This is a genomic window from Desulfothermus okinawensis JCM 13304, from assembly GCF_054654515.1.
Map to the genome: position 1 here is coordinate 1 of NZ_BAAIEW010000001.1, position 205,095 is coordinate 205,095.

202 protein-coding genes, 2 tRNA genes and 1 pseudogene are annotated in these 205,095 nt (G+C 37.1%); 95 read left to right on the forward strand and 110 right to left on the reverse strand.

Features of this window, described 5'->3' with window-relative positions:
• On the reverse strand, nucleotides 1–975 hold a 975-nt coding region (gene murA, locus ACYQ0O_RS00005; RefSeq protein WP_459889450.1), incomplete at its 3' end, for a UDP-N-acetylglucosamine 1-carboxyvinyltransferase.
• Between the two features lie 49 nt (nucleotides 976–1,024).
• On the opposite strand from murA, the gene ACYQ0O_RS00010 reads away from it, so the two are divergent.
• Nucleotides 1,025–1,097 (forward strand) — tRNA-His (locus ACYQ0O_RS00010).
• A 4-nt stretch (nucleotides 1,098–1,101) separates the two neighbouring features.
• Here the strand turns inward: ACYQ0O_RS00010 and selB are convergent.
• Complete coding sequence (selB, locus tag ACYQ0O_RS00015; RefSeq protein WP_459889452.1) at nucleotides 1,102–3,006, reverse strand: selenocysteine-specific translation elongation factor; 1,905 nt, start codon at nucleotides 3,004–3,006, stop codon at nucleotides 1,102–1,104.
• A 505-nt stretch (nucleotides 3,007–3,511) separates the two neighbouring features.
• On the opposite strand from selB, the gene fusA reads away from it, so the two are divergent.
• Nucleotides 3,512–5,575, forward strand: a complete 2,064-nt coding sequence (fusA, locus tag ACYQ0O_RS00020) for an elongation factor G (RefSeq protein WP_459889454.1) — start codon at nucleotides 3,512–3,514, stop codon at nucleotides 5,573–5,575.
• Nucleotides 5,576–5,675: 100 nt separating this feature from the next.
• On the opposite strand, the gene trpD is transcribed toward fusA, so the two are convergent.
• The 5 genes from trpD to nth all read right to left on the reverse strand — a co-directional run bounded on the left by trpD (nucleotide 5,676) and on the right by nth (nucleotide 14,367).
• Nucleotides 5,676–6,752 (reverse strand): anthranilate phosphoribosyltransferase, encoded by a 1,077-nt coding sequence (trpD, locus tag ACYQ0O_RS00025; RefSeq protein ID WP_459889456.1) that lies wholly within the window; start codon nucleotides 6,750–6,752, stop codon nucleotides 5,676–5,678.
• 65 nt (nucleotides 6,753–6,817) lie between these two features.
• Nucleotides 6,818–7,801: a zinc-dependent alcohol dehydrogenase gene (locus ACYQ0O_RS00030; protein ID WP_459889458.1), complete on the reverse strand. Its 984-nt coding sequence runs from the start codon at nucleotides 7,799–7,801 to the stop codon at nucleotides 6,818–6,820.
• 340 nt (nucleotides 7,802–8,141) lie between these two features.
• A complete protein-coding gene (locus ACYQ0O_RS00035; protein ID WP_459889460.1) occupies nucleotides 8,142–9,704 on the reverse strand; it encodes an ATP-dependent DNA helicase in 1,563 nt (520 codons plus the stop codon).
• A gap of 238 nt (nucleotides 9,705–9,942) precedes the next feature.
• Nucleotides 9,943–13,221, reverse strand: coding sequence for a hypothetical protein (locus ACYQ0O_RS00040; RefSeq protein WP_459889462.1), 3,279 nt, complete (start codon nucleotides 13,219–13,221; stop codon nucleotides 9,943–9,945).
• Between the two features lie 513 nt (nucleotides 13,222–13,734).
• On the reverse strand, nucleotides 13,735–14,367 hold the full coding sequence (gene nth, locus ACYQ0O_RS00045; RefSeq protein ID WP_459889464.1) for an endonuclease III: 633 nt from the start codon (nucleotides 14,365–14,367) through the stop codon (nucleotides 13,735–13,737).
• A 92-nt stretch (nucleotides 14,368–14,459) separates the two neighbouring features.
• On the opposite strand from nth, the gene cutA reads away from it, so the two are divergent.
• The 15 genes from cutA to ACYQ0O_RS00120 are packed head-to-tail and all read left to right on the forward strand — an operon-like array spanning nucleotide 14,460 to nucleotide 26,514.
• Nucleotides 14,460–14,774: a divalent-cation tolerance protein CutA gene (cutA, locus tag ACYQ0O_RS00050; protein ID WP_459889466.1), complete on the forward strand. Its 315-nt coding sequence runs from the start codon at nucleotides 14,460–14,462 to the stop codon at nucleotides 14,772–14,774.
• A 2-nt stretch (nucleotides 14,775–14,776) separates the two neighbouring features.
• On the forward strand, nucleotides 14,777–16,129 hold the full coding sequence (gene miaB / locus ACYQ0O_RS00055; protein WP_459889468.1) for a tRNA (N6-isopentenyl adenosine(37)-C2)-methylthiotransferase MiaB: 1,353 nt from the start codon (nucleotides 14,777–14,779) through the stop codon (nucleotides 16,127–16,129).
• Nucleotide 16,130: 1 nt separating this feature from the next.
• The gene (locus ACYQ0O_RS00060; RefSeq protein ID WP_459889470.1) at nucleotides 16,131–16,625 is read left to right on the forward strand and encodes a bifunctional nuclease family protein; all 495 of its coding nucleotides are present in this window, start codon (nucleotides 16,131–16,133) and stop codon (nucleotides 16,623–16,625) included.
• Nucleotides 16,626–16,646: 21 nt separating this feature from the next.
• Nucleotides 16,647–17,300 carry a histidinol phosphate phosphatase domain-containing protein gene (locus ACYQ0O_RS00065; RefSeq protein ID WP_459889472.1) on the forward strand — a complete coding sequence of 218 codons (654 nt, stop codon included), beginning with the start codon at nucleotides 16,647–16,649 and terminating at the stop codon, nucleotides 17,298–17,300.
• Between the two features lie 16 nt (nucleotides 17,301–17,316).
• Nucleotides 17,317–18,030, forward strand: coding sequence for a MotA/TolQ/ExbB proton channel family protein (locus ACYQ0O_RS00070; protein WP_459889474.1), 714 nt, complete (start codon nucleotides 17,317–17,319; stop codon nucleotides 18,028–18,030).
• Between the two features lie 2 nt (nucleotides 18,031–18,032).
• The gene (locus ACYQ0O_RS00075; RefSeq protein ID WP_459889476.1) at nucleotides 18,033–18,449 is read left to right on the forward strand and encodes an ExbD/TolR family protein; all 417 of its coding nucleotides are present in this window, start codon (nucleotides 18,033–18,035) and stop codon (nucleotides 18,447–18,449) included.
• Nucleotides 18,449–19,189: an energy transducer TonB gene (locus ACYQ0O_RS00080; protein ID WP_459889478.1), complete on the forward strand. Its 741-nt coding sequence runs from the start codon at nucleotides 18,449–18,451 to the stop codon at nucleotides 19,187–19,189. The genes ACYQ0O_RS00075 and ACYQ0O_RS00080 overlap by 1 nt, the downstream gene beginning before the upstream one ends.
• Nucleotides 19,186–20,520: a translocation protein TolB gene (locus tag ACYQ0O_RS00085; protein ID WP_459889480.1), complete on the forward strand. Its 1,335-nt coding sequence runs from the start codon at nucleotides 19,186–19,188 to the stop codon at nucleotides 20,518–20,520. Before ACYQ0O_RS00080 ends, ACYQ0O_RS00085 begins: the two co-directional genes overlap by 4 nt.
• Nucleotides 20,521–20,539: 19 nt before the next feature.
• A complete protein-coding gene (gene pal, locus ACYQ0O_RS00090) occupies nucleotides 20,540–21,160 on the forward strand; it encodes a peptidoglycan-associated lipoprotein Pal (protein ID WP_459889482.1) in 621 nt (206 codons plus the stop codon).
• A gap of 14 nt (nucleotides 21,161–21,174) precedes the next feature.
• On the forward strand, nucleotides 21,175–21,414 hold the full coding sequence (locus ACYQ0O_RS00095; protein ID WP_075067928.1) for an FmdB family zinc ribbon protein: 240 nt from the start codon (nucleotides 21,175–21,177) through the stop codon (nucleotides 21,412–21,414).
• A gap of 26 nt (nucleotides 21,415–21,440) precedes the next feature.
• Nucleotides 21,441–21,833 (forward strand): DUF3568 family protein, encoded by a 393-nt coding sequence (locus tag ACYQ0O_RS00100; RefSeq protein ID WP_459889484.1) that lies wholly within the window; start codon nucleotides 21,441–21,443, stop codon nucleotides 21,831–21,833.
• Nucleotides 21,834–21,855: 22 nt separating this feature from the next.
• Nucleotides 21,856–22,785, forward strand: coding sequence for an ABC transporter ATP-binding protein (locus tag ACYQ0O_RS00105; RefSeq protein ID WP_459889486.1), 930 nt, complete (start codon nucleotides 21,856–21,858; stop codon nucleotides 22,783–22,785).
• Between the two features lies 1 nt (nucleotide 22,786).
• Nucleotides 22,787–23,491, forward strand: coding sequence for an ABC transporter permease (locus ACYQ0O_RS00110; RefSeq protein WP_459889488.1), 705 nt, complete (start codon nucleotides 22,787–22,789; stop codon nucleotides 23,489–23,491).
• A gap of 19 nt (nucleotides 23,492–23,510) precedes the next feature.
• Complete coding sequence (locus ACYQ0O_RS00115) at nucleotides 23,511–25,589, forward strand: Gldg family protein (RefSeq protein ID WP_459889490.1); 2,079 nt, start codon at nucleotides 23,511–23,513, stop codon at nucleotides 25,587–25,589.
• Between the two features lie 16 nt (nucleotides 25,590–25,605).
• Nucleotides 25,606–26,514 carry a DUF4340 domain-containing protein gene (locus ACYQ0O_RS00120; RefSeq protein ID WP_459889491.1) on the forward strand — a complete coding sequence of 303 codons (909 nt, stop codon included), beginning with the start codon at nucleotides 25,606–25,608 and terminating at the stop codon, nucleotides 26,512–26,514.
• 284 nt (nucleotides 26,515–26,798) lie between these two features.
• On the opposite strand, the gene ACYQ0O_RS00125 is transcribed toward ACYQ0O_RS00120, so the two are convergent.
• From ACYQ0O_RS00125 to ACYQ0O_RS00180, 12 genes and pseudogenes are all read right to left on the reverse strand, one after another.
• Nucleotides 26,799–27,371, reverse strand: a complete 573-nt coding sequence (locus ACYQ0O_RS00125) for a multicopper oxidase domain-containing protein (RefSeq protein WP_459889493.1) — start codon at nucleotides 27,369–27,371, stop codon at nucleotides 26,799–26,801.
• Nucleotides 27,371–27,652: a multicopper oxidase domain-containing protein gene (locus ACYQ0O_RS00130; RefSeq protein ID WP_459889495.1), complete on the reverse strand. Its 282-nt coding sequence runs from the start codon at nucleotides 27,650–27,652 to the stop codon at nucleotides 27,371–27,373. The genes ACYQ0O_RS00125 and ACYQ0O_RS00130 overlap by 1 nt, the downstream gene beginning before the upstream one ends.
• Nucleotides 27,653–27,681: 29 nt before the next feature.
• The gene (locus tag ACYQ0O_RS00135; RefSeq protein ID WP_075067920.1) at nucleotides 27,682–27,855 is read right to left on the reverse strand and encodes an HAD family hydrolase; all 174 of its coding nucleotides are present in this window, start codon (nucleotides 27,853–27,855) and stop codon (nucleotides 27,682–27,684) included.
• A complete protein-coding gene (locus ACYQ0O_RS00140) occupies nucleotides 27,852–28,526 on the reverse strand; it encodes a P-type ATPase actuator domain-containing protein (protein ID WP_459889497.1) in 675 nt (224 codons plus the stop codon). Before ACYQ0O_RS00140 ends, ACYQ0O_RS00135 begins: the two co-directional genes overlap by 4 nt.
• On the reverse strand, nucleotides 28,507–28,764 hold the full coding sequence (locus ACYQ0O_RS00145; protein WP_459889499.1) for a hypothetical protein: 258 nt from the start codon (nucleotides 28,762–28,764) through the stop codon (nucleotides 28,507–28,509). Before ACYQ0O_RS00145 ends, ACYQ0O_RS00140 begins: the two co-directional genes overlap by 20 nt.
• A 9-nt stretch (nucleotides 28,765–28,773) precedes the next feature.
• On the reverse strand, nucleotides 28,774–28,971 hold the full coding sequence (locus ACYQ0O_RS00150; protein ID WP_459889501.1) for an SHOCT domain-containing protein: 198 nt from the start codon (nucleotides 28,969–28,971) through the stop codon (nucleotides 28,774–28,776).
• Between the two features lie 70 nt (nucleotides 28,972–29,041).
• Entirely contained in the window at nucleotides 29,042–29,248 is a 207-nt protein-coding gene (locus tag ACYQ0O_RS00155; RefSeq protein ID WP_075067916.1) for a heavy-metal-associated domain-containing protein, read from the reverse strand.
• A 39-nt stretch (nucleotides 29,249–29,287) separates the two neighbouring features.
• Entirely contained in the window at nucleotides 29,288–31,645 is a 2,358-nt protein-coding gene (locus ACYQ0O_RS00160; protein ID WP_459889503.1) for a heavy metal translocating P-type ATPase, read from the reverse strand.
• Between the two features lie 73 nt (nucleotides 31,646–31,718).
• A pseudogene (locus tag ACYQ0O_RS00165) lies at nucleotides 31,719–32,438 on the reverse strand (PP2C family protein-serine/threonine phosphatase); the annotation flags it as partial.
• Between the two features lie 101 nt (nucleotides 32,439–32,539).
• Complete coding sequence (locus ACYQ0O_RS00170; RefSeq protein ID WP_459889505.1) at nucleotides 32,540–34,273, reverse strand: bifunctional serine/threonine-protein kinase/formylglycine-generating enzyme family protein; 1,734 nt, start codon at nucleotides 34,271–34,273, stop codon at nucleotides 32,540–32,542.
• A gap of 56 nt (nucleotides 34,274–34,329) precedes the next feature.
• Nucleotides 34,330–34,812: a hypothetical protein gene (locus tag ACYQ0O_RS00175; protein WP_459889507.1), complete on the reverse strand. Its 483-nt coding sequence runs from the start codon at nucleotides 34,810–34,812 to the stop codon at nucleotides 34,330–34,332.
• A gap of 91 nt (nucleotides 34,813–34,903) precedes the next feature.
• Nucleotides 34,904–35,269: a YgaP family membrane protein gene (locus tag ACYQ0O_RS00180; RefSeq protein WP_459889509.1), complete on the reverse strand. Its 366-nt coding sequence runs from the start codon at nucleotides 35,267–35,269 to the stop codon at nucleotides 34,904–34,906.
• A 353-nt stretch (nucleotides 35,270–35,622) separates the two neighbouring features.
• On the opposite strand from ACYQ0O_RS00180, the gene ACYQ0O_RS00185 reads away from it, so the two are divergent.
• The 4 genes from ACYQ0O_RS00185 to ACYQ0O_RS00200 all read left to right on the forward strand — a co-directional run bounded on the left by ACYQ0O_RS00185 (nucleotide 35,623) and on the right by ACYQ0O_RS00200 (nucleotide 39,648).
• A complete protein-coding gene (locus ACYQ0O_RS00185; RefSeq protein WP_075067908.1) occupies nucleotides 35,623–35,856 on the forward strand; it encodes a DUF6364 family protein in 234 nt (77 codons plus the stop codon).
• Nucleotides 35,840–36,271, forward strand: a complete 432-nt coding sequence (locus ACYQ0O_RS00190; protein ID WP_459889511.1) for a PIN domain-containing protein — start codon at nucleotides 35,840–35,842, stop codon at nucleotides 36,269–36,271. The genes ACYQ0O_RS00185 and ACYQ0O_RS00190 overlap by 17 nt, the downstream gene beginning before the upstream one ends.
• A 226-nt stretch (nucleotides 36,272–36,497) precedes the next feature.
• Complete coding sequence (locus tag ACYQ0O_RS00195; RefSeq protein ID WP_459889513.1) at nucleotides 36,498–38,270, forward strand: ATP-binding protein; 1,773 nt, start codon at nucleotides 36,498–36,500, stop codon at nucleotides 38,268–38,270.
• Nucleotides 38,271–38,277: 7 nt separating this feature from the next.
• Nucleotides 38,278–39,648 (forward strand): sigma-54-dependent transcriptional regulator, encoded by a 1,371-nt coding sequence (locus tag ACYQ0O_RS00200; RefSeq protein WP_459889515.1) that lies wholly within the window; start codon nucleotides 38,278–38,280, stop codon nucleotides 39,646–39,648.
• A 57-nt stretch (nucleotides 39,649–39,705) separates the two neighbouring features.
• Here the strand turns inward: ACYQ0O_RS00200 and ACYQ0O_RS00205 are convergent, their stop codons facing one another.
• The 6 genes from ACYQ0O_RS00205 to rpoZ are packed head-to-tail and all read right to left on the reverse strand — an operon-like array spanning nucleotide 39,706 to nucleotide 45,590.
• Nucleotides 39,706–41,238 (reverse strand): YifB family Mg chelatase-like AAA ATPase, encoded by a 1,533-nt coding sequence (locus ACYQ0O_RS00205; protein ID WP_459889517.1) that lies wholly within the window; start codon nucleotides 41,236–41,238, stop codon nucleotides 39,706–39,708.
• A 10-nt stretch (nucleotides 41,239–41,248) separates the two neighbouring features.
• Nucleotides 41,249–41,896, reverse strand: coding sequence for a signal peptidase I (lepB, locus tag ACYQ0O_RS00210; protein WP_459889519.1), 648 nt, complete (start codon nucleotides 41,894–41,896; stop codon nucleotides 41,249–41,251).
• Nucleotides 41,897–41,920: 24 nt separating this feature from the next.
• The gene (gene lepA / locus ACYQ0O_RS00215; RefSeq protein ID WP_459889521.1) at nucleotides 41,921–43,738 is read right to left on the reverse strand and encodes a translation elongation factor 4; all 1,818 of its coding nucleotides are present in this window, start codon (nucleotides 43,736–43,738) and stop codon (nucleotides 41,921–41,923) included.
• Nucleotides 43,739–43,767: 29 nt separating this feature from the next.
• Nucleotides 43,768–44,256, reverse strand: coding sequence for a cyclic pyranopterin monophosphate synthase MoaC (moaC, locus tag ACYQ0O_RS00220; RefSeq protein WP_459889523.1), 489 nt, complete (start codon nucleotides 44,254–44,256; stop codon nucleotides 43,768–43,770).
• The gene (dnaJ, locus tag ACYQ0O_RS00225; protein ID WP_459889525.1) at nucleotides 44,257–45,372 is read right to left on the reverse strand and encodes a molecular chaperone DnaJ; all 1,116 of its coding nucleotides are present in this window, start codon (nucleotides 45,370–45,372) and stop codon (nucleotides 44,257–44,259) included.
• A gap of 2 nt (nucleotides 45,373–45,374) precedes the next feature.
• Complete coding sequence (rpoZ, locus tag ACYQ0O_RS00230; RefSeq protein WP_075067907.1) at nucleotides 45,375–45,590, reverse strand: DNA-directed RNA polymerase subunit omega; 216 nt, start codon at nucleotides 45,588–45,590, stop codon at nucleotides 45,375–45,377.
• Between the two features lie 160 nt (nucleotides 45,591–45,750).
• Between rpoZ and ACYQ0O_RS00235 the strand changes: the two genes are divergently transcribed.
• Nucleotides 45,751–46,500 carry a tRNA lysidine(34) synthetase gene (locus ACYQ0O_RS00235; protein ID WP_459889527.1) on the forward strand — a complete coding sequence of 250 codons (750 nt, stop codon included), beginning with the start codon at nucleotides 45,751–45,753 and terminating at the stop codon, nucleotides 46,498–46,500.
• On the opposite strand, the gene ACYQ0O_RS00240 is transcribed toward ACYQ0O_RS00235, so the two are convergent.
• Together ACYQ0O_RS00240 and ACYQ0O_RS00245 are read right to left on the reverse strand one after the other, a co-directional pair.
• Nucleotides 46,485–47,372, reverse strand: a complete 888-nt coding sequence (locus ACYQ0O_RS00240; RefSeq protein ID WP_459889529.1) for a rhomboid family intramembrane serine protease — start codon at nucleotides 47,370–47,372, stop codon at nucleotides 46,485–46,487. The two genes, ACYQ0O_RS00235 and ACYQ0O_RS00240, sit on opposite strands and share 16 nt — an antisense overlap.
• Complete coding sequence (locus ACYQ0O_RS00245; protein ID WP_459889531.1) at nucleotides 47,369–48,133, reverse strand: alpha/beta hydrolase; 765 nt, start codon at nucleotides 48,131–48,133, stop codon at nucleotides 47,369–47,371. The genes ACYQ0O_RS00240 and ACYQ0O_RS00245 overlap by 4 nt, the downstream gene beginning before the upstream one ends.
• Nucleotides 48,134–48,362: 229 nt before the next feature.
• Between ACYQ0O_RS00245 and ACYQ0O_RS00250 the strand changes: the two genes are divergently transcribed.
• The 3 genes from ACYQ0O_RS00250 to ACYQ0O_RS00260 are packed head-to-tail and all read left to right on the forward strand — an operon-like array spanning nucleotide 48,363 to nucleotide 50,622.
• Complete coding sequence (locus tag ACYQ0O_RS00250) at nucleotides 48,363–48,767, forward strand: VanZ family protein (protein ID WP_459889533.1); 405 nt, start codon at nucleotides 48,363–48,365, stop codon at nucleotides 48,765–48,767.
• Nucleotides 48,742–49,857, forward strand: a complete 1,116-nt coding sequence (locus ACYQ0O_RS00255) for a flagellar assembly protein A (RefSeq protein ID WP_459889535.1) — start codon at nucleotides 48,742–48,744, stop codon at nucleotides 49,855–49,857. Before ACYQ0O_RS00250 ends, ACYQ0O_RS00255 begins: the two co-directional genes overlap by 26 nt.
• A 12-nt stretch (nucleotides 49,858–49,869) precedes the next feature.
• Entirely contained in the window at nucleotides 49,870–50,622 is a 753-nt protein-coding gene (locus ACYQ0O_RS00260) for a motility protein A (protein ID WP_459889537.1), read from the forward strand.
• Between the two features lie 5 nt (nucleotides 50,623–50,627).
• Here the strand turns inward: ACYQ0O_RS00260 and ACYQ0O_RS00265 are convergent, their stop codons facing one another.
• On the reverse strand, nucleotides 50,628–51,341 hold the full coding sequence (locus tag ACYQ0O_RS00265) for an OmpA/MotB family protein (protein WP_459889539.1): 714 nt from the start codon (nucleotides 51,339–51,341) through the stop codon (nucleotides 50,628–50,630).
• Nucleotides 51,342–51,413: 72 nt separating this feature from the next.
• Complete coding sequence (locus ACYQ0O_RS00270) at nucleotides 51,414–52,307, reverse strand: sulfite exporter TauE/SafE family protein (protein WP_459889541.1); 894 nt, start codon at nucleotides 52,305–52,307, stop codon at nucleotides 51,414–51,416.
• A gap of 16 nt (nucleotides 52,308–52,323) precedes the next feature.
• Between ACYQ0O_RS00270 and ACYQ0O_RS00275 the strand changes: the two genes are divergently transcribed.
• From ACYQ0O_RS00275 to ACYQ0O_RS00290, 4 genes are read left to right on the forward strand one after another with little or no spacing between them, the layout of a single operon-like run.
• On the forward strand, nucleotides 52,324–53,259 hold the full coding sequence (locus tag ACYQ0O_RS00275; protein ID WP_459889542.1) for an AAA family ATPase: 936 nt from the start codon (nucleotides 52,324–52,326) through the stop codon (nucleotides 53,257–53,259).
• 9 nt (nucleotides 53,260–53,268) lie between these two features.
• Entirely contained in the window at nucleotides 53,269–54,228 is a 960-nt protein-coding gene (locus ACYQ0O_RS00280; protein ID WP_459889544.1) for a DUF58 domain-containing protein, read from the forward strand.
• A gap of 45 nt (nucleotides 54,229–54,273) precedes the next feature.
• Nucleotides 54,274–56,154, forward strand: coding sequence for a transglutaminase TgpA family protein (locus ACYQ0O_RS00285; protein WP_459889546.1), 1,881 nt, complete (start codon nucleotides 54,274–54,276; stop codon nucleotides 56,152–56,154).
• 1 nt (nucleotide 56,155) lies between these two features.
• Entirely contained in the window at nucleotides 56,156–57,043 is an 888-nt protein-coding gene (locus tag ACYQ0O_RS00290) for a patatin-like phospholipase family protein (RefSeq protein ID WP_075067892.1), read from the forward strand.
• Here the strand turns inward: ACYQ0O_RS00290 and ACYQ0O_RS00295 are convergent.
• Together ACYQ0O_RS00295 and ACYQ0O_RS00300 are read right to left on the reverse strand one after the other, a co-directional pair.
• Nucleotides 57,040–57,474, reverse strand: coding sequence for an ATP-binding protein (locus ACYQ0O_RS00295; protein WP_459889548.1), 435 nt, complete (start codon nucleotides 57,472–57,474; stop codon nucleotides 57,040–57,042). The two genes, ACYQ0O_RS00290 and ACYQ0O_RS00295, sit on opposite strands and share 4 nt — an antisense overlap.
• 17 nt (nucleotides 57,475–57,491) lie before the next feature.
• Complete coding sequence (locus tag ACYQ0O_RS00300) at nucleotides 57,492–58,817, reverse strand: ATP-dependent 6-phosphofructokinase (RefSeq protein ID WP_459889550.1); 1,326 nt, start codon at nucleotides 58,815–58,817, stop codon at nucleotides 57,492–57,494.
• A 189-nt stretch (nucleotides 58,818–59,006) separates the two neighbouring features.
• On the opposite strand from ACYQ0O_RS00300, the gene ACYQ0O_RS00305 reads away from it, so the two are divergent.
• From ACYQ0O_RS00305 to ACYQ0O_RS00315, 3 genes are all read left to right on the forward strand, one after another.
• Nucleotides 59,007–59,402 (forward strand): secondary thiamine-phosphate synthase enzyme YjbQ, encoded by a 396-nt coding sequence (locus ACYQ0O_RS00305; protein ID WP_162506479.1) that lies wholly within the window; start codon nucleotides 59,007–59,009, stop codon nucleotides 59,400–59,402.
• A 10-nt stretch (nucleotides 59,403–59,412) separates the two neighbouring features.
• Nucleotides 59,413–60,051, forward strand: a complete 639-nt coding sequence (locus tag ACYQ0O_RS00310; RefSeq protein ID WP_459889552.1) for a DUF3786 domain-containing protein — start codon at nucleotides 59,413–59,415, stop codon at nucleotides 60,049–60,051.
• Between the two features lie 470 nt (nucleotides 60,052–60,521).
• On the forward strand, nucleotides 60,522–61,622 hold the full coding sequence (locus ACYQ0O_RS00315; RefSeq protein WP_459889554.1) for an ATP-binding protein: 1,101 nt from the start codon (nucleotides 60,522–60,524) through the stop codon (nucleotides 61,620–61,622).
• Nucleotides 61,623–61,768: 146 nt separating this feature from the next.
• On the opposite strand, the gene ACYQ0O_RS00320 is transcribed toward ACYQ0O_RS00315, so the two are convergent.
• From ACYQ0O_RS00320 to ACYQ0O_RS00330, 3 genes are all read right to left on the reverse strand, one after another.
• Nucleotides 61,769–61,969: a hypothetical protein gene (locus ACYQ0O_RS00320; protein ID WP_075067889.1), complete on the reverse strand. Its 201-nt coding sequence runs from the start codon at nucleotides 61,967–61,969 to the stop codon at nucleotides 61,769–61,771.
• Entirely contained in the window at nucleotides 61,962–63,578 is a 1,617-nt protein-coding gene (locus ACYQ0O_RS00325) for a 3-phosphoshikimate 1-carboxyvinyltransferase (RefSeq protein WP_459889556.1), read from the reverse strand. Before ACYQ0O_RS00325 ends, ACYQ0O_RS00320 begins: the two co-directional genes overlap by 8 nt.
• 81 nt (nucleotides 63,579–63,659) lie before the next feature.
• Nucleotides 63,660–64,430, reverse strand: a complete 771-nt coding sequence (locus tag ACYQ0O_RS00330; protein WP_459889558.1) for a tetratricopeptide repeat protein — start codon at nucleotides 64,428–64,430, stop codon at nucleotides 63,660–63,662.
• 176 nt (nucleotides 64,431–64,606) lie between these two features.
• On the opposite strand from ACYQ0O_RS00330, the gene ACYQ0O_RS00335 reads away from it, so the two are divergent.
• From ACYQ0O_RS00335 to ACYQ0O_RS00345, 3 genes are read left to right on the forward strand one after another with little or no spacing between them, the layout of a single operon-like run.
• Nucleotides 64,607–65,689 (forward strand): inorganic phosphate transporter, encoded by a 1,083-nt coding sequence (locus tag ACYQ0O_RS00335; protein WP_459889560.1) that lies wholly within the window; start codon nucleotides 64,607–64,609, stop codon nucleotides 65,687–65,689.
• Nucleotides 65,676–66,293, forward strand: a complete 618-nt coding sequence (locus tag ACYQ0O_RS00340; protein ID WP_459889562.1) for a DUF47 domain-containing protein — start codon at nucleotides 65,676–65,678, stop codon at nucleotides 66,291–66,293. Before ACYQ0O_RS00335 ends, ACYQ0O_RS00340 begins: the two co-directional genes overlap by 14 nt.
• A 3-nt stretch (nucleotides 66,294–66,296) precedes the next feature.
• Nucleotides 66,297–67,190 (forward strand): RluA family pseudouridine synthase, encoded by an 894-nt coding sequence (locus ACYQ0O_RS00345; protein ID WP_459889564.1) that lies wholly within the window; start codon nucleotides 66,297–66,299, stop codon nucleotides 67,188–67,190.
• Nucleotides 67,191–67,252: 62 nt separating this feature from the next.
• Here the strand turns inward: ACYQ0O_RS00345 and ACYQ0O_RS00350 are convergent, their stop codons facing one another.
• The 8 genes from ACYQ0O_RS00350 to larE all read right to left on the reverse strand — a co-directional run bounded on the left by ACYQ0O_RS00350 (nucleotide 67,253) and on the right by larE (nucleotide 75,467).
• Entirely contained in the window at nucleotides 67,253–68,086 is an 834-nt protein-coding gene (locus ACYQ0O_RS00350; protein ID WP_459889566.1) for a sugar phosphate isomerase/epimerase family protein, read from the reverse strand.
• An 18-nt stretch (nucleotides 68,087–68,104) separates the two neighbouring features.
• The gene (locus ACYQ0O_RS00355) at nucleotides 68,105–69,745 is read right to left on the reverse strand and encodes a M99 family carboxypeptidase catalytic domain-containing protein (RefSeq protein ID WP_459889568.1); all 1,641 of its coding nucleotides are present in this window, start codon (nucleotides 69,743–69,745) and stop codon (nucleotides 68,105–68,107) included.
• A 59-nt stretch (nucleotides 69,746–69,804) separates the two neighbouring features.
• Complete coding sequence (locus ACYQ0O_RS00360; RefSeq protein ID WP_459889570.1) at nucleotides 69,805–71,076, reverse strand: L,D-transpeptidase family protein; 1,272 nt, start codon at nucleotides 71,074–71,076, stop codon at nucleotides 69,805–69,807.
• 12 nt (nucleotides 71,077–71,088) lie between these two features.
• Nucleotides 71,089–71,643: an orotate phosphoribosyltransferase gene (pyrE, locus tag ACYQ0O_RS00365; protein ID WP_459889572.1), complete on the reverse strand. Its 555-nt coding sequence runs from the start codon at nucleotides 71,641–71,643 to the stop codon at nucleotides 71,089–71,091.
• A 15-nt stretch (nucleotides 71,644–71,658) separates the two neighbouring features.
• A complete protein-coding gene (gene purB / locus ACYQ0O_RS00370) occupies nucleotides 71,659–72,954 on the reverse strand; it encodes an adenylosuccinate lyase (protein WP_459889574.1) in 1,296 nt (431 codons plus the stop codon).
• A 15-nt stretch (nucleotides 72,955–72,969) separates the two neighbouring features.
• Nucleotides 72,970–73,272 carry an FmdB family zinc ribbon protein gene (locus ACYQ0O_RS00375; RefSeq protein WP_459889576.1) on the reverse strand — a complete coding sequence of 101 codons (303 nt, stop codon included), beginning with the start codon at nucleotides 73,270–73,272 and terminating at the stop codon, nucleotides 72,970–72,972.
• A 290-nt stretch (nucleotides 73,273–73,562) separates the two neighbouring features.
• Nucleotides 73,563–74,672, reverse strand: coding sequence for a DUF362 domain-containing protein (locus ACYQ0O_RS00380; RefSeq protein ID WP_459889578.1), 1,110 nt, complete (start codon nucleotides 74,670–74,672; stop codon nucleotides 73,563–73,565).
• Nucleotides 74,673–74,690: 18 nt separating this feature from the next.
• Entirely contained in the window at nucleotides 74,691–75,467 is a 777-nt protein-coding gene (gene larE, locus ACYQ0O_RS00385) for an ATP-dependent sacrificial sulfur transferase LarE (RefSeq protein ID WP_459889580.1), read from the reverse strand.
• 62 nt (nucleotides 75,468–75,529) lie between these two features.
• Here larE and ACYQ0O_RS00390 point away from each other — a divergent pair, with 62 nt between their 5' ends.
• Nucleotides 75,530–76,642, forward strand: coding sequence for an NAD(P)/FAD-dependent oxidoreductase (locus tag ACYQ0O_RS00390; protein ID WP_459889582.1), 1,113 nt, complete (start codon nucleotides 75,530–75,532; stop codon nucleotides 76,640–76,642).
• Here ACYQ0O_RS00390 and ACYQ0O_RS00395 read toward each other — a convergent pair.
• Nucleotides 76,639–78,183, reverse strand: a complete 1,545-nt coding sequence (locus tag ACYQ0O_RS00395) for an FG-GAP-like repeat-containing protein (protein ID WP_459889584.1) — start codon at nucleotides 78,181–78,183, stop codon at nucleotides 76,639–76,641. The two genes, ACYQ0O_RS00390 and ACYQ0O_RS00395, sit on opposite strands and share 4 nt — an antisense overlap.
• A gap of 94 nt (nucleotides 78,184–78,277) precedes the next feature.
• On the opposite strand from ACYQ0O_RS00395, the gene ACYQ0O_RS00400 reads away from it, so the two are divergent.
• Complete coding sequence (locus ACYQ0O_RS00400; RefSeq protein ID WP_459889586.1) at nucleotides 78,278–79,513, forward strand: RsmB/NOP family class I SAM-dependent RNA methyltransferase; 1,236 nt, start codon at nucleotides 78,278–78,280, stop codon at nucleotides 79,511–79,513.
• 26 nt (nucleotides 79,514–79,539) lie between these two features.
• Here ACYQ0O_RS00400 and ACYQ0O_RS00405 read toward each other — a convergent pair whose 3' ends face one another.
• From ACYQ0O_RS00405 to ACYQ0O_RS00420, 4 genes are read right to left on the reverse strand one after another with little or no spacing between them, the layout of a single operon-like run.
• Entirely contained in the window at nucleotides 79,540–81,321 is a 1,782-nt protein-coding gene (locus ACYQ0O_RS00405) for a chloride channel protein (protein ID WP_459889588.1), read from the reverse strand.
• A gap of 16 nt (nucleotides 81,322–81,337) precedes the next feature.
• Nucleotides 81,338–83,167 carry a chloride channel protein gene (locus ACYQ0O_RS00410; RefSeq protein ID WP_459889590.1) on the reverse strand — a complete coding sequence of 610 codons (1,830 nt, stop codon included), beginning with the start codon at nucleotides 83,165–83,167 and terminating at the stop codon, nucleotides 81,338–81,340.
• Between the two features lie 18 nt (nucleotides 83,168–83,185).
• A complete protein-coding gene (locus tag ACYQ0O_RS00415; RefSeq protein ID WP_459889592.1) occupies nucleotides 83,186–84,019 on the reverse strand; it encodes a universal stress protein in 834 nt (277 codons plus the stop codon).
• The gene (locus ACYQ0O_RS00420; protein ID WP_075067858.1) at nucleotides 84,012–84,938 is read right to left on the reverse strand and encodes a bifunctional riboflavin kinase/FAD synthetase; all 927 of its coding nucleotides are present in this window, start codon (nucleotides 84,936–84,938) and stop codon (nucleotides 84,012–84,014) included. The genes ACYQ0O_RS00415 and ACYQ0O_RS00420 overlap by 8 nt, the downstream gene beginning before the upstream one ends.
• Nucleotides 84,939–85,180: 242 nt before the next feature.
• Here ACYQ0O_RS00420 and ACYQ0O_RS00425 point away from each other — a divergent pair, with 242 nt between their 5' ends.
• Entirely contained in the window at nucleotides 85,181–85,549 is a 369-nt protein-coding gene (locus ACYQ0O_RS00425; protein WP_075067857.1) for a prepilin-type N-terminal cleavage/methylation domain-containing protein, read from the forward strand.
• A gap of 67 nt (nucleotides 85,550–85,616) precedes the next feature.
• Here the strand turns inward: ACYQ0O_RS00425 and ACYQ0O_RS00430 are convergent, their stop codons facing one another.
• Both ACYQ0O_RS00430 and ACYQ0O_RS00435 read right to left on the reverse strand, forming a co-directional pair.
• Nucleotides 85,617–86,285, reverse strand: coding sequence for an LOG family protein (locus ACYQ0O_RS00430; protein ID WP_459889594.1), 669 nt, complete (start codon nucleotides 86,283–86,285; stop codon nucleotides 85,617–85,619).
• 79 nt (nucleotides 86,286–86,364) lie between these two features.
• Entirely contained in the window at nucleotides 86,365–86,610 is a 246-nt protein-coding gene (locus ACYQ0O_RS00435; RefSeq protein WP_459889596.1) for an RNA-binding regulator, read from the reverse strand.
• A 169-nt stretch (nucleotides 86,611–86,779) separates the two neighbouring features.
• Between ACYQ0O_RS00435 and ispG the strand changes: the two genes are divergently transcribed.
• The 6 genes from ispG to dxs are packed head-to-tail and all read left to right on the forward strand — an operon-like array spanning nucleotide 86,780 to nucleotide 93,974.
• A complete protein-coding gene (gene ispG / locus ACYQ0O_RS00440) occupies nucleotides 86,780–87,871 on the forward strand; it encodes a flavodoxin-dependent (E)-4-hydroxy-3-methylbut-2-enyl-diphosphate synthase (protein ID WP_459889598.1) in 1,092 nt (363 codons plus the stop codon).
• Complete coding sequence (locus ACYQ0O_RS00445; RefSeq protein ID WP_459889600.1) at nucleotides 87,868–89,613, forward strand: proline--tRNA ligase; 1,746 nt, start codon at nucleotides 87,868–87,870, stop codon at nucleotides 89,611–89,613. The genes ispG and ACYQ0O_RS00445 overlap by 4 nt, the downstream gene beginning before the upstream one ends.
• Nucleotides 89,614–89,630: 17 nt before the next feature.
• Entirely contained in the window at nucleotides 89,631–90,968 is a 1,338-nt protein-coding gene (gene xseA, locus ACYQ0O_RS00450) for an exodeoxyribonuclease VII large subunit (protein ID WP_459889602.1), read from the forward strand.
• Between the two features lie 17 nt (nucleotides 90,969–90,985).
• Nucleotides 90,986–91,210, forward strand: coding sequence for an exodeoxyribonuclease VII small subunit (gene xseB / locus ACYQ0O_RS00455; RefSeq protein ID WP_459889604.1), 225 nt, complete (start codon nucleotides 90,986–90,988; stop codon nucleotides 91,208–91,210).
• Entirely contained in the window at nucleotides 91,203–92,096 is an 894-nt protein-coding gene (locus ACYQ0O_RS00460) for a polyprenyl synthetase family protein (protein WP_459889606.1), read from the forward strand. The genes xseB and ACYQ0O_RS00460 overlap by 8 nt, the downstream gene beginning before the upstream one ends.
• A gap of 9 nt (nucleotides 92,097–92,105) precedes the next feature.
• On the forward strand, nucleotides 92,106–93,974 hold the full coding sequence (dxs, locus tag ACYQ0O_RS00465) for a 1-deoxy-D-xylulose-5-phosphate synthase (protein WP_459889608.1): 1,869 nt from the start codon (nucleotides 92,106–92,108) through the stop codon (nucleotides 93,972–93,974).
• A 47-nt stretch (nucleotides 93,975–94,021) separates the two neighbouring features.
• Here dxs and ilvD read toward each other — a convergent pair whose 3' ends face one another.
• From ilvD to ACYQ0O_RS00490, 5 genes are read right to left on the reverse strand one after another with little or no spacing between them, the layout of a single operon-like run.
• Complete coding sequence (gene ilvD, locus ACYQ0O_RS00470; RefSeq protein WP_459889610.1) at nucleotides 94,022–95,686, reverse strand: dihydroxy-acid dehydratase; 1,665 nt, start codon at nucleotides 95,684–95,686, stop codon at nucleotides 94,022–94,024.
• Nucleotides 95,687–95,688: 2 nt separating this feature from the next.
• Nucleotides 95,689–96,564: a cell division protein FtsX gene (locus tag ACYQ0O_RS00475; RefSeq protein ID WP_459889612.1), complete on the reverse strand. Its 876-nt coding sequence runs from the start codon at nucleotides 96,562–96,564 to the stop codon at nucleotides 95,689–95,691.
• Nucleotides 96,564–97,241 carry a cell division ATP-binding protein FtsE gene (locus ACYQ0O_RS00480; protein ID WP_459889614.1) on the reverse strand — a complete coding sequence of 226 codons (678 nt, stop codon included), beginning with the start codon at nucleotides 97,239–97,241 and terminating at the stop codon, nucleotides 96,564–96,566. The genes ACYQ0O_RS00475 and ACYQ0O_RS00480 overlap by 1 nt, the downstream gene beginning before the upstream one ends.
• A complete protein-coding gene (rfaE1, locus tag ACYQ0O_RS00485; protein ID WP_459889616.1) occupies nucleotides 97,220–98,242 on the reverse strand; it encodes a D-glycero-beta-D-manno-heptose-7-phosphate kinase in 1,023 nt (340 codons plus the stop codon). The genes ACYQ0O_RS00480 and rfaE1 overlap by 22 nt, the downstream gene beginning before the upstream one ends.
• Nucleotides 98,196–99,164, reverse strand: coding sequence for a ParB/RepB/Spo0J family partition protein (locus ACYQ0O_RS00490; RefSeq protein WP_459889618.1), 969 nt, complete (start codon nucleotides 99,162–99,164; stop codon nucleotides 98,196–98,198). The genes rfaE1 and ACYQ0O_RS00490 overlap by 47 nt, the downstream gene beginning before the upstream one ends.
• A gap of 170 nt (nucleotides 99,165–99,334) precedes the next feature.
• On the opposite strand from ACYQ0O_RS00490, the gene ACYQ0O_RS00495 reads away from it, so the two are divergent.
• Nucleotides 99,335–99,730, forward strand: a complete 396-nt coding sequence (locus ACYQ0O_RS00495) for a hypothetical protein (RefSeq protein WP_459889620.1) — start codon at nucleotides 99,335–99,337, stop codon at nucleotides 99,728–99,730.
• 17 nt (nucleotides 99,731–99,747) lie between these two features.
• On the opposite strand, the gene ACYQ0O_RS00500 is transcribed toward ACYQ0O_RS00495, so the two are convergent.
• Genes ACYQ0O_RS00500 through ACYQ0O_RS00525 form a run of 6 tightly spaced genes read right to left on the reverse strand, consistent with a single transcriptional unit; the run spans nucleotide 99,748 to nucleotide 104,136 of the window.
• Nucleotides 99,748–100,515: a ParA family protein gene (locus ACYQ0O_RS00500; RefSeq protein ID WP_459889622.1), complete on the reverse strand. Its 768-nt coding sequence runs from the start codon at nucleotides 100,513–100,515 to the stop codon at nucleotides 99,748–99,750.
• A 2-nt stretch (nucleotides 100,516–100,517) separates the two neighbouring features.
• Nucleotides 100,518–100,811, reverse strand: a complete 294-nt coding sequence (locus ACYQ0O_RS00505; RefSeq protein ID WP_459889624.1) for a GAK system XXXCH domain-containing protein — start codon at nucleotides 100,809–100,811, stop codon at nucleotides 100,518–100,520.
• 39 nt (nucleotides 100,812–100,850) lie between these two features.
• Nucleotides 100,851–101,867, reverse strand: coding sequence for an NAD-dependent epimerase (locus ACYQ0O_RS00510; RefSeq protein WP_459889626.1), 1,017 nt, complete (start codon nucleotides 101,865–101,867; stop codon nucleotides 100,851–100,853).
• A gap of 6 nt (nucleotides 101,868–101,873) precedes the next feature.
• A complete protein-coding gene (locus ACYQ0O_RS00515) occupies nucleotides 101,874–102,458 on the reverse strand; it encodes a hypothetical protein (RefSeq protein WP_459889628.1) in 585 nt (194 codons plus the stop codon).
• On the reverse strand, nucleotides 102,434–103,651 hold the full coding sequence (gene coaBC, locus ACYQ0O_RS00520; protein ID WP_459889630.1) for a bifunctional phosphopantothenoylcysteine decarboxylase/phosphopantothenate--cysteine ligase CoaBC: 1,218 nt from the start codon (nucleotides 103,649–103,651) through the stop codon (nucleotides 102,434–102,436). The genes ACYQ0O_RS00515 and coaBC overlap by 25 nt, the downstream gene beginning before the upstream one ends.
• Nucleotides 103,648–104,136 carry a hypothetical protein gene (locus ACYQ0O_RS00525; RefSeq protein ID WP_459889632.1) on the reverse strand — a complete coding sequence of 163 codons (489 nt, stop codon included), beginning with the start codon at nucleotides 104,134–104,136 and terminating at the stop codon, nucleotides 103,648–103,650. The genes coaBC and ACYQ0O_RS00525 overlap by 4 nt, the downstream gene beginning before the upstream one ends.
• A 32-nt stretch (nucleotides 104,137–104,168) precedes the next feature.
• Here ACYQ0O_RS00525 and queA point away from each other — a divergent pair, with 32 nt between their 5' ends.
• The 8 genes from queA to ACYQ0O_RS00565 all read left to right on the forward strand — a co-directional run bounded on the left by queA (nucleotide 104,169) and on the right by ACYQ0O_RS00565 (nucleotide 111,527).
• Nucleotides 104,169–105,248, forward strand: coding sequence for a tRNA preQ1(34) S-adenosylmethionine ribosyltransferase-isomerase QueA (queA, locus tag ACYQ0O_RS00530; protein ID WP_459889634.1), 1,080 nt, complete (start codon nucleotides 104,169–104,171; stop codon nucleotides 105,246–105,248).
• 141 nt (nucleotides 105,249–105,389) lie between these two features.
• Nucleotides 105,390–105,623 (forward strand): 4Fe-4S dicluster domain-containing protein, encoded by a 234-nt coding sequence (locus ACYQ0O_RS00535; protein WP_075067851.1) that lies wholly within the window; start codon nucleotides 105,390–105,392, stop codon nucleotides 105,621–105,623.
• Between the two features lie 2 nt (nucleotides 105,624–105,625).
• Nucleotides 105,626–106,684, forward strand: a complete 1,059-nt coding sequence (locus ACYQ0O_RS00540) for a 3-methyl-2-oxobutanoate dehydrogenase subunit VorB (RefSeq protein WP_459889636.1) — start codon at nucleotides 105,626–105,628, stop codon at nucleotides 106,682–106,684.
• A 20-nt stretch (nucleotides 106,685–106,704) separates the two neighbouring features.
• Nucleotides 106,705–107,466 (forward strand): thiamine pyrophosphate-dependent enzyme, encoded by a 762-nt coding sequence (locus ACYQ0O_RS00545; protein WP_459889638.1) that lies wholly within the window; start codon nucleotides 106,705–106,707, stop codon nucleotides 107,464–107,466.
• Nucleotides 107,467–107,505: 39 nt separating this feature from the next.
• Nucleotides 107,506–108,057, forward strand: coding sequence for a 2-oxoacid:ferredoxin oxidoreductase subunit gamma family protein (locus ACYQ0O_RS00550; protein ID WP_459889640.1), 552 nt, complete (start codon nucleotides 107,506–107,508; stop codon nucleotides 108,055–108,057).
• Nucleotides 108,035–108,859 carry a shikimate dehydrogenase family protein gene (locus ACYQ0O_RS00555; protein ID WP_459889642.1) on the forward strand — a complete coding sequence of 275 codons (825 nt, stop codon included), beginning with the start codon at nucleotides 108,035–108,037 and terminating at the stop codon, nucleotides 108,857–108,859. Before ACYQ0O_RS00550 ends, ACYQ0O_RS00555 begins: the two co-directional genes overlap by 23 nt.
• Before the next feature lie 134 nt (nucleotides 108,860–108,993).
• The gene (locus ACYQ0O_RS00560) at nucleotides 108,994–110,274 is read left to right on the forward strand and encodes a S41 family peptidase (protein WP_459889644.1); all 1,281 of its coding nucleotides are present in this window, start codon (nucleotides 108,994–108,996) and stop codon (nucleotides 110,272–110,274) included.
• A gap of 38 nt (nucleotides 110,275–110,312) precedes the next feature.
• Nucleotides 110,313–111,527, forward strand: a complete 1,215-nt coding sequence (locus ACYQ0O_RS00565; RefSeq protein WP_459889646.1) for a divergent polysaccharide deacetylase family protein — start codon at nucleotides 110,313–110,315, stop codon at nucleotides 111,525–111,527.
• A 36-nt stretch (nucleotides 111,528–111,563) separates the two neighbouring features.
• On the opposite strand, the gene ACYQ0O_RS00570 is transcribed toward ACYQ0O_RS00565, so the two are convergent.
• The gene (locus tag ACYQ0O_RS00570; RefSeq protein ID WP_459889648.1) at nucleotides 111,564–113,327 is read right to left on the reverse strand and encodes a formate--tetrahydrofolate ligase; all 1,764 of its coding nucleotides are present in this window, start codon (nucleotides 113,325–113,327) and stop codon (nucleotides 111,564–111,566) included.
• Between the two features lie 244 nt (nucleotides 113,328–113,571).
• On the opposite strand from ACYQ0O_RS00570, the gene ACYQ0O_RS00575 reads away from it, so the two are divergent.
• The 7 genes from ACYQ0O_RS00575 (at nucleotide 113,572) to ACYQ0O_RS00605 (ending at nucleotide 118,775) form a co-directional block, all read left to right on the forward strand.
• Nucleotides 113,572–114,924 (forward strand): sigma-54 interaction domain-containing protein, encoded by a 1,353-nt coding sequence (locus tag ACYQ0O_RS00575; RefSeq protein WP_459889650.1) that lies wholly within the window; start codon nucleotides 113,572–113,574, stop codon nucleotides 114,922–114,924.
• A 398-nt stretch (nucleotides 114,925–115,322) separates the two neighbouring features.
• Complete coding sequence (locus ACYQ0O_RS00580; protein WP_459889652.1) at nucleotides 115,323–115,901, forward strand: NifB/NifX family molybdenum-iron cluster-binding protein; 579 nt, start codon at nucleotides 115,323–115,325, stop codon at nucleotides 115,899–115,901.
• Between the two features lie 25 nt (nucleotides 115,902–115,926).
• Complete coding sequence (locus tag ACYQ0O_RS00585) at nucleotides 115,927–116,250, forward strand: DUF5320 domain-containing protein (protein ID WP_075067938.1); 324 nt, start codon at nucleotides 115,927–115,929, stop codon at nucleotides 116,248–116,250.
• A 63-nt stretch (nucleotides 116,251–116,313) separates the two neighbouring features.
• A complete protein-coding gene (locus ACYQ0O_RS00590; protein WP_459889654.1) occupies nucleotides 116,314–116,676 on the forward strand; it encodes a NifB/NifX family molybdenum-iron cluster-binding protein in 363 nt (120 codons plus the stop codon).
• Nucleotides 116,673–117,524, forward strand: coding sequence for a nucleotide-binding protein (locus ACYQ0O_RS00595; protein ID WP_459889656.1), 852 nt, complete (start codon nucleotides 116,673–116,675; stop codon nucleotides 117,522–117,524). The genes ACYQ0O_RS00590 and ACYQ0O_RS00595 overlap by 4 nt, the downstream gene beginning before the upstream one ends.
• A gap of 21 nt (nucleotides 117,525–117,545) precedes the next feature.
• Complete coding sequence (locus ACYQ0O_RS00600; RefSeq protein WP_459889658.1) at nucleotides 117,546–118,424, forward strand: ATP-binding protein; 879 nt, start codon at nucleotides 117,546–117,548, stop codon at nucleotides 118,422–118,424.
• Nucleotides 118,425–118,436: 12 nt separating this feature from the next.
• Nucleotides 118,437–118,775 (forward strand): NifB/NifX family molybdenum-iron cluster-binding protein, encoded by a 339-nt coding sequence (locus tag ACYQ0O_RS00605; RefSeq protein WP_459889660.1) that lies wholly within the window; start codon nucleotides 118,437–118,439, stop codon nucleotides 118,773–118,775.
• Nucleotides 118,776–118,834: 59 nt separating this feature from the next.
• Here the strand turns inward: ACYQ0O_RS00605 and ACYQ0O_RS00610 are convergent, their stop codons facing one another.
• Nucleotides 118,835–119,305: an NUDIX hydrolase gene (locus tag ACYQ0O_RS00610; protein ID WP_459889662.1), complete on the reverse strand. Its 471-nt coding sequence runs from the start codon at nucleotides 119,303–119,305 to the stop codon at nucleotides 118,835–118,837.
• A 63-nt stretch (nucleotides 119,306–119,368) separates the two neighbouring features.
• Here ACYQ0O_RS00610 and ACYQ0O_RS00615 point away from each other — a divergent pair, with 63 nt between their 5' ends.
• From ACYQ0O_RS00615 to lon, 15 genes are all read left to right on the forward strand, one after another.
• On the forward strand, nucleotides 119,369–120,211 hold the full coding sequence (locus ACYQ0O_RS00615; RefSeq protein ID WP_459889664.1) for an NAD(+)/NADH kinase: 843 nt from the start codon (nucleotides 119,369–119,371) through the stop codon (nucleotides 120,209–120,211).
• Between the two features lie 4 nt (nucleotides 120,212–120,215).
• Nucleotides 120,216–121,370: an MltA domain-containing protein gene (locus tag ACYQ0O_RS00620; protein ID WP_459889666.1), complete on the forward strand. Its 1,155-nt coding sequence runs from the start codon at nucleotides 120,216–120,218 to the stop codon at nucleotides 121,368–121,370.
• 62 nt (nucleotides 121,371–121,432) lie between these two features.
• On the forward strand, nucleotides 121,433–122,866 hold the full coding sequence (gatB, locus tag ACYQ0O_RS00625; RefSeq protein WP_459889667.1) for an Asp-tRNA(Asn)/Glu-tRNA(Gln) amidotransferase subunit GatB: 1,434 nt from the start codon (nucleotides 121,433–121,435) through the stop codon (nucleotides 122,864–122,866).
• A gap of 19 nt (nucleotides 122,867–122,885) precedes the next feature.
• Nucleotides 122,886–123,929, forward strand: a complete 1,044-nt coding sequence (gene mtnA, locus ACYQ0O_RS00630; RefSeq protein WP_459889669.1) for an S-methyl-5-thioribose-1-phosphate isomerase — start codon at nucleotides 122,886–122,888, stop codon at nucleotides 123,927–123,929.
• Nucleotides 123,930–123,932: 3 nt separating this feature from the next.
• Nucleotides 123,933–125,255 carry a ribosome biogenesis GTPase Der gene (gene der / locus ACYQ0O_RS00635; protein WP_459889671.1) on the forward strand — a complete coding sequence of 441 codons (1,323 nt, stop codon included), beginning with the start codon at nucleotides 123,933–123,935 and terminating at the stop codon, nucleotides 125,253–125,255.
• Nucleotides 125,256–125,276: 21 nt separating this feature from the next.
• On the forward strand, nucleotides 125,277–126,200 hold the full coding sequence (locus ACYQ0O_RS00640; protein ID WP_459889673.1) for a branched-chain amino acid transaminase: 924 nt from the start codon (nucleotides 125,277–125,279) through the stop codon (nucleotides 126,198–126,200).
• A gap of 34 nt (nucleotides 126,201–126,234) precedes the next feature.
• Entirely contained in the window at nucleotides 126,235–127,878 is a 1,644-nt protein-coding gene (gene dnaX, locus ACYQ0O_RS00645; RefSeq protein ID WP_459889675.1) for a DNA polymerase III subunit gamma/tau, read from the forward strand.
• Nucleotides 127,875–128,189 carry a YbaB/EbfC family nucleoid-associated protein gene (locus tag ACYQ0O_RS00650; protein WP_459889677.1) on the forward strand — a complete coding sequence of 105 codons (315 nt, stop codon included), beginning with the start codon at nucleotides 127,875–127,877 and terminating at the stop codon, nucleotides 128,187–128,189. Before dnaX ends, ACYQ0O_RS00650 begins: the two co-directional genes overlap by 4 nt.
• A 22-nt stretch (nucleotides 128,190–128,211) precedes the next feature.
• Nucleotides 128,212–128,820, forward strand: a complete 609-nt coding sequence (recR, locus tag ACYQ0O_RS00655) for a recombination mediator RecR (protein ID WP_459889679.1) — start codon at nucleotides 128,212–128,214, stop codon at nucleotides 128,818–128,820.
• Complete coding sequence (gene recD2, locus ACYQ0O_RS00660) at nucleotides 128,820–130,982, forward strand: SF1B family DNA helicase RecD2 (protein ID WP_459889681.1); 2,163 nt, start codon at nucleotides 128,820–128,822, stop codon at nucleotides 130,980–130,982. The genes recR and recD2 overlap by 1 nt, the downstream gene beginning before the upstream one ends.
• Nucleotides 130,983–131,069: 87 nt before the next feature.
• Nucleotides 131,070–131,156: transfer RNA gene (locus ACYQ0O_RS00665), tRNA-Leu, on the forward strand.
• Nucleotides 131,157–131,227: 71 nt separating this feature from the next.
• Nucleotides 131,228–132,580 carry a trigger factor gene (gene tig, locus ACYQ0O_RS00670; RefSeq protein ID WP_459889683.1) on the forward strand — a complete coding sequence of 451 codons (1,353 nt, stop codon included), beginning with the start codon at nucleotides 131,228–131,230 and terminating at the stop codon, nucleotides 132,578–132,580.
• A 183-nt stretch (nucleotides 132,581–132,763) separates the two neighbouring features.
• Nucleotides 132,764–133,348: an ATP-dependent Clp endopeptidase proteolytic subunit ClpP gene (gene clpP, locus ACYQ0O_RS00675; protein ID WP_075067835.1), complete on the forward strand. Its 585-nt coding sequence runs from the start codon at nucleotides 132,764–132,766 to the stop codon at nucleotides 133,346–133,348.
• 62 nt (nucleotides 133,349–133,410) lie between these two features.
• On the forward strand, nucleotides 133,411–134,673 hold the full coding sequence (gene clpX, locus ACYQ0O_RS00680) for an ATP-dependent Clp protease ATP-binding subunit ClpX (RefSeq protein WP_459889686.1): 1,263 nt from the start codon (nucleotides 133,411–133,413) through the stop codon (nucleotides 134,671–134,673).
• 33 nt (nucleotides 134,674–134,706) lie between these two features.
• On the forward strand, nucleotides 134,707–137,157 hold the full coding sequence (lon, locus tag ACYQ0O_RS00685) for an endopeptidase La (RefSeq protein WP_459889688.1): 2,451 nt from the start codon (nucleotides 134,707–134,709) through the stop codon (nucleotides 137,155–137,157).
• A 219-nt stretch (nucleotides 137,158–137,376) separates the two neighbouring features.
• On the opposite strand, the gene tgt is transcribed toward lon, so the two are convergent.
• The 4 genes from tgt to mgtE form a co-directional block, all read right to left on the reverse strand.
• Nucleotides 137,377–138,480 carry a tRNA guanosine(34) transglycosylase Tgt gene (tgt, locus tag ACYQ0O_RS00690; RefSeq protein WP_459889690.1) on the reverse strand — a complete coding sequence of 368 codons (1,104 nt, stop codon included), beginning with the start codon at nucleotides 138,478–138,480 and terminating at the stop codon, nucleotides 137,377–137,379.
• A gap of 524 nt (nucleotides 138,481–139,004) precedes the next feature.
• Nucleotides 139,005–139,745 carry a purine nucleoside phosphorylase YfiH/LACC1 family protein gene (locus tag ACYQ0O_RS00695; RefSeq protein WP_459889692.1) on the reverse strand — a complete coding sequence of 247 codons (741 nt, stop codon included), beginning with the start codon at nucleotides 139,743–139,745 and terminating at the stop codon, nucleotides 139,005–139,007.
• Nucleotides 139,742–140,446, reverse strand: coding sequence for a CinA family protein (locus ACYQ0O_RS00700; protein WP_459889694.1), 705 nt, complete (start codon nucleotides 140,444–140,446; stop codon nucleotides 139,742–139,744). Before ACYQ0O_RS00700 ends, ACYQ0O_RS00695 begins: the two co-directional genes overlap by 4 nt.
• A 2-nt stretch (nucleotides 140,447–140,448) precedes the next feature.
• Complete coding sequence (gene mgtE / locus ACYQ0O_RS00705; RefSeq protein ID WP_459889696.1) at nucleotides 140,449–141,828, reverse strand: magnesium transporter; 1,380 nt, start codon at nucleotides 141,826–141,828, stop codon at nucleotides 140,449–140,451.
• Nucleotides 141,829–142,186: 358 nt separating this feature from the next.
• Between mgtE and ACYQ0O_RS00710 the strand changes: the two genes are divergently transcribed.
• The 4 genes from ACYQ0O_RS00710 to ACYQ0O_RS00725 all read left to right on the forward strand — a co-directional run bounded on the left by ACYQ0O_RS00710 (nucleotide 142,187) and on the right by ACYQ0O_RS00725 (nucleotide 147,097).
• Nucleotides 142,187–143,065, forward strand: a complete 879-nt coding sequence (locus tag ACYQ0O_RS00710) for a CheR family methyltransferase (protein ID WP_459889698.1) — start codon at nucleotides 142,187–142,189, stop codon at nucleotides 143,063–143,065.
• Between the two features lie 17 nt (nucleotides 143,066–143,082).
• Nucleotides 143,083–144,303 carry an HDOD domain-containing protein gene (locus tag ACYQ0O_RS00715; RefSeq protein ID WP_459889700.1) on the forward strand — a complete coding sequence of 407 codons (1,221 nt, stop codon included), beginning with the start codon at nucleotides 143,083–143,085 and terminating at the stop codon, nucleotides 144,301–144,303.
• A gap of 64 nt (nucleotides 144,304–144,367) precedes the next feature.
• Nucleotides 144,368–144,844 (forward strand): chemotaxis protein CheX, encoded by a 477-nt coding sequence (locus ACYQ0O_RS00720; RefSeq protein WP_459889702.1) that lies wholly within the window; start codon nucleotides 144,368–144,370, stop codon nucleotides 144,842–144,844.
• Between the two features lie 39 nt (nucleotides 144,845–144,883).
• Entirely contained in the window at nucleotides 144,884–147,097 is a 2,214-nt protein-coding gene (locus ACYQ0O_RS00725) for a vitamin B12-dependent ribonucleotide reductase (protein WP_459889704.1), read from the forward strand.
• Between the two features lie 14 nt (nucleotides 147,098–147,111).
• Here ACYQ0O_RS00725 and ACYQ0O_RS00730 read toward each other — a convergent pair whose 3' ends face one another.
• From ACYQ0O_RS00730 to ACYQ0O_RS00760, 7 genes are all read right to left on the reverse strand, one after another.
• Nucleotides 147,112–149,160, reverse strand: coding sequence for a peptide-binding protein (locus ACYQ0O_RS00730; RefSeq protein WP_459889706.1), 2,049 nt, complete (start codon nucleotides 149,158–149,160; stop codon nucleotides 147,112–147,114).
• Between the two features lie 55 nt (nucleotides 149,161–149,215).
• Complete coding sequence (locus ACYQ0O_RS00735) at nucleotides 149,216–149,512, reverse strand: hypothetical protein (RefSeq protein ID WP_075067827.1); 297 nt, start codon at nucleotides 149,510–149,512, stop codon at nucleotides 149,216–149,218.
• A 36-nt stretch (nucleotides 149,513–149,548) separates the two neighbouring features.
• Complete coding sequence (locus ACYQ0O_RS00740; protein ID WP_075067826.1) at nucleotides 149,549–150,523, reverse strand: electron transfer flavoprotein subunit alpha/FixB family protein; 975 nt, start codon at nucleotides 150,521–150,523, stop codon at nucleotides 149,549–149,551.
• On the reverse strand, nucleotides 150,523–151,305 hold the full coding sequence (locus tag ACYQ0O_RS00745) for an electron transfer flavoprotein subunit beta/FixA family protein (RefSeq protein ID WP_459889709.1): 783 nt from the start codon (nucleotides 151,303–151,305) through the stop codon (nucleotides 150,523–150,525). Before ACYQ0O_RS00745 ends, ACYQ0O_RS00740 begins: the two co-directional genes overlap by 1 nt.
• A gap of 16 nt (nucleotides 151,306–151,321) precedes the next feature.
• Nucleotides 151,322–153,388 (reverse strand): (Fe-S)-binding protein, encoded by a 2,067-nt coding sequence (locus ACYQ0O_RS00750; protein ID WP_459889711.1) that lies wholly within the window; start codon nucleotides 153,386–153,388, stop codon nucleotides 151,322–151,324.
• 67 nt (nucleotides 153,389–153,455) lie between these two features.
• Nucleotides 153,456–155,273 carry an acyl-CoA dehydrogenase gene (locus ACYQ0O_RS00755; RefSeq protein WP_459889713.1) on the reverse strand — a complete coding sequence of 606 codons (1,818 nt, stop codon included), beginning with the start codon at nucleotides 155,271–155,273 and terminating at the stop codon, nucleotides 153,456–153,458.
• A 19-nt stretch (nucleotides 155,274–155,292) separates the two neighbouring features.
• Entirely contained in the window at nucleotides 155,293–155,907 is a 615-nt protein-coding gene (locus ACYQ0O_RS00760) for a TetR/AcrR family transcriptional regulator (protein WP_459889715.1), read from the reverse strand.
• 265 nt (nucleotides 155,908–156,172) lie between these two features.
• Here ACYQ0O_RS00760 and ACYQ0O_RS00765 point away from each other — a divergent pair, with 265 nt between their 5' ends.
• The 9 genes from ACYQ0O_RS00765 to thrC all read left to right on the forward strand — a co-directional run bounded on the left by ACYQ0O_RS00765 (nucleotide 156,173) and on the right by thrC (nucleotide 166,242).
• The gene (locus ACYQ0O_RS00765) at nucleotides 156,173–157,705 is read left to right on the forward strand and encodes a nickel-dependent hydrogenase large subunit (RefSeq protein ID WP_075067825.1); all 1,533 of its coding nucleotides are present in this window, start codon (nucleotides 156,173–156,175) and stop codon (nucleotides 157,703–157,705) included.
• A 20-nt stretch (nucleotides 157,706–157,725) separates the two neighbouring features.
• Nucleotides 157,726–158,682, forward strand: coding sequence for a hydrogenase small subunit (locus ACYQ0O_RS00770; protein WP_459889718.1), 957 nt, complete (start codon nucleotides 157,726–157,728; stop codon nucleotides 158,680–158,682).
• 15 nt (nucleotides 158,683–158,697) lie between these two features.
• Nucleotides 158,698–160,899 carry a methyl-accepting chemotaxis protein gene (locus ACYQ0O_RS00775; protein WP_459889720.1) on the forward strand — a complete coding sequence of 734 codons (2,202 nt, stop codon included), beginning with the start codon at nucleotides 158,698–158,700 and terminating at the stop codon, nucleotides 160,897–160,899.
• A gap of 118 nt (nucleotides 160,900–161,017) precedes the next feature.
• Nucleotides 161,018–161,335, forward strand: coding sequence for a 30S ribosomal protein S6 (rpsF, locus tag ACYQ0O_RS00780; protein ID WP_075067819.1), 318 nt, complete (start codon nucleotides 161,018–161,020; stop codon nucleotides 161,333–161,335).
• Nucleotides 161,336–161,337: 2 nt separating this feature from the next.
• A complete protein-coding gene (gene rpsR / locus ACYQ0O_RS00785; protein WP_459889722.1) occupies nucleotides 161,338–161,598 on the forward strand; it encodes a 30S ribosomal protein S18 in 261 nt (86 codons plus the stop codon).
• A 2-nt stretch (nucleotides 161,599–161,600) separates the two neighbouring features.
• Nucleotides 161,601–162,080: a 50S ribosomal protein L9 gene (gene rplI / locus ACYQ0O_RS00790; RefSeq protein ID WP_459889724.1), complete on the forward strand. Its 480-nt coding sequence runs from the start codon at nucleotides 161,601–161,603 to the stop codon at nucleotides 162,078–162,080.
• Nucleotides 162,055–163,461, forward strand: coding sequence for a replicative DNA helicase (dnaB, locus tag ACYQ0O_RS00795; protein WP_459889726.1), 1,407 nt, complete (start codon nucleotides 162,055–162,057; stop codon nucleotides 163,459–163,461). Before rplI ends, dnaB begins: the two co-directional genes overlap by 26 nt.
• A gap of 18 nt (nucleotides 163,462–163,479) precedes the next feature.
• On the forward strand, nucleotides 163,480–164,778 hold the full coding sequence (locus ACYQ0O_RS00800; RefSeq protein WP_459889728.1) for a phenylacetate--CoA ligase family protein: 1,299 nt from the start codon (nucleotides 163,480–163,482) through the stop codon (nucleotides 164,776–164,778).
• An 18-nt stretch (nucleotides 164,779–164,796) separates the two neighbouring features.
• The gene (thrC, locus tag ACYQ0O_RS00805) at nucleotides 164,797–166,242 is read left to right on the forward strand and encodes a threonine synthase (protein WP_459889730.1); all 1,446 of its coding nucleotides are present in this window, start codon (nucleotides 164,797–164,799) and stop codon (nucleotides 166,240–166,242) included.
• 82 nt (nucleotides 166,243–166,324) lie between these two features.
• On the opposite strand, the gene ACYQ0O_RS00810 is transcribed toward thrC, so the two are convergent.
• The 3 genes from ACYQ0O_RS00810 to surE all read right to left on the reverse strand — a co-directional run bounded on the left by ACYQ0O_RS00810 (nucleotide 166,325) and on the right by surE (nucleotide 168,879).
• The gene (locus ACYQ0O_RS00810; protein WP_459889732.1) at nucleotides 166,325–166,426 is read right to left on the reverse strand and encodes a MetS family NSS transporter small subunit; all 102 of its coding nucleotides are present in this window, start codon (nucleotides 166,424–166,426) and stop codon (nucleotides 166,325–166,327) included.
• A 15-nt stretch (nucleotides 166,427–166,441) separates the two neighbouring features.
• On the reverse strand, nucleotides 166,442–167,923 hold the full coding sequence (locus ACYQ0O_RS00815; RefSeq protein WP_459889734.1) for a sodium-dependent transporter: 1,482 nt from the start codon (nucleotides 167,921–167,923) through the stop codon (nucleotides 166,442–166,444).
• 200 nt (nucleotides 167,924–168,123) lie between these two features.
• Nucleotides 168,124–168,879, reverse strand: a complete 756-nt coding sequence (gene surE, locus ACYQ0O_RS00820) for a 5'/3'-nucleotidase SurE (RefSeq protein WP_459889736.1) — start codon at nucleotides 168,877–168,879, stop codon at nucleotides 168,124–168,126.
• A gap of 104 nt (nucleotides 168,880–168,983) precedes the next feature.
• Here surE and ACYQ0O_RS00825 point away from each other — a divergent pair, with 104 nt between their 5' ends.
• The 5 genes from ACYQ0O_RS00825 to ACYQ0O_RS00845 all read left to right on the forward strand — a co-directional run bounded on the left by ACYQ0O_RS00825 (nucleotide 168,984) and on the right by ACYQ0O_RS00845 (nucleotide 172,677).
• Nucleotides 168,984–170,015: a CRISPR-associated endonuclease Cas3'' gene (locus ACYQ0O_RS00825; RefSeq protein ID WP_459889738.1), complete on the forward strand. Its 1,032-nt coding sequence runs from the start codon at nucleotides 168,984–168,986 to the stop codon at nucleotides 170,013–170,015.
• A complete protein-coding gene (gene tmk, locus ACYQ0O_RS00830) occupies nucleotides 169,991–170,629 on the forward strand; it encodes a dTMP kinase (RefSeq protein ID WP_459889740.1) in 639 nt (212 codons plus the stop codon). The genes ACYQ0O_RS00825 and tmk overlap by 25 nt, the downstream gene beginning before the upstream one ends.
• A 15-nt stretch (nucleotides 170,630–170,644) precedes the next feature.
• Nucleotides 170,645–171,394 carry an RNA methyltransferase gene (locus ACYQ0O_RS00835; protein WP_459889742.1) on the forward strand — a complete coding sequence of 250 codons (750 nt, stop codon included), beginning with the start codon at nucleotides 170,645–170,647 and terminating at the stop codon, nucleotides 171,392–171,394.
• Nucleotides 171,395–171,486: 92 nt separating this feature from the next.
• The gene (locus tag ACYQ0O_RS00840; RefSeq protein ID WP_075067818.1) at nucleotides 171,487–171,960 is read left to right on the forward strand and encodes a chemotaxis protein CheW; all 474 of its coding nucleotides are present in this window, start codon (nucleotides 171,487–171,489) and stop codon (nucleotides 171,958–171,960) included.
• A complete protein-coding gene (locus tag ACYQ0O_RS00845; RefSeq protein WP_459889745.1) occupies nucleotides 171,961–172,677 on the forward strand; it encodes a hypothetical protein in 717 nt (238 codons plus the stop codon).
• Nucleotides 172,678–172,691: 14 nt separating this feature from the next.
• On the opposite strand, the gene ACYQ0O_RS00850 is transcribed toward ACYQ0O_RS00845, so the two are convergent.
• The 7 genes from ACYQ0O_RS00850 to ACYQ0O_RS00880 form a co-directional block, all read right to left on the reverse strand.
• Nucleotides 172,692–173,519 (reverse strand): hypothetical protein, encoded by an 828-nt coding sequence (locus ACYQ0O_RS00850; RefSeq protein ID WP_459889747.1) that lies wholly within the window; start codon nucleotides 173,517–173,519, stop codon nucleotides 172,692–172,694.
• Entirely contained in the window at nucleotides 173,492–174,220 is a 729-nt protein-coding gene (locus ACYQ0O_RS00855) for an outer membrane protein assembly factor BamD (RefSeq protein ID WP_459889749.1), read from the reverse strand. Before ACYQ0O_RS00855 ends, ACYQ0O_RS00850 begins: the two co-directional genes overlap by 28 nt.
• A gap of 21 nt (nucleotides 174,221–174,241) precedes the next feature.
• Nucleotides 174,242–175,162: a thioredoxin-disulfide reductase gene (gene trxB / locus ACYQ0O_RS00860; protein WP_459889751.1), complete on the reverse strand. Its 921-nt coding sequence runs from the start codon at nucleotides 175,160–175,162 to the stop codon at nucleotides 174,242–174,244.
• A gap of 2 nt (nucleotides 175,163–175,164) precedes the next feature.
• The gene (gene trxA / locus ACYQ0O_RS00865; protein ID WP_075067814.1) at nucleotides 175,165–175,485 is read right to left on the reverse strand and encodes a thioredoxin; all 321 of its coding nucleotides are present in this window, start codon (nucleotides 175,483–175,485) and stop codon (nucleotides 175,165–175,167) included.
• Nucleotides 175,486–175,560: 75 nt separating this feature from the next.
• Entirely contained in the window at nucleotides 175,561–176,649 is a 1,089-nt protein-coding gene (tsaD, locus tag ACYQ0O_RS00870; RefSeq protein WP_459889753.1) for a tRNA (adenosine(37)-N6)-threonylcarbamoyltransferase complex transferase subunit TsaD, read from the reverse strand.
• A 7-nt stretch (nucleotides 176,650–176,656) separates the two neighbouring features.
• Entirely contained in the window at nucleotides 176,657–177,679 is a 1,023-nt protein-coding gene (fbp, locus tag ACYQ0O_RS00875) for a class 1 fructose-bisphosphatase (RefSeq protein ID WP_459889755.1), read from the reverse strand.
• A gap of 26 nt (nucleotides 177,680–177,705) precedes the next feature.
• Nucleotides 177,706–178,431, reverse strand: a complete 726-nt coding sequence (locus tag ACYQ0O_RS00880) for a hypothetical protein (RefSeq protein WP_459889757.1) — start codon at nucleotides 178,429–178,431, stop codon at nucleotides 177,706–177,708.
• A gap of 139 nt (nucleotides 178,432–178,570) precedes the next feature.
• Between ACYQ0O_RS00880 and ACYQ0O_RS00885 the strand changes: the two genes are divergently transcribed.
• Together ACYQ0O_RS00885 and ACYQ0O_RS00890 are read left to right on the forward strand one after the other, a co-directional pair.
• Nucleotides 178,571–179,008: a hypothetical protein gene (locus ACYQ0O_RS00885; RefSeq protein ID WP_459889759.1), complete on the forward strand. Its 438-nt coding sequence runs from the start codon at nucleotides 178,571–178,573 to the stop codon at nucleotides 179,006–179,008.
• Nucleotides 179,009–179,266, forward strand: a complete 258-nt coding sequence (locus tag ACYQ0O_RS00890; RefSeq protein WP_075067811.1) for a hypothetical protein — start codon at nucleotides 179,009–179,011, stop codon at nucleotides 179,264–179,266.
• A gap of 5 nt (nucleotides 179,267–179,271) precedes the next feature.
• Here ACYQ0O_RS00890 and ACYQ0O_RS00895 read toward each other — a convergent pair whose 3' ends face one another.
• From ACYQ0O_RS00895 to ACYQ0O_RS01025, 27 genes are all read right to left on the reverse strand, one after another.
• Nucleotides 179,272–180,069 carry a tetratricopeptide repeat protein gene (locus ACYQ0O_RS00895; RefSeq protein WP_459889761.1) on the reverse strand — a complete coding sequence of 266 codons (798 nt, stop codon included), beginning with the start codon at nucleotides 180,067–180,069 and terminating at the stop codon, nucleotides 179,272–179,274.
• A 29-nt stretch (nucleotides 180,070–180,098) separates the two neighbouring features.
• Complete coding sequence (locus ACYQ0O_RS00900) at nucleotides 180,099–180,377, reverse strand: septum formation initiator family protein (protein ID WP_459889763.1); 279 nt, start codon at nucleotides 180,375–180,377, stop codon at nucleotides 180,099–180,101.
• Nucleotides 180,378–180,391: 14 nt separating this feature from the next.
• The gene (locus tag ACYQ0O_RS00905; protein WP_075067809.1) at nucleotides 180,392–180,652 is read right to left on the reverse strand and encodes a hypothetical protein; all 261 of its coding nucleotides are present in this window, start codon (nucleotides 180,650–180,652) and stop codon (nucleotides 180,392–180,394) included.
• Nucleotides 180,645–181,253: a zinc-ribbon domain-containing protein gene (locus tag ACYQ0O_RS00910; RefSeq protein ID WP_459889766.1), complete on the reverse strand. Its 609-nt coding sequence runs from the start codon at nucleotides 181,251–181,253 to the stop codon at nucleotides 180,645–180,647. Before ACYQ0O_RS00910 ends, ACYQ0O_RS00905 begins: the two co-directional genes overlap by 8 nt.
• A gap of 15 nt (nucleotides 181,254–181,268) precedes the next feature.
• Nucleotides 181,269–182,444: a type IV pilus twitching motility protein PilT gene (locus ACYQ0O_RS00915; RefSeq protein ID WP_459889768.1), complete on the reverse strand. Its 1,176-nt coding sequence runs from the start codon at nucleotides 182,442–182,444 to the stop codon at nucleotides 181,269–181,271.
• A gap of 31 nt (nucleotides 182,445–182,475) precedes the next feature.
• Nucleotides 182,476–183,558 carry a type IV pilus twitching motility protein PilT gene (locus ACYQ0O_RS00920; RefSeq protein ID WP_459889770.1) on the reverse strand — a complete coding sequence of 361 codons (1,083 nt, stop codon included), beginning with the start codon at nucleotides 183,556–183,558 and terminating at the stop codon, nucleotides 182,476–182,478.
• Nucleotides 183,559–183,577: 19 nt separating this feature from the next.
• Nucleotides 183,578–184,114, reverse strand: a complete 537-nt coding sequence (pgsA, locus tag ACYQ0O_RS00925) for a CDP-diacylglycerol--glycerol-3-phosphate 3-phosphatidyltransferase (protein WP_459889772.1) — start codon at nucleotides 184,112–184,114, stop codon at nucleotides 183,578–183,580.
• 28 nt (nucleotides 184,115–184,142) lie between these two features.
• The gene (locus tag ACYQ0O_RS00930) at nucleotides 184,143–184,727 is read right to left on the reverse strand and encodes a lytic transglycosylase domain-containing protein (protein ID WP_459889774.1); all 585 of its coding nucleotides are present in this window, start codon (nucleotides 184,725–184,727) and stop codon (nucleotides 184,143–184,145) included.
• Nucleotides 184,727–185,398, reverse strand: coding sequence for a protein-L-isoaspartate(D-aspartate) O-methyltransferase (locus tag ACYQ0O_RS00935; protein WP_459889776.1), 672 nt, complete (start codon nucleotides 185,396–185,398; stop codon nucleotides 184,727–184,729). Before ACYQ0O_RS00935 ends, ACYQ0O_RS00930 begins: the two co-directional genes overlap by 1 nt.
• Before the next feature lie 32 nt (nucleotides 185,399–185,430).
• Nucleotides 185,431–189,033, reverse strand: a complete 3,603-nt coding sequence (locus tag ACYQ0O_RS00940; protein ID WP_459889778.1) for a PEP/pyruvate-binding domain-containing protein — start codon at nucleotides 189,031–189,033, stop codon at nucleotides 185,431–185,433.
• Between the two features lie 48 nt (nucleotides 189,034–189,081).
• The gene (leuB, locus tag ACYQ0O_RS00945) at nucleotides 189,082–190,158 is read right to left on the reverse strand and encodes a 3-isopropylmalate dehydrogenase (RefSeq protein ID WP_459889780.1); all 1,077 of its coding nucleotides are present in this window, start codon (nucleotides 190,156–190,158) and stop codon (nucleotides 189,082–189,084) included.
• A gap of 2 nt (nucleotides 190,159–190,160) precedes the next feature.
• On the reverse strand, nucleotides 190,161–190,658 hold the full coding sequence (locus ACYQ0O_RS00950) for a 3-isopropylmalate dehydratase small subunit (RefSeq protein WP_459889782.1): 498 nt from the start codon (nucleotides 190,656–190,658) through the stop codon (nucleotides 190,161–190,163).
• A gap of 128 nt (nucleotides 190,659–190,786) precedes the next feature.
• Nucleotides 190,787–192,076, reverse strand: coding sequence for a 3-isopropylmalate dehydratase large subunit (gene leuC / locus ACYQ0O_RS00955; protein ID WP_459889784.1), 1,290 nt, complete (start codon nucleotides 192,074–192,076; stop codon nucleotides 190,787–190,789).
• A complete protein-coding gene (locus ACYQ0O_RS00960; RefSeq protein WP_459889786.1) occupies nucleotides 192,061–193,593 on the reverse strand; it encodes a 2-isopropylmalate synthase in 1,533 nt (510 codons plus the stop codon). The genes leuC and ACYQ0O_RS00960 overlap by 16 nt, the downstream gene beginning before the upstream one ends.
• Before the next feature lie 162 nt (nucleotides 193,594–193,755).
• Complete coding sequence (gene pssA, locus ACYQ0O_RS00965; RefSeq protein ID WP_459889788.1) at nucleotides 193,756–194,535, reverse strand: CDP-diacylglycerol--serine O-phosphatidyltransferase; 780 nt, start codon at nucleotides 194,533–194,535, stop codon at nucleotides 193,756–193,758.
• Nucleotides 194,536–194,537: 2 nt separating this feature from the next.
• Nucleotides 194,538–195,194, reverse strand: a complete 657-nt coding sequence (locus ACYQ0O_RS00970; protein ID WP_459889790.1) for a phosphatidylserine decarboxylase family protein — start codon at nucleotides 195,192–195,194, stop codon at nucleotides 194,538–194,540.
• A gap of 9 nt (nucleotides 195,195–195,203) precedes the next feature.
• A complete protein-coding gene (locus ACYQ0O_RS00975; RefSeq protein WP_075067805.1) occupies nucleotides 195,204–195,872 on the reverse strand; it encodes an amino acid ABC transporter permease in 669 nt (222 codons plus the stop codon).
• Between the two features lie 20 nt (nucleotides 195,873–195,892).
• Complete coding sequence (locus ACYQ0O_RS00980; protein WP_459889792.1) at nucleotides 195,893–196,636, reverse strand: amino acid ABC transporter ATP-binding protein; 744 nt, start codon at nucleotides 196,634–196,636, stop codon at nucleotides 195,893–195,895.
• A gap of 2 nt (nucleotides 196,637–196,638) precedes the next feature.
• Nucleotides 196,639–197,307, reverse strand: coding sequence for an amino acid ABC transporter permease (locus tag ACYQ0O_RS00985; protein ID WP_459889794.1), 669 nt, complete (start codon nucleotides 197,305–197,307; stop codon nucleotides 196,639–196,641).
• A 57-nt stretch (nucleotides 197,308–197,364) separates the two neighbouring features.
• Nucleotides 197,365–198,111 carry an ABC transporter substrate-binding protein gene (locus tag ACYQ0O_RS00990; RefSeq protein WP_459889796.1) on the reverse strand — a complete coding sequence of 249 codons (747 nt, stop codon included), beginning with the start codon at nucleotides 198,109–198,111 and terminating at the stop codon, nucleotides 197,365–197,367.
• 158 nt (nucleotides 198,112–198,269) lie between these two features.
• Entirely contained in the window at nucleotides 198,270–199,961 is a 1,692-nt protein-coding gene (locus tag ACYQ0O_RS00995; RefSeq protein ID WP_459889798.1) for a glutamine--tRNA ligase/YqeY domain fusion protein, read from the reverse strand.
• Between the two features lie 10 nt (nucleotides 199,962–199,971).
• Nucleotides 199,972–201,003, reverse strand: coding sequence for a histidine kinase dimerization/phospho-acceptor domain-containing protein (locus tag ACYQ0O_RS01000; protein ID WP_459889800.1), 1,032 nt, complete (start codon nucleotides 201,001–201,003; stop codon nucleotides 199,972–199,974).
• Entirely contained in the window at nucleotides 200,993–202,186 is a 1,194-nt protein-coding gene (gene truD, locus ACYQ0O_RS01005; RefSeq protein WP_459889802.1) for a tRNA pseudouridine(13) synthase TruD, read from the reverse strand. Before truD ends, ACYQ0O_RS01000 begins: the two co-directional genes overlap by 11 nt.
• Before the next feature lie 207 nt (nucleotides 202,187–202,393).
• Complete coding sequence (locus tag ACYQ0O_RS01010; protein ID WP_459889804.1) at nucleotides 202,394–202,879, reverse strand: flagellar protein FlaG; 486 nt, start codon at nucleotides 202,877–202,879, stop codon at nucleotides 202,394–202,396.
• Nucleotides 202,880–202,889: 10 nt separating this feature from the next.
• On the reverse strand, nucleotides 202,890–204,329 hold the full coding sequence (fliD, locus tag ACYQ0O_RS01015; RefSeq protein WP_459889806.1) for a flagellar filament capping protein FliD: 1,440 nt from the start codon (nucleotides 204,327–204,329) through the stop codon (nucleotides 202,890–202,892).
• A 10-nt stretch (nucleotides 204,330–204,339) separates the two neighbouring features.
• Nucleotides 204,340–204,729, reverse strand: coding sequence for a flagellar export chaperone FliS (gene fliS, locus ACYQ0O_RS01020; protein WP_459889808.1), 390 nt, complete (start codon nucleotides 204,727–204,729; stop codon nucleotides 204,340–204,342).
• Nucleotides 204,730–204,872: 143 nt separating this feature from the next.
• Nucleotides 204,873–205,095: flagellin (locus tag ACYQ0O_RS01025; protein ID WP_459889810.1), on the reverse strand; the 223-nt coding region annotated here is incomplete at its 5' end.

The following is a 205,095-nucleotide window of genomic DNA, read 5'->3' on the forward strand; positions in this document are numbered from 1 at the left end:
TTTAATAACACCAGAACCCTTAGCTGTACACATAAGGGCCATGAACTGGGCCTGCATGTCAGTTGGAAAACCAGGATATGGTTGAGTTATTATGTCAACACAATTTATGGGATCTTTTGCATCTAAAATCAGTCTATCCTCATTGATTGTAATATCTACTCCCATCTCCTGTAATTTTGATAGAATACCATCCATTGCATAGACAGGCGCATTTCTGACCTCAATGTTACCCCTTGTAATTGCCCCTGCCACAAGATAGGTACCTGCCTCTATCCTGTCTGAGATCACTTCATATTCACAGCCTGATAGTTCCTCTACACCCTGAATTTTTATCACATGGGTGCCATGTCCCTCAATGTGCGCGCCACATTGGTTCAAAAAATTTCCAAGGTCCACTATCTCTGGTTCTCTGGCAGCATTTTCTAAAACAGTTTCCCCTTTTGCCAATGTTGCTGCCATGAGTAAATTTTCAGTTCCCCCTACAGTTGGAAAATCAAAAATAATATGTGCACCATTGAGTCTATCACACCTAGCATCAATATAGCCATTCTCTACATTTATCTGAGCACCCATTTTTGATAGACCTTGAATATGCAAATCAACAGGCCTAACTCCTATGGCACATCCACCGGGAAGGGCTACCCTTGCCCTTTTTCTCCTGGCCAAAAGAGGCCCTAAACACAAGATAGATGCCCTCATTGTCCTCACAAGATCATAAGGTGCTTCATCATTTATAAAAGTAGGAGGACTCACTCTGATCGTCTTTTTGTTCTTGTTATAGACCACTTCGCATCCAAGTATATTTAGCAACTTAACTGTTGTTTCTATGTCTCTTAAATTGGGAATATTAGCAAGATAAGCACTATCTGAAAGCAAAAGAGTTGCGAATAAAATTGGAAGTGAAGCATTTTTTGAACCACTTATATTCACAGTACCTGATAATTTATTTCCGCCTTCTATTACTAACCTATCCATTTTTGCTTGACCTCAATTTCTTTTTCATATAAATATTTTTTCATCTGTGGTGGGTGTAGCTCAGGTGGCAGAGCACTTGGTTGTGGCCCAAGTGGTCGCAGGTTCAAGTCCTGTCACCCACCCTTTTCATTTCCTTCGAAGCTTTCTCACATCACCAACCCTTATAGTTAGCTTTTCTTTGTCAAAGTATTCCAATAATGGTATTGAATATTTTCTGCTAAGGCCTGTTAATTCTTTAAAATTCTGGGGTTTCATTTCTTCACTGTTTTCAAAAAATTTGATCATCTTAGATTTTATTTCTTCCAGGGTATGTTTTAAATAAAACAGGTCTTCTTTGATTTTAATCAAATCGCCGCTGTCAGTGAGTAATTTGAGAATTGGGTATACATCTTTTTTCTCAACACCCAATTGTTCCACTAAATTTTTGACAGTTGGAGGAGAGTAATTATTTTTTTCAAAAAGCTCCAAAATCCGCTTCCTCAATTGCTCCTGATCTTTTTTTAGGGATACCTTGTGGCCTTTTATTTTTATTAGTTCCTCTTCTGTTTCAATCAATTTCTGTTTAAAGGCATACTCCAAAATAAAATGTATTAGTTTTGAATTCAGATCTTTTCCCCAATGAGAAATTATCTGCCCCTTGGAAATCCCTGGATCAATTGGATTTTCAGCGTGAAATTTATTTATGTATTCAACCAGACTATCTAAAAGACTATCCACCCAGGACCTGGCTATGTATATTTTTTCTTCCTTGTCATAACAAAAAATCTCTTGCCTAGATTGGAGTTTTTCCAATGCTCCAGTCAATTTTTTCAAAGAGACATTTGTGAGCACATGAAGCTCTTTTAGACTGTATCCCTTAAGACCTATGTTATTTAGATGGAGCCTTATTTTTCCTTCCAGGTCTGCATTTATAATCTTTTTCAAAATTTCTACTTGGTTTGAGTATCTTTTAATTTTCTGTCCCATGGGATTTATTATTGTCCCACCCCCAATGGTCCTTAAGGGAGAAAATGACCTTATAACAAATTTATCCCCAAAAAGCCCCACCATTGGTTCTGGGAACCTAACCTGCGCATATCCTGTTTCCCCTGGTTCAAGCTTATCCCTATCAAGGAGATATATCCTGGCCATGATCTCTGTGGTCCCGTGATGGAGATGGACTTCTTTTCTATGCAAAATTGGCCTGGGAGAAGATGATAGACACGTTATTTCCACATCAAAGGTGGTGGAAGGAAAAAGGGTATCAGGTCGTCCTATTATATCTCCTCTTTTAATATCTTCAACTTCCAGTTGGGCCAGGTTTATAGCAGTTCTTCTTCCAGCAGATACACTTTTAACAGAATCTCCATGAACCTGTATCTGTCTTACTTTTGAAGGTTTTTTACTGGGATACACAAAGACATCCTCTCCCACTGAGATATGCCCTGATATAAGTGTACCAGTTATAACTGTTCCATGACCTTTTAAGGTAAAGACCCTGTCTACAGGGAGTACAAATATATCTGAAGTGTCCCTTTGTTTTATTTTTGCTACTATCTCTTCAATTGCCTTAACCAGGTTATTTAGTCCCTCTCCTGTATGGGCTGAAACTGGGATGATTTTGGTATCCTTTAAAAAAGTATTGGACAAATAATCAGATACATCCTCTATTGCCAGCTCCCTTAATTCTTCATCCACCATATCTATCTTGGTCAGGGCAACGACCCCCTTGTTTATTCCAAGTAGGGAACAAATTTCTATGTGTTCCCTTGTCTGGGGCATAATACCCTCGTCTGCAGCCACAACTAACAGGACAAAATCAATCCCTGTAGCACCAGCTACCATATTTTTTACAAATTTTTCATGGCCAGGCACATCCACTATTGAGAGCCTTGTTCCACTGGGCAAATCCAGATATGCAAATCCAAGTTCAATGGTGATACCCCTCTTTTTCTCGTCTTTTAACCTGTCACAATCTATTCCGGTTAATGCCTTAATCAGAGTAGTTTTTCCATGGTCTATATGGCCTGCTGTTCCCATAACAATAGACATATGCAGCTCTCCGCTCTTTTTAATGTTCAAATTTCATCTATAACTCAACTGTAATTCCAAGATTTTTTAGAAATTAAAATATTGAGTATTAAAAAAACAGAGAGTTGTAAAGAATTTTGCCTCTCTCAAATAACCCTGTATTAAAAATCTATTCTGCCTATTTAGCTCTGATTATTAATTGGGTTATGGATAAAGTGAATAGTGAATAGTGAGAAGGGAGAAGGGTGAAGGTAGAAGGGCGAATAGCACCTAAAACCTTGAACCTTGAACATTGAACTTTATACACCCACAGACACAGATAGCATACACAGACACAGCAAGGCTTGAGACTTAGGAGTTAATGGAAGACGCAGAAAATTTATTACTAGTAATTTTTTTATATATGTTGTCTTGACAATTTTTATCCACCGCCCATATAAAGGAAAGACCCCTTTTAAAGGACTAAACAAGGGTTTTTAACTAACTTTCTGGAACAAAAAATTAATATTTTAAGAAGGGAGTTGATATGCGGGACATACTAGAAAAACAACGCACCTTTGCTTTGCTGGGGAGTACTGGGACTGGTAAGACATCTTTAGCAGAAATGATATTTTTTAATGTTGGGATGACCACAAGGTTAGGGACCATTCCCAATGGGAACACTGTACTTGACTACGAGCCTGAAGAGATCAAAAAGGGAGGATCCATTCAACCTGCTTTTGCTGTATACACATGGAAAAAAAATAGACATTTTTTGATTGACACACCTGGTGATTCAAATTTCCAGGGGGAACTCCCATACCAGCTAGTTGCTGCAGATGGTATTCTATATGTTTTAGATGCAACAGATGGAGTAAAACCCCAGGACAAAAAGCTATGGAATGAAGCAAAAGAATTTGAGCTTCCAACAGTAGTGGTTGTTAACAAAATGGATAGGGAAAGGGCTGATTTTGAAAAGGCGTTAAAAGGGATTCAAGATGTTCTAAAGGCAAAGCCAATGGTAAAATATTACCCAATTGGCTCTGAGGCAGATTTTAAGGGAGTTGTGGACGTAATAGAGAAAAAGGCCTATATATTCAAAGATGATGGGAAGATAGAGCCAGGGGAGGTGCCTGGTGATCTAAATGACAGAATTGAAGAGCTCTATGAATATTCTGTGGAAAATATAGCAGAAAGTGATGAAGAGCTAATGGAAAAATATCTTGAAGAGGGAGAGCTCACCCCTGAAGAGATAAAAAATGGTCTGAGAAAAGGCGTTTTAAGCGGGGAAATTGTGCCGGTTTGTGCAATATCTGCCCTTCAAAATAAAGGAGCAGAGTTGGTTTTAGGTATGATCCAGGACTTACTTCCATCTCCCATTGAGAGAAAGCCATGGAAAGGAGTTGATGATCAAGTCCGAAATTCTTCAGAAGAAGAGCCATTGGCCGCATTTGTATTTAAAACTATCACCACCCCATTTGGTGGTCTCTTATCAATGATAAGGGTCTTATCTGGCAAGCTGACTTCAGATATGCAGGTATTTAATCCAGAAAAAAATGCAAAGGAAAAATTGGGACAGCTCCAGTTTGTAATTGGTAAAAAAATGGATCCATGTAAGGAAGAGGTTGGGCCAGGTGCCATTGTGGCTGTTGCCAAGCTAAAAAGCACACAGACCGGGGATACCATTTGCCATGAAAAAAATCCATTTGTCTTAGACAAACCCAAATTGCCACCCCAAGTACTATCTTATGCAATTAGCGGAGAAAATAAAGGCGATGAAGACAAGATGATGGCTGCTGTACAAAAACTCCTTGAAGAAGATGTTAGCCTAAAAGTTGAACACAGTGAAGAAACAAAAGAGATTTTACTATCAGGAATGGGGCAACTTCACATTGAAATGTCTGTTGAAAAGGTCAAGAGAAGGAGCAAGGTCGGTGTCAAATTAAAAGAACCTAAGATTCCCTACAAGGAAACCATTAAGGGGAAGGCAGAGGCCCATGGGAGATACAAAAAGCAGACTGGTGGTCGTGGCCAATTTGGAGACTGCTGGATAAGGATGTCTCCTCTACCCAGGGGTGCTGGATATGAATTCGAAAATCAGATTGTTGGTGGTGTTATACCAAAACAATTTATTCCAGCAGTGGACCAGGGAATCCAGGAAGCAGCTAAAAAAGGAGTGCTTGCTGGCTATCCTGTGGTAGATTTTAAAGTAGAATTGTATGATGGCTCCTATCATAGCGTGGACTCCTCTGAACTTGCCTTTAAGATTGCTGGTTCAATGGCATTTAAAGAGGCAGCAGAAAAAGCAGGGATAGTGCTTCTGGAGCCAATTATGAAAATGGTCATAACTGTACCTGAAGAATTTATGGGGGATGTTATTGGTGACCTATCCAGCAGGAGAGGAAAGGTTTTGGGCTATGAATCCCAGGACGGAATAGCAGAAATACAGGCCCATGTTCCCATGGCTGAAGTGTTAAAATATGCGCCAGACCTAAGGTCCATGACAGGTGGTCAGGGAACATTTGTAATGGAATTTGACCACTATGAAGAATGCCCACCAAATATACAGGAAAAGGTAGTAGAGGAATCAAAGGCACAAAAAGAAAAATAGAATTAACTGGCCAGATCAAAAAAATGAGGCCATTTGGGCCTCATTTTTTTGATCTCCATATCCTTCCCATATTTTATTTATTATCTATTTTTTTTTGAATTTATCTTTTTATTGAAATCCCCTGCATTTCTCTAAGGTTTTCCAGCTTTTCCATTGCTCTTTTGTTTACAATTGATTCTTTTGCCATTTCAACTCCTTGTTTAAGGTCTTTTGCCATATCACATATGTACAGGGCTACTGCAGCATTCATGCAAAAGAAATCTGCATCAGGAGTATCAAATTCTCCTTTTAACACATTTAAAATTCTCATGCTATTTTCTTGTGCATTTCTTCCACTCATGATCTCAAAGAATTTCCTGGTCTTAAGTCCAAAATCTGAAGGAGTTACAATATATGTTTGAATCTCCCCATCCCGTAACTCTACTACTCTTGTTGGACCGCATGTTGAAAATTCATCCATCCCCTTTGATGGATCTTCTCCTTCTACCATACCAAAAGGGGATATTGCCCTTTTTATGCCGATCTCTTTTAAAATAGCAATTAATTGATCACATACTGTGGGACTGTATGCACCAATTACGATTGCATTTGTCTGTTCACATGGACGCGTGAGTGGGCCAATAATATTAAAAGCAGAAGTAAATCTCATGGATTTTATCAACCTTGCCCACCCGGATTTTAAAAATGCTTCTCCAGGCAGATAACATATCTTGTATTTTTCCAAACATTTTTTTGCGTTTTCCATAGGGGTATTTAGATCAATACCTAAAATTTCCATTACATCAGAGGCTCCGGAAACTCCTGTAACGAGTCTAGCTCCTTTTTTTGCAATACAAAGTCCTGCACCTGATGCAATAAATGTTGCAGGAGTAGAGCAATTGACAGTTTTTAACGGATCTGAGCCTGTCCCCACTATATCGCAAACAAATTCATTAGTATTTATGTAAAACTTTTGTGTATCATATGTATCTAAAGCATCCCACGCCCCTGCAAGTTCTTCTATGGTAGGACCCCTTGTAATATGGGCCATTAAGAATGCTCCTTGCTGAAGATCTGGTTGAATATTTAAAATAACCTGTCTATAGGCATCCTTTGCCTTTTCTCTATCCATTTTTTTGCCTGCAGCAATATCACATATGAGTTTTCCAAACTCCCTTAATTCAGTCTCTGTTGCCATTTCCATCTCCTATTAATTCTTTAAAGGTCATATTTAAACAAGAATAAAATTTTTATCTAAGACTACTAAGATAGAGTTTCATTATTAACCTCTTGCCAATTTAATACTATTTTAAAGGCTTTTTTATGTATTATATCATAAAATGCAGTCTCAACTTCTTTTGGATTTATAAATCGTGTAATAGTTCTTTTTAAAATTTCTTGGTTGTTTTGTATAATTTCTAATGCCATCTCCATATGCATTTTCCTACATCCATAGCTGCCTATCAAGGTTATTTCCTTATAATGTAATTCATTTATAATCTTCACAGGTATTTTAGATAAATTAGATATAGCACTAAAAAAGCAAAAAACACCTCCTTTTTTTAAAAAATTTAAACTATTCTCAAATCCAGTATAAGTTGAAGTAGCATTTATTACACTATCAAACTTGTTTTGTGAGTCTTTTAAAGATATAATATTTAGTTTATTTTGTATTTCCTTAGATTTATTAATTCTTTCCTCATCAATATCATAAAGATATACTGTATATCCATATTCTCTAGCACACAGACAGCATAAAAGTCCCATTATGCCAGCCCCTACCACTAGTAATGTTCCCCCTTTTATCTTTGATATTGCATTAATTACACATCCTATTGGTTCTGCCAGTACAGCTACCTGTGGAGGAACATCTTTAGGTATTTTTATAAGACTTTTTTTAGGAACAGATACAAATTGGGCAAAGCCTCCATCTCTGTGAAAACCTATAATTTTGATATTATCACACAAATTTTCCCTTCCTGCTCTACAGAAGTTACATTTTTCGCAACAATCGCCAGGCCACACAACATATATTTCTTGTTTGTCTTTTTCCCTGCCTACAATTTCATGTCCTGGTATTCTAGGTAATATTAGGTCCCTATGACCCTTTTCCCACAATTTCACATCGGTTCTGCAGATACCGCAATACATTACTTCCATTAATGTATAATTGTTAGAAATATTCTCTGGAATAGGTATTTTTTTAATTTTTATAGATTTTTTATCTTCTAATATTATTGCAAACATATTTAATCGTTCAGTTAACTGTTTAACAGTATGGTCCACTTGTTACAACAAATGCTGGCGAAATTGCCAGTGAAGAGTTATTTCAAGTCTAATTATTACAATAACTAATTCTTTCTCTTTAAAATGTTTTTTCTACCAAGACCATAACCCAAGTTTATCAATGTGATAAACTCGAGTTAAGTAACGTACTTTAGAATTTAAGAACTTTCAATATCATTTTGGTGGGGATTTTAAATTGACTTTAACAATCTTGTAATTCTTCTTCAAAGAAATTAAAAGATTAGTGAGTCCTAATTTAAATCTGTCAAAACCTGGATAAAAAAACCAGGCAGCAAGCATATTATTTCACCTGCCTCAGTTCAAGTATCCTTTTTACATTAAAAGTCCTCTCTTCACCCCGCAACTGGCAAAAGGCCCTAAGTGCCAGAAATGAACTTCCCTTGTAAGTGCTTTCCTGAATGCTCAGTGGAAGCACCACCCTCTTTGAGCGTTCGTCTTTTGCCTTGAGATAAACCATTTCAAGGAGTTGTTTCTTTTTTATTGACTCTTTAATGAGTCTCACCTTTGTTTCTAATGGCATCTTTTCTTCAGAGAGGCGATACTGAAAGGAGGTGATAAACTGCACAACCCTTTTATCGAGCCATATGTGCTTTAACTGTAAGGGTTTTTTTAGTACAAGTCCCTCCAGACTGCGACACCTTGACAGTCCCACATAAGCGTGTCCGTGGGAGAATGTTCCCCTGCCTATGTCAATGATGACCTTATCAAATGTGAGTCCCTGGCTCTTGTGGATGGTTATTGCCCAAGCAAGTCTAATGGGATACTGCTCATAGGTTCCAACAGGGACTGTTTTTAGAGTCTGTATCTCTGTATCATAATGATATTCAAACATCTCCCACTTATGGGGTGTAACCTCTACTGTGGAACCATCCTCAAGTTCAACCCAGAGGATGTCTGTTTTTTTCTTCCCTTGCGTCTCTATATCTGCCAACCTGCCCATTGTGCCGTTTATCCACCTGCCAAGAGGGTCGTTGTTAAGTAACATTACCTGGCAGCCTACTTTGAGCTCAAGGCTCAATGGGGCAGGTAGTGCATCTGATTCAAAATCACCTACCCTTTTACCTTTATAGATATGCCTTTTTGTATTTAGTTTTTTGAGGTTTTTCTTGTTTATAGTATCCGCTAGCCTGTTTGTGGTGGTGAGATATATGTAAAAATCCCCTTCAGGTAGTGCAAAGTCTGGCATTACTTTGCTATTTAGGATCGCAAGTTGTTCCTCTGTAATGGTCTTGTTTCTTATGGCATTTAATATATCAAGGAACCTATCATCGCTCTGGCGGTACACCTTTTGAAGCTCCACATAGTCTATTTGAAGGTCCTGAAATACCTTTGCATCAAAAAAGTATGGACTTTTGTAGTATTCCTTGAAAATTTCTTTTTCTTTTGACCGGACAACTGGTGGGAGTTGATAAAGGTCACCTATGAATATGATTCTTATTCCACCAAAGGGTCTTTTTCTGGTTTTGCCATATTTCCTCAAAAATATATCTATTGAATCAAGTAAATCTGCCCTCACCATGGAAACCTCATCAATTACAATGGTGTCAATTTTTTTGTAGATTTCCCTGTCTGGAGGGTTTGCCTCTGTTACAGTCTCAGGGGTAATGTCAGGGCGAAATCCAAAAAAGGAATGGATTGTCTGGCCCCTGATGTTCACTGCCGCCACCCCTGTGGGTGCAAGATAGACTGCATTCTTCTTGGTAGTTTCTCTGAAATAGTTGAGTAAGGTGGATTTACCAGTGCCTGCACGACCAGTGATTAAGAGGTGTTTTTGGCCATTTTCCATCAACTCATGGGCCTTTCTAAACTCCTCGTTAATTTCAATGTGGTTAAGTTTCCTCATCTCAATGCAATTCTTGTTTTTTAAGCAAAGTCTCTCATCTTTTATAGATTTAAATTAGATTAATTATGCAAAATAACATGTAAAATTAAAGCCAGAATTTGTCAATGAAGATGTCGCCAAAAGCTATGCCAGTAGGGGGGGGATTTTTGAGGGACTTTTACTGGAGAATTTTTGTACCTTTAACATGTCGAAGTGGGAAAGAGGGTTTATGTTAACCCTCTTTCTTTTTGTTCGCATATTAGTATGTATTAGATGTACTTTTAAAAATATGTTCAGTGCTGTTATCTGGTTTAAAATAAACTTTGTCATACAGGGAATATAATGGACTTAATTTCTTATATCCATAGATTTTAAAACAGTACGATTTGTTTTGCTCTAATTTTTGTTGTAAAAATTCACTATATTCAGTGGTATTGTTATCTGATATATCTACAAATGGAATGTATTTATCATTGCAATTACCATTATTATATTGAGAATAAAATATGGTATATCCATCTATATATGAAGTATTTTCAGGAGCATTCCATGTAAATTTTAGGATTTGTATGGGAATATTATTAAAATAGTGAATATTTGTCATTAAATTTAAATCTGGAGACCAGGACAAAGGATTTGTAGCGTAAATATCTACACTACAAGAAAATTTAGTTATCTCGTCCACTAAATTGAAGTCCCCATACAATAAAGTGGAGACAATAGAAATATTATTTGATTGCCTCTTTTCATCCGAGTTGTTATTTCTATTTATTTTCTGTTTAAAATCTATGTTGATATGAATATTTTTATAGGAGATGCGGGTATTGGTGCACGAAATGCCATCACTGTCAGATGAAATTGTAAGTGTGACATTAGTACTCTCTCCAGGTCCTAGAGAACCAGATGTTTTTGAAAAGTCCAGATTGATGTCATCTCCAGTATAGTCATTTCCCAGTTCCCACTGGATTTCTTCATCCCCAAGATTTTTTAAAGTGAAATCATACTGTTTTACAGGTAATTTTTCTCCACACACGTTAGTTATTAGTATGTTTCGGTTTCCAATTACCTGAAGTTCTCCAGGTTTGTTAGTAATTCCCCATTCACTACTTGATTCAAATTCTTTACTCACTGTGTAAAGGGGTTTTTCTTTCCAGAATTCGGTATATTTTCCTCTTATTGAATCGTTTAATTTTTCCACAATCTTTTTGGCTATCTTGTTATCCCATTTGGTTGAGGAGATGATTCTACCATAATAACCTATTCCAATACTACCTTCCAGTTTAACATCCGTGCTAATTTTAAGATTTTTGTCAATAATGTCATCTAGAGATACGGTTTCTGTGCCATTGGCATTTTGCATAGCTTTTAAATCCACTTTTAAATATGGTCCCAAATAGTTATTCATAGCTACACCTATTCCATAAACATATACAGCAGGCTCTGCACCAATATATGCAAATCCATTGGCTCCAACATTCAATTCTGAACTCTGGCTAAATGAAAAATCAGAATCTAAACTACTTTCCAGTTTATCTCCATTATAAACAAAGGCAAAAACTGGATTACTTACACCAGAAAAAGTTATTTTTGCTGCACCCACGATCTTTGCTTTATCATAATCTTTTCCTGCCCCAGCACCTTTGATACCATAACTAATAGGTATCTCCTCAGTCACTTTTATTGGAATTCCGTAAATGGAAAAAGTTTGAGTGAATTTAGGACCTTTATATAGGATTTTATGTAAACTATATTTCTTTTTTAGCTGGGCTGTGGCATTTCCATTTATTTGTATGTTGGATCCAAGCGTCAAATAGATGCCATCCAACTTTAAATCTATACCATCCAAACTTACGTCAGTATCCCATCCAATGTTGAGATCAACATAAGGCCTGAGCTTGACAATTCCTGTTAGAGAAGAATTCTTATCTTTATCTAAATAAAGAGGTCCAAAGGTTTTTTCATATTCTGTTTCCCACGAATAATCTATGTCTCTTTTCAGACTCTTTGTATAGACTTCTCCCCTGTTTAAATCTATTTCAATATATTGTCTGGTGGGATCAAAAGGAATGGATTCATCTCCAATAATAAGATCGCTATTTATCAACTTTATTTCTTTGTTAACCTGGACTGAATCTGGAGTAAGGGTAGTAGAGATATACCCTCTTGGTATTATATTAGTTAAGGGTACGAATTCAGTTAAAATATTAAATGTAGAACTCTTATTTATATTTTCATCTAAATTAGTTACAAAATAGTTAGTAACAGGACTTATTGATGTTATCCTTCTATAAAAAACTGGTTCGATTTTGTGGACTATAATATCACCTGGTTTTAAGTTGTTCAATTTTGAGATAAGGGCAACATCACTCGTTGTTACTGTTATGTCATCTAAAAGGGGAGAATTGACCTCTATATCTGATATTGAACTATTATTGTCTATGTTGTTAAGAGTAATTTGCACACCTGTTATATCCACTATATTTACATTATCTGCTAACTTTAATTTTGGTAGTATGACAGGAGTAATTATTCTATCTTCTTTTAAATTGTTAATATAACATGTTGTTCCATTATTGGATACTTTATTACAACCCATCCACTTAATTAGACGATAGTTGCTATTTAGATTTTTTAATTTTATTTGAACTGTCATATTAGATTTTTTTTCTGGATTTATCCAAAGTAGTTCATTCTGTTGAATAGTTTGTTCTCCCTTTTGTATCTCTAATGTTGCATGGGAGGGTTTTATTATTAATAATTTCAAATCCTTTTTTAATTTTGCCAGAGCAGGGTTATTCATTATTAGGCCATTTTTTTTGAAAATAGATTCTATTTTGTTTTTTAATTCTTGGCGATCCCCCCTGTGATATAATGCCGTCAAGGTTTTTAAGTGAGTTTGGCTGAATTTAAGAGGAGTTTTATTCACCTTTAAGGGGTTAAAACTAGTGATCACTCCAAAATATGAGGTTGTAGCTTCTGCTCTTTTTAAATTTGATTTTAAATCAACCAATTTATCTGCTACAACATTTAAGGTGTTTTCAAGATCAGAATATGAAAGTTTACATGATGACTCTGAACATAAGTGGCTTACATAATTATAAACTATGTCAGTTAGAACTGTAATATTAACATTTCCCTCTATAAGATTTTCAACTTTTGCAAAACCAAATAGTGTACCATTATTTGAGGTTGGATTGGGATCTATTAATCCATCATCATCTACATCGATGTCCTCTCCTCCACTGATTCTTACTAATACAATTTGATGTTCATCCCAATCTTTGGGATTAGTAAATTCGAAAGCTCCAAGTTCATTTGTCTTTAACTCTACACATGTATGATCTTGAGTATATGCTAACTGACAAATTTTCACATCTGCATTTGCCAGAGGTCCAAGTAATGCATGGTTCCCTTGAGGCAGAGTATAGGCATTATCTGATGAATTTGGACTGACACCATTGCCACCTCCGCTGCAGCCTGATAAAATCAAAAAAAATAGAATTAGTAACACTGAAACATAGATGACTATTTTTTTCATAAATTCCCCCTTACTGTTTAAAATTCATTAAAAAAATAAATCCAATACATTGTTTTTTTATATAAAATGAAAAAAGACTATGATATGAAGAATGATGTGTAAGTTTTTTAAGAGAAACAAACAATTTCATATAAAAAAATTTTACATTGTAATTTTAAAATAATGAGAATTTATTTTTAATCAAGTATAATTTTTAGAGTATTACAGTTTCGTGTGTATACATTGTATTTGTTTTAATGTCAATAAGTATTCATTTTCAATAGTTTTTTCAGGTCAAAACTCATTTAACAGCTTTCTTCCGTTCGGAAACAAATAAAAAATAATAAAAAAAAGAGGACCAACTGGTCCATGAGTTTTTTGGATTTATAAGTTGCTGCCATGAGTTAATTAGTAAATTAATAATATCGCCTATTTTCTCTTTTAAAAAGTTCCTGGCCATTAGAAAATCTGATTTTAGATGCCCTATTACTGGTTTTATGGCTGCCTTTCTCCTGAAACGCTGATGTATGTAAACTAAACGCCCCTTCTTTCACATAATCTTTTTACCTCACACTCATCGCATCTTGGAGACCTTGCTTTACATACGTCCCTACCAAACCACACAAATAAATGATTTACCAAGTGCCAATCTTTCCTTGGATATAGCTCCATTAAATCTCTCTCAATTATGGTTGGATTTTTTGACTGGGTAAAACCAAGCCTATTGGACAATCTCTTTACATGGGTATCTACAGCTATTCCTTCATTTTTGGAAAAACAATTGGATAAGACAATATTTGCAGTTTTTCTCGCCACTCCAGGAAGTGTTAGGAGATCCTTCATATTAGAGGGAACTTCTCCATTATATACATTTAAAATTTTTTTTGCAGAACCAATTAGATTTTTTGCCTTGTTTCTAAAAAAACCAGTGGTCCTGACTACCTCTTCAACCTCCTGTTGCGTTGCCGTTGATAGGGATTTTATATCTGGCCACTTTTTAAAAAAAATAGGGGTTACCTTGTTTACCCTATCATCAGTACATTGTGCAGCTAAAATAGTTGCTACAAGAAGTTCCCAGGGAGTTTTCCAAACCAATTTTGTCCGGGGATTTGGATACCTTTTTTTCAATATTGTTAGAACCTCGTTTGCCCTCTTTTTTTTGTCCATTACTCACTCCTTGAAAATATATTATTTGGTATTTATTATTTTCTTGCAAATTACTATAGATCTAATTAAACCACAACAAAAAGGAGTCCCCCATGGAGGTAAGGTTATTTTATGTAACTTGCAAAGACAAACAAGAGGCAGAGAGTATAGCAAAAACTCTTCTTGAGGAAAAATTAGTTGCTTGCGCCAATATATTCCCAGAAATGGAGTCATTTTTTTGGTGGAAACAAAAAATTGACAAGGCAAAAGAAACACCTATGATTTTAAAAACAAAAAAAGAACTATCAAAAGAGGTCATAGAAAAAATTAAGAGTCTGCACTCATATGAGTGTCCTTGTATCATTGAGATACCTATTACTGGAGGATTTAAAGACTTTTTGAACTGGATTTATGAGGAGACCAAATAGTTATGAAGTTTTTTATTCGCACCTTTGGATGTCAAATGAATGTTGCTGATTCTTTTTGGATTTCTTCATCCCTTATATCAAAAGGATTCAGACAAACTCATAGAGAAGACGATGCCGATATAATTTTGGTAAATACCTGTAGCGTCAGGAAAAAACCTGAGGGAAAATTATACAGTTTTTTGGGGAGGATACGTCCTTATTTAAAAAAAAATCCAAACCTTATAGTTGGAGTAGGTGGATGCGTTGCCCAACAACTTGGGGAAAAAATATGGAATAAGTTTCCCTTTGTCCGGTTAATTTTTGGTACAGACGGGGTATCCCATGTCCCACAAAGTATATCAAGATTAATCTCAACTCCATCACTAAAAATAAGCCTTTTGGAATTTAAAGATTATTATCCAGAACGAGAGATGGCAGTTGAGGATAGCCTGATTGAGGGTAATCCAGTTGCATATGTAAATATAATGCAAGGTTGTGATAATTTCTGTGCCTATTGCATAGTGCCTTATACCAGGGGGAGACAAAAATCCAGAAAAAATAGTTTAGTAATAGATGAATGCAAGAGACTGGTGGATGCTGGAGTAAAGGAAATAATGCTCTTGGGTCAAAATGTAAATAGCTATGGAAAAGATAGATATGGTGATGGAACAAGTTTTGAGGAGCTACTTATAGAAGTATCTAAAATAAAAGGATTAAAAAGGATAAGGTTTACAACCTCTCATCCAAAGGATATTTCTAACAGGTTAATTGAACTCTTTGGAGTTTTGGATAACCTTTGTCCATCTATTCATTTGCCCTTGCAGGCTGGATCAAATAGGATATTAAAACTAATGGGTAGAAAATACTTAAAAGAAGATTATTTACAAATAATAGACAAACTAAAAAAAGTGAGAGGGGATATAGTAATAACTACAGATCTGATAGTTGGTTTTCCAACTGAAACTGATGCGGATTTTAAAGAAACCCTGGATATGGTTAAAAAAGTAGAATTTGACAGCAGTTTTTCATTTAAATACTCTGACAGACCAGGCACAAGGGCTGAAATCATGGAACCGAAAATCCCTGAAAACATAAAGGCTACTAGGCTTAAAGAACTACAAGCACTGCAAGATAAGCTTACCATTAACTCAATGAATAGGTTAAAAGGCAAGATAGTAGAGGTATTGGTTGAAGGAAAAAGCTCAAAACAAAGGGAAGAAGGACCTATATCTTATAGGGGCAGGGAGCCTGGTGGCCGAGTAGTAAACTTTTTAGTGAACAGGGGAAACATAAATCCTTTGCCTGTAGGATCCATTGTGGATGTAAAAATCACAGAAGTAAAAAAACATTCTTTATTTGGGGAGGTGAAAAACTGACATGATAGAAATGAAGATATTTGGACTTGCCCTTGATGAGCAGTCACAAGTCCCAATTTTGATATTAAAGGATATTGAGGAAAAAAAAGTGTTGCCCATCTGGATAGGCGCCATGGAGGCCATGTCAATATCTATTAGCCTAAACAAAATTACCATGGCCCGTCCACTGACCCATGATCTTATGGTCAACATATTAGAGACAATGGGGGCAAAAATAGAAAAGGTGTGTGTAGTTTCCCTAAAAGAAGGAACATATTTTGCTGAAATACATATAGAACAAGATGATACTGTGTATGTTATTGACTCAAGGCCATCTGACGCCATTGCCCTTGCAATAAGGTGTGATGCCAAAATATATGCCAATGAAACCCTTCTTGAGGAGTTAGAAAAACACCTTAAAAAGGAACATGAAGTTGTATTAAAGGATCAAGAGGCAGAGAAGTGGACAGAATTTTTAGAGCGTCTTGGAGATGAGGAATTCAAATACAAAATGTAACAAATTTTGGATAGAAAAGAGATGATTGATCTACACACACATACAGTTTTTAGTGATGGAGAACTAATACCAGCTGAATTAATCCAAAGGGCAAAAACAGCAGGTTACAAAGCCATTGCCATAACAGATCATGTGGACCACACAAACATAGAACACATCTTAAAGATGGAGTTAGAAGGTATTAAACAACTCAAGGTGGCTAGCTCTCTGGATGTTTTAGTTGGGGTGGAAATAACCCATGTACCTCCCCCTTTAATCCCTGAGCTCATTGAAAGGGCCAGGAAACTTGGGGCTCAAATAGTGGTGGTGCACGGAGAGACCATTGTTGAACCAGTTGAAAAGGGAACTAATCTTGCTGCCATTCAAGGAAGAGCCGATATTTTGGCACATCCAGGTCTTATTAGTGAAGAGGAGGTAAAACTGGCTGCAGAGTTGGGAATCTATTTAGAAATAACAACAAGATCCGGTCATTCTCTAACAAATGGTCATGTGGCAAGAATGGCAAAGGAACATGGGGCAAGGCTTGTCATAAATAACGATGCCCATTCACCAAAAGACTTGATCTTTGTAGAAAAAAGAAGGCTAATTGCAATGGGAGCAGGAGTCACATATTCAGATTATTTGGAAATGGAAAACAATTCACAATCTATTTTAAAAAACATCTTAAACAGATAAAACCAAAGGGACCAATATGGGAATAGAGTCTACCACAGGGATATTTTACCTGATTCTAAACACTACTTTGGTAGTTAAGATAGTGTTGGGAATCTTAGGTTGTATGTCCATTATTAGCTGGACCATTATATTTTATAAAACAATCTCTTTCTTTAAGGCAAAAAGAGAACTTGAAAGAGATATTGATCTAATAAAAGAATCAAAGGATCTCGCATCCTCTTTAAAAATACTTAGAACAAGACATACTTCCTCGTTATATAAAATTTCCATAGACTGCTTAAATGAAATAAAACAAATTGAAAAATCAAAAATAAGCGACTTAAAAAAGCCAGAAATAGCATCTCAGTCAATAGAAAATACCATTAATAACCATATATCAGAAAGTTTACTTGACCATTCCTCATCCCTGTCCTTTCTAGCCACTTGTACCAATTCTGCTCCATTTATAGGACTGTTTGGAACCGTATGGGGAATTATGCATTCATTTCACTCAATTGGTCTTCAAAAAAGTGCAGGTTTAGCCACTGTTGCCCCAGGCATTGCTGAGGCATTAATAGCAACGGCTGTTGGCCTTGCTGTAGCTATTCCAGCATCTATAGCATATAACACCTTTATCTCAATATTAACCAATATTGAGAATTTATATATTAGATATAAAAATATTTTTATTAATATGGCAAAAAGAGAATTAGCGATATTTTCAGCGCCAACTATAACAAAAACTGAATAAAAATGAATTCAAGGTTTCAAAACAAAAAATACATAGCAGAAATAAACGTTACACCTTTTGTAGATGTGATGCTGGTATTACTTGTAATTTTTATGGTCACTGCACCTCTTTTAGTTCAGGGGATTAAGGTTGATGTCCCAGAAACAAAAACTGTACGTACATTAAAAAAAGGAAGAGATAAAATTATCATAACTATAGATAAAGATAAAAATATATTTATAGATAAATATAAATTAGAAATTGATAAATTAACCAACTATTTGAAAAAAATAGTTTTAAATAAAGACCAAATGGTCTTTTTAAAAGCAGATAAAAATATCCCATATGGTTTTATTGTGAAAATAATGGGGTATATTAAAGATGCCGGAATAGAAAAACTTGGTATAATTGCAGAGCCTGAAACTAAAAATAACAAATAATGCGTTTTATAAGCTTACTATGTTCACTCATCCTACATATAGCAATTATTTATATTGCCACATTTATTACACAAAACCGGCTTAAAGTTGATTTAGGTAAGACTCACACGTATAAAATAAATATTATTAAACTTCAGCCCCGAAAAGAAACAAAGACCAAAAAATTTTATATTAACAAAAAGAAGGTAAAATTTATTAAAAAGAAATCATTTGTTAATACATCAAAAAAAAATATAGTTAAAATTCCTTTAAAGAGAAAAAAAAGGCTTAAAAAACGACCTTCTAAAATAGATATAAAAAAACAACAAGAAAGATTAGTAAAAAGTGCTCTAAAAGATATCTTAAGCTCCTTAAAGGAAGAGGAAAAGAAAGAAAGAATTATTGAAAAGGAAATAAAGTCAATTTCTAAAGATGTAAATCAACAAGAAGATATAACCACAGAAGAAAGTGAAGACACCGTTGAAAAATATAAGGCAATTGCAGAGATAAAAATAAAAGATAATTGGAGGTATCCAGTTAAACAGCCCAATTTGTCTGCAGAGGTAGAGATAGAAGTTGATAAAAATGGTAATATATTAAAGACAAGATTTATAAAATCATCTGGAAATTCTATATTTGACAATTCTGTGTTAAGGGCAATAAAAGAAACAGAAAAATTGGATGCCCCTCCTGTGACTTTTATGAGGAAAAATAAGATAATTGTAATCAGGATTACATTTGGAAGAGAAGGAAAGAAATGAAGAGAATAGGGACAATCTTTCTTATAATTTATTTGTGTATATTTATAACAAATAGGACATACGCTCAAAATAGGGTGCTACATTTAAACATTTATGAGCCAGGACAACCAAAATTAAATATCACTGTAATTCCACCTATTTTTTTGGGTAAACAGACAGATTACACGAATGCAACAAAGGAAATCATAGATAAATTTTATACAGTATTCTTAAACAACTTATCATATTTACCTTTTTTAAATGTAATAGATGCAAATGAAATCATTGGTGGCATAAATATAAATGGAGTTACTCTAAATAAAATAGATTTTGGTAAATTTATCCTAAACAAAATAGATCTTCTTATTACAATTGGATGGAATATTGTTGAAAATAGGAACCTGAAAATCGAGATAAGATGCTTTGATGTATACACACCTTCCCTTTTTCTGGGAAAAGGATATATATTAAATAAGGATGAGCAAACATATCTTGCTGCAAACAAGTTTTGCGGACTTTTTATGAAAAAATTAACAGGAAAATCAGGGTTTTTTAATTCCAAGATTGCATATGTGAAAAAACTTGAAGATGGCTCAAAAAATATATTTATCTCAACACCCCAGGGATATTTTCAAAAACAGATTACTTTTTTTAAAGGAATTGTTTTGTCTCCAGCCTGGTCCTGGGACGGTAAAAAACTGGCTTTTACATATTTGTCAAATGGACACCATAAATTACTGCTATGGTCAATAGATGGAACATTAAAAGACATATTCATACCAGGAAACACAATAATTTCACCGAGTTTTACGCCCAATGGCAGAATCTGTGTGAGTTCAGATATGAAGGGAAATCCAGATATATATTTACTAGATGAACATTTCAAAGTAGAAAAGGCTCTAGTGAACTCTTGGGCAATTGATATCTCACCTAGTTTTGATAGAAGTGGTCAAAAAATGGTATATGTATCCAGTATTTATGGAAATCCTAATATATTCCTCTATGATTTTAAGGCAAAGAAAACTATCAGAATAAGCTATATGGGTAAATACAACACCAATCCCTGTATAAGCGATGACGGCAAATATGTAGTCTACTCAACCCTAACAGAATCAGGACATAGAATTGTTTTATGTGATCTGGATACATTAGAAGAAAAACTAATTACAAATGGACCAAAAAATGACGAACATCCTGTATTTGGTCCTGATGGATATTTTATAGCATTTACATCAAACAGGACAGGAATTTATAAAATTTACATAACAACAAAGGACGCAACCCTTCCAAGGGTAGTAAATACAGGAAATGGGGAAGCTACATCTGTAGCATGGAGTAAAACACCTTTTTGAATTTATAAGGAGGGAGTTTATGTTGAAGAAAGTATGTTTTCACTTGATTGGACTACTAATTATAGGATTTTTAATGGTTGGATGTGCAAAGAAAAAAATTACAAGTTACCCTCAAGCAAATACTCAGGAGACAAAAAACACAACTCTAACACAAGAGGATCTGACAAAAAAAACTACCAATAATATGAAAGCTGGAGTGACCCAAAATGGTAAAATAGATGAGTATACTGTTAATTCACAGGAATTAAATTCTGAAAATGTAACAAGTACATCAAAAAAAATTGTTTTACCAGAAAATGACAAAAAGGAACTTAAAAGGATGATTCACTTTGCATTTGACTCCTATGAATTAAATAGTGAAGCAAAGGATATTCTCAAAAAAAAGGCTGAGGTGCTCTTAAAATATCCCTCAATTAAATTGATTATTGAAGGCCATTGTGACGAAAGGGGAACAGAGGAATATAACCTTGCACTTGGTGAAAGACGGGCAAGGGCAGCTTATGAGTATTTGATCTTACTGGGTATTGAAGCAGATCGTTTGAGTATAGTTAGTTATGGGGAAGAAAGGCCACTTGACCCCAGGCATAATGAAGAGGCATGGGCCAAAAACAGACGAGATGAATTTAAAATTATTTATTAATTAAGGGGGGGTATATGCCTATATTTGAATTTAAATGCTTAAAATGTGAACATATGCAAGAAATTATAGTAACCAGCTCGACCCAGCAAATAGATATAAAGTGTGAGAAATGTGGTAGTAAAGATATGCAAAGGGTAATTAGCCGCACATCTTATATAATGGGATCAGATGGTAGTAGTAGAATTACTTCCACTACAAAACAGTGTGGTCCTCAAAATAGCTGTACCACATATGAAATTCCGGGTTGTTCATAATAACCATGGACTAGGAGTTACAAAAAATGAATATCAAAAACTATTTTTTTGCACTGTTATTATCATTTTCTTTCTATGGATGCGCTATATTATGGTTTGGAGCAGGAGCTGGAATAGGTATTACAGGATATAAATACCTTAATGGACAACTAGAATTTACCTGTAGTAATTCAATGGACCAAGTTTATAAAGCAACAAAGCTTGCATTTAAATCACTAAAAATAGAATTGTTATCAGAATATAGAGACGCACTTGAGGCTAAAATCACAGGTATAAGAGGTAATGGTGATAAAGTAAAAGTAAAACTTAAAAACATAGAAAATAATAATACATGGGTTGGAATAAGAGTAGGGTTGTTGGGAGACAGAGAAGTATCAAATATATTAAGAAATAAGATATTATTTTTCCTAAAAAACTAAAAAATTCGGTAAAGAAGGTGCTATGATAGAGGTAAAGGACTTAAGCAAATACTATAATAATTTCTTAGCGCTAGATAAAATTAGTTTTCAGGTGTCGAATGGAGAAATAGTAGGACTCTTGGGACCCAATGGAGCGGGAAAGACAACGACCCTTAGATTACTTACTGGATATTTAGAACCCAGCTCAGGTTCTATTAAAGTTAAAGGCTACAAAGTGCCAGATGATTATGTGGAGATTAAATCAACTATGGGTTATCTACCTGAATCTGTGCCAATTTACAAAAATTTAATGGTTTATGAATACCTTACATTTGTTGGATCTCTTAGGGGAATAGAGAAAAAACAACTCATAAAACAAATAAAAACAGTTGCAACCCGTTGTCAGATTAAGGAAATCCTAGATAAGGATATAGGGGAGCTATCAAAGGGACTTTTGCAGAGGGTGGGTATTGCAAGTGTTCTTATTCACGATCCAGAAGTCTTGATTTTGGATGAGCCCACAACAGGTCTGGATCCAAATCAAATATTGGAAATAAGAGATCTCATAAAAGAAATTGGAACAAAAAAAACCATTATATTATCAAGTCATATCTTAAGCGAAGTTGAAGCAACTTGTAGCAGGGTTATTATTATAAATAAGGGTAAAATAGTGGCAGATGGGTCCCCAGCTGAACTTAAAGATATGTATCTAGGAAAAACAATAATAGGCCTCTCACTCAAAAATGCAAATTTTGAGGAGGTACAAAGTAATTTTCAAGAAATAGAAGAAGTTACAGACATTAATTTAATTGGAGAGAAAGACTCTACGTTAGATTTGGAGCTGGTTTTGAAAAGCGACGTTAGAGAACAAATTTATAATGTCATAAAGGAAAGAGACTGGACAATACTTGAGTTCTATAAAAAACAGACATCCCTTGAGAAAATATTTAAAGAGATCACCACGGAGAACTAGTATGCGCAGGATAATATCAATATGTAGCAAAGATCTAAAAGACTATTTTTATTCACCAATTGCATATATAATAATTTCAATTTTCATTCTAATAACTGGTTGGTTTTTCTTCTCAACTTTTTTTATAATAAATCAGGCCTCTCTCAGGGACTTTTTTGAACTGCTACCAATTACAATGTCCTTTATTGTCCCGGCTATTACCATGAAAAGCTTTTCAGAAGAATTTAACATAGGATCATATGAGATATTGGTTACTTTTCCTGTAAAATTGATCCATATAATCCTGGGAAAATTTTTATCTATATGTGTTTTTATCATGTTTATGTTAATCCCAACCCTGTTTTTTCCAATTAGTATAAGTTTTGTTGGAAAATTGGACTGGGGACCAATAGTCTGTGGATATATTGGTGGTTTTTTACTTGGAATAAGTTATGGCTCCATAGGAATTTTTGCATCTTCTCTCACAAAAAACCAAATAAATTCCTTTATTGTGGGAACATTGATATGTCTTTTACTGAGTCTTCTGGACAAACTCCTATTCTTTATGCCAGAGACAATTATTACAGTTGCCAATTATTTGTCATCTAATTTTCACTTTCAGAATTTTTCAAAGGGTATATTTGATTTAAGGGATATTGTATATTTCTTAAGTATCATTTTCGTATTTTTGTATGCAACAAATATTTCACTTTCATATAGGAAATAGATAAAGTAGGAGTCTGTCTATGGTAGAAAAATATATTAAATTCACTCTCTATATAATAATAGTAATTTTAATAAATATGGTTTCTCAAGATCACTTTTTTAAATTTGATACCACTAAGACAAAAATGTATTCACTTTCCCAAAAAAGCATAAAAGTTGTATCTAATCTTAACGAACCTCTCACCATAAAATGTTTCTTTAGTAAAGATTTGCCTCCACCATATAATGTAATTAGAAAATATTTAAAGGATTTACTTGATGAATATAGTAGCTATTCAAATAACAATTTTAATTATGAATTTTTAGACCCAAAAAATAAAAATTTCCAAAAAATCGCATCTGAATATGGAATAACACCTGTTCAAGTACAGGTAATAAAAAAAGATGAATTAAAATATCAGAGTGTTTACATGGGAATAGTATTAATACATGGAGATGCCATAGAAAAAATACCAGTAATTAATACAACTAATAGGCTTGAATATTTGTTGACCTCTTCCATGGAAAAACTAGTAAATAAAGTTAGTTATCTTTTGGCACTTAAGGGACATATAACGGTCAATTTGTATCTATCTAAGAATCTTTTTAAGATAGCTCCATATTTAGGAATAAAAGATTTACCTAATTATCCAATTAAACTTAAACAATTGATTTCTGATTTAAATAAAAAATATTACAATAAATTAGCATATAATTTTATAGATTTAAATATATCTCCTTCCAATGAAAAAAACTTAAATAAAATGGGAATTCAGATCTTAAAGTGGCCAAGACTAAAAGAAGTTAATCTTGATTCTGGCCAGGGAGGGCTAGGATTAGTGCTACAGTACAGAGATGAAAAAATTCCAGTAGTACTACTTAGAGTTGTAAATCTTCCAATAATTGGGACTCAATATATTTTAACCCAGGTAGATGACTTAAAAGAAATTTTAGATACTTCTATTCAGTCATTGTTGCATATTAACCAGTCCATAGGATATCTTACCAGCCACGATACATTACCCCTATACAGCAGTCCTTTTGGACAAGTGTCATCTGCAAATAATTTTAGGAAATTAATTTCAGAATGTTATGACATAAAGGAAATTGACTTAAGTAAAAACATACCTTTAAATCTAAAAACACTTATAATCGCAGGACCTAAAAAGAAATTCACAGATTATGAATTATTCTTAATAGACCAGGCCCTCATGAGAGGAACCAATCTCGCAATATTTTTAGATGAGTTTAAACAGTTACCAGGAAGGCAATCAATGCTAATTAGAAATGAAACTGGAATTGAAAAGCTCCTTAAACACTATGGAATAGAGATAAGACCATCCATTGTAATGGATAAAAACTGCTTTAAACAAAGACTTCCAAGGGAGCAAGGTGGAGGTGCAAGACCTATTTATTTTGCTCCTATAATTAAATCCACAAATATTAACCACAAATTAAAATATCTTCAAAATATAAATGGACTCGTTATGCTAAAAAATTCACCCATTGATCTAAGAAAAAATTTTCCAAAGAAACTAAAAGCCAATTTGCTTTTTACAACTTCAAATTCTTCATGGGAAGTAAAAAATATTCAAACACTAAATCCATTATATATATACCCGCCTAAAAAAGACAAAATGCATAAATATCCCCTTGCATATTTAATAGAAGGTGAATTTGAGAGCTACTTTAAAGATAAACCTATACCTACAAAGGAAACAGATGATAAAAAGAAAGATAGTAAAAAGAATAAAGTAAATAAAAATAAAATTGAGAACGTAGTCACTGAAGGTACTAAAATAAATAAAGGCAGAGGTAAGATATTTTTAATTGGTTCATCAGATATTTTGACAGATTCAGTAGTAGATACACAAGGAGATACTCCCAATTCCATATTTGTAATGAACATAATAGATGTTTTAAATGATAAAATAGACAGGGCTATATTACGGTCTAAGACTGAAGAATTTAATCCATTAATTGAGACGTCAGAAACTATAAAAACACAAATAAAGGTATTTAATATCCTCATACTTCCAATAATTATAATTTGCTGTGGATTTCTAGTAAATATACTCAGAATTAGAAAAAGAAAAAAAATAAAGCAGTTATTTGCTTAAAAAAGGAGATCCACATATGAAGAAATATATAGAATATATTGTACTAATATCAATTATATTGGTTCTAAGTACTATACTGTATTTAGATAAAAGCAATAAAATTCATTATAAATTACCGTCTATTCCAAAAATAGAAAAAAAGGATATTAATAAGGTAGTGCTTAGTAAAGGAAAAAATAAACCAATAGTACTGACTTTAAAAAAAGATGTTTGGATTATAAACAATAATCCCAAATACAAGGCGGATTCGAAAAAAATTGAATTTATTTTAAATGATATATCAAAGTTAAAATTAATGTCTATGGTCTCCAGGGGAGAAGATTATAGAAGATATTCACTTGATGATAAAAATAAGATACAGATATGTGCATGGTCAAAGTCCAAACAACCATTTTGTTTTAGTATAGGAAAACTATCACCTAATTATAGCTCAACCTATGTAAAATTAGATAAAAACCCTGCTATATATCTAGCACAAGGAAATTTAAGGTTAACATTTGACACAGATCTGGATGAGTTACGTGATAAACATATACTTGCATTTAATGTAAAAGAAATAGATCAAATAAAAATAAATTTTAAAGGCACAAGTGTTACTATAGAGAAAGATAACGGCAAATGGACATCAAAGGAAAAAATTAGGGATAGCAATGTAAATGAGTTGCTTCAAAAACTTCAGACAATTGAATGTGAATCCTTTTTAAAAGACCATAAAAATGAGCAAATAGGGAAAAATTACCTTAAGATAGAATTGATTACTAATTCTAGCACACATTTTTTAAGACTACAAAAGATAAAAGATAAAAATACAAATAAATTTATTGGATACTCCAGTAATTTGCCTGAGAAATTCATCTTAAGTGAATATGTAGTAAAAGATTTGGAAGGGATTCTGGAAAAAATTCTCAATAAAGAGAATAGATGAGCTAACAAAACCCCTAATACAATTTGAGCCTGTAACATTATTTGTGTAAATACGCATTATGTTTAAGTTAGGATTTAGAGCAAATTAATTCTATCCTCAAAATAAATATAGAGCTGAAATAGATTTTTGACCGACTCCTTATTATATTATTGGTAATTTGTGATAAGATAACCTGAAAAAAATGAAAGTCCTGTCATTGTATTCCATACCACATTCACGATGTATTTTTTCATAATGATTCCCTGTCTAAAAGGGGCCATAGGCCCCATATTTTAACCTTTTACTTATTGGGTTAAGCTGATTTTTGGGTTGTAATTTGATATAAAACCATTTTTGTCTGCAACTCCAATTAAAAATACTGTCCCACCTGGGAAATGGCCATTGTTTGTGGACCCCCATTCTGCATGATCATGCACTGCCCACCATCCCCTAATCTTGGGCCTTAAAATCAAATCTATAGTCTGCCCTGGAAAGCTCGGAACAGTATTGAGATAATAGGGAGAACTCAAGGTGTTTCCATCAATGGCAACTACAAGGACCTGCATCCCATGAAAATGGAAATAATGAGCCACATTCCCTGCATTAACAAATCTAAGTCTTACAGTTTCTCCAATTTTTGTCTTAATGGGATCAATTAAAGGATAAGCATGGCCATTAATCATATGGTACTTATAAGATGGCTTTTTTATTCCCTTTAAATAAGGAGATTTATATCCTCTTTTAATTGCACTTTTATACTCATCTACACTTGTAAATACTTTTTCTTCTTTTCCCATTTTTTCTTCTTTACTATGCATTTTCACCATCATGTTTAACATCTTCTCCTGCCACACAGGATCCACACTGTCCACAATCATTAATATATCTTGTTTAACATTATATCTTTAAGACCATGCCAGTGGATTGTATGTGGAAGTGGAGTTTTATTTATTACTTTTACTTCAACTATATCTCCCTCTTCAACATCAATTAGTGGTCCAGGAATTTGATTATTAATTAACAAAGATTTAATTTGAACATCAGGCAATAAACTCCACTTTCCAATGGTTATATTAAATGTATATCTATGTACCTTAGCTATACCAAGTGAACAGCTATATATTAATCCAATTAAAGCAAATATAATAATTTTTTTCATAAAAAATCTCCTTTATTCATGAAGTGTGATTAACTTCTAACTCTCAAAAATCTGGCATTTATTGCTACAATCACTGTACTCAAGGACATAAGTACAGCACCTATAGCGGGACTCAACAATATCCCATACTTATACAATACACCTGCAGCTAAGGGAATTGCAAAGGCATTATATCCAGTTGCCCAAATTAGATTTTGAATCATCTGACTTGATCATTGATAGTTTTAAATACAGGTTTAGATTCTCCAGTGATCATTGATTCATTTACTGAAGTTTCCCCTTTAACTACAATCCCATCTACAGGAATCTTTTCCCCAGGCTTAACCAATACCTGATCTCCTGGATTTAACTCCTCTATTGGAACATCCAAAATCTTACCATTCTCATCCACCTTGTGGGCATCTGTGGGAAGTAATTTGGCAAGCTCTTCTAAGGCCATTGACGCGCCCATAACTGACTTCATTTCTATCCAATGTCCAAGGAGCATAATATCTATAAGTGTAGCCAATTCCCAGAAAAAGAATTTTCCAGATAACCCAAAAACCACCACAGTGCTATAGAGATATGCAACCAAAATAGCCAGGGCTATAAGGGTCATCATCCCGGGAAGTCGCTTTTTAAATTCATCCACCATGCCCTTTAAAAAAGGATATCCACCATAAAAAAACACCAATGTTGAGAGAACCCACAATAAGATAACTCTGCCTGGAAATTTAAGGATCTCGCCTAGACCCAAAATTTTTTGAATCATAGGTGAAAGTAACAATATAGGTATTGTGAGTATCAAGGAAATCCAGAATCTTTTACGAAAGTCCTCTACCATATGGGCGTGATGATGGTGATGCAATGCCTTATCATCCATGACCATTTCCATGGTTATGCGTCTTTCCCATATCATGATGGACATGAGACAAATGGGATGTGTGGTTATGATCCCCTGGCAACTCTATACTATCATGATGAGTATGCTCATGATTTTCATGGTCCATATGGGTAGAGTGCATCTCAACTGGCTGGTGTTCTTGCATCTTTTGTGTATTGTTATCGTCCTGTTCATGTTGGTCATGGTGTGTCATCTCCCCCCCATTTTTTAAAATTGTGTGAAAATTCATGAAAACAACTTAACCTTCCTGGCCAGTTAAGATTTTTTTCATCTTTAGATATTCTTCTTCAGTAATTTCTCCCCGCGCAAATCTTTCTTTTAAAATTTTCATGGGATCAGCACTAGTTCCTGGGTCCTTATTTGTTGTTGATTTGATTAATCTTATAACAAAATAAATCAATAAAATAAAAATAATTAACCAGAAAAACATAAACATAAAGCCTCCATGAAAAGAGTTGTTCCCAAACATTGGCATGAAATTGTGTCCCCACATAATTAACTCCTATTTATACAGGTTGATACCCTGCATCTTTTATGGCCTTTTTCAATTTTTCAACATCCACCACATCCTCATCATATTCAACTTCTGCATTCTTGTTTTCTAAGCTAACAACTGCTTCTTTTACACCATCTAATGTCTTTAATGCCTTTTCCACAGCCATTTTACAATGATTACAGCTCATTCCTTCAACACCTATAACTAACTTTGCCATGTTATATCTCCTTTTTAAAATTGGTTTAAAGTTACAAATCTATTTTTTAAACTTACTCTTCCACCTCTTAAGTCTTAAGGCATTTGTTACCACAGATACTGAGCTAAAGGCCATAGCAGAACCTGCTATAATGGGATTTAGATATCCTGATGCTGCAATGGGGATACCTATTATATTGTATATCAATGCCCAAAAGAGATTTTGCTTAATATTTTTCATAGTTGCCTTACTGAGCATAATAGCATCTATTATGTTTCTCAAATCATCTTTTATTAAAATAACATCTGCTGTTTCTACTGCTACATCTGTACCTGACCCTATGGCAATACCAATATCTGCAGATGCAAGGGCTGGTGCATCATTTATCCCATCTCCCACCATGGATACAATAAATCCTCTATCTTTTAATTCCTTAACTTTAGATGCCTTCATATTGGGCATTACCTCTGCAAATACATTTTCAATCCCAAGCAAAGATGCTATGGCGTTTGCAGTTGTGGTATTGTCCCCAGTTAATAGATACACAGATATATTAAATTGTTTTAATGCTGAAATAGTCTCCTTGGCATGATCTTTTAAGGTATCTGCCAGTGAAATCATACCAATTAGGGTATTATCTTCAGCCACAAAGAATGTGGTTTTTCCCTGTTTATCCAACTCAAATTTTTTCCTTTTGGATTCATCAGAAATGTTTACTCCATATTGGGAAATTAACTTATCATTTCCAACCAGGACCATCTTGGAACCAATTTTGGCAATAACTCCAAGGCCTTTTTCCACCTTAAACTCCTCAGGGTCCAAAATATCTATCCCCTCACCCACTGCCCTGGCCACTATTGCCTTTCCAAGTGGGTGCTCACTCATTTTTTCTGCTGACGCCACCACTTTTAAAAGATAGGTCTCATCCACTCCATTTAGGCAAATTATATCTGTTACCTGGAAATTTCCTTTTGTGAGTGTACCTGTTTTGTCAAATACCATTGCATTTGTTTTATGAAAAGTCTCCAAATATTCCCCACCTTTAAATAATATACCATTTTCAGCACCTTTACCTGTACCAACCATAATGGAAGTTGGGGTAGCAAGGCCAAGTGCACATGGACATGCAATCACCAATACTGAGACAAAATTTAAAATTGCAGTTGATATATTATATGGCTCAATGAAAAAATACCACACCAAAAAGGTAACAGAGGCAATCGCAATAACAGTAGGCACAAAATAGCCTGAAACCACGTCTGCAAACCTCTGGATGGGAGCCTTTGATGTCTGTGCCTCTTCTACTATTTTTATAACCTGGGATAAAAAGGTGTCTTCACCAGTCTTTGTGACCTCAATCTTTAAAAAACCAGATTGATTTACAGTGGCTCCAATTACTTCGTCTCCAACATTTTTGCTTATGGGAAGACTTTCCCCTGTAACCATGGATTCATCCACATAAGATTCACCTTCTACTACCCTGCCATCTAAAGGTATCTTCTCCCCAGGCCTCACCACAATTATGTCTTTGACCTTAACTCCCTCAACAAGTACCTCTATCTCTTTTCCGTCCTTAATTAATCTAGCAGTTACAGGTCTTAGCTCCATGAGTTTTTTTATTGCTGATGAGGTCTTTGACTTTGCTACTGCTTCCAAATATTTTCCAAGTAGTATCAGGGTAATCAAGATAGCTGATGTCTCAAAATATAGATGTCCCCCTGTAAATACATTATAAATGGACAGGCCATAAGCAGCAGTGGTACCCATTGCAACCAGGACATCCATATTAGCTGATCTGTCTTTGAGACTTAAATATGCGCCCTTATAAAATTGAAGCCCAGGATAAAATTGAACTATTGTGGCAAGGAGTGCCTGGATAAAAGGATTTAGATGAAAAAACATGCTAACTAATAGGGGTGCAGAAAATATCGCAGATATTATAAGAAGTCTTCTCTTCTTTATAAGCTCTTCATCTCTCTCCTGTAGAGCTTTATCCCCTTCTTTAATCCTTGCACCATACCCAGTATCTTCTATTATTTTTATTATCTCACTTGTATTTGTAATTGTGTCTAAGAAGTTTATTTTTGCTGTTTCAGCAACTAGATTCACAGAGGCATCTATTATACCTGGCGAGCTTTTTAACTTTTTCTCAATCCTACTTGCACAGGCAGCACAGCTCATCCCTGAAATAGTGAGCTCCACTTGAGAGACCTTCAAAGAATAACCTGTGTTTTCTATAACCTCTTTTAAGCCAAATAAGTCTATTTTCTCTGAATCAAATTCAACACTTGCCTTTTCTAAGGCAAAATTAATATTTGCTGAAGATACACCTGTTGCCTTTTTGAGATTTTTTTCAATTCTAGTAGCACAAGCCGCACAACTCATACCGTGGATAGGTAACACAACCTTTTTTTTCATAAATTTCTCACCTCTTTATGTTTAACCTCTTATATAATTTTTTTACAAATCTTGTGACTTTAATTAATATTTATTATATAATTTTAACAACAATTGCGGTTATATTGTCTTCCCCACTATGAGATAAAGCAGAATTTATGAGTGCAGAACATATATTGGGTAGCTCATTTTGCATCATTATATTTTTGATATCTTTGTTACAAACAACATCATGTAATCCATCGGTGCTGAGCAAAAATGTATCATTTTGTCTCAAGTTAAATGTAACTGTATGGACGAATTCATAGCCGCCAGCTCCTATTGCCTGGGTCAGAACATGTCTATATGAGTTTAATTTGGGGTTGTTATGTTTAAATTTCCCAGTTTTTATTAGTTCTTCTACAAGTGTATCATCAACAGTTAATTGAGACAAATCTGTCTCTCTTAACCTATAGATACGACTATCGCCAACATGTGCTATTATTCCTGTTTTTTTTGTTAAAACCAGGGCAGATAAGGTGGTGCCAAATCCCACACATTCTAGATGTTCCTTTTCATGGCTTTCAAGTGCCCTTTTTACAATATCAAATGACCAGAGGAGTCTATTTTTTAAAAACTTTGGGTTAATATAAAAGAGGAGTTGCTCCCACAAAGCTGGTGAACTATAGTAGGCAGTCTCTAACATCTCACATGCAAGACCACTTGCCACCTCACCAGCAGGATGACCTCCCATACCATCTGCTACTGCAAACAAAAGACCAAAAAGGCGTGTATTGTATTTATTATTTTGTGCTGGAATAATATAGCTATCTTCGTTTTTTTTTTCTGTTCAAACCAATGTTGGTCTCAACACAATATTCTACTTTTGATGTATAATAATTACTCATTGTTATAATCTAATTTTTAGATGTGATTTTATTTTTTAGTTGCCTTAATTACAGTCCTGAATCCAATATCTTCAAAGGCTTCCCATGGGTTGCGGGGAAGGTGAGACATATTTGATCCAAGTATTAGGTACTGATCTTTAAATAATCCCCACTCACCAATATCTGCACCAATCCCCCGTATCCCAAAATTGTTGGGATAGTAATTTAAAACTGGAATGGGATAGTAACTTTGTTCAATCTGAGGTGTTGTTCCAGGGATTTTTGGGGACTTACTACCTTTTAAATACACATAAATCCACTGTAATGCTGAAGGGAGCTCTCTTCCGTAAAATCTTGCATATGCAGATGCTCCATATGCAGTAACTCTAATTACAGGACATGAAGCATGAGAAGGGTTATTAATAAGAAAACGTCCGCTTCTATATGTTATAGGCTCATATCCTTCCAATGCTTCTCCTAAAAAAAGCCATATCTTCCCATCCCCCTTAACAATATTACCCTCTACCTTAATCCTGTTTAAAATCTGATTTAGAAACTCCACATATTGATGATTGGTAACAAGTGTCTCATCCATATAGAAATCGTCAATTTTTACTTTTTTTTGCGAAGATAGGTCAAAATTATCCGGCAATATGAACTCACCTCCTTTGATAAATATAAGCCTGGACCCATCCTTTGCCTTTATAAAATTGTGTGATGTCTTTACAGGTGAGGGATTTATGGCCTGTGTATTGTGGTGTGCTTCTTTTAACGTCTCCCTATTTTTTGTAACCATAAAATATGACAGGACGCCAATTACCACTGTAAGTGAAAAAACCAATATCCATAGTGGCCATTTTAATCTGTTAGTTAGACCTTGGTCTCCTCTAGGTGAGTCTGCATCTTTTATATCCAGGGCCTTTAAAATACCATCTTTTAGTTCTTTTACAGATGAAAATCTCTGCTCTTTATCCTCTGCAGTTGCCTTTTGAATTATCCTGTCCATCTCTTCAAAAAATAACGATCCTGTTTCCTTTAGTTTTGCCTGCCTAAAGGGAATGGTATTTGGGGCCATTTCCCCTTCTATTGCTTCATATAAAATCTTTCCAAGGGCATATATATCAGTTCTCTCGTCTATCCTCTTAAAGTCCATAAATTGTTCATGGGAAAGATAAATAGGAGTTCCTTTCATTTCACAGGATTGGGTTATGGGCTGGAGTTTGTGGGACCTTGCAAGTCCAAAATCAGCTATCTTTGGGATGTCTTTGTCTATTAGGATATTTTCTGGCTTTATATCCCTGTGTATAATACCTGCATCGTGCAGAGCAGATAGTCCATCTAATACGGGAATAAAATATTTTTTTAACCACTCTCTGGTTAAATCCTCTTCAGGAAAAAATCCCTCTTCTGACATGGTGTGCCTTAGAGTCCTGCCTGGAATATATTCCATGGCAATATATTCCATGAGCATTGTCTTTTCTGAATCTTCAATGGAAAAAGAACCATAATCATAGATGGAAATTATATTAGGGTGATTTACCTGTGCCATTGCCTGGACTTCGTTTCTAAAGCGCTGCAGTCCAGTTGCATATTCTTCTGAATTATCTTCCAGGCTAAGGAGCCATTCCTTTGAAATTACTTTAATGGCAACATCTCTTTTTAAATCCAGCTGATGCGCCCTATAGATTTCTCCCATACCCCCTTTTGCTATAAATTCCAATATTACCCATTTTTCATTGATAATAGTGCCAATATCCAGGGTTATATTTTTTTTGTCTTCCATTTGTGCAACCTTAAAATTTAAATTAGTAAAGGGGGATTAATCCCCCTTTTTCCACTTTACCACCAATTACCTCTCATCATCATACCATTGCCCCTCCACATATAAGGGCATGGATCAGGAAGGTTGTATTTGAATGCTATATTTTGTAGCTTTTCTTCTAATCTTGTTATTTCTCTTGCCAATTTCCCAACCCTTTTGGGATCAGGATTTCTCATTTGATATAAAGCTCCAAGTTCTGCCCTTTTGGCGTTCAACTCTTCAATAATGGGCCTCGCCTCTTTTAAAAAGGTTTGATAATTTTGAAATCCTGGGCTCCCTGGCATCATGTACCCATGCATCATCATACCCCTTCCCATATAGCCTCCTCTCATGCCAGGCCCCATCATTCCATATCCCATCATGCCTCCTCTCATCATACCCCTATTCATCATGCCATGACCTGGATAATTATTGGGGTTTTGAGTAGTTGGTTGGGAAATAGCCAGGGCGGCAAAGCCCAACAAAAACATACATGCTCCAAGTAAAATTAACCTTTTCATAAAAAAACCTCCATTTAAAAATTATTTGTTTTAAAAACCCTTACCCTTAGTTGAAATTAGTAAGGAGAAGGGGGAAATCCCCCCTTTCAAACTAGTATCCATAAGGTCCCCATCCCCACGGGCATCCATAATATGGATAAGGTGCTACGCCATATCCATTGGTGGCCACATTTGCACTATTTAACGCATTATAAAGATCTTTTAGTTCATTTTGTAACCTGGCTATTTTTTGAGTATCTGGATTTTTTTGAGCAAATATAACACTTAACTCTGCCTGTTTTTCACTAATTTGCTTTTTTATGGCATCCACATTTACGTTTGTAGCATGAGCCTGAGGAGCTACATAAGTGTTATACCCCGGTGCATAAGCGTGATACATTGGACACCAACCAAAGGCCAGAGAACCTACTAACAATACTCCTGCCACCCCTAAAATGATTCCTGTTAATTTCTTCATAATAAAACCTCCTTTGTTTATTTTTTTTTGTCTGTTGTTTATGTTTGTTCAAGGAGTATGCCAGAACTAACGATAAATTTTATCTTGCTGAAATTAAAAGAAAAATTGGAGATGGTTCTGTAGGTCTTTTTGGGGAAGTCTCTAACTTTGAAAAAAGTGTGGTTAAATTACCCATTTACATAATGTAGCAAAGGTATGTCCTGTTGACAAAATACCCACATCCTTATATCCCCTTTAAAAGGTTTAGTTTATAAAAAGATTGAGAATTGACCATGTATGGCGACTTATGATAAGGAGTAAAAATATTTTACACATATTATGTGTAGGTTAGATATAAATATGGAGGTTTATAAGTGCCTAATATTACTATTTCCATCCCTGATCATTTACTGGAAAAGGCCAGGAGATATGCTGCTGAAAGAGGAACATCTGTAAATAAGTTGATAAGGGAATATCTGGAGGAATTGGTAGGTCTTAATACTAGTCAACTAAAAGCTGTTTTAAATGAGCTCATGGAGTTATCAGACACATATAAAGGAAGGCTGGATGAATGGGACAGGGAAGACCTTTATGAAGAGCGGATATAGGGCCTTTTTTGACACCAACATTTTAGTTTATCTCCATGATGAGGGGAGTCCTGAAAAGAGGTCTATTGCAAAGGAACTTGTTTCAATGTGGTTTCCTACGGGAAAGATGGTGGTGTCCACGCAAGTTTATCAGGAACTCTATGTGGTATTGACAAAAAAACTAAGACCTCCCCTTAGCAGTCACATAGCTTTAGAGGAACTCAAGAAACTGAACCTGGGTGTAAGAACAGTAGTTATAATTCCCCCTCTTATCTTTGAAGCTATAACCATTCAGAAAGAAAACAAAATTTCCTTTTGGGATGCCCTTATTGTTTCAGCAGCTATTTATGGAAGATGTAAAGTGATTTTTACAGAAGATCTAAATCATGGCCAGATTATTAAGGGAGTAAAGATAGAAAATCCCTTTTTAGATTGAAGTTTTCTCAAGCTGAGATGTAACTCAGGTTGTCCCCTTAAGATCTGTAATTTTTTAGAAATCCAGCCGCCTGTAAATCCATAATTTGATTAAGAGCTTTTTGTTATTTTAAAAAGTGTGGTCAAATTACCCATTTTTATAAAGTGGCAAAGACATATCCTGTTGACAAAATACCCACCCGCTTATATGCCCTTTAAAAGGCATAAGAAATATTAAAGGAACATCAATGGAACTTAAGAAGATCAAACGCACCATAAAATCGCCCATTGGTCTATCTCCCTGGCTTATTATCGGGTGTGCAGGGATATTATTAATAGTTGTCCTTGTTATGGCGTATGAGAATGTGGAGAGGGAAAAGAGATACATGTCTGAATTATTGACTGAGAAAGGGGCCGCAGTAATAAAAGCTGTTGAGGCAGGTACTCGCACAGGAATGATGGGAATGATGTGGAAATCCAGGGACATCCAATTGCTGATAGAAGAGATAGCTCATCTCACCAATGTGGTTTACATCCATGTGGTGAATTCAGATGGATTGGTTTTAGCAAGTAGTAACAAGGAACTTATTGGATCCATAGAAAAAAATCTCCTGCCCACGATATCAAGAAAAGAGCTGAAGAATGTGCACTGGAGATATATCACGAGAGAAGGCAGGCATGTTTTTGAGGTATATCAAATCGTTAGACCGTTATCCTTAAGGCGTAATCTATCCAGGTCCCAATGTATGATGGGGATGAGGCTCTGGCAGGGCAGATCCTTAAATACAACTAACTGGTGTTATCAATGGAGTAGAAAAAAGAGGATTATCCTGGTTGGTTTTGACCCCAAACCCTTTGAAGAGGCCAGAATGCAGGATATAAAAAATAGTATTATTATATCCTTTGTACTGGTTATACTTGGAATAGCAGGTGTTGTATCTCTGTTCTGGATGCAGGGCTATTATAGGACCAAAAAGTCACTGCAGGATACAACTGCCATAAAAGAGCAGCTTATGCTAAGTCTCCCTCTGGGTCTTATTGCCACTGACAATAATGATCAGATTGCCTTCTATAATACCATTGCAAAGCGTATCACGGGAATTGACCTGGATAAACTTTTGGGAAAGAAAATATCTGAAGTTATGCCCCATCAAATAAAAGAGATTATAGATGTGCTGGATAAGGGAAAGGTTATATTTGAGAAGGAGTTAGAATGTGAATTTACAGAAAAAAAAGTGGTGCCTGTAAGTGTTACAGCAACCAGGATAATCAATGAACAGGGGGAATTTATAGGATATGTTCTGCTTATTAGAGATTTAAGAGAAGTGCGTAAACTTCAGGAAGAGATCAGGCGCAAGGAAAAGCTTGCAGCCATTGGAAGTCTTGCTGCTGGTGTGGCCCATGAGATCAGAAATCCCTTAAGCTCAATAAAAGGTATTGCTACTTATTTTATTGGTAAATTTAGTAAACAAAGTAGTGAGAGGGAGATGGCCCAGGTGATGGTTGAAGAAGTTGAAAGACTAAACTGGGTAATAAATGAGCTACTTGAGTTTGCCAGGCCACCTAAATTGAATCTAAAGGACACAAACATCAATGAAGTGATAAGCCATTCATTAAAACTTATAGAACACGATGCAAAACACAAGAAAATAGACATTTCTTTTAAAAAAGGAGCTGATCCAATTGTTTTAAATATTGATCCTGATCGTTTAACACAGTGTTTTTTAAATCTTTTTTTAAATAGCATACAGGCCATGGATAACGGGGGTAGTTTTGAGATCTATTCTTCTATAAGTGGCCAAATGGTCAGAATTGAAATCAAAGACAATGGAAAAGGAATCTCTCCAGAGCATATTGAGAAGATATTTGATCCCTACTTTACCACAAAGCCACAGGGCACAGGGTTGGGACTGGCCATTGTGTATAAAATTATAGAGGCCCATGGAGGAGATGTCAGGGTGAGGAGCATTCCAGATAAAGGGTGTGTGTTTTCCATATTATTGCCATTTAAAAGAGCGTGAGGTGGTTATGGATCAAAGGTATTCAAATATATTGGTTGTTGACGACGATTTAAATCATTTAAAGACCCTTAAGACCATTATAAAGAGCTGGGGATATGAGGTGGAGACAGCAAAAGATGGGCAAGAAGCAGTTGAGATGGTGAGACAGAGGCCTTTTTCCTTAATACTTATGGATGTTCGTATGTCAAAGATGAGTGGAATAGATGCCCTAAAGGAAATAAAAAAATACAATCCCGCCATTCCCATAATAATTATGACTGCATATTCCTCTGTGGAATCAGCTGTTGAGGCATTAAAGGCAGGGGCATATGATTATTTAACAAAACCTCTGGATTTTGAGCTCCTTAAAATTACAATAGCCAAGGCATTGGAATATCTAGAACTAAAAAACGAGAATTTTAAGTTAAAATCTTTAAAAAAAGGTGAGTACAATTTTAATATTATTGGCAAGAGCAAGCCAATGCAGGATCTACTCAACATGGTGTCCATGGTTGCCCCCACTGAGGCTACAGTCTTAATTACTGGTGAGAGTGGCACAGGAAAGGAATTAATAGCAAGGGCTATTCACCATGGAAGTCCCAGAAAGGCAGGTCCACTGGTGATTGTAAATTGTGCAGCCTTAGCTGAGACCTTACTGGAATCAGAGCTTTTTGGACATGAAAAAGGGGCCTTTACAGGTGCTGATAAAAGGAGAGAAGGTAAATTTAAACAGGCTGACAAAGGCACTATTTTTTTAGATGAAATAGGCGAGACCTCCTTGGCAATGCAGGCAAAGCTCCTTAGGGTAATCCAGGAGAGAGAAATTCAACGGGTTGGAAGTGATGTAACAATTAAAGTAGATGTCAGGATAATAGCAGCCACTAATAGAGATTTAGAAGAAGAGGTGAAAAAAGGCAGGTTCAGGGAAGATCTATTTTATAGATTGAATGTTGTAACATTAAAAATACCACCCCTCAGAGAACGCAGAGAGGATATTCCCCTTCTGGCCCAGCATTTTCTCGAGAAATACGCAGCAAAATACAAAAAAAATATTAAAGGTTTTTCACCAATTGCAATGGATATGTTCCTGAAATACCCTTTTCCAGGAAATGTAAGAGAACTTGAAAACATAGTAGAAAGGGCAGTTATTTTACTTATGGGAGATTATATAACAGAAAAGGAACTACCCTCACAGCTAACAGAAAATTATATAAAAGACACAGATGCAATATCAATCACCCCTTCCATTATTCCAAATAGACCTTTAAAGGAGATTGAAAAAGAGGCTATTATAGCAACCCTTAACGCCTGTGGCGGTAATAAAAGCGAAGCTGCCAGGAGGCTAAAAATAAACCGCAAGACCCTTCATAAAAAATTAAAGGAATATGGGATAGAATAAAAAAGCTGGATAGAAATATTTTTAGGTTTTGTATAAAACAATACAGGTTAATGATTTCTATATAATAAAATTTCTATCTAGAGACCTGTATCCAATTGCTTCTGCCAGATGGTTTACTTCTATTTTTTCTTTTTTATCAAGATCTGCTATGGTCCTTGCTATGCGGAGCACCCTGGTATATGCCCTTGCAGAAAGTCCCAATTTTTCAACTGCATTTTGGAGGAATCCATGCTCTTTTTCCCCTAAATCACAAAATTCGTTTAGCCATTTGCCATAAAGTTTGCTATTTGTTGAAAAAGGAAGGTCCTTGTATCTTTTTTGCTGGATCTCTCTTGCCATGAGTATTCTTTCCCTCATTACCCTGGAAGATAGGCCGCTGGAAGTTTGTTTTAGGTCTTCATAGGGTACAGGTCCCACTTCAACGTGTAGGTCGATTCTATCCAAAAGTGGTCCTGATATTCTGGATTTATATCTCTGAATCTGGGTGGGAGTGCATATGCAGGTGTGTTTTTTGTCTCCAAAATAGCCACAAGGACATGGATTCATGGCAGCAACCAACATAAAGTCTGCTGGATATGTGAGGGACATAGTGGCCCTTGATATGGTAACCTTCCCATCTTCCAGGGGCTGGCGCAGGACTTCCAGGACGTGTTTTTTAAATTCAGGGAGTTCATCTAAAAAAAGGACCCCTTTATGGGCCAGGGATGTTTCCCCTGGTTTTGGGTATCTTCCTCCTCCAATTAGCCCTGCATCAGATATTGTGTGGTGCGGGGATCTAAAGGGGCGTTTTACAATCAATTCATTATTATCTAATAGACCCGCCACACTGTATATCCTAGTTACTTCCAGTGCTTCATCAAATTCCAGTGGTGGAAGGATTGTTGGAATCCTCTGGGCCAACATTGTCTTTCCACTGCCAGGTGGACCAATAAAGAGTATATTGTGTGAGCCTGCAGCAGCTATCTCAATGGCCCTTTTGGCGTGGTTTTGTCCTTTTACCTCTTCAAAGTCTATTAAAAATTGTTCCCTGTGTGACCATAGCTCATCTATGTTTATTTTTATTGGCTCTCCCTGTTTTTTCCCCAATAGGATCTCTACTGTTTCCAGGAGGGAACCTGCTGGGATAAGTTCTATGCCCTTTACAACTCCAGCTTCTCTTGCATTTTGCTTTGGCAAAAAAATTTTTTTTATGCCATTGTCCTTGGCCATCATTGAAATGGAAAGGGCCCCTGGCACAGGCTTTAACTCTCCATTTAATGAAAGTTCACCTATAAATAAACAATTTAACAGAGTTTTTGAGTCAAGATGGCCAAGGGCACCTAAAATTCCCAGAGCAAGGGGAAGGTCATATGCACTTCCCTCTTTTTTCATATCAGCAGGTGCAAGATTTACTGTGATCCTGGATGGCGGAATCTTAAAACCACAGTTTTTTAGTGCAGTAAATACTCTGTCTTTGCTCTCTTTGACTGCACCTTCTGCTAGTCCCACCATTCGAAAACATGGAATTCCCGACCTTGTTATGTCAATTTCCAGGGTGACTAAATGGGCTTCAATGCCGATTAAAAGTGCACTTTTGATTTTAGCAAGCATATTTAAAATACTAATGGATGAGCTTAAACATCCTGTTCCATCTAATGTTAGTTATTCCTTCCCACGACCAATATATGATCCAGGCCTTACCCAGGATTTTGTTTTCATTGACAAATCCCCAGAACCGGGAATCATAGGACTCGTCCCTATTGTCTCCCATTACAAAGTATTTGTGGGGAGGTACCTTTATTGGACCAAAATTATCCCTGAGTCTGGGGTCGAATCTCTTTGGGGGCCACATGTCCATTGGAAACCTTTCTCTTATTATAGAATAAGACGTATGTATTGCATATGGTTCATTTAGTTTTTTACCATTTCTATACACAACCTTGTCTCTTATTTCTATTACATCCCCAGGAACTCCAATTACTCTCTTTATGAAGTCTTTGGATTCATCCAGTGGAAATTTAAATACAATTACGTCTCCATGTTTTGGTTTAGATACCGGGATAATTTCTTTATCTATAAAAGGTAGCTTCACCCCGTAGATAAATTTATTAACAAGCAGGTGATCTCCAATTTGTAAAGTGGGTATCATTGAACCTGATGGTATTTTAAATGCCTGGATTATAAAAGCCCTTATAAAGAAGGCTAGAATAAATGCAATAACTAACGCCTCTACATACTCTTTTACGATTTCACCAAATGATTTTGCCATGTTAATAGACCTCTTCTTAATTTATTAATCCTTTTTAAGTACTGCTAAAAAGGCCTCTTGAGGAATTTCAATATTACCCATTTTTTTCATCCTCTTTTTGCCTTGTTTTTGCTTTTCTAAAAGTTTCCTCTTTCTTGTAATATCCCCACCATAACATTTGGCTGTAACATTTTTTCTAAAAGGAGGAATCCTTTCCCTTGCAACAATCCGGGTACCAATACTTGCCTGGATGACAACTTCAAAAAGTTGCCTTGGGATGATCCTTTTTAGTCTTAGGGCAAGTTCTCTGCCTACCCTATGCGCATTTTCCCTGTGCACAATTGTGGACAGGGCATCAACAACTTCTCCATTTATGAGTATGTCCAGCTTCACCATATCTCCTGGATAAAATCCTATAAATTCGTAATCAAGGGACGCATAACCCCTGGTGTATGATTTTAATTTGTCAAAAAAATCGTATACAATTTCAACAAATGGAAGTTCATAGGTGATTATTACCCTAGAGGTAGAGAGATATCTAATATCCTTTTGTATTCCCCTTTTTTCTTCGCAAAGGGTGAGCACATTTCCCACATATTCATGGGGAACATGGATGTCCATTTTAACAAATGGTTCTTTTATTTCTGCTAGTTTGCCTGGAGGAGGCATTTTGCTGGGATTATCGATCTTAAAGATCTTTCCATCTGTTGTCTGAACCTCGTACACAACAGATGGAGCAGTGGCTATTAACTCTGCTTTAAATTCTCTCTCAAGCCTCTCCTGTATTATGTCCATGTGAAGCAGACCCAAAAAGCCGCATCTAAAGCCAAAACCAAGGGCTGTGGAGGTCTCAGGCTCAAATACAAATGCTGAATCATTGAGTTGTAGCTTTTCTAGGGATTTTTTTAGTAATTCAAACTTCGCAGGTTCAGTTGGATAAAGGCCACAAAATACCATTGGTTGAGCCTTTTTAAAACCAGGACAGGGGATCTTAGTGGGTTTATTTGCCCAGGTAATGGTATCTCCAACCCGGGCATCTCTTATCTCCTTTATATTTGCAAACAAAAATCCAACTTCTCCAGGCCCCAGGAATTTTACTTCCTTTGGATTTGGTGAATAGACTCCAAGCTGGACAATTTCATATTTTTTCTTGGTGGAGAACATTTCAATTTCCTGACCTGTTTCTAAATACCCATCAAATATGCGGAAAAGTACACCTACCCCAAGATAGGGATCATACCAGGAATCAAAAATAAGTGCCTTTAGGGGTGCCTTAAAATCTCCCTGAGGTGGCGGGCATCTTTTGATTATTGCATCAATTAACTTGTCTACATTTTCTCCGGTTTTGGCGCTGACCATGATAATGTCTGTGCAATCTAAGCCAATTGCCTCTTCAATCTCCTGAATAACCCTATCAGGCTCTGCGCTGGGCAGGTCTATTTTATTTAATACAGGTATTATCTCCAGGTCGTGTTCCAATGCCAGATATACATTGGCCAGTGTCTGGGCCTCTACTCCCTGGGTTGCATCAACCAGTAAAACTGCACATTCACACGCAGCAAGACTCCTTGATACCTCGTAGTTAAAGTCAACATGTCCAGGGGTATCAATGAGATTTAATACATATCTTTGACCATCTATGTGAGTATGGGGTATCCTCACGGTCTGGGATTTGATGGTAATACCCCTCTCCCTCTCTAGATCCAGGCGGTCTAAAAATTGCTCCCTTAGCTCCCTTTTGGATACCAGTTTTGTTATTTCCAGGATCCTGTCTGCTAGAGTGGATTTCCCATGGTCTATGTGTGCAATTATACTGAAATTTCTAATTTGATTTAGAGGGGTAGAGTCTTTTTCCTTCTTCATATCAATTTCCTGATAAATAGAGAGAGTGTTTATTTTTTTGGGGAGTGTTTATATTCTCCGCTTTTTCCGCCACTTTTGTATATGAGTTTTCCATTTGATATTAAAATATCCTTTTGTACTGCCTTACACATGTCATGGATGGTAATGGCAGCAATATGCGCAGCTACCATTGCCTCGATTTCCACACCAGTTTTGGCAGTTGTCCTTGCTTCTGCTTCTATCCTTATGGAAAAATCCTGGTCATTTAGGTAAAATTTAACATCAAGGTAAGTCAAGGGTAGGGGATGAGTTAAGGGAATTAAATGGGAGGTGTTTTTGGCAGCCAGGATACCTGCGACCTTTGCAGTATTTAATGCATCTCCCTTTGGAAGCCCATTTTTTTTTAAGAGATTGTAGGTGGTCTTTGAAAGATTCACAAATATTTCATATACAGCTATCCTGGCTGTGTCTTGTTTTTCAGACACATCCACCATTGATATGGAGCCATCTTCAAGTATATGGGTCAATTTGTCGGTCATTTATCCTCCCATGGCCCTTTTGAAGAAGTCTTTTACCCTGTTGGTTGGCTTTTTTTTCTCAAGTTTTTCAAATTCCTTTAAGAGCTCCACCTGCTTTTTGGTGAGGTGTGTTGGGGTTTTTATATTTACCTCTACTAGTAGGTCTCCACGTTTTTTTTCTCCAATATAGGGGATGCCCAGGCCTTTTAGCCTGAGTACCTCTCCTGGTTGAGTTCCCTTTGGTATCTCCACAGTCACTGGCTCTTCTAAAGTGGGAATTTCAATCTTTGCCCCTAACGCTGCCTGTACAAAGGAAATCTCTATTGGTACTATTAAGTCCTGGCCCTGTCTTTTAAATGTGTCGTGGGGTTCAACAGAAATTACCACATAGAGATCCCCTGCAGGGCCTCCAAAATTCCCCCCTTCTCCTTCGCCCCTGAGTCTTAATCTAGTTCCATTGTCCACACCAGGGGGAATGTTTACAGTTATTTTTTTGTAGTTAATTATTCTACCTTCGCCACGGCATTTTTTACAGGGATGTCTGTTGATGCGTCCCATGCCTCCACATTGTGGGCATGTAGATGAAATCCTGAAGAACCCATGGCGTTGAAATACCTGTCCTGTTCCCCCACAATATGAACATGATTCTGCAGAATACCCTGGTTCAATGCCAGATCCTGAACATTCTGGGCAATCCTCTTCTTTGGGTATCTCAATTTCCACCTGGGCGCCCAGGGCAGCCTGTTCAAAGGAAATGGTGAGATCGTATCTTAAATCAGAACCCCTTCTTGCCCTTTGTTTTCCTCCCCTTCTGCGTCCTCCAAATCCAAATAAATCGTCAAACATGTCATTAAATGAGGAAAAGAATTCCTCAAAGATATCTTCGCTGGACCTGAAATTATTGTATCCAAAATTATGTAGACCCTCATGTCCGAATCTGTCATAGGCCGCCCTCTTCTCTGGGTCACTTAGGACCTGATATGCCTCGCCTATTTCTTTAAATTTTTGTTCAGCCTCGGGATTGTCTGGGTTTCTGTCTGGATGGTACTGAAATGCCAGTTTTCTATAGGCTTTTTTTATCTCTTCTGTGGTAGCCTGTCTGGATACCCCAAGTACTTCGTAATAATCTCTTTTCATGGTTACTCAACCTCTATGCCAGCCTCTTTTATGGGCTTTTTGAGCCTTACCTTTCCAGCTGCAATCTCCCTTAAGGCAGTTACAATTTCTTTGTTGTTGCATTTTACAAGTGGTTCATATCCCTGTTTGTACATTCTCACTCTCTTCATTGCCATGTGGGCAATGACAAACCTGTTGTTGACCTTTTTAAGTGCATCTTCTACCGTAATTCTTGCCATTTAATCTCTCCTTGAAATTTATTTTTAAGGCATATACTCTCCCCTAATTTATTGATACAGAGATGAATTTGGGGGAATAGATTGGAAGGTCGTCTATTAGCTATAAACATAGTTTGTATAGTAGTCAATATACAAGAGTTTCAAATGGAGGATTTTTCAAGTGGGGAAGCTTTCCTATCTACAAAAGTCATGCATTGCAAAAACATCAAAATTAATGGCCACTGCTGAGATGTTGTCTCCTGGAGCAAGGATTGGAGTGGCTATATCCGGTGGGGTGGACAGCGGAGTTCTTTTAAAAATCCTCACAATTATAAAAAAGAAGCTCCCATTTGATATTGAGATAATGGCCCTCCACATAAATCCTGGGTTTGATGTACACAATCATGATCCCCTAATCTCATGGGTAAAAGAACTGGGAGTTTCAGCCTACTTTACAGTAACAGATTTTGGGGTAAAGGCCCACAGTGGAGAAAATAGATCAAAGTCCCCTTGTTTTTTTTGTGCGTGGAGGAGGAGAAAAAGACTTTTTGAACTGGTGAAGAAATTTAAATTAACCCATCTGGCCCTGGGCCATAATGGAGATGATCTTGTGAGTACTTTTTTTATGAATTTATTTTACAGTGGACGGGTGGAGACAATGTATCCCAAGGAGATTTTTTTTAAAGGAGAGTTCTATCTCATTCGTCCTCTCCTCCTTATAGAAAAAAACAAAATAATAAAAGTGGCAAAGGAATTTAATATACCAGTTATAGAAAATCCATGTCCGTCTGTTAGTAATACATCTAGATCCAGCACCATAGATATGTTTGAACGTCTATGTTTTACAGACAAGAGGTTTAGGAAGAATACTTTTTCTGCTCTTTACAATTATATATTGAAAAATCCAATGCCAAATTATAACTCAAGGTAATTTTTGCCAAAAAAAATGGCCATGGCCCATGACAGGGCAACTACTAAAAATAATACAAAAAAGATAAGGGAATTTTTGAAAGAGATCTTATCCAACTCAAAAAGTTCAAAGACTACTCCCAGTATAAAACCTATTATTAATCCAAAGAAGTGACTTCCCACATCCACTATTTGTGCCCCTATGCCCAGCATTGCAAATAGCCCAAGGCCGGTCATTACATAAATACCAATATCTCTTGGATTCTGAACACTTCTGATTCCCACAGAAATTCCACATGTTGCAAACACACAGGTGGAAAAACCAATACTTATGTGATTTAATGGATGGTAGAAATAGTTAATGAGGTTTCCTAAAATACCTCCTAAAAGTATAAGTGCCCAGGCAATTGATGGCTCAATTTCCCTTAAAAGAAAATATATAAAAACCCCTTCCCAAAATATATTTGATAATACATGTGCCACATTTTTATGCAAAGTAAGGCAGGTTATAAGTCTCCACCACTCACCTTTGTAAATTGCCCAACTATCTGCAGCCCCAATCTGCTCAAGGGAAAGAGAAGAGTTTTTTGAAATTATGTGAAATATAAAAATTAAAAATAAAATCCATATACTACTCTCCATGGAATGGCGTGTTTTTTTTGTGGGTAGATCTTTTTTTCTCAGTTCCTTTTCTTCTTTTTCCTCCTCTTTTTCATATTCTAAAATTTCACATATGGCCTTTTTTTTCTGTAAATAATCTACTTCCAAAATAAGGCCTTGGGTTGATTTATTTATCTTATGGTCAATGCCAATTGCAGTTAAAACCAGAGACCATTCATAAATTTTGTCTTCATTGATATTGTTATAGGGTAGTTTTATGGGGACATATCTCATAGGTGAATTAATTCATCAATAAAATTTAAAACAGCCCTTTTTACTTTGTCTTTGGTTTCTTTATGTGTGGTCAAAAGGTGTCTTGTAGTTATTTGTTCCATTATGGGGAGTAGTTCTAATTTTCTTATTTCAGATCTAACCTTGGTGATGATTTCCCAGGCATTTGAAACAGGAACAGAAATATCCTGGGGCGAGTGTAACACCAAAATTGGACAGCTAATAAGTGGCAGGTTATATCTAATGTTTTTAAGGGCCTTTATAAAACTGTATAGAGGATTTAATGCGTAGAATCCCTCATATCCACCAAAGGGCGCTATTTCCTTTGACTCTTCAGAAGATTTTGGTGTTTTTACAACAGGTTTTATAAAACGTAAAATTCCAATTAATGGAAGTAATTTGGACGCACCTTCAAAGGGGAACAGTTTGTATAAATATACTGGTGAGGCTATTGTAACTAGGCCTGCTACTGGGTATCTTTGAGCAAGATACATCCCAATACTTCCTCCCATTGATAGTCCAATCACAATTGGTCTAAAACCTTTATGGAATAGCTCCAAGAAATTTTTTTCTGCCTCCAATGCCCACTCTTTGAATCTCGTTTTTTTAAAGGAAGATATATCTTCACAATGTCCAGGTAAAATTGGACAGATAATGTTTTTAAATCCCATATCCTTAAGGGACCTAACAATGGGGTCCACTTCAAAGGGGGAACCCCCAAACCCATGAAGAACCAGGAATCCAAATTTTTCTCTTTGATTCATTTGTCACACCTCAATTTAGTATAAAGCACTAGTCATTAAAAAATTGGAAGTAAATTACCTCGAGAAAAAAACTAACAATGAGAACTTGGCCAAAATAATTTTTTTGCCTTAATGGTTGAAAGCTTTTTTAGATATAGGAAAATTTTTGCTTATATCTTTAAATTTTTGTATGGTCCCTTTTGTGATGACAAAGGGATAATTTTTCTATAAAATATAAACAAATTAATATATGTCAGTCAAAGGAATAAATTCATTGAGGATGGTAGGTATAGTTTTTTGGATGATTCTTGTATGTGCGGACATTTGGCTTTCCCTGTGGCCTACAGTAACACCACCTGTAGAATTCAACCAATGTGATAAGTTTTACCACATGGGTATGTATTTTGTATTGGCATGTTTCCCTTTTTTATTTATAACTAAAATAGATAAGGCGGTTTTTTTTGCCTTAATGTCCTTAATCCTTGGGATTGTTTTGGAAGGGATACAGTTTTATGTCCCTTTTAGGGAATTTTCTATTATGGATATTGGAGCCAATGAGATAGGTATTTTACTTGGGATCTTATTGGGAGAGAAGGTGCATAATTATTTGATTGAAAAAGGCAAATCTAATGTATTACCTTCATCACTTTTTTGATCCTGATTTTAACTACAGAAGCTTAAAACCAAAGGAGAAAGAAGATGGTAAAATGGATTTTTATAATCTCGGTTATGTTCAAAATGTTATTAGGAATCAAGTTATTGCTGAGTTCTTGGAAATTTCACCTGAAGAAGTGGACAAATATGATGAGAGATTTATTTACAAGGAGAGAAACTTCCCTATTGGCTCCAATTGTGCTGTAAATCCCAAAAATCCAAATCAGCTTATATCCTTAGTCAATGGTTATGTATTTTACGATGAAAAGGGGAATATATCGGTAAAAAATCTCTTAAATGTCAGAGGAAATGTAGATTTTCACACAGGAAATATATATTTTGTTAATAATGTGGTGGTGCATGGTGATGTCAAAAGCGGATTTGAAGTTCAGGGAAATTCTATTTTAGTAAAAGGCATTGTAGAAGGCGCTAAATTAAGGGCCCTAAATTCCATATTAATTGAAGGGGGAGTAAAGGGAGAGTCCAAGGCGGTTTTAAAGGCAGAAAATAATATTCACTGTAGATACTGTGAAAATGGGACTTTACTAGCAAAAAGGTCAATATTAATTGATAAACACTGTCTCCATTCAAACTTATACACAGGCAAGAATATAAAGGTGGGAGAGAGGTTAATTGGGGGCAATATTTATTGTGGAGAAAAGATCTTAATAGAAGGTGAGTTAGGTGGAGGCTTTAATGTGCCTACAGTTCTAGTTTTAGGATATGATCCCGTTGATATGTATAAATTTTCAGATATCGAGATGAGACTGGAAAATCTACACAAAAGGCTTGATTTTTTACAGGTAAAGAGAGAATCAAAAAGCGATCCTGAAATAGTTCTGGAGATTCAAGAAATCACTAAAAAGATCAAGGTTCTATCCAACCACTTAAATCGTATTGCACGCTCAATTAAGACCAAAGATTTTAAAAAATGCAGAGTGATTGTTCGCGGTACAATTCATCCTGGTGTGGAGATCTCCATTGGTCCTGCATATTATAAAGTAGATGAGTTTATTAAAGGGACTCATTTTTATTTCAAAGATGGTGAGGTGATAGTATCAAGATTTGAAAAACTTAAGGGCTATGAGTAGTGGAGTTCTAGTATGGATATAGGGACCTTAATTGGTATTCTAGCTGGCTTTGGGTTGATAATAGGCTCTATTTTAATGGGTGGGGGCCTTGGTGCCTTTGTGGATATACCATCAGTTTTGATTGTTATTGGTGGAACCATATCTGTTACTTTTATAATGTTTCCCATGGGTACAGTATTTGGGGCAATTAAAGTTGCCATGAAGGCATTTTTTGCCAAACCCATAGACCCAAATCAGATAATTTCCCAGATTACCTCGCTGGCTGAAGTGGCAAGAAAAGACGGGCTGGTGGCTCTGGAAAAAGCTGGGAGTGACAATGAATTTTTGAAAAAGGGATGTATTTTGGTTGCTGATGGGAACAACAGTGAGGTAGTAAGGTCTGTCTTGGAGATTGAGCTTGCATTTATGCAACAAAGACATTCTACGGGGCAGGATATATTTAAGGCAATGGGATCAATGGCTCCAGCCTTTGGAATGATTGGTACTTTGATCGGTCTTGTCAAGATGTTGCAGACCCTAAATGATCCTTCTTCCATTGGTCCTGCCATGGCCGTTGCCCTGCTCACCACATTTTATGGGGCAGTTTTGGCCAATGTTGTCTTTATTCCAATTTCAAAAAAATTAGAAGAAAGGTCCAAAGAAGAAGCACTTTATATGGAAATTATTATTGAGGGAATAGTTTCCATTGCAAATGGGGAACATCCAGCAATAACAAAGGAAAAGTTATTGGCATTTCTCGCTCCTGCCCTGAGGGAGAAAAAATAATAAGATTACACAGTGGGACGATAGAAATAAAATTCCACCCTTCTGTTTTTTGCTCTATTTTTTTCAGAGATATTGGGAACAATGGGAAGTGTATCTGCATATCCTTCTGCTTTGAACCTTCTGGGATTAAATTTGCCCTTTTCAAGAATATATCTAAGAACTGCAGCAGCCCTGGCAGTGGATAGCTCCCAGGCTGAAGAATATTTTGTATTTTTTGCTTCCCTGTCATCAGTATGGCCTCTAATTGCCACCATCCAGTCATTTTTTTTAAGGAGTTTTATTATGGAATCCAGGACCTTTTTAGAGGAAGGAAGGAGGATGGCTGTTCCTTTTTTAAATATAACGTCACTTTGAATCCTGATTAAAACACCATTATCCTCTGCTGAAATATCCATGGGTGTGTTCTTTTGGACATCTGTTAGCATTGACTTTACCGTGAAAACCATACCAAGTACGTCTTTGTCCTGTTTTGTGAGTTTTACTTTGCTTTCATATTTAGATGGAGAAAAGGCAATGTATTCGGCTTCTTTTCTTTTTACTTGTACACCAAATGCATCTTTTATGGATCCCAACATATCCTTAAATTTTTGTATGTCCATGTTAGCGAAAGATAGGAGGAGCACAAAAAATGTCAAAAGAAGAGACATAAGATCAGAAAATGTCATGAGCCATTCTGGTGCCCCTTCTTCTTGTTTTGGTGGTGGTTCCCTTCTTGCCATATTTTTCTCTTAGTTATTTTTAATTTTTAAGTCTATATATAATCAGTTTTAAAAAACAAGGCAATAAGAATATTACCTAATGAAAAAAGGGGTAGAGATATATTTTAGGGCAATTAAAGAGACTGCTATGCCCAGGATTAATTTTATAATTGACGCAGGTAATTTTGATTGGAGTTTTGTTCCAACATAGATCCCTGCCATACCTCCAAGCCCAAATAGGAGACCCAGAAGGAAATCTGGTACTGTAGCAGGGTCACTGGAAAATGGTCCAAGGGAATAAAATAATGCGGCTAGTATAGAAGAAATCCAGGTAGAGATTAAAGTAGCCCCAGCGACAACCTGTACAGGTAGTTTCAATACCGCTACACAATATGGGGACATAATTGCTCCCCCACCAATACCATATGCCCCTCCTATGACCCCAGTTATGAGGGAGGGCACTAATACTGCCATTGGGTGGTAATTGATTTTGGAATTCGATGTTGCTATGGTAGCAGAAAATAGTTTAATTTTTTCTTCTACTACTTCTATTTTGTTCGGTTTTATTCTTTTTGAAGAAATGGAATCCATGAGGCATCTAGTTCCCAGATAGAAGAGGACCATACCAACAAAAATTTTAAAATAAATAGGGTTTGGTAGATACTTTATTCGTATCCAGTATCCCAGAAAAATCCCTGGTACAGTGCCAAGAACAAAGAGCAATAGCAGTGTCCAAGAAAGGCGCTTTTCCTTAAAGTACTGGTATGATCCAAGGGGAATTGAGGTAATATTGTAAATAAAGTTGGTTCCACTAACACCAGGGGTTGTGTATCCAAAAACACTCATTTGCAAGGGAAGAAGGATAAAGGCACCAGACACTCCTGCTGGAGAGACAATGGAAGATATAATAAACATGATAAGTGGTGGAATAAAAAGATAGGTGTCTATTTGAGACACTGGAAAATGAAAAGGTTCAAAAAGAAACATATTTTTGCCTCATAGGATGGTAAAGGTAGATATAATGGAATATTTTCAAGTTGTCCAATCAATTATAGAGGGTGTAAAAAGCATTATCCTGGATAAGGAAAAGCAAATAAAACTTGCGGTTGCTTGTTTTTTGGCAAGGGGACATCTGCTTATTGAAGATGTTCCTGGCACAGGTAAGACCACTCTGGTCAAAGCAATATCAAAACTACTAGGTTTAGAGTTTAAAAGGATTCAATGCACCAATGATCTTCTTCCTGGAGATATATTGGGCTCATATGTATTTAACCCTAAAAAAAGAGAGTTTTTCTTTCACCCTGGTCCAATATTTTCCAATATAGTGTTGGTAGATGAGATAAACAGGGCAACACCCAAGACACAAAGTGGATTACTAGAGGCAATGGCAGAAGGACAGGTAACCATAGAGGGAACTACCCATGTTTTGCCAAGACCCTTTTTTATTGTTGCAACTCAAAATTCTGAAGAACAGGCGGGGACATATCCATTGCCAGATTCTCAAATTGATAGGTTCATGTTTAAAATAAAGCTTGGATATCCGTCCAAAGAAGCAGAAAAGTTGCTACTAAAACAAGGTGATAGAGATGTTATGTTGAACTATATTAAACCAAAGATAACAAGGGAACAGGTGTTTCAATTACAGATAAAAGTAGATGAAGTGGTGACCTCAGAGGCAATAATTGATTACATTGGAGAGGTAGTTGAATATACCAGGAATTCTACTCTGTTTATGTCAGGACTATCCACCAGGGCATCTTTTATGTTGCTTCGTTCTGTTAAGGCATGGGCATTAATTCACGGCAGAAATTTTGTCCTCCCAGAAGATGTAAAGGAAATGGTCTACTGGGTGGGTAATCACAGATTAAAGCCCAAAGACTATGAAACTAATTCCCAAGAAATTATAGAAAAATTGCTTAAAACAATCCCCATACCTTGAGGGTTGTCGGTGAAAAAGATTAAACTACAGCCACAAATAGTAAAAAATATTCTGTATGGTCCACCCCCTTATAATTCACCAGTTATTTTGACCCATAAAAATATCTATATCCTCCCGTCAAAAATGGGATTAATCTGGTTTTCCCTTTTGAGTATAATGTTTTTAATTGGACTGAATTATAGAAATAACATTGTATTAACTTTCTGTCTTTTCCTAATAGCCTTTTCAATGGTATCTATTATCTATACTTTTTTTCAGCTATATCATCTAAAAGTTTCTTCTCCTGGCAATGGAAGGGATTGTTTTATGGGGGGATTTAATGAATTTTGTCTGTATCTGCAGGAAAGTAGAAGTAGAATAAGGTATTTAAAAATCAGGACAGAGGATTTTTCACAGGATTTTATCTTATGGCCAAATTCTAGTCAGGTGGTAAAGTATATGGTCAGATCAAAAAAAAGGGGGATTAGATGGGCCCCAAAAATTTCAATTATATCATATTACCCATTGGGTATATTCAGGTGTTGGACAGTGCTTAGATTCTCAGATCAAGCCCTGGTGTACCCAAAACCAATTCCCCACCCAGGAGTAAATTTTTTAAAAAATCGGGATTCAGTTCTATTGGAAGGAGATTCTGGATCTGGTGTAGAAGATTTTCTTTCTCTGGACAAATACCAACCTACAGATCCTAGCTCAAAGATATACTGGAAGATCTATGCAAAAAATAACAAGTTAATAAAAAAAATATTCCATGGAGGAGAGGGGAGCACAATTATCTGGCTAGATCTAAGAGATTATATTCAATATGGAATGGAAAAGGCGCTTGGAATCCTGTGTTTTCATGTAATAGAGGCGTCAAAAAAAGGCCAAATATATGGGCTAAAGCTGGATAAACTGGTAATAGCACCTGACCTTGGAGAAAAACAAAAGCAAAAATGTTTGAAAGCTTTGGCCAGGTATCCCCATTTTTAGGCTTAAAAAGTGAATAAAATAAATTTTATTAAAAGCAACAAGATAGTGTTTGTAGTTTTGGTATATGGATATTTTTCTTTGTTGTTTTTTTTAGACTTACGCATAAGTGTTATGTTTTTTGTCATGGTATTTTATGGGTATGTTCATTTATTTCATCCTAAATTGGCACCTGATTTTTTTAAAAAGATTTTGCTTGGTCTAGTTGTAGGTTTTCTATTTTTTGTGTATTTCCCAAGTTTTATCTCCCTGGATGTATTTGTTGCTTTTTTATCCCTTATGTTAGCACTCAAGACTTTAGAATTAGAAAAAAAAAGGGATCTGTATATCTTGTTATTTTTGAGTTCTTTTTTGCCAGTGGCCACTGCGTTATATGATCAAAGTTTATGGGTTTTTATTTATATCCTGGGGTATGTTTTTCTATTTCTTGGGGTACTGTATTTTATTACAAACGAACATATCTCAAATTGGAGAGTCTTTTTGGCTGAAGGTGGGTCAATCTTTTTGTATTCCATGCCATTGGTTTTGCTTTTATTTTTCCTTTTTCCAAGGCTTCCCCACGCCTTTTTGGGCTTTTCAAAAAAACATGTTGGGATATCTGGTTTGTCCCAAGAGATAGAACCAGGTGTCATTTCCCAGTTAGTCTTATCAGACAAAGTGGCCTTTAGGGTCAAATTCGATACCATCCCTTTCAATATAGACCAATTATATTTTAGGTGTGGAGCTTATGAGGCATTGAAATATGGTGGCGCCAAGATAGTAGAAGTTAGAATAAATAAGTTCCCTTTAAAGGTAATTACAAAGCCGTCCTACTATAGAATTTTTCTTGAACCAGGCTCAAGATTTGTTCCATTCTTGGAAATGACCAATGAGATGCCAAAATTGCCAGGTATTTCATTGTATGAAGGCCTTTTTTATTTAACCAATAAACAGATAACATCTCCAATAGGATACAAGTTAAACCATATTAGCACATATGTATTAGGTGCATCTACTCCAATGGAGAAAAAAAGATGTTTAGATGTAGAACCTTTTGAAAATCCAAGGACCCAAGAGTTGGTAAAAGCCTTGAGAAAACGGTCTTCAAGTGTGAGAGAGCTTATTAGTAGCCTATCAAGGGTTTTCTCAAGGGGTTTTTTTTACACATTAGATCCGCCAACATGGCCTAAACATAATCCCATAGATTATTTTCTTTTTGTAACAAAAAGGGGCTTTTGTGAACACTATGCAGTAGCCCTAACTTATATGTTGAGATATGCAAAGATACCTGCAAGGGTGGTGAGCGGCTACAAGGGTGGAGAATTAAATCCCATTGGAAATTATTTAATAGTTAAACAGTCCTATGCCCATGCCTGGGTAGAAGCCTATGTGGACGACCTAGTGGGATGGATAAGGATAGACCCCATAGATTTTATTCCAAGGGAAAATATGGATAAATCAATAGAGGAAATTGAAAAAGGAATTATTAGAGACTACAGGGTCCCATCAGTTCTTAGAGAAATTATTTCCATATGGGACTTTGTAAACTACAAATATAGGATATGGATTGTGGATTATTCTTATAACAGACAAATCTCTTTATTTAAAAAATTGGGATTTGATATTACAAGGTCCTGGTATATTGTGGGGTGTTTAATAGGAGTTGTTATTTTAATTGTTCTCACATGTATATTTTTTGTGTTTTCCAGGCCAAAAAAAGATAGTGTACATGATTACTTTTTAATCTTTCTCGAAAAATTGGACAAAAAGGGATTAAAAGTAGACACAACATATGGTCCAGTTGAGATAACTTGTCTTTTGAGATCAAAAAATGAAACATGGGTGGATAAGGCGTTGCTAGTAATTGAATTGTACATAAAAATAAGATATGAAAATAAATATATGGAAGAGGATGTAATCCAGTACATGAATTTAATTAAGGATTTTTAATATGTTTTCTAGTAAAAAGTTGGGCCTTGCGTTGGGAGAAGGTGGAGCCAGGGGGCTTGTTCACATTGGAATATTACAAGTACTCAAAGAAAATGACATTAAGGTGGATATAATTGCTGGCACCAGTATAGGAGCTATAATAGGGGCCATGTACTGTGAGGAAGAAAATCCATATGAGGTGGAGAGTAGGTTTAAGGATTTTATAAGCAGTGATTTATATGAAGATATTGGATTTATAAATTTAGAGAGACGGGGCAACAGGCAACCAAGTTTTTGGGACCAGATTTATTCCAGGGTCAAAGGGACCATAGCCCTTACCATGGCTCAAACAAAATTAAGCATATTAGACAATAAAAAGTTTAAAAAGATTATGGAGTTTTTGATAAAGATTAAGACATTTGACCAGTGTAAGGTTCCTTTGGTAGTGGTTGCCACCGACCTCATATATGGAAGGGACATCCCCTTATGTGTAGGGGATCTAAGGAAGTCTGTTATGGCAAGTGCTTCTGTCCCTGGCTTTTTCCCTCCTGTGAAAATAGGTAACCACATATTAAGTGATGGTGCCATTGCGTGTCCTGTTCCTGTAAAATATGCACGGCTAAACAACGATACAACTGTGGTTAGTGTAGCAGTTCCTCCTAAACTAAAACCCATTGAAGAAATTGAAAACGCTGTGGAACTTTTGATTCGAGCAGAAGAGATAAATATGCATCACTTAACATGTGAGATGGTAAAAAGTAGTGATATATCGATTATCCCTGATATTGGTGATATTGAGTGGAATGAATTTCACCACATAGAATCATTGGTTGAAATAGGAAGGAAGGCTGGCAAAGAGTTAATAGCCAAACTCCATAAAAAGAATAGGTTTATTAAACGTTTCTTCTAAATTGCTACTTCTAAATGCAGTACATTCCCCTTTTCGTCCTTTGAAAAAAAGTAAGAAAATTTGTCTGTTATCTTTTTTATTAAAAAGACCCCCATACCCCCTTCAGCAGGAAAGTTGTGGTCTGGCTCAGGTAGTGTGTGGGGGTCAAATCCTTTACCAAAATCTATTACATGGAGAACAATTTTTTCTGGATCTAGCCATATTTTTATTTTTAATTTCCCAGGTTTTTCTTTTGGGTAAGCGTGTTTTATTACATTAGAGGCAGATTCGTATATGAGTAATTCCAGGGAATAGAGTATTTCTTCTGAACATTTGTCAAGATAAGGGTGTTTTGTGAAAATTGCTTTGGCAAAATGCCCAATTGCAGGAAGATAGTAAAGCTGTGCTGGAACTTCTAAAAAAATATCTGGCTCTTTGTTTGATATGTCCATGTTTCTTTCCAATTTGACTATTTGTTTATAAATTCAGGTGGTTGTCCTGTGGAAGCAAGTACTGCCTTCCAATAAGGGGAATTTACATTCAGTTTTCTCCTCTTTTTGGTCACAAGGGACAGGGGCAGATACACAAATTTCTCCATTAATTTAGTGACAACCATATTAGTTTTTCCTGCCATGGCAGCATGAACTGCATGTTGTCCTAAAAATGCACAATATACTCCGTCATTTGCATTTGCTGGGACTGATCTGATTATGTAGCTTGGATCTATAAATTTTAAGGTGATTTGGATATTTTGTTTTTCAAAGTATTTTTTTATCCTTTCCCTGAGTAAACCACAAATATCACCTAAAATTGGATTACCTGATGGATCCACTGGAATCTTTTCGTTGTTTTTTTTCATTTCCCTCTGCCAGAGATCCTGACCTGCACCTTCTGCAACCACTATAACTGCATGACCCCTCTCCGTTATCCGCTTTTTTAAATATGCCAGAAGTCCATTTTCTCCTTCAAGTTCAAATGGTTGCTCAGGTATTAAAACAACATTGACATCCTTTTGGGCCAATGTTGCCTCGCTTGCAATAAAACCAGACTCCCTGCCCATTAGTTTTACCATACCGATTCCATTGGGTGCCCCTGTGGCTTCTGTATGGGCGCACCTAATAGCTTCAATGGCCTTTGTTACAGCTGTGTCAAATCCAAAGGAGCGGGGGACAAAGTAGATGTCATTGTCAATGGTCTTGGGAATACCAACAACTGAGATCTTCATCTTGCGTTTTTTTATCTCTTTCCAGATGGCAGAAGCTGCCTTCATTGTGCCGTCTCCACCAATCATAAAGAGCACATTTATGTTCATCCTCTCCAGGGAGTCCACTATTTCTTCTGGTGGCTGATGGCCCCTTGATGATCCCAGGATGGTTCCCCCAAACTCGTGGATTTGAGATACATTTTCTGGTGTTAGTTCCCAGACACTGTGACCATACTGGGGTAAAAAACCTTGTAACCCGTAACGGATGCCAATGGTTGCAGCCACCCTATACTGGTGATGGGCCTCCATTACAATGGATCTGATCACGTCGTTTATTCCAGGACAAAGCCCTCCACAGGTTACAATGGCGCATTTTGTCTTTGATGGGTCAAAATATAGATGTTCTTTGGGGCCAGCTTCTTCAAATACAAAATATCTCTGGTTTGGGTCTTCGGCGTCAATAACCTCTTCTGAGACATATAGATTTACTTCTCCAATCTCAGATAAAAATGGTCTTAATTGTTCTGGCACAGGAATCTTGGCTTCGCCTAAGGAGTCTATTTTTATCTTTTTGGGCTTTATGGTTGGCATTTATCTCTCCTTTTGTTATTTTTATTCATTAATTGGGAAGGATAAAAGAAAACTTTTTATTTGACAAGACCATTTGTTACTTTTCACTTATATAGCCTAGCTTTGCTCTGGACTTATTAAGCTTTATAATGGGTTTTTATTGAATAATTTTTATGGGTTGGTTAAAGTCTTTAACAAAAGGAGGTCATTATGGAAGTTGTAAATATCAAGACAAAGAAGAGGGAAGAGCTCATTGATATAACCAGAGAAATTAAGAAAATAGTGTCAAAGAAAGATTGGGAAAATGGTATCTTGTATGTATATTGTCCCCATACAACAGCAGGTGTAACCATAAATGAATCAGCTGATCCCTCTGTTGCCTATGATATTGAACACAGTTTAAAAAAGCTAATACCAATGTCTAACCATTATAGACATGTTGAAGGAAATAGTGATGCCCATATAAAATCTTCTCTAATTGGGTGTTCTGTGAATTGTTTTCTTGAGGGAGGTAATTTAGTTTTGGGAACCTGGCAGGGAATTTTTTTTGCAGAGTTTGATGGTCCTAGAAATAGAAAGGTCTATGTGAAATTTTTAAAGGGATAATGGAGATAATATGGACAAAAAAGCCTCTGTATTTAAGGAAAATTACGAAATATATTTAAGTAAGATACGAGAACTTGATTTTTTTAGTATTGCGAAAAAACTAGGTCTAAAGATGGAAGGAGAATCAATTTGTGTCCCTTTTTTCAATAAGAGGATTATGGTAAACAAGTCTAATATCCTGGATGAAAGCAATAGACAACCCATGTATTCTGAATGTGTGGTCATTGCCAAATATTTACTAATGGCTCAGGAAAATGTTCCAGAGCCAAGGGAATGGGTAACTTACAAAGATTTTAAGGATGCAGCTCCATTTGCAGCGGCCTTTTCAAATAATGTAGAGAGGGCTATTGAAAAACGTTTTTCAAACAGGATAAATAAATTAAGAGAAGCTGGTGAAAAATTGGGAGGCAAAGTGGTTGATGAGATAGACCTTTCATATGAATTGATCATGAAGTTCTTTGTGCTTCCTGGATTCCATCTCCTTTTGGTTTTCAATGACCAGGATGAAGAATTTCCTGCTGATGCCAGGATACTTTTCCCTGATAACAGCGACAAGATATTGGATATGGAGTGCCTGGCCATTTGTGGATGGCTTCTATCTGATTATTTATACATCTTAAGTGGGGGCAAGGGATTTAGTATAATGTGATTTTTTAAATGCCAAAAAGAAGTCTATTTTTCTTTTTCTGCCTGTAATCTATCTCAACTTCCAGCATAAGCCTATGGATTTGAAAGTGCTCCCATTTATCTTTTTATTTTTAAGAGGCTCACTTTTGATTTTCCCATCCACCTTTTGGAAAGTGGAGAAGATTGGTTTAATCTCCTGGCTAATTTCTTTATGTATTCACAAGATGCAAACTAAAAAATTTTTATTTAATTAGGTATTTATCTTTGAATGCCTAGGTGGCCGTCTCAAGAAGTGAATTACGCCTGTTTAAATAAGTTTAGTTAGTTATAAAAAGAGTGCTCACTAAGAGGTTCTTTGCTGAAAAATCGTTGACATTATTATATAGTTGTATATAAAGTGGATAAGATCACAAAATTCTATAATATTTTTCGATTTAAATCACTAAATTTGAGGATTGGGAGATGATCAGGCGGATACTTACAGACAAAATCATGGCTAATTTATATAAAGGAAGAATAATAATTGTGTATGGTGCAAGACAGGTTGGTAAAACAACTCTTTTAAAGCAAATAGAGGCCAGCCTCAAGACTGAAGTTTTGTGGTTAAATGGAGATGAGCCAGATGTTAGAAGTATATTTGAGGATGCTACGTCTACTCAAATTAAACTAATTATAGGTAATAAAAAGACAGTTTTTATAGATGAAGCTCAACGGATAAAAAATATAGGGCTTACATTAAAGCTATTTGCTGATAATTTCCCTGATGTTCAGGTAGTGGTAACTGGTTCATCGAGTTTTGAATTAGCTGATAACTTAAAGGAACCATTAACAGGCAGGAAAATAGAATATTATTTATACCCCCTTTCATTTCAGGAATTGGTAAATCATTATGGATATCTAGAAGCTAAACGAAGATTAAATTTTATTTTAAAATATGGTTTGTATCCAGAAGTTATTGTAAGTCCTGAAAATGCAAAATCTATATTAATGGGTCTAACTGATAGTTACCTTTATAAAGATCTTTTAATCTATGAAGGAATTAAAAAACATTCATTGCTTTCAAAAATTCTTCAGGCACTTGCTTTACAAATTGGAAGTGAGGTCTCATTCTCAGAGATTGGACAACTTGTTGGGGCAGATAAAAACACTGTAGAAAAATATATAGACTTGCTTGAAAAATCTTTTGTAATCTTTCGCCTTAATGCTTTAAGTAGAAATATGCGAAATGAAATAAAGAAAGGGAAAAAATTTTATTTTTGGGATATTGGTATTAGAAATGCTTTAATTGTTAATTTTAATGAGGCTAATTTAAGATCTGATATTGGAGGTATATGGGAAAACTTTATAATAGGAGAAAGAATAAAATTCTTAAAATATAACGAATTATATGCTAATGTATATTTTTGGCGTACAGTAACTCAAAGTGAAATTGATTTTATCGAAGAAATGAATGGTGTTTTTAATGTATATGAGATAAAATGGAATTTTAAGAAAAAGAGATTGCCAAAAATGTTTAAAAAGACTTATCCTGTTGAAAATTTTGAAATAATAGATAAAAGTAATTTTGAAAAAATACTACTATTACCTATATAAAGAGTGTAAATCCTCATCTGTTAGAACTTTCTGAGAGGAATATGAATAAGAAAAAGAAAATAAAATGGTTCGAATTTGTGGGTGACTTTTGTCAGATTATTTATATATTTTAAGTGGGGGTAAGGGATTTAGTATAATGTGATTTTTTAAACATCAAAAAGAAGTCTGTTTTTCTTTTTCTGCTTGTAATCTATCTCAACTTCCAGCATAAGCTTTTCTTGCATAAGCTCATGTATTTCTTTTGCGTATACCTTTCCTTTGGAAAGGTCTTCTTCCATTAATAACTTTTTCCATCTATTCTGTATTTCTTGCTTTTTCCTGAAGAGTTCCTTTATTTCCTCATCCAATTTTTTTATCTCCTGATACAAGGATTCGTCTTTTTGGTTTTTTAGACACACCTTGTTTTTCCTCCTTTTTTGGGGATATGTTTTTGATTGTTGGTAGTGATTTAAAATAAGTCCAATAGGTTGGCCACAATTTTGTTATTTCTCCAGGATTTTTCAATAGTATTTCATACCCCATTAAAGAGATTAAAGACAAGGCAATGCTCCAGCTGGGAGTAGGGGAGAAAATTTCTATTTCCCTTTTTGTTTTTTTGTTTCCTTTTTTGTAAATAGATAGCTTGTCTCCTGATAATTCAAATTCCATGTTAAGAGCAGTTAAAATGTATCTAAGGTTCTCATGTTCGGATGAGGGGATACCGTTAATCTCTGCCTTGTTCGCCAGTACTCCCAAGGACACTGCAAGGGGTAGAAGTCTATCATATCCTTTTAGATTTAATTTTAAAAAATCCAATTTTTTGTTTCCTGATTTTAACAATATTTTGTCTTTTTCAATAATGATATTTGCATTAATGGACTTTAAAAGTTTAAGAAAAAGGGATCCATCTGTAAAATTTACGGGATATGAGCCTGCTATTTTAGCTTCACCTCCACAAATTATCACTGTTGCAAGTAAATATGAACTTAGCTCAGGATCGAGAATATGGTACATGTCCATTTTATGGCTTTGTGTGGGAAATACTGTGATTTGGTCCTTACCTACGATAAATTCAATTCCCAGCAAATTGAATATAAAAAATATTCTATCAATAAACAGATTATTTAAGTTCCTGTTGGGGACGGATATAGTGATTTTATCTAAATTGTAAACAACCGTGGATATCAATAGGGCAAAAAAGGCTGGATCTGGAATTTCCTCTGGTACAATGAGGGTGTCATTTATTGTGCCTGTTGCTTCAATTCTTATGGGTAGGCCATAACTCCCTGGTATGAGGGGAGCAATCCTGGATCCCATTTGGGGGAGTAGGGAAAAAAGTGGTCTCAGATCCAAAGACTTTAGGTTTGAATCCCCAGTAAATTTACATATCCCAGGACTTGATATGGCTGCAAAGATGAGTAAATAAAGGTTTAGTTCATCCTCCCCTGTAAAAATGGCCTTTTTGTTGAAAGCCAGAGCACCACCCTGTTTTCTATAAAGTTGATCCCGATCCCACGTAAATGAAGAGCCAAGTGCATTCAATGCCTTTATTAACTGGTAAATTGAATCATTTAGTACAAGGTGTTTAATCTCTATGGGGAAGTTTTTTAATGCAGCCAAATAAATAAAAAATCTAGTAAGGTATATGTCAAATGGGCCTGAAAGGTCTATGCTGACAGGCTTATGTGTATATGGCCTTAGTTTAAAAGTCTTTTCCTCTTCCTTTTCTGCCAATTCATAGGCCAAATTATTAAACTGATTATATAACGCCCTAAGTGTCTTTGGGTTAATGGAGAGGTTCTTAGTTTTATTACTCCAGATCTTCCATAGACTGCCTTCCAATTCACTGTCTGAAATGGGTGCGTTTTTTTTCTTTCTCTCTTTTAAATAACTCGAATAGATTAGAGTCCTTTTTATTAATAACTCCAATAGATCTTCATCCAACTCAATTAAATCCTTCAATCTTTCCCTTTTCATTGAAACTCCAATTTAACAAAAGGTTTTTTCATATATGTGGTTCACTTTGAAGGATGTTAAATTTTTAACCATACGTCAACTTTATTTTTTGTACTTTTCAAGGGCTTTTGCCGCAAGTTTACTGAAATATGGATCTTTAGACTTGGCAGCCAGTTGCAAGAGTTTTAGACCTCTTTTTTTATCCTTGTTTGTGTCTACCAATAAATTGCCAAGGTAATATAATAGTTCAGGCCGATATTTTGAATCCTCTGGCATAATTTTATAAGCTTCTTGGTACAATTTCAGAGCTTTATTTTTGTTTCTTCCAGCAAACCACGGTAGAACTTCCCAGAATCGTCCCAAAGCAACTATTGGTGTTCCATCTAAGTACTTTTTATTTATTTTATATGCAGTTTCAAAGGCATGCTGGGTTTTGCCTTTTAGGCCTTCCCTCAGGGCGGTGAGTATGGATACTCCGTCTGAATAGTTTCCAACGCAGAGTCCATAGTAAAAATAACCTTCAACACCATTGGGATTAAGTTTTATGGCCTTTTCAGCATATTTCATTCCCATTTTCCCAAATTTTTTACAAATTTCTTTCCAATTTTTTAGATATTGTTTTTTTGAATCTTCTGCATATTCCCTGCAGGCCATTGCAGTTTTCCAATTGACTTCATAGCTTGAAGGATTTTGGTCAGCTAGTTTTTTGTAATCATCAAGTGCTTGTTTTAATACTTCTAAATTGTTTGTCTCTAAGTACTTCTGGTAAAGGGCATCAGCATGCTTTAGACCTTCTATAGATTTTGCAAAAATATGGGTTGACTGACCAATCAGTAAAAACAAAATTACTAAACTTACTGTTTTTTTTAACATTTTTTCCCTCCTGGTTTTTTTGGGTTTGTATATTTATAGTATAGATTTCTTTTTATAGCAAGATTTGTTGTGGTAGATGTTTGTCTATCATTTTTTTGTGCAGGTGACAATTTACTGTTCCATAGCTATTGACTAGTGAGATTAAATAAATGTATCCAACCAGCTGAGGAGTTTGTATGGATACCATATTTTTGTACACAGTTATAGGACTGATTTTTACTTTTACTTTTGTTAATGGTTTCCATGATGGTTGTAATGTTGTTGCAACTATTATAGCTTCAAGATCAATGAAGCCCAAGAGGGCCCTTATATGGGCAAGTATATTTGAATTTTTGGGGGTTGTATTCTTGGGTACTGCTGTTGCTAAGACAATTGGAAAGGGTATTATTGATCCTTCAGTTGTAGAGCATGGTTCATATGTCTCCTTGGCTCTTATTTTTAGCGGAGTGTTTTGTGCCCTTTTGTGGAATGTGGTTACCTGGGTGCTTGCACTACCGTCAAGTTCCTCCCACGCTCTAATAGGTGGTCTTGTTGGTGGAGGCATTGGAGCATATGGGATAAGTGTGATCAATTGGAATATATTATTATTTAAGGTTATATTGGTCATGTTTATAACACCAATTGTTGGTATGCTTGTTGGTTTTTTATTGACCAGGTTGTCTTTTAGACTTTTTGCTAACTTTCCTCCTTCTATAAACAATTTTATTAAACACATACAACTCCTTAGTATGGGTTTTTTAGGTGCATCCCACGGGACCAATGATGCCCAGAAATCAATGGGACTAATAGCACTGGTGCTTGCTAGCTACGGTGTAATAGACCATTTTTATGTACCCAATTGGATTATCTATGGTTGTGGATTGGCTATATCCTTGGGTGTTTTGAGTGGTGGGTGGAGACTTATTAAGACTATTGGATTTAGGATATTCAACCTGGAGCCAATTCACTCCTTTAATTCCCAGCTGGCTGCTGGGACAGTTATTTATTTATCGGGTCTTTTTGGAAGCCCTGTGAGTACTTCCCAGATTATGAGTTCATCTATTATGGGTGTTGGCGCGGCCCATAGATTTAAACAGGTGAGATGGGAGGTGGCAAAGGACATATTTCTTGCCTGGTTCATTACAATACCAGTGGTTTGCCTTGGTGCCATTTTACTTTATTGGTTGATTGCTTATTTCTTTAAATTGGATCAGACTAGCATGTACTTAGTAATGAAAAAAATAAAAATATTCATGGGAATTTTATATGACTCTATTTAGATTTTCTAAGAAAAAAAAATGGGATTTTTTTAAGTTGCTTAGCATGCAGATGGAAAAGACACATGATGGTTTAAAACTATTAAATGATTATTTTAAGATATATCAACATGATGCAGTGGACAAGCTTTGCCAGTTAGAACATGACGCAGACGAATACAGAAGGTTTATTGTTGATGACCTAAACCAGACTTTTATAACTCCAATTGATAGAAAAGATATATATTCCCTATCACGCTCAATTGACGATGTAATGGATTTGGCCAAGATAATAGTAGAGGAAATTGAAGTATTGGAAGTGAAGCCAAATCAATATATGCAGATGATTTCTAATAACTTGATGCATGCATCTTCTAAATTAAATGATTCCATAAAACATCTAAAAGAGCGTCCAAATCTATCAAGGGAAGCTGCAATAAGGTCTAATTTGTTATTAAATAATCTACAACATCTCTATTTTGAAGCCATAAAAGACCTCTCTGAATCAGATAGGGAAATATCTTATCGATTTAAATTAAGGGAAGTATTTCACCGGCTCCTTGAGCTCGCTAAACAAATCAAATCAACAAATAATATCCTGTTGGATATTATAATTAAGACCTATTAGTCCATGGACAACTCAAAAATTAGGCATATTAAAGTAAATAGCAGATCTAGTGGAAGGAAGCTATTTCAATTTTTAGAGGATTTGTTGGATAAACAGGTTCCTAGATCGGCATTAATGAAGTGGATCAGGACAGGGCAAGTTAGGGTAGATGGAAAAAGGGCAAAACCCTTTGACAGGCTGGAGAAGGGACAGGTTGTACGTATACCTCCATTTAAAATAGATAAGAGGAACATATTGGATGAACAGGATCAAAATCCTTTTGTTTTAAAGAAAATACATGAGGACAAAGAGTTTTTGGTGTTATACAAACCACCTAATTTAGCCACTCAGCCTGGGAAGAATATTGAAGATAGTTTATTTCACAGGTTAAAGAGAGAATATCCAGAAAATACTCCCTTTTTGGTACATAGGCTCGATAAAGAGACATCTGGTATCATTATTGTGGCAAAGACCTTTGAATATTTAAAACACCTACAAAATCTATTTTTGTCAAATAGGATTCAGAAAATATATCTTGCATGGGTACAAGGGAATACCCAATGGGACAATTGGTCCATGATCAAGGATAACTTTATTGAGCACCGAGATAGCAAAAAAAAGAGGGTAGAGGCTATTAGTTTCATTAAGACCCTAAAAAACACCCAGGGATACAGTCTTGTTGCTGTTTTGATAAAAACAGGACGCAAACACCAGATTCGTATTCAGTTGAGTCTTAGAAATCACCCCATTGTGGGGGACTTAAAATATTCTAAAGTAAAAAGCAGAAAAAATTTACTTCTACACTCGTATCTTATGAAATGGGACAGCCGTTTGTTCTCTTTCCTACCCAAACATTGGCGAGGCAGATTTAAAGTGGATTCATCAGATGTAGCAAAGATATACCCGCTTCCCTTATAATCTGCCAATGAAAAGATTTAGCTCTATTGTCCAATAAATAGAATGGGAAGGTAGGATCTCTTTTAATTGTGTAACTCAGGTATAGCAGATTTTTTGATTCCCAATCTGCTAAACCATGATGGATGTTTTTTTATAAATTTCCATGAGTGTTCCAGGTCCTCTTTTGTATGGGGTTCCAAGGTGAATGTAGGAGCTAGGTCTAATAGTTCCAATCCAGCAAAGAGCTCAGACCAGGGAATGCTTCCAACTCCTAGGCCGAGGTGTTTGTCTGCTACACCATCATTGTCGTGTAGGTGCATGTGTCTTAAATAAGGAGCCATGGTCTGTATCCACAAAGACATATTTTGATATCTCATGCCACCACTGTAGCTGGCCCAATGCCCCACATCAAAACAGAATTTTACATTCAGGTGGTTTAGTTCTGAAAAAAGATCAGATAAAGGACGGGGATCATATTCCCTTACATTTTCTAGATATAATGGGGGATGATCTGGCCACTCATTGTGCACCAGTTCCCAGGTTTCTATTGCCCTTTTTAGCCATGTGGAAAATAGCTCCAGGTAAAGGGGAATAAAATTGGCGTGGCCTACCATGTACTTGGGCCTATATATCTTGGCAACTTTTAGTGCAGATATAAGTCTCTTCCTGGTGGCTTCTAGTATATAATCATCTATACTTCCAGGTTGTAAATCGTGAAAAGGTAAATGTATGGAACACACAAGACCAGCATTGAAGATCTTACTGGCAGTCTCCATATGCCACTTCTCATTTATTTGATCTATTGAAATGGCATCAACACCCAGCTCAGGGTTAATTTTGTGGGAAATAAAATATTCAAGATAGGTCTTGTCCCTATATATATATCTTAAAGGGAGGTTTACAAAATACTTAACCATTATGAGCCCCTCTTGTCTTTAGATGCCAGTTACAGTTATTTTTCCCTTTATTTTTGCTAGATTAGTATCTATGACCACAAGACTTACATTTTCACCCTTTTTGATGGAAAAAATATCCTTTTCTTCCAGGGGATATCTATCCTTTAGCACTACAACCCTATTATTTATACACCATGGAATTAATCGTACATGGTATAGACCATGTGGTAACCTTATTTTACTAGAAGAGTCAAGAGATATAATAAGCTGTTTTTTTTCATTTTTTAGCTGAAGGTATGGTTTGGGTATGGGATGGACGACTATTTTAAAGGACAAATTAGACTTCCCATGATCCTCTACCACAACATCACAAGTCCACGACTTTTGATCTTTTAATGTGCTTATGTATCTTGAAATAAAAAAATCTTTGTTTAATATGATATCGCTGTATAAATCCTGTCCTGAATTTTTTCCTGCCCTTGTCAAGTATCCCTTTAAGTTTATTACCTCATCTCCTGATCCATTTAATAATCCTAAAAGAACTAATCTATCTCCTTCATAGGCATATAGGGTCTCTCCCTTTGGGACAAACAGGAGTTGGTTATTTACTTGGCAGACAAAGATATTGTTGTTTTTTGGATAAATACATCTATTTTTATTATAAGTGTTGATAGTCCATTTTTTTACTTTTTTTCCGTCAATACTCAAAAATACACTTTTTTCTTTTGAGTGGGGGATACCATTTAATGTAAGCAGGTTTAATTCCCTGATATTACTGTATGAAATACCAATCGCTAAACCAAACTCATTATTAAGATTTAGAGTGTTCAATGAAAATTTAGATAATGGAAAAAGCTTGAGCTTTTTTTTGTTTGTTACATCTTCCCCATCTAATAATATTTTAATTTTTTTGATAATGTTTTCCCTTGAGTTAAAATAATTTCTCACATCTGATAGCTCAACATTTACACCAAGCTCTGAAAGTACAAATTTACATGCCCTTAACTGGATTTTTGTTTTCCATTTAGTATCTTTTATATCTTTGCTAACTTCTATTGCAAAGGCAGGTTTTTCTAACTTTGTGAGGGTATAATAACTAAATGATTTTTTTTGTTCAGGATATCTTGTAGTTGGAGAGATTGTTTCCATATCGAAAATTTTAAATAGATAGTTTTTGTTTTTTATTAACTGGTTCAGTTTGGAAACTGCTGTTTTGGCGGTGTATCCAAGCAAAATATTATTTCTGTAATTTTTAGTATCAATAATAAAGGATTGGCCGTATCTTTCTGGATTTCTCAACTCATCAATATAGACCGAGCTATAGAATCCAGATCCTTCATGGAGATGAACAAGCCCATCACTAAAAGAAGCCACAAGTTTTATGGCTCTGGCAAGGTGATCTTCATAGAATTTATTGTAATATTTATCAAATCTTCTATTAAGATCTACGTTAATTCCCCTTAAGTAAGATAACAGAGATGGGACATTGGCCCTGGGTACTACTATTAAATTGCCTTTTTTAACTTTTGAATGAACCAGTGTTTCTGCAGTAATTATGCCGCTGATTTCATCCCCTTGTATACCTCCTTGAACCATAATAGTAGGGCCTTTGCTCTCTCCTTTTAAAAAATAGCATTTAAGGGGAAAACTGGTATTTCTAAAAAAAACAACTTCTCTCAAGGTGCTTCCATAACAATTGAACCCAAGGATCAAAAAAAATGTTATAAATATAGAGGCTCTCATAGGGGTGACCATGTTTCCAATAGTATTTTGTAAGTGTCTTTTAATGGATAAACAATTATGGTCTTCACACCAATATCATTATGTTTTTGACTTTGATATTCCTGTAAAAATCTTATTACAAATCCCTTTTTATGGAGGGATATATTTATATTTCTAATATTGATTTTTATTTTAGAACTATTGTCCCAGATCCTTTTTTTGTGGTTCAAAATGGATTTAATTCCTTTAAGTTTATTTTGTTTGGCATTTTTATCATAAAATTGAGCATAAAGCTCATAATTTTTTTGTTCCCATACATGTTTCCATTCTTTTAAAAAATTTATAATTTTGTCAGAATGATAGCTTAGATATGATGCCTCTAAATTAATAGGTAAATTTATCCATTTGGATGCCACTATCTTATAGTTTCCATTTATTTTCATCCAATATATTTTTTTTAAGCCCTGTGATAAAAATTTTGGACTCCTGTAAAGCTCAAAAAAGTACGTCACAACATAGTATGGTCCTTGTAATATTTTGAGATCAGAAATAAAAATATCAATCCATTTATATTTTTTAAAATAAAAAAGTTTTTGATCCATGAATTTTTTAAATGGTATTCGTGCGGTCTTACTAAAGGATAGGGGATCATAGAAGGTAAAAAATTCACGGTCTTTATTTTCCCAATCCTTTATCCATTTATTTATTTTTTCTTGAATATCATTTATCTCTCTTACTATATATTTATTTTGATTTTGTTGGATTACTTTGGATCCAATTAGAATTGGTGTTAGGTGTGGCTTGATAAAGGCCCCTAACTTTTTTAATGTTGATGTTTTAATTGCTATGCATCCCTTTGTATCATATGGAACAAGTTTTTTCCCCCTTCCATGAAGCCATATACCTCCTCCATCTTTATCAAACAATTTATCAATTGGATTTGGGTAGTCAGTGGCATAAGCCAGATTTCCATAAAGAACAAAGTCCAGAGGACGGTGGATTTTTTTTGTCAGAAAATATATACCTTCAGGGGTCTTTTCATCGCCTTGGGAAAATTTATCTCCGTTATTTGCCCCTGTGGAACAGGGTACTGTTGTGATTATATTAATTGTGCCATTGTATTCTATTAAATAAAGCCTTTGTTTGTTTTTATCCACAACAAAGAAATGTTTTGGAAGATATTTGTGGGGAATTATTGTAATAGGTTGAGATATGGCATTATTTAAAAAAAATAGGAATGTGCCTAGAACTACTGTTACTATGGATATAAGAGTTTTGACGATATTCATTTGATAAATGTTTTAAGATGTCAGTTTCAGCAGTTGTTCCCTTGTAAAAATGGAATCCAGTTTAATACCTTGTTTTTCTATTTTTTCTCTTCCACCTTCTTCTCTATCAAGTACACATAAAATAAGATCTACCTTTAGACCTGCATCTTTTAGCCGTTCACAAGCAGTTAAGGCACTGCCACCAGTTGTAATTACATCTTCCAATACCACCACCTTGTGGCCTTGTTTGAAATTTTTTAGCCCTTCTACATAATTTTTGGTACCGTGGCCCTTTGGTTTTTTTCTTACAATTAGGCCTGGAAGAGGTCTTTCTTCCATATATGAAATAACTGTTACAGCAGTTACCAATGGATCAGCACCCAGGGTCATTCCTGCAACCCCTCCTACATCCTCAGGCAACATATGAAAAAACAACTTTCCAATTAAGTAGCTGCCTTCTGGATGTAGTGCTGTGGGTTTGCAGTCAAAATAATAATTGCTCTTCTTTCCAGAGGTAAGGGTAACTTCTCCCTCTATGTATGATTTTTCCATAAGAAGTTTTGCAAGCCTGGCTTTAAGTTCTTTCATACCACTTTCCTGTTTTTAGTTCTCAAAGACCCTGTGGTAAATTTCATCTTCATGTCTCAAGTAATATTTTATATCGAAAAGGGAATCTATTTCCTCTTTGCTTAGATATTTTGTAATATCTGGGTCCATTTTAACAAGGTCGTAGAGCGCTACTTTTTCATTCCATGCCCGCATGGCCTGTCTTTGTACCATCTCATAAGCCTTTTGTCTCTTTAGACCTTTTTCAATTAGCGCTATTAAAATACGCTGAGAGAAAAAGAGGCCAAAGGATAGGTAGAGATTTCTCTCCATATTTTCTCTGTTGACTTTTAAATTCTTCAGGACATTGGTCATCCTATTTAGCATATAGTCTATTAATATGGTTGAATCGGGCATTATAACCCTTTCAACAGATGAGTGCGAGATGTCCCTTTCATGCCAAAGGGCCATATTCTCCAAAGCCGCAATACTATTGGTTCTAACCAATCTGGCGAGACCACACAAATTTTCAGCAGATATGGGATTTTTTTTATGGGGCATTGCCGAAGAACCCTTCTGCCCCTTTGAGAAACCCTCCTCTACCTCAAGTACTTCTGTCCTCTGTAAGTGCCTTAGTTCCAGGGCAAGTCTTTCAATTGTTCCACCTATCTGTGCAAGTACACTGAAGTAAAATGCATATCTGTCCCTTTGAATAATTTGAGTGGAAATTGGATCAACCTCTAGGTTTAATAATTCACATGCTATTTTTTCTACTTCAGGGAGCAGATGGGCATAGGTCCCCACTGCTCCTGATATTTTCCCAACACTGATCTCCTCTAGAGCCTGTTTCCACCTGGTCTTTTGTCTCTTGAACTCTGCATAAAATGTAGCCAGTTTCAAACCAAAACTTGTTGGTTCTGCATGGACTCCGTGGGTCCTCCCTATTACCACCAGGGATTTATATTTATAGGCCATTTCTTTTAGCTGAGCCAAAATTTTTTTAAGATCCTCTAAAATAACCTCTCCTGCCTCTTTGAGAAGTAAACTGTTTGCAGTGTCAACAATGTCAGATGAGGTGCATCCAAGGTGGATAAATCTGGACGCTGGCCCTACCTTCTCCTCCACAGCAGTCAAAAAGGCAATCACATCATGCTTTGTTACTTCTTCAATTTCCAATATTCGCTTTAGGTCAAAATCTGCCTTAGACCTTATCTCGCTCATCTCTTTGTCAGGAATATATCCCAATTTGTGCCATGCCTCGCAAACTGCAAGTTCCACATCTAGCCATTTTCTAAACTTATTTTCCAATGACCAAATATCTCCAAGTTCCTTCCTTGTATATCTCTCAATCATGAAAACAGCCTTTTATTAATCGTTTTTTGTGCTTTGGGTTGAAGTGGATGTGGTTTTGCTGGTTTCTGTGGTAGATGCCGTTGGCTTGGAGCCATTTCCATTTTTCCCATTTCCACCATTACCCATGCTTGATGTCTTGGACCTTCCATAATCTGTGACATACCAACCTGATCCCTTTAAAATAAAAGAGGTATTTGATATGAGCCTCTTTGCCTTAGCCCCGCACACGCTACATGTAACTTCCCTATCTTTGAAGTCCTTTTGCCATTCCTCAAATCTGTGTCCACAAGATGTGCATTCATATTCATAGATGGGCATAATAAATCACCTCCTTTTGAAGTTACTAACATTTTTGCTGCACTTAAGTAAGTAAGTCCCATCAACAGATAGTCAACAATGGTAGGACATCTCATTTTTGGGGCTTAAGATTTTCTTGTTTCCTTGGCCTCTTTAATCCTCAGTTTCAATCTCTTTCTCCTTCTTCTCCTTCTCCGGTCAAGCTCTTTTCTCCTCTCAATTTTTTTGTGTCTTGCCATATTATTACATCCTCCTTGCTGAAATTTGGTTGAGCACAATTAATTATCAGCTATATGGTTGGTTGTCTAGAGCTAGATAGATACCAATTTGTATTTTCTTTGGCCTATACCTAGACTTTCAGCATATTCAAGACAATATTCTCCCTGGGTTTTGGGATGAATTGCCTTGAACTTGTCTAGATACTTAGAAGGATCTTCTCTGTACTGACCGACATTGTTTGCATAAGCTTTGTTCACAAGATCTAAACATGCCTGGTCAAGGGCAACTGGATCATAAGAAAGAGCCACACCTATATCTGGGCAAATTGGTGCATCACTAAAACCAACACAATCACACACAGGTGACACCTGAATTATGAAATTTATATGGAGTATGGGTTTTTTGAAATTGGATACAAATGCTGCAAAATATTCAACAAGTCTCTCTAAAAATACCTTTACATCTACTTTCCAATTAACATCCAATGCATTATTTCTACATGCCAGGAGACAGTTGGCGCATCCAACACATCTTTCATGGTCAACCCAAATCTTGTTCTCATCATCTAAAGATAATGCACCTGCTTCACATGACTCAATACATCTGCCACAGCCAATACAATTTTTTCTATTGACCTTAGGCCCAAGACCGCAGTGTTGCTGCATCTTTCCCCTTCTTGATGCGCCACCCATGCCAATATTTTTAATAGCTCCTCCAAAGCCAGTTAATTCATGTCCCTTAAAGTGGCTTAAGTTTATTATTGCATCTGCCTCAAAAAGATCCCTGCCAAAGTAGTATTGCTGAAAGTGTTTTCCTGCAAAGTTTAGGGTAAGCTCATTAGTACTTTTAATGCCGTCAGCTATTATTACTGGTGCTCCCACAATAGCAGGATCAAATCCATGTTGAGCGGCCCTTAAAACATGGGAGACAGCCTCTCCCCTTTCTCCTACATACAGTGTGTTTGTGTCAGTTAAAAAGCATTTTGTCCCCGCTTTTTTGAGGAGCTTTACAATTGGTTGGACCCATATGGGAGATATAAAGCTAGTGGTACCCTTTTCTCCAAAGTGCATTTTAATAGCAACCAGGTCTTTGGGTTCCAATTTTGTTAAAAATTCAGATCTGTTAATTAATTTTTTTATTTTTTTCTCATAAGGTGCCTTGTAAGATGTCCTTAAATTCCAAAAAAATACTTCACTGGCCATAATCTTCCCCCTTTTTGTTTACAGATCAAAAAAACCTGATAGATTTTCCATAAAATCTATTGTTATATTTAGGTTGAGAGCTTTCAAATACTTCATTACTATTGTCTGTTTTTTTTCAAAAATCTCTCTTTCTCTATCTAATATATGTAGCTTATACTCTCCATCCATTATTCTTATTCTAAAATTTTTAAGTCCTGTTCTTAATATATAGCTTTCAGCCCTATTTATTACATCCAAGATTTTGGGATTAATCTTTGTGTTATATGGAAATCTTGTTAAAAGACAGGGCCGTGACGGAAATTTATTTACAGGTAAGCCCAATTTGTATCCCAAGAGCCTTATTTCATCTTTAGACATCTCAATCATTTTAAAAGGACTGAAGACTTTCATCTCCTCTATTGCATTCATGCCTGGCCTGTATTCTTTGGTGTCATCTATATGTGATCCTTCAATTATTATTTTGTCAGGAAATTTTTGCTTAATCCTGCTGAATAGATGCTTTTTGCAATAATAACACCTTGTTTTTTTGTTTTCCTTGACTTCTTTTATGTGTAATAGATTAATCTCAAACTCACTATAATCAAGGCAAATATCTTTAAAAATCCCATTGGCCCATTCTTTCTCATACATAGCAATATGATTTCCTTTAAAAAATACTCCTTTAAACTTTAACTTATAAGTAGTTATGAATTTAGCCAGAACTGTGCTATCCAATCCTCCTGAGACTGCAATAATCCCAGGTTGCAGATGTTCCAATATTTTTTTTAATTTTTTTATTTTTTGAGAAAAAACCATGATTTTGACTTTACTTTAACCCATTGATATAGTCTAGGAAAAAAATTGAGTAGGAGTCTATTATGGATTTTGATGTGGTTGTAGTCGGGGCTGGGCCAGGGGGAGCCAGTAGTGCCTATTTTTTAAACAAAGGTGGAGCAAAGGTACTTGTAATAGAGAAAAAGGCCCTTCCTAGATATAAAGTTTGTGCTGGTGGAGTTCCTGTTGCAGCTCTGGAGTATTTTCCCTTTTCTTTTGATCCAGTTAATGAAGACCACATTGATAGGGCTACTTTTTGCTATAAAGAAGATAGCATTACCCAGGATGTTCCTCCAAAGTGTTTAAGTACAGTGATGAGAGATGAATTTGACTATCATATATTAAAAAATGCATCAGTTGAAGTCATGGATAGATCCCCTGTGGAGCAAATATCAGTCTATAGAACCCATGTCCTGGTTAAGGTTAAAGGGGGAAAAACTGTCAGGTGCAAGTATGTAATTGGTGGTGATGGAGCTGCTTCAGTGGTAAAAAAGTGGTTGGGTCTTTTGACAAATATGGATATGGGGCTGGCCTTAGAAGCAGAGGTGAAAGTAAGAGACGACATTTTGGATAGGTATAGATCCAGGATATTGGTCTCCTTTGGCCTTCTGGAAAGGGGTTATTTTTGGATATTTCCCAAAAGGTCTCACCTGTCTGTTGGTATAGGAAATATGACAAATGGTGTTAGGATGAGAGATGTACTGGTCAATGTATTGAAAGAAAGAGACCTACCTACTCAAGGGGTTAAGGTCTATGCACATCCACTTCCTATTTATACTGGTAGGTATGCAACACTACATAAAAACAGGGCATTTTTAGTTGGTGATGCAGCGAATTTAGTTGATCCCTTAACAGGAGAAGGGATTAGACATGCAATATTAAGTGGAAAAATTGCAGCAGAGTGCATTTTGAAATCAAAAGAATACTTATATTCCAGGGAAATTTATCGGAAAATAGGAAAGGATCTGATATGGGCAAAACGGCTCTCTGATTTTTTTTATACACATCAATATTTTTGTTACAAGTACTTGGTAAAAAATAGATTTATATTCCGTGATTTAATGAGAATTATAAGTAATAGATGCAGTTATAAGAGGACACTTTTTAGTGTCCCCTTATATTTTTTGCTCAACTTATCTTTTAAGTCCTGTTCTTAATTTGTCTGATTCAGCTCATAAAAAATAATAATTGTTCTTTTTTTCCTGAAACCAATTGGGCCTGGATGGGTATTTATTCCCACGTAGAGTTCTTTTTTTGAGTCGTTGTCTATATCATTTATACCATAGTCCATAATAGAACCCTTTATGGTCTTTGTTTTCCATTTTGTATTTAGTCCCACACCATCCCAAATGAGTGCATGGATTTGGCCTTCAGGAAATTCCCTGTATCTGGAAAAAAATGCAGATGAAAGGGACATATTGTGGGCAACAATTAATTCAAATTGTCCATCTCCTTCTAGGTCATAAGGTATAAGTCTGGTTGGCAAATAATACATGTGTTTGGGATCTGTCACTGACTCCCCAAGTCCTGGAAGGGCGTTAGAGGTTACAATTCCAACAGATGAGCCTGCATATCTGGTGTTTGTTTTATATAATATGCTAAGGTCATCTGAAAAAACTTTCAGTCGATCATAGTAGTCTGCTATTATTATTTTATATGTATTCTTTTCAGGTAGATATGCGAAATTAAATACATTAGCCCCTTGAGGGAGTTTAAGCCTTATCCCTAGCTGATATTTCCCGTTCATGGACACTACCTCATGTACCCCTGGAGAAAAAATTCTTCCAATGCCTGGGGCTTGTCCCACAAGTCTTTTTGAATAATCTGGAGGTATCCTTTTTACATTGATGTAAAATTTAATCCTTTGGGCCTTTACTTTAAACCTATTGTTTTTGAATGTTAGCACCAAGGAGTTAGGTGATCCCTCATTGTCTATTGAAGAAACAAATATTTCTGAATACCCATCCCTGTCCCCATCAAAAACATTTATATTTAATCCCCTGTTGTTTTTGCCAAAGTCAAATTCATCGATTTTTTTTAGTTTATGTTTATATAGGATATAGGCCCACACTTTGTGGTGGGACAATATAAATATTTCATTCTTACCGTCACCATTTCCATCTCCCACGTCTATACCAACCATTTCAAAGGGTAGTGATTGTGTTCTGATAAATCCTATTTGATTAGTGCCTGGTAATTGGGTATATTCAAAAGATGGATTTAATTTTTGAGGTCCATAACTAGTTGTATTTTCTTCTTCTCTTCTAGTCTGTATTTTAGGTTTTATGCCAAGTATTTTGTCTTTTATATAAACTGCTTCTGCGTCAAATTTAGAAAGTAGATTGTCCTGGGATCCGCTTATATTTCGGGTAAAAGACTTTCCTTTTTTATCCAATACATTAATATCAATGCTAATATTGTTTCCCACTACTGTAACATCACCAAAAATAAGGACATCCAGATTATTCTCTTTTATTAACTTCATTGGGCTGTCACTGGTATTTGTTACTTTTACTGGTTCTAACTTAGATGGAGTTGAGAGCCTTGAAATTAACATTGACTGGACTCCTTGGGAAAGATACCTAAATTCTTTGGGACCATTAACACTGAATGGAAGCACTGAAAATTTTTTTACTTGAGCTGAAATGGCCATGTTTGGAATCAAAAAGAATATAAAAAGCAAAATAAACTTCCTCATCTTTCTTGTCCTCCATATATTCATTACAGAGCTAATTTCGAGCCAGTTCTAACACTTATGTATTATGAGGTAAAGAATATTTTTAGGGGAAAATATGGGAAATTCATTTAGGATTACACTGGATTACAAACATATTAATATAGCTGAGGATATTTTAAAAAAAGAAGGATTTGTAATAGAACCAGTTAGTTTTTATTCAAAGGCAAGGATATGTATAGAAAATGAGATAAAATTAGGTAGCTCCCTTTTAAATTTTTTTGGCCATATCTATATTCAAGACCTCTCGTCCATGTTACCCCCATTGATTTTGTCTCCAAAAAAAGGGAGTGTTGTCCTGGATCTTTGTGCAAGTCCTGGGGGAAAGACTGCCATCCTAAGCGAGCTTATAGGAGATGAAGGTCTAATCGTTGCCAATGAACCAAACAAAAAAAGATACATGACTCTAAAAAGGAATTTAGAGAGGTTAAACATTTTTAATGTTTGCTTAACTAGCTATAGGGGAGAGGAATTTCCAGAAGAAATGAACTTTTCTTACATACTTTTAGATGTTCCATGTAGTGGGTGGGGTACAGCAAATAAAAACCCACGAGTAATGGATATTTGGCATGGGGATAAGATAGTGCCCCTTATAAAGCTCCAGAGAGAATTATTGAAAAAGGCATATAGCCTCCTTGGTCCAGGTGGAAGATTGGTTTATTCTACTTGTACTACAAATGTGGAAGAAAATGAAAACCAGATAAAATGGGCAATAAAAGAGTTAGGGTTTAGACTCATCCCCTTATCAAGGATTGAAGGCTTTGAATATTTTTCAGAAAAATTACCAGGTGCCCTTTCCATTAAGGGACATAAACTTGGTTCTCAAGGTTTTTTTGTGGCTTGTCTGGAAAGGGATGCTACAAAAAACTTAAAAATGGAAGTTGTAAATAAGGATTGTATGAAGGACTATAACCTTTTAGATCAGGCTATAATAAAAAAAGGATTTCAGTTAGCAGGACTCAAATTTACAAATTTTTCCAATGGATTTTTTTATTTAAAAAAAGACAAGGTCTTTTTTAAAAGGATATTGGAGGGAGCTAAAATAAAGACACAGGGGCTTTTTCTTGGAAAGGTAAAATCTTCTAATTTCTTCCCTAAAATTGGGTTGTGGAGGTTTTTTGACGAGAATGGGGAAAATAAAATTGTTATATCTGATATAAGCCAAATAAAAGGGCTTATTTCTGGGAAGAGCTTGCCATATTCTGGAAAAGTTAAATATGTACAGCTATTTTACAAAGACCTCCCACTCACTTTATTAAAAGTTCAGGGAGGAAGGTGTCTTATTAGTAAATAACTCGCCCAAGTTTATCAAAATTTGGGCTAAGATGAACCTTTTTTTGTTATCTCATCCACTTTTTGGTTGTAGAATGCTATGACTTCTCTTCTTCTCAGCATGCCCAATAGTTGCTTTGGATATCTTAGGTCAACAACAGGCAAACTATCTAGATTTTTTTTGGTGAATTTTTTCATAACTGTCTGTAAATCGTCTTTAAAATTAGTGGTAATTATATCTGTCGTAGCTATGTCTTTTACAATGATTAAATGTTCAACGCCTTCTGCAAATAAAATACTTCTAAAATCTGTATTTGAGAATATACCAACCAACTCTCCCTTTTTGTTAACTACAGGGAAATAGTGTTGATTGGTATTTGCAAAAAATTTTTTAAATTCTGCAAAACTCATATATTCTGGTACAGTATCCACATGCCTAATCAAATGCTTTATGTCCCTAACATAATAAGACTTCAAGATATCAAAGAAGAACTCTCCTGCATGTGCAGGAGACGCTGGTCGATTTTTTACTTGCTCTGCATAGATTGTCCAGGATTTGGAAAAATTATAGCACAATATGCAGACCAAAAAACTTGGAAGGAGAAGTTCATAGGAGTTGGTCATTTCACTGACAAAAATAATTGTAGAGATTGGGGCATTTGATACAGCAGAAAAAAAACCAGCCATACCAAGTATGGCCATGGCCTGGGGAGACACGATTATTTCTGGCATGAGATTATTAAAAAATATTCCCACAGCTCCTCCTAAACACCCTCCAATTACCACAGAAGGTCCAAAAACACCACCAGATCCACCTGAGCCTATGCTAAAAGAAGTAGTGAGGATTTTACCAAATGCAACACCAATTAAAATATAAATACTGACCTGATTAAAAAGGGCCTTTTGAAGTATTCCATAACCAAAAGAAAGGGTTTGTGGGAGGAAAAATCCAATAATGCCCGTCAAAAATCCTCCTATTGCTGGTTTAATCCAATTGGGTATTGTTAGATTTTTGAAGAAATCATGGACTGTGTAAAATGTTTTTACGTAGAGAAAACTGGCTCCACTTAAAATAAGGGCCAAAATAGTATATGGCCCAAGTTCAATTGGGTTTTTGAAAAAATATGGAGGGGAGTCAAAAAGTGAGCCAAAGCCAAATATCATGCAAAAAACACAATAGGCTACTATGGAAGAGATCCCTGCAGGAATGAGGACATCTGGCTCAAAATCTGGATCCTTATATAATACTTCTGAGGCAAAAAGGGCACCAGCGAGAGGTGCCCTAAATATACTTCCAACTCCAGCCCCAATTCCAGCTGCCATCATAACTCTTCTTTCATTGGGTGAAAGTTTTAGTTTTGTGGCCAAAAATGATCCAAAACCTGCTCCAATTTGGGCAATGGGACCTTCTCTACCTCCAGATCCCCCAGATGTTAAAGTAATAGCTGAAGCAATTGTCTTAACAATTGGCACCTGGGGGCGGATTAGGCCCCCTTTTTTGTGGTATGCTTCTATTGCAGCATCGGTCCCATGACCTTCTGCTTCTGGGGCAAATGTATAGACAATAAACCCACTTATAAATCCTCCAAGGGTGGGTAAGACAAGGAGCATCCATCTATTAAATGGGGTATTGGTATGGGGGAAAAAAGGTATCTCACCTTTCGGGCCTTCAGGCCTGTAACCAGCAAGCATGTCAAGTAGATAATGCATACCTGCATCGCACAAAAATTGGAAGATTACTGAACCAAGTCCAGCGATGATGCCAATAGAGATAAAAAACAGAAGAAATCTTGTGGACCTCTTTATATCCCTAGACAAAAATAGACCCATTTAATGATTCCTTGCCTTATAATTTTGTGGCCTTTAGTCCTTCTACTAGCTTGTTATAAAATCCAATAATTGATTTTCTTCTTAAAAGACCCAATATTTTCCCATCATCTCTGTCAGATAACACAGGTAATGCATCTATATTTTTATTGGTCAGTTTATCCAGGGCAATATTTAGGGTTTCATCAGGATATGTAACCACCACGTTGGAGACTGCTATGTCTTTTATAATAACCAAGTTTTCTATTTCAGGATTAAATAACACATGTCTAAAGTCTGAGCTAGAGAATATACCTGTTAGTTTCCCATTTTTGTCAACCACAGGAAAAGAGTATTGGGTGGTATTAATGAAGATTTTTCTTTTAAAATCTGAGAACTTCATCTCTTCTGGGACCACATAAACAGGATCTAACTCATCTAATAACTCTTCTACCTTATGGTCGCTTAAAATATCCACAAACAGCTCACCAGAATGGGCTGGAGATTGAAATTTGTTGTCCAACTGGTTTTCGTAGATAGATATGTTTCTGTTAAAAAATATACATATTGCTGAGCAAAACATAAGGGGCGCAAGGAGTCCATAGTCCTGGGTAAGCTCACATACTATAATAAATGGACCAATAGGAGCTGACCCTGCTCCTGCAAAAAATGAGGCCATGCCAACTAATACAAATGCACCTGGATGCTGGACAAAGTGGGGAAAATGTATATGCGCGTATGTTCCAATTATTCCTCCTGCCATACCACCAACAAAAAGGGTTGGAGCAAACATACCTCCGCTCATTTCAGAACCAATGGTAACAGAAGTTGCAATAGTCTTAGCAACCATTAAGGTGACCATTGTAAGTAAGGACAATTTCCCCAATATGGCTAGCTCCAGGTAACCATAGCCACCACTTAGCACATAGGGCATGAACATCCCCATGAGTCCCATGACCAGTCCACCAAGTCCACATGTTATAACTAGCCCTGCACGCTTTTTTATTTCTTGAAATATTGAATACTTAATAAAGAAAAATGTCTTTACATAAAGAAAACCACAAAGTGCACAAAATAGTGCCAGTATCAAATAAAAGGGCAATTCCTTTGGACTAAAATAAAAATGTGGGATTTCAAATATGGGATGATTGCCATATATCAAGGTAAAAACTGTATAAGCTATTACAGATGAGATAATGGCGGGAAGTAAGGCTTCGCTCTCAAAGTCCTCTTTGTAAATAATTTCCACTCCAGTTATTGCACCGCCAAGAGGCGCCCTAAAAATAGCTCCAAGACCTCCACCTGCTCCAGCAAGTAGGAGTATTCGCCTCTCCTTTGGAGAAAGTTTTAAAAGTGAAGCCAGATATGAGCCTATGCCTCCTCCAATTAAGGTAATTGGACCTTCCCTACCAGCACTGCCACCGCTTCCAATGGTAAATACAGCAGTTAGTCCCTTTAAAAATGTAACTAATGGCTTTATTCTCCCTTCATTTTGGTGAAATGCCCTGGTTATTGTGTCTGTTCCATCTGTTATGTGGTCTTGTTGGGCATAAGGGATAAATTTTTTCACTAAAACTCCTGTAATAAGCCCAACCAGGGTAGTAAAAACTGGTATTAGCCAGGGTCTAAATTCTCCAGGATTGCCTTTAAAAATTTCTTCACCACTTGGCCCAGGGATAGAGACGCCTGCAAGGTGGTGAATGAGTTTAAATTTAGTCCATTCAATTCCAAAAAAGAATAAAGCTGCAGCCAATCCCGCAAGTATGCCAACCAAAACACTAAGCATTATAAGTCTAAAAGAAGATATGCCCTTATACACATCCTTAATTGTTTTCCAAAGGGAGCTTATTTCTGAAATAATATTTTCCATGGTGCTTATCTCTACAAATTAAAATTGTGCTTGTTCATCAAAATTTGGACCAACCAACAAAAAATTATTGGGCAGGGTAGATTGCATAATTTCAAGCTTTCCGCCAAAAGTAATTCCTTTTATTAGTCCATGACCAAATATTCCGGCAACTATCAGGGAATCATGGGGAACATTAAATAGGTTCTGTTCAAAGTCCCCATCTTCAAAAAAATGCCAGTTTTGGATCTTTGATAAAATGTCTCTAGTTTCCCTGTTTGATTTTAATATTGTTTTGTATGTTGTTAGATCTTTATTTTCATTTTGGGTAAAAAAATATAGAGGCACTCCTGCCCTACTAGCTATTTTAAATCCTAATATTGCAGCTTTTAGACTGGTAGCTGATCCTCCAAACATTACCAAAACAGATTTCCATGGCTTATATATTAATGATGGAAGGTACACAGGAAATCTGGCATTTAAAATTATCTTTCTAACAATAGGTCCTATTTGACCTGGATATATTTTATTTAAAAGCCCCTTTATGACCCTGGGACAGGCCATATATGAAAAGTCAGTTGGCAAATCTGGAAGGGTAGAGGCACTGAATTCTTTTATTTCCACATAGGATGCGTAGGATTTTTCCTGCTTTAAGATTTTATCAATCCTGGACTTTGCAAGATCCAACTCCTTTAAATAACTATCGTCCAATGTGACCTGCACAGCCTCATTTTCAAAATACATATTGAATTTTTGAAATTTAGGGATATATATATATAGCTCAATATCTAAGTTTTTCGCAAAGTAGATGGAACTAAGAAGAGTTTCTCTTCCATATGGCACATTGCGATAAATGTGTAGGATGCCTCTATCCATTTTTTAAAATTTCCTTTGCTTTTTCTATATCCTTTAATATTTGGGACTTTAGTTCCTCAATGCCAGAAAATTTTTTTTCTGACCTGATCCTATCCACAAAATGTACTCTAAAATCCTGTCCATAGATATCTTTATTAAAATCAAAAATATGCACTTCCACAGACAGAACCCTGTTCCCAAATGTTGGATTATAACCAACATTTGCCACACCTTTATATTTTTTATCTTCTAGTTCAGCAAAAACTGCATACACACCGGTTTTTGGTACTAGTTCATCAACAAGATTTAAATTCGCTGTGGGAATACCAAGGAGCCTGCCACCTCTTTTATGTCCCTCTACTACCTTGCCATATACCTGGTAATATCTATTTAACATTGGTACAACTTCTCTAACCTTGCCCTCTTGTACCAATGTCCTTATCCTGGTTGAGCTCACAACCTCTCCTTTAAAATAGACAGGTTCCACCTGGATTACCTCAAAATTTAGATCTTTCCCCAGCTTCTTAAGTAGATTATAATCCCCCTGTCTGTTTTTCCCAAACCTATAATCATATCCAATAATAATTTCTTTAACCCTAAGGGGTAATAAAAACTTTGTAACAAAATCTTTTGCACTAATGTTAGCCAAATCTTTAGTAAACTTAAGGCATATGGTAACACCAACTCCCAGTTTTTCCAGGAGTTCTAATTTTTGATTTAGGGGAGTAATAACTGGAGGACGCTTACCAGCTATGACTTTTAAAGGATGTGGCTCAAAGGTAACCAACACTGAATCTGCATTTAAGGAATTAGCCCTTTCAATCAATTTTTCAATAAGAGCTCTATGTCCAACATGTACTCCGTCAAAATTCCCAATAGATATCACTGAACCCATCTTAATGTTCTCACGAATTTCCTCGATGCTACCATAGACTTCCATTAGAAATTCCTCCCACTTATAGGTGGGAATAAAAATAGGGGGGATCTGGGGAAATGTAAAGGGATAATTGCAAGTGAGAATTAATTAGCCTTGCAAAAATTGTCTGTAATTGACAAAAATTGAACTTTAATTATTGGAATTTGTTTATTTTCTCTCAAGGATGATGAGTTTTTTAGCTAGATTTGTGTTGGCATAGGTCTTGAAATACACTTTAGCAAATTAAAAAAACAAGGAGGTGTACTATGAACGGACAAAAAGGTTTTACATTGGTTGAATTACTCATTGTAATTGCCATTATCGGTATCTTAGCTGCAATTGCTATCCCTCAGTTTGGCAAATACAGGGTAAATGCTGCTAAAAAGGCGTGTGAGGCTGACCTTAGAAATGCTATCAGTATGTGCGCCGGGCATCTTGCGGATAATGCTAGTGCACAAAATTGTACAGCAGGAACAGATTATCCAGCATCTACAACTAATGCAAATCCGATCACTTTAAATGTAAATACTAGTGATGGGTCAATTAATGGAACCGCTACTTGTGCTGGTGCAGCAAATGGAATTACATGTACTGCTACCAATACAAGTGGCAGTATGCAAATTACCTGTCAGTAGCCAATTTCTCAAATTTTCAAAAAACACAATTCAAAGAAGGCAGGCCAAAAGGGGCCTGCCTTCTTTTTTACAAAATCACCAGCTTCTTTATAAGTCCCACCACTTCATCTGGATCATCCATGGTTGAGAATATTTCAAAATCACATTCTTTGATGAATTTTCTTTGAAGTAGTTTGTTTTTAAACCAATCGATAAGTGGAGACCAGAAGTCTTTGTCCACTAAAATGATTGGAAAAGGTTTAATTCTCTTTGTCTGGGTCAGGACCAAGGCCTCGCTTAACTCATCTAAGGTGCCAAAGCCTCCAGGCATTACCACATAGGCCATGGCGTATTTTATAAACATCACCTTTCTTACAAAGAAATATCTAAAATCCACCCTTGTATCGATAAAGTCATTGGGTTTTTGCTCTAAGGGTAGATGAATATGCAGGCCCACTGATTTACCCTTTCCATCTTTGGCCCCTTTATTGCCTGCCTCCATTACCCCTGGACCACCTCCTGTTATTATTGAATAACCCTCTTGTGCCAGTTTTTTTGCTATATTGTAAGCTAGGTCATAAACTGGGTCCTGGGGTTCAACCCTTGCAGAGCCAAATATGGATACTGCAGGACCAACATTTTTTAAGGTATCAAAGCCATCTACAAATTCAGCTATAATTTTAAATAATCTCCATGAATCCTCGTAAGATAGATCATCAATTACATATTGTCTTATGTCCACGAGCGAGACCTCCATTCCATTATATTTAATAAAAAAGCCGCCTTTAAAGCATATTAAAGGCGGCTTATGCCCAGCAATTACAAACTATTACTTGTTATCTTCTGGCTCTTGCCTCATTTACTCTTATCCTTCTTCCACCAAACTCAGTTCCGTCTAAATTTTCCATTGCTTTTTGTGCATCCTCTTCTTTCATCTCAACAAAGCCAAACCCCCTGGGCCTTCCTGTTTGGCGATCTTTGATTAGGTTAACATCTGTAACTTCGCCAAATTGAGAAAAAAGCTCCCTTACATCCTCCTCTTTTGAAGAAAAAGGAAGATTTCCAACATACATCCTCTTCATAAAAAACTCTCCTAACAATGAAAATAAAAATTAACAAAAAAAACCTACAAACCAATTACAGCCTGATTTAAATATACTATTTTGTCAAGTAAAAAATGGATTTTGTTTTGGCTTGAGATTGTTATGCCTATTTTGTAACATAAGTGATCAAAACATTTGAGGTGGGAACATGGAAATATGTGAGATAAGGGAGACAAAAAAGATATATGTGGGTGGCGTTGATGTTGGGGGGGGTGCTCCAATTAGGGTCCAGTCAATGACCAATACAATTACTGAGGATTGTGGAACCACAATTTCTCAAATAAAACGACTGGAGCAGGTTGGGTGTGAGATAATTAGGGTTGCTGTAAATAATCCTGAGGCTGCAAAGGCTGTGTTGAGGATAAGGGAACAAATAAATATACCCCTTATAGCTGACGTGCATTTTGACTATAAGCTCGCTGTGCTTGCTGTAGAAAATGGAGCCCATGGGGTTAGAATCAATCCAGGTAATATTGGTGGAGAAAAAAGGCTAAATTTTGTAATTGATGCCTGCAAGTCAAATAACTCTATTATACGCATAGGGGTGAACAGTGGGTCATTGGAAAAGGATTTGCTAAAAAAGTACCAGGGCCCCGCCCCTGATGCTTTGGTGGAAAGTGGCCTCAGGTGGGTTAAGAAAGTGGAAAATAGAGGCTTTTATAACATAAAGGTCTCTTTAAAATCTTCATCTGTGATCCACACCATAAAAAGCTACAGTCTTTTTTCAAAAAAATGTGACTATCCCCTTCATGTTGGCATTACTGAGGCTGGGCCTGGTATTCGTGGTGCAATCAAAAGTGGTGTTGGTATTGGTATCATACTAGCCCAGGGAATAGGGGATACAATCAGGGTTTCCCTAACTGGTGATCCCACACAGGAGGTAATAGCAGGGTATGAGATCTTGAGATCTCTTGGCCTAAGAGATAGGGGCCCTGAGATCATATCTTGTCCTACTTGTGCTAGAACTGAAATAGATGTAGCCTATCTTGTCTCTCAAGTGGAAAAGTGGGTATCAACTGAGGAGTTGCCAATAAAAGTAGCTATAATGGGGTGTGTTGTGAATGGTCCAGGGGAAGCTAAAGAGGCTGATATTGGTATTGCTGGTGGGAAAGAGTTGGGTGTTATTTTTAGGAAGGGTAAGGTGGTAAAAAAGGTGTATAACCGAGACAGATTACTGGAAGAATTCAAAAAAGAGTTTAAAAAATGCATAGAAGATAAGAAAAAGGAGATTTCACAATGAAATTTAGTAAATTTTATTGTCCTACTCTAAAAGAGGATCCCCAGGATGCTGAAGTGATAAGTCATAAACTCCTTGTCAGGGGGGGTATGATAAGAAAGTTAACATCAGGTATTTATTCTTTTTTACCCATGGGACTCAGGGTCCTTAGAAAGGTGGGTCAGATTGTAAGAGAAGAAATGGACAAGGCTGGTTGTATGGAAGTAATGATGCCTGTTGTACAGCCTGCTGAGCTTTGGCAAGAGAGTAAGAGGTGGGATTTTTATGGAAAGGAGTTACTGAGGTTTAAAGATAGGCATGATAGGGACTTTTGTTTGGGTCCTACCCACGAGGAAGTTGTTACTGATATTGTTAGAAATGAGGTCAGATCTTATAGACAACTTCCCTTAAATCTATATCAAATCCATACCAAGTTTAGAGATGAAATCAGACCACGCTTTGGCCTCATGAGATGTAGAGAATTTATAATGAAAGATGGATATTCATTTGATAGGGACGAGGTGGGTGCAGAAGAAAGCTATAGGAAAATGTATGAAGCATATACAAAAATTTTTCAACGAATAGGACTTAGGTTTAGGGCAGTTCAGGCTGACACAGGACAAATCGGAGGAAGTTTTTCCCATGAATTTATGGTTCTTGCAGACACAGGTGAAGATACAATTGTAGTCTGTGAGGCCTGTGACTTTGCATCTAACTTAGAAAAGGCTGAGGTTGTGTCCAGAGAAAAATCAAAAAATATTGAAGCAAAAAGTGGATCAGGAAAGCTAGAAGAGGTTCATACACCAAACAAACACACAGTAGAGGAAGTATCAGAATATCTAAATGTACCCAAAGAAGCTATTGTAAAGACTTTGATATATGTCTTGGATAATGATGTAGTTGCGTTTGTAATTCCTGGGGATAGGGAATTAAATGAAGCCAAGGTCAAATCTGCCTTAAAAGTTCCTGAGATTCGCATGGCCACCCATGAGGAGGTATATGAGGTTTCAGGATGTGAAGTTGGGTTTGCAGGTCCCATTGGGCTTGGGGTTAAAAAGATATATGTAGATAAATTGCTTTTAGGCAGAAAGGGGCTTATTTGCGGTGCCAATAAAAAGGATTATCACCAAAAAAATTTAGATATAAGTAAACATTTAAAAGATGCTGAATTTTTGGATCTGGTTAATGTGAAGGAAACTGATCCGTGTCCTCAATGTGGAGGACAACTTAAATTTTTAAAAGGCATAGAAGTAGGTCATGTTTTTAAACTGGGCACAAAATATTCTGAGGCCATGAACGCCAAGTTCATTGATGTTGATGGAAAGGAAAAATTTATGGTAATGGGCTGTTATGGAATTGGTGTTAGTAGAATAGTTGCTGCTGCCATAGAGCAGAACCATGATGAAAATGGCATGATTTTTCCACCATCCATTGCTCCTTTTGAGGTCTGTCTAATCTCTTTAGATGTAAAAGATGGGAAAGTGATGGGTGTGTCAACGGAAATATATAATAAGCTTGTAGAGTTAGGCATTGATGTGCTTTGGGATGAAAGGGATCTTAGGCCAGGTTTTAAGTTTAAGGATGCTGATTTAATTGGTTTTCCCATTCATATTTATGTGGGGAAAAAAAGTTTGAGTAAAGGGTATGTGGAAGTAAAAGATCGCAAAAGAGGTGAGGTGGTTAAAGTGGTTATTGAGGATTTTGTCCCGCAATTCAAATCCATTAGGACCAATATTTGGAGTTCATGGGGCCTTATTGGTCCATAGAAATAAGGAGTACTTAATTGGCATTTGAGAGAAAGGTTTACTCTGTATTTGAACTCACCCTAATTATAAGATCTATTTTGGAACAAGAGTTCCCTTTAGTATGGGTGAAGGGAGAGATTAGCAATCTTTCCAGGGCTACGTCTGGTCATATATATTTCTCGTTAAAGGATGCAAATTCTGTAATTTCTGCAGTTTGGTTTAAATCAAATCACAATCTCGGTCAAAATCTAACTCCAGATTCCCTGAGAAATGGTAAAAAGGTGCTCTGTGCAGGTAAGGTCAGTGTATATCCACAGAGGGGCAATTATCAACTTATAGTGGAATTTATAGAGGAAGTAGGTATTGGCGAGCTCTATGTTGAACTTGAGATGTTAAAACAAAAGCTCAAAAATAAAGGTTATTTTGATGAATCCAGAAAACGGCCCATACCTAGAAATCCTAGACGTGTGGGTGTAATCACCGCCCCCTCTGGTGCAGCAATTCAAGATTTTTTAAAAGTAGCCAGGGAAAGGGGAATGGATCATATTGTCAGGATATATCCTTCTTTGGTTCAGGGTATAGAGGCTCCCCAGGATATAGCCAGAATGATTGAGATTGCCAATATAGATGGATGGGCAGAAGTTTTAGTTCTTATTAGAGGAGGAGGAAGCTTTGAAGACATACATGTCTTTAACTCTGAAATTGTAGCAGAGGCCATATATAAGTCAAAGATACCAGTTGTTACAGGTATAGGGCATGAAATAGATTACACAATAGCTGATATGGTGGCAGATTTGAGATTGGCCACTCCAACTTATGTGGCTGACTTTCTATGGGATCCGGTTGAAAATTATGTCCAGATGTTGGATTCCCTAACTTTATCACTTGAAAGAAATATTTATGTATATATAAATGCTAGGGCAGAAAGATTAAAAAATTATTTGGACCAATTAAATGGTATTGCTCCAAATAATATATTGAATAGAATGCAGTATTCATTTGTTCAATGGACTAAAGATCTTGAATCAGAATTTGGGAGGATCATACAATTGAAAGAAAATGAGCTTTCCCGTTTGATTTTTGCACTCAATATGAGAATGGAATCTATTTTAGAGAATACCAAACGTGAATTTTTATTTATGGTAAAGGAATTAAAGGATACAGTTTTAAAAAGAACAGAGAGCTTCCAGAGGGACATTGAACTGCAATCAAGTAAGATTAACCATCTCGATCCAAGAAAGCCCTTAGATAAAGGTTTTTGTTATGTAAAAACATTGGACGGAAGGGTGATCGTAAGTGCAAGGGAATTGAATATCAACGAAAAGGTAAATATCCTTTTTAAGGATGGAGAGCGTCTTGCATCTATAATTAATTAAAAAATATGGTGGACTATATGGAAGATTTTAATTTTGAGGAAGCAATGGCCAGGCTTAAGGAGATAGTCAGTCTTTTAGAGGAGGATAATGTGTCCCTGGATAGGGCAATGGGTCTATATAAGGAGGGTTGTGAGCTGGCAAAGCAACTCCGTGAATATATCAATAACGCAAAGCAACAGGTAGAGATGTATTCAAAGGAGCTTTTGGGAGAAGATGAAATAGAAGGTGATATTAATGAATGAGCATGAAGTAAAAAAAATTTTGAATAGATATAAACAAAGAGTGGATGAATTTTTGGTTACCTATTTAGATTCTTTAGACGGTGTACCAAACATTCTCAGAGAAGCGATGAAATATAGTGTAATGGCAGGAGGCAAAAGAATTAGACCTATTTTGTGCCTGGTGTGCTATGAGATGTTTACTGGACAAATGGATCCAGTAATACCCTTTGGTTGTTCTTTAGAACTAATCCATACCTATTCCCTTATTCACGATGATTTACCTGCTATGGATGATGACGACTTCAGGAGAGGTAAGCCCACTAATCATAAGGTATTTGGTGAGGCAATTGCCATTTTGGCTGGCGATGGTTTACTCACAGATGCTATGAGAATGATGGTTTCCTGCGATCTTTCCAGGGATTTGTTATTAAGGGCCATAAAGGAAATTATATGCGCAGTTGGTCCTTTTGGTATGGTTGGAGGGCAGGTAATAGATATGGAGTTAACAGGATCTGGTGATTGTACAATGGAAAAATTACGAACAATGCACTTATTAAAGACAGGAAGGTTTATAGAAAGTGCTTGTGTTAGTGGCGCTATTTTGGCAAATGCACCTGAGGAACACATAAGAATGGTCAGGGAATATGGCCAAATGATTGGTCTGGCATTTCAGGTTGCAGATGATATCCTGGATATTGAAGGCGATGAAAAAATCATGGGAAAGCCTGTTAATAGTGATTTAAAAAAGGGCAAGTGTACGTATCCATATTTGTTAGGTCTTGAAGAAAGTAAGAAATTTGGTTTTCAATGTGTGGAAAAGGCCATTTTGTCAATGGATTCTTTTAATTCTCCACAGGCTGATCTTTTGAAGGGCTTGGCAACATATATTATGACAAGGACAAATTAGGGACTCTATATGAATAAACAAATCTTGAATAACTTAGGCAAACCAGAAGACATAATGGGTCTGGAAATTGACGAACTAAGGATATTAGCTGAGGAAATTAGGGGAGAAATTATTAGTACAGTTGTTGAAACTGGGGGCCATTTAGCTCCGTCACTGGGTGTTGTTGATCTAACCCTGGCACTTTACAAGGTATTTAATTTTAAGAAAGACAAGCTGGTTTGGGATGTGGGTCATCAGGCCTATGCACATAAGATAATCACCAGAGGAGTTGACAGGTTCAAGACCTTAAGACAGATGGGAGGCATTAGTGGCTTTCCAAAAATTGGTGAATCACCTTATGATTTTTTTGGGGTTGGACACTCGTCCACCTCAATATCTGCTGCACTGGGTTTTGCTGTTGCCAGGGATTTAAAAGGTGAAGATTATAAAGTTGTAGCTGTTATAGGAGATGGTTCTATGACAGCAGGTATGGCATTTGAGGCATTAAACCACGCTGGCGATCTAGAGAAGGATTTAATAGTAATTTTAAATGACAATGAGATGTCTATTTCAAAAAATGTGGGTGCCCTTTCTGCTTTTTTGAGTAGAAAACTGGCAGATAAACGATTTGTAAAATTTAAACAGGACTTAAAAAGATGGCTTAAGCAAATTCCAAAGGTTGGTGAGGATATCTTGAATTATGCCCGTAGGAGTGAGGAATCTTTAAAAAATATTTTTACACCTGGTATATTATTTGAGGCATTTAAATTTTATTATATAGGTCCAGTTGATGGTCATGATATAAAAAAGATGGTCAAGGTCTTAAGAGAGGTCAGGGAATTAGGAAAACCTGTCCTGATTCACGTCCTCACAAAAAAAGGTAAAGGATATCCTCCTGCTGAAAAGGATCCCACCTATTTTCATGGAATTGGTAAATTAAAGGGAAAAACTGAGAATATTAAGGTACCGCCAAGTTATAGTGAGGTTTTTGGCAATACTCTATGTAAATTAGCGGCAAAGGATAATCGTATTGTAGCCATTACCGCTGCAATGCCTGAGGGGACAGGCCTTTGTGTTTTTAGAGATATGTTTCCAGAGAGATTTTTTGATGTAGGTATTTGTGAACAGCATGCTGTGACATTTGCTGCAGGACTTGCCAGGCAGGGATTAAAGCCTGTGGTTGCCATATACTCTACTTTTTTACAGAGGGGTTTTGATCAAATTATTCATGATGTTTGTCTTCAGAAACTCCCTGTTGTGTTTTGTCTGGATAGGGGAGGACTTGTTGGAGAAGATGGACCAACACACCATGGAAGTTTTGATTTGTCCTACTTGAGGATTATACCCAATATGACAATTATGGCTCCAAAGGATGAGAAAGAACTGCAAGATATGCTGTACACTGGACTTTTGTTGGAGAGACCAGTTGCTATTAGGTATCCCAGGGGTAGGGGAAAGGGTGTAGAATTATCAGGTCCATTTAAGGAAATTTGCGTACCCAAGGGAGAAATTTTAAAACAAGGTAAGGATGTTTTAATAATAGCAGTTGGCAGCATGGTAGAGCCATCACTTATTGCCGCTAAAGAAGCTCAAGAAAGATATGGGATAGATGTCCTTGTGTATAATGCAAGGTTCATTAAGCCCGTTCCCAGTGAAGTGACTCAATTGGTTGAAAATTTTCAAAAGATTATTGTAATAGAAGAAAATTCTCTAATGGGCGGGTTTTCATCAGGGATATTGGAAACATTAAATGATAGAGAAATGCTCACTGGTAAGAAGATTGTTCGTCTTGGGCTTCCTGATGAATTTATTGAACATGGTCCTCAAAAAAAACTTCAATCAAAGTTGGGATTGGACAGTGAAGGAATTTTAAAGAGGATATTAGAGTTGACAAAGTAATTGATGCAAAGAGTAAAAAAGGCGCTTTAAAAGCGCCTTTTTTACTTCTATTCAAAAACAGCTCCCTTAGATGCAGATGAAGCCAGTTTGGCATATCTTTTTAACAGCTTTGATTTTACTTGAGGTTCTTTTATTGCAATTAATTTTTTTCTATTTTCTAGTTCCTGGTCATCTATTAACAACTCTATCTTTCTGTTTGGGATGTCTATTTGGATTTTATCTCCATCTTTTACGTAAGCAATTGGGCCACCTTCTTGGGCTTCTGGGGATACGTGTCCTATTGCTGCTCCCCTGGTACCTCCACTAAATCTACCATCAGTTATTAAGGCAACGTCCTTATCCAGCCCCATTCCAGCAATGGCTGATGTTGGAGTGAGCATTTCTCTCATTCCTGGACCTCCTTTTGGTCCTTCATACCTGATGACTACTACATCTCCTTTTTGAATTTTTCCATCCAGGATCGCAGAGACCGCATCTTCTTCTGAGTCAAAGACCTTGGCTGTGCCTGTTCTTTTCATCATTTCAGGGGCAACTGCTGACTGTTTTACCACAGAGCCATCTGGTGCAAGATTACCCTTTAATATGGCTATCCCACCTTCTTTGGAATGTGGGTTATCTATGGGTCTAATGACTTCATGATCCAAGACCTTTGCCCTTAGATCTTTTAAGTTATCTCCAACGCTCTTTCCAGTAACTGTTAGACATTCTGTATTCACAAGACCCTTTTTGTTCAGTTCTGAAATTACTCCATATATACCACCAGCCATATATAGGTCTTCAATGTGATGGGGACCAGCGGGAGACAATTTACACAAATTAGGAGTGCTTTTACTAATTTGATCAAACAATTCTACATCAATATCTATCCCCGCCTCTTTAAATACAGCTGGAAGGTGTAACACCGTGTTGGTTGAACAGCCAAGTGCCATGTCAACAGCAATTCCATTTTTTACGCTCTCTAAGGTTATTATATCTCTTGGCTTAATATCCTTTTCAACCAACTCCATTACCTTCATTCCAGCGTATTTTGCTAGTCTAAGCCTTTCAGCATATACAGCTGGTATTGTGCCATTTCCTGGCAGTGCAAGCCCTATGGCCTCAGAAAGACAATTCATTGAGTTGGCAGTGAACATACCAGAACAGCTACCACAGCCTGGACATGCCTTTTCTTCTAATTCTTCCAATTCTTGTTCATCTATTTCCCCTTTTTTATACCTGCCTACACCTTCAAATACACTTATGAGATCAATGGACTTTTTGTTTAGTTTCCCAGCTAGCATTGGGCCGCCACTTATAATCAGACTTGGGATATTGAGCCGCAGCATTGCCATGAGCATACCTGGGACGATTTTGTCACAATTGGTAACGCATACCAATCCATCAAATGGATGTGCTGTAGCCATTATCTCTATTGAATCTGCAATTAATTCTCTACTGGGAAGACTCATTTTCATCCCTTCATGGTTCATTGCTATTCCATCACACACTCCAATTGTAGGGAATTCCAGGGGTACCCCACCTGCTAGCCTGATGCCTTCTTTAACTGCCTTAGTCACTTGGTGTAAATGCACATGACCTGGGATCAATTCATTTGCTGGATTTACCACACCTATCAACGGTTTGTTAATCTCTTCCTTAACAAGACCCATTGCATACATAAGACTCCTATGTGGAGCCTTTTCCAATCCTTTTTTCATCCTATCACTTCTCATAATCACTCTCCTTTGGTTAAAAATGGGTTAATCGCAAAAATAGAACCCAATGTTGAAGCTATTGCCATGCCTAATGTCAATATAAAACAGTAATTCATGGGCAACATTTTTACGTCAATCCAGATAGGTGGTATATTCAGAATCTTGTTTAAATAGACCACCACTACTTTAGTGAGTAAAATCCCAAGGGCTGCTGCAATAATACCACTCAGAAATCCATTAAGCATAAAGGAAATTACTATAAAGAAATTTGATGCGCCACACAGTCGCAATATTTTTAATTCTTTCCTTCTACTTAGAAACAATGTATAAAAATAGAAGAATGCAAGGAGAATTGCAGCTATAATAAAAAATATTGTCATAAGGGACATGATATAAAAATAGTTGTTTTTTAAGGTAGTCATTAACTCTAAATTAGATATATCCACTATTACATCCCTTATCCCGGATAATTGTCTGAATCTAGATTCCATTTCACTAAATTCTTTTTTATTTAAATTGCATTTAATAACAGCAGTGTAAGGTAGAGGATTATTTTCTAAGTTGTCTTCGTGTGGTATAAGGGATTTTTGCCCTTTCATGAGAATTGATAGGGCCTCTTTAGGTGTATAAATTTTTGTTTCCTTAACTTTTCCCTCTTTTTTTATTTTCTCAAGAAATGTCAATATATTAGTATGATGTAGTTTATCCCAAGTGAGGATTATTGTTTCGTTTGGATTCATCCTTTTTATGTATACCTGGGAATTATAATTTATAAGTACTATTGCAGCTACAAGACACGTACATACAGTGAGAACCAAAATAAGTAGGAGATGTTGGACCTTTTTATGTCTCAATAATATGAAAAATTGCTCTAAAATACATAGTGAGTAGTTCATCAAGTTTGCTCCTTGATTGCTCCTCCACTGATAATCAGTTTTCTTGATTTAGGAATTAATTTTTGCAGACCATTAGAATGGGTAGCCAATATAATAGTTGTCCCATGTTTGTTGAAATGGCATAAGATTTTCATTATTTTTTCCGCATGGTTCGGGTCAAGATTACCTGTGGGTTCATCGGCCAGCAATATTTTGGGGTTAGTGGAAATGGCCCTTGCTATAGCTACCCGTTGTTTTTCTCCCCCTGATAGAAAAACCGTGGGAGTGGTACTTAAGGGCTCTAACTCTAGAATTTTAAGGAGGATACTCAGTCGCTTCTGCCTCCTTTTTTTGCAGAGTCCCATGCTCCGTAGTGGTATTTCAATATTTTCAACAACAGTGTAGTCCTCAAGGATCTCAAAATCTTGATATACCATCTGCACATGACGCCTGAGTAGATGGATTGGTGGCTTTTTTTTTGGACTGATAATAAAGTCGTCTATCCTTACTATTCCTGCTGTTGGACTTATCTCTCCATGGAGAATTTTTAAAAAGGTGGATTTGCCGGAACCTGTTTGACCTGTTAGAAAGACAAAACTACCCTTTGGTATCTTTAGATTTATCTTCTCCAATATCTTTCTTTTCCCAAAATAGTGATATAGATTTGTAACTTCTATTATTGGGTTTGCTCCTGCCATAGAGTTATTTTCATCTGGTTGTCCCATATGCGGGAGTCTGATTGGATTTCATCCCACTCTGGGAAGGAAGTCCCCATCTTCCCCACTACAATCCCTGCGCAAATATTTGCAAAGATACATGATTTAACGATGTCAATTTTCTTTGACAACCCATATGCCAGTGCAGAGAGTACTGTGTCTCCAGCACCTGTTACATCATATACCTTCCTTGCTAAAGTGGGTAGATGGTAGACAAAATTTCCCTGATTTTCAAACAGGACCATCCCTTGTTTACCTAATGTGATTAACAAATTGTAGCATTCTGTTTTTTCTATAATTTTTCTTCCAGCTTCAATTAAACTTTCCTTGTCTGTTATTCTTATCCCGGAAAATCCTTCTGCTTCTTTTTTATTTGGTGTAATGATAAAAGGCTTTTTGTAGAAAGAGTAATTTCTCTCCTTTGGGTCAATTAGTACTTTGGCCTTTGAATTTTGAAGTAGTAGTAGTACATCCTTTCCAATTGTACCCTTTCCATAATCAGATACTATCACTAGTTGGAATGTGGGAAGGATTTCATGTAACACCTGTAAAAGCTTATGTGAATGATCTTCACTTGTTGATTCTTTGTCAATTCGGAGCAGTTGTTGGCTTTTGGCTAATATTCTTGTTTTAGTTGTTGTTGGGTGGTTTTCGATTTTTATCAAAGTGTTGTGTATTTTGTTTTCAAAAAGGAGATCTATTAATACATCCCCTGCCCTATCATTGCCTACTACACCCAGGAGGTAGGGATCCCCCCCCAATTTTTTTATGTTGTTTGCTACATTTGCTGCTCCACCCAATTTGAATTCTTCTTTTTCTATTTTTACAACAGGTACTGGAGCCTCAGGTGATATGCGCTCTACTGCTCCGTATTGGTAGTGGTCCAGCATAACATCTCCAATTATAAGTATAGGAGAGTCCTTTTTGGTCTGGATATCATTGATTAGATGTGTCAATGTCCTGTTTTTTACGGGTTGTTTCATGTGAAACATTTTCCTCTAGTAAGTTTATACTTAAATTCAACTTTTGTAATAAGCCCTTGAGTTCCTGGTTTGTGGAATATTTAATGGTGATTTGTCCTGAAGATAGGTCTCCTTTGATTTTTGTGGGCAGTCCAAGGTATTGACGGATGAATTTGGAAAGCTGGTTTATCTCGGGTTTAGGTGATGATATTTTTTTGTGTTTTTGAGCCAGGCAATATCCTGGCAGTGTTCCTCTTTTTTTCCATATAGTGGCTATCTTTTCTGCCTCTCTTACGCTGGCCTTTTTTTTCAGCACATATGAAAACGCAGTTAAGCGGTCTTGTTTATTTCCTATGGCTAAAAGTGCCCTGCCGTGCCCTGGTGTGATGTTTCCCTGCTGAAGCGCATCCAATATTTCATCTTCTAGTTGTAATAATCTGAGTGTATTGGCCACATGAGGTCTACTCTTTCCAACCCTTTTTGCCAGTTCCTCCTGAGTTAAATCAAGTACAGATCTTATCTTTTCCAGTGCCCTGGCCTCTTCAACCACACTTAAGTCCTCTCTCTGTAAATTTTCTACAAGGGCTACAACCATGCATTCATCGTCACTTAGATTGCAAATAATGGAGGGAACTTCTGTAATTCCTGCCTTTTTGCAAGCCAAATATCTCCTTTCCCCTGCTATTATTTCATATATATTTTCATCATCATTGTGTCTCACCAAAATAGGTTGAAGAAGCCCCTGGTTTTTGATTGAGTTGGCCAATTCATCTATTGATTCATTTGCAAAAGTTTTTCTTGGCTGAAAAGGTCCAGGCCTGATCATACTTAGAGGGATTGTCTTCAAGCTGCTGTTTGAGTCCTGTTGTATTGTATTATTTACTTGAATTTTCTCCTGAAAAAGTGCATCAAGTCCTTTACCAAGACCCTTTGGGGATGCCATATTTTGTCTCCGTTTTTTTAGGGAGTTTTTAGTTTTAAATTAATACGTGGCTAAACAAACTTTTAAATGCTAATTGTAAAAAAATCAAATGAAATTGGTGTAAGGTTAATTTGTTGGAACTGGTATACTTTACCATGAAAGATATTCTGAGATAAAATTTTGGAGGAGAGATGAAGGGTATTCATGAGTTGTTTGATATTCATCATAAATTAATAGGCGTTTTTGTGGAACCAGAGGTTTGGGCTCTCATAAAAAAAGATGTGGAAATGGTTTTAAAAAGACATGGGTTAATGGGAACAAATAAAGAAGTAATTGAACCCATGGAAGACTGGGAGCTATTTAAAAAGTGCTGGGATTTTAAATATCCATTTGACTTTAGTGTTAAATGTAAAGTGTGTGGTAATGAAACCAAAAATTGGGAAACAGATGTTCAAAAAAAATTTTTGCTAACTGCAGCCAGTGTAAGCGGCCTTGTAAGTTTTAGGTGCTTAAATTGCGGTTCAAAGATTGTGAAGAAACATTTTAAGGATAAGATAGTAACTGAGTGTATCCCAAAAAAAGATTAAGGTTTGTTTAATAGTAGTCACATATTCCTAAAACGCGTTAAAAATTCCTTTGCCAAATCCATGTATGCCTTGGCACCTATGGACCTTACGTCATATAATATTGCAGGAAGACCATGACTGGGTGCTTCTGAGAGCCTTACATTTCTGGGTATTATTGTTTTGAAAACGAGTTCTTTAAAGTACTTGCGGACCTCATCAGCTACTTGATGGGATAAATTATTTCTCTTATCGAACATAGTGAGGACCACACCAAATATATTCAGGTTGGGATTCAACCTATTTTTGATAAGGTTATAGGTCCTTATCAAGTAAGCAATCCCTTCCAAGGCATAGTATTCGCATTGCAAGGGTATTAGAATCTTAGATGCACTACATAAGGCATTTACAGTTAACAGGCCCAGTGATGGGGGACAATCAATAAGAATAAACTCATATTCATTGTCAATTTTTTTTATCAAATCTCGTAAATAAAACTCCCTTCCAATTTTATCCACTAGTTCTATCTCTGCACCAATCAAATCTTGATTAGCTCCAATAATAAAAAGGTAAGGAAGTCTAGTTTCATAAATCATGGACTGGGCCAAATCTGGTTTGAACAATGCTCTGTATATATTTTTCTCTTTGCTAACGTTTATTCCCAAGCCACTGGTAGCATTGCCCTGTGGATCCAAATCAATCAAAAGCACCTTTTTTTCCAGGGCTGCAAGGGAAGCAGCAAGATTTATAGCTGTGGTGGTCTTCCCTACCCCTCCCTTTTGGTTAGCAATTGATATAATGTGTTGCATTACTATTCATCCCTAAAGGACCGATGACAATAATTTTTTGCATCGTCTAAAGCAGAAATAAGTCTGTATATTTCCTGTAGATCATTGGTTTTTACTGCACCAATTAATTGATTTGCTAAATGGGCAAAGTCCTCTGCTTCATATGACCATTCATCAGGAGCGAAGTTTTGTAGTCTTGCAGCAAGTTTGGTAAATTTTTTTACGTCCTCCATAGTAGGGATGGTACCTTCTTCTACCTGCTCCATTAGTTTGTTAAACAATTCCTCCATTTCCATCTTTAACTTTTTTAGTCCCATGAAGTCCTCCAAAGTGGCACTTTAAAGTTAGATAGGTGGTTAGTGTCTTATTTTGTAATAGTCCATATACCAATCTATAAATTTTGGAATACCCTCTTCTATCTTTGTGCTTGGTCTAAATCCAATGTCCCTGGTCAATTCATCTATGTCAGCGTAGGTCTTTGGAACATCACCTGGCTGTATTTCCATGTAGTTTTTGATTGCCTTTTTGCCAAGGCATTCTTCTATAACCCCTATAAAGTGTTCAAGGCTAACACAATTGTTGTTCCCAATGTTGTATATTTTGTAGGGACAAATGCTAGACGATGGGTCAGGTTTATCTGAAGTCCAATTTGGGTTGGGTAATGGTATGTGGGTCATTATTTTAAAGACACCTTCAACTATGTCATCAATGTATGTGAAGTCCCTTTCCATTTTCCCGAAGTTGTATACATCAATGGGCCTGTCTTCAATTATTGCCTTTGTAAACTTAAATAAAGCCATATCAGGTCTACCCCAGGGTCCGTAAACAGTGAAGAAACGAAGACCAGTACACGGTAGCCCGTAGAGATAGCTATATGTGTGGGCCATAAGCTCATTTGCCTTCTTGGTTGCAGCATAAAGAGATATTGGATGATCAACATTGTGCCTCACGCTAAAAGGCATCTTGGTATTTAAACCATAAACTGAACTAGAAGACGCGAAAACAAGGTGTTCAACACCACCATGTCTGCACCCCTCTAGGATGTTAATAAAAGCAACGATATTGCTGTCGATATAAGAATAAGGATCCTTTAAGCTATGTCTAACACCAGCTTGTGCAGCTAAATGCACAACGTATTTTATTTTATGAGCTTTAAAAATATTCTCAATTTTGTTGCGATCTTCTATGGAAACTTTATAGAATTGAAAGTTTTTTCTATCCACAAGTATTTTTAATCTATCTTCCTTCAAGGCCACTGAATAATAAGGATTGAGATTATCTATACCAATCACATTATATTGTGAGTCTAATAATTTTTGACATAGATGAAATCCAATAAAACCAGCACATCCTGTTACTAGTATTGTTTCCATTTAAGGTTATCCTTTTTTGTTTAATGGTTTGCTTAATTTCCTCAAGAAATGCCATGCAATTTTTTTCATCTCTCTGTTGTCTGGTAACATATCTTCTGGGGATGGTAGACATATTATGGAATAAGAATTAAATTTTTGTATAAAATATGGATGATTGGATTGTACATGGGGGACAATGGTTTTGTGAGCATCTTTCCCAAAGATAAGTATATGGGTTATTTTGTGTGTTTTCTTTAATTCACTTACCTTTGTCCAGAAAAGGTCTGGGGTTTTTACTATTCTAGTCCCTATTTTTTTTGTACAAGGTATAAAGATATATCCAAACTGCCACTTGAGAGCATTGCCAATCATATTTTTAAAAAGAATTGTTCTTGGATTTTGATTGTTTAAAAATTGATCTATATCCTCATGCAAGTTGTAATAGGTAATAACATATTTATAAGGAGGGACTCCATATGTGGAAATTGCTTTGCTATCTGGCTTCTGTGATCTGCTAAATTTAGTCTTTGTTTTGTAAACGTGTATAAATTTAAGACCTGCATTTATCCAGAGATAGTTTCTTATATTTAGATCTCTAATACTCTGTTCCATATCTCCCAGGCTATATCGGCTTTGAGCAGTGTGCTAAGCACCTTAAAGTTGCCACTTCTGTTTATTATTACAACGCTATTTATGTCACTCTTAAACCCTGAGTTTTTTCGATTTATTTGATTTGCTACTATAAAGTCAAGATTTTTTCTGGCCATTTTTTCCTTAGCCAATTCTATAAAGTTGTCCTCTGTCTCAGCAGCAAATCCAATTAATATCTGGTGTTCTTTTTTTGTTTCCCCCAATGACTTAAGTATGTCAGGATTTTTTTCAAACTCTATTATGAAAATATCATCAGCACTTTCCTTTTTAAATTTTTCAGAAAGCCTATTTTTTGGTCTAAAATCGCAAACAGCTGCACATAGACAACCTATATCTGCTTTAGGCCAATATTCAAGGGTAGCGTCAAACATTTCTTTAGCAGATATCACGTTAATCTTTGTTATCTCCTTTGGAAGCCATACATCTGTATCGCCTGATATGCATGTGACCTGTGCTCCTCTAAGCCAGGCAGCAGTTGCAAGGGCTGCTCCCATTTTTCCACTTGAAGGATTTGACCAAAATCTTACAGGGTCAAAGAATTCCCTTGTTGGTCCCATGGTGATTAATATTTCTTTCCCCTTTAGATCCTGGGGAGCCAACTGTCTAATTATTTGAAAATATATCTCCTTTAGGTCTGCAAGCCTTCCAGTGCCCTGTTCGCCACATGCAACATCCCCTACATCTGGTTCTATAATCTTAATGCCATAGCTTAATAGCCTTTCTAGATTATTTTTTGTAGACAATGCATTATACATCCTAGGATTCATGGCTGGAGCTAAAATTATTTGCCTTTCAAATGCAAGGGCTTGAGCACTGATTAAATCATCAGCAATGCCATGGGCAATTTTTGCCATTATATTTGCTGTTGCAGGAACTATCACAAATACCTCTGGGTCATAGCCAGGATACAGGTGAGAGTATAGGGAATCAAGTGCGAACATATCCGTGGTAACTGTCTCTACTCCAAGACCCTTGATAGTGATTGGTGTTATAAATTCCAATGCTGCCTTAGATAGGCTAACGCTTACTTTTGCCTCTTTTTTTACAAATGTTCGAATAAGATCTAATGTTTTGTATGCAGCTATACTACCAGTAATGGCAATGTGAACACCCTGTGACTTTGGAAATGAAAAGTCCAAATATCTTGGAATCATGGTTTTATCTCTTCTTCTACTATTTCAGATGACTTGTTTATTGAGTTTGCTGTCTTGGGCACAACCCATATATAGGCTTCTGTTGTAAAGCCCTTGTCTACGATTCTAATAACCAGGTCTTTCTTATCCTTTGAAAACAATATTATGTACTTTCCATATTTAAAATAACTCCTCAAATTCCATCCATTTTGAGGGAGTTTGGATTCAAAATACTCAAAGAGGGATAAAGGCTCTACCCTACCCTTATATACAAGTATTCCAGCTTTAACTGTTGTAGATTCAAACAACAAGGATTTTTTGGGTTCTAATTTTAGTTCACTGGGAATTGGTATATCTGGAAAATCATAGGACGTTGATTTTTGATACTCCTTTGTATAAGTTTGGGTGCCATTGGTAGAGTTGCTCCTAAATGGCGGATATTTTTTTATTTGACTGCAGCTTATGAGGAGTGTAGCCACTACAACCAAAAAGATTTTTTTTATCATGATTTCCACTCCTTTTATAATAGGATTAAAAAATGGAAAAAGATTTTCTTTTATCTAGCTATGATTTTTACCTACCAAAAGAACTTATTGCCCAGTATCCACTAAAAAAACGCAGTGAGTCAAGACTTTTAGTAGTGGATAGGTCAAAAAAAATTTTTTTTGAGTCTAAATTTAAACAACTTCCAGATTTTGTCCCAGAAAATAGTCTCCTGGTATTTAACCAATCCAAGGTAATTCCTGCAAGGATATTTGGAAGGAAAAAATCCACAAATGCAAAGATAGAATTTTTATTGCTCACACCTCTTCCTTTGATACAAAAAAAAAGTCAAGGCCAGTGGAGTTATTCAGTGGTATATGGACTTCTTAGACCACTTAAGCGTCTAAGGCAAGGAGATATAGTGGTATTTTCAGATGATTTTTACCTACGTGTTAAACAAAAGTTTCAATTTGGACGTTGTGAAGTAGAACTTTTTTGGAGGTCTCGTTTAGTTGATCACCTAAACAGATTAGGGACAATGCCCCTTCCTCCTTACATAAAGAGAGGAGCAGATGTTCATGATTTTGTAAGATATCAGACAGTGTTTGCAAGGGAAGAAAAGGCCGGGTCAGTTGCTGCCCCCACTGCTGGGCTCCATTTTGACGAGGACATCATAAGGCAGTTAGAAGAAAAAGGTGTAGAGATAGCTTTTATAACCCTTTATGTTGGTGCTGGTACTTTTGAGCCAGTGAGGTGTCAAGATATCCGTCAACACAGAATGCATGAAGAATATGTTGAGATAGATTTAAAAACAACCAAAAAAATAAACCTTGCAAAAAAAGAAAATAGACCGGTTATAGCTGTTGGAACCACCACTGTGAGGACATTGGAAGGTGTTTACAAAAAATTGCATAACCTTAAAGAGTATAAGGGCTGGGTTGATTTATACATCTATCCTGGTTTTAAATTTAATATTATTGATCACATGATTACCAATTTCCATTTACCCAGGTCATCCCTTTTATTATTGGTTTCTGCATTTGCAGGGCGAAAATTTATTATTTCTGCTTATAACTTCGCAGTTAAAAACAAATTTAGATTTTTCTCATACGGAGACTGCATGCTGATTTTATAGACAATCAGAAGTTCAACTGAGAGGAGAAAAAGCCCATTGACTTCTGTTTTTGTTTTGGGATAGGAGATAAGTTTGGAATTGGTTCATATTGTTATTTAGTTATTTCAATTTTAATTTTTAACAAAAGGTGCTAGGATTGTTATGTCTAGAATTGAAATTAGAATAGAGAGATGTAAAGGATGTTTGCTTTGCACCTCTGTATGTCCAGAGGGAATATTAGAACAGGGGGATACCCTAAATTCAAATGGGTACAAAGTTGTTGTTTGTAATGAACAGAAAATAGATAAGTGCCGAGGGTGTGGCTTTTGCGCTGAGATATGTCCAGATGGAGCCCTGGTGGTTTTTAAAACCATAAAATCAAAAAGGGATAAGTAATTATGGAAAAGAATACACAAAGGTTGCTTGTAAAAGGTAATGAGGCCATAGCAATGGGGGCACTGGATGCTGGGGTGGAGTGTTATTTTGCATATCCAATTACTCCCCAAAGCGATATTCCTGAATATCTGTCAAGAGAGTTGGTGGCATTAGGTGGAGAATTTGTGCAGGCAGAGAGCGAAATTGCTTCAATAAATATGGTATTAGGAGCAGCTGCCTGTGGGAAAAGGGCAATGACCTCCTCCTCATCCCCTGGTATTTCATTGAAACAAGAGGGAATTTCCTATATGGCTGGCAGTGAGCTTCCAGCTGTTATAGTAAATATTACACGGGGTGGTCCTGGTCTAGGAGGAATTCAGCCTTCCCAGGGAGATTATTTTCAATCCACCAGGGGCGGGGGACATGGAGATTACAGGACAATGGTTTTGGCACCATCCACGTGTCAGGAATGTTATGACCTTACCATAGAGGCATTTGACCTTGCTTTTAAATATAGAAATCCTGTCCTCATTTTAGGAGACGCCATTTTGGGACAAATGAAAGAACCAATTACAAGGTGGAAAGAGCGAACCATTGATCCCCATGAGGGAGATGAGTGGAAACTTACTGGAAAAAAAGGTAGAGAGCAAAGGATTTTAAAATCTCTATTTCTTGGTGAAGGCACCATGGAAGAGCACAATATGAAGCTGTTAAATAAATACAAATCCATGGAGCAAGACCTAAAATGGGAGGAATTTTTAGTGGAGGATGCAGATGTGGTTGCAGTAGCTTTTGGCTCCATTGGTAGAATTGCCAAGTCAAGTGCACGGAAATTAAGGGAACAAGGATATAAGGTTGGAGTATTTAGGCCTATTACACTTTTTCCTTTTCCATATGAACCTTTGAAGAAGCTGGCTATGTCTGGTAAGAAATTTATTACCCTTGAGAACAATACAGGTCAGATGGTTGAAGATGTAAAGTTGGCCCTTTGTGGCATCACTGATTGTGAATTTTTTGCCAATATGCCTGGTAAAGTATCCACTCCAGAGGACTTTATTGAGCCAATAAAGCAAATGTTTTAAGTAAATTAGGGGAATATAATATGACTGAAGTATTAGAAAAACAAGTCTTTTCATTGCCAAAATGCATGAATGATGTTCCTACCCACTTTTGCCCTGGTTGTCACCACGGCATTATACACAGGTTAGTAGCCCAAACAATTGATGATCTGGGTCTGCAGGATACCACCATTTGTGTTGGGTCAGTGGGCTGTTCTGTTTTTATTTACAATTATATAGATGTGGATGCGGTAGAAGCTCCCCATGGGAGGGCCCCTGCTGTTGCAACTGGAGTAAAAAGAGCAAGGCCAGAAAATTTTGTATTTGCATATCAAGGGGACGGAGACTTAGCCGCCATTGGACTTTCTGAAATAGTACATTGTGCAAATAGAGGGGAGAGAGTGAGTATTATCTTTGTGAACAACACAGTCTATGGAATGACTGGGGGGCAGATGGCTCCAACAACATTAGTTGGTCAGAAGACCACTACCTCCCCATATGGTAGGAGGGAAAACAAAGAGGGATATCCTCTAAAAATGGCAGAAATGCTTGGCTCACTGGAAGGCACAGCTTTTTCAGCTCGGGTTGCCGTTAATAACGTAAAAAATATACTTAAAGCAAAAAAGGCAATGAAGAATGCCTTTATGGTCCAGCTTGAAGATTTGGGTTTTGGTTTTGTGGAGGTGTTATCTGCCTGCCCAACCAACTGGCACATGAGTCCACTTGATGCCAATAAAAGGGTGGAGACAGAAATGATGGAATATTTTCCACTGGGTATTTATAAAGACAAATTAGGGGATAAGTGATAAGAATACTTTGAAAATGACTATTAGAGGTGATGATCTATGTATCAAGATGTGATAATAGCAGGTTTTGGCGGTCAGGGTGTTATGTTGATTGGTAACGTGCTTGCCTATGCAGCCATGGAGCAAGGTCTAAATGTTACGTACATGCCAGTGTATGGAGTGGAGATGAGGGGAGGAACAGCTAATTGCACAGTGGTGATATCTGATGAAGAGATTGGCTCACCAATCATATTTTATCCAAAGTCCCTTGTAATCATGAATCAACCATCTCTTATGAAGTTCCAGCCAAGGTTAGTCAAAGATGGCCTCCTTATTGTGAATTCTTCCATAGTTGATGAAAGTTTGGTGGATAAAGACAAGTACAATGTGTTGATGGTTCCTGTAAATAATATAGCAGATAAGCTTGGGGATATAAGAATGGCAAATATGGTGGCCTTAGGGGTCTGGGTAGGGGCCACCAGGGCATTGGACCTGGGAATAGTAACTAATGCAATGGAAAAAAATATGAGTAATTTAAAGAAACAAGTAATTGAAAACAACAAAAAGGCGCTTCTTGAGGGCTATAAAATTGGAACGGAAAACTTGGTCTGAATACGAGAAAATCTTTGGGGTTATTGGGCATCCAATATCTCACAGCTTAAGTACAATAATCCATAACTGGGGTTTTAGATACTTTGATTTCCCCTATGTGTATTTTAAATGGGACATAGACCCATGCCATCTACCAGAATTTATGGTGGCCTTTGACATACTAACTATTGGGGGCATTAGTGTAACCATTCCATTTAAGGAAAAAATAGTTCCTTTTTTAGATGGATTAACAGATGAAGCTAAAGGCGTTGGGGCAGTCAACCTTGTATATCGTGATGGCAATAGGAAAATTGGACACAACACAGATGTAGATGGTTTTTTAGCGCCAATAAAGGAGAGCAAAATAGATTCTGCGCTGATTCTTGGATGCGGAGGAGCTGCCCTTGCATGTATCTATGGCCTTAAAAAGAAAAAGATTGAAAAAATTATAGTAGCTGGGAGAGATTTTAGTAAATTAAACTCTTTAAAGAGAAGGTTTAATGTAGATGTTATTTCCTGGGAGCAAAGGGGATATGTTAAAGCAGATATGCTTATAAATTGTACACCCCTTGGCATGTCTTCTTACAGTAATAAAAGTCCATATCCTGATGAAAAGGGACTTGGTAAATTTAAAATAGTGTATGACGTAGTTTACAATCCCCTGGAGACAGGCCTGATAAAGTCTGCAAAGAAAGTAGGTATTAAGGCTATTTCTGGGATATACATGTTTATTTATCAGGCCCTATATCAATTTGAGGCTTGGACCCAGAAGGTCTTTGATGTTCACGAGGCATACAGGCTCCTTATGTCGCATCTAACATAAAGGACGTCTTGTAATCGATTCCCATATTAATCCTTGAATTTTTTGGGTCAATGAAATAGAACAAAAAAGATTACTTTATATGGTCTAACAAAGGTCTTATGGGATTTTTTAACAAAAAAACGTTGGAGTTAATTATGAAGATAAATAAGTGGGTTTTAACACTATTTTTATTACTTTCTCTGGCAATTAGTCCATCACAGTCCACAGCTGACAAAATGTACGAGCCATTAAAAGAGTTCAGTCAGGTGCTTAGTATTGTTGAGAAAAATTATGTAAAAAAAGTGGATAGGAAGGAATTAATTAAAGGCGCCATTGAAGGCATGCTGAAAAATCTGGATCCCCACTCCCTTTATCTGGATAAGGATGCTTTTAAGGAAATGCAGATTGAGACGTCTGGTGAATTTACAGGTATAGGGATTGAGATAACCATAATGAATGGTAGGCTTACAGTAGTCTCACCCATTGAAGACACCCCAGCATATAAGGCAGGCCTCAAAGCTGGGGATATAATCATAAGAATAAATGATGAACCCACAGATGATATAACCCTACTTGAGGCAGTAAAAAAAATAAGAGGACCTAAAGGTACTAAGGTTCGTTTGACCATTCTTCACAAAGGCTCCCATGTCCCTGAAGAGGTGACAATTGTGAGGGATAAAATCCCAGTCCACAGTGTGAAATCTCACATGTTTGGGAAAGATTTTTTATACATTAGAATAACCAATTTTAATTCAAATACCACAAAGGAATTAATTGATGCAATACATAAACACAAGAGTTCCCTTAAAGGGATTATTTTAGATCTAAGAAATAATCCTGGAGGACTCCTTGACCAGGCAGTTTCTGTTGCAGATGTGTTTTTAGAAAAAGGACTTATAGTCTATACTAAGGGAAGGGTTCCTGAGAGTAAGATGAGTTTTTCTGCCCAGAAACAGGATACAGATGTAAGTTGTCCCCTAGTAGTACTTATTAATGCTGGTAGTGCTTCTGCCTCTGAAATTGTTGCCGGTGCCCTGCAAGATCAACATAGAGCACTACTTGTGGGAGAACGTAGTTTCGGAAAAGGTTCTGTGCAGACCATAATCCCCCTTTATGATGGGTCTGCCATTAAACTAACCACAGCTAAATATTATACTCCATCTGGCAGATCAATACAGGCCCAGGGCATTACCCCTGATATTGAGGTGCCCTTGGTTGTTACAAAGAAAGATAAACAGGAAAAATTAATGGAAAAGATTATGAAAATCAGGGAAAAAGACCTTGAAAGGCATCTTAAAAATAAAGAGAACACAAAAAACAAACAGGCCCAGTTGGATAAAAAGGCCAAAGAGATGCTAGAGAAAGACAACCAGCTTAAGATTGCATTTGAGCTTGTAAAGATTATGCCAAAATTAAAGACTCTAACATTTAATTAAATATGGGAAAAAAGCGAAGTCGAAAAAAAAAGGATAAAATGAGAAATAAAGGAAGCCTGGGTAAACTCCTGGGCTTCCTTTTTATATTTGTTGTCACATTTTCTTCCCTGGTATTGGTTTTAAATTTACCATATAATCATAGAAACCATATTAAGGAAAAGAATTTTTGCTTAACTAAAAACAAGGTAAAAAGACTGTCTTCGCAAAATAAACTTTCTTATGAAGAGAGATTGATATCTCCTTTAGAAGAAAAAATAAAAAAAATTGATCTTGCTATACTGCAGTCAGTTCTTGTTTCATCCCTTCCTAAAAACAGTATTCATTATATAGAGATAGAACATAGAGAAGTTAAAGGTAAAAGCTATCTATATCAATCTCTGGAAATAAAGGGGAAGATAGATAAAATACGTTTATTTAAAAAAAAGCTAATTCATTTTTTGAAAGCCTGGTTTGATCACAGGGAAATAGGAGTGGCTGTCCATAAAAATTTAGTTAAGATTAAGGTGGATGGAATCCCCACTCATACTATTATCTTTAATCTACAACAAGGGCTAACTAAAAAACAATTCAAAAAAGGCAGACTAATTCTCATAATAGATGATATTGGCAGAGATCTTAATGCTGCAAAAAAATTAATATATCTATTTGGAAGTAGTGTGAATCTTTCAATTTTACCATACAGCCCCCATGCGGTAGAGGTTTACAATCTTTGCATAAAAAAGAAAGTCCCCACACTTTTGCACATGCCAATGGAACCAATAACCTATCCTGAAACAAATCCAGGGCCAGGTGCTTTGTTAACAAATATGGACGCTCTAAAGATTAAAAATCTCACACAGAAGGCTCTATACCATTTCCCAAATATATTGGCTGTTAATAATCATATGGGATCTAAATTCACTCAGAATAGAGGTTTGATGAGGGTTTTTTTGAGTGAATTAAAAAAAAGAAATCTTTTTTTTATAGATAGTATGACTACACCAAAAAGTGTTTCCTCAAGTTTGGGGAAAGAACTGGGTTTACCTGTATTTAGAAGGGATATTTTTTTAGACAATAAAAAGGATGTAGAAGATATTTTGTTTCAATTACGTAAAGCAGAAACATATTCTCTAAAAAAAGGGCTTGTTGTTGTCATTGGACATCCATATAAAGAGACAATAGAGGCACTTAGAGAATGGAAAGGAGAAAAAGATCCAAACGTTAGACTCCTTTCAGTGGCATATCTTTTAAAACAAAAAAGGACTGCCTTTTAGGCAGCCCTTTTTTTTATCAATTCCTAGGTGTTTTAATTAGAACAGACCAGATACCTTTCCAGTCTTAGGATCAACATCAACTCTCATATATGCTGGTTTTGAGCTTGTTCCAGGCATGAGGCTTATTGTTCCAGCTACTGGACATAGGAATTTAGCTCCTGAGTAAATGAGAACATCTCTTATTGGAAGTACCCATCCCTTGGGAACACCCTTAAGTGTTGGGTCATGGGAGAGGGACAGATGCGTCTTAACCATCATGGTCATAAAATCAGCATATTTTGGATCCTCTTCCAACATCTTTGCCTTTTTCTCGGCCTCAGGTGTCCAGGTTACACCGTCTGCACCGTATACTTCCTTGGCAATGATCTCAACCCTATCCCTTAATTTCATTTCTATTGGATACAAGAATTTGAATTCACTTTCTTCGTCACATGCATCAATAACTGCATCAGCAAGCTCCAATGCTCCATCACCACCATATCTCCAGTGATCAGATACAGCACATCTTGCACCAGCCTGTTCTGCGATCTTTTTCACTGCAGCAACCTCTGCGTCTGTGTCAGTATGGAACTTATTGATACATACAACTGGGTTCATTCCAGACTTTCTAATCACATTAATTAAGTGAACCATGTTTTCACATCCCTTTTCAACTAGCTCAACATTTTCCTTGATGTATTCTTCTGGAAGTGGCCTTCCTGGTACAACCCTTGGTCCACCACCATGCATCTTAAGTGCCCTGATGGTCACTGTTAAAACTGATACGTGAGGCTTTAGACCGCTTAATCTACATTTTACATTCCAGAATTTTTCAAATCCAATGTCTGCTGCGAAACCAGATTCAGTTACATGGTAATCGAACATCTTCAGACCTATTCTGTCAGCAATAATAGATGATTGTCCCACAGCAATGTTGGCAAATGGACCAGCGTGCACCATACATGGCTGATATTCTGCAGTACACATTAAGGTCGGGTTAATGGTATTTCTCATCCATGCACACATTGCATTTCCTACCTGGAGGTCTCCTGTGGTTACTGGTTTCCCATCCCTATCAAATGCAACAGTAATCTCATTTAAACGTTTTTTGAGGTCAGCCAAATCCTTTGCAATGGCAAGAATGGCCATACATTCGGAACTTACAGATATTCCGAACTTAGATTGCATGGTGTATCCATCAAATCTTCCACCAATACCAATTATGATATTCCTGAGTGCCTGGGCACAAAAATCCATCACCCATCCCATTTCAACCCTTGTTGGGTCAATATTGAGTGCTGGGATACCAGAGAGTTTTTCTATTTTTTCTGGCCCATAGTTTCTCTCGTGCTGCATCCTGGCTGTTAAGGCAACCATTGCCAGATTGTGGGCATTTGTTATGTCATTTATGTCTCCAGTTAGTCCAAGGGAAAATTCAGTCATTGGGATTAAAATTGCATTTCCACCACCAGCTGCTGTTCCTTTGATGTTCATGGTTGGTCCGCCAGAAGGCTGACGAAGGGCACCACCAACATTTTTGCCTCTCTTTCCAAGTCCTTCCATGAGTCCCACAGATGTGGTGGTTTTGCCTTCTCCTAATGGTGTTGGGGTGATAGCGGTTACTTCTATGTATTTACCATCAGGACGATCTTTGAGCCTGTCTATGATTTTTAGGAAGTCCAATTTGCAGAGTCTACCCATTGGGATTACTTCATCCTTTTGAAGTCCCAATTTTTCCCGCCACTCATCTGGAGTAGGCATATTTTCCTCTGCAGCCTCTGAGATTTGCCAATCTTCCATTTTGGTTGCATCGTAGGCCATCTTATATACTCCTTTTTTAAGGGTTAAACAACAAATCAAACGACAATTACATGAGGTTAATGATTGTTTTTTTGGGTCTTCATAAATCAAAAATCGCATTTTTGTCAAAGTCAATTTTCGAGATAATTGGAGTTTTTTGAACAATTTTTCTCTACTTAAAAAGAAATTTTTCTAAGGTTTTTTCACTGTTGCAAAAAAGATAAATAGAAATTAACTAGGTAGAAAAACCAGGGTAAATAGCACAATGAAAGAAAATTTGAAAAAATTGCCTTTAGGGCTGGCAGAATCCATCCTTGAAAGTATAAGTGATGGGGTATTTACTGTAAATTTAAATTGGGAGATAACTTATTTTAATAATGCAGCAGAAAAGATAACAAAAATCTCCCGTGATGAGGTTATTGGTAGGTTTTGTGCTGAAGTTTTTAAATCTAATATGTGTGAGGGAAATTGTCCTTTAAAAAAGACCATTAAAGATAAGAGGCCAATAATTGGACAAGCAGGGTTTATAATAAATGCCCTTGGTGAAAAGGTCCCCATTAGTGTTTCAACCGCGGTCTTAACTGATGATAAAGGGAATATAATTGGTGGGGCTGAGACTTTTAGAGACTTAAGTGAGATTGAACGGTTAAGATTAGAACTTTCCTCTAAATATAGGGTGGGAAATTTGGTTTCCAGATCCCTCAAGATGCAAAAAATATTTGAAATATTACCAACTATTTCCAATTCTCCTTCCACTGTGCTTATTTTAGGGGAAACTGGTACAGGAAAAGAGCTCATAGCAAGAACCATACATGAGTTAAGTCCCAGAAAAAATGGTCCATTTGTGGCCATAAATTGTTCTGCCCTGCCTGAGACCCTACTTGAAGCAGAATTTTTTGGATATAAAAAAGGGGCATTTACAGGGGCCACACAAAACAGAAAAGGAAAATTGGAAGCAGCTAATAAGGGAACCCTATTTCTAGACGAGATTGGGGATATGCCAATATCCATTCAAGCCAAGCTCCTAAGGGTTATACAGGAAAGGAGTTTTGAACCAATTGGGTCAAATAAAAGTGTGTCTGTGGATATAAGAATAATATGTGCTACAAATAAAGATTTAGACAAGTTAGTTGAGAAAGAACAATTTAGAAAAGATTTATATTACAGAATAAATGTGATAAAACTAGAACTTCCCCCTTTAAGGGAAAGAAAAGAAGACATACCTGTTCTCGTAGATAATTTCATATCCCATTTTAACAAGCTCCTTGGCAAAAATATTAAAGGGATTTCTCCTGAGGCCTTGTCATTACTCATGACCTACAATTGGCCAGGGAATATAAGGGAACTTGAAAATGTTATAGAGCGGGCATCGATTTTGTGTTTTGGGGACATTATCCATGTGGAACACCTGCCTGAAGAAATATTTTCTCCTTCAGCCCCTCTGTGCGACAACATAAAACAAACAAAATCCTTAATGGAAAAACAGTTGATTATTTCAGCCCTTAAACAAAATAATTTCGATCCAAAAAGAACTGCCAGCTCCTTGGGAATCCACAAAACTACCCTCTACAGAAAATTAAAAAAATATAATATTCAACTTGCCAAAAGGTCGAGTTAGTTACTGTATATTAGTTGAGAATTATCCATTCTGCTTATTCCTTTAACTCCGTTATGGATCAAGTGATTAGTGATTAGTTTTTAGTTGTTAGTATAAGGGCGAAGGATGAAGGTAGAAGGGCGAAGAGCACCTAAAACTTTGAACATTGAACCTTGAACGTTGAACTTTAGACACAGACCACATACACAGACACATCAAAAGTTTTAGATTTCGGAGTTAAGGGAATAAGCGAATTATTCATTACTATTTTGAATAAATTAGTAGCGATCTTGCAACTGAAATTTAAGGTTGGTAGCAGTATTGCAACTGGAAAGATGTAATAGTTAAACGTTAATTATCTGTTTTTTTTAGAGAATAAAATATTACATGGTTGGCATGTAATCTGCATCAATATTTACATGAATAAAAAAGTGGCATTCACAATCTGGAATGGAAGAATAGCTCCACTGTTTGATGTTGCTAAATGTTTTTTGGTAATAACGCATAAGGGGGCTAATATAGTATCCGAAGAAGTGATAACCATTTCTACATCTGAGTTTTTTGATAGATTAAAAGAAGTCATGCATCTGCAACTAGATGTATTAGTTTGTGGAGGAATATCAAGGCAATATTTTGAGATATTATCATCAAACGGGGTTATGGTTATCCCCTTCACATCAGGTTGTGTGTCCAAAATAAAGGAAGCTTATTTTTTGGGAACATTAAACCATAGAACTTTTGTTATGCCTGGATGCTTTGGATCTAGGCAAAAAATTTTAAGGAGGTGGCTTATGCCAGGTCAAGGAGGCGGAAGAGGTCAAGGCGGAGGTAGAAGTCAGGGAGGTGGAAGAGGAATGGGTGGAGGTGGCAGGATGCGGGGTCAGCCCGATGGAATGTGTATTTGCCCAAAATGTGGTTACAAAGAAGAGCATTTTAGGGGCCAGCCGTGTTTTGAGCGGATGTGTCCAAATTGCAGCGTCCCTTTAAGAAGGGAATAAAAAATTAAAAAAGGAGGTGTTAGCCATGCCAGGAGGAGATAGGACTGGACCACTTGGAGCAGGGCCAAGAACAGGAAGAGGTCTTGGATATTGTTCAGGTAGTTCTCATCCAGGCTGGGTATATGGGAGAGGTTATGGTAGAGGTATGGGATTTGGAAGAGGCAGAAGGTGTGGAAGAGGTTTTTGGGGTAGAGGTAGGTGGTGCTTCTATGGTGCTTATGTGCCCACACCATACAACGTGCCTTATGATGAGGAAACCGAGAAAAGGACACTTGAAGCAGAGGCGAATTATTTGAGAAACACCCTTAAGGAGATTGAGGAGAGACTTAATCAATTGGCCCAAAAATAAGGAGAGGCCCTGCCAGAAATTTGTTGGCAGGGCCGATTATTTTTCATTTTATAAGGAGGTTTTATGAAGATAGCAATAACTACCACAGGAGATGATCTAAATGCAGAAGTAGATCCAAGGTTTGGAAGGGCAAAAAAGTTTTTAATATATGACACAGATACAGGAGAGTACAAGGTTATAGATAATTCACAGAATCTAAACCTTCCCCAGGGGGCTGGGATTCAATCTGCCCAGAATGTTGCTTCTGAAGGGGTGAAGGCAATAATAACTGGCCATGTTGGGCCAAAGGCCTTTAATGTATTAACAGCAGCTAAAATTACAATATATTTAACTGATCTAAAAACAGTAAAACAAGCAATAGATGCATACAAGGCAGGGGAACTTGAGCCTGCGAAAACATTTGATAAAGAGGGGCATTGGATATGAGAATATGTGTTGCCTCAGGCAAAGGCGGAACAGGAAAGACCACTGTGGCTGTAAATCTTGCAAAGGCATTAGATGAGGAAGTTATTTTATTGGATTGTGATGTAGAGGAACCAAATGCAAACCTTTTTTTAAAAGGCGATTTTGTAGAAAATAAAGTAAGTTATGTAAAGGTTCCAAAGGTCGACGAATCCCTTTGTGATGGGTGCAGAAAATGTACAGAAATATGTGAGTTCAAGGCTATTATTGTTATAGAAAAGGTTCCCATGCTCTTTTATGATTTGTGTCATAGCTGTGGGGCATGTTATCATATTTGTCCTAAGAAGGCCATAGAAGAGATTGACAGAAGGATTGGAGAGATTAATCATTTTAAGAAACGCAATGTAGATCTCTATGAAGGTAGGTTAGATATTGGAGTTGCCATAGCACCTCCAATTATTAAGGGGTTAAAAGAGCATATAGATGAAAATAAAATCTGTATCTTAGATGCCCCTCCCGGGACCTCCTGCCCCACTATTGAAACATTAAAAGATTCTGATGTGGCAATCCTGGTTACAGAACCAACTCCCTTTGGTTTAAATGATTTAATACTGGCAATAGAGGTCACCAGACAACTAAATATCCCCTTTGGAGTAGTTATAAATCGCTCAGACATGGGGGATGACAGGGTACATAATTATTTAAAAAACGAAAATATTCCCATTTTAATGGAAATAAAACATGATGTAGAAATAGCCAGGTTGTATTCTGAGGGAAAGGTCATTGTGGACGAGATCCCTAAATACAAAGACATGTTCGTGGATTTAAAGGATAAAGCCTTTGAACTTTCAAAAAATGGTAATAGAGCTTAATTTAAAGTAGGATGATAAGTTATGGAACCAAAAGAAATTGTAATTATTAGTGGAAAAGGTGGAACAGGAAAGACTTCAATTACAGGTGCATTGGCTGCCCTTTTTAAAAAACTGGTGCTGGCAGATTGTGATGTAGATGCAGCTGATTTGCATCTAATTGTAAAACCTAACATCTTACAAAAAGAGGATTTTTATAGTGGACATGAGCCTAAGTGGGTAGAAGAAAAATGTGTATTTTGTGGCACGTGTGAAGAGATGTGTCGTTTTGATGCCATCCATATTGAGAATAATACACTAAATCTAGACCTAAATTCCTGTGAGGGCTGCGGGGTATGTGTAAATTTTTGTCCTGAACAGGCATTCTTGTTTGAGGATAGGTGGTGCGGACATTGGATGGTCTCAGAAACAAAGTATGGTCCAATGGTGCATGCAAAACTTGGAATAGGTGCAGAAAATTCTGGAAAACTTGTCTCTTTTGTGAGGGAAAAGGCCAGGGAGATAGCAAGTTCAAAAAATCTTGATAAAATCTTAATAGATGGCCCTCCAGGTATTGGATGTCCTGTTATTGCTTCAGTTACAGGGACCCACTTTGTTGTTATTATAACTGAACCAACGGTTTCAGGGATCCATGATATGGAAAGGGTGGTGTCCTTGTCCAAACACTTTAATGTCCCAGCAGGGGTGATAGTAAATAAATGGGATTTAAATAAAGACTATGCAGCAACCATTGAAAAAAAATGTAAAGAGAACGGGCTTGTAATTCTTGGCAAGATCCCCTATGATCCTATTTTCACCAAGGCCCAGATAAATGAGACAAATATTATAGAATATAAGGACAGTAAGGTTAGGGATGAGCTTATTAACGTCTTTGACAAACTAAATAAAACCATACAGTTATAAGGAGGATGTTGTATGAGAATAGCTGTACCAGTGGCACAGGGGAAACTTTGCATGCACTTTGGACACTGTGAGCAATTTGCACTTATTGATGTGGACCCTGAGTCAAAGACAATTACAGGAAAACAAATAGTAACCCCACCACCCCATCAACCAGGTATTCTTCCACCGTGGATAAAGGAACAGGGGGTATCATTGGTGATAGCAGGTGGCATGGGAGCCAGGGCCATAGATTTTTTTAATCAATTAGGTATAGAAGTATTAGTTGGCGCTCCATCAGATGATCCAGAAAAGGTGGTAGAAGCATATCTAAACGGTACCCTTCAAACAGGTCAAAATGTGTGCGACCATTAACATAATTTGCGGCCACATCAGTCAAATGGACTTATGTGGCCCTTTGTTTTTGTAGTTATTTAAGTTATCCTAAAAAACAAGACTCCAGTTAGATATGCCCAGTGTAGGTAGGTAGAAAAAATTTTTCTGTATTTTTTTACGGCAAAGTCAAATTCTTCCCTGTCCAAAAATATAAATTCATATCCATCTATTTTAATATTTTTTGTTAAATAGATGGAGATAAGTTCATTTTTTCTACTCAACATATGGTTTCTTATTAGTATATCAATAGGACCTTTTCTAGAAGAGAATTTCTGTAGATTTTTCTCTGCCAATTCTTCTTCTGACATACCAAGGGGGATATGAGTATTTACAGGAAAATCCCAAACATAATCCCCATCATTACTCACCTGTTTTTTTATACATAGTCGCTTTTCTTTATCGTATAATACCAAGATCAATCTTTTATGCAGCAGTCCCTGCTCATGGACCTTATCTTCTTTCATGGCACCAATGGGTTTTCCTTTTGTATCAACTATGTGAATAAGCATGGTCTCAACTCTCCAAATAAATACCTTGAATATACTCTTTTTTTGGACTAATAAATTTTACCTATGTTAAATGAGCTGAGAAGAATACTTGTTGTGACAAAACAGGGCCATACTCAGGCTCAAGTGCTTGCGAAAGATATAAGAAAGTGGTTAGAATCAAAAAGTTTTCATGTTAATATATTAAGCACTTCCAAATTAACCACAGGATCCATTGCTGACGACAATTGGGACTTAGTTATAGTACTTGGCGGAGATGGGACCTTACTTTACGTTGTAAGGTGTCTTTTGACAAGGGATATTCCTTTTTTGGGTATAAATTTTGGCAGAGTGGGTTTTCTCGCTGAAATTTCTCCAGATGAATGGGAAGATGTGCTATCTGATGTACTTATTTGTAGAAAGTTTATAAGCTCAAGGAGGATAGCCATAAAATACCAGGTAATAAGAGATGGTAATGTCTATACTTCAGGTTGTTCCATAAATGATGTGGTTATTTCAAGGGATGGGCTGGCCAGGCTTTTAGAATTACATATAGAAATTTCAGGATCAAAAAAGGCCCTTAATTTAAGGGCAGATGGGGTGATTGTGTCAACTCCCAATGGTTCCACTGGATACTGTGCTGCTGCTGGAGGAAGTTTAATTTTTCCCGAACTAAAAGTACTTGAAATTTGTCCCATTTGTCCATTTTTGACAAAATTGAGGCCCTTAATTGTGTCTGGCGACCATGTAATATCAATTGAAATAGGGGGAATAGAACAAGATGCATCCTTGACAGTTGATGGGCAGGAAGGATTTTTTTTGTCTCCAGGGGATATTGTTTGTATCTCCAGGCATGAATATGAGGTGGAATTTTTATTACCCCAAGATAGTTCATATATAAATAAGTTGATATCCAAAGGGTACATCTAGAGAAATGCTAAAGTTACGTCTATTCCTTATATTTCTCCTTCTTTTTTTTTGGTCATGTCATCCAAAGATTTCAGAAAGGGAAATCAGCTATAAAAAGGTACCTGGATTTAGAGTAAATAAAATAATAAGGGGTCTAAAGGCCAACAAACAAGGGCTTCCCACATGGGAAGATTTAAGGGAACCTTTAGAAAATACACTTAAGTTCCTGCATAGGAAAAAATTTAATGAACTATTTCTTCCAGGCTTAACTATTACTAAAGAGAAGCTCATAGAAAGTATCCAGCACTTAATCCGTATTTTGCCTGACTTAGACAAGGACCCATATATACTAAAAAAGGATTTTGATTTTTACCAATTAACTCCAAACACATTTTTTACTGGCTATTTTGGGATGGATGTTGAAGCCTCTTTGACAAAGGACAATGTGTATAAATATCCCATATATGGAGTGCCCAGGGATTTAAAAAGGGCAGACCTGGGGAAGTTTCACCCACGGTGGAAGGGCGAGATTTTAATTTATAGACTGGAAAAAGATTCCATTGCCCCTTATTATACAAGGGAAGAAATTGAAAAGAATGGGGCAATCAACAAAAAAGCAAAGGTCCTTGCCTGGGCAAAAAATCCAGTTGATCTATTTTTTTTACAAATTCAGGGATCAGGGAGATTGATTTTACCAGACGGAACCTTTAAATATATTGGTTATGCGGGGAAAAATGGAAGACAGTATGTATCCATTGGCAAATATATGATTGAGAAGGGATTAATAGCTCCAGGACAGGCAACATTAGATGGCATAGCCCATTATTTAAATGCACATCCAGAACTTTTGCCTGATATACTTTATATAAATCCCAGTTATGTATTTTTTAGGTTCTTAAAAGATGGCCCTATTGGGGCTGCAGGGATTAAATTAACAGGTTTTGCTTCCATGGCAACAGATCCACATGTTATACCACTTGGGGCAATTGGGATATATGACGTAGTCCTACCCATTGGGAAAAAAGGTTCTCGTGTGGTAGGGGCCTTTATGTCCCAGGATGTGGGTGGAGCTATTACCAATAACCATGTTGATCTTTTTTTGGGTTGGGGAGAAAATGCCAGGAAAATTGCAGGTAGCCTATCTACTTATGGTAAGATATATCTGCTTTTAAAAAAGTAGCTGTGAGGGGAGATACTTCCACAGTCACAGTTTTTAGGGCATAACTATTCAAAGGAGGAAATATGTCCAAATATGAAGTTGTTATAGGACTTGAGGTGCATGCACAACTTAAGACAAAATCCAAGTTGTTTTGTTCTTGTCCCACTACTTTTGGTGAACCACCCAATCAAAATACATGTCCTGTGTGCGCTGCTATGCCAGGTGCATTACCTGTTGTAAACAAAAAGGCTGTGGAATATGCAACAAAGATGGCCCTAGCTGTAAATTGTAAAATAAATAAAAATTCTCTATTTGCCAGAAAAAATTATTTTTATCCAGATCTTCCCAAGGGGTATCAGATTTCTCAATATGAGGAACCCCTTGCTGTGGATGGATATATAGACTTAAGGCTTGAACAAGGCACAAAGAGGGTGCGGATTGTAAGGATTCACATGGAAGACGATGCTGGGAAGTCTATACATGTGCCCGGGGAAAACAAGACCTTAATTGATTTAAATAGAACAGGTGTGCCCCTTATAGAAATAGTTTCTGCTCCAGATATAAACAGTCCTGAGGAGGCTGTTTTGTACTTAAAGGAACTTAGATCTATTCTGGTATATCTGGATATATGCGATGGAAACATGCAGGAAGGTAGTTTTAGGTGTGATGCCAATGTATCTATTAGACCAAGGGGAGAAGAAAAACTGGGAACAAGGACAGAGCTAAAGAATATGAATTCATTTAGACATGTTCAAAAGGCCCTTGAATATGAGGTCAGGCGTCAGATAGACCTTGTGGAAGATGGGGAGAAGGTAATTCAGGAGACCAGGCTCTATGATGAATCAAAGGGAATAACCAGGTCCATGCGAGGTAAGGAAGAGGCTCATGATTATAGGTATTTTCCAGATCCAGACCTGGTGCCTGTTATGATTTTAGATGAGGAATTAAACCAGTGGAAAGGGGAGATTCCAGAGTTGCCACTTGAAAAACTGGATAGATTTGTTAAAGAATATCATTTGTCTGAGAATGAGGCAGATCTCATTGTGTCAGATAAACACCTGGCTGACTATTTTGAGGAAGTGGTAGAGATCTATAATAGCCCCAAGGAAGTGTACAACTGGTTTCAAACTGACCTTTTAAGGGAACTCAATGAGAAGAATTTAAAACCTCAAGAGATAACTCTTACCCCTTATAATTTTGCAAATCTTTTAAAATTGGTTAAGGATGGAAAAATAAGCTTAAAGATAGCAAAGGATGTATTTCCTGATATCTTTGACAAAAATTTAGACCCAAACAAATACATTGAGGAAAAAGGACTTATTCAAATATCTGATGATTCCCAGCTGGAGAAAATTGTTGAGGAAGTAATCAAGGAAAATCCAAAGGAAGTTGAGGCATACAAAAATGGTAAAAAGAAACTCATGAGTTTTTTTATGGGACAGGTAATGAAAAAAACAAAGGGCAAGGCAAATCCAAAGGTGGTATCTAAGTTGTTTGCAAAAAGATTGAATAATTAACAAAATAAGGTAAAATACAATGAGACGGCATATAAAATTTTCAGACGAGGAAAATATCCTGGTCCTTTTAGACCAGAGATATCTGCCTAATAAAGAGATATGGTATGTGTGTAGAAATTTGAGGGAAGTGATTTTTGCAATAAAGAATATGGTTATTAGAGGTGCTCCAGCAATAGGAGTAGTGGCTGGTTATGGTTGTTATCTTGGTACACTTAATCTAGACCCAGAAGATCCAGAATGGCGTGATCTCCTAAAGAAAAAACTGATTGATTTAGAAGATGCCAGGCCAACTGCTGTAAATTTGCGACATGTGGTTCAAACCATGAGGGACATTTGGGAGAAAAATGAAGAGATAGGCCTAGATGAGCTCAGGTGGGTGTGGCTCAAAAAGGCAAAAGAGATTCATAATGAAGATATTTTAATTAATAAAGCAATAGGAAAGCATGGACTGGAGTTAATTAAAGACAAAAAATGTATTATGACCCACTGCAATGCTGGTGGGCTTGCCACTGGGGGATACGGAACGGCCCTGGGGGTAATTAGGGCTGCTAAATCTGCAAATCTAGGTATAGAAGTCATAGCCAATGAAACCAGGCCATTTTTGCAGGGTGCACGTTTAACAGCCTATGAACTCCACCATGATGATATAACGGTAAAAGTAGTGTGTGACAATTCAGCAGGTTATTTAATGGCCCAAAATATGGTGGATGCAGTAATTGTAGGTGCAGACAGGATTGTGGAAAATGGGGATACAGCTAACAAAATAGGCACATATTCATTGGCTATTTTGGCAAAACATCATAATATTCCATTTTATGTGGCCGCACCAGTGTCCACTTTTGATTTGAGTTTAAAAAGTGGTGACCAGATCCCCATTGAACAGAGGCCTGCAAAAGAAGTCACTAATATTGGGAATATGAAAATAGTCCCAGATGGTGTTGACGTGTATAACTTTGCATTTGATGTGACTCCAGGGGAATTTATTACAGCTATTATTTGTGAAAAAGGAATTATTTATCCTCCTTATGACGTAAATATCCCAGCAGTAATTTTGGGGAGTTAATAGATGCTGCCAGTAGTAGTAATAATTGGTAGGACAAATGTGGGAAAGTCTACTTTGTTTAACAGGCTAGTTAGAGCAAATAAGGCAATAACCCATGATAGGGAGGGTGTAACCAGGGATAGAATTTATGGGGAAGTCAGATATACAGAAAAACCCTTTGTGCTTTTTGATACTGGAGGACTTACATTTGATTTTCACAGTGAAATAGACAGGGGTATTTTTGATCAAGTTGAAAATGCAATAGACGATGCATCGCTTCTTTTGTTTCTAGTTGATGGAAAGGCCGGGCTCACACCATTAGATGAAGAAATCGCTGAGTTTATTAGAAGGTCAAAAAAGCCAGTACTCTTAGTTGTCAATAAGGTAGACGGCAAGGAGCAGGTAAGCACCCTTGTGTCTGAATTCCATAGACTTGGTTTTGAACCTATTGCTGTTTCTGCAGCTCATGGATACAATATTCGTTATTTAGTTAAGAAAATACAAGACATTATACCAAAGCCAACTATTGAGCCAGAGATATCTGGACTTAAAATTGCCCTTGTGGGGCGTCCCAATGTTGGTAAATCATCTATTATAAATGGATTTGTTGGGGAAAAGCGTCTTATTGAATCCCCAATTGCTGGTACAACTAGAGACAGTGTGGACGTAGTATTAAAAAAAGGTGACAACCAGTATATTTTTGTTGATACTGCTGGAGTTAGACGGAGAAGTAAAATAAAGGATCCCCTGGAAAAATTCAGTGTACTCAGGGCTCTTAGTGCAAGTAAAAGGGCACATGTAACTGTATTGGTGGTGGATGCCACATCCAGGCTAACACATCAGGATAAGACCCTGATACATTTTTTGCAGAGGGAAAATATCCCAATGATACTTGCTGTAAATAAGATAGATTTAGTGCCCAGGGCAAAGTTAGACGGATTAAGGACATATTTTAAGGATCAACTTAAATTTTGTCCCTATGTGCCAATAGTATTTACTTCAACAGTGGACAGGCGAGGACTTGGTGGAATTTTGGTTTTGGCAGAGAAATTATGGGAAGAAACCAACAAGAGGATAACCACAGGAGAATTAAATAGGGGGCTTGAGATTGCAATAAAAAGACACCAGCCACCAGTGGTGAAAAATAGGCGTCCAAAATTTTACTATCTCACTCAGGTGGACACAGTACCACCAACTTTTGTGTTTTTTTTGAACGATCATACACTTATCAAGACCCCTTATAAGAGGTATTTAGAAAATCAGATTAGAAAGATTTTTGGGTTTAAAATGGCACCAGTAAAACTAATTTTTAGGACATCAAGGGATAGTCGTGAAAATAAAAAATAAAAATTTAAGGAGTAGGGGTTTATGGTAGAAAAGGTAAATTTTATTTGGTTTGACGGAGAATTTGTACCCTGGGATGAGGCCAAGGTTCATGTTTTGACCCATACCTTACACTATGGTGCCGGTGTTTTTGAGGGAATAAGGAGTTATCTTTGCACAGATGGCTCTTCTGCTGTGTTTCGTCTCCAGGAGCATGTAAGGAGGCTATTTGATTCTGCAAAGATTTTAAACATCAAAATCCCCTATAGCCAGGAAGAGATTTGTGATGCAATAATTTCTACCTTAAAGAAGAATAAACTCAGAGAAGGCTATATTAGACCTTTGGTGTTTATTGGTGATGGGGCAATGGGGGTGCATCCCTCAACAAATCCAATAAGGGTGATAATAGCTGTTTGGCCCTGGGGTGCATATTTAGGTGAAGAGGCATTGGAGAAAGGCATCAGGGTAAAAACCTCTTCTTTTACAAGACATCATGTAAATGTAATGATGACCAAGGCAAAAATATGCGGCAATTACGTAAATTCTGTATTAGCCAAGATGGAAGCAGTATCTGATGGGTATGATGAGGCCCTAATGTTAGATGTTGATGGATATGTGGCAGAGGCAAGTGGTGAGAATCTTTTTATTGTCAGGGACAGTAAAGTAAAGACCTCTCCCTTGGGTCCAGTTCTCCCAGGGCTAACAAGGGATTGCATTATAACAATAGCAAAAGATATGGGCTATGAAGTTTTTGAGCAGAGATTTACCAGAGATGAACTCTATATTGCAGATGAAGCCTTTTTTACAGGAACTGCTGCAGAGCTTACTCCAATTAGAGAGGTAGATGGACGCACTATTGGAGCAGGTCATGCTGGACCTATTACAAAGCTGTTTCAACAGGAATTTTTTAAGATAGTTAAAGGCGATAACCTAAAGTATGCTGGTTGGCTAACCCACTACGAGATATAATTTGCTAAAAAAATAATTTAATATGGGAGCACCAATGGAGTATTTATTTGGTGCTCCCATATTTTTCATTAAGTTTATGGATAAGGGAAAACACCTAACAACATTTTATAGACCCCAGAGGTTTTCAGAATTAAAGGGCCAGGATCATATAAAAAAAGTGCTCACCCATATTGCCAAAAACGGTTCAGTGGGAAAGGTCTATTTATTCAGTGGCACAAGGGGGGTCGGTAAGACATCGGCTGCAAGGATCCTTGCAAAGGCCATAAATTGTAGGCAGGCTCCCACAGAAGAACCCTGTAATAGGTGTGATATATGTGGTGAGATTACAAAGGGAATATCCCTGGATGTGTTGGAGATAGATGGGGCATCCCACACTGGCGTTGATAATGTGAGGAAGTTAATTGAGGACATATCCCTTATGCCTGTTAAGTGTAAATATCGCGTAGTGATAATTGATGAAGTCCATATGCTATCAAAATCTGCCTTTAATGCACTCTTAAAGACCCTGGAGGAACCCCCATCTCATGCTGTATTTATTTTGGCCACCACAGAGGTAAACAAGATCCCCTCAACCATTCTTAGCAGGTGTCAGCATTTTTCATTTAAAAAACTGAGCACCCAGGAACTGGTGGATCATTTAAAATCCATACTGGATAAAGAAAGTATTTCCTATGATGAAGAGGCAGTAATCTTAATTGCTAAGAGGGGAGATGGAAGTGTAAGGGACTGTCTATCCATATTGTCTCAATTGGTTGCTGGAAGTGATGGGTATATTTCAGCAGAACTGGTAAGGGAAGTGTTGGGTATTGCGCCTGCTGAGGCCAAAATTCAAATTTTAGAGGCTGTTTTAAAAAAAGATATCCGTTCTATTGTTCTAAACATAAGATCCCTTTTAGATCGTGGAATAGATATCCCATATTTTTTGGAAGAGGTTACAACCCTATTTAGGGATCTTTTTTTAATAAAGAGCTGTGGAGAAGCATTAATTGGTGAAGCTTCGTCCCATATTGAAATTGAAAAAATGAAATTTTTTGCAACTAAATTTTCCATGGCACAAATACATGCAGCCTGGCAACTTTTGTTGGATGCAAGGATGAAATTAGATAGGGCTCAGGATCCTGTGTTGTTTTTAGAGCTTTTATTTGTGAACCTTACATATCTTGCTGAACTGACACCTGTTTCAAGGGTGGATTTTGCTGATAGAGATTTTTTAGTTGATCCAGATGAAACTGCTTCAAGTTTAAAACATAATAAAATGGAATCCCAGGCAGGGCAAAAAAATCAAATAGCAAAAGATGTTTCCCATCCAAAAACAGGAACCAGGACATGGCATGGATTTATTAAATATTTAAAAAATAGGGCACCATCCCAAAAATTACCCCACCTGCAGGCCGTAAATGGCCAGTTAGATGGGGAAAAATTGATAATCCAGTGTTCTGGATACTGGTTGCAGAAGTTAAAGTCCTCACAAGATGTCTTTAAATTTTTTCAAGATTCAATTTATGAGTATTTTGGTAATATAGAAATTGATTTCAAGGAGATAATAAGAAATTCAAAAAATTCTGTAACTGAACAAGTAAAAAATGATCCTGTTATTAAGAAAGTATTAGATGAATTTAAGGGTACTATTTATGACATAAAGTTAAGTAAAGGACAAAAAAGCGAGGAGGATGTATGAATATTCAGGAACTCATGAGACAGGCACAACTTCTACAAAAAAAGATATTAGATGCACAGGAAGAAATAAAGAATAAGGTGGTAGAAGCAACTGCTGGCGGAGGTATTGTAAAGGTGGTGGCAAATGGGGCACAGGAAATCGTGAGTGTAGAAATAGACCCAAGTGTTGTTGACCCAGAAGATACAACTATGCTCCAGGATCTAATTGTGGCAGCTACCAATGAGGCCCTGAGAAAATCCCGAGAAATGAAGGAAGAGGAGATTTCAAAACTCACAGGGGGGCTAAAATTTCCAGGTATGGGCATGATGTAATTGTAAGTTACAGGGAGAATATATGTTTAAGTCTCTGCCAGAGCCTTTGAGAAAGGTGGCCCATCATCTATCATCTATGCCAGGTCTTGGGCCTAAGTCTGCTATGAGGATAGCCTTGCACCTTTTAGAAATCCCAAAGGAAAAGGTCCAGTCCTTTGGCCAGGACATTTTAGAACTCAGGGACAGTCTTACTATCTGTCATATTTGTGGATCTTATTGTAATACAAGTCCCTGTGATATTTGTTCAGATCCAACAAGGGATCATTCACTCCTTTGCGTTGTGCCAGATTGGGATGGACTAATGCTTATTGAAAAGACTAAACTGTTTAAAGGAGTCTATTTGGTATTAGGTGGGCTTATCTCTCCTCTGGATGGTAAAGATTCGTCAAATTTAAGGATTGGGCTATTAAAAAAACATATAAAATCAGGTAAGATAAAAGAGGTTATTTTAGCCCTTGGCTCAACCAGAGAGGCTGAAATGACCGAGAGTTTTTTATCTGATTTAATCTCTCAGGAAGACCTTGATATACAGATATCTCGTTTGGCCCAGGGCATACCTGTTGGATGTGATTTAAAATATGTGGATGGAGAAACCCTAAAACAATCCCTTTATTATAGACAAAAATTGTAATGGATACCTTAAAAGGTGAGGTCGTTTCAGTAGTTTTTTCTGATCCAGAATCCAATTTTACAGTGGCCAGGCTGAAATCAAAGGGGGAACCAGGTCTTGTTACTGTTGTTGGAAATATTGGAGCAGTTGCCCCTGGAACAGAACTATCCCTTAAAGGTAAATGGAGGGTTCATCCAAAATTTGGAAGACAATTTAACATAGTGAGTTGGGTACAGAATCTTCCAGCAACAACTGTTGGCATCAAGAGATATTTAAGCTCTGGTCTGGTAAAGGGTGTAGGACCAGTTTTGGCTGAAAGGATGATAGAACATTTTGGGAGTAGTGCTTTAAAGGTATTAGATGAATCCCCTGAAAAATTGCTTGAGGTCCCTGGTATTGGAAAGAAAACTTTAGATAAGATTGTCACTTCCTGGGATGAGCAAAAGGAAATAAGAAATTTAATTTTGTTCCTCCAGGAGCATTCTATTTCTCCATCCTTTGCAGTTAGAATATATAAAACATATGGAAAGGACTCTTTAAGGGTGATTAAAGAAAAGCCCTATGAATTGGCATATGAGGTAAGGGGAATTGGCTTTAAAAGTGCTGATAAAATTGCCTTGAATCTGGGTTTCTCGGAACACTCAATTGAGAGGATAGAAGCAGCAGTTGTATATGTCCTGTTTTCACTCAGTGAAAGGGGCCATGTGTTTTATCCAAAGGGGGATCTGATTTCTGAGGTAATCAAGTTGTTAAATCTAGATGATATGGGCCTGGTGGAAGACGCAATAAAACTGCTTTTAGAAAAAAAGAGAATCTATATTGAAGAGATAGATGAAGACATAAAAGATGCAGTTTATTTGAGGCATTTTTATAAGTGGGAAGTAGAAATTGCATCTCGGATAAAAGGTATTATGAGTTGCGGGGTCATTCCACCTGGACACACTGAAATTATTAGAAAATATATAACTGATTTTGAAAAGGCCAATAACATCGAGCTTTCTGATGAGCAAAAAGAGGCAATACTTGGTGCATGTCTAAATCAAGTGTTTATTATAACTGGCGGTCCTGGTACAGGTAAGACTACAATTACCCGTTTTATTGGAAATATTTTGAAAAAGATGGGGCTTAAGGTAAAGTTGGCAGCTCCAACTGGCAGGGCTGCAAAGAGACTGCAAGATGCAACTGGCCTTTTTGCTTCAACCATTCATCGTATGCTTGGATTTGGACCAGGAGGTGAATTTAAATATAGAGAGGACAAAAAGTTAAAGATCAATGCATTGATTTTAGATGAGGTTTCAATGGTGGATTGCCATTTATTGGTGAATTTATTAAGGGCACTGCCCCTTACCTGCAAACTCATATTAGTTGGAGATGTCAATCAGCTCCCATCTGTTGGTCCAGGAAATGTGCTTGAGGATTTGATTGAATCAGGGAGGGTTCCAACTAAAAGACTTACCAAAATATATAGGCAGGCCAAAAAGTCAATGATAGTGATAAATGCCCACAGGATAAATGAGGGAAAGTTTCCTGTAAGGAGTAAATTGGAACCTCCTAAAGCAGATTTTTTTTGGGTGGAAGAAGAAGACCCCAAAAAGGTACAGAAGTTGATTGTCAGCATGGTGACCAATAGGATACCAGAGGTATATGGATACGATCCCATGGTTGATGTTCAAGTGTTAACTCCAATGCATAAAGGGGATATAGGAACATCTGCGTTAAATAAATTGTTACAAGATAGCTTAAATTCATCAAATAAAGCAACGTCTTATTCTTTGAAGGGATTTAGACTTGGGGATAGGGTGATACAATTAAAAAATAATTATGAAAAAGAAGTGTTTAATGGTGATTTAGGAAATATAAGAAAGGTAGATTTGGAGTCAGGGGAATTACTTATTAGTTTTGATGGTCGAGATGTAGTTTACCATCAGTCTGAACTAGATGAGATCGCCTTGGCCTATTGTATAAGTATCCATAAATCCCAGGGTAGTGAATATCCAGTAGTGCTTTTCCCTGTAATGGTGCAACACTACATTATGCTCCATAAAAACCTTATATATACTGCATTGACTCGGGCAAAGAAGTTGGCTGTTATTTTTGGAAGTAGAAAGGCAATGGCTATAGCGCTAAAGGATCTAAACAAAGAAAAGAGATATACCAATTTAAAGAACAGACTAAATCTATAAACCGGGGTCAGGTGTCTAATGAATGACTTTTGTATTGACATGGCAATAAATGAAGATTATTGTTTTTCAGTCTCAAGGTGTTTGTCTGCGAGAGTGGCGGAACTGGTAGACGCACTGGACTTAGGATCCAGTGGCCAAATTTAGGCCGTGGGAGTTCGAGTCTCCCCTCTCGCATGTGTTAAGACTTTTCAGAGGGGGTCTCTGAAAGGTCTTTTTTTATATTTTTATTTAGGAGGAGTTTGTCAATGGAATATAATGTTGAAGAAGTTTCCCCGGTAAAGAGAAAGGTTGTGGTAAAGGTCCCTGCTGAAGAGGTAAATGCTGCAATAGACGCCGCAGTGGCAATGTTTAGAAAGGATCTTAAATTGTCCGGTTTTAGAAAGGGCAAGGTACCTTCATATATTGTGGAGAACAGATTTAAGGAGGACATATACAAGCAGGCGGAGACAGACCTATTAAATGTACATTTTAATGAAATCTTAGGAGAACTTAGCCTACGTCCTGTATCAGAATTGAACCTCGATCCCCAGGAGTTTAAGAGGGATACTGATTACAATTATTCCTTTACTTTTGAGATAAAGCCTGAAATTGACCTGCCTGAATATCATGGGCTAAAGGTTAAGCAGAAAAAAGTAGAGATAAAAGAAGAGCAGGTGGATCGTGCCATTGAAAATTTGAGAAACCAATATGCCAAATATGAGGTTGTAAAAGAAGACAGGACTCCAAAGCAAGGTGATAAGGTGGTAGTGAGCTTTAAGTTGTATGAGGGAGATAAATTCCTTGAAGATGTTAGCCAGGATTTCTTTGAATTTTTCTATGGTGTAGGCGATGCACTTGAAGATTTTGAAAAACTTATAGCAGATCTTCAGCCTGGTGGGAAAAATGAGGGTGAAATAGTCTTTCCTGAGAATTTTTTAAATAAGTCCCTGGCAGGTAAAAAGATCAGGGCAGAGGTGGAACTCCATTCAATAAAAGAGAAGGTGCTCCCTGAGATAGATGAGGACTTTTTGAGTAAATTTGGAATGAGTTCAGAACAGGAACTAAGGGAAACAGTGGCAAAGAACCTAAAGAGGAACATTGAGGACATAGAGAAATCTCTTGCCCAGAAAAAACTGTTAGATGAAATAGTTGAAAAGGTGGAGGTGGTATTGCCCGATTCACTGGTGGAAAAGCAGTTGCAGAATATGATTGAAAGGGAGAGGGAGAAATTGGAGAGACAGGGTAAAGATCCTGATACCCTGGGAACAGAGGATGAACTCAAGGAAAAATTTAGGTCAGAGGCAGAAGCAATCGTGAAATCTCAGTTGGTGTTGCTTGAAATAGCAGAAAAAGAAGAGATCACAGTTTCCAATGAAGAAGTAGAGCAGAAAATTGCAATAACAGCCTATCAAATGGGCGTAGACCCCCAAATTCTCAGGGAATTTTATATAAAGAATAATATGATGTTTGCCTTGAGGGATAGTATTATAGCAGATAAGGCTATGGAAAAGGTTTATGAATATGCAGAGATAGAGTATGAAGAAGATGGTGCTCACAAGGAGGCCAGTGAGGAAGCAGAGGTAGAAGACAGCTCCCAGGATAAAGAACAAGATTCTTAAAAATTATATTCCTGCCCCTATCTACACCATTCGAAGTAAATTGGGGAAAGGGCATACCTTTCCCCACCTATAAATAGTTGACCAAATCAAGCTACTATGGTCAAAGCTAGTAACAGCATATATTTTAGTTGTGTTTTGTATATATTTAAGGCAAAATAAGAAAAAATTTTGAAGAGGTGCAGTATGAACGTTCCAATAGTAATAGAGACCACTGGAAGGGGTGAGAGGGCTTATGACATCTATTCCAGGTTACTTAAAGACCGTATAGTTTTGCTTGGAACCCCCATTGATGACCATGTGGCAAACTTGATTTGCGCACAGCTTTTATTCTTAGAATCTGAGGACCCAGAAAAAGAGATAAATTTTTACATAAATTCACCAGGTGGATCCGTTACTGCTGGTTTGGCCATATATGATACCATGCAATACATAACTGCTCCTGTTGCAACTTTGTGTCTTGGGCAAGCTGCAAGTATGGCTGCAGTTTTGTTGGCAGCAGGCCAGGCTGGTATGAGATATGCCTTGCCCCACAGCAGGATACTCTTGCATCAACCAATGGGGGGATTTCAAGGACAGGCATCTGACATTGACATTCAGGCAAAAGAAATTATTAGACTTAAAGGGATGTTAAATGATATTTTAGCCAAACATACTGGAAATGATATAAAGAAGATCGAACAAGATACAGATAGGGACTATTTTATGGGTCCAGATGAAGCCCTTGAATATGGAGTTATTGATAAGATTTTGACCAAGAGAGAGGATTAATTCGAGTTTATTAAAATGATAAACTCCGGCTAATCCATAAATTCAATTTTTAAGGTGATTTTATGGGAAAAAATAGAAAAGATAATACCACTCAAAAATTTAGGTGTTCTTTTTGTGGTAAAGATCAAGATCAGGTCCAGAGGCTAATTGCAGGACCTGATGTGTTTATTTGTGATGAGTGTGTGGCCCTTTGTAATGAAATTCTTACCCAGGATAAGATCAGCGATGAAGTGGAGGAAGGCCAGCTTATCCCTCCCCAGGAGATAAAGAGGATATTAGACGAGTATGTAGTGGGCCAGGAACAGGCCAAAAAGATCCTATCTGTGGCAGTATATAACCACTACAAGAGGATTTATTATCAAGAGTCTATAACTGCAGCAGATGTTCAATTGGACAAGAGCAATATCCTTTTATTGGGTCCCACAGGAACAGGTAAAACTCTGCTGGCCAGGACATTGGCCAATATTTTAAATGTGCCTTTTGTTATTGCCGATGCGACCACCTTGACTGAGGCTGGTTATGTGGGCGAGGATGTTGAGAATATCCTGGTGCAGCTTTTGCAGAATGCAGAATACGATATTGAAGCTGCATCCAAAGGGATAGTTTATATAGATGAGATAGATAAGATTTCAAGGAAGTCAGAGAGTGCTTCTATTACCAGGGATGTATCAGGGGAAGGAGTTCAACAGGCATTGCTAAAGATTATTGAGGGGACAATGGCAAACATCCCACCAAAGGGTGGTAGAAAACATCCACAGCAAGAGTATATTCGTCTGGATACCACAAATATTCTATTTATTATGGGCGGTGCCTTTATTGGGTTGGATAAGATTATTGAGAGACGTCTTCAAGGTAAATCCATGGGGTTTGGTGCCAAAATTACCCAGAAGAAGGAGAAAAAAATTGGTGAAATTTTAAGGGAGTGTCGGCCAGAGGATTTGATTAAGTTTGGCTTGATCCCAGAGTTTGTGGGTAGAGTGCCTGTTATAGCTGCTTTAGATGAATTAGAGGAAAATGATTTAATAAGGATATTAACTGAACCTAAAAATGCACTGGTAAAACAATATCAAAAATTATTTGAGCTAGAAGGGGTGAAACTTTCCTTTACTGATGGAGCACTGAAGTCAATTGCAAAAAAGGCCATGGAGAGAAAGACAGGCGCCAGGGGGCTTAGGAACATAATGGAATCTGTTATGATGGATATTATGTACAAGCTTCCTTCAAGAATAGGCGTTAAGGAGTGCATCATAAATAGTTCTGTTGTTGATGGTGGTAAAGATCCCCTTTTATTTTATGATAAAGACAGAGAAATGAAAACTGCCTAGAAATACTTTAATTGCCCAGGAGGAATTAATTCAATGAGTGAAATAGCCCATGAAATGGATAAAGAAATAAAATTTAGAGAATTACCCGTTATGACCTTAAGGGATGTAGTAATCTTTCCTGGTGCGATTATGCCTCTTTATGTTGGAAGACCAAGCTCAATTAAAGCGGTAGAGAAGTCTTTAAGTGAATTTGATAGATGGATCTTTTTAGTAACCCAAAAGAATCCTGAAATTGAAATTCCAAAAAAGGAAGATCTGTATGAAATGGGAGTAGTTGCAAAGATCCTTCAGCTACTAAGACTTCCAGACGGAACCATTAAAGTTCTGTTTGAGGGAATAAAAAGAGCTACATGGACAGGTGAAGATCCGTTATTTGATGAAACTGGTAATTTCCCAGTGGTGGATATTAATATCTTACATGACAGTAAATCGGTGTCGGAAGAAGGAGATACTCTTGTTCGCCTAACAAAAGACACATTGAAAAAATATGTAAAATCGTCAAAGAGAATATCTAAAGATGCCTTAAAGCTAATTTTGGATACCAATGATCCTGGAAAACTGGCTGATACCATTATCCCCCATTTGAGAGCAGGTTTTGAGAAAAAACAGGAGGTCTTGGAAGAATTAGACCCTGTCAAGAGGTTGGAGATTGTTTACGGACTTCTTATCAGCGAAATAGAGTTCTTGGAAATTGAGGCCAAGATAAACCAAAGGGTGAAAGAGCAAATAGAATCAAACCAGAAAAATTACTATCTAAATGAACAGTTAAAGGCTATCCATAAAGAAATGGGGCTTGAACAGGATCCCTTTGAGGAGGTGGAAAATCTAGTAAAACTCCTTGAAGAAAAGAGAATGCCTGATGAGGCAAAGGAAAAGGTTATGGGGGAGATAAAGAAACTCAAACAAATGCCCCCTTCCTCTGCGGAGTATACAGTTGTTAGAAATTACGTGGACTGCATTTTGGATTTGCCTTGGGATGAAATCAAAACAACAGATATTAATATAGAACATGCAGCTAAGATATTAGATGAAGATCATTTTGGGTTGGAAAAGCCAAAGGAGAGGATTTTAGAATACCTGGCAGTTCAAAAATTGGTGGACAAGGTTAAAGGTCCTATTTTGTGCTTTGTTGGCCCTCCTGGGGTGGGAAAAACTTCTCTAGCCAGGTCTATTGCAAGGGCAATGGATAGAGACTTTATAAGGATATCTCTTGGAGGTGTTCGGGATGAAGCAGAAATTAGAGGACATAGGAGGACATATGTTGGGGCCCTGCCTGGGAAAATAATACTTTCTTTGAGAAAGAAAAAGTATAACAATCCAGTCATATGCTTAGATGAGGTGGATAAGATGTCCACAGATTTCAGGGGAGACCCATCAGCTGCATTGCTAGAGGTTTTGGATCCAGAACAAAATTATGCCTTCAATGATCACTATTTAGACCTAAATTATGATCTATCAAATATCTTCTTTATAACCACTGCAAACACCTTGCAGACAATTCCGTGGGCATTGAGGGACAGGATGGAGATAATTCATCTTCCTGGTTACTTAGAAGATGAAAAGTTGAAAATAGCTAAATATTTTCTCATTCCAAAACAGAGTGAGAGACATGGAATAAAGGACAAAAATGTTTCTTTTTCTGATGGTGCGGTGGTTGAGATTATCAGGAAATATACAAGGGAAGCAGGAGTCAGGAACCTTGAGAGGGAGATAGCTTCTGTGTGTAGGAAGGTTGCCAAAAAATTGGTAGAAGGAAAGGATCTAGACAGAAAAATTACTGTAACTAAAAGTTCAATTTCATCATATTTGGGAGTCCCAAGGTTTAGGCATGGTGAGAGGGAAGAAAAATCACAGGTGGGACTGGCCACAGGCCTTGCATGGACAGAGCTTGGCGGAGAGCTCTTGATGATAGAAGTAGCAATTATGGACGGTAGTGGAAAGATAGAAATAACAGGAAAGATAGGGGAAGTGATGCAGGAATCTGCAAAAGCAGCCCTAAGCTATGTAAGGACTCGCTCAGAGCTATTTGGCCTTAAGAGAGATTTTTATAAGGAAGTGGACATCCATATTCATGTACCAGAAGGGGCAACTCCAAAGGATGGTCCATCTGCTGGAATAACTATGGCAACTGCCCTTGTTTCAGCTCTACTCAATGTTCCGGTTAAAAATGATGTTGCCATGACAGGCGAGATCACCTTACGTGGTAGGATATTGCCAATTGGTGGACTCAGGGAAAAATTGCTTGCGGCCCATAGGGGTATGGTCTCAAAGGTCATTATCCCAAAGGAAAATAGTAAGGACTTGAAAGAAGTACCAAATACCATTCTAAAAGATTTAGAGATAGTTGAAGTGGATCACATGGACGATGTTTTGCCAATTGCCCTACAAGATATAAAACCCAGGGACTTTTTAGAGACCTCAAAGGAAATAGTTCCTATTTCATACAGGCTGAGAAAAGAAGAAGTTTCACAAAAGACTCAGTGAATAAAAATCTGCGTTCAAAGTTCAAGGTTAACGTTCAAGGTTCAATGTGGTCTTCATCCTGAGCTTTGCTGTGTCTGTGGTATGTGTCTGTGATCTGTAACTCTCACATACATCCTTCACCCTTCTACCTTTCACTAATCTCTATTCACTATTCACTTTCTCCATAACGCAATCAATAATCGGAGCTAAGGGAATAGGCAGAAATAAAAAACAGATCCACTAATCTCCAATTATCTCTAATAACCTGTTTTTGAACTTAAAGAATTTTTTATGTTTAATTGCAAAGCGGGCTTCTCTCACTAAATTTAAATAAAAAGCCAGATTGTGTATGGTATTGAGTCTATAGGCCAGTAATTCTCTGGTAGTGTATAAATGTCTCAAGTATGCCCTTGTAAAATTTGTGCAAGTATAACAATTACAATTTGGATCCAGGGGCGAATCATCCTTTTTAAATTTCTTCTTTTTTATATTTATCTTTCCCAAGGAGGTATAAAGGGTTCCATTTCGTGCATTCCTTGTTGGAAGGACGCAGTCAAACATATCCACTCCCATTTCAATTGCATTTAGAATATCCATGGGCTTGCCCACTCCCATAAGATATCTAGGCCTATTCCAAGGAAGGATAGGTATTACTGATCCAAGCATGTTAAACATTATTTCTTTGGGTTCTCCAACACTAAGTCCTCCTATTGCATAACCATCAAAGGGGATTTCTGTTATCTGCTTAGCACTCTCCTCTCTTAAATCTGAAAAAAATCCACCCTGCACTATTCCAAATAATAGTTGTTTGGGATTTTTTCTAGCTAAATATGCCCTTTTGGCCCATGTTGTGGTAAGTTTTAGAGATTTTTTTGTGTAGTCATAGTCAGCCCCATATGGTACACATTCATCTAAAACCATCATTATGTCTGAGCCTAAATTTTCTTGAATTTGAGTGACATTTTCAGGGGTGAATAGGTGTTTTGAACCATCTATATGGGACCTAAAAATTACACCCTCTTCAGTAATATCCCTTAGGGCAGATAGACTAAATACCTGATATCCACCGCTATCTGTTAGAATGGGTCTGTGCCAATTCATAAAGTTATGGAGACCACCTAGCTCTTTTATGAGTTTATCCCCTGGTCTTAAATAGAGGTGGTAAGTATTTGAAAGGATTATTTCGGCCCCAATGGAGTATACATCGTGGGAAGAGAGTGCTTTGACCGATGCCCTTGTCCCAACAGGCATAAATATGGGTGTGTTTACTATCCCATGCTTTGTTTTTAAACGACCTATTCTAGCATTCCCATCTACGTGTAACACTTCAAAAACCTTGGACATAGATTTACCTCATAATTTTAGACACAAAAAAGGCCGAAACTAATGAAGTTTCGGCCTTATAAATTGCCATTGTTATACTATATTTTTATCCGCAACTACTACAAGATGCACATCCGTCATTTGACTGGGATGATAGTTTAGATATTATTCTAAAACCCCATGGGCTGCCATCAATTTCCACAGGTGCTACTGATTCCAGCAGATTCTTATCAATTATAAAAGTATATGGTTCAAATACAAATACTTTGTCGTTTTCCCTTTGCTCATCCAGAGCAAGATTTAACTGAGCACCTCCTCAACCAGGGGCCAAATACACCCTTATAGAAGGGACCTCGGCCTTGTTTTCAAAGTGTTGGTCCAATAATTCCCTTGCACCTTCTGTTAATGTTAACATGCTTTCCTCCTGCTTTAATTCTATCCAAGGATTGATAGAAAAAATATTAATAGTGTTTCCTAAATTTAATATTAAGATAAGGCATAACGGTTGTTTTGTCAATTAAATATTATAATGGGTCATTTTGAGACTAATTATTTCGCCAAATAATACTTCCCTGTCTACCACAAATCCTGTTTCTTCTATAGGAGAAAAACAGTTCTTCTAAACAATAAGTACACAAATCTAGCCTGAATATGTTACTTTTTGGTATACCTGCTTTTACCAATTGATCATGGGTAATTTCCCACAAGTCTAACCTCCTTGACTTTGTGTCAAAATATTTTTTAAATTTATCTGGAAATTCGTTATCAAAGTTAACAAATTCACTGTGGTAGGGACAAAGGCTTGGTCCCCTAACAGCCAAGATATTTTGGGGAGTTAGCTTATATTGCCCACAGAAAATATCTATCCATGTTTTTATAAATTCTCCTCTATTTGCTCGCCATCCAACGTGAAAGGCTCCAATAAAATTTCCTGTTTTATCACATACTAAAACAGGCTGACAGTCTGCGGTTTTCACCATAAGTCCCACATTTTTTTTAGATGAAATAATGGCATCTCCCTTAAGGATGGGTTGTTCTTTAAAGTTTGTATTATCTACACATATTAGCTTATCACCATGTATCTGTTTTACTTCAATAACTTCTTTTATATTCAATTGATTTAATATGTGTTGTCTATTTTTTTTCACATGTTCTATCTGGTCTCCAACCTCGTAGGAGAGATTAGCTGAAAAAAAATTACCAAGGCTATGTCCTCCTACCCTTGTGGTAAAGGCGCATTTCACTGTTGAAACCCCTGGGAACTTAAAATAGATGATGTGTATCATAATGAGTTAGATTGTTTAATAAGTTCATATCTCAATAAATTTAATGCCAGATAGGCGAAGAAGGTTTTATTTTTCTCTCTGTTTCCAAAATCCATATGATATCTTTTAGCGATTAAATTGTTACGAAATATTAGAGAGATACATATGGTGCCAACAGGTTTTTCCTTGGTTCCACCAGTTGGTCCTGCAATACCAGTAGTAGCAAGGCCAATGTCTGTGTTCAATTTATTTTTAATTCCAGTGGCCATGAGTTTTGCTGTTTTTTCATGTACTGCCCCAAATTTTTTAAGTATATCATTGGGTACACCCAATATCTTTGTCTTTGCATAATTTGAATAAGTGATTGCCCCCAAAATAAAATAGTTGGAACTACCAGAGACTTGAGTTAGTAGATGGGATATTAGTCCACCTGTGCAGCTTTCAGCCACAGATATTGTCAGTTTATACCGCTTCAACATCTCAGTCACCTCTTCTATCAGTCCTCTGCCAGATTGACTTACTATAATATCTCTGTATAAGGAGAAGATATCAGTGGGGATGACAAGATCTGATTTGTTGTAGTCCGTGTCAGAAGCTACATGCAAAAACACTTCTGGAAATCTCTCTATTTTCTCTGTGACCATGAGATGATTTCCTTTTATTTGCTCTAAAAACGAGTTATATCTAGCTATATCATAGGGAAATAAAGTGAGAGTTTGCATGATTATATTCCTAAAATAATTTTTGCTGTGGTAAAAAATATAAACAGTCCTGTTATATCCACAATTGTTGTTAGGGCTGGAGATGCAACTACAGCTGGGTCTGTTTTGAATCTAGCTGCTATTAAAGGGAGTATCGCCCCAATAAGAGTTGATGAAATCACTTGGAGAGAAAGTGCCACTCCAACAGCCATTCCTATTTTAGTAAGTGGAAGATGGTAAGTTGGAGTTGTCAAAGCGTAGAAATAAACCCTTAAAATCGCAACAAACGCAAGGGCAATTCCAAGTAGTAAGGAGATGTTAAATTCCTTATATATTACCCTGAGAAAATCTCTTGGAGTAATTTCTTTTAAAGCCAGTGCCCTAATAACCAGGGTGGCTGATTGGCTGCCAGTATTTCCCCCAGTATCCGCTAACATTGGCATAAATGTAGCAAGTATTGTGAATTGCATAATCACATTTTCGAACTTTTGTACAATGAATCCTGACACAAATCCTAATAGGGCCAGGAAAATAAGCCAACCACATCTGTTTTTAAAGTGTTCTATGACAGGGGTTTTCATATATGCAGCTGCTTCGTGTTCACCTGTAATTGCCATTAATTTTTCCATGTCTTCAGTATGTTCCTGGGTGATTATGTCCATTGCATCGTCATATGTAATTATACCAACTAATGCATCATTTCCATTTACAACTGGCAATGCAATTAGATCGTATTTTTGTATCTTTCTGGCAACTTCTTCCTGGTCATCTAATACATGGGCATAGATTAAATCCTTGTTCATTATTTCTTTTACCAGGGTATCTGGTTTGGCAAGGATCAAATCTTTCAATGAGACAAAACCAAGTAGTCTTCTCTGTTCGTCAACAACATAACAATAGTAAATGGTTTCTTTGTCTGGGGCTTCCTTTCTCAGTTTATCAATAGCTTGCTGGGCAGTAATATCAGGTGGCAAAGTGGCGTAGTCTGAGGTCATCACTGCACCAGCTGTACCTTCAGGATAGGAAGAAAGTTTTCTAATATCTTCCCTCTCTGCCTGGGCAATGGCAGGTAAGAGATTTTCTTTGAACTCCTCTGGGAGTTTTTTCAATAGATCTACTCTATCGTCTGGTGACATCTCGGATATTAACTGGGCCAGGTCGTGGCGTGATAGGTTTTGGGTTAATTTTATTTGAAGATCTAAATCTAAATGACTAAATATTTCTGCCCTTAAGTCAGGGTTTAGAATTTTTAAGATGTCCCATATCTCATTGGGTGATAGAGGAGATATGAATTCTGCAACTATACCAGGATGGGTACTGCTGCAAAATTCCTTTATGGTATCTACATCGTTTTTTGAGATAAATTCTCTGATTTCTGGAACTAAAAGGGGATTTTTGGTCATGGTCCACCTCCAGTAAACCCAGGACCTATCCCCAGGCCCTGGAGATGTGACCATAAGGTTTTATTTCATATAATTACAGGCCTGGCAATATGTCCTGGAAATTTTTTTCATTCTAACAAAAGTCCTTCGACTGTCAGGATCAGGCATATGTATACCTCCAAAATCTTTTGCTGATAAAAGTTGTAAAACATTATGTCTTTTTATGAAAAAAATCAAGTTTTTGTTTATGTTATAAATAGAATTTAATTAATAGTGGAAACGTATGTTGAATTTCTTTTTGGTATTTGCTATAGAAAGGCTATGTTATGTGTCTGTTAGGATAATTTAAAGAAAACTTAAAGGAGACAGGGCTAATAATATGGCAACTCTTTCATTGGGGAAACTATCTCTTAGAAAAACACCAAAATTGTCAGATGGGGAATTTAAAGAGCTAACTGACTTTATTTATGCAAAAACAGGTATCTCAATTCCTCCTAGACGAAAATATTTAATTGAGAATAAATTGGGAAAAAGGCTAAGCGAGCTGAATCTTCTTTCCTTTGCAGAATATGTAAAATTTTTGAAATTCTCTCCTAAAAAAGAAAGTGAATTCAAAAAATTGTGTGAGTTGATAACTATAAATGAGACCAGTTTTTTCAGAGACTTAAAACAACTCACTTTTTTTAAAAATGTTATTCTCCCTGAGATCATAAAAAAGAGGCAAAATGAGGGCGTAAAATCCATTACTATTTGGTCAGCTGGGTGTTCAAGTGGAGAAGAACCCTATACCCTTGGAATCATACTACATGAAGTCCTAAAGGTTTCTATTATTGGATGGAATGTAAAGATTTATGCAAATGACTTATCTCCTGCTGTTCTGCTAAAGGCCAGGAAAGGGATATATAGTGACTATTCGCTTAGGACCACTCCAGATAATATCAAACAAAAATATTTTATAAAAGAGGCTACTGGATACCGAATCCATCCAAAGGTGCAGAAACTGGTTAATTTTCAATTAATCAACCTTGCAGAACAAAGGGATGTTAAAAAAATACCAAAATCTGATATAATATTTTGTAGAAATGTGATTATATATTTTGACGATGCAGTAAAACAAAAGGTCCTTTCCCACTTTTATGATAATTTAAAGGATGATGGCTATCTTTTCTTGGGTTATTCAGAAAGCATACACAGAATAACCAAACTATTTAAAGCGCAAATCAAACCTGGTGGTATAGTGTATCAGAAAAACAAATAAGATTAGGGGGGATTGTGGTGAAAAAGATTTGTGTTGAATATATAGTTCCAGGCATGATTTTAGCTAAGCACGTGTCTGGTTTAGATGGAACTGAGCTTTTGCCAAAAGGCAGAGAGCTAGGAGAAAAGGAAAAAGAACTCCTCCAGGATGCGGGGATAGAATATGTCTATGTCACTGCAAAGAGTGAACAAGAGGAAGAAGATCTCTTGGAGACTTTGGCACAAGAATATGTTTTTAAATTTTTTATGTATGTAAATCCAGACAACAGATTATTTGTTGAACTATATAGAATAATAGTTGAATTGGTATTTACTGCCTTGAAAAGAGGCTGGGAACCCCTGTGTGAAGAGTATATAAGGGCCAAAAGTGTAGAGAGAATGAAGGACTTATTTTTAAAGGATATGGGTGGTCCTGAGGACATAATAAAACATGAGCTCTCTCTGGCATCATTTCCTGATGTATATTTTAAACTAAAAAAATTGTTGGAGAGTCCATCAAGCTCAGCCAAGGATATAGCAGAGGTTGTTAGTACTGATGTTGCTCTATCCACAAAACTGCTTAAGCTGGTAAACAGTCCATTATTTGGACTCACCCAAAAGGTCGATTCAATAGAAAGGGCGGTGTCTTATGTTGGTGAAGAAGAGCTCTCAAATCTGGCCCTTGGGATAACTGCCATAAGATATTTTAAAGATATCCCCCCTGAGTTAATAGATATGCAGACCTTTTGGAGACATTCCCTTAGTTGTGGCATTTTTGCCAAACTTATTGCCTCAAATTATAAGGATATGAGTGATGAAACATTTTTTACTGCTGGACTGCTTCATGATGTGGGAAAATTGATATTGTTTAAGAATATGCCCTATTCTTCAGTTGAGGCATTGGTGTTTGCCAGGGAAAATATGGTTCCTTTGATTGAAGCTGAAGAGTATGTCCTTGGATTTACTCACACAGATATTAGTAATTTGCTAATGAGTAGTTGGGAATTCCCTGAGACAATCAATGATATTGTTTCCAACCACCACACTCCCTCTGATGCTTCATTTAATAAAGGGGCTGCAATCTTACAGCTAGCAGACAACCTTGCAAATGCAGTTGCAATAGTTTATGGGGGTACTTTTGTTGTACCAGGGATGGAAGAGGAACTTTTTGAAATGCTTGATTTTCCCCTTGAGAAAATTAGGCCAATGGTTTTTGAACACAACAAGTTGTTAAAAGGTTTACTTGCAGCCTTGTTATAGAAAAATCCTAAGTTTGGCCTAAAATTTGTTGATCCCTCCTAAAAACAGATCAAAGTAGGTAGTTATGGCCAAAAGTTATGATGTGAATTTTATAAATCCTTTTTTAGGCGCGGTAATCAACGTGCTTGAGACAATGGCCAATGTAAAGGTTAAACCAGAAAGGCCATATATAAATAAACAGAGAACTGCGGTGGGAGATGTGACAGGTATTCTTGATATTTCTGGTCATATGAATGGGGTTATCTCTCTCACTTTAACTAAAGATGCTGTTTTAACAATAGTAAACAATATGCTCTTTGAAAATTTTACTGAGATAAACGACGAAATCGCAGATGCAGTTGGTGAGCTCACTAATATGATCTCAGGTCAGGCGAGGATCCATCTCTCTGAACAGGGCCTTAAGTTTCAGGCAGGTACTCCTAAAATTATTATTGGAAAGGGGAAGGAGTTGGATCACATCAAAAATGCCCCAATCCTCTCAATCCCATTTAGTGTGAATACAGGGGGTAAGGTAGTGGTTGAAGTTAGTTTTGAAATGTAAACATTTATAGAGAGTATTATGGTTATGACCACAAACAAAATGGTATTAAATAGGGATATGGCAATTACAATTAATTTTAGTGAAAATGCAAAAAAGGTTTTAGAAAAGAGATATTTGAGAAAAGGACCAGATGGAAAACCCATTGAGACAATAGAAGAATTATTTTGGCGAGTTGCCAAAAGTGTTGCTGATGTAGAGGCCAGATACAAAAATTCACCGTACACCCCTGATGATCTGGCAGTAAGGTTTTTTAATTTAATGGTTGGAAAGGACTTTTTACCTAATTCCCCAACACTTATGAATGCAGGCACTAAATTGGGTCAGCTCGCTGCCTGTTTTGTCTTACCAGTTGAAGATTCCATGGAAGGTATTTTTGATGCAATTAAATATGCTGCTCTAATACACAAATCTGGTGGGGGAACAGGCTTTTCCTTTTCCAGATTAAGGCCAAAGAACAGCAGGGTGGGATCAACAGGAGGAATAGCATCAGGTCCATTATCTTTTATAAAAATATTCAACACAGCAACAGAACAGGTTAAACAGGGCGGCACAAGGCGTGGAGCCAATATGGGTATACTCAGGGTTGACCACCCTGACATCATTGAATTTATAAAGGCAAAGGAAAAAGAAGGGGAGCTTAATAACTTTAACCTATCTGTTGCACTAACTGAAGAATTCATGGAGGCAGTTTTAGCTGATAAAAGATATTCCCTAATTGCACCCCATACAGGGGAAAGAAAAGGGGAGCTTAGGGCCAGGGATGTTTTTAATCTTTTAGTTGAAAAGGCATGGCAAAGTGGAGATCCCGGGATTATTTTTTTGGATAGGATCAATCGGGATAATCCCACGCCCACCCAGGGAGAGATTGAAAGTACCAATCCATGCGGAGAACAACCACTTTTGCCTTATGAGGCATGCAATTTAGGTTCTATAAACTTGAGCAATTTTTATGTGGACAGGGAAGATGAAAAAATAGATTTTGATCGTCTAAAACAAGTTGTGCATCTTTGCGTTCGATTTCTAGATAATGTAATTGATCTATCTAAATATCCCATTGATAAAATAACTGAGAAAGTCAGGTTAAACAGAAAGATTGGTCTTGGTATAATGGGGTGGGCAGATCTACTTTTTAAAATGGGGATTCCCTACAACAGCGAGGAAGCAATTAGACTTGCTGAAAAGCTCATGTCCTTTATTCAAAGGGAATCAAAGGAAGCTTCAAAAATTCTCGCAAAAGAGAAGGGACCATTTCCTGCTTATGAAGAATCTATTTATAAGCTCAATGGAGAAGGTCCTTATAGAAATGCTACAACAACCACTATTGCGCCCACTGGAACCCTTTCTATAATTGCTGAGTGTTCATCTGGTATTGAGCCTGTTTTTTCCCTTTGTTTTTACAGACATGTTATGGATGGTGAAAAGCTGCTAGAGGTAAATAAGGTGTTTAAAGAAGCCTTTGAAAAACTTGGTTTGTATTCCGATGAACTCATAGAGGATATTTTAGAAAAGGGAAGTATTCAACATTTGGACTATATACCAGATGAGTTCAGGAGGATTTTTGTGGTTGCCCACGATATTGAACCCATGTACCATCTAAAGATGCAGGCAGCTTTTCAAAAATATACAGATAACGCAGTTTCTAAGACAGTTAATTTACCTAATAGCTCCACAATAGATGATGTTAGAAATATATATTTAGAGGCATATAAATTGGGGGTAAAGGGGGTTACAGTTTTTAGAGATGGGTGTAAGTCTTCTCAAGTGCTCAATTTAAAAAAGGACAGCGAAAAGGAATCAAAGGTAAGGCAACGGCCTGATGTGGTGTATGGGTTTACCCAAAAGGTAAAGACTGGTCTTGGTACTCTATACTTAACTGTAAATGAAGTAGATGGTAAACCATTTGAAGTATTTGCTACCATAGGAAAATCTGGAAGATCTATCACTGCAAAGGCAGAGGCAATTGGAAGGCTTGTATCTCTGGCTCTGAGATCAGGTGTGGAAGTAGAAGAAATAGTGAGACAATTAAAGGGAATTGGAGGAGAACATCCTGTATTTCAAAAAAAGGGGCTTCTACTCTCTATCCCTGATGCAGTTGCATGGGTCTTAGAAAATCAATATATGAAGAAATCTAGGAACCATGGAACAAAAATAGAGCCTTCTCTGGTTAGGCCAGTATGTCCAGAATGCGGTGAGGAGATTACCTTTCAAGAGGGATGTATGTTGTGTAATTCCTGTGGCTATACCAGATGCTAACTTCTGGTATAGCCTTAATTTTTAAAATCAATTCTCTGGGGGAGTTTTATCCATTTATTGAAGTAAAATGAAAAATCTCCTGTTGGTGTTGGGGTTATCTTTTTATATACTATTTTCCCCCTACTATCCTTATCCTTTATAACTATTCGATTGTCCAGAGCAACTGTCCATTTTCTCACAAATAGAAAGGTATAAGGACATTCTCTTGCAATGAGCCTATGTAGTTCATGGCAGTATTCTATCTGTTTTTTGAGGTCATATTCTGTTCTAATCTTTTCTATTAATTCATCCGCCTTTTTGTTTTTAAATCCTATAAAGTTTAGTTGATATGGGTGGGTTTGAGATGAATGGAATATTTGATAGAGGTCTGGTTCAATAGACATTACCCAGCCAAGGATAACTGCATCAAAGTCCAGTTTGTTTATCCTTTCCTGGATAAAAACTGACCACTCCAGAACATCAGTTGAAACATCTACGCCAATCTTTTTCCAGGAGTCCTGAACAATAGCAAGTATTGCCTTTCTGATTTCATTTCCTGAATTTGTGATCAATGTAAACTGCATTTTTCTGCCATTTTTATAAAGCCATCCATCTTTACCCTTTTCCCAACCAGCCTTTTTTAATAACAAAAGTGCCCCTTTGGGATCATATGGAATAGGTTTAACTGTTTTATCATAGTATGTTGTCTGTTTTACAAATGGGCCTGTTATCCTCTCTCCCTGGTTGTGGAGCACGTACTTTATAATTTTGTCCACATCTATTGCCATTGATAAGGCGCGTCTCACCCTTATATCTTTAAAGGGTTCTCTCCTTAAATTATATCCAATATAGGTATATCCGTATGATGTGCCTGAAAATACCTGAAATCTAGGATCTTTTTTTAGTCTGTCTACTTCATGGGGCTGAGCTGCGTAAATATCAAGTGTACCAGAATAAAACTCCATTTCTTGGGTGAGTTTGTCTGGCATAATTCTAAAGATGTACTTCTTGTAATTTGGTGGTCCTTCAAAATACTTATCAAACCTCTTAAGTATAATGTACTGTCCAGATTTCCACTCCACGAATTTAAACGGACCAGAACCAATTGGATGTCTGTTAAAATTAGAGTCCCTAATGGTAAATTTTTTGGGATTAAGTCCTCTTTTTATGGCCTCCTTTTTTAAGGCCTTTTTGCAAAGGAGGTGTTTTGGCAAGATCCCTATTGACCATGCACCCAAGGCAGGGGAATAAAGGCGCTTATAGACGACTTTCACAGTATAAGGATCTATGATATTCACCTCTTTAATGGGTTCAAAATCAGATATCCTAGGGGATAGATTTTGGGGATCCATAATTGCTTCGTATGTGAACTTCACATCTTCTGCAGTAAGTTTATATCCATCGTGGAAGAATATGTTTTTTCTCAAATGAAATAAAATCACTGGATTGTGCTCAGTTGGTTTAAAAAACTTTAACCTGATTTTTTTTAGTTGAGAATCTGTCAGATCCTTCTGTTTTATATGGACTACTTTTGTCATATCAATATCGCTAAAATAATCTTTTCCAAGGATTTTTTCTACCTTATTAAAAAAATTAGGGCTTACTTTAAGTAGTGTCACTTTCACCCTGGAGGGTAGATTGAGAAATATGTCTATGTCTCTTTTTTCAAGTTTAAAATGGAGGTGTTTTCTTTTTGGTGGAAGTATCTCTATTCTCTTAATCCCTTTAATGTGGGATATTTTTTTTATAATCTGCTCAGGAGATAGATGTTTGTTTTTGTTTATGTAAAAGTATGCCTGTTCAAAAATTTCCCAGGACCTTGCTACGCGTCCCCTAAAATTCAGGTGCTCATCTCTATCGATTAGTCCCTCAAAGACCTTGCCCTCTATTTCTGAGGAAGCAGAATCAGCTGAAAGTATTGGATTTAAAATAGCAGCATCCCCAGTTGATCCAGTGATGAATTCCACTAATCTATCTGGATTACCCTTGGTCTGTTGCTGGTACGTAGGCACCCAGAAGTAAGACTGGAGTAGAATAATTATTAGTAATATTGGAGCAAATAACAATATCCTTTTGATAAGCATACACAACGTCCCTTTAGTAGAATTATCTCGTGGTCAAGGTTTATAAAAATTTGGGTTAAGTATACCTTGAAGAAAAATTGATCTCAATGGGAGATTTTCTTCCAGGAATTTTAATAATAATTTTATCCTGTTTAAAGTTTATTTCTATTGGACTATCTAAATTTCCATTTAACTCAGGATATGTTGACCTTAAAGAAGGAAAATCTAAGTTTTTAAGGGCCAGTTCCAAGTAAGATAATTTATTCTCATTGGATTTGGTGGGATTTTTAAAATATTCAGATATTGATTTATTGTAGAGCCTTTTTAGTGCTGTTTCTATACAGTGGTTTTTAAGGTATGTTTGAAATTTCATCCCAAAAAGAAGGGGGCTTACAGCCCCCCTTACCTTTTATTTCATTTCCTGTACCTTTTCAGTTAGTACTGGCAAAAATTCGATACAGTCTTCAACTACCCCTACATCAGCAACCTGGAATATAGGAGCTTTTGGATTTGTATTAATGGCAACAATAAATGGATTTCCTTTTATACCTGCTACGTGCTGAAAGGCTCCGCTAATACCAACTGCAATATAGACCTTTGGTTTTACGGTCTTACCAGACGTTCCAACCTGTCTTGAATGGTCAAGCCACTTGGCGTCAACTACTGGCCTTGAACAGGATACCACACCACCAAGGGCCTCGGCCAATTCTTCAGCCAATTCAATGTTTTCTTCCTCACCAATACCACGACCAACAGATACCAGAATGTCTGCCTGGGTAATGTCCACATCTCCAACTTCAGCCTCTTTCACTTCAATAAATGTTCTCTTGGCCTCAACATCACCAGCATCACCACTTTTGTCAACCACCTCTCCACTGGCAGCCTTGGCCTCATCAGCTTCAAAGCTACCAGGCCTAATGGAAATTACTATTCCATTTGAAATATCAGCTTCCACATGGGTGTGTACCTGGCCACTAAATTCTTGACGGATAGCAACAACTTTGTCTCCCTCTACTTTTTCAATGCCAATTACATCTGGAATGTATGCAGCATCCATTTTTACAGATAGTCCAGGAGCCAGATCTATTCCAAAGGTATTGTGGGGAACTAGGCAAATAGAACCCTTTGGCAGCATGTTAACAAGCATAGGCCTGATGATTTCTGCATTTGGGTAAGCAAGATAGTCTTTGTCCACTTTCCAAACAGCGTTATAGGTCTTGGCTGCCTCTTCGCAGGCCTTGTTTAAATTATCCCCGGTCCCAAATAGAACAGCAACTACATTTGCAGATGCATCTATTTTTTTTGCTGCATTAATTAATTCCAATGCGCTGTCATCCAATACCCCATCATTGTGTTCAATATATGCAAAAATTTCCCTACTCATTATTTGATTCCTCCTTTGGCTTTCAAGAGTTCAACCAACTTCTCTGCAATTTCCTCCATATCACCTTCTAGGATCTCAGCACCTTCACCCATTTCAGGTACAAAGTAGTCTAATCTCTTGACCTTTGGAGCAACATCGTCTTCTGAAAGCCCAAGGTCTGATAGTTCCATTTCAGGAATATCAACACCAGCAACCTTTCTAATCCCTCTGATTCCAACATATCTTGGTTCATTTATACCAGTTTGAATGGATAGAACACATGGAAGCTTGATTTCGCTTAGTTCTTGATTTCCTCCTTCAATCTCCCTACCTATCTTCAAGGTGTTTTCATCCACAATTTCAATGTAGTTTACCAGGGAGGCATAGGGGAGATCTAAAAGTGCAGCCAGCATTCCACCAACCTGGGCAGCCCCGTCATCTGCCTGTGCACCAGTTAAGATAAGGTCATAATTTCCTTTTTCAACAACTGCCTTGAGTGCCTTGGCTATACCCAGACCATCGGTCTCTTCCAATGTCTCATCATTTACGTGAATACCCTTATCAGCACCCATTGCCATCTCACGCCTGAGGACCTCATCAGCTTCCTCATCACCTACAGTTACCACAGTTACAGAGCCACCAACTTTGTCTTTGATCTGGATAGCTTCTTCCACTGCATAATTGTCCCACTCGTTTACAGAATAGACCAGATCATCTCTCTCTATGTCTGTTCCATCGCTGTTGATCTCAATTTCATTTTCTGCTGGATCAGGGACCCTTTTTACACATACTAATATTTCCATACTCACCTCCCAGAAATTATTCTATGATTAATTGTTTAACAATAAGTTCAGTTAAGTCCATTACCTGAATTTTTCCTTCAAAGCCAGTAGTTTTTACTCCATCCTCTAAGTGGGTTAGGCAGAAAGGACAACACACAACAATGGCGTTGGCACCAGCTTCATTTGCCATCCTTACCCTCACCTGTCCCATACGCTGTTCTTCCTCTGGTGGTTCATAAAAAAGCATGAGTCCGCCACCACCGCAGCAAAAAGACCTGTCCTTATGCCTTTCCATTTCAACTCTTTTTAGTCCTGGAATCGCGTCTAGAACCTTTCTTGGGGCATCATATACAAGATTGTGTCTACCCAGATAACAGGGATCGTGATAGGTAAAAACCAGGTTTGGATCATCAATTGGTTTAAATTTAAGTTTCCCCTCATTTATCTTTCTCAAGATATACTCTGAAATGTGTTCAACTGGGGGAATTCCATCATAGTCTTTTTTTAACGCATTGTATGCGTGTGGATCTGCAGTGACTATCCTTTTACAACCAGAATTCAAGATTGCATCTATATTCTGGTCTCTCAAGGTGAGAAAGAGCATTTCTTCTCCAAATCTCCTCACCTCATGTCCACTGTCCTTTTCACCTTTACCAAGGATACCGAAGTCTTCACCACATGCATGGAGTATTTTTACAACAGACCTTGCTATCTCATTTCCACGTTCATCATAAGATGTAGCGCTATCAACAAAATAGAGGGTTTCAGCCTGAGCCTTTTTGCCTACTATTTTTACCTCAATGTCCTCCAGGGACTTGGTCCACTCTGCTCTTTTCTTTTCCATTTTACCATAGGGATTTCCCCTTTTGGCCAGGGCATTTAAGGGCTTTTGCAGAGTCTGTGGAACCAATCCCTCATCCACCATTCCCCGTCTTAAGTCCACGATTTTATTGATGTACTCATTCATTACAGGACATTCTTCTTCACATGCCCCACAGGTGGTACATGACCAAATTTCGTCTTCCTCGTAGATAGTGCCAATGAGTGGCTCTTTTGGTTTTATCTCACCAAGTACAGGGAACCTGTCAAAGATATGGTCTCTAGCCTTAATGGTCAGAAATCTTGGGATAAGAGGCCTTCCAACAGTATTGGCTGGACACACATCTGCACACCTACCACAGTCCACACATGTGTAAAAGTCTAAAATATTTTTCCATGTGAAGTCTTCCAAGTATTTAACACCAAAGTACTCCAGGTTGTCTAATTCTTCTTCTGATACGCCATATTTAACAGGTTTTACTGTACCACGGTCCAATTTAGAAAAATAGACATTAAAGATTGATGTAATAACATGAAAGTGCTTTCCAAAGGGCAAAAAGCAGAGGAAGAAGAAGAATACAGAGTCATGGACAAAATAAGAAGTGGTGTTTAAAAATTGTAGTAGCCCCTTGGGAGCTGAGGCAAGTAGCTTTGCAAACAGCCATGATAGAGTCAAAGGTGGAAGAAATTCAGCGTGGAGCCCGAGCTGTTTTTGCGCAGCAACCATGGAGCCACTATAGAGACTCTCAAATATCATCAATGTACCAATAAGGCCAAGAACAAAGATTGCTTCAAATGTATGGTCTTTTCCATATTTCGGGGGAACTTTATATCTCTCAGGTTTAAATACTCCCCTCCTTACTCCCGCAACAATACATGCAATTAGTACAAATGTTGCTGCATAGTCCTTTAGAAAATTATAAATATCTCCTAAAAATCCCCCAAGACCTGGAAATACAAAACCTGGTTTAAAACCTTCAATTACCAGGGAGGTAGAACGGATTGATAAAATAAGAAAACCAGCGAAGATCACAATGTGGATTACGCCGGCGTCTAAATATCTCGGTTGTTTGTACTGACCTAACCAAAATTTTATAACGGATTTTATTCTCTCTTTAGGTCTATCAAATCTGGAATCTGGTTGAGCCTTTGCCAGGGGAATAAGCCTTCTGGCCATTATATAGCAAAAGGCTGAAATACCTATTAAGGGAATCAACACTGCAAATAGTGAAAAGGGTATTCCCAGGATAGTTACCTTTGCTACAGGTGTTAATGCCATTTCCATATACTCACCTCATTAAAATTTTTTGGGGGCGAAATCTCGCCCCCTTTCAACATAGTGTTTGCATTATTTATTTGCCACCAAAGGAGTTTTCATCAATGGAGACAACGGTATCTTTCATATTCATAATCATATTCATTTTGCCTATTGTCACGGGTAGGATGTAGTGGGTGAAGAATTCAATGTTCTTCAACTGTCCATTATAAAATGCGATATCTTTTTTCTTGGCCTTTTCCAATGCCTTTGCAGCAACAGCAGCTCTCCACAGAAGCATCCATGCCATGATCACATCGCCAACTACTTCCATAAATGGATAGGCATGGGCAAATGCAGTCAAGATCTCAGCGCTCATGGCCTTGCCACCTATGGTCATTGCCACTTCGCCCAGCCTATTTAAGGCCTTTTCCAGTTCCTCAGCAAAGCCTTTTAGGGACTCAATTGATTTTGCTTCTGCTAGGGTCTTCTGGATTTCACCCATTACATCCATTATTGCCTTACCTTTCTTAAGACCCAACTTCCTTCCAAGGAGGTCCATTGCCTGGATTCCATTGGTTCCCTCGTAGATCATGGTGATCCTGCAGTCTCTTACATACTGTTCCATTGGATATTCTTTGGTATACCCATAACCACCAAAGACCTGAACCCCTAGGTTTGTAACTTCGTAAGCCCTATCAGTACCATAACCCTTACAAATTGGGATCAACACGTCAATTATATTTTGATATTTTTCTTTCTCTTCTTCGTTGTCTGTTACCCTCTTTAAGTCTTCCAAAAGTCCCACATACCAGAGTAAGGAGCGCATTCCTTCAACAAATACCTTCATTTGCAAGAGCATCCTTCTCACATCTGGATGCTGGATAATGGGTACTGGAGGAGCACTCTTGTCAAGGATGTCTTTTAGATGGCGTCCTTGTACCCTTTCCCTTGCGTAATTAACAGCTTCCATGTAAGAGGCTGAAGCCAATGCAGCTCCCTGGGAACCCACAAGCAACCTTGCCTGGTTCATCATGAGGAACATTTCCCTCATTCCTTTATTCTCTTGGCCCAAAAGGAGACCACGACACTTGCCTTTGCTACCCAGGGCCAGTGAGCATGTGGAGCTGCCGTGGATACCCATTTTTTCTTCAATACCAGTACATACCACGTCATTAAATTCACCCAATGAGCCATCTTCATTTACCCAATATTTGGGTACAATAAAGAGGGATATACCGTCAGTTCCTGGAGGAGCTCCTTCAATTCTTGCTAGAACTGGATGGATAATGTTTTCGGTTAAGTTCTGCTCGCCGCCAGTTATGAAAATTTTGTTTCCAGTAATGGAATATGTGCCATCATCATTTTTTACTGCAGTGGTTGTAAGGGCACCTACGTCAGATCCTGCCTGGGGCTCTGTTAAGAGCATTGTGCCACCCCATTCGCCAGTATAGAGCTTCTTTAAAAACAATTTTTTCTGTTCTTCAGTCCCAAAAGCCTCAATTAAGTGTCCAGCACCAATTGTCAAACCCACATAGAGCTGTAGGGCACAGTTTGCACCAATAAAAAAATCTCCAGCAGCCATGGCTACTGAACGGGGCATACCCTGACCACCCCAATCTGGATTTTCAGACATACCAATCCATTCGCCTTCTTTTAGGAGCTCATAAATCCTATGAAATTCTTCTGGAACAATAACCTTACCATCTTCAAGTTTAACACCAACTTCGTCACCGATCTTGTTTGTTGGAAGCATTTCTTTTATGGCCAGGTTTCTGGCTTCTTTTAAGATTAGTTCAATGGTTTTTTTGTTGAAATCTGCATACTTTTCGTACTTTTCACTTAATTCTTGAACCTTTAATTGTTCAAATAGTACAAAATCTACATCCCTGCGATCTGCTAACTGTTGTGCCATAACCAACTCCTTTTTTTAATTATTTTTCTTTGTCATTGCCAATACCCTTAACTATTAGATCCATTAAGGGATCAGCCATAGAAGACAAACTATATTTTTTTGAAGTGTAAACCCACGAGGTTATCACTTCATCAATAGCACCAACCATAAGCTGCCTAACCAATGGAATTGATAGGTCCTTTCTAATGGTCCCTTCCTTTTGCCCCAGTTCTATAATCTCTTTTACCAATTCCATGTACATATTGGACATTTCTTTTATTTTATCTTTAGATAAATGACTCCTTTTTTTAGACTCTACCTGATACACAATAGCCATTTCACGGCTATTTTCAAAGGCACTTAAATGGGCGTGTATTAACCTCCTAAGCTTATCTAATGCGTTTTTTCCCTTTTTTACTTCATCTTTGAATTTAGCAAACACTTCATTTGTACGATAGTTGAAAAAACTCCTTAGGATATCGTCCTTGTTTTTAAAATATAGGTAAATGGTCCCATCTGCCACCCCTGCCTCTTTGGCAATCTGAGATATGGTGGCCCTGTAGTACCCATATTTTGAAAAGGTCTTAATTGCTGCTTCTAAAATTTTTTCGTATTTTTCGTTTCTTTTTACTTCTCTATCTTGTCTATCTTGCATGGTGGCAGTTATATTTTCTAATAAGTTAAAATTTTTGAAAAAAATACTGAATGAATATTCATTCACGTTCCGTTTAGCAAAATTTAAATTAAAATGTCAAGAGTAATTAAAAAAAATAAGTGGTGATATGGCACAAAAATTTTTTGTTGAGTTGATTTCTATTGAAATTTTTTCTAGGCATCAGAATCATCTTGGCTATATCTATGAACCACCTTTAATATTCTATTGAATACCTGTTTATAGAAAAAATTACCTAGGAGGGCTTATGGGACAAAAGATCGTGATTGATCCAGTTACCAGGATAGAAGGGCATCTGGCTGTGAAATTAGAGACAGAGTACAACAAAGGACGTAATGTTATTACTTCTGCATATTCTGTTGGTGAAATGTTTAGGGGGTTTGAGGTCTTTTTAAGGGGTAGGGATCCATTAGATGCCCAGCAAATAACCCAGAGGATATGTGGGGTGTGCCCTATTTCCCACGGCATGGCATCCTGCAAGGCCCAGGAAGATGCTTATGGTATAAAGCCCAATAAAAATGGAAGGCTTCTACAAAATTTGATTTTAGCTGCCAATTATATACAGTCCCACATTGTGCATTTTTATCATTTGAGCGTACTGGACTATGTGGATGTCACTTCAATTGTGAGTTATCGTGGAAATGACTTAGAGCTAGTGAAATTAAAGGAATGGGCACTGGATAAATTAAAGAGTGCTAAAGCAGGGGAGCCATATGCCCTGGGTCCATTTTTGCCAAGGTATGAAGGTGATTTTTATGTAGAGGAGAGGGACGTAAATATTGAATTTGTAAAACACTACTTAATGGCCCTGGATATGAGGAGGAAAGCACATGAGATGTGTGCTGTATTTGGCGCAAAGGTTCCCCATGCAACGGCCTTAGTGCCTGGGGGATGCACCCAGATACCCACTGAAGAGAGGATTTTGTCGTATAGATCCAGACTTGAGTTATTAAAGGATTTTGTTGAAAGGGTGTATATTCCAGATGTATTTGCCCTGTTTTCCATTATGTCTGAATATTGGAAGATTGGCAGGGGATATAAAAATTTTCTTGCATATGGAGTATTTGATTTAGGTGGTGGTGATACCCTTTTTAATAGCGGCGCTATTATTTATGGTAAATATGAACCCCTGGATCTTACAAAGATTACAGAGGATGTAGAATTCTCAAGGTTTTCCTCCCCATCTTCCCTACACCCCAGCATGGGGGAGACCAAGCCAGATCCAGATAAAAGGGGTGCCTACAGCTGGTTAAAGGCTCCAAGGTATGATGGGCATCCAATGGAAGTGGGGCCCATTGCCAGGATGTTAGTTGACTACCATTTTCCTGGAAAATCCGTTGCAAGGCCCCTTTTAGATGGAGTTATGAAAAGATTTAATATTAAGATGGAAAATTTTTATTCAGTGGCAGGAAGGCATGTTACAAGGGCCTTAGAACTCAAGATTATTATTGAAAAGGCTATGGAATGGCTGGATGAGCTCCATGTTGACAAGGCCCCTGCCAGGGATTTTAGTTTGGTTAGAAAGGGAAAAGGGGTAGGCATAACTGAGGCCCCCAGGGGAGCCTTGGGACATTGGCTAACTATATCAGACTATAAGATAGATAGATATCAGTGTGTTGTTCCAAGCACATGGAATTTCTCTCCCAGGGATCACAATGGAAATCCCGGACCTGTTGAGAGGGCACTTGTAGGTGTAAATTTAAAGGACCTAAAACAGCCAATGGAAGCTGTTAGGATAGTCAGGTCCTTTGATCCCTGTCTTGCCTGTGCAATACACTAACATATTTGAGGGGATAAAATATGAAATCATTAACAAGAAGAGACTTTTTAAAAATAGGAAGTTATTTGGTTGCTGGCTTCGGGTTATCAAATACATTAACACCGGTCTTTGCCAGGGGGCTAGAAAAACTCAGTTATGGAACTCCAAAGATAGTATGGCTACAGGCTCAGGCTTGCAGTGGCTGTACTATTTCTTTTTTAAATGCCAATGCCCCTTACGTTCAGCAGGTAATCACGCAAATGGCATCTATTATGTTTCATCCCACTATTTCAGCTGCTCAGGGAGAAGTAGCTTTAAATATTCTGGAAAATATTAGGCAGAGTAGTTTTCCATATATCCTGGTTTTAGAAGGTGCTATTCCCCTTGATATGCCAAAGGCCTGTATGATTGGGGAGAAGACCTTTGAAGAGGTTGCACTGCCTTTTCTGGAAAATGCCCAATTCATTTTGGCAGTTGGTAGTTGTGCAACCTATGGTGGGGTACCTTCGGCTGAAGGAAACCCAACAGGGGCTGTGGGAGTAAAAGAATTTATGGAGAAAAAATCTATTCCTTATAAAAACAGGCTGGTAAATTGTCCCCTTTGTCCAACTCATCCAGATTCTATCGTGGGAACCCTTGGATATCTGGCAGCAAAAGGATATCCTGAAGTAGATGAAAATCTGCTCACTCCCAAGATGTTTTATGCCCATTCAGTTCACTACAATTGTCCCAGGTATCATTATTATGAAAAAGGGATATTTGCGTCAAAATTTGGAGAAGAGGGATGTTTGTTTAAGTTGGGTTGTCTTGGTCCTCTTAGTTACACTACCTGTCCCAGGAGACAATGGAATGGTGGAGTAAATTGGTGTGTTCGGGCAAATGCCCCTTGTATTGGATGCTCTCACCCATATTTTGCAAAATTTAGGGATTTCCCATTTTACAGAAAAGGCGAGCAATACCATAAAGTTAGGTACCAGGAAGAGGATAGAAAGAATTAGTAAGGGAGGTATGAAATGTCTTTATCTAATAAAATCTTTGGGGCAGTAATTTTAATAGTATTTTTTGTTGCACTGTCTGGTGCTATCTCATCTGTTAAACTGACACAAAGGGGATTTAACCTTATTTTTAAAGACCTTGCAAATTCCCTTCACAATATGGAAGATAGGATATCTAAAAATTTTATTGAAATAGGGAAATCCCAGGGTATTGGAATCTTGGAGTTGGCAGAAATCGCAGCAGGTGATTCCCTACTACCAGGGGAAGAGAAAAAATTCGAAATTGTGGCCAAACAAATTGGAGGGCTAAAGGGGATCGATGAATTTTCTTTTTTCAACAAGAATGGAAAAGTTGTACTTTCTTCTGTGGATAATAGGGTGGGAAAAAAATTGGATGTTAAAGCCTTGAAAAAATCAATATCTAAAAGATCTGTTGTTGTTAAACAAGACAAAGATTATCTACACCTTTACAAACCTATTTTTGTAGACGAGGACATGGCCAGGTTTAATCCCCATTGGAAGGTTGGTGATTTTTTTGGTCTTTTGTATCTTAAGATGTCCAAGGGTAACATGAACAAAATAATCCAAAAGAACCAGAAAGATATCTTGTCCATAATAGATAATGGAAAAACTAACCTTGACAAAACAATGAGAGAAAATATTTACTCAGCCATAATTGTGGGACTTATATCCCTTGTGCTAGGTATTCTTGTAATGTGGCTTATATTAAACACATCCCTTAAAAAACCTCTACTGAGAATGGTTGATTTTGCAAGGGACATGGCTGGTGGTGACTTTGATAAGACCCTGGAAGTCCATAATAAGGATGAAGTGGGGCAGGTAATTGAGGCGTTGAATCAGGTGGCAATTTGCACCCAGAACATAATTTCTCAATTTAATAAGGCTGTTTATGAGATATCCCATGGTCAACTGGACTATAGGGCAGATGCTTCAACTCTGTCTGGGGGATTTAAGGATTTGATTCGAGGTGCAAATAAGATAGCTGATACATTTGAGACGCTGATAAATAGTCTTCCTGTTGGTATAGCAAACTTTGATGGGGAATTTAATATAAAGTATGTAAACTTAGCAGTACAGAGAATGTTGGGAAGTAGTTTTAAGGAACTTATGGGTAGTAAATGTTGGAATCATTTAAATACACAAATATGTCGTACAGAAGAGTGTGTTTGCAAAAAGACCATGTCTAGCAGGGAACCCATTACAAAGGAGGTGGAAGCCAACATAAATGGAGAAATAAAACATTTAGATGTAACTGGACTTCCAATAATTGGCTTAGATGGCAATGTGGTAGGTGCTACAGAAGTTGTCTATGACCTCACAGAAATTAGAAATATCTATAAAAAATTGCAGGACGCAATTAACAGGGCCATTGATATTTCTTCTAACCTGGCCTCTGCTTCTTCAGAGTTGGCTGCGCAAGTAGAAGAGGTGAGTCGAAGTGTAGATGATCAGGGATCTAAAACAGCAGAGATAGCAACTGCAATGGAGGAAATGAATTCTACTGTGTTAGAAGTTTCAAAAAATGCCCAGCATACTGCGGAGGACGCTGAAGATACAAAAAATATGACTGAGGAAGGTAGCAAGGCAGTTAATAACTCCTTTGAACTTATGAAAAATGTCCAGGAAAAGGCCAGACAGCTGCTTTCAGACATGAAGGAAATGGAAGACCATGCCCAGGGTATTGGTGAGATCATGAATACTATATCAGATATAGCAGACCAGACAAATCTCCTGGCACTAAATGCAGCAATAGAGGCAGCTAGGGCAGGGGAAGCAGGAAGGGGTTTTGCGGTAGTGGCAGATGAGGTGAGAAAACTTGCTGAAAAAACAATGGTAGCTACCACGGAAGTTGGAGAATTTATAGAAAGGATTCAGCAGACAAGCAAAGTAAATATGCAATCCACCAAGGCAGTTAATGAAGCGATTGAGGAAAATATGAAACTGTCGAAAACTGCTGAAGCAGTCCTAAATAAGATGCTTGAGCTTGCAAATAGGACTTCTGACCAGATAAGAAATATAGCCACTGCAGCAGAAGAACAATCTGCAACCACTGAACAGATTTCAAGGTCAACAGAAGAGGTAAATGTAATATCTCAGGAAATAAGAGAGACCATGAATCAGTCTGTGGAGGCTATTACTGATTTAAATGAACTTGCACAGGAATTAAATAACCTAATTGAAGAGATGAGGAAAATTTAATATGTTGTTTATCCTTGACATGTTTTTTTTATATTTATAAGCTTCAAATCTTCACAAAAACAGATGCCTTGTTCTCTGAATTTAGATTCAGAGGACCAAAAGACCAAAAGGAGGTGTTATGAAACTTAGAAAGTATGAAACCTTGATTTTGTTTAATCCTGACATGTCCAATTCTGAACGTCAAGAAGTGCTTGAGGATTTAACAAATGTAGTAGAGCAGGAATACAAAGGTAAACTGCTCATAACCGATGATTGGGGAATTAAAGAGTTGGCATACCCAGTTAATAAACATACGAGAGGGCACTATGTGCGCATTGAGTACGGGGTGCCTGGCAATGCAATCCAGGAAGTGGAGAGAAAATTAAGGTTAAATGAAGATGTGTTTAAATTTCTCACAGTTAAACTAGAGGACAAATTTGAGATAGAGGAGGACTAGTTATGGCATTTAAATTTACACCCCGTAAAAAATTTTGTCGCTTCTGTGCAGATAAAAATCTGCCTTTGGACTATAAAAGGCCTGATATATTAAAAGATTTTGTGACCGAGAGGGGAAAGATAATTGGCAGAAGGATTACTGGCACATGTGCAAAACACCAGAGGAAGTTGACAAGAGAAATCAAAAAGGCAAGACAGATGGCCCTTATGTACTACACCACCATTCACAGTGTGGAAGTGAATAAGAAAATTAAAGGAGTATAGGGATGAGGGTTATACTTAGGACAGATATAGAAAAATTAGGCAAACTTGGGGATGTGGTGGATGTTAAACCTGGGTATGCCAGGAATTATCTTTTGCCAAAAAAGCTGGCCATGCTGGCAACCCCATCTAATCTAAAAGTTTTTGAGCATGAGAAGAAGAAATTAGAAGAAAAACTCAATGCTGTGAGATTTCAGGCTAAGGAGTTGGCCGCTAAATTGGAAAGTGAAAAAATCGAGATTTTTGTACGAGTAGGTGAAGGTGACAAACTTTATGGATCTGTTACTTCCTCGAATATTGTAGATGAACTGAGAAAAAGAGGGTTTGAAATCGATAGAAAGAAAGTGGAATTAGACAAACCCATCAGGTCGTTGGGTGATTATCAGGTTCCTGTGAAGCTCTATCCTGGTGTAGTGGCCACCTTAAATGTGTCTGTGGTGAGGTACCAGGAAGAAGGTGATGAACAGGCAAACCAAGGTGAGTAATTATGAGAGAAGGCCTTTTGTCTCCTCTCCTGAGAAGGTCCTGTCAGAGCTCATAAAAAAGGTCCCCCCCCATAATTTAGAAGCTGAACAAGCAGTATTGGGGGGGGTTTTGATAGATAATTCAATCTTCCATTCCATATTAGAAGTTTTAAAGCCTGAAGATTTTTACAGCCCGGCCCATAGGGTTATTTTTCATACCTTTTTAGAATTATATTCAAGAAATTCTCCAATAGATCTAATTACAGTAAAAGAAGCCCTGGAAAAGGCAGGTAAACTGGAAGAGGTTGGGGGTGTTGTGTACCTTGCCAGCCTTAGTGACCAGATAATCCCATCTGCAAGTGCTATACATTATGCTGAAATAGTTAGAGAAAAGGCAATAAAAAGGGAACTTATAACTGGTGGGGCAAGAATAATTAATCTGGCGTATGAGTTTGATGAGGACACAGACACCCTGTTAGATGAAGCAGAACAATCCATATTTCAGATATCAGAAGCCAGGGTGCTCCCTAGATTTAAATCCAGTAAACAGCTTGTTGATGAAATTTTTGAGCAACTAACTGCCAGGTTTGAGAGAAAGGAACTCATAACTGGGGTCCCAACTGGTTATAAAAAACTGGACGAATTAACTGCAGGCCTGCAGCGCACTGATCTCATTATCATAGCAGGGAGGCCCAGCATGGGTAAGACAGCCTTTGGACTGAATATAGGAATGCGGGCTGCATGTGAACACAATGTCCCAACTGCCATTTTTTCCCTTGAGATGTCCATGGAACAACTTATGATGCGTATGCTGTGTGCCAGGGCCAAGGTGGATTTAAAGAATATGCGAACTGGTTTTTTAAAGGATGAGGATTGGGCCAGGTTGTATGTTGCTGCTGATGAGCTTTCAAAGTCGCCCATATACATAGACGATACGCCTGCATTGGAACCCCTAGAGCTTAGAGCCAGGTGCAGGAGACTCAAAAGTGAAAAGGGGCTAGGCCTGGTTATTATTGATTACTTACAGCTTATGCATGTTCCCCAAAAAAGGGACTCAAGGGAACAGGAAATTTCATATATATCCAGAAATTTAAAGGCCCTTGCAAAGGAAGTTGATGTCCCAGTAATCGCCCTTGCCCAGTTAAACAGGAAGGTGGAAGAGAGGAAGGACAAAAGGCCAATGCTATCAGATTTAAGGGAATCTGGGGCAATTGAACAGGACGCAGACGTGATAATATTTTTATACAGGGATGAGGTGTACAACAAAAAGGAAGACAATCCCAAGAAAGGGATAGCAGAAATAATCATTGGGAAGCAGAGAAATGGTCCAATAGGCAGCTTGGAACTTGCATTTTTATCCAATTGTACTGCCTTTGAAGAGCTTGAAATAAGGGAAGAGTAGATTTTTAGGAGTAAGATTATGGTGCAAGAGTATTTACATAAAGAAGAAGTGATGTCCAGAGATGAGCTAACACAGCTTCAATTACAAAGGCTTAAACACACCATTAGGCAAGCAAAGAAAGGACTTTTTTACTGGGATCGCTTAAGCGGCATTGAACCCGAGGATATAAAATCAATAGATGATATAAAAAGTCTTCCATTTACCACAAAAGACGATTTAAGGAATAACTATCCTGTGGGGCTCTTAACTGAGTCAGTTGCTAAAATGGTTAGACTCCACGTATCATCTGGTACAACTGGAACTCCAACAGCAGTACTGTATACAAGGAAGGACTTAGATACTTGGGCAGATTTAATGGCCAGATGTATGTATATGGTAGGTATAAGACCATGGGATATTTTCCAAAATCTCAGTGGTTATGGGCTTTTTACTGGTGGGCTAGGTATTCACTATGGCGCTGAAAGACTGGGTTGCTTGACCATCCCTGCAGGGGCTGGTAATTCAAAGCGGCAGATAAAACTCCTAAAGGATTTCAGGGTAACGGCAATTCACATCATTCCGTCTTATGCCCTTCACCTGGCAACTGTTTTTGATGAATTAGAGGTTGACCCAAAGTCTCTGCATTTAAAAATTGCCTTAATAGGAGCAGAACCACATACAGAAGAGGTTCGTAGGAGAATAGAGGAAATATATGGGGTAAAGGCATATAATTCCTATGGACTCTCAGAGATGAATGGCCCTGGGGTGGCATTTGAATGTACTGAACAAAATGGTATGCACCTGTGGGAGGATGCTTATCTACTGGAAATAGTTGATCCAGAGACCTTGGAGCCTGTAGAAGATGGAGAAGTGGGAGAGCTTGTGCTAACAACACTTACTAGGGAGGGTATGCCCCTTATTAGATACAGGACCAAGGATTTAACTGCCATTATTCCAGGTGAATGTCCATGTGGCAGGGTACATAAGAGGATAGCTAGGATTACAGGTCGTTCAGACGATATGATTATATTAAAGGGAGTTAATATCTATCCAATGCAGGTTGAAAAAGTGCTTATGTCCATCCCTGAAGTGGGACAAAATTACCTTATAATTTTGGAAAAAGAGGGATATATTGACCAGATGAGGGTGCAAGTGGAGATAAAGGACGAATACTTTGTTGAGGATATGAGGGAGCTCAAAAAGCTTCAAAATAAGATAGCCAGAAGGCTAAAGGAAGAAATTCTTATTACCCCCAAGGTAGAGTTGGTTGAACACAAGAGTCTGCCAAGGAGTGAGGGAAAGGCTATAAGGGTTATAGACAAGAGAAATGAAAAATAAGGTCAGGGGAGTTTAGTTATGTCTGGGAGTTATCCTGAGTACAGGGGAGATCTAGAATATGTGTGTCAGGTGTGTGGCTCCAGGTTTGATAGTGATGAGCTCCTGTACACATGCCCAAATTGCAAGGGGGTTTTTCTCTTAAAGGACAAAAAGTTCAATGAGCTAAAGAAGATTTCAGGAGAAAGGTGGAGAGAAATTTTTGATGAAAGGGCAAAGACCAAGATCTATCAGCTAAGAGGGATCTTTCGATTTTTTGAATTAATGGCACCAATTTTGGAGCAAGGGGATATAGTATATCTTGGTGAAGGAAATACTCCCATTGTCTTTGCTTCTGAGAATTTTAAACGATATTTGGGAATTAATTTTGCCTATAAAAATGAAGGACAAAATCCCAGTGCTTCCTTTAAAGATAGAGGCATGGCCTGTGCCTTTAGTTATCTTAAATATCTGATTAGAAAAAAAAGTTATAAAAACATCCTTGCCATCTGTGCCTCAACAGGTGATACATCGGCTTCTGCAGCCATGTATGGCGCATATGTTGGAGATCCAATAAAAAGCGTTGTTCTGCTTCCCCATGGAAAAGTAACCCCTGAGCAGCTTGCTCAACCCCTGGGAAGTGGAGCCACAGTGCTGGAATTGCCAGGGGTATTTGATGACTGTATGAAGGTTGTGGAATATCTGGCTGATAATTACAACGTTGCACTTCTAAATTCAAAGAATAGCTGGCGAATTTTAGGGCAGGAATCCTATTCCTTTGAAATAGCTCAGTGGTTTGATTGGGATTTATCTGGCAAAGTTATCTTTGTTCCAATTGGAAATGCAGGAAATATTGCAGCCATTATATCTGGTTTCATAAAGTTATATGAGCTCGAAATAATAGATACCTTGCCCAAAGTTGTGGGGGTACAATCATCCCATGCCGATCCTGTTTACAGGTTCTATGCAATGGATGAAGATAGGAGAAAATACGAGCCTGTATCAGTTAGACCATCTGTTGCCCAGGCTGCTATGATAGGAAATCCTGTTTCCTTTCCAAGGGTTAAGGAACTCGTTTCCAAATATGAGTCCATAGGCGGTGGTGGTATATTTAATGTGGTACAGGTGGAAGAGCAACAGATAATTGAAGGCATGTTAACTGTAAATAAAAATGGCCACATAGCATGTACCCAGGGTGGTGAATGTTTTGCAGGTATGTTACAGGCAAAGGAACAAAAGATAATTGATAAAGATGAAATTTGCATATTAGATGCAACTGCTCATTCATTGAAATTTCTCAAATTTCAGCAAATGTATTTTGAGGATAATTTCCCTACAGAATATGAAATTTCTCCAAAGGATGAGTTAAAAAATTTTCCTAGCTTGGTTTTGGATATTGCAGAAAAGGATTCCTTATCCAGGAAAGAATTTTATAAAAAAGCTGTTGACAATATAGTAAGTCATTTAGGACTTCAGACGAAAAAGTAATATTAGTTATAAATTTAACAGATAAATTTTATAAAGGGGAGAAAGGGGGGCATTTAGCCCCCTTTTTATATTACTTTATTAGTTATAGATCTCTTTTTTTCAAGGCGATTCCAATACAGGTTATTGCTCCCCCCCATGTTACTGCAATTCCAAAAATCATCATTAAAATTGATCCAGTGCTCATATTACCTGCTCCTTTTTATTTTTTATAATTATTATTAAAGCTGCGTCCCATTTGCATGATAAAGCTGAGGATTATAATTCCAATAACTATTGCCCATCCAAAGATTAATATTGCACTAGTTGGATAACCCCCGTAAGGTTTCTTGATATCGCCAATAAGATTACCAATAGCCATATAACCTAAAACTATTGGAGTGAGGATCTTTAAACAAAAGTTCCACCACTTACCCACAGAGAAGTCTGAAAGGGAATTTGCATGTTCACGTAATGAATCCAGTTTGAAAAACCAGGAGAGCAAGAGGACTTCTACCAGGCCAGCAAATACAATTCCAAAATTATTGATAAAGTGATCTACTATATCCAATATAAGTAAGCCGCCCTGAGTTGTAAAAATAAGGCTTAATAAAAAGCCTACTACACAAAATAAAGATGTAGTTGGTTTGCGATCCCATTTAAACTTGTCCATAAGACCTGAAACACATGTTTCAGTTATTGAGATCATTGAAGAGAGACCAGCAAAAACTAAGCTTAAGAAAAATAGAGTTCCAAAGAACTTAGCACCAGGCAATAAACTAATTGCCTTTGGTATTGTCACAAACGCCAGTCCAACCCCTGCTCCAGCTACATCTTTTATGCTAACACCCTGTTTTTGGGCCATATATCCAAGTACTGAAAAGATCATGATACCTGCTAAGATGCTAAAGCCACAATTTACAAAAGTGGTGATCATTCCATTATTATTTATATCGGATTTTTCTGGCAAGTAACTTGCGTAGGTTATCATAATTCCAAAACATATGCTAAGCGAGAAAAATATCTGACCATAAGCTGCAGTCCAGACTTTGTAGTTTAATATTGCACTAAAATCAGGTCTAAATAGCCACTGGAGTCCTTCTGATGCCCCTTTTAATGTAACTGCCCGACCCAACATGATTAGTAATAAGATAAAAAGCAGTGGCATAAAAATCTTATTGGAAAATTCAATTCCTTTTTTTACTCCACTAAACAATATCAACCAGGTAATTAACCAGATCACAAGAGTTGATATAAATATTGGCCACACAATGTTTCCCCACTGCATTGGACTGGATGAGAGGTGAAGGAATTTACTAAAGAAGAATCCTTTTGTGTCCTGACCCCATCCTAAATTAAAGGCAAGTAATGTGTAATTTAATGCCCATGCAATGACCACAACATAATAGATGGAGATTATAAATGAAATAAAAACCTGCCACCATCCAAGCCACTCCCATTTTTCCTTTGCCTTTGCAAAGGACATTGGAGCTGATCCTTTATACTTGTGTCCCAATGCAAATTCCAGAATAATAATGGGGATACCTGCAGTTAACATTGCAAAGAAGTAGGGAATTAGAAATGCTCCACCTCCATTGTCATAGGCCATGTAAGGGAAACGCCAGATGTTCCCTAGCCCTATTGCAGAACCTACAGCTGCAACTACAAAACCAAGCCGTGTACCCCATTGTTCTCTTTCTGCCATTTTGTCCTTCCTCCCTTTTTAAAAATATTCAAATGGTTGCCTTCAATTTGCCCATAGTTTAAGAAAACAGAGAAAATAGTGTCAACTCCAAATTATAGGTAGAATATGGGAATTCAGAGTTTAGGTCTGTATGTTTAATGTTACTTCTTTAGTCCTCATTAGTTCATGGAGTTTACTTTTTAAGCTATAATTTTCTAAAGTTACAGCACCACTATGTTGTTTTTCAGGCTATTTAATAGCTCTTTGTCTGTAAAGTCAAAGTGAAGGGGGGTTAAGGTTATATATCCCTTGGTCAAATTCGCCCTGTCTGAATCAGGAGAGATCTGGTCTTCTGGGATATATCCACAGAGCCAGAAATAGGGTTTTCCCCTGGGATCTTGTCTTTCTTCATACCAATCCCTATACACTGCCTGTGTCTGGGCACAAACCTTTATTCCCCTTACTTTTTTTAGGGGTACATCCGGGAAATTTAGATTTAATACCCGGTTCTTAAATCTATCCCATTCTATTTTTTCTATTAATTTTGCAACAAATTGTGCCTGGTCGCTAAGATCCTCAGGTGAAAAGTTGTCTATTGACACAGCAAGAGCACTGACACCAGCAAGGGCTGCTTCTGTTGCAGCTGCAACTGTTCCAGAATATAAAATATCCACCCCTACATTGGCGCCATTATTTATTCCAGATATTAACAAATCAGGAGGATTTTTTAAGATCTTTGTGAGTCCAAGTTTAACACAATCCACAGGTGTTCCAAAAACCCCTATTCCTTCAAAGTTTTCATTTTTCACCTGTTTGATTCTAATGGGCGTTGCAAGGGTCACAGCATGGCCCACTGCTGATTGTTCAGTTAGGGGTGCTATTACTTTAACATCATGACCTGCTTCCCTTAAACTTTTGTACAATGCCCTTAATCCAACTGACCAGATTCCATCGTCATTGGTTATAACAATTTCCATCTTTACCTTGTTTTGTATTTTGGTTACATTTTGGGTTAGTGTGTTTTTAACAAGAGTAACATGTGGGAAAAGGATAAATAACAACCTTATATTTGGCAAGGATTATGGTAGTTAAAAAGAAATTTATCAGTGAACTTAAATGTGGCGACAGGGTTGATGATATCTTCGTGGTAACCAAGGCAAGACAGGGCTCATCAAAAAATGGTCCTTATTGGGATATGGAACTCCAGGACAAAAGTGGGAGAATTCCTGCAAAAATTTGGTATCCACAAAGTGCTCAATATGATGAGATAAAAGAAGAGACTTTTGTTTATATTAGTGGATTTGTTGATTCTTATAGGGAGAATCTCCAGATAATTGTCCAGTCCTTAAAGGTCTTAATAGAAAATAAAGTAAGTATAGAGGATTTTTTACCCACCACAAAAGTGCCCCCAGAAAGGCTTATGATGGAGTTGGAGGAATTGTGTTTTAAAAATCTAAAATACAGGCCATGGAGTCGATTAATAGGGATGATATTAAAGGATAAAGACATTAGAGATAGATTTATGAGTTGTCCTGCTGCAAAGACAGTGCATCATGCATATATTGGAGGCCTTTTAGAACACACTTTAAATGTGTGTAAGCTCTGTCTGGAAATATCTAGCCTATATCCAGAGGTGGATAGAGAGATTTTACTTGTTGGAGCAGTACTTCACGATATAGGAAAGATTGAGGAATTTAAGGGAAGTGTTATCTTTAACTATACTGATAGAGGTCAGTTGCTTGGGCATGTAGTGATGTCAGTTTTGTTGATAGAACCTTTTATTAAGAAAATAAAGGGATTAAACGAAGACTTAATAATGCACTTAAAGCATATTATACTATCCCACCATGGTGAGTATGAGTTTGGTTCACCTAAAAGGCCAAAGACAAGGGAGGCCTTGATTGTGCATTTTGCTGACAACATAGATGCCAAGTTAAATATAGTGAATGGCCTTGTTAACGACCTAGAGTATGAAGAGGAGAATTGGTCAAAGTACCAGCGTTTTTTGGAAAGGAAAATATTTAGACCAGTACATACAGGTGATCTAGTTGAAGATGGAAGAGCGAAGAAGAGGAGGTCTATTGATCAATGTTTATTGCCTTTGAAGGAATAGAGGGTTCTGGAAAGAGTACCCAGTCCAAATTGCTTGCCGTGACTCTCAAAGAAGCAGGCCTTGATATTGTGTATACCAGAGAGCCGGGGGGGTGTTGTCTGGGGAATGAGCTTAGAAAAATTTTGCTTGATTCAAAAAATAAAAATCTTGATCAGCGGTCTGAATTATTTATGTATCTTGCAGCAAGGTCCCAACATGTAAAGGAAAAAATCATCCCTGCCTTAGAAGAGGGTAGAGTGGTTATTGTGGATAGATTTAATGATTCCACCATTGCATATCAAGGATATGGAAGAGGTCTAAATATAGATTTTGTATATAAGCTTTGCGATTTTTCCTCCTACGGCCTTTGGCCTGATATTGCCATAGTTCTGGACATGCCTGTTGAAATAGGCATTGAGAGGGCCAGATCTAGGAACCAACAATATAGAGGTCCTGGTAATGATGAGTCCAGATTTGAAGAAGAAGATTTGGAATTTCACAAAAAGGTGAGGGAAGGATATCTGCAACTCCACAGAAATTTTAGCCATAGGATTACTCTTATAGATGCCCAGGGCAATGTGGAGGAGGTTAGATCTAAGGTCTTTGCTTTAATAAAAGAGAGATTTGGTTTATAGATATTGGGAGACTCAATGGACAACATAGCTGTTATACTTTGTAGAACTAAATATTCAGAAAACATTGGTTCAGTTGCAAGGGCATGTGTAAATATGGGTGTAGATGAGATGATATTGGTAAGTCCCAAAGAATTTGATTTAAATAAGGCTAGGCCTTTGGCTACTCCCAAGGGCAAAAACGTTCTAGAAAGGGCATCCATTGTATCTAATCTTGAAGTTGCGTTGGAGAATTTTAATAAAGTTTATGGTACCACTGCTAGGACCGGGGGATGGAGGAAAAGGATCTTGCTTCCCCAGCAGGCAGCTTCTCAAATAGCAGAGGACATAGCAGAAGGAAGAAGGGTTGCCTTGGTGTTTGGACCAGAAGATACAGGGCTTTTAAATGAAGAAATAGAATTGTGTGGGCAACTTATCACAATCCCCACAAATCCTAATGCATGGTCTTTAAATGTGGCGCAGGCAGTTTTGATTATTTTATATGAATGTTTTAATAAAATATCCTTTTACAAATGGAATAAGACGAATTTGGAAAAAGATTTGAGTAGATATGCCACCCATAAGGATTTACAATTATTATTTGAAAGCCTAAAAAAAGTGCTTAGTGAGATTGACTTTTTATTGCCTGAAAATCCAGAGTATTTTATGCTTCCCATAAAGAGATTTATCCATAGGATAAATTTAAAGAAAAATGAGTTCAATATGTTAATGGGGATATGTAGGCAATTGCTCTGGTATTTTAACGGGCAAAAAAATAAGGAAAAATAAATTTTTCTTGCAATAGTTGGTTTTTTGTCTAAAGTAGATACATCTCCCAGTGATATATATTTTTGTTAACCTCAAAAAAGGGAGAGGAAAGTATGCAAGACACAAAACAAAAACATGACCAGATGCTACAGTTAGTTTCATTTAAGCTTGGAGATGAAGAATTTGGCGTGGATATTATGCAAGTTCAGGAAATAATAAGGATGCAAAACATTACCTCTGTCCCTAATGCACCTGATTTTGTGGAAGGGGTGATTAATTTACGTGGTAGGGTAATCCCCATAATAGATTTGAGAAAGAGATTTGGCCTGGAAGAAAAATCCCATGATAAAGCCACGAGGATTATAGTGGTAAAGGTAGAAGAGATAACAGTGGGACTCGTGGTGGATGAAGTGTCAGAGGTATTGCGTATTCCAATAGATACAGTGGAACCACCTCCACCTATAGTAGCAGGGGTAGAGTCTGAATATATTAAAGGAGTGGGCAAGCTAGAAGACAGATTGCTTATATTATTAGATCTCACCAAGACTTTAAGTAAAGAAGAAAAAGCATCTTTGCAGATGATGTAGATGGATAAAAATAAGTATCGAGCACTTATATCTTCAGATTGGAATGAATGTTTGTCTCCATCCAGGCCCTTTGATCCTATAACTTTCAGATATCCTGAACTTTCAGAAAAGGTTCAGGATATTTTTATTAAATATACATCAAATCAGATATCTTATAAAGATGCACTGGGTAAAATAAAGAGTTTTTTACCTGGTGCAATAACTCAAACAGATATGGATTATTACTTAAAGGAAAAGTTTTCTGTCTACCCAGGTATATTTGAGTTTATTAATTGGTGTAGAGATAATCACATACTTTTTATGATTAATACAACTGGTTTTATAGGGTATTTTGAGAGAGCTATATCCCTGGGGCTACTTTCCAATATAAGAATAATCAGCGGTAGCCCGTTTATAAGATTTAATATGTCTTCCAAAGGGCATTCTTTTTTGGAGCTAAATGAAATAGATGACAAGCCCAAAAATACTTTCTTTGTGGCAACAAAATATAAAATCAAGAGGATTTTTTTAATCGGTGATTCTGGAGGTGATGGTCCTCATTTTGTTTGGGGAAGACAAAATGGATGTGTATTAATTGGATGTATGGCTAAACCATCTCTCAAGTCTTTTTGCAATAAACATGGAGTTGAGATTGATCATTTTGTTGGGGACTATAGATCCAGTTCAAATAAGATTAATTTAATAGAAGTAATCAAAAAATATATGGATGAAGAATAGGTAAGGTAAACCAATTACTTTTCCGTGTAAAAATAGTATCGCTCCACAAAGAAGTCTTTAATATTGACTTGTGGCCACATCCAGAAGGTCTCGAAACCCCTCCCAAGTATGAGGCTAGATGGTAGCGGGTTATATATCATCTCATCTGTATAAATAACATCTACCCTTTTAAAATTTAGTTCTCTGTATGACTTTTCAGATTTATCCACACTCACCTCTATTAGATTTAATGAGGGATGGCTTATTTTGATGTGTTTTTGGTTTACACCTGATTTGGAATTATTGCGTTTAACCACAACTCCATACCTTGGAGGCGCAATATGTTGTATAAAGTTTTGTAGAGAGGTATTGGAGCTTCCCACCCAAAAATAGGACCAAAATGGGTCAAAGCCTAATTTTAAATTCCCCACGTGTCCATCCGTCATCCTATACACATCAGGTATTCCCAAAAGTTCCAACGTAACCAATATATTTATTGGCCATGTGTTGTAGCTTCCTACTACATAAGTATCAATGCCAAGTATCCTTGGAATTATCAAAAGGGCTATTAATTGGGCGAGAGAGTCTACTTCTTTAGATAGAAAAACAAGCACTCCTTTTTTCTTTTGATATGTTTTTATTATCTCTATTTGTTCAAAAAAATAGTGATCTTTTTTTATTGAAGATGCAGTGGCTAGTTTTTTCTGAAAAATTTTATAACTAAGGGAGATAGATTTTTTTATTATAGATTTAACATATGGTTCTATACTATCATAAGCCCTGTCAAACTCATAGTCCTCTATGGGGCAAAGCTTATTAGCTTTTACAACTTCCTCTATAGCCAGCTCTTTATTTTTACCCATAGGCCTCCATATTTTTTTTCTTGTCTTTGTTTTGATAATTTTAGGTCATATCTTATATATGAAACCTTAGCCATGTATTTTGAATAATTCACTATCTCTTTGAATTCAGGAAAGTTTTTTTGAATGTATTCAAATCTCTTCCACGCTCCTTTGTATCGCTTTGTCCTGAAGTAAAAATTGGCAATGTATATTTCATGTTTTGCGAGAATGTATCTACATTTTCTTAAAAGTTTTTTAGCCCTGGGAATATATTTAGAACGGGGATAGGCCTCAATTAATCTGGTAAAATAGGATATTGCTTCTTGTATACATAGTTGAGGGAGATCTATACTTGGTTTTTGCATGTAATTGGATAAACCGATCTGGAATATTACATAGTCTATATTTTTGTGACCAGGATGTAGGGACTCAAATTCTTTATAGGTGGTTTCGGCCTCTTCATATTTTTTTGCATAAAAATAGCTATCACCAAGGAGTAGCTCTGCCCTAACTGTATAAGGGCTAAAGGGATATTTGTCTTTCATTTTCTGGAAGTATTCTATTGCATTGTCATAATCTTTTTCATTTAAGGCATCTTGTCCAGCTTCTAAGAGTTCAAGTGGTGTTTTTGGCTTTGGTTTTAAAAAATAGTAGTCAATAATCCCACAACCCGAAAACACCAGACAAAAAAATATACTCACTACAGTTAATCTGATTTTCATATTTTATATCCAGTGCTTGATTTAATTATTTCCCTGGAGGAAAAGGTATGCAGAGTGAGCAGCCTGTGCCCCATCTCCAGCTGCTGTGACAACTTGTCTACAGGTCTTTGATCTCACATCTCCTGCTGCAAAGATACCAGGTAGGTTGGTTCTCATCTCATTGTCTGTTACAATAAATCCCTTTTCATCTAGATTTAAATCTTGTGGAACAAAATTGCTATTTGGACTCATCCCAATAAAGACAAAGACCCCGTCTACTTTTAGCTGTGTTTTGTCCTGGGTTTTTCTATTTAACACTAAAATTTCCTCAACATTTTCTTTTCCTCTTATTTCTTCAACCACTGAGTCGTAGATAACCTCTATTTTGGGATTGTTGAGTACTCGTTCTTGATATATTTTGTATCCCCTAAATTGATCTCTCCTGTGGATTAGATATACTTTTTTCGCTAATTTTGAGAGATATAGGGATTCTTCCAGTGCAGTATTACCCCCTCCAATACAGGCCACCACCTGATCCTTGAAAAACATACCATCACAAAGGGCACAATAGGACACACCTCTGCCTGTAAATTCTTCTTCTCCAGGTATGCCCAACTTTCTATGGCTTGCTCCAGTGCAAATAATCACAGTTTTGGATCTAACCTCTTGTTCTGAGAGTATTATTTTGTTGTCTTTATATGCATGTTGTATTTCAAGGACTTCATCTGTAAACTTGTCCACATCAAAGGAGGACAGGTGGTTTTCCATTTTTGCCATGAGCTCATATCCTTTTATCCCCTCTGGAAATCCAGGATAGTTTTCAATAATCTCTGTATTTAACACCTGTCCTCCAGGGGCAAATTTCTCAGCCCATCCAATTTCAAGTCCCGCTCTAAGCAAATACATACAGGCTGTTATCCCTGAGGGTCCTCCGCCAATTACAAAAGCCTCATATTTTTTCATTGTTAAAACGCCTTTTCATCTATCATCTTTTTCAGGTTACTTTTTGCAACCGCGCCTGTAACTTGTGATACAACTTCACCATTTTTAAATAAAATAAGTGTTGGTATGGCTCTAATGCCATATTTACTTGGTGTGGATGGATTTTCATCAACATTCATTTTTACTATTTTGATTTTCCCCTCATATTCTTGGGCCAATTCTTCTACAACCGGTGCAATAGCCCTACAAGGTCCACACCAGGGTGCCCAAAAGTCAACCAATACTGGCAATTCACTTTTTAACACTTCTGCCTCGAAATTGTTGTCATTAACTGGATTTGCCATAAGTTCCTCCTGAAAAAATAGTTAAATTATAAATTTGCTCACCAATATGTTAAATATAGATATTAGCAAGATGTGTTATTTGTCAACTCTTGTTTTAGCATTTAAGTAGTCAAAGGGGATGGGACGACCTCTGGGTATTGCATCAATATCTATTGGATGTACAAAACCCCTTTCAAATAAGATCTTTCCTCCAAAGGCTATCATAATACCATTGTCTGTGCAAAATCTCTGCTCTGGGAAATAGATAGGCAAAGAGTAATTAGTAGCAAGGCCCCTTAGGTAACTTCTGATTATAGAGTTGGCTGCAACTCCCCCTGCAACTAATATTGACTTAATTCCTTTAAAGTTTTTTATTGCCCTATCCAACTTAATTTCCAGGGTTTTTGCAACGCAGTGATTAAAAGAAGAACAGACCTTAGCTATCATTGGGCTCATTTTTTTTATGTGCTCACGATTAATTTTTGTGGGCATTTTATTAAGCCTGATTTCTGGATGTTTGTTTATAAAATTAAGCACCGCGGTTTTTAGTCCACTAAAACTAAAATCCAGATTTTTATTGTCTATATAAGGAATTGGAAACATATTTGGTTCTGGAGTTTCATGCTGGGACAGTATGTCAATATATTTTCCACCTGGATAAGAGAGGTTTAGTAATTTTGCGGTCTTGTCAAAGGCTTCGCCCACTGCATCATCCAATGTCCTTCCTATAAGCTCAAATGTTATAGGATCTTTTATTATATATAGTTGGGTGTGGCCTCCTGATATTAGGAGGCCAATTGCTGGAAACTCAATATGTTTGTCAATAACACATGAGAGGATATGGGCATGGAGGTGATTTACGCCAATTAAAGGAACGTCCAAAGAGATGCATAGCCCTTTCGCAAATCCTAGTCCAACGAGCAGGCTCCCCATGAGTCCAGGCCCCCTTGCAACACATACAACATCAATGTCTTCTGGAGTTAGCGACGATTCATCTAAAAGTTGTGTAAACAAAATTGGGATAGCCTCTAAGTGGTTTCTCGAGGCAATTTCAGGTACAACTCCTCCATAAACAGCGTGTATATTTTCTTGAGAGATAAGCTTTTCACATAATATTTCATTATCTTGTAACAACGCCAGTCCAGTTTCATCACAAGATGTCTCAATCCCTAGGTATATGGTCATATTATAGTTAATCGCTTTTACTTTCTTTGTATATTTCTTGGACCTTCTCCACCTCTTTTTTAGATCCTATAAAAAGTGGTGTCCTCTGATGCAACTCCTGGGGTTCTATCTCCAATATCCGTTTTAGGCCATCAGTAGCCATTCCCCCAGCGTGTTCTGCAACCATTGCCAGAGGAGAAGCCTCGTAGAGCAATCTAAGCTTTCCCTTGGGCTTTTTGGGGTCCCTGTAATCTGCAGGATACATGAAAATGCCACCATATAGCAGTGTCCTATGAAAATCAGCAACCAATGAGCCAATGTACCTTAAACTGTATAGTTTTCCCAAATCACTATTTGGATCCTTAAAAGTAGAAACCACCTTCTGGGTGGCCCCGTCCCAGTAATTCCAATAAGCTTCATTTACTGAGTAGATCTTACCTTGGTCAGGTATTCTGATATCTGGGTGTGAAAGTAGAAATTCTCCAACTGTTGGATCCAGGGTAAAACCGTGAACGCCTCCATCCTTGGTGGTATATACCATCATTGTTGATGGGCCATAGATAAAATATCCAGCTGCCACCTGCTCAACTCCCTTTTGAAGCACATCGCTTAACTCAACTTCTGGACCAACTCTCTCCCTTTTGGCCCTATATATGGAGAAAATTGTTCCAATATTGACATTGGCTTCAATATTTGATGACCCATCCAGGGGATCAAATACCAAAAAATAATCTCCAAGTGGTAGCCCATGGGGTATTTGGATAAGGTCAGCATGTTCTTCTGATGCCATTGCACAGAGAACCCCTGCCCTTTGCATCCTATGGACAATTACTCTATGGGCATACTCATCAAGTCTAGTAACCTGTTCCCCATGGACATTTTTGTCCCCTGTATAACCCAAAATGTCTACCAGGCCAGCTTTATTTACCTCTCTGGATATAATTTTTGCAGATAAGATTAGTTCATTTAAAAGTCTGGTAAAGCGTCCAGTTGCCATTGGAACCTGCTTCTGGTGTAGCAGAAGATGTTCCACAACAGTTACCTGTCTCATCTATGGCCTCCTTAAGGTGTTAATTTTTATAACTTAATTAAATAAAAAATAGGTTTTTCCCCTAAAAATCTCACCAACCAATAAAAATTGGCTTTTCTCGTATGTATTATACCCTTAATTTGTTTTTTTATCAACGAATTCCAATGAATTCCAGAGAGATTAGCTGTATTAATTCCATTTCCAATAATTACATGGTTGTCAGCTACAATTCCAAATTTTTGTAGCAGGTTGCACTTGTGAAAGGCCAAATTCTTTAAATCTACTACAATTGAAATAAGATAGTAATTATCCTCTCCATTCCTCTGGCGGTTAACAATAATAAGTTTGTTTTTAGAAATAAGATAAGATATAGGATTTAAGGTCTCCTTTGAGTATAGATCATTAATATTTTCTTTTGCTATGCATAGTTTTTCACCCCTTTGTTTTCTTAAACTAACCTGACCATTTTTGCTCTCCATTATATATATCCCCAGTATCCAGGGCCTTTGGGATAGGACTATATTTGATTTTTGTTCAAAGTTGTCAATGGACAAAGTTTCAATGATATTTATGAGTTGGTCCAGCTCAGTATCAAAATTATAAAAAGTATCTGCTATTTTTTTCTCACCCCTGGGCAGTTTCCACCTCTTTTGGGAGATTTTTGTGTCCACCTTTAAAAATCGTCCTTCCCATAGATAGGTTACCTTTGACCAGATAGATGAGCACCCTGTAAAAAAGATCATGAAAAAACACACCCAGAATAACTTCTTCAAATCGTATCCTCCTATTCTTATTTTTTTATATTGTAAAAGAAATAAAATTTTATTAATAATTAACAAAAAATCATTTGCAGTACCCTTGAACTTCTATCCTGTTTGACTCATAAAAGGCAACCCAAAAAAGGGGATAAAAATGGAATTTGGAGTAATCTTTTTATTAGTTATTGCGTTCACCTCTATTGATTTTTTTATTTATTTGAATATGAAAGAAAAATTTAGAAATACCTCTACCAGAGTTGAGGATGAATATAACAAGATCAGGACAAAATATGAAGAGCTAAAAGGTGAGGTAGAGGTGTTAAAAAAAGAGCTCCAAGAGAAGGAAGCCTACTATGTAAAATTAAAAAATAAACAAGAGGTCAAAGCAAAGGAAGAGGCAGAATCCAAGCCTGACGAGGTTAAAATTTTACTTTCTGAAAAATTGGTCTCCCTCCATGATATAAAAAAAGCAAAAGAGTTTATAAAAAATAACAATTCTCCTCTTTCCATTGTGGATGTGCTGGTTATGTTGGGCAAGTTGGATGCAAAGGGGGCTGAACTTGTTAAGTCAAAAATAGGGAAAGATGGATAAATGGTTATAGGAATTTCTGCAATAATTATATTTTTGATATCTTTTTGGGTACTAGGTTATATGTACCAACAAAACAGCTCACAAATGTCTGTTAAAGAGAGAAGGTTAAGGGAAAGTATCAATTCCATTAAAATAAAAATGCAGGCACTGGAAAGAGAAAAGAGTATTTATCAAAAGAAGATTGAGACCATTGATCGAGACATTAAAGAACTAGAAGAACAGATAAAAGACCTGGAAGAAAGGGAAATTTTAGTATAAGAACATTAAATTGCCCTGGCCTCTAGTCTGTTTGCCAGTTTTTTTAAATTCACTAAAAGTTTTTTCTTTTTGGCCTTGTCCTTTCTATTAGTTTGATTCCTGGTAATGGTTAATTGGGAGAGCTTTTTTTCAGCTTGTTTGATAGATTCGTTGAGTTCAGCTATCTTTGCTTCATCTGATTCCTTTTCAAGGAGTTCTCTGTAAATATTAATGGCGCCTTTAAAATCGCCCTGTGCCATTAATATGTCCGCCATGGTCTTGGTTTTGAAATCTATCTCCTCTTTTACTTGATTATCTCCCTCTTCTCTGGTCCCTACCTTGTTATCCATGTCCTTTTTTTGGGCCTCTACTACTGTGTGCTCATCTATTGCTATATGTTCTCCTTTGAAAGATTGGTCACTATTTAAATAGTTGTATAGGGACTCACTTATATTAGAGGTAGTTCCATTTTTAAAAATTATACTTAAAAGAGATATTATCAACGCCAACTCATAATTTCCCTTGTTGGCAACAAGGTCTGCCCAATTCTTCCAAAAAGCGGAGTAGGTTGTCAAAAGGGAGTGAATTTTTTCAGTATGAAAATTTGCCTCTTTATTTTGTTTATTTTTTGAGAGGAGTTCAATTAAAAGGAGCCTGGCTTCAACATGGTCGGGGTTTTTTTCCAATCCCATTTTTAAAGTGGATATGCATCTATCTATATCTCCTTTTTCAAAATAGAGCTTTGCCAGTTGAAAAAAGAGTTTAGATGACGGCTCTTGTTCCAGTATCTCTTCAAAAAATTTTATCCTCTCATCTAGAATCATATTTTATTCCCATTATGTAAACTTTGGATTCAATTAGCCCTGATGTAGAGCAATTCACCTTTTTTCCCAAGGTGAAGTTTTTGTCTAATTATTTTTTCCTGAAACTCTGAATTATTTTTTATGAGCTGGATCTTTCTGCTTAGTTCAATGTTTTGTAAGTGGAGTTTTTTTATTTTTTTTCTGTATTCAGCTCTTATGTTTTTTAATTTTAATAAATTGGGAATTCCCATTGGGGAAAAAATAATTCTGTACAATAAAAATAGATTTAAAATTAGTAAAAAGATCGCTCCAACCTTTAATAGTTTCAAGCCAATACCTCAGTTTAGTTTTGTATGTATTTTAATTTGTTTAAATTTAATATACAGTTATTAATTTCCTGGCACAAATTCTTTGTCATGAATTCAATCTTTTCAAAGTCCTTATCTGAGATATCCATTTTATGGATATTTTTCCTGAATTTTTCTAAAAATAAAAATTCTTTTTCAAAATAGCTCGCTCCAATTATATTCCTAAAAATATTCTGAGTTTCAAGGATAAAGTCTATCCAATTTACAAGTTGTAATTTTATCTTTTTGTTATTCATTTTCCTTTACAAATCTCCATGGAGTTAAAAAATCCTTGTGTCTTTTAATGACATCTTGGATTAGGTTTTCTATATTTTCAGCGTCATCAAGTGAAATATATGAATTTATGCCCAAAATAAATTCCCTATTGGGATCAAATGTCTTTGAGTTTCTTCCCATTGCTATTACGTTTATTTGTCTTCTTAAATTACCTGGCCACAGATCTATTTCACTCAGAATTTTCAATGCCTCTTCATTATCAGAAAAAATTATCATATCATATCTATTTAAATTTATTTTTGCCAGGGCTTCCTCAATGTTAGAGGCAGTACTTATTATATAGTCTAAATCCTTTAATATTTTTTTTAGTTTGTCAAATAGTTCCTTTTGATCTAAAAATAAGAACGCGACTTTTGATCCAGGTGGATGCATCTCTGGTTCAATTGACGGCAAATTATAGGTCTTATCAACTCTATGTTCCGTGGGATTTGGTTCAGTATCCCTAACAATTTGGATTTTTTCTCCGCACCCAGGACATCTCACACTGAATTTTGCCACATTAGGGATTTTTTCATCTGGTATTTTAAATTTTTTATTACAGTTACCACAGTGTATATCCATACAAAATTCCTTTTGTTATTTCCCTGATATCCTTTTTTCATAATCTAGATCTAACTCTAGCCCATCTATATCTGTAACTTTCTCCCCTCTCTTAGCCTTTATTTTATCAATCATCTGTCCAAGTCTTGCTTTGTCTGAACCATTTAACATGGCTACTTCTTCTGTTATAATGCCATCTTCAAACAATTTTGCAATGTATTGATCAAAGGTTATCATACCATAGGTAGATCCAGATTCTATTATATTGTAGAATGTCTTTTCTCCTTCTTCTCCATTAACAATTAAGTCGCGCACTCTTATATTGTTTACCATAACTTCAAAAGCTGCTACCCTTCCCCCTTGTTTTTTGGGAAGAAGCCTTTGTGATACCACGTACTTTAGGCTCTCAGACAGACGACCCCTTATAAGTCTTTCTTCTGCAAGTTCAAACATTCCTATTATCCTGTTTACTGTTTGTCCAGCATCAGAAGTGTGCAGGGTCCCAAGAACCAGGTGACCAGTCTCTGAGGCCTCAAGGGCTATTTCTATGGTTTCTCTGTCTCTAATTTCGCCAACAAGGATTATTTTTGGGGCCTGACGAAGAGCAGCCCTTAGACCAGAGGCGAATGTATCAAAATCAATTCCAAGTTCCCTTTGATTTATAGTGGCCATTTTGTGTGGATGGATAAATTCTATTGGATCTTCAAGGGTAATAATGTGTTTTTTTTGGGTGGAATTTATATAGTCTATCAGAGCTGCCAGAGAGGTGGATTTACCTGTTCCTGTTGCACCTGTGACCAGAATAAGCCCAAATTTTTCCTTCGCCATCTCATAGAATATTTCAGGTAATCCCAACTCATGAATAGAAGGTGGCTCCATGGAAAGTTTTCTCATAACTATAGCCAGGGAACCCTTTTGATTGAATACGTTTACCCTAAATCTAGAACGACCCCTGAGCTCATATGATAAGTCGCATGAGCCGCTCTTTATTAGGTCCTGATAAAGTTTTATATTTCTATTGAGAAGGCATTCTACAATACAATCAATCTGCCACGGCTTTAGTTTGCCAGGGTCAGGTTCAACAGGTATGTCTGCTAGTTCTCCATCTACTTCTGCTTGTATTCTCTTTCCCACTGTGAATATTATATCAGATGTTTTAGGGGCAAAATCTAAAATTTGTCCAACCATGTGGTCCAATTGTGACCTCAACATAAATTACATCTCCAGGATTTTTAATTTCCATTTAGGCTTCAGTGAAATCCTTTGGCGGTTCTGCCAAAAATTGCCTAAATTTTTCTTTGTTTACTGCTTTGTTATATGCTTGCTCTGGATCAATAATTCCCTTTTCAAGTAGTTTCATAATTGCGTCATCTAACGATTGCATTCCATGTTTTCTTCCAGTCTCAATCATAGAGTTGATCTGAAATACCTTGTTTTCCCTAATTAAATTTCTAACAGCAGGAGTTGCAATTAAGATTTCCAGGGCAGCAACCCTACCTTTTTTGTCTATTCTCTTAAACAGATTTTGGGCTATTATTCCACGTAGAGAATCTGCTAAGGATGAACGGATCTGTCCCTGCATTTCAAATGGGAATACCTCAATAATTCTGTCAATTGTCTTTGATGCTGAAATAGTATGAAGGGTTCCAAACACCAGGTGACCAGTTTCAGCAGCCTCTAAGGCAAGGGCGATTGTCTCAAAATCCCTCATTTCACCTACTAGAATAATATCTGGATCTTCACGAAGGGCACCCCTTAGGGCTGCTTTAAAACTCCTAGTATCCCTACCCACTTCCCTTTGATTTATAAGACAATTAATGGGTTGGTGTACAAATTCAATTGGATCCTCAATGGTAAGAATGTGATCTTTTCTGTTTCTATTGGCGTAATCAATCATTGCAGCAAGTGTAGTTGATTTACCACTTCCAGTTGGACCAGTGACAAGTACCAGCCCTTTAGGTAACATTGTCAAATTTTTAAGGATAGGGGGAAGTCCCAATTCATCTATGGTCAAGATTTTTTGGGGAATTTCCCTAAAAACTGCTGCAATTCCCCTGCCTTGCAAAAAATAGTTTGCCCTATACCTTGCTAAATTGGGCACTTCATAGGCAAAATCAATATCTCCAGTCTCTTCGAATTCTTTTACCTTTGCCTCTGGGGTTATCTCATACAGCATCTTTTTTAACTCTTCGTGCTCCAGAACCTTATATTTTACTCTCTGGAGGTCTCCATGTAGTCGGATTATTGGTTGAGAGCCTGAAGAGAGGTGTAAATCAGATGCACCAACTTCGTGCATCATTTTGAAAAAAGCATCAATTTGTGCCATTTATTCCCCTCACTGGTTTTTAGCTTACTTCTTTTAAGAATTTATATGTGTAATTTACACCAGAGAACAGAGTTAATGCAAGTGCAATATAGAGAAAAATATTTCCCCAATATGATGGATTAAATCCTTTTATGGGATAATGAAAAATAAGGGGACTCAGTGCAATTATTTGAAACAGCGTCTTTAATTTCCCGTATTTGTCTGCTGCAATTACTATTCCCTTTTCTGAAGCAATTGCCCGAAGGCCTGTAACAGTCATTTCCCTGCCAATTATCAAAATAGAAATCCAGGCAGGTATCCATTTTAGGTATGTGAGCATAATTAAGGCGGACATAATGAGTAATTTGTCTGCAAGAGGGTCTAGAAATTTTCCCACGTTGCTAATTAAATTGTATCTCCTGGCCAAAAAACCATCTAAGAAATCAGTTATAGAAGCCAGCACAAACACCACAGTGGCCAATAAACAGGTAAGTCTGCTAGGGAAATAAAGCAAAAGAATTATAAAAGGAATAGCTAAAATCCTGAGTAATGTCATTTGATTTGCCTTGTTAATCATTAATTCCTCCATGAAATATAAATTTCTACTACTCTTCCCTGGATAACGCCATGGGATAGTTTTTCTTCTTTAGATTGCTATATAACTCTAAGACTTTTTTTACATATCTTTGTGTCTCTAGGTAAGGAGGAATCCCGTGATATTTTTTTACTGTGCCTGGTCCAGCATTATATGCAGCTACCACAAGTTCTATTTTGTGGAACATATCCATGAGTTTTCTCAAATACCTTATTCCACCTTCGATATTTTCTTCTGGATCAAAAGGAGAAAACACGTCCAGTTCCCTTTGAGTGATGGGAACAATCTGCATTAGGCCCTTGGCTCCCTTTTTAGATATTGCATTGGGATTAAAGTTGGATTCAACTGCAAGGATAGAATAGGCAAGGTTGTAGTCTACATTGTAAATTCTACAGTACCTTTTCAAGATCTTTTTTATTTGTTCTTTATCAATTAGGCTGTATTCTGAAATAAAGGGTTTGTATTTTGGATTAGTTGGGATATCTGTAAAGTGTAATACACCATTTTTGTCTTTATAAAAGTATATGGTTCCTGCATCTAAAAAAGTGGGTAAAAAAAATAAGAAAATAATGAGACAATAAAAAAGTCTTATCATTAATTTATCCCTTTAGTGCCTCCCTTTACCCATCCATATTTACCTACTAACTCCACAAATTGAGCAGGTCCCAGGTCCTTTTTTAGGTATTTCCCATCCTTTTTTAAGATCTTGATAAGGCGCTGTTTCCTCTGTACATCCCCAGTTGGGATAACCAGGATTCCAGGATCCTTTAGTTGTTCAAATAAAGGATATGGGATTTCAGGACCACCAGCAGTAACAATTATTCTGTCATATGGAGCAAATTCCTTCCAGCCTAAAGTTCCGTCGTCTAACTTCAGCTTCACATTAAAATATCTAAGTTTGGTGAGTAGGTTTAATGCCTTAATGTACAAGGGTTTTATACGTTCAACAGTGTAGACTTCTGCCCCCATCTCAGCAAGCACAGCTGCCTGATAGCCAGATCCTGTTCCAATTTCCAATACCTTCATGTTAGGCGATAATTCAAGTGCTTCAGTCATTTTTGCAACAATATACGGTTGTGATATTGTTTGACCATATCCTATTGGAAGTGATCCCCCTAAATATGCCCTGGCAGCTAGTGCCTCATCCACAAACTGATGTCTCTTTACTTTTAACATGGCTGAGATAACAGCAGGATCTTTGATTCCTCTGCCAATTACCTGCTCCTGTACCATTTTTTTTCTTCTCAGTCTAAAATCTAGGTGCATCTATCTAACCTGATCAGGACCTTATATCTTTTTTAATGGCTGTATTTTTCTCTTTGTTTTTTTAAGGCCTCTTCTTGTTCTTCAAAAGAAGAAAAACCAGCCTGGTGCAAGGCGTCTAAAACTGTCTGATCCCAGTTCCAATTAGAGTAGATTACAGGTTTATGTAATTTGTCCCTAAAGGATTCCAGTTCATTTCTATAGAATTGTTCCTTGGGGGTCTGTAAATTGTTATTTAGTTGCCTGCTGAGCCTGTTTATTTCCCCCTCATACCACTGGAGTATATCTGCTGCTGTGGTATTTTGTTTTATGATATGACCGTATCCTTCTTGTTTTAGAATATTACAAAGTCTCTCAAAGTGTTGTTGCTTTAGCCACTTGCCTAGATTCTTTAAAGGTATATTTTCCTGCTCAAGCTCAAACACGTCATATTTGGTCTGTGCATAGGTATCAGGAACAACAGAGGCTGATACTATCCCTGCAATACATACAAGTCCTCTAATTATTTTACTATTAGATACACCCTGGCCACAGAACCCCACTTTTTTCCCATATTTTTGGCCTGTTAAAATAGTGGTTAAAATTGCCCATACCACTGCTGGATCTTCTTCATCATATACCTTTCTAAGCCTGGGATTATCCCTATCTGTTCCCAATACAAGCTGGGTCATGTCGTTTGAACCAATGGAAAAACCGTCAAATTCCTTTATAAATTCCTTTGCGAGTATGGCATTACTTGGAATTTCTGACATCTGAATGATCTTTAAGCCATCTTCACCGCTCTTTAAGTTGTGGACGTGCTCAAGATACCTTTTCATGGACCTGGCCTCTTCTAAAGTCCTTACAAAGGGCAGCATTAAACAAAGATTTTTACCTCCATATGCCCCCCTGGCCAGTTTAAATGCTTCTATTTCCCAGTCATGTAGGTTTCTTGATACACCCCTATACCCCAACATGGGATTGTCTTCTATTTGTTCAAATAAAAGTCCGCCCACAAGGTTTCTGTACTCATTGGTTTTAAAGTCTGTGGTCCTGTAAATGATCTCCCTACCATAAAATGCCATGGCAAAAAGGGCCAGGCCCTGTGCCAGAGATTGTACATATAGTTCCTTGCCTGTCCTATAGCCTTTGCTTTTAATATGCTCTGATATCTTTTTAGGTAGATTTCTGACCTCATCCATTCTTTGTCCAAGTCCCACTTTTTGGGCAACATCTTCTCTGAGTCTTTTAATCCTTTCGATTACATGTCTTACTTCTGGGTCATCTTTTATCCTCTCATATTGGGAATTTATGTGCTCTTCTATTTCTTGTTTCTTTTGTCTATCTTCAGGGGAGTCCCCGAGGGTTAATAATTTGTCATAGTATCCCATGACATAGGCAATGTGTTCTTTTATGTCAGTTGATGTCTTTATCTCATTTAAATAATGGGTTGCATTCTCCAGATATGCATCCAATGCTCTGTCGCATTCCCTGATCTTTCTTTGAACAGCCAGCTCTTCCTCTCTTCCTGCTGTTACCCTACCACTAAGATCCTCGATTATATCAGTTAAGCCAGATATTATTCCAACATATTTTCTTAAATTTAGGTCAAAGGTGAGTATCCCAAGGTCCAGTTGTTCCTTTATTATCTTTGTGAGTTCGTTATCCAATTCCTTTAGTTTTTCTTCCACATAGACATTTAAAGTTCCATTGTCATATGCCTCAAGTGCCATTGGGTGGACCCCAATATTTCCAAGCATAAACTCAGCGCGCAAAAGTCCCACCTCAAAGTCTGGTGAATATCTTAGTCTGGATAGAAACATTGCCTGACCAACATCTGCCAGTATTAATCCTATTTTGGTCTTTGTGGGGGGAAGTTTGGATACATCCACTTCACCACCAACTTCTATTAAAGGAAGGGCGCCCCTATACACCTTTCCCCTGGAGCCATCCACTGTTACTTCTTGACCATCCAATGCCCTCAAAGACTCCACTTTGTTTATTCCAATAACTGAAGGGATTCCAAGTTCCCTTGATGTAATTGCCGCATGGGAAGTATCTCCACCTGCACTTGCAAGCACGGCAGACGCAATCCTCATTCCAGGTACCATATCAGGATCTGTCCTCTCAGCTGCGAGAATATCACCTTTGTTGATCTTATTTAACTCAAGGGCAGAGCGAAGGAACCTCACCTTACCACTTCCAGCTCCCCTAGATGCGCCATTTCCAGTTAAGAGTACCTCTGCATGTTCCAGGGCCTTGGGGTCAACCTCCAACCTTTTCATGTAGATTGTATAAGGATGCTTCTCAAATTCTATATTCCACCTTGTTTCAGGCCTTGCCTGGACAAACCAGAGTCTGTCCCATTCATCAATGCAGAACTCTGTATCCATTATGATTCCACCATAGGCCTTGCTAATGTTTCTAACACCCCTGGCTACCTCTTCTGCTTGTGCAAGGGATAGGGACCACTTGTATATTTCATCATCAGATACACTTACAACTACAGTTCCACTGCCATCTTCCTTGTATACAATTTTTTTGTCCTTCTTCCCCATCTGCCTGATAACCACTTCCTGCCCATCATCCCTTTGAAATACGTAGTATTTATCCGGGGTTACCATGCCTGAGACCACTGCCTCCCCAAGACCGTAGCTGGCATCGATTGATACTAAATCATTTCTGTCTGTACCTCTACAACCAGTAGCCGTATCTGCAGAAAATGCTGTACCAGATATAACTGGATTTATCATTCTCATTATGCAAACAGAGAGGGAAGTATTTTCAATAGCCCATTCTTTTTTGGCATTTTCTGCAATGGTATCGTCACCAGTCTTTTCAGCTAGATCCACAGCATCTAAAATTGCTTCTCTCCTATAGGTCATGGAGCGCAAGTTGTATGCAGATGCACAGTCCCATTGATATGCACGCACAACTTCTTCTTCTGAAGTTATGTTGAGGTAAGTGTCTTGAAGTCCTGCAAAGGCCTTTTTAGCGCTGTCTTCGCCTGCAGCAGAGGATCTAACTGCCACCCTTACATTTTCTTCTCCAACCTCTTTGCAGATGTCCCTATAGGCCTTGCGCACTGCCTCTTTTACCTCTTCTGGTAGATCAACTGACAAAATGGCAACCTGAACAAGAACTGAGCGTTTTCTTAGTTGATCTATTCCTTCAGGGGAGGTTGCAAAACCTTCAACCACATTATTTATAAATTTTCTGAGTTTGATTAACCTTTGTCCTTCCCTTTCTTGAAGCTTTTTTACCTTTTCTGCTGTTGATCTTACAAATTTTCTCAAAAATTCTGGATCACTGTTCACCTCAACACTGTTCCAATCTACCTGTTCATACTCTCGCTCAACAACCTCCCTGATCAAGGTTGCATTGACATTGGTTTCGTCCAGTAGTTTATGAAATGCCTTGGCTGAAATCGCCCTGAATTGGGGAGCCCTAATTCCGTCAATCTGGCTAATAATAGCGGTATTATAGTTTTTACCACCAACTAGATATTCACCTTGTTTTCCAAGCAAAACGATCTCGCTGCCACTTAGTACAAGCTTTTTTTCTAGCTCTTCTGTTGACACTACTACTTTTGTCTTTACCTGTTCTTTTAACTTTATATCCACACTGGGCATTCCCTTGTTTTCCTTTTGTTTTGCCATCATTTCCTCCTTAAATTACGTTATCCATTTCACATTTAATGTTTAACGCTAGATATGTGAGGCCACCAAATCCCCCATTTTTGAACACGATACAAGCTTAAGTCCCTCTGAATAAATGTCCTGTGTCCTGTACCCCTCGGAAAGGACTTGATTTACAGAACTTTCTATAGCTATGGCCTCTTGTTCCAGTGAAAAGGAATATCTGAACATCATTGCAAGTGAGAGAATGGTAGCAAGGGGATTGGCCTTATCCAGACCAGCAATATCAGGGGCTGATCCGTGTATAGGTTCATAGAGACCAGGCCCATTTGTCTTTTTAATGGATGCCGAAGGAAGCATTCCAATTGATCCTGTGATTATTGATGCTTCATCAGACAAAATGTCTCCAAAAAGATTTGATGTAACAATAACATCAAATTGTGAAGGATTTAACACAAGTTGCATGGCAGCATTATCCACATACATGTGCTGGAGATCAATATCTGGATATTCTCTTGCTACATCTTCTACAACTTCCCTCCAGAGTCTGGATACATCAAGCACATTGGCTTTGTCTACAGAACATACTTTTTTGTTCCTAACCCTTGCAATTTCAAAGGCTACCTTTGCAATCCGCCTGATCTCAGTCTCAGAGTATACCATTGTGTTATATCCAAATCTCTCCCCATCTCTTGTCTCAATTCCTTTGGGTTCTCCAAAATAGATTCCTCCAGTAAGTTCCCTTACAACTATTAGGTCAATACCTCTTTCAACTATCTCTGTTTTAAGACATGAGGCATTTTTTAATTCTTTGTAGACCTTGGCTGGCCTAAGATTTGCGAAAAGACCCATTGCCTTTCTTATCCCCAGCAAGCCTTTTTCAGGTCTAATACTGTGGTCCACATGATCCCACTTAGGGCCTCCAACTGCACCAAGTAATACTGCGTCTGATTTTAGACATACATCTATTGTTTTTTGAGGAAGTGGCTCTCCAAATTTATCAATAGCACACCCGCCAATTAGTGCATGTTTTGTTGTGATTTCATGGTTAAATTTTTGGGCTATTTTTTTTAATACCTTTTCTCCTTGCTCCACAATCTCTGGCCCAATGCCATCTCCTGGTAGGACGCAGATACTGATTTTCACCTTTAATTCCCCTTTATCTTGTTTTTTACATATTCAATAAGTCCGCCAACTTTTAGTAAATTTAACATAAAATCAGGCAACTTAGGAGTGTTTATTATTTGATTTTTGGTCAAATTCTGTAATTTCCCTTTGACTAGATTTACCAAAAGTTCATCGCCATCATCAATATTTTCCCACATATTTCCAATCTCAACCAAAGGAAGTCCCATGTTAAATGCATTTCGATAAAATATCCTGGCAAAACTGTGGGCAATAACAATGGGTATACCTGCGCCCAAGATAGCCAGGGGTGCATGCTCCCTTGATGAACCACACCCAAAATTAGGACCAGCTACTATAATGTCTCCTGGTGAGACCCTTTTTGTCCAATTGGGATCCAGCCCTGCCATACAGTGGTTGCCAAGCTCTTTTACATCAGTTGTCACTAAATAACGTGCAGGGATAATGGCATCAGTATCTATGTGGGCGCCTAACTTATGTACTTTGCCTCTAAACTCCATGACATACCTCTTTATTTTAAGTTCAACGTTCAAGGTTCAATGTTCAAAGTTTTAGGTACTCTTCACCCTTCTTTGCTGTGATCTATGTCTGTGGTCTGTGATCTGTAACTTCCACATACACTCACCTTTCACATACATCCTTCACCCTTCTCCCTACTCATAACCACTTCAGGATGGACAATCTCACCACAAATGGCACTTGCTGCTGCAACGTAAGGGTTGGACAGATAGACAAAACTGTCCAGGCTTCCCATCCTGCCCCTAAAGTTTCTGTTGGTGGTAGCCACAGCAACCTCACCTGAGGCCAGAATTCCCATATGACCACCAAGACATGGGCCACAGGTAGGTGGTCCTACAATGGCCTCTGCATCAAGAAAAATTTCTATAAGCCCTTCCTTTAGTGCCTGCTTATAAATCCCTGGCGTTGCCGGCAAAATGATCAGCCTTACCCCCTTTTTTACCTTTTTCCCCTTTAAAATTTCCGCTGCTTGTCTCAAGTCAGTTATCCTTCCATTTGTGCAGGAACCAATAACCACTTGATCAACTTGAACACCTTTTACCTCTTCAACTGGTTTGACATTTTCTGGTAGGTGGGGACAGGCTACTTGGGGAGATAACCTGTCCACTTCTATGGTTATTCTATCTTCATATTCTGCATCTTCATCTGGGAACAGAAGTTTATCTACTTTTTTGCCTCTACTTTCCTCGTATTTTTGGGTTATTTCATCAATGGGGAATAAGCCAACTTTTCCCCCAGCTTCTATGGCCATATTGGCTATGGTCATCCGCATTTCTACATTGAGCTGGCTTACGGCTTCACCTCCAAATTCTAGGGCTTTATAAAGTGCACCATCTACTCCAATTTTACCTATTAAATTCAAAACTATATCTTTTCCCTGAATGAATCTTGGCAACTTGCCCTTTAATTCAACAAAAATAGTTGGAGGGACCTTAAACCATGTCTCACCAAGGGCCATGGCAGCAGCTACATCAGTACTGCCAAGTCCAGTGGCAAAGGCTCCAAGACCTCCATATGTACAGGTGTGGCTGTCTGCACCAACAACTACGTCCATTGGCTCAACAAGACCAAGTTCAGGTAAGAGTGCGTGTTCAACCCCAACATCTCCCCCTTCAAAATAATTTACAACACCCATTTTTTTTGCAAATTCTCTAACTAGTTTTACCTGCTCTGCAGATGCTATGTCCTTGTTGGGGGTGAAGTGGTCGCAGACAAGGAGTACCTTTTCCCTATCAAATACAGCTTCAGCCCCCATTTTTTCAAAGGATTTTATTGCAAGAGGCGCAGTGATATCGTTTGCAAGCACCTTTGATATCTTGCACTGGATTATCTGGCCAACCTTAAAGTCTTTTTCTTCTGTATGTGGTTCCAAAATCTTTTGAACTAAACCCTTGCCCATACCTTTTCCTCCTGTTTCCGGGCGAGACGATTTAATGCGTTAATATATGCCTTTGCACTTGCCACAATAATATCTGGATCAGAGCCCCTCCCAATGGCTGTCTTGTTTCCCTCTTCCAATTTTACTGTTACTTCACCCTGGGCGTCTGTTCCCCCTGTGATTGCATTTATGGAAAATTTCAGCAATTTGGGGTGTCTTCCAATTAACTTGCTAATGGCATTAAATACTGCATCAACAGGCCCAACTCCAAATTCTGAAATTTGCTCATCAGTGCCATCTACTTCCATCTTTAGGGTAGCTGTTGGTATAGCCATGTTCCCTGATATGGAGCATAGATATTTTAGTTTGTATTTATCTGGAATCCTGAAGACCTCCTCCAATACAAGGGCTTCCAAGTCCTCTAAAAAGATCTGTTTTTTCTTGTCTGCTAAATTTTTAACTGCTTTGAATACCTGATCCAGTTGCTCTGGAGTCAGTCTGTAACCAAGGTTTTCCAACTGCTGTTTACAGGCATGGCGTCCTGAATGTTTACCCAGAACTAACTCTGATGGTGGTCTGCCTATGGACTCTGGAGTCATTATCTCATAGGTCAATCTATTTTGGAGTATGCCATGCTGGTGAATTCCTGCCTCGTGGGCAAAGGCATTTCCTCCAATTACGGCCTTATATGCTGGTATTGGCATACCAATTATCATGGAGAGTAGTCTGCAGGCTGGATAGAGGAGTTCCTTTTTTATATTGGTCTCAAAACCATAGTAGGAATTTCTAACATGAATGGCCATTACCACTTCTTCTAAGGCAGCATTTCCTGCCCTCTCCCCAATGCCGCATAAAGTCACTTCCACTTGCCTTGCCCCAGCCTTTACAGCAGCCAGGGTATTAGCAGTTGCCAGACCTAAATCATTGTGACAATGTACACTCAAAATGGCCTTATCAATATTTTGTACGTTTTTCTTAAGATATCTAATTAAGTCTCCAAATTCCTCTGGTTGGGCGTATCCCACTGTATCTGGAATATTTATTGTAGTGGCTCCAGCATCAATGGCTGTTTCAACCACTTTTACTAGAAAATCCCAATCTGAGCGAGAGGCATCTTCTGCGGAAAATTCAACATTATGGGTATATCCCCTTGCCCTGGACACCGCCTTTTTTACAGTTGTAATCACTTCTTCTCTACTCATCCCCAGTTTGTGTTGCATATGTATATCTGATGTGGCTAAAAATGTGTGAATTCTGGGATAACGAGCACCTTTTATGGCCTCCCACCCCCTATCAATATCTGCATCTGACGCCCTGCAAAGGGCTGCTACCTGGGCATTTTCAACAACCTTACAAATTTCTCTTACTGCTTCAAAATCTCCCTGGCTAGCTGCTGGAAATCCAGCTTCAATTACGTCAACTCCAAGAGTATCAAGTTGTCTTGCCAATCTCTTTTTTTCCTCTGTATTCATGGTTGCCCCTGGAGACTGCTCACCATCCCTGAGTGTTGTGTCAAAAATATATATTTTTTCAGCCATGTATTTTACCCCCTTTAATTGGATAAGCAGATAATCTTCTGATTTAAATTAAGAAAAGAGTTTTTAACTAGATCCATTGCTATTTTGATGGTTCTAAATCAACTTTTTACAGCTTCAGGCCTTTATCAACAAAAAACAATATTGGACTTTTTCTATCTTACATTAGGACTTGCGCTTTGCAAGTCCTCTAAGCAGTGGACGACCTTTGCTTAGTGGAAGATATAAATATGTATAAATTGGTCCATATAGAGTATAGAATAGGAAAAATAAAAAGGTAATTAAGTAAGGCTCTGACCCAACTAAAACAAACAGTAGTACAACTAGGACCGATGAGGTAAATGGCCTTGCCTTGAATAGACTCATGTCCTTAAACGAGTAGTACTTTACATTGCTGACCATTAGTAGTGCAAGGGAAAATGTGGAGGCCAGTGAGAATCCAGCTATGACCTTTTCTGAGAAAAGGTCATCAAAGGCTGCCCATTTTGAAAACAATATAAATGTTGCCAAAAAGCATGCAGCAGCAGGAATAGGGAGTCCCATAAAAAATTTTGGATCATATACATCCTTTCTCATGGCCATTAGGTTAAACCTTGCTAACCTAAGCGCCCCACATGCCAGAAAAAGAAAGGACATAGCAACTCCCAGTCTTCCAAAATAGTGCAATTTCCAGAGGTAGATGGTTATAGCTGGAGTTGCTCCAAAAGCAATTAGATCTGCCAGTGAATCCATCTGAATTCCAAAATCAGAACTTGCCTTTGTGAGTCTCGCCACTTTACCATCAAGGCCATCAAATACACAACTAATAAGTATGGCCACTGCAGCGTGATAGAATTTGTCTGAAATAGCCCATAGAATACCAAGAAAACCTGTAAACATACTGGCTGTGGTAAGTAGATTTGGAATGACGTAATAGCCTATTGGTATGCGTTTATTCTTTGTCATGATTAATTTCCTTCTTTTTTTGCTAAAATAGTTTGTCCAGCAATGACTTTTTCTCCCCTGGATACTATAATTTCATATCCTGGAGCAAGGTAAAGGTCAACCCGAGAACCAAATTTTATCATCCCAATCCTCTGTCCAATTGTAACTCTTTCTCCTTCTTTTATCCAGCATACGATGCGTCTTGCAATAAGACCTGCAATTTGCACAACGGTAAATTCCTGGTTGCCTGATGAAATTACAATTAAGTTTCTTTCATTTTTTTCAGATGATTTATCCAATGATGCATTGAAAAATCTGCCTGGAATGTATTTTATTTTTTTTACCTCTCCTGATACTGGGGATCTATTTACATGTACATTAAATACATTCATAAAAATAGAGATCCTGGTTTTTTCTAATCCATTTATTGGATCAGGAACCTTTTTTATATCTACAACTTTTCCATCAGCCGGGCTGATCACTATATTTTTACCATCTGGTGGATATCTCTCAGGATCACGGAAAAAATTCATAACAAAAAAAGTCAATATTAAAAATAATAGAGCCAGAATTCGAAAATTTATCAGTGCAAAGATTAAACTGCAAAAAACAAAAAAGAATATAAAAGGGATACCTTCTTTTACAATACCAAAAGAAAGACCAGTTAAAATATTTTTCATAACAATATCCTATTTGTTTCCAAAACCAGGTACATATAATTTTTTCTCAATCCATTTCAAAAACCACCCAGCAATGGTGACCATAATTAGATAGTAAAGACCCACAGCCAAAAATACTTCTGTAAATCTAAACGTCTTGGTAGCTATAATTTTTCCCTGGCCAGTTAATTCAATACATGTAATTATATAGGCAAGGGAAGAATATTTTATCAAATAAATAATTTCATTTCCACATCCTGGAAGTGCACGCCTCATGGCCTGGGGGAGAATAATGTTCATGAGACTGGATATTGACGAAAATCCAAGTGCTTGAGCAGCCATTATTTGACCTCTTTTTATGGATAGAAGGGCCCCCCGTATGTATTCAGAGTGATAGGCCCCACTACACAGTGTAAATCCCATTACCGCTGCCATATAAGGTGAGAGATATATACCTAAATTTGGTAGTCCAAAGTATAAAATAAATAGCTGTACCACCAAGGGTGTGCCTCTAAAGATGGTGGCATAAGATGATGCTATTTTAGCAAAAACACCTTTTCCATAAGCCCTCAATGTGCCAACAATAATTCCAATTAGTAGTCCACAAATAGCTGAGGGAAATATTAAAGATAGAGATACCAAAAGCCCTTTATTTAAAGCCGGTATTACCTCATTTACATAAAATGACGTGTCAAACAACTTAACAAACTCTCCTCATTTTAGGCAAGTTTTGAGCAAAAATCTAAGGTACGAGTCTTTTTATTTAGAAGATTTTCAGGTGTATCATGTTCTATAATTCTGCCTTGCTCCATAAATAGTATCTCCTTTGCAAGGCTCTTTACAAAGCTCATTTGATGGGTAGCCATTAGCATTGTCATTCCTGATTTACTTAAATTCTTAATCACTGCCAATACTTCCATAATTAATTCTGGATCAAGGGCTGATGTGGGTTCATCTAAGAGTAACACAACTGGATCCATTGCAAGGGCCCTAGCAATGGAGACCCTTTGTTTCTGACCTCCAGATAATTCTGCAGGGTAAAAATGGAGTTTGTCCCCAAGTCCTACCCTTTCCAACTCAAGTTGTGCCCTTTCATAAGCCTGGTGTTTAGGCAACTTTTTGACCTTTCTAAGGGCAATTGCCACGTTGTCTATTGCAGTTAAGTGATCAAAGAGGTTAAAGTCTTGAAAAATCATTCCAATTTGTTGTCTTAAATTGAGTATCTCTTTCTTTTTTTTAAATGAAACCTCTTTTCCATTTAAAATTATTTTTCCCTTATCAGGGATGTGTAGTAGATTGATACATTGGAGCAGAGTGGATTTACCACCACCTGATGGGCCGATTAGGACCTTTAAGTCCCCTTTTCCCAGGGAGAGAGAGACATCTTTTATTATTTCTTTGCCACCCAGGCTCTTGCTCAAATTCTCTATTTTTAACAAGGTACTATTATTTACTTTATCCATTATTATACAGTATATCCTGGGATTTTTAGTTTGTTTTCAAGTTGTTTTAAAAGGCAGACTCCAGCCCATGTGAGGATAAAATATATTACCCCTGCACAAATATACATTGCCAGTTGCTCATAGGTTCTAGAGGCCACAAAATGTGTCCTGGACATTATCTCTGAAGTCCCTAAGACAAATGCAATTGCTGAATCCTTTAATACAATAGAATATTCATTGGACCATCCAGGTAAAGAGATCCTGATTACCTGGGGGAGAATTATGTAAACTATACCCTGAAACTGTGTCATTCCCAGGGCCTTTGCTGCTTTTAGTTGTCCATCTGGAATGGACTGTATGCTTCCCCTGAAGATCTGGGACTGATAGGCTCCACCTCTAAATCCAAGGACAAGGACTGCTGACCAAAATGCCGAGATATTGAGATTTATTAGTGTGAATAGACCAAAATAAAATAAGAACAATAGTACTAAAACAGGAACTCCCCTAAAAAACCATACATAAGTATCTGCTAAAAATTTTAAAGGTTTATTCCCGTATACCTGGGCAAGGCTAAGAGGAAGTCCAATAAAGAAGCCAATGGTCATGGCCCCAACCACAATACCCACTGTAACAGCAGCTCCCCCAAGCACATATGGAAGACTTGATATGATTACCTCTATAGAGTGCAGCATTTTTCTTTTGTGCAAAGCAGGGGGCATCCCATTATTGTGCCCCCTGATCTTTATTTCTTATTGGCCTGGTTTGTATTTTTTAATTAGTTCTTGCCAATATGGATCTTTCATCAACATTTTAAGGCCAGTATTTAAAGTTTTTAAAAGTTCTTTGTCCTGTTTTCTAACTGCATATCCAAATCTTTCAGGGGGCATTCCAAATGTACCAAGTACTTTTACAGGTTTTTTTCTAGCTGCATCATAGGCAGGTGCATCGTCCATGGCAGCGGCATCGATCCTTCCATTTACCAGGTCTACTACTGCCAGGGGAGCAGAATCATAATATCTCAAAGTAAAATTCCAGCCATTTTTTTCTTTGTTTTTCTCCAGCCATTCTGCTTCAGAAGTTCCCCTTTGAACGCCTAAGATTTTTTCCCCTTTTAAAATATCATCAACTGTTAACTTGGAGTCCTTTTTCACAACCAATACCTGTTTGATTTCCCAGTATGGAATTGTAAAGTTAACTACTTTCTGCCTTTCAGGGGTGATACTCATACCTGCTGCAATCATATCTATTTTTTTTGCAATCAAATTGGGGATAATTCCATCCCAGTCCATGGGTTTGTGGACCACCTTAAATCCCATTTTTTTTGCAATCCAGTTTATTGCTTCTACATCAAAGCCAGTGGGATGTCCATTTTTATCCACATAGGAAAATGGCGGGAAATTGGCATCAATTCCATTGATATAAGTTTTTTTTCCTGCAAAGCTATAACCTGAGAAAAGGAAAAGCATGCCTACAGCAAAAGTCAAAATTTTTTTCATGACCGAGCCCCTCCGTTTTTTTTATTGGGTTTTTAAAATGTGTGAGAGCGCTTTATCTAACAAATAATTAAACTCTCATCAAGAAAAACATATCCCACCTGCTTGGGATGGCGAATCCTTTGGTATCTTATGAGTTTATTTAACAGGGTGGGCTATATTTATTTATTTTTTGAAAGCTTAGCCCATTTATCCCTGAGTGGGACAATTAAATTAAAAACCAGGTTATCCTTGGTTGAGTCTAAATCTACACAAAAATATCCCTTTCTCTCAAATTGAAATCTATCACCGGGGTTTACATTTTTTAGATCTGGCTCTAATTTGCAATCTTTTAATACCTTAAGGGAGTCTGGATTTATATATTCTTTAAAATCAATTCCCTTTTTCTCATTTTCGGTTGGATCTGGTTTTACAAATAGGCGATCAAACATCCTTATCTCAGCAGAAATTGCGTGTTTTGCTGATACCCAATGTAGAGTGGCCTTTACCTTTCTACCATCTTTTGCATCTCCTCCCCTGGTGTCTGGGTCATATGTACAGTGAATTTCAACTATATTTCCAGACTCATCTTTTTTTACATGAACACACTTGATAAAATAGGCGTATCTCAGTCTAACTTCCCTTCCAGGGGCAAGTCTATAAAATTTTTTAGGGGGATCTTCCATAAAGTCTTCTCGCTCAATAAATAGCTCTCGAGAAAATGGGACCTTTCTTGTGCCCTGGGATAGATCTTCTGGGTTGTTTATTGCATCTAGGTATTCTTCCCTATCCTCGGGATAATTTACTATTACAACCTTAATTGGGTCCAATACGCCCATCCGTCTTGGTGCTATTTTATTTAGATCTTCCCTTACTGCATATTCCAACAGACCCATGTCCACCATTGACTCACTTTTGCCAACTCCAATTAATTCACAAAATCTCCTGATGGATCTTGGTGTATACCCACGTCTCCTAAGACCTGCAATTGTTGGCATCCTGGGATCATCCCATCCACTGACAAATCCGTCTTCAACCAATTGGATAAGCTTTCTTTTGCTAAGGACTGTATAGGATAGATTCAGCCTTGCAAACTCTATTTGTTTTGGTTTTGGCTCGTTGTCTATTAACTCATTCACAAACCAATCATATAAGGGTCTGTGGTCTTCAAATTCCTGGGAACAAAGGGAATGGGTAATTTCTTCTATTGCGTCACTAAGACAATGGGCAAAGTCATAAGTTGGATATATGCACCATTTGTCCCTGGTTCTGTGGTGAAGAGGATTTTTTATGATTCTGTATATAACAGGGTCACGCATATTGATATTTGGGGATTTCATGTCAATTTTGGCCCTGAGGACCCTTGACCCTTCTTCAAATTCACCCTTTTTCATTCTATAAAAAAGGTCCAGATTTTCCTCTATGGATCTATTCCTGTATGGGCTATCTATTCCAGGTTCTGTTAATGTGCCCCTATATTTTTTGATTTCTTCTGCACTTAAGTCGCATACATATGCCTTTCCCTTTTTGATTAACTCCACTGCAAATTCAAATAATTTTTCAAAATAGTCAGATGCAAAATAGAGGTGATCTCCCCAGTCAAACCCAAGCCACCTAACATCTTCTTTTATGGCCTCAACATATATGTCATCTTCCTTTGCTGGATTTGTATCGTCAAATCTTAAGTGGCATATTCCTCCAAATTCTTGGGCAAGTCCAAAATTGAGACATATGGATTTTGCATGCCCAATGTGGAGGTATCCATTTGGTTCTGGAGGAAACCTTGTGACCACCTTTTCAATCTTTCCTTCCTTTAAATCCTGAATTATTATATTCTTAATGAAGTTTTTTGGAGTTTCGATTTCTTTTTTCATTTTGTGTCTCCTATTCTACTTGTGTGGGTATAAAAATATTTATAACAATTTTATTGTCATCTAGTTCTACAATTTCCATGTTACCATTTAACTCTTCTAAAAACTCAAATACGTCAACTGAATTTAATTCTTCTTTAATTTCATGGAAGTTTTTTAGGATTAGGTCTTGTTTGTAAACCTCAACTGACATACAAATAATTTTATTTCCAGATTCTTGCCTTGGGGTTTGGCCATTGCCTTTTAGAGAGATTTTTATTTCGCTTTTAAGTTTAAGAATGTTTTCTAATGCCTTTAATAAGGACAAACACAATAGATAAACTTGATAGGGATCTGCATATATCTCATCCCCTTGTTTGTTTATGTCTTCTATTACACTTAGCTCTCTTAATAGGTCTGATTTTTCAGAGCGCAATGTCTCCTTTAAAATTATGTGAAAGGGAAATCTTTGTTTTTCTAACCTCTCCCAATTGCGGCTAAAAACTGTCAGTTGTTCAACTAACATCCTGGCGGTGTCAGATGCCTTTAATATGAGATCTGCGTAACGACTTAGCTCTTCACTGTTTTTTGTTTTAAATTTTAAAAGCTCTGTATATCCAATTATTGCTCCAAGTAGATTATTAAAATCATGTGCAATTCCAGCTGCAAAGATCCTTAAGCTCTTTATCTTTCTGGATTGGTCCACTTCTTTTTTTAGTCTAAATTTTTGCAATGCAAGGTGAAGCGTATTTAAAACAGCATCCTTATGAAAAGGATATACAACATATCCATATTTTTTTAATGCTTTGCTTTTTACTTCATTGCCAATTTTTTTTGAAAATATGTATACCACAGGTGCATGAAGACAGATATCCTTTATGGAGTTTGCATCTTCTAATTCCCAGTCAAGGAGTATGACGTCAACTTGATTTTGACTGGCAAACTCCACGGACTTGCTTATTGAAATGATTGAAAAGTTATCTTCCTTGTTAAAAATAGTTGATATATCAGATATAATGGACTTATTCCTTGTAACAACAACTACCTTATAATTATTATTTTTCATTTTCTCCCCCAAAGGATGAAAAAAGACGTTTCAAAAAGACAGTTGCATATGCTCCTTTGTCCATAAAAAATTCAATTTTCCAGACATAAGGGGTTATTTTTTTCCATTTATATATTTGGGGTACTACAATTGCTTGTCTCATAGTGGATTTAAATACAGCACCTTTAACTCTCGTTCTAAAGGCGTTTATGCATTTTATCCCCTCATCCCTCAAGACACTATTATAAGCTTCTTGAATATTAGCGTCTAACAAAATTTTAGGGCCAGGTAAAGGGATGTAATGTCCGTGAAGCTTATTAAAAGCCTTTTGAGTTAAAGATTCATAAAAATAGATGTCAAAAACATCTCCATCTATTTTATTTAAGGGGATATCAAAGGATTGTAAGAGAGTTATTAAGACCTTATTCCAGATATATGATTGATACACGTTGCATTGAAAAAATAAGAACTCCCTGTGGATTAGGGATAATGCCCTTTTACAATTTGAATTTGAGAGTTTACCTGATGAGAGGGTTTCAATGACCTTCCTTTCCCAGGATAAAGGTGATAGCTGGATACATTCTGAGAAATTTCCCCATTTCTTTTTTAGGCACTCTCTGAATTTTTTTGTTTTTGAAGATTCTTTGTGGCTTGAGTGGACTAAAATAGTATAAAGTGCATTTTTATATCTTTTTAAAATGAGCTCCTTAGCAAAAAAGACTTTGTTTTTACTTACAGACGAGAATCTCTGGTCATCGTAGTAATTTGGTATGCCAAACTTTTTTATTAATTCAATTTGTTGGAGAAACTTTTTTTCAGGAACATTTTTTGAGACCTTTATTTTTACAATAAATTTGTTACCCTTAAGGTCAGCCCTTGTTATAGGTCTGTCTATTTGTCCCAGATATTTTAAAAGGTAATTTTTCCCACGAATATCCTTTTTAGGACCATGAAATATAGTGATGTGTTGAGATGTTATAGCGTGTCTGTCTTTTAATCCTGCATATGAAATCTCGTTTCCTTTTCTCCTCAGCCTTTTTTTTAAGTCTTCAATTACATCCCAGGTGTTGGTTCTCCATTTTTTTAAAAGATACACCCCAAATTCACCTGAGACTTTCGTACAAAAATCAACAACTTCCTCTACCTGAAAGTCCTCAGGGGAATTTTTTATGGATATTTTAATATTTCTTAAAGGAATTTTCATACTATTAACTATTTGAATAGGAATTAATTATATATTGACTTAATCCAGGTTTATGAAAACCTGAATTAAAGAGTTGAAAGATAGCGGTATTTGTTTTGTTTAGGCGTGTCAAGTAAATAAAAAAACAAAAAATCTCTGTCCCAGGACTGGCTCTGGAAAGGTCAGAAAAAATTGGGTGTAGTTTAGAAAATCACAATTAACTATCCCTTAACTCCATTTATCAATCAGTACCCCGCTCATCTCTTCCATTCTTTTTGCAATTTTAAGCATTTCTTCTGGTGGAATTTGTCTTATCACTTTTCCAGTTTCTTTGTTAATAACTTTTACTATAACTTTTCCAAGGTTCTTGTCCAACTCAAAGTCCAGTTGAATGCCTATTTGAGCAAGGACTTCATTTGTAGCATCTTTAATTTTTTTTAAATCATCTTCACTTAGCTTCTGGATAAGACTCTTTTTATCTCTTTTGTTAAGCAGATCTTCATCTGTTGATATTTGTGTAACTTCAGAATCCCTTTGTGAAGATTGTAATTTCTTCTCTAAAATCCTCTGACTTTCGCTTAGGTTATCTAAATCAATCTTAATTTCATCTGTTTTTTGTCTTTTTGTATCCCTTTGTTTGTATTCCTGGATGTTTAAATCCTTATCTTTTACTTCTACTGGAGGGGTTTGATCTATTTTTATTTGTTCTGTCATGGCAAACCTCTTATCCTTTTAAATTATTCCACATATCAATATAAGAATTTAGTTGTTCCTGGATAGATTTATATTTTAGTACCACTTCTTCGAGGTTAGAGTATTTTTTAACCATTTGTTCTTCGTAGTTTTGTAGGTCTTCCTGTGCTTGTTGGTACTCATCATTGAGGTCATCAATTTTGTCTTGTATAGATCTTATGGTTTTTGTTATAATACCTGAGGCGGTATCTGTGTAAGAAGATAGGGCGTTTTTCAGTCTTGTGGCAATTCCATTATCTCCTGTAAAGAGGGCAGAGACATCATCTGGGTGTGAGATTAAGGCATCTGTTAATGTAGTTTCATTAACTTCAATGGTGCCATCGTCTTTAAACTCAATGCCTATTTGAGATAGGTATTGATATGCATTGTCACCTGTTCCCGGTACTATTCCTGATAGGATAGACCTTATGTTATTTTGAGCAGTTCTGGCAATAGAGTCTCCGAGAAGTGCACCTGCTTCTTTGGACTCCAGGTCATAAGATGCATTTTCATCCATAAATTGATCAAAGTTGTTATATGCATCAATTAATTTTTGGATGTTGGAGGTTATGGTATCTGTATCCAGTGTTACTGTAATAGTTGCAGATCCTGTATTTTGTATATTTATGGTAAGTCCATCAATTATATCATCTATTTCATTTGAGGACCTTGTATAATCTACCCCATCAACATTTATTGAAGCATCCTCTCCAGCCTGTGCATCTTCCTGCTCTGTGGCACCAGTTGTAAACAGATTACCAGATAGAGTAACTCCTGTGGTTGTACCACTACTATCAGTGGTGATCTGGTTTTGTCCTGTACCTGTATTTTCAGAAAGAAGGCTGAGGACATACTGGGGAGAGTCAGATGTGCCTATATTGGTTACAGAAGCATATACTCCATTATTATCATTTGATATTTCATTAGCAAGATCAGTTAGTGTAGTGTTGGAATCAGTGGTATAAGAATATAGAGTTCCATTATGATAAAAAGATAGAGTAACTCCATCTTCAATTAGAGTGACATTATCTGGTTCAGGGATTCCTTGAGTTACGCCAGTTGCAGGATCACCATCATCCACCCCAATTATAAGGTGATGGGCCTTAGCAACATGATTTATAGTTAAGGAGTAAGTTCCAGTATGTGCAGAATTAGAAACAGTTACAGAAGCTACATCTTCATCAGAAGAAGAAGCCGATTTGGTGAGGAAAGAAGAGGAGGTATCTATATTATCAGCTGCCTGATACAGATCAACGAGTTTGGAACTAAGGGAGGTATAGTTGTCTTTTCTTGTCTGCTCGCTCTGTATGTCTTGCTCAATGGGAGTGAGTAGTTGCAATTGCTTTACATGTACCAGTTGATCCACTATGTCATCTGGTAAGCCACTGGGCCTACCATTGGGATATGCATTGTATATGGAGCCAAGGCTCATAAATCCTCCCTTAACTGGTGGAGTTTTTTAATTCCTTTGCGGCCTCTGAAAATCCATCATAGAGTTTTTGCATTATCTCCTCAATGTCTTTCAAAGAGTCAAAATCTTCTTCCACCCCAATCCTTGCCATCTCTTTTATCATAAAACCATAGAGCTTTTCTAACTGATTAACAAGTTCTTTATCTCCATGTTCCCTGTCCAGTGTGGCATGGAGTTCTGTTATAATTGCCATTGCCCTGGACCTGAAGTCTCTGGCCCTTGCTTTTTCTCCCTTTGTCCAGAGTTCTCTTGCCTGCTTTAAAAATCTTATCCCCCCTTCAAAGAGTTTTAAAAGGATATCTTCCCTGGAGGCAGATTCAATGGAACTTTTTTGATATGCAAATGCAGCATCTTTAACCATACTTTCAAATCTCCTTGTGATTTTGTTTATGGTGGCTTAAAAAATAGAAATGTGTCGTTGCTAATTTTATTTCAGGATGTAACAAAAGGGGGATTTTCGTCAACTATTTTTTTGAACAAGGGGGCCCAGGGCCCCCTTTATAATTAGAGTCCTCCGAGGAGCTGTAGTGCAATTGCCGGGTTCTGATTGGCCTGTGCAAGCATTGCAGCAGCTGCCTGACGTTTAATGTTGTTTTGTGTAAGCTCTGCTGCCTCTTTTGCAACATCTGCATCCAAGACTCTGGAGTTTGCATCCACCAGTTTTTGTACGTAATTATTTAAGTTATTGATTGTTGACTCAAATCTGTTTTGAGTAGCACCTATCTTT

What these genes read in the sequence shown, in the direction of transcription:
- selB (WP_459889452.1), bottom strand. Translation starts at nt 3,006, where the DNA reads ATGTCTATTGTTATGGGAACAGCAGGCCATATAGACCATGGAAAAACT.
- fusA (WP_459889454.1), top strand. Translation starts at nt 3,512, where the DNA reads ATGCGGGACATACTAGAAAAACAACGCACCTTTGCTTTGCTGGGGAGT.
- trpD (WP_459889456.1), bottom strand. Translation starts at nt 6,752, where the DNA reads ATGGCAACAGAGACTGAATTAAGGGAGTTTGGAAAACTCATATGTGAT.
- ACYQ0O_RS00030 (WP_459889458.1), bottom strand. Translation starts at nt 7,801, where the DNA reads ATGTTTGCAATAATATTAGAAGATAAAAAATCTATAAAAATTAAAAAA.
- ACYQ0O_RS00035 (WP_459889460.1), bottom strand. Translation starts at nt 9,704, where the DNA reads ATGAGGAAACTTAACCACATTGAAATTAACGAGGAGTTTAGAAAGGCC.
- ACYQ0O_RS00040 (WP_459889462.1), bottom strand. Translation starts at nt 13,221, where the DNA reads ATGAAAAAAATAGTCATCTATGTTTCAGTGTTACTAATTCTATTTTTT.
- nth (WP_459889464.1), bottom strand. Translation starts at nt 14,367, where the DNA reads ATGGACAAAAAAAAGAGGGCAAACGAGGTTCTAACAATATTGAAAAAA.
- cutA (WP_459889466.1), top strand. Translation starts at nt 14,460, where the DNA reads ATGGAGGTAAGGTTATTTTATGTAACTTGCAAAGACAAACAAGAGGCA.
- miaB (WP_459889468.1), top strand. Translation starts at nt 14,777, where the DNA reads ATGAAGTTTTTTATTCGCACCTTTGGATGTCAAATGAATGTTGCTGAT.
- ACYQ0O_RS00060 (WP_459889470.1), top strand. Translation starts at nt 16,131, where the DNA reads ATGATAGAAATGAAGATATTTGGACTTGCCCTTGATGAGCAGTCACAA.
- ACYQ0O_RS00065 (WP_459889472.1), top strand. Translation starts at nt 16,647, where the DNA reads ATGATTGATCTACACACACATACAGTTTTTAGTGATGGAGAACTAATA.
- ACYQ0O_RS00070 (WP_459889474.1), top strand. Translation starts at nt 17,317, where the DNA reads ATGGGAATAGAGTCTACCACAGGGATATTTTACCTGATTCTAAACACT.
- ACYQ0O_RS00075 (WP_459889476.1), top strand. Translation starts at nt 18,033, where the DNA reads ATGAATTCAAGGTTTCAAAACAAAAAATACATAGCAGAAATAAACGTT.
- ACYQ0O_RS00080 (WP_459889478.1), top strand. Translation starts at nt 18,449, where the DNA reads ATGCGTTTTATAAGCTTACTATGTTCACTCATCCTACATATAGCAATT.
- ACYQ0O_RS00085 (WP_459889480.1), top strand. Translation starts at nt 19,186, where the DNA reads ATGAAGAGAATAGGGACAATCTTTCTTATAATTTATTTGTGTATATTT.
- pal (WP_459889482.1), top strand. Translation starts at nt 20,540, where the DNA reads ATGTTGAAGAAAGTATGTTTTCACTTGATTGGACTACTAATTATAGGA.
- ACYQ0O_RS00095 (WP_075067928.1), top strand. Translation starts at nt 21,175, where the DNA reads ATGCCTATATTTGAATTTAAATGCTTAAAATGTGAACATATGCAAGAA.
- ACYQ0O_RS00100 (WP_459889484.1), top strand. Translation starts at nt 21,441, where the DNA reads ATGAATATCAAAAACTATTTTTTTGCACTGTTATTATCATTTTCTTTC.
- ACYQ0O_RS00105 (WP_459889486.1), top strand. Translation starts at nt 21,856, where the DNA reads ATGATAGAGGTAAAGGACTTAAGCAAATACTATAATAATTTCTTAGCG.
- ACYQ0O_RS00110 (WP_459889488.1), top strand. Translation starts at nt 22,787, where the DNA reads ATGCGCAGGATAATATCAATATGTAGCAAAGATCTAAAAGACTATTTT.
- ACYQ0O_RS00115 (WP_459889490.1), top strand. Translation starts at nt 23,511, where the DNA reads ATGGTAGAAAAATATATTAAATTCACTCTCTATATAATAATAGTAATT.
- ACYQ0O_RS00120 (WP_459889491.1), top strand. Translation starts at nt 25,606, where the DNA reads ATGAAGAAATATATAGAATATATTGTACTAATATCAATTATATTGGTT.
- ACYQ0O_RS00125 (WP_459889493.1), bottom strand. Translation starts at nt 27,371, where the DNA reads ATGATTGTGGACAGTGTGGATCCTGTGTGGCAGGAGAAGATGTTAAAC.
- ACYQ0O_RS00130 (WP_459889495.1), bottom strand. Translation starts at nt 27,652, where the DNA reads ATGAAAAAAATTATTATATTTGCTTTAATTGGATTAATATATAGCTGT.
- ACYQ0O_RS00135 (WP_075067920.1), bottom strand. Translation starts at nt 27,855, where the DNA reads ATGATTCAAAATCTAATTTGGGCAACTGGATATAATGCCTTTGCAATT.
- ACYQ0O_RS00140 (WP_459889497.1), bottom strand. Translation starts at nt 28,526, where the DNA reads ATGGAAATGGTCATGGATGATAAGGCATTGCATCACCATCATCACGCC.
- ACYQ0O_RS00145 (WP_459889499.1), bottom strand. Translation starts at nt 28,764, where the DNA reads ATGAATTTTCACACAATTTTAAAAAATGGGGGGGAGATGACACACCAT.
- ACYQ0O_RS00150 (WP_459889501.1), bottom strand. Translation starts at nt 28,971, where the DNA reads ATGTTTATGTTTTTCTGGTTAATTATTTTTATTTTATTGATTTATTTT.
- ACYQ0O_RS00155 (WP_075067916.1), bottom strand. Translation starts at nt 29,248, where the DNA reads ATGGCAAAGTTAGTTATAGGTGTTGAAGGAATGAGCTGTAATCATTGT.
- ACYQ0O_RS00160 (WP_459889503.1), bottom strand. Translation starts at nt 31,645, where the DNA reads ATGAAAAAAAAGGTTGTGTTACCTATCCACGGTATGAGTTGTGCGGCT.
- ACYQ0O_RS00170 (WP_459889505.1), bottom strand. Translation starts at nt 34,273, where the DNA reads ATGGAAGACAAAAAAAATATAACCCTGGATATTGGCACTATTATCAAT.
- ACYQ0O_RS00175 (WP_459889507.1), bottom strand. Translation starts at nt 34,812, where the DNA reads ATGAAAAGGTTAATTTTACTTGGAGCATGTATGTTTTTGTTGGGCTTT.
- ACYQ0O_RS00180 (WP_459889509.1), bottom strand. Translation starts at nt 35,269, where the DNA reads ATGAAGAAATTAACAGGAATCATTTTAGGGGTGGCAGGAGTATTGTTA.
- ACYQ0O_RS00190 (WP_459889511.1), top strand. Translation starts at nt 35,840, where the DNA reads ATGAAGAGCGGATATAGGGCCTTTTTTGACACCAACATTTTAGTTTAT.
- ACYQ0O_RS00195 (WP_459889513.1), top strand. Translation starts at nt 36,498, where the DNA reads ATGGAACTTAAGAAGATCAAACGCACCATAAAATCGCCCATTGGTCTA.
- ACYQ0O_RS00200 (WP_459889515.1), top strand. Translation starts at nt 38,278, where the DNA reads ATGGATCAAAGGTATTCAAATATATTGGTTGTTGACGACGATTTAAAT.
- ACYQ0O_RS00205 (WP_459889517.1), bottom strand. Translation starts at nt 41,238, where the DNA reads ATGCTTGCTAAAATCAAAAGTGCACTTTTAATCGGCATTGAAGCCCAT.
- lepB (WP_459889519.1), bottom strand. Translation starts at nt 41,896, where the DNA reads ATGGCAAAATCATTTGGTGAAATCGTAAAAGAGTATGTAGAGGCGTTA.
- lepA (WP_459889521.1), bottom strand. Translation starts at nt 43,738, where the DNA reads ATGAAGAAGGAAAAAGACTCTACCCCTCTAAATCAAATTAGAAATTTC.
- moaC (WP_459889523.1), bottom strand. Translation starts at nt 44,256, where the DNA reads ATGACCGACAAATTGACCCATATACTTGAAGATGGCTCCATATCAATG.
- dnaJ (WP_459889525.1), bottom strand. Translation starts at nt 45,372, where the DNA reads ATGAAAAGAGATTATTACGAAGTACTTGGGGTATCCAGACAGGCTACC.
- rpoZ (WP_075067907.1), bottom strand. Translation starts at nt 45,590, where the DNA reads ATGGCAAGAATTACGGTAGAAGATGCACTTAAAAAGGTCAACAACAGG.
- ACYQ0O_RS00240 (WP_459889529.1), bottom strand. Translation starts at nt 47,372, where the DNA reads ATGAGATATGTCCCCATAAAACTACCCTATAACAATATCAATGAAGAC.
- ACYQ0O_RS00245 (WP_459889531.1), bottom strand. Translation starts at nt 48,133, where the DNA reads ATGAATCAAAGAGAAAAATTTGGATTCCTGGTTCTTCATGGGTTTGGG.
- ACYQ0O_RS00250 (WP_459889533.1), top strand. Translation starts at nt 48,363, where the DNA reads ATGTCAGTCAAAGGAATAAATTCATTGAGGATGGTAGGTATAGTTTTT.
- ACYQ0O_RS00255 (WP_459889535.1), top strand. Translation starts at nt 48,742, where the DNA reads ATGTATTACCTTCATCACTTTTTTGATCCTGATTTTAACTACAGAAGC.
- ACYQ0O_RS00260 (WP_459889537.1), top strand. Translation starts at nt 49,870, where the DNA reads ATGGATATAGGGACCTTAATTGGTATTCTAGCTGGCTTTGGGTTGATA.
- ACYQ0O_RS00265 (WP_459889539.1), bottom strand. Translation starts at nt 51,341, where the DNA reads ATGGCAAGAAGGGAACCACCACCAAAACAAGAAGAAGGGGCACCAGAA.
- ACYQ0O_RS00270 (WP_459889541.1), bottom strand. Translation starts at nt 52,307, where the DNA reads ATGTTTCTTTTTGAACCTTTTCATTTTCCAGTGTCTCAAATAGACACC.
- ACYQ0O_RS00275 (WP_459889542.1), top strand. Translation starts at nt 52,324, where the DNA reads ATGGTAAAGGTAGATATAATGGAATATTTTCAAGTTGTCCAATCAATT.
- ACYQ0O_RS00290 (WP_075067892.1), top strand. Translation starts at nt 56,156, where the DNA reads ATGTTTTCTAGTAAAAAGTTGGGCCTTGCGTTGGGAGAAGGTGGAGCC.
- ACYQ0O_RS00295 (WP_459889548.1), bottom strand. Translation starts at nt 57,474, where the DNA reads ATGGACATATCAAACAAAGAGCCAGATATTTTTTTAGAAGTTCCAGCA.
- ACYQ0O_RS00300 (WP_459889550.1), bottom strand. Translation starts at nt 58,817, where the DNA reads ATGCCAACCATAAAGCCCAAAAAGATAAAAATAGACTCCTTAGGCGAA.
- ACYQ0O_RS00305 (WP_162506479.1), top strand. Translation starts at nt 59,007, where the DNA reads ATGGAAGTTGTAAATATCAAGACAAAGAAGAGGGAAGAGCTCATTGAT.
- ACYQ0O_RS00310 (WP_459889552.1), top strand. Translation starts at nt 59,413, where the DNA reads ATGGACAAAAAAGCCTCTGTATTTAAGGAAAATTACGAAATATATTTA.
- ACYQ0O_RS00315 (WP_459889554.1), top strand. Translation starts at nt 60,522, where the DNA reads ATGGCTAATTTATATAAAGGAAGAATAATAATTGTGTATGGTGCAAGA.
- ACYQ0O_RS00325 (WP_459889556.1), bottom strand. Translation starts at nt 63,578, where the DNA reads ATGAAAAGGGAAAGATTGAAGGATTTAATTGAGTTGGATGAAGATCTA.
- ACYQ0O_RS00330 (WP_459889558.1), bottom strand. Translation starts at nt 64,430, where the DNA reads ATGTTAAAAAAAACAGTAAGTTTAGTAATTTTGTTTTTACTGATTGGT.
- ACYQ0O_RS00335 (WP_459889560.1), top strand. Translation starts at nt 64,607, where the DNA reads ATGGATACCATATTTTTGTACACAGTTATAGGACTGATTTTTACTTTT.
- ACYQ0O_RS00340 (WP_459889562.1), top strand. Translation starts at nt 65,676, where the DNA reads ATGACTCTATTTAGATTTTCTAAGAAAAAAAAATGGGATTTTTTTAAG.
- ACYQ0O_RS00345 (WP_459889564.1), top strand. Translation starts at nt 66,297, where the DNA reads ATGGACAACTCAAAAATTAGGCATATTAAAGTAAATAGCAGATCTAGT.
- ACYQ0O_RS00350 (WP_459889566.1), bottom strand. Translation starts at nt 68,086, where the DNA reads ATGGTTAAGTATTTTGTAAACCTCCCTTTAAGATATATATATAGGGAC.
- ACYQ0O_RS00360 (WP_459889570.1), bottom strand. Translation starts at nt 71,076, where the DNA reads ATGAATATCGTCAAAACTCTTATATCCATAGTAACAGTAGTTCTAGGC.
- pyrE (WP_459889572.1), bottom strand. Translation starts at nt 71,643, where the DNA reads ATGAAAGAACTTAAAGCCAGGCTTGCAAAACTTCTTATGGAAAAATCA.
- purB (WP_459889574.1), bottom strand. Translation starts at nt 72,954, where the DNA reads ATGATTGAGAGATATACAAGGAAGGAACTTGGAGATATTTGGTCATTG.
- ACYQ0O_RS00375 (WP_459889576.1), bottom strand. Translation starts at nt 73,272, where the DNA reads ATGCCCATCTATGAATATGAATGCACATCTTGTGGACACAGATTTGAG.
- ACYQ0O_RS00380 (WP_459889578.1), bottom strand. Translation starts at nt 74,672, where the DNA reads ATGGCCAGTGAAGTATTTTTTTGGAATTTAAGGACATCTTACAAGGCA.
- larE (WP_459889580.1), bottom strand. Translation starts at nt 75,467, where the DNA reads ATGGTTTTTTCTCAAAAAATAAAAAAATTAAAAAAAATATTGGAACAT.
- ACYQ0O_RS00390 (WP_459889582.1), top strand. Translation starts at nt 75,530, where the DNA reads ATGGATTTTGATGTGGTTGTAGTCGGGGCTGGGCCAGGGGGAGCCAGT.
- ACYQ0O_RS00395 (WP_459889584.1), bottom strand. Translation starts at nt 78,183, where the DNA reads ATGAGGAAGTTTATTTTGCTTTTTATATTCTTTTTGATTCCAAACATG.
- ACYQ0O_RS00400 (WP_459889586.1), top strand. Translation starts at nt 78,278, where the DNA reads ATGGGAAATTCATTTAGGATTACACTGGATTACAAACATATTAATATA.
- ACYQ0O_RS00405 (WP_459889588.1), bottom strand. Translation starts at nt 81,321, where the DNA reads ATGGGTCTATTTTTGTCTAGGGATATAAAGAGGTCCACAAGATTTCTT.
- ACYQ0O_RS00410 (WP_459889590.1), bottom strand. Translation starts at nt 83,167, where the DNA reads ATGGAAAATATTATTTCAGAAATAAGCTCCCTTTGGAAAACAATTAAG.
- ACYQ0O_RS00415 (WP_459889592.1), bottom strand. Translation starts at nt 84,019, where the DNA reads ATGGATAGAGGCATCCTACACATTTATCGCAATGTGCCATATGGAAGA.
- ACYQ0O_RS00420 (WP_075067858.1), bottom strand. Translation starts at nt 84,938, where the DNA reads ATGGAAGTCTATGGTAGCATCGAGGAAATTCGTGAGAACATTAAGATG.
- ACYQ0O_RS00425 (WP_075067857.1), top strand. Translation starts at nt 85,181, where the DNA reads ATGAACGGACAAAAAGGTTTTACATTGGTTGAATTACTCATTGTAATT.
- ACYQ0O_RS00430 (WP_459889594.1), bottom strand. Translation starts at nt 86,285, where the DNA reads ATGGAGGTCTCGCTCGTGGACATAAGACAATATGTAATTGATGATCTA.
- ACYQ0O_RS00435 (WP_459889596.1), bottom strand. Translation starts at nt 86,610, where the DNA reads ATGAAGAGGATGTATGTTGGAAATCTTCCTTTTTCTTCAAAAGAGGAG.
- ispG (WP_459889598.1), top strand. Translation starts at nt 86,780, where the DNA reads ATGGAAATATGTGAGATAAGGGAGACAAAAAAGATATATGTGGGTGGC.
- ACYQ0O_RS00445 (WP_459889600.1), top strand. Translation starts at nt 87,868, where the DNA reads ATGAAATTTAGTAAATTTTATTGTCCTACTCTAAAAGAGGATCCCCAG.
- xseB (WP_459889604.1), top strand. Translation starts at nt 90,986, where the DNA reads ATGGAAGATTTTAATTTTGAGGAAGCAATGGCCAGGCTTAAGGAGATA.
- ACYQ0O_RS00460 (WP_459889606.1), top strand. Translation starts at nt 91,203, where the DNA reads ATGAATGAGCATGAAGTAAAAAAAATTTTGAATAGATATAAACAAAGA.
- dxs (WP_459889608.1), top strand. Translation starts at nt 92,106, where the DNA reads ATGAATAAACAAATCTTGAATAACTTAGGCAAACCAGAAGACATAATG.
- ilvD (WP_459889610.1), bottom strand. Translation starts at nt 95,686, where the DNA reads ATGAGAAGTGATAGGATGAAAAAAGGATTGGAAAAGGCTCCACATAGG.
- ACYQ0O_RS00475 (WP_459889612.1), bottom strand. Translation starts at nt 96,564, where the DNA reads ATGAACTACTCACTATGTATTTTAGAGCAATTTTTCATATTATTGAGA.
- ACYQ0O_RS00480 (WP_459889614.1), bottom strand. Translation starts at nt 97,241, where the DNA reads ATGGCAGGAGCAAACCCAATAATAGAAGTTACAAATCTATATCACTAT.
- rfaE1 (WP_459889616.1), bottom strand. Translation starts at nt 98,242, where the DNA reads ATGAAACAACCCGTAAAAAACAGGACATTGACACATCTAATCAATGAT.
- ACYQ0O_RS00490 (WP_459889618.1), bottom strand. Translation starts at nt 99,164, where the DNA reads ATGGCATCCCCAAAGGGTCTTGGTAAAGGACTTGATGCACTTTTTCAG.
- ACYQ0O_RS00495 (WP_459889620.1), top strand. Translation starts at nt 99,335, where the DNA reads ATGAAGGGTATTCATGAGTTGTTTGATATTCATCATAAATTAATAGGC.
- ACYQ0O_RS00500 (WP_459889622.1), bottom strand. Translation starts at nt 100,515, where the DNA reads ATGCAACACATTATATCAATTGCTAACCAAAAGGGAGGGGTAGGGAAG.
- ACYQ0O_RS00505 (WP_459889624.1), bottom strand. Translation starts at nt 100,811, where the DNA reads ATGGGACTAAAAAAGTTAAAGATGGAAATGGAGGAATTGTTTAACAAA.
- ACYQ0O_RS00510 (WP_459889626.1), bottom strand. Translation starts at nt 101,867, where the DNA reads ATGGAAACAATACTAGTAACAGGATGTGCTGGTTTTATTGGATTTCAT.
- ACYQ0O_RS00515 (WP_459889628.1), bottom strand. Translation starts at nt 102,458, where the DNA reads ATGGAACAGAGTATTAGAGATCTAAATATAAGAAACTATCTCTGGATA.
- coaBC (WP_459889630.1), bottom strand. Translation starts at nt 103,651, where the DNA reads ATGATTCCAAGATATTTGGACTTTTCATTTCCAAAGTCACAGGGTGTT.
- ACYQ0O_RS00525 (WP_459889632.1), bottom strand. Translation starts at nt 104,136, where the DNA reads ATGATAAAAAAAATCTTTTTGGTTGTAGTGGCTACACTCCTCATAAGC.
- queA (WP_459889634.1), top strand. Translation starts at nt 104,169, where the DNA reads ATGGAAAAAGATTTTCTTTTATCTAGCTATGATTTTTACCTACCAAAA.
- ACYQ0O_RS00535 (WP_075067851.1), top strand. Translation starts at nt 105,390, where the DNA reads ATGTCTAGAATTGAAATTAGAATAGAGAGATGTAAAGGATGTTTGCTT.
- ACYQ0O_RS00540 (WP_459889636.1), top strand. Translation starts at nt 105,626, where the DNA reads ATGGAAAAGAATACACAAAGGTTGCTTGTAAAAGGTAATGAGGCCATA.
- ACYQ0O_RS00545 (WP_459889638.1), top strand. Translation starts at nt 106,705, where the DNA reads ATGACTGAAGTATTAGAAAAACAAGTCTTTTCATTGCCAAAATGCATG.
- ACYQ0O_RS00550 (WP_459889640.1), top strand. Translation starts at nt 107,506, where the DNA reads ATGTATCAAGATGTGATAATAGCAGGTTTTGGCGGTCAGGGTGTTATG.
- ACYQ0O_RS00560 (WP_459889644.1), top strand. Translation starts at nt 108,994, where the DNA reads ATGAAGATAAATAAGTGGGTTTTAACACTATTTTTATTACTTTCTCTG.
- ACYQ0O_RS00565 (WP_459889646.1), top strand. Translation starts at nt 110,313, where the DNA reads ATGAGAAATAAAGGAAGCCTGGGTAAACTCCTGGGCTTCCTTTTTATA.
- ACYQ0O_RS00570 (WP_459889648.1), bottom strand. Translation starts at nt 113,327, where the DNA reads ATGGCCTACGATGCAACCAAAATGGAAGATTGGCAAATCTCAGAGGCT.
- ACYQ0O_RS00575 (WP_459889650.1), top strand. Translation starts at nt 113,572, where the DNA reads ATGAAAGAAAATTTGAAAAAATTGCCTTTAGGGCTGGCAGAATCCATC.
- ACYQ0O_RS00580 (WP_459889652.1), top strand. Translation starts at nt 115,323, where the DNA reads ATGAATAAAAAAGTGGCATTCACAATCTGGAATGGAAGAATAGCTCCA.
- ACYQ0O_RS00585 (WP_075067938.1), top strand. Translation starts at nt 115,927, where the DNA reads ATGCCAGGAGGAGATAGGACTGGACCACTTGGAGCAGGGCCAAGAACA.
- ACYQ0O_RS00590 (WP_459889654.1), top strand. Translation starts at nt 116,314, where the DNA reads ATGAAGATAGCAATAACTACCACAGGAGATGATCTAAATGCAGAAGTA.
- ACYQ0O_RS00595 (WP_459889656.1), top strand. Translation starts at nt 116,673, where the DNA reads ATGAGAATATGTGTTGCCTCAGGCAAAGGCGGAACAGGAAAGACCACT.
- ACYQ0O_RS00600 (WP_459889658.1), top strand. Translation starts at nt 117,546, where the DNA reads ATGGAACCAAAAGAAATTGTAATTATTAGTGGAAAAGGTGGAACAGGA.
- ACYQ0O_RS00605 (WP_459889660.1), top strand. Translation starts at nt 118,437, where the DNA reads ATGAGAATAGCTGTACCAGTGGCACAGGGGAAACTTTGCATGCACTTT.
- ACYQ0O_RS00610 (WP_459889662.1), bottom strand. Translation starts at nt 119,305, where the DNA reads ATGCTTATTCACATAGTTGATACAAAAGGAAAACCCATTGGTGCCATG.
- ACYQ0O_RS00615 (WP_459889664.1), top strand. Translation starts at nt 119,369, where the DNA reads ATGTTAAATGAGCTGAGAAGAATACTTGTTGTGACAAAACAGGGCCAT.
- ACYQ0O_RS00620 (WP_459889666.1), top strand. Translation starts at nt 120,216, where the DNA reads ATGCTAAAGTTACGTCTATTCCTTATATTTCTCCTTCTTTTTTTTTGG.
- gatB (WP_459889667.1), top strand. Translation starts at nt 121,433, where the DNA reads ATGTCCAAATATGAAGTTGTTATAGGACTTGAGGTGCATGCACAACTT.
- mtnA (WP_459889669.1), top strand. Translation starts at nt 122,886, where the DNA reads ATGAGACGGCATATAAAATTTTCAGACGAGGAAAATATCCTGGTCCTT.
- der (WP_459889671.1), top strand. Translation starts at nt 123,933, where the DNA reads ATGCTGCCAGTAGTAGTAATAATTGGTAGGACAAATGTGGGAAAGTCT.
- ACYQ0O_RS00640 (WP_459889673.1), top strand. Translation starts at nt 125,277, where the DNA reads ATGGTAGAAAAGGTAAATTTTATTTGGTTTGACGGAGAATTTGTACCC.
- dnaX (WP_459889675.1), top strand. Translation starts at nt 126,235, where the DNA reads ATGGAGTATTTATTTGGTGCTCCCATATTTTTCATTAAGTTTATGGAT.
- ACYQ0O_RS00650 (WP_459889677.1), top strand. Translation starts at nt 127,875, where the DNA reads ATGAATATTCAGGAACTCATGAGACAGGCACAACTTCTACAAAAAAAG.
- recR (WP_459889679.1), top strand. Translation starts at nt 128,212, where the DNA reads ATGTTTAAGTCTCTGCCAGAGCCTTTGAGAAAGGTGGCCCATCATCTA.
- recD2 (WP_459889681.1), top strand. Translation starts at nt 128,820, where the DNA reads ATGGATACCTTAAAAGGTGAGGTCGTTTCAGTAGTTTTTTCTGATCCA.
- tig (WP_459889683.1), top strand. Translation starts at nt 131,228, where the DNA reads ATGGAATATAATGTTGAAGAAGTTTCCCCGGTAAAGAGAAAGGTTGTG.
- clpP (WP_075067835.1), top strand. Translation starts at nt 132,764, where the DNA reads ATGAACGTTCCAATAGTAATAGAGACCACTGGAAGGGGTGAGAGGGCT.
- clpX (WP_459889686.1), top strand. Translation starts at nt 133,411, where the DNA reads ATGGGAAAAAATAGAAAAGATAATACCACTCAAAAATTTAGGTGTTCT.
- lon (WP_459889688.1), top strand. Translation starts at nt 134,707, where the DNA reads ATGAGTGAAATAGCCCATGAAATGGATAAAGAAATAAAATTTAGAGAA.
- tgt (WP_459889690.1), bottom strand. Translation starts at nt 138,480, where the DNA reads ATGTCCAAGGTTTTTGAAGTGTTACACGTAGATGGGAATGCTAGAATA.
- ACYQ0O_RS00695 (WP_459889692.1), bottom strand. Translation starts at nt 139,745, where the DNA reads ATGATACACATCATCTATTTTAAGTTCCCAGGGGTTTCAACAGTGAAA.
- ACYQ0O_RS00700 (WP_459889694.1), bottom strand. Translation starts at nt 140,446, where the DNA reads ATGCAAACTCTCACTTTATTTCCCTATGATATAGCTAGATATAACTCG.
- mgtE (WP_459889696.1), bottom strand. Translation starts at nt 141,828, where the DNA reads ATGACCAAAAATCCCCTTTTAGTTCCAGAAATCAGAGAATTTATCTCA.
- ACYQ0O_RS00710 (WP_459889698.1), top strand. Translation starts at nt 142,187, where the DNA reads ATGGCAACTCTTTCATTGGGGAAACTATCTCTTAGAAAAACACCAAAA.
- ACYQ0O_RS00720 (WP_459889702.1), top strand. Translation starts at nt 144,368, where the DNA reads ATGGCCAAAAGTTATGATGTGAATTTTATAAATCCTTTTTTAGGCGCG.
- ACYQ0O_RS00725 (WP_459889704.1), top strand. Translation starts at nt 144,884, where the DNA reads ATGGTATTAAATAGGGATATGGCAATTACAATTAATTTTAGTGAAAAT.
- ACYQ0O_RS00730 (WP_459889706.1), bottom strand. Translation starts at nt 149,160, where the DNA reads ATGCTTATCAAAAGGATATTGTTATTTGCTCCAATATTACTAATAATT.
- ACYQ0O_RS00735 (WP_075067827.1), bottom strand. Translation starts at nt 149,512, where the DNA reads ATGAAATTTCAAACATACCTTAAAAACCACTGTATAGAAACAGCACTA.
- ACYQ0O_RS00740 (WP_075067826.1), bottom strand. Translation starts at nt 150,523, where the DNA reads ATGAGTAGGGAAATTTTTGCATATATTGAACACAATGATGGGGTATTG.
- ACYQ0O_RS00745 (WP_459889709.1), bottom strand. Translation starts at nt 151,305, where the DNA reads ATGGAAATATTAGTATGTGTAAAAAGGGTCCCTGATCCAGCAGAAAAT.
- ACYQ0O_RS00750 (WP_459889711.1), bottom strand. Translation starts at nt 153,388, where the DNA reads ATGGAAATGGCATTAACACCTGTAGCAAAGGTAACTATCCTGGGAATA.
- ACYQ0O_RS00755 (WP_459889713.1), bottom strand. Translation starts at nt 155,273, where the DNA reads ATGGCACAACAGTTAGCAGATCGCAGGGATGTAGATTTTGTACTATTT.
- ACYQ0O_RS00760 (WP_459889715.1), bottom strand. Translation starts at nt 155,907, where the DNA reads ATGCAAGATAGACAAGATAGAGAAGTAAAAAGAAACGAAAAATACGAA.
- ACYQ0O_RS00765 (WP_075067825.1), top strand. Translation starts at nt 156,173, where the DNA reads ATGGGACAAAAGATCGTGATTGATCCAGTTACCAGGATAGAAGGGCAT.
- ACYQ0O_RS00770 (WP_459889718.1), top strand. Translation starts at nt 157,726, where the DNA reads ATGAAATCATTAACAAGAAGAGACTTTTTAAAAATAGGAAGTTATTTG.
- ACYQ0O_RS00775 (WP_459889720.1), top strand. Translation starts at nt 158,698, where the DNA reads ATGTCTTTATCTAATAAAATCTTTGGGGCAGTAATTTTAATAGTATTT.
- rpsF (WP_075067819.1), top strand. Translation starts at nt 161,018, where the DNA reads ATGAAACTTAGAAAGTATGAAACCTTGATTTTGTTTAATCCTGACATG.
- rpsR (WP_459889722.1), top strand. Translation starts at nt 161,338, where the DNA reads ATGGCATTTAAATTTACACCCCGTAAAAAATTTTGTCGCTTCTGTGCA.
- rplI (WP_459889724.1), top strand. Translation starts at nt 161,601, where the DNA reads ATGAGGGTTATACTTAGGACAGATATAGAAAAATTAGGCAAACTTGGG.
- dnaB (WP_459889726.1), top strand. Translation starts at nt 162,055, where the DNA reads ATGAACAGGCAAACCAAGGTGAGTAATTATGAGAGAAGGCCTTTTGTC.
- ACYQ0O_RS00800 (WP_459889728.1), top strand. Translation starts at nt 163,480, where the DNA reads ATGGTGCAAGAGTATTTACATAAAGAAGAAGTGATGTCCAGAGATGAG.
- thrC (WP_459889730.1), top strand. Translation starts at nt 164,797, where the DNA reads ATGTCTGGGAGTTATCCTGAGTACAGGGGAGATCTAGAATATGTGTGT.
- ACYQ0O_RS00810 (WP_459889732.1), bottom strand. Translation starts at nt 166,426, where the DNA reads ATGAGCACTGGATCAATTTTAATGATGATTTTTGGAATTGCAGTAACA.
- ACYQ0O_RS00815 (WP_459889734.1), bottom strand. Translation starts at nt 167,923, where the DNA reads ATGGCAGAAAGAGAACAATGGGGTACACGGCTTGGTTTTGTAGTTGCA.
- surE (WP_459889736.1), bottom strand. Translation starts at nt 168,879, where the DNA reads ATGGAAATTGTTATAACCAATGACGATGGAATCTGGTCAGTTGGATTA.
- ACYQ0O_RS00825 (WP_459889738.1), top strand. Translation starts at nt 168,984, where the DNA reads ATGGTAGTTAAAAAGAAATTTATCAGTGAACTTAAATGTGGCGACAGG.
- tmk (WP_459889740.1), top strand. Translation starts at nt 169,991, where the DNA reads ATGTTTATTGCCTTTGAAGGAATAGAGGGTTCTGGAAAGAGTACCCAG.
- ACYQ0O_RS00835 (WP_459889742.1), top strand. Translation starts at nt 170,645, where the DNA reads ATGGACAACATAGCTGTTATACTTTGTAGAACTAAATATTCAGAAAAC.
- ACYQ0O_RS00840 (WP_075067818.1), top strand. Translation starts at nt 171,487, where the DNA reads ATGCAAGACACAAAACAAAAACATGACCAGATGCTACAGTTAGTTTCA.
- ACYQ0O_RS00845 (WP_459889745.1), top strand. Translation starts at nt 171,961, where the DNA reads ATGGATAAAAATAAGTATCGAGCACTTATATCTTCAGATTGGAATGAA.
- ACYQ0O_RS00850 (WP_459889747.1), bottom strand. Translation starts at nt 173,519, where the DNA reads ATGGGTAAAAATAAAGAGCTGGCTATAGAGGAAGTTGTAAAAGCTAAT.
- ACYQ0O_RS00855 (WP_459889749.1), bottom strand. Translation starts at nt 174,220, where the DNA reads ATGAAAATCAGATTAACTGTAGTGAGTATATTTTTTTGTCTGGTGTTT.
- trxB (WP_459889751.1), bottom strand. Translation starts at nt 175,162, where the DNA reads ATGAAAAAATATGAGGCTTTTGTAATTGGCGGAGGACCCTCAGGGATA.
- trxA (WP_075067814.1), bottom strand. Translation starts at nt 175,485, where the DNA reads ATGGCAAATCCAGTTAATGACAACAATTTCGAGGCAGAAGTGTTAAAA.
- tsaD (WP_459889753.1), bottom strand. Translation starts at nt 176,649, where the DNA reads ATGACCATATACCTAGGGATTGAGACATCTTGTGATGAAACTGGACTG.
- fbp (WP_459889755.1), bottom strand. Translation starts at nt 177,679, where the DNA reads ATGAGACAGGTAACTGTTGTGGAACATCTTCTGCTACACCAGAAGCAG.
- ACYQ0O_RS00885 (WP_459889759.1), top strand. Translation starts at nt 178,571, where the DNA reads ATGGAATTTGGAGTAATCTTTTTATTAGTTATTGCGTTCACCTCTATT.
- ACYQ0O_RS00890 (WP_075067811.1), top strand. Translation starts at nt 179,009, where the DNA reads ATGGTTATAGGAATTTCTGCAATAATTATATTTTTGATATCTTTTTGG.
- ACYQ0O_RS00895 (WP_459889761.1), bottom strand. Translation starts at nt 180,069, where the DNA reads ATGATTCTAGATGAGAGGATAAAATTTTTTGAAGAGATACTGGAACAA.
- ACYQ0O_RS00905 (WP_075067809.1), bottom strand. Translation starts at nt 180,652, where the DNA reads ATGAATAACAAAAAGATAAAATTACAACTTGTAAATTGGATAGACTTT.
- ACYQ0O_RS00910 (WP_459889766.1), bottom strand. Translation starts at nt 181,253, where the DNA reads ATGGATATACACTGTGGTAACTGTAATAAAAAATTTAAAATACCAGAT.
- ACYQ0O_RS00915 (WP_459889768.1), bottom strand. Translation starts at nt 182,444, where the DNA reads ATGTTGAGGTCACAATTGGACCACATGGTTGGACAAATTTTAGATTTT.
- ACYQ0O_RS00920 (WP_459889770.1), bottom strand. Translation starts at nt 183,558, where the DNA reads ATGGCACAAATTGATGCTTTTTTCAAAATGATGCACGAAGTTGGTGCA.
- pgsA (WP_459889772.1), bottom strand. Translation starts at nt 184,114, where the DNA reads ATGATTAACAAGGCAAATCAAATGACATTACTCAGGATTTTAGCTATT.
- ACYQ0O_RS00930 (WP_459889774.1), bottom strand. Translation starts at nt 184,727, where the DNA reads ATGATAAGACTTTTTTATTGTCTCATTATTTTCTTATTTTTTTTACCC.
- ACYQ0O_RS00935 (WP_459889776.1), bottom strand. Translation starts at nt 185,398, where the DNA reads ATGCACCTAGATTTTAGACTGAGAAGAAAAAAAATGGTACAGGAGCAG.
- ACYQ0O_RS00940 (WP_459889778.1), bottom strand. Translation starts at nt 189,033, where the DNA reads ATGGCAAAACAAAAGGAAAACAAGGGAATGCCCAGTGTGGATATAAAG.
- ACYQ0O_RS00950 (WP_459889782.1), bottom strand. Translation starts at nt 190,658, where the DNA reads ATGGAGTTTAGAGGCAAAGTACATAAGTTAGGCGCCCACATAGATACT.
- leuC (WP_459889784.1), bottom strand. Translation starts at nt 192,076, where the DNA reads ATGGGCAAGGGTTTAGTTCAAAAGATTTTGGAACCACATACAGAAGAA.
- ACYQ0O_RS00960 (WP_459889786.1), bottom strand. Translation starts at nt 193,593, where the DNA reads ATGGCTGAAAAAATATATATTTTTGACACAACACTCAGGGATGGTGAG.
- pssA (WP_459889788.1), bottom strand. Translation starts at nt 194,535, where the DNA reads ATGACAAAGAATAAACGCATACCAATAGGCTATTACGTCATTCCAAAT.
- ACYQ0O_RS00970 (WP_459889790.1), bottom strand. Translation starts at nt 195,194, where the DNA reads ATGAAAAATATTTTAACTGGTCTTTCTTTTGGTATTGTAAAAGAAGGT.
- ACYQ0O_RS00980 (WP_459889792.1), bottom strand. Translation starts at nt 196,636, where the DNA reads ATGGATAAAGTAAATAATAGTACCTTGTTAAAAATAGAGAATTTGAGC.
- ACYQ0O_RS00985 (WP_459889794.1), bottom strand. Translation starts at nt 197,307, where the DNA reads ATGCTGCACTCTATAGAGGTAATCATATCAAGTCTTCCATATGTGCTT.
- ACYQ0O_RS00990 (WP_459889796.1), bottom strand. Translation starts at nt 198,111, where the DNA reads ATGAAAAAAATTTTGACTTTTGCTGTAGGCATGCTTTTCCTTTTCTCA.
- ACYQ0O_RS00995 (WP_459889798.1), bottom strand. Translation starts at nt 199,961, where the DNA reads ATGAAAAAAGAAATCGAAACTCCAAAAAACTTCATTAAGAATATAATA.
- ACYQ0O_RS01000 (WP_459889800.1), bottom strand. Translation starts at nt 201,003, where the DNA reads ATGAAAAATAATAATTATAAGGTAGTTGTTGTTACAAGGAATAAGTCC.
- truD (WP_459889802.1), bottom strand. Translation starts at nt 202,186, where the DNA reads ATGAAAATTCCTTTAAGAAATATTAAAATATCCATAAAAAATTCCCCT.
- ACYQ0O_RS01010 (WP_459889804.1), bottom strand. Translation starts at nt 202,879, where the DNA reads ATGACAGAACAAATAAAAATAGATCAAACCCCTCCAGTAGAAGTAAAA.
- fliD (WP_459889806.1), bottom strand. Translation starts at nt 204,329, where the DNA reads ATGAGCCTTGGCTCCATATACAATGCATATCCCAATGGTAGGCCCAGT.
- fliS (WP_459889808.1), bottom strand. Translation starts at nt 204,729, where the DNA reads ATGGTTAAAGATGCTGCATTTGCATATCAAAAAAGTTCCATTGAATCT.